Genomic DNA, 230,686 nt, shown 5'->3' on the forward strand with positions numbered 1-230,686 from the left:
TCCGAACAGAAGATTCTTTTGCTTCAAATGATGGCCCGCCAACGGATAATTTCCCTCACCCATTTTTTGATCCGGGCGCATTGTTGCCGCCCCTATCAAAAGATTTTCATTGGTTGTGCCTTTTACGATCGGAAGCTCCAGATCGACACTTTTAATTGTTATCCGCCCGATAACCGCTTTTTGATCGTGATTAAAGCCGGCCTTTACAGCATCCATTAACTCAGGCGGCTCGATTGAATCAAATTCATATTCCGCTTCTCTCTCATTATTTTTTTTCAGCTGCTCCACAGTTAAGGCCGATTCACTCTGGCTTTTGCTAAGATAAGCTATAATTCCACCTTTGATATAAGGAGAAGAGATCAGCAGCAGTCCGAAAAGGATGAACACCGTAATGATCATTTTCTTGTACATGCAAAAAACCCTTTCTTATGCATCCTTCTAAAAACGCTCCGTGTCACTTTCACTTTTCAAAAAAGCACCTGATCGATTCTTCAATGATCAGGTGCCTTCAACTTTATCCTTTTCTTTGTTTCTTTCTTGAGGCAACAGCTAAGCCTCCGCCTGCCATAAGGAGCAGGATACCGATCATTGCTGTCAGCATGCTGTCTGTATCTCCGGTTTTTGGGAGGGTTTTGTCTGTGTTCGACTGACCATCCGAGCTGCCATCTGTACCATTGGTATTCGGATGATCTCCATCGTCTTTTCCATTTCCGCCCGGTGCAGGTTTATCAGGATGATCATGCTTATCAGGCGCTGGTGTTTTCACTTTTTGATTAGAAACTACGATCTCAACAGCTTTTGACTGTCCTTTTTCAATTGTGAATTCAATCGGTGTTTCGTCAAGTTTATAACCTTCGGGAGCCTTCGTTTCAATCAATTGGTAGCTTCCCGGCGCAAGGCCTTTTACAGTGAACTGCCCATTTTGATCTGTTTTCCAGAGTTTAGAAAGCTCTTTTCCATACCCGTCAGTTTTTACAGGCTTGCCGCTTTCGTCCAATAACTTGAATTCAGCGCCCTCCAAAACGGTATTTTTATCGTCTTGATCCACTTTTTTCACATTTACGTCACCTGGTGCCAATATGTTTTCCGCGGTGATTTCGACTGTTTTCGTGTCTGTGTTTGTGATCTTGAACGATATAGGAGTTTGGTCCAACTCATAATCTTTAGGCGCTTTTGTTTCAACAAACTGATATTCGCCAGCTTTAAGGCCGTGCACCGTGATTTGTCCTTTGTCATCGGTAACCAAACCTGACTTCAGCACTTTGCCGTTGGCATCTGTCAAATTGAACTCCGCACCTTGCAGAACTTTATGCTGATCATGCTGATCCACTTTGGTGAGGACAACAAGGTTCTTCGTATTAACCGCTGTTGCTTTCACTTGCTCAGGTTTGCCGCCATATTCTGCTTTAATGGTGAATGACACTGGCTTTTCGGATAAAAGATATCCATCTGGCGCCTGTTTTTCGATAAATTGATAGCTTCCCGGCGCTAACCCGTCAACTTCAATTTTGCCGCCTTCTTTTGAGACTAGATCGTCTCTCACTGTTTTCCCATTGCTGTCCGTGATTTTGAATACCGCGCCTGCTAAGCCTTTTCCATCTTGATCTTCCTTCGTCAGCTGAACCGATCCTTGATAGTTCACGGCGATCCCGGCATCTGCGGCTTCAGGCTTTCCTGCTGCAGATTCTGAGATGGTAAACTCTATTTTCTCTGTGTTCAGCACATAACCGTCTGGCGCTTTCGTTTCAACAAAGGCGTAACGTCCTGGCGCAAGGCCCGAAGCCTTTACTTTTCCATCTTTATCGGAAGTCAGCTCTTCTTGAACCGTATTTCCTTCCTCGTCGACAATGTTGAATACTGCACCTTCAAGCTTCTTGCCTTCAGCATTTTCCTTCGTCAACTCAACGGAGCCTTTATGGTTAGTAGCGATCCCGGCATCTGTAGCTTCAGGCTTTCCTTCAGAGGAATCAGAGATCTCAAACTCAATTTTCTCTGTATTCAGCACATAGCCCGCTGGCGCTTTCGTTTCAACAAAAGCGTAGTGTCCCGGTGCAAGGCCTGAAGCTGCGACTTTCCCATTTTTATCTGAGGTCAGTCCTTCTTGAACCGTATTACCTTCCTTGTCGATAATCTTAAAGACGGCTCCTTCAAGCTTCTGGCCATCGGCATCTTCCTTCGTCAGCTCAACAGAGCCTTTATCGTTAACGGCGATTCCGGCATCTGCGGCTTCAGGCTTTCCTGCTGCAGATTCTGAGATGGTAAATTCTTTTTTCTTTGTATTCAGCACATAGCCGGCTGGTGCTTTTATTTCCACAAAGGCGTAGCGTCCCGGCGCAAGACCCGAAGCCTCGATTTTACCGTCTTTATCTGAAGTCAGCTTCTCTTGAACGACCTTTCCATCTTGATCGACAATGTTGAATACTGCGCCTTCAAGTTTCTGGCCTTCAGCATTTTCCTTCGTCAGTGAGACTTTCCCTTGATAGTTGGTCATTTTTCCCAAATTAACATCAGACACTTGATTCTTTTCATTCTTTGCGATTGAGAAGTGAATCGCTTTTGTATTTACGATAAAGCCTGCAGGAGCTTGTGTTTCTGTCAAGCGATAGTAGCCCGCCGGCAAACCGTTCATTTCTACTTTACCGTTTTTATCAGATTTGATATCTGTTCGTATGAGAGTATAGGTGCCGTCATTTGACTTTTTCTCCAGCTTGAAAACAGCACCTGCCAAAGGATTGTTTTGTTCGTCTTGTTTGATAAGCGTCACCTTGTTCTGTTGATTTACGACTTTGTACAGCGCTCCTGTCTTTGAGGAGTTGCTGTCTATCTTCACAGAGACTCCTTTTGCATAAGCATCACTGATGGTATATCCGTCAGGCGCTTTTACTTCTTTTAATACATAGGAACCGTAGCGAATATTTCCGAATGTAAGCTTCCCGCCGGCATCCGTCGTACCAGTGCGGAGGAGCTGTTTGGAGTCCTCAGACCATAACTGGAATTCTGCTCCTTCAAGAGCTTTATCGTCCTCTCCAGTCTTAAAAATCGTCAGGCTTCCTTTTTCTCCGGATCCGGAACCGTCGCCGCTTGAAATGGCAACAAAGATCGAGCTGCTGTTTTCTTGAGTCTGCTCCTTCACATTTGTTCCTGAAATGGACACCTTATTTTTAACATGGCCGCTCGTGCCGGCTATGTTAATCAAAGACCGGTATTTGATCACATAGGCGCGGTCAATTTGTTTATAGCTGCCTATGAATGTCAGGACAAACGATTGTTCCCCTGTTGTATTGTCAGTTTTGATGTCTAACGTGTAGTCTTTGTCTTTTTGAAGCTCGACATCTCCCGCGGTCAGATTTCCGCTGCTGTCTTTGACCACTCCGTTTTCATCATACTTTGCTTGATACACTTTAAAAGAATCCGCATCTAATATTTGATTTTCATCCGGCGTATCAGTAACTTTTACGTCATCCAGCGTTGATTGGCTGGAGTTGACATTGATGTTCCAATCGATGTAGCTTCCATTTTGTTTGCCGCCTTTGAAAACCAGACTTCCTCCGTTCGTAACTGAAACAGAGCCCGTCAGTGTGCGGTCTGCATAACCGTCATTATAGTAGGTTGCCTTGTTTGTGTACTGATTCTGATCAATGACCTGTCCTTTGAGTGATGTCTTAAACTCAATCAGATATGGTACAGAATCGCCTGTTTTAAGGTGTACCGTCAGCGTGCGTTCATTTTTTGCAGAAGGCTCTTCGACATCATACTTGGAAGGATCAAGCGCGTCTCCTTCTGTGATCGAGCCGTTTTTATTGATCGTATAACTCTTAACGACAACGGAACCCGGCACAAATTGCTGAGGATCTGTTATGGCATCTTTGATATAAGGGTTTTTCGTCGGCTCGCCATTATAATTGACACCGATTTTCCACGTGATTTCCTTTGAAACCGCGTTGTATGAACCGTTCTTGAAACCATTGTTTGTCGTCTGATGATTCGGCGTAAAACCGCTTGATACCTTATTCGTGCGCTCAGTGCCGTTTTGATCAGTCCATGTCGACTGAGCTGTATTCTTAACGCTTTCGTTAGAATAATCGGCATTGAATGTTGTCGTATAAGTGATCTTAAATTGACTGTCTGTTTTTGCATAATCTCCGATCAATGCCAAAGTAAAGCCTTTATGATCAGGTTTTTTTGTTAACGTGTAGTCTTTGTCTTTCTGTAATGTTTTGTTGTTCGTTGTGTCTTGAAGCTTGAACGATTCATCAAGCAGAACCATTCCGCCGCTTTCAAATTGGTCATCTAAAGTCCAATTGTTCATCAAGTATTTATTTTTATTAACTGTAATCGTCCAATCAACCGTCTTCTTCTCATAATCAACGTTTGAATATCCTTTGATGAGATTCTGCTGAATGGCTATTCCAGAAGCCTCTTTCGAATCCCCTGTTCCGGTCACAACGCTATTGGTGTATGTTGTCGATTTATCAATGATCACGCCGCTGTTGACCTTTGTTTGATATATGATTTTGTAAGCGCTCGTTACGTTTTTATTAAATTTGACTTCAAATCCGCTTCCATTATCGATCAGCGTATAGTCCTCGCCTTCCTTTAAAGGCGTTCCCGCTTGCTCGCTGCCGTTCTGTCCAAAGGTAATAGGAATAACCTTCAAAGAATCTTTCACAAGATGCAAATCGCCAGTTCCAAAAGCATCTTTAATGCTGGCCTTGGATTGGTCGATCTGTTTCTCACCGTAATTGTATGAAAGAGCCCAGCTGAATGTTTGAGATTCTCCATCATAGCCGGTAGATGATTTCGCGATCATTTTTCCATACTTGGCTGCAACAGTGGCTTCTGCAGAAATGGGTTCCAGGTTGTCTCCGCTGAATGCCGCCTTGTTCGTCAGCGTTACATTTCCGCCTTCACTCGGCTTCGCACTATTGTCAATGTCGGTTTCGTATACAAGGCGGTATGCTGAATCAATTGTCCCGTCAAATGTGACATTTCCTTTTGAATCAACACTGTAGCCTGAAGAAACTTCATTTCCTTTGTTGACAGAACCATCAATGTTCACATTAAGTTCGTACACTTTAACTGAACGGTAGATTACGCCATCTGGAAGGCTTTCCGTGAGTTTGGCATTCTTGACTTGATCCAACTTTTTATTGACATCGACCGTCCATGTTACTTTACCGGGATTGATGCCTTTATCCAATACACCTGATTTATCAATGGTTTTACTCACATTGGGTTTAAAATAAACTGTTGTTTCAGGAGTATCGGAATTCACAGGGAATGGAATCTTTTGTGTTGTCGAACCCGTTATTTTTTTCTCGTTGAACTGCGTATTGATAACCAATGTGCCTTTGACATTAGAACTGTCTTTTACCTCGCCGTTAAAGGTCATCACCACATGTCCGTTGGTATCAATAGAAAATGTCCCGTAGGTGGTGTCTCCGGCGCCTAACGGCAGGTTCACAATGTCATTATGCATAATAAATTCTTTAGGCAAATCAAATTCATATTTATCGCCGGCATTGATCGTTTTTCCTAAATCGTCAGGAATAGCCCAATCAATTGAAATTTTCACCGGAGAATTCGTATTGGCGCGATTGCCCTTGTCATATGGCTTTCCGTTTTCGTCCGTCAATGTCACGCCGGTTAAAATGTTTTGCGTAATTTGTTTTTCTTCAGTTTGCAAGCTTTTGAAAGCTGATTGACTTGAGGATGACACTTTTTTTGAATCATCACTCTTAGAGGATTCGCCGCTCTTAGAGTCTGACGGTTGCTGTTCTTCCTCTTTTTGATCCTTGCTGACTGAAGGTGCAGGTTTGTCATCTGTCCCTTCCTGATCACCCGCAGTATCAGAAGAGTCATTTTTTGGATCTTCCGCCTCGGCATCTGGTGTCTCCTCTTTCTTAACAGGGATGATCACCTGCTGGGTTTTGCCTCCCCCTAGCTGAAAAAGGGCTGCTGCTGTATGTTCATCTTCTTTTACATCTGCAGTAAACTTAGCTGGCAGTGTAATGGTCCCCTTGGCATCAGGAATATCCGCGGATGCAGTTGTTAATTTTACTGTCATGGTGCTGCTGCCCGCCGGCACTTGATAGCTGCCGATGACCTGATCAGCAGATTTGATCTCACCTTCTGCACCTTTATCAAATGTAAAGCTTTTAGGTATCTCCACATTGATATCCTGTTCACTATCTGCTTTTTTGTCTTTTTTCAATGACCATTCATATGTCAGTTTCACTTCGTCCCCCGGTGTTAGTGCCGGTTCGTTTCCTTTTGATCCGTCAACAATCTGGCCCTTGGCGTCCTTAACTGTTACCGAATCGAAGAATTGGCTGTCACTTGACGTTACGTCCACAGCCTGTGCTGTAAGAGTATAGCTTGCGATCTGGCTGAAGAAGAAAAAGATGGCAAGGCTTATGATCATAACGATCCGCCCGCTTTTTTTCAGCCCTAAGGGAAAACTCCTCGTTCTCAACTTTTCATTCCTCGCTTTCTTATCTATCTTTCACTTGCCGATTGATCCGCGAGACCATAACATCATGTCTCATCCCCCAAAAAGAACTGCTAATACCGAATGAGTTTCAAAACTAAGATTTGCCATCCGAACCAAACTACATTGTATGAAATGGAACTATACAATTTCTGTACAACTCAGAAATCATGTATGATTGAAGTGAATTGGAGAAAGTTGAAGTTTCACCCAGGAGACATATGGCGAGGGCCTTCCCTTTAAGTGCACAAAAAAACCAGTGTGCATCGAAAGGCAATCGACACATACTGGTTTGGAGTTCTTTAATTAATTTGATCCTTCATTTGTTTGTAACGCTGATATTCTTTTATCGCCTCTTCTACCTTCCCGTTTTTGTTGAATAGCTGCAGCTTGTATTGCATAATTTTATGATCGCATGGCTCAATTTTCTCGGCTTGCAGGCAAATGTCCATCGCTTGATGATCGTTCATTTCATGAATATGATAATCGATCAGTTCATAGGCCTTTCCAAGCCAAAGCTGGGAAAGACGCGCCTTTTCCGGTTCTGCCCAAAGATAACCATGCTCCAGTAGGTAATGATTTTGATAGGACATGAAAATATCCATGTGCAGATGTAATGTAGCCGTATTGAGCGGCGGCGCCCCTTTTAGTGATTTTTCCCATTCGACAACATCGATTTTTGCGCCTGAAAGCCGAAGAATATATCCAGTATCAGTCTTCTCGATAGTTTGGCTGAAAGGGATCTGGCTGAATAATTTTCGTATTTGGTAAATGGTGGAGTAAAGTTGGGTGCTTGCTTTTGAAACATCGTAATGAGGCCAAAAAAGATCGATTAGCATGTCTTTACTGACCACATGGCCTTGATTGTGAAGCAAAAATAAGTATATTTCACGTGCTTTCGACGTTCTCCACTTGACTGGAATGCTTGTTTTAACATCCTTTAAGGTTTGATGAAACTGCAAGCTCCCAAAACATTGGATGGAAAAATGCGCCTCGGTATTTTCTGCATTTTGTTTGAGCATATGATTCGTTTTGATTCGTTCAACAGTTGTCTCAAGCCGCTTGTATATGACAGGCTTCAGCAAATAATCAATGGCATTCAGCTCAAACGCTTTGATAGCAAACTCATTATAAGCCGTGATGAAAACGACTTGGATGTTTTCATTCATCGATTGAATCGCCTCAGCAAGCTCAATGCCGTTTACCCCCGGCATTTCAATATCAAGAAACACCGCATCTACAGCAGGAGTCTCAGGATGCTCTAAGGCTTCAACTGGATCTTGATACGCCATAATAGATTGAAAGGCGTTTGTTCGTTCAAGCATTTTCTTAAAATGAAGCAATGCCAAGTGCTCATCATCAACAATTAACGCTTTCACAAAACATCCCACCCTATATGTAAAATCGAGATATCAGTAAATAACTTCTATTATATCATGACAAATAACCCCTTTATCTGGATTCTTTTTCTTTCTATTGTAGTTTTTGAAATTTTACACTTACAATATTTATAAAAAATAGGAATTTAGAATGAGCCTGCTTGAATAAAGGAGCTATAATATGAAAGAAAAATTCATCTTTACTTCAATTATTTTCGGTTACGCTGCATTTTTTATGGTTTTCATAGCCATTGACCATTTTTCCGGATCAACGCTTCCTGCGGCAAGGCATGGGGTCATGAACTTGGAGAATTGGGATTTTCAGAAGGATGGGAATGTACAGCTGAACGGAGAATGGACATTGTATCCAAATCAGATTCTGTCACCAAAAGAAATCGCTTCAGCAAAAGGAAAAGATCCTCTCTTCGTTGATGTCCCCAGCAATGTAAAGCTGTCAAAACAAGGTATGAATGTAGATTACGGAACATATAAGCTAACCATAAGATCAAAGCAAGACCATCAGGTATTTGGGATCAGCACGTCGTTTATTTACAGCGCCAATCGCATCTATTTTAATGGACAACGCATTGGCCAAAGCGGAAGCCCTTCAGATAATCCTGATTTCGCGGCACAAAACCGCCCATATACGAGCTTTTTTACGCTTCACAAGGGTGACAATGAACTTGTCGTACAATTTTCGAACTTCGGAAAAACGCCGGGATGGGGAATCGCAAAGCCAATTACTTTTGGCACTCAGGACCAAATAGTGCGGGAAAACAAAATTTCCTTTCTTAATGATACGATCATGATTACAGCTTTTTTCATTACCGGATTATATTTTCTGGGCTTTTTCCTGCAAAGAAAAAAAGATAAACATTTGTTGTTTTTTTCTGTTATGTGTCTTCTGTTTTCGTTCATTATTCTGATGATCGGAAAAGAGCGGATTATATTCCTCCTTTATCCGTCAATTTCATTTTCATTGCTAAATTCATTGAGGGCCATCTCTACAGTGCTTGTCAGCATTGCGGTTTTTCTCTATCTCTATTTTGCTTACAGAGAGATTGTTTCAAAGCGTTTTATTCGCATAGCCACCGTTTCTTCCGGACTGGTCTTAGTCACAGATTTTTTAACCGTCGGTTTTATCGGCCATACCTCGTACATCTTACATTCTGTGCTAGCCGTCTCGACTCTGGTTTATATTACATATATTTTCACGATTGCTGCGATCCGCAAAATGGAAGGAAGCCTGTATCTGACCATCGCCTCTATCTCAATGAGTGCTTTTGTCATTTTAACCACCATATCAGCTTACAGCGGCAAAACAGCCTTTTCCTTTAATTCGATTTATTCAGTGCCAACAGTTATCGCTTTGCTGGCGATCGTTCTGCTAATGGCACAGCAATTTGCCGGAGCATTCCGTGAAAATGAAGTGCTGTCGTGGAAATTGCTCAGAATTGACCGGCTAAAGGATGAATTTATCGCCAAAACATCACATGAATTCAAAACACCGCTGAACAGCATCATTAATATATGCCAGACCCTGCTGGCCGGCAAAGGAAAAAGAACGATAGAAGAAGAGAAAGAAAATATGCAGCTCGTCATCCGCATGGGCTACAGGCTGTCCAATCTGGTAAATGACATCCTGGATTTAGAAAAAATAAAGCAGGGCATGCTTCAAATCCACCCGGTTCCTGTTGATATTTATACTTTAGTTTGTTCGGAAATGAATTTCTACAATCTTTTATCGAGACATAAAAACTTGAATATGATGAACCATATCCCTGACGATCTTCCTTTAGTGCTCGCAGATGAAAACCGCTTCCGCCAAATATTAACCAATTTAGTAGACAATGCAATCAAATATACAAAAGAGGGCCAAATCACACTTTCTGCTTCAAGACTGAACGACAACATGATCAAAGTGACAGTAGCGGATACAGGAAGCGGCATTTCAGAAGCCGATCGCCAAACCATCTTTGAGTCTTTTCAGCAAGCCGAAAAGAATAAAGACGATGGTGCCGGTCTTGGCCTCAGCATTGTCAAACAGCTGGTTCAGCTCCATAACGGAGACATTTGGGTCGAATCGGAAGAAGGAAAAGGTTCGGCATTCCATTTCACCTTGCCGATCGCCCAAAATGAACCTGTATCTGAAACAAAAAAACGCCTTCCTGAATTACAATCCGAGAGAGATCTATCAGATATCTCATTTAGCACGCCTTATTACTCTGAGCATATTGACGCTCCAACCATCCTGATTGTCGATGATAACATTGACAGTTTAAAAATTTTGAGCGATATGCTTGAAGGTGTGCCCTACAATGTGATTGCTGTGAAGAACGGAAAGGAAGCATTAGAAATCATCTCTTGCACGAAGCTTGATTTGGTTATTTTGGACTTGATGATGCCGGATATGACTGGTTTCGAAGTCTGTATGAAAATTCGCGAACGATTCAGCATGGTTGATCTTCCGGTTCTCATCATTACAGCTGCCATTATCGGCCATGACAAATACAAGGCTTTTCATGCCGGAGCGAATGACATTTTGCAAAAACCTTATCATTACTCTGAATTTATGGCGCGTATTCAAAACCTGATCATGATGAAACATACAGCAAATCAAGCCACTAGAATGGAAATGGCATTTCTCCAATCGCAAATCAAGCCTCATTTTCTTTATAATGTATTAAACACGATTATTTCTCTCACTCATTTGGATATTGAAAAGGCCCGGGAGGTAACAGAGGAATTTACTAACTATTTAAGAATGAGTTTTGACTTTCAAAATACATCAGCCATCAGTTCCTTCAGACATGAGCTTTCGATTATCAATTCCTATCTTTCTATAGAAAAGACGCGATTCGGTAATCGGCTTGAGGTTCTTTTCGATATAGATGAAGACATTGACTTTATCCTTCCGCCTTTAATGATTCAGCCCTTGGTGGAAAATGCCGTTCTTCACGGTGTCAGCAAGAAAAGAGGCGGAGGATGGATCAAACTGACAGCTAAAAAACAAAGCAAAAATGAGTATTACATCAAAGTAGAGGATAACGGTGCCGGGATAACTCCGGAAAAACAAATAGATCTCTTATCAACGGATTTTAATCGCAGCGTCGGATTGAAAAATATCAATCAGCGGCTGAAACATTTTTGCGGAAGCGAGTTGATGATCAGCAGCATTCCGGATGCAGGCACCTCTGTCTCAATGCTCATTCATCTCGCTGAAACAACAGGAAGCCCTAAAGAACTGAAGGACACAGAACGAACCTAAACGAAAATTGAGATAAAAAAAGACGCCGTTTCTAACGGCATCTTTTTTATTCCGGCGACTTTGCTTGCTGCTTCAGCAGGTCTCTGATTTCTTTCAGCAGCTCCTCCTGCGCATCCACCGCTTCCTCCGCAGCCTCTTCTTCTGCCGCTTCTTTTTTGCGCCTTAACCCATTCAAAGTCCGAATGACGATAAAAATGGAGAACGATATAATTAAGAAGTTCACAATCGTCTGTATAAAACTTCCATATTTCACTACAGCATCGCCAAACGTAAACGACAGGCCTGAAAAGTCAAGCCCTCCCAGCAGCAAACCGACCAAAGGCATAATGATATCATTTACTAGAGATGTGACGATCTTGCCGAAAGCGCCGCCTATCACAACACCAATCGCAAGGTCTACGATATTCCCCCGCATGGCAAAGGCTTTAAATTCATTCCACATACAATCACCCGCTTTTTATATTTGTAAAGAAAAAAAGACAAATGTGCCGCTGGCCATCTGCCTTTTTTCATTTATTCTCCGAGGGCAAAAGTCAGTTCAACTTCGCAAACGACTTCGCCATCAACTGTGGCAACGCCTTTTCCGCGCCCGATTGTGCCGCGGGCACGAATGATTTCAACCTCAAGGTGAAGCTGGTCACCAGGCTTGACTTGTTTTTTAAAGCGGCAGTTATCAATGCCTGCAAAAAAAGCCAGTCTGCCGCGGTTTTCTTCTTTAATCAACATCGCAACAGCTCCGACTTGAGCGAGTGCTTCTACGATTAATACGCCGGGCATAACTGGGTACTGAGGAAAATGTCCGTTAAAGAACTCTTCATTAGCGGTTACATTTTTATAGCCTTTTGCCCGTTTGCCCTCTTCAACTTCCGTAATCCGATCCACAAGCAAAAACGGATAACGGTGAGGAATAATTTCTTTAATTTGCTGAGTATCAAGCATTGTCTTGACATCTCCTTCATCTGCATTAGTATGTATAGCAATCATCAAAGATCCAATCTGTACATTTGAAAAGTATATTATGAATTAATCTCTTTTTCAACCGCGCTAAAATGTAACCAACTGTCAATGAGAGCCGTCAAAAGTTATGATATGATAATTATAGATTTTACCAATAGCAAAGAGGTAGGAAAATGATTTCGAAGTTTATTGAAAAAAGAATGCTAAACATGTTAGACGAGTGGTATTCAGCAATGAGCAAACGCAAAATGAATCACGTTTGCACACTGAAAGAGAAAATTGACCAGCACCTTCCGAAGATCAAAAAGAACACAAAACTTTGGATGCGTTATCAATTGTTTCAGGCCCGCCATCAGCTGCTTTTTGAAAACCAGAACGGGCTCGATTCATTGTTCGATGACCTATATGGCCTGGAAGACAAAATGGATGATGAATTGAAATATTATCTGTATTTTTTCTCTGGGTTATATGAGATGGTAAAAACAGCTCCGAAACATGCAGTACATCATTTTAAAAAAGCTGAACAGTACCTGGCCGCCATTCAAAATACGTTTGAAGCCGCTGATTTATATTATCAAACCGCCGGCGCCTATTACTTGATGAAATCACCGCCGCTTTCCATCCAATACGTCAAAAAGGCATTACACATCTATTTGCACCAATTCGGCTATATCAAAAAGGTAATCACCTGTAAGCTTTTGCTCGCCGTGAATTATATTGATCAAGAGCACTATGAAAAAGCTGAACAGCTTTTCAAAGAAATCATTAAGAAAACCCAGCAACTACATGACGAAAACCTGCTATGCCACGCTTATTATAACCTTGGCTTTTTAAAAGCGACCGAGAAAAAAGATCAGGAAGCACTTCTTTACTTTAGAAAAGTATTAAAGAATCAAGAATTTGAAATGAATTCACCAGTCTCATATCTTCATTGTGTGTACGAGTCTGTCAGAGCGCTGTTTAAAACAGGGAACATCACAGAAGCTAAAGCCGTCCTTCAAAAAGGAAAAGAATTATCTGAAAAGGTAGACATTCAAACCATTTATTTAAAATTAAAAACGCTTGAAGCCCTCTACACCTCAGTGGAAGATCCCTATGAGCAGCTGCTCGAATATGTGCTTGAATTAGAAAAAATCGAGGCGTGGGTGGATTTAGAAGTGCTGTTAGAAGATATTACGGAATACTACAAAAAAAAGGACGATTTCGAAAAAGCCGCTTTTTTTATCATGCGCGGCTGATTGAAAAACGCCCATTTTCTTATTATCTGACTGAATTGATTAAACCGAGCATTTGATCTCCCATTGTGATCGTTCTGCTGTTCAGCTGATACGAACGCTGGGACGTGATCAAATCTGTCATTTGTTCTGAAATATCGACATTGGACATCTCAAGTGATCCCTGCTGCATGCCGATGTTTTGTCTATTTGCGCCATTCAGCTCTTCAAAAGCTGCCGCATTATCAATAGAGAAAAGGTTATTCCCTTCCGATTTCAGCTCTTGAGGGTTATTCACTTGGACAACGCCAAGGTTAAACCGCTTAACCGCATTTCCATTAGATGCGGTTAAGGTGCCGTTCTTATTGATGGTGATATTCTTCATTGAGCTGTCGATGTTCACCGTACTGCCGTTTTCATCAAGAATCGGATACCCATTTCCAGTAACGAGCTGAAGCTGGTTGGCATTATTGGCTGAAGGCGTTAAATATAATGCTCCGTCTCTCGTATACTGGCGGTTTCCATTTACATTTACCTGAAGATACTGGTATGGAGACGTAAATGCGATGTCCAGATCGCGATCCGTCTTCTGAATGCTCCCTTGATCAGAGACAAGGCGTGAATTCATCATCGCTCCGACGCCAAGGCGCAAGCCGGGCGGCGTTTTTCGGGCTTTTGCCACTTCCTCGTTTTTTTCATCAACCTGATCGAACTGCTGTCTGACAAGCTCAGAAAAATTCGTATCTTTTGCCTTATAGCCGGTTGTGTTGCTGTTTGAAAGGTTGCTGCTGATTGTGTCAATCTGCTGCTGCAGCTGGTTTAAGGTTGTTGATGCCGTTAGCATTGACCTGAGCATAGTTGATGTCCCCCGTTTTTTCTTCCGTTATCTTAAATTTTTCCGATTTCATTCGCTGCTTTATCCATACTTTTATCGTAAGCCTGAATAACCTTCTGATTCGCCTCAAACGATCTGTACGCTTCAGTCATTTCTGTATAGGCGCTTGTCACATCCACGTTTGAAAGCTCTGAGACGCCTTGTTTTAATGAATAGGATACCTGATTATTTCCGGCTGCGCTTGGCAGATCATTACCGTCCGCCGTGCTGTACAAATCATTTCCGTCCCGTTTGAGATTGCGGACATCTTCCGCCATTCTGACATCAATCTGGCCGGCTGTGCGTCCGTTCGTTGTAACAGTACCGTTTTCAGACACAGTGAAATTCTCATTATCAACAGTGATTGGCTGGCGATCCGTCGATAAAATAGGGCGTCCGTTGATCGTCAGCTGGTTGTTCTCATTTAGTGAAAATGTGCTGCTTTTTGAATAACGGATTCCATCCGCTGTTTGAACCGGATAAAAAAGAGCCGCGTTTTCATTGGTTTCCGCATTCATCGGAACTTGATTTTCGATCAATGCAATGTCTGTAGGCTGGTCTGTGGACTTCAGGCTTCCCTGTGTAAAGAGAGGCTTGAGCTCCTGCATATATACTCCGGTATTCACGGAACCGATTTCCGTCCTCGATGTCCCGGCCGGAGATTTTGATTCTATTCTGCTGAGCAGCATCTCAGGGAACGCGCGCATAGAGCCTTGATCAGCTTTATATCCTGATGTATTTGCGTTAGCAATATTATTTGAAAGCATTTCCGTTCTTCGCTGCTGGGCAATCATTGCGGATGTTGCTGTATATAATCCTTTTAACAAATTTCCCACCTCTAAAAATGGCATTTTTTCCAGTTGTCATATAGGAACATTCGTTCTATAATAAAAACTCAGTATTTTATCCTATTATCGTCATTTAACATCTTTTCGTGAAGGCTTTTTCATAAAAAAACCTCATTCTTTTTCAGAATGAGGTTTGTGAAATCAGCTTAGTTTGCGTTTAGGAAGCTTGTCCATATTATCAAGCATGACACCTGTGCCGATGGCTACGCAATCCATAGGATTTTCAGCAACGAGGACCGGTACCTTAAGCTCTTCGGCAAGCAGCTGGTCAAGGCCGTTTAAGAGCGCGCCTCCGCCGGTAATAATAACGCCGCGGTCAATAATATCAGCAGAAAGTTCAGGCGGAGTTCTTTCGAGCACTTGTTTCGCAGCCTGAACAATAACAGCGACAGATTCACGAAGGGCTTCTTCAACTTCTTTACTGTTGACTGTAATTGTTCTTGGAAGACCGGAAACCATATCCCGTCCGCGAATGGAAATTTCCTCGTGACGTGCGTCTGGGAAAACAGTTGCGACTTTAATCTTAATATCCTCCGCAGTACGTTCGCCGATCAGCAGCTTGTACTCGCGTTTGATATAATTTAAGATTTCCATGTCAAACTTGTCCCCAGCCATTTTAATAGAAGAGGAGGTGACAATATCGCCCATTGAAATAACCGCGATATCCGTCGTCCCGCCTCCGATGTCTACAACCATGTTACCGCTTGGCTGGAATATTTCCATACCCGCGCCGATAGCGGCAACTTTAGGTTCTTCTTCAAGGTACACATGTTTCCCGCCGCTTTTTTCTGCAGCTTCTTTAATTGCTTTTTGCTCAACGGATGTAATATTCGTCGGGCAGCAAATGAGCATGCGCGGCTTTGAGAACAGGCCTTTTACATTCAGCTTGTTAATAAAATGTTTCAGCATTGCTTCTGTTACTTCAAAGTCAGCAATAACTCCGTCTTTCAGCGGGCGAATCGCAACAATATTCCCAGGTGTACGTCCAACCATTCGTCTTGCCTCTTCGCCAACCGCCAGCACTTTGCCGCTGTTTTTATCAAGTGCAACAACGGAAGGTTCATTCAGAACAATTCCTTTACCTTTAACATGGATCAGTACATTTGCAGTACCGAGGTCAATACCAATATCCCTTGCAAACATCTATTTATATCCTCCTTGAAAATCTGTTTCACAGTAAATATCCACATTGTGCCCTAATTATATATATTATCATAAAATATAGAAAAAAAGTTGGAAGCACAATAAGTTCTTTACAAATTTTTGCGGATGTTTTATGAACGATTTCAAGAAGGCAATGCCAGGTGATTACGATTGCTGAACAGGCTCTCCTTCGAGAATTTCATCTTTTTTATATTTGAGCTTTGTCGCTTCTCCTCCTCTTAAATGCCTGATGGATTTATGATAATCGAGTATTTCTTTCACTTCGTTTGCCAAGTCGGGGTTAATTTCAGGCAGACGCTCTGTTAAATCCTTGTGTACTGTACTTTTGGAAACACCAAATTCCTTCGCAATGACACGAACGGTTTTCTTTGTCTCCACGATGTACTTCCCTATCTTGATTGTTCGCTCTTTGATGTAATCGTGCACACCACTCGACCTCCCTAAAATGGATGTGAGAAGTGTGAAATGAGATCCGTATTCTGTAAAGAGTCGTTCATTATGCCGCTTCTTCGTTGTATGGTTTTAAAAGTAAGTTTGTGAAATATGCCCACGATCCCTCACCTCAAACACTCTCTTTGTTAGGTTTGTAACAGTGTATTAGCATTCTTTTGGGAATATGCTAAAAACTCAATAAGGACAAGGGGTGAAACGAACTTTTTCAGATTCAGCAAACTATTTCGCGTCACTAAATTTTCATCTTTACAACTATTGATCGCTCCTGTAAAATGAAATAAGCAATTAGTTACTTAGGTAAGTTTTTTAGAAGGAGACCGACATGTCCTACGTCAACAGACACCTCATTCATCAAATCAACCAAAGCGCCCGCCTGATTGCCAAGAAAGCCAATGAACAGCTAGAGCCATTCGGCCTTTATTCATCTCAATGGTCAGTTTTATATTGTTTGCGTACAATCGGACCAATGACTCAAAAAGAGATTTGGTCCTATTTAAATGTGGAAGCGCCGACTGTGACTCGGACGATCAAACGCCTGGAGGAGAACGGCTGGGTTCAGAGACGGCAAGGTGAAGACAAACGGGAAAAACTTGTTGTCCTCACAAAAGAAGCCGAGAAAAAATACGAAGAAATCAATGTGAAAATGCTGAAATTCGAGGAAGAGCTGCTTGCTGATTTCCGGGATGAAGATAAAGAAGCTTTTTCTCATTTATTCCGCATGTTTTTACAACAATGAAAATAAGGAAGTGACATACATTTGAAAAAAGCGGATGCGATATGGACCAAGGATTTTATTATGGTCCTGCTTGTCAATTTATTTGTGTTTGTGTTCTTTTATACATTTTTAACTGTATTGCCGATCTATACACTGCAAGAGCTTGGCGGCACAGAATCACAAGGCGGGCTTTTAATCAGCCTGTTCCTTCTGTCTGCGATCATTACACGGCCTTTCTCCGGAGCCATCGTTGAGCGTTTCGGGAAGAAAAGAATGGCGATTGTATCAATGGCGCTCTTCGCCCTATCATCTTTTCTGTATATGCCGATTCATAACTTTTCCCTGCTGCTCGGATTGCGGTTCTTCCAAGGGATTTGGTTCAGCATTTTAACGACTGTTACAGGTGCAATTGCCGCTGATATTATTCCAGCCAAACGGCGCGGTGAAGGGCTTGGATACTTTGCCATGTCTATGAACCTCGCTATGGCGATCGGGCCTTTCCTTGGCCTGAATTTGATGAGAGTGGTAAGCTTTCCTGTATTCTTTACAGCCTTTGCGCTGTTTATGGTTGCGGGCTTACTTGTTTCGTTCTTGATAAAAGTGCCGCAAAGTAAGGACAGCGGCACGACTGTATTCCGTTTTGCGTTCTCGGATATGTTTGAAAAGGGCGCACTCAAAATTGCGACGGTCGGTTTGTTTATTTCTTTCTGTTATTCAACAGTCACATCATATCTGTCTGTATTCGCCAAATCAGTTGACCTTTCGGATATCAGCGGATATTTCTTTGTTTGCTTTGCGGTGACAATGATGATTGCGCGCCCGTTCACAGGGAAATTGTTCGACAAAGTCGGACCGGGCATTGTCATTTACCCATCAATCCTGATTTTCTCTGTTGGACTCTGCATGCTGTCCTTCACACATAGCGGCTTAATGCTTCTGCTTTCAGGGGCGGTTATCGGTCTTGGCTACGGATCAATCGTTCCTTGCATGCAAACATTGGCGATTCAGAAATCTCCGGCTCACCGCTCCGGTTTTGCAACGGCAACGTTCTTTACCTTCTTTGACAGCGGAATTGCTGTAGGATCGTATGTATTCGGATTGTTTGTAGCATCTGCCGGCTTCTCTGCCATTTATTTAACAGCGGGGCTGTTCGTTTTAATTGCTCTGCTTCTCTATACGTGGAGCCAGAAAAAACCTGCTGAGACTGAAGGAAAAGTGTCTATTGCAGAATAACTTGTCAGACTGCCGGGAAATCCCGGCAGTCTTTTTTACATATAAAAAACGGCGTCCCTCTCGGTTGAACGAGAGAACGCCGCCTATGGCATATTATTCAATGACTTTCCGCGCAGGTGAATCAGGATCTAACGAAAAATCATAGGACGCTTCATCACGAAACATCGGATCGGCATATATGGATTGCTGATCGTTTTTTGTTGCTTTTCGATACGACGAAAATGAATCATATTCTTTCTTTTTCCACATCCATATGCCGTCTTGATCCGCTTCCTTGTGGTACACGTTATGATTGACCGTATTTCCTTCATTTTCTGTAAAATCGTTTCCGATAAATAATCTGGAATCACCGGCCGTCAATATATTCTTTTCAATTGTGTTGTTTTTCGTATCGTACTGCAGCAGCAGCTGTCCGCCGTACAGTCCCTTTGTGTCATTCCGGTACATAATATTGCGGGCAATCAGAGAATTGCTGGTGCCGCCCCGCTTTTTGTCATATCCTCCGATTGAAATACCGGTGTACGCATTGTTGTACACTTTGTTGTCTGTGATCTGAATGGCATTTGCATGCTTTCCTTTGTGTTCAGACGTTGCTTCAATCCCAATATCGTTATCGTAAACTGTGTTGTTCTTAATTTCGATATCGTGTCCTCCATCGACATAAATCCCGCCCGCTGAGTATTCATCTCCATAAGCAGGATTACCGTAAGTGGAGTTTTGATAAACTGTATTGTTTTCTACGACTCCGTTTCGCACGTAATCGTTTTTATCCGCGGTTCCCTCATAACCAATTAGATCAATCCCGATGTTGTTATTGTTGCGGACCACATTGCCTGCAACTGTGAAGCCGTCGATATTACCGTTCAGCACAACTGCTTCACTCGCTCCAAGCGTCAGTTTCTCAACTGTATTGTCCTCGATTCGGATGTCTTTCATGCTGCCAGTCCCATAAACTGCGATTCCGTGAGCATTTCCTTCATCCGCAGTTGTCTTAATACCCCGGATGTGATTATCCTTAATGGCGATATGACTGCTGGACCCTGATACATAAATCCCTATAGCAGTTGCTTCCTCAGATGAAACAGAAAGATCTTGAATTGTTAAACCGCTGATGGCAATGTCATGTTTATCGTGAATACGAATAAGCGGTGTTTCATATTCAGCGTCCGTAACGGATTCACCGCTAATCACGACGTTTTCATTTTCATAGTTTCGGAATGTGATAGGCTTTCCGTCCGTACCGCTGTGCTTTACATCAAGGATTTCATGATACGTGCCCTCCCGAATCATGACAGTTGTGCCGGCAGCAGCCTTCTCAGATGCGTGTGCCAATGTACGAAACGGCTTTTCTTTTGTTCCTTCATTTTGATCACTGCCATTTGGCGAAACATACAGATAATCCCCAGATCCTTCCTCATTCGCTTTTGTCTTATCATAAACGAAAGCGAGGATGACAGACGTTAAAACACCCGCCAAAAGAATAAAATACCATTTTCTCATTTTCGATTCCCATTTCGTTTTAGAATAGATTTCTAAAACCATTATAAATGCTCTATTTATGGAAAACCATTCAAAAATATGAAAATATACCGTCTAAATAGATCTTATTCAGCCTGGCTGACCTGCGCATGTTCAACCGTTTCAATTGCCAATGATGCAGGCGGGTGAACACGCATCAGAACAATGTAGAAAAGAAAGGAGATTAGCACACCTACAAACCAAGAAATATCGTATAAGCTTTTCAATACAGGAACATACATGCCAATCAGCGAAATCAGCGCTCCTAACATTGTGGCTGCAAACGCACGGTAATTGTAGCCCTTCCAATACACATACCGTCCTGTTTCGGAATACAGGTCATCTACCGAGAGCTCACGCTTGCGAATGATAAAATAGTCGGCCATCATCACGCCTGCCACCGGTCCAAGCATGCCGCCTATTAAGCCAAGAAACGCATACACGCTTGTCGCGCTCTCCATCAGCTTCCACGGAACCGTAAATAAAGCGAGCAACGCTGTGATAAAGCTGCCACGTTTGAAATTGATATATTTCGGCAGGGCATTCGCTATATCATAAGCGGGCGATACGATGTTAGCCGCGACATTTACAGAGATCGTGGCGATGCAGAGCGTGATCACGGACAAGACGATGACATAAGGGTTATCAAACCGCGCCAAAATATCGACAACATCCCAAATCGGCTCTCCGAACGCGACCTGCGAGCCGGAGGTCACCGTAATACTTGCGAATGCGAAAAGCGCAAATGTTCCCGGTAAACCGTAAAATTGTCCTTTGATTTGCTCTTTTTGTGTTTCAGCAAACCGTGTAAAATCAGGTATATTTAAGATCAATGTCGCCCAGATGCCGATGATGCCAGTAACTCCGGCAGCAAACGGCCAGAATGTTTCTGAAAACGTATGAAACTTTCCTGGTTGAGAGTATATCGGGCCCAATCCTCCGGCAATATCAACGGCCCACCATACCATGCCGCCAAATACCAGATACACTAAAGGCCCTGCCCACACCTCAAAACGTTTAATCGACTCCATGCCGTGATGCAATACGAGTAAATGAATGGCCCAAAAGAATACAAAGGAAAGCAAACCAGATAAGTGAATGCCGAGAATGTTCCACTCGCCGCCAATTTCTCCCCAGCCCGGCCACATATTCAAAAGCAAAATGTTCAGTGCCGTGCTACCCGCAAAGGTCTGGATGCCAAGCCACATGATAGCTGTAAACGCCCTTAGAAGCGCGGGGATATTCGCGCCGTATATCCCGTAAGAAGCCCGAATGATCACTGGAAACGGCAGCCCGTATTTTGTCCCCGCATGGCCGTTTAAGGCAAGAGCGCCAAATAGGATAAGTGATGCCGTAATAATGATCGCCAGCACCTGCCAAGGCGAAAGGCCGATCGCAATTAATCCTCCCACCGTCGCGTAGGTCGGTATGTTATGTATACATCCCATCCAAATGGAGGCAAAGTTCAGTGCTTTCCACGTCCGTTTTTCCTGTCCCAAAGGCACCAGATCTTCATTGCTCAGCCTGTTGGATTGCTGCTGACTCTCTTTTAATTTCATAGCCGGCTCCCCTTTCCATATTGTCTATATGTCATCACGTTATGTTTTTTGACATTAGATGTCACTTAATATAACTGAAGAGTCAGACAATAACACTGGCTATGATATACAATTTTCCCGTTTGTATTTGAACAGCTTAAACAAGAAAAAGAGACAGACCTCAGAGCCCGTCTCTTTCTCAAGATGCAGTTTTCATTAATGCAGCAAATCTCACAGCCATTAACAGGCTTGCTCCGCCCGCTATGATCATAATGATTCCCATCATATCAAAATGGGCTGCCGTAATTTCTTTACCAAAAAGAATGCCAAGGATCACCGAAGACAAAATCGATCCTAGGTAACGGCAGGTTTGAAACAGGCCTGAAGTCGTTCCTACCATGTTGGAAGGACTCGTTTTCAGCATCGCTGCCTGAAGCGCGACATTGCCCAGTCCGTAGCCTATACCCAAGAGAGACAGAATGAGCCCTTTCCCGATGGTCTGGACATTGATAAAAAAGATGGTTAAGAGCACGGCTCCAGCCGTCATCAAAAGTGCTCCTGCAAAGATCGGCTTGACGACACCAGATCGGTCGATCCATTTGCCGGTTAGAGGTGACACAACGATGCTCATTCCAGACATAAACAGCATAAACAGGCCGCTCGTTTGAACAGAAAGATGCATTTCATCCTGAAAATAACTTGGCAAACCAAAAAATAAACAATAGAAGAAAACATTCAATAAAATAAACTGAACATACACGGCTGACAGGTTTCGCTGTGTTTTAAACAGACGGACATCAATAAACGGCTTATCCGTTTTCAGCTCGCGCCAGACAAACGCACAGAGCAGAAGCAAGCCAAGCACACCTTCAACCGCATGCGGCGACGTGCTGAACGACAGCAAAAAGGATAGAAGGAAAATGATTCCCCCGGCAAATAAAACAATTCCAAGAATGTCGAGCTGCTGAATAATGGTTTTGATTCCTGCCCCTTTTTTCTGATCTTTCGGGAACATATACAGGCCCAATAAGAAGCTGAGGATAATAAACGGCAAATTAACGATAAAGATCGCCGGCCAGCCTCCCCATACAATCAAAAACCCGCCGACTGTCGGCCCCAGCGCCGTCATGGCGGACGCAAATATAGAGAGTACAGCCAAGGCTGAAGCTTGGCGCTCATGAATATGATTCCGAATCAAGCCGACACCTGACGGATAAATCGCACTGCTCCCCACCGATTGAAACAGCCGCATGACCAATAATGTCATAAACGTCGGCGCAAACGGCGCCCCGATGGCAGAAACCGCAACAAGAATAAGCCCGAATAAAAACAAGCGTTTCCGCCCAATCAAATCACCGAGCTTTCCCGTTACGGGCTGCGCTACGGCACTCGCCAAGTAAAACGAGGAAATCAGCCAGGAAACCGTTGTAAACGAGAGGTGAAACTCATGCTGGATGCTATGGAGCGCAAGAGAGATCATAGACGAGTTCAGCGGATTCAGCATTGTTCCCGAAGCCACCGCTGTTAAAAAAACAGCCCGGCTTTTTTTCGATAACATCATTTCACTTGTTCCAGAAACTCTTCCGTTGTCCGCGATTTACCGATTCTCGGGAAAATAAAGCGCAGTGTGGCTTCATGCTCTTCATCGCTAAATGTGGACATGGCATCTGTAATAAAAATCTGCTGATAGCCAAGCTGAAATGCCTCCCGTGCTGTGCTTTCCACCCCGATATTCGTTGCGATGCCGCACAATACAATCGTATCAATGCCGCGACGTCTCAGCTGCAAGTCTAAATCTGTGCCAAAAAAAGCACCCCATTGCCGTTTTGTCACAGTATAATCGCCATCCTGCACACCGATTTCCGGAACAAATTCGGCCCAGTCCGCCGGCATTTCCCCTGAACCTCCCTGCGCAGGCTCATCCGTTTGCGGCTTCAGGGCGTCCGCTCCATCATGAAAGGCTACATTTACAAAGCTGATGAACCCGTTATGTTTCCGAAATTCATCTACGAGCTTTTTCGCGTTCGGGACAACCTGGCCGCTTTGATCAATCGGCACAATCCCCTTTTGTAAATCAATGATAACCAGTGCTGTTTTTTGAAAATCAATGTTGAGTGTATTCATCATACGTCTCCTCCTGATACTGTTAGTGTTTCTCACATTGCATATTTTACTCTTCACACTGCCTACATTCTTTTATGATGCTTGCGAAATTCTCAGAAGGAGCGTTTTCTCATGATTTTTCTTTTATGTAGTAGTAACAGGTTGTGCATACGAACAAACCGGCAAGCACAGTAATCATAAGGGGCGTCATCGCTTCATCACCTGCCTGCTGTCTATCGGTCCCTGCCTGAAAATGCCCATGAATTTGCGGCGGTCCATCCAAAGCAGGATAAGACACATAACCATTAATATCGTGCTAAGATCCTGCACGCCAATATCAAAACAATAGTTAATCAAGACGATGTTCACAATAATGGGCATAAAAATAACCGCCCCTAATGCAGCCGTTCGCGGAATCAGTAATAAAACAGCTGCCAGGATTTCACCAAAACCTATAAACAGTTCATAGACATGAGAATAACCGAAAAATGTCCACGCGATCGTAAACCCCTTCCCGGCAGCCGCCTCAATTTCAGGCGTCACCTCGCCAAACTGACCAATTACCACTTTCGCCAGACCGTACACGAAAAAATTAAAGGCTAAAAACAATCGGAACGTCGCGGGAATCGACTTGCGTACCGCTTTCCTCAGCCTGCCGCCTTTCTTCATCATACATCCCCCTCAGTGTATTATTTGATATAGTACACTTAATACAGTATAGAGTATTCTAATTAATGTCAATTCCCTTTTCAGCCCATATGAATAGCTTCTTTTATAGATACAAAGTCTTATATCGTAAAAAATGCCATTCTCCTTCCTTTCCGTCCCTCGATAACATTCCTTAAAAACCATGTCAGGAAATCTTACATGAAAATGTTTTATCATTCTTTTTTCTCTATAATGAAGAAATATAATAATTGCTTTTAATTCTGAAAGATACGGAGGAATGAGACATGCAAATGGGCGATACAGTTTTTATGTTCTTTTGCGCTTTACTCGTGTGGCTGATGACCCCGGGATTAGCGTTATTTTATGGAGGAATGGTAAAGAGCAAAAATGTGCTGAGCACTGCCATGCACAGTTTCTCTTCCATTGCCATCGTTTCCATCGTTTGGGTGCTGTTCGGATATACACTTGCCTTCGCACCAGGCAATTCAATCATCGGCGGACTGGAGTGGGCCGGCCTCAAAGGGGTCGGATTTGATCCGGGAGATTACAGCGATACCATCCCCCACTCGTTATTTATGATGTTCCAAATGACGTTTGCCGTTCTGACTACAGCGATTATTTCCGGGGCCTTCGCAGAGCGGATGCGATTCGGCGCTTTTCTTTTATTCTCGGTTTTATGGGCCTCTTTGGTTTACACACCCGTAGCGCACTGGGTATGGGGCGGCGGCTGGATCGGCCAGCTTGGAGCGCTCGATTTTGCTGGCGGCAATGTTGTTCATATTTCCTCCGGTGTGGCAGGACTTGTTCTTGCCATTGTGCTCGGCAAACGGAAAGACGGCACAGCGTCTTCTCCGCATAACCTCATTTACACCTTCTTAGGAGGAGCTTTGATTTGGTTCGGCTGGTTCGGCTTTAACGTTGGCAGCGCTTTGACTTTAGATGGTGTAGCCATGTACGCGTTCATCAACACAAACACCGCGGCTGCAGCCGGGATCGCCGGCTGGATCTTAGTAGAATGGATCATTAACAAAAAACCGACAATGCTCGGAGCGGTATCTGGCGCAATCGCCGGGCTTGTCGCCATTACGCCGGCTGCCGGATTTGTCACACCGTTCGCTTCTATTATTATCGGCATCATCGGCGGGGCAGTTTGTTTCTGGGGAGTATTCTCGCTTAAAAAGAAATTCGGATACGACGACGCGCTTGACGCCTTTGGCCTGCACGGGATCGGCGGCACATGGGGCGGAATCGCAACAGGATTATTCGCAACAACCTCTGTTAACTCAGCGGGCGCAGATGGGTTATTTTACGGTGATGCAAGCTTAATCTGGAAACAAATCGTCGCCATCGCCGCCACTTATGTTTTTGTATTTATTGTCACTTTCGTTATTATTAAATTTGTAAGCCTCTTCCTTCCCCTTCGCGCAACTGAAGAAGAAGAGTCACTTGGGCTTGACTTAACGATGCACGGGGAAAAAGCATATCAAGATTCTATGTGAGGAGTGACGCTATGAGCGGTCAAATGTTCAAGGTAGAAATTGTAACGCGTCCGGCAAATTTTGAAAAGCTGAAGCAGGAACTCGGAAAAATCGGAGTGACCTCTCTGACTTTCTCCAATGTACACGGCTGCGGCCTTCAAAAAGCACATACGGAGCTCTATCGAGGGGTAAAAATAGAAAGCAATGTATACGAGCGTTTAAAAATAGAAATTGTGGTCAGCAAGGTTCCTGTTGATCAAGTGACTGAGACCGCTAAAAGGGTGCTGAAAACGGGATCACCGGGTGACGGTAAAATATTTGTCTATGAAATCAGCAATACGATCAACATCCGCACAGGCGAAGAAGGACCTGAAGCACTTTAATATCGGTACGAGATTCGGACACTCCGGATCTCTTTTTTTGTGCACAGAATCCCCCCAGAAAGCGCGATTCCTCTTCGAATTCTCTTCAAGCGCCGTTATTTCAGACAATCTCTATTTTTATTTGAAACTTTTCATGAGTAAGATTAGTCTACTAAATATAAAAATGTAAAAGGTGATTATTTGAACTACGAAATTTTTAAAGCAATCCATGGACTATCTCATCACAATTCAGTTCTCGATGCCATTATGGTCTTCATCACGGAATATGCCATTGTCGCCTATGCCCTTATCCTATTGGCAATCTGGCTGTTTGGGAACACACAAAGCAGAAAACATGTGCTATACGCAGGCATCACAGGAATTGCAGGCCTTGTGATCAACTATTTGATTACGCTTGTTTATTTCGAACCGCGCCCGTTCGTTGCGCATACAGTGCATACACTGATTCCGCATGCTGCGGATGCTTCATTTCCAAGTGACCATACGACAGGTGCATTAGCGATTTCTATTGCGATGCTTTTCAGAAACCGCAAAATCGGCTGGCCGCTTGTCATTTTTGGGCTTTTGACAGGCTTTTCGAGAATTTGGGTGGGACATCACTATCCGGTAGATGTATTGGGCAGCCTCGTTGTCGCCATCATTATCGGGTTCCTTTTCTTTAGATTTTCAGATCTGCTTCGCCCGTTCGTCGATTTGATCGTGAGGATCTATGAAACCATTATCAATAAACTGACGAAAAAACCAACCGATCAAAATTTCTAAGAAAGACAAAAGCCGGCGTCTTTAACCAAGACAGCCGGCTTTAATATTTCTCATACATCTCTTGTTTTCTTCGCTTCGCCAACACATATAAACCATAAAACAATCCAATTCCAACAGCATCGATGAGCACATCCCGGATACAACCATTCCTGCTGAAGAAGAGCTGAAGAACTTCTGTGAAAAAAGCAAACGCAAATGAGCCGGCTGCAGCTGATCTTATGCTGCCCCGCTGTTTCCACAGCAAATATGTCAGCACAAAGAAGGAAAACGCGTGTCCGATTTTTTGAATAAACGCTTCAGGTACAGTAAGCTCAGTAAAATCCATAACTAAAAATTGAGACAGATCAGGGTGCGGCTGAAAATGAAAAGCCACCGTTTGCGATACGACCATGCCGCTGAAGCTTTCCGTACAGACAGAAAGCAGGATAAAAAAGATCCAGCCTGCGAGCAATAGGCGGTTCATGACATAACCTCCTTTATAACGTACGTGTTTACATGTAACTACATAGACGGTAAAACAAAGCAAAAAGTAACAGAAAAAAACGCCCATCACAAGGATAGACGTTTTCTTCATTAAGACTGTTCAGTGTCTTCTGTTGTGCTGCTTTCTTTAGAACCAGATTTGTCAGTTGAATCATCCTTTTTCTCACCGGATTTTTCTTCTGTTCCTTTTTCAGTTGATCCGTCCTTTTTCTCGGAAGATTGCTGAATGGATTCTTCTGTTTCTTGGGTGGCAGCTTTTTCTTCAGCAGCTGCTGCTTTTTCAATAGAAGAAACTGGTTTGTCCATAAAGTTTAACGGATTCATTGCGACCCCATCTTTACGGATTTCAAAGTGCACGTGGTTTCCGCTGTCTTCACTGTAAAGGTTCTTGCCAGATTTTCCGATCACTTGATTTTGTTTTACTTTGTCACCTTGCTCAACGCTTACTTCGGAAAGAGATTGATACACAGTCGATAAACCGTCGGCATGTTCTACTTCCACAACATATCCCAGCACTGGATCTTTTTCAGCTTTAACAACCGTACCGCTCAGAGAAGCAGAGACATCGAAATCTTTTCCGTCTTTCTCAGCTAAGTCAATTCCTTTGCTTAGGCTGTACGTGTTATTATAGGTAACGAGTGCTGCTTCTTTCTCTTCTTTTGCGGCATCGGTTTCATAGAACTTTTTCACAACAGAAACGTTTTCAGAATCAACAACCGGCATTGCGACATTTTCCATTGACTTTCCTACTTCAACTGCATCGTCGTTGTTGTCATATGCGGAGTTTCCGCCGTTATCAGCCAACTGATCCTTTACCTCATCATTTGATACTGATTGATACCAAAGGACAGCTGTTAAAATGACGGCCGCACTGACTAAGTAAATTGCAGGGAACACCCAGCGTTTACGAAAAAACTGCTGAAGTTTTTTGACTTGAGAAGTTTTCTTTTCTTCCTCTCTCATTGTTTCATCACCTCAGCAACATTCTGAACACTTTTCTGAAAATATATACACCTATCCAAAAAACTTTTTTAGATGTAGTTTGCGCAGACTGTTACGAAAATATGTCATTTTTTTTGAGAGGAGTGCCAAAAACGTATGAACATGACATTGCGCCTTGCTGAAAATAAAGATCTGGAGGCTGTTGTTGCGATTTACAATTCAACGATTGCTTCTCGAATGGTAACAGCCGATACCGAACCGGTAACTCCTGAAGACCGGATGGAATGGTTTTTAGGACATACAGAGGCACGTCCGCTCTATGTGGCCGAGGACGAAAACGGAAACGTCGCTGCCTGGATCAGCTTTGAAACATTTTATGGAAGGCCAGCCTATAATAAAACAGCGGAGGTCAGCATATACATTGACGAAGCATGCCGCGGCAAAGGCGTTGGATCATATTTGCTTCAGGAAGCGCTCCGCATTGCGCCGGATCTTGGCATCCGCTCACTTATGGCCTTCATTTTCGGGCATAATAAACCAAGCCTGAAGCTGTTTGAAAAGCACGGGTTTGCAGAATGGGGACTATTCCCCGGCATCGCCGAAATGGACGGGAAAAGATACGATTTAAAAATTTTAGGGAGAGAGCTTTCATGATTAGTCTGGATAAAGATGAAAACGAAATTGAAAATCATAATGAAGAAAATAGCCTTGTTGAACAGGAGACTGCACCTGTTGAACAGGAGACCCGCCAGCTGAGCGCCTCCGCTGTCAAGTCGCTATCCGACATTGCCAAGTGGGGCAAAATTTCTGGCATCTTGTTAATCATTATGGGATCGCTTGTCACTCTTTCTGTTTTGATGACAGTGATTGGCGCCATTCCGGGCGTACTGCTCATTATTTCAGGCGTATTTTTGATGCGCTCAGCAAAAGCAGCCGCGGAAGCCGACGGAACTCTTACCGGCGCCGCGGGTGAAAGCATACTTGAGAACTATGGAACGTTTATTAAAATGCAGCTGTTTTACGCAGCATCCAGTATCGTTACTGTCCTGATCGGGATCATTGTAGCCATTTTCGTGTTGGTGGTAATCGGCATTGCTGCTTTTGAGAACACGCCTTCGTATGATGATCCGGATTCTTATTATTATGAGGATGATCCGGTGTTTGAATAATGATGAGACAGGACAGGGCATGAGTTCCATATAAACGGAACCATGCCTATTTTATTTGACTATTCAAAGCAGGCCGGCGTAAACACCAAATCCTGAAGCAAGCATACAATAGACATCTCTAGTAAGGAAATCAACAAAGCAACGCTGTTACCCAGAAATGAATATCAAAAAAACGGATGAAGTCGGAATCAATCCGAGACCGCACTTTTTATTTCGGGTGTCTGCATGCAAAAAAACACACCCGGATCGTCTGGAAAATCTCAACAATCCGGGTGCAGATCTTCTTTAAAACATTTTTTTGCGTCTGTCTTCCTCAGTCAAAAATTCAACAAAACTCCGCATCGCAAATGGCTCTTCCTTTATTTGTCGTGCGTAGGAGCTTTTCCGCTCTTCTGAAAGGATTTCGCTCTTTTTGATCCTGTTCAGCATATAGATGTGAACCGTTTTTTGGATTTGTTTATGCTGATAGCCTGCCTCTTTAAAAAATGCGAGCCCGAGCGCCGCCAAAAGGGCGAATATGCCTGCGCTGATCAGGGACTCCCTGTCAGCTGAAGCATGAAATAGAAAAGCAGCTAAATTAAAGAGAGAGAATGCAGCAAGCGGAATAGCAAGAAAACGGTAAATGACGGTTTTTTTCATGAAAGGCTGTACGGCCTTCTGAATTTTTTGCATTTCTGTTTTGATGAACCCCGGCATTTGTTCGACTCTGTAAAAGTTCATATAATCCTCCCCCTTTATTTGATGTTTCAAGCTTCACGAACGTTATCATATGTGTTTATTTTAACGCAGGTGCAAGCTGGTTTTAAAGAAATCTGCCCGTATTTTTCACGAAGAATCTGGATCGCCGCTCTTTATTCTTTTAAAATGTGAGTGTTATAATTTGTAATGGGAATCAGATCACTGTTATTCATGGAATACTAATGGCAATCTTCTTGATAAATATGAATGAGCGGGGTTACAAAGTGAGTATTTCTTCCATCCTTTTATCACTTTTTTTCATTTTAAATATTCTTTTGGCCATCATTGTCATCTTCAAAGAACGGCGCGATGCCAGTGCATCTTGGGCGTGGCTGCTTGTTCTTTTCTTTATTCCCGTTTTAGGCTTTATTTTATACTTATTATTCGGCCATAATCTCAGACGCAAGCATTTGTTTCAATGGGAAGACCGGAAAAAGATTGGAATTGAAAGGCTGCTGAAGCATCAGCTTGAAGATTTAGAAACCAAGCAATTCCAGTTTAACAACCGTGCGACCTTTGATAACAAAGATTTAATTTATATGCTGATTATGAATAACCATGCTGTGTTTACAGAGGATAATTCAGTTGACGTCATTACAGATGGACGGGATAAATTTCAGCGGCTGCTGAGTGACATTTCAAAGGCTAAGGATCATATCCATTTACAGTATTATATTTATAAAGGCGATGAATTAGGCAAAAAATTGCGGGACGCTCTCATCCAAAAGGCGAAAGAAGGTGTTCAGGTCAGAGTGCTTTATGATGAACTCGGGTCCAGAACGCTGAGAAAAAAGTTTTTTAAAGAGCTTCGCGAGGCTGGCGGGCATGTGGAGGTCTTTTTCCCGTCAAAGCTCAGGCCGATTAACCTGCGGCTGAATTACCGGAACCATCGAAAGCTTGTGATCATAGACGGTATGACCGGTTATGTCGGAGGTTTTAACGTCGGAGATGAGTATCTAGGGCTTAATCCGAAATTCGGTTATTGGCGGGATACGCATATCCGGCTGCAAGGAACGGCCGTGCACGCCATCCAAACACGGTTCATCCTTGACTGGAACCAAGCTTCTCATCACCATACGCTGACATATATTCCAAATCACTTTCCTGATTACGGCCCAAAAGGCAACGTCGGGATGCAGATTGTCACAAGCGGCCCTGATTCGGAATGGGAACAAATTAAAAATGGCTACATCAAAATGATTTCGAACGCCAAGCGTTCCATTTTGATTCAAACACCTTATTTTATCCCGGATGCAAGCCTGCTGGATGCTTTAAGGATCGCTTGCCTTTCGGGCATTGACGTTAACATTATGATTCCGAACAAGCCCGATCACGCCTTTGTATACTGGGCGACACTTTCGTATATCGGCGATCTGCTGAAAGCCGGAGCCACTGTCTATATTTACGATAACGGCTTTATTCACGCGAAAACCATCGTGGTGGATGACGAAATCGCGTCAGTCGGCACAGCCAACATTGATGTCCGAAGCTTCAGGCTGAATTTTGAGGTTAATGCATTTATATACGATATCACCATTGCTAAAAAACTGGTTTCAACTTTTAAAGAAGATTTGCTAGTATCCAGAAAATTCACCTATGAGGAGTATCTGCAGCGCCCGTTGTGGATTCGAATAAAAGAATCCGTCTCGCGGCTGTTGTCGCCGATCTTATAAGATGCGCCAAAAACCCCCGGCCTTTACGGCCGGGGGTTTTCCTGATGGTCACAGTAAATGATGATTGCCTCCCGCAAAAAAGCGGCAAGACCTTCTCCATATTGATTGATTGAATCGGTAAATCGCTCGTCAGTGATATACACTTCCCCGAGTCCTCTGAAAATGTCGAGTGTGCAATCGTAATGATATTGGCAAATATGATCGCGAAATGCCCCCACTGCGGCCTGAATCTCTGCATCATCGGGCCCATGCTTCATTCGCGCCGCAATTCGTCTGTAAATCGAATCAAATTCAGCCATGATCGTGCGCCAATCATCTGCCGAGTATGCAGATGTCCTTTTCTCTGTTTCTTCTGCAATTTCCTTTCCATACAGCTTTCTGACTTCATCAGCGTATGTCTGCTGGTGCTCTTCAATGTCTTTCATGCTTAATCCGGCAAATAAATCCCTCTTATTCATCGTTTCCCCTCCATCAACGGACAAAAGCGTCCTGTCAATTGTTTGAATCATCTCATCCATTCTTTGTTTTTTCTTCATCAATATCTCCTTTTGCGACTGAAGTGCCGCTTTCCGGTCAAAATTCGGATGATCCAGCATCTCTTTAATCTCATCCAGACGAAACCCGATTTCCTTGAAAAATAAAATCTGCTGCAGTCTTTCCAGGTCTGCGTCACTGTACAAACGATACCCAGCATCAGTAAGCGCTGAAGGATTCAGAAGCTCAATATTGTCATAGTGATGAAGCGTCCGAATGCTGACACCTGATATCTCCGCCACTTGTTTAACTTGATATTTCATACATAACACCTCCTCTTTTTTATCGTAAACAATCACGCAACGTTAGGGTCAATCCCCAAAATGTTATTTTCTATATACAAAACTTCTCACAAATAGTGTATAAAAGAAAAGTGAGTATTTTTTTGTAAAGGGGAGCCAGTATACATGAATCCTGAAACAATGAACAAAACCCTCATCAGCATTTCGAAATGGGGAAAAGCTACAGGCATTTTATTTATTATTATGGGCGCAATTACCGCGCTTTCAGGCGCGTTCTTTTTTCTAATCGGTGCCGTGCCAGGCGTACTGCAAATTATTTCCGGTATCTTTTTGATGAGATCAGCTAGGGAAGCAGGCCAAATGGCTGAACACAATAGCGGACAGTCTGAAGACTTAATGCTGGAGAATTACGCGAAATTCGTAAAGATGCAAGGGATTTATTTGATCGTAAGCATTGCTGTATCCATTCTTGCGATTATCGCCTTCTTCATCTTTTTAATGCTTGGGATTGCTGACGGCCTTTTCAGCGATACGTACAGCACTTATTAATGAGAAAAACCCGGAGCTGGCTCCGGGTTTTTTATTATTCCGCTTCGCTTACCACTGTGAAGCGTTCATTTTTGTGTTCGGGATGTTCAAGCTCGTCCAGTACAGCAATCGCATAATCTGCATAGCTGATATAGCTGTCGCCTTTTGCATTTACGATGACATTGTCTTTTCCTTTTTGGTAAGAGCCAGTCCGTTTTCCTGCTGGATCAAAAAATGCCGCAGGACTGAGGAACGTCCAGGAAATGGAGTCTGTCTGCTGCAAATCTTTCAGGTTCTCTCCTTGATTTGATGCAGTTGGCAAATATTCTTTCGGAAATTCTGGCGTATCCATTAAACGGGTTGTTTTGGCTTCATCAACAAACAGGCTTCCCGCTCCGCCAACAACAAGCAATCTTGTGTGCTTCGCATCCTTTAAGATGCTGATGAGTGCTCTTCCTGCTTCAACATGAAGATGTTCTTGGCCGGGTGCTGCTCCAAAAGCGTTTACGACCGCGTCGAAAGGCTTGATGTCTTCCGCAGTCAGTTCAAACACATCTTTTTCCAAAACCGCTACGTCCTGCTCCTGCACTTTTGAAGCGTTTCTGACGATGGCTGTCACTTCATGGCCTCTTGTTTTCGCTTCTTTCAAAATCTCGTTTCCCGCTTTCCCGCTTGCGCCGATAATACCAATTTTCATTTTTCATTTCCTCCTTATTTGTAACAATTTTAGTTACATGTTAGCGGTGAGAAGTCATCCCTTTTGATTAAAAGAGATGATTCATAACATCTTTTAATGACTTGCTTGCCAGTTCATTTTCCATCGCTCTTTGCACACTTTCAAACGTTTCATCCAGAGCGTTCTGAATTTTTTTCCCTACCGGACATTTCGGATTCGGGTTTTCATGAACCGCAAAGAGTTCTTCTTGCTTTTGGACAGCCCGGTACACTTCTAAAAGAGAAATATCAGCAGGATCTTTTTTGAGGCTTGCACCCGGCACCCCGGCGCGTGATGTGAGAATATCAGCTTTTTTCAGCAGGCTGATCATTCTTCGCACAACTACCGGATTCGTGTTGACACTGTCTGCAATGATTTCTGAAGATGTTTTTTCATCCATCGAGATGAGGGATAAAATATGAATGGCAACAGCAAGACGGCTGTTAATCATGTTTTTTCACCACCGTTGTAACTATAATAGTTACATTTGATTCGTTTGTCAACATCTAATATACACTAAATACACGGGTTTTGTGCACCGTTTTTAGTCAATAGAACGGCCGGATGCACTCCGGCCGCGTCTTATCAGAATAAGAAATATCTTTGTCCAAGGGGGACATAATCGACAGGCTGGCAAGACAATTCCTCCCCGTCAGCAAAGACCTGATAGGTTTTTGGATCAATCTCAATCTTCGGCAAAGCCGAATTCAGCTTCATATCCAGCTTGCTCAGCTTTCTGATATTTTTGACTGGAGAAATCCTTTTTTCCAGCCCTAAGCTTTCCGCTACACCACGCTCTATGCTTGCCTGAGACATAAATGTAATCGAGGTTGAGCGGTTGGCTTTTCCGTAAGACGCATACATTTGGCGCATGAAAACCGGTTCAGGAGTCGGGATGGACGCGTTCGGATCTCCCATTTGCGCACGTGCAATCATGCCGCCCTTTAAGACCAGTTCCGGTTTTACGCCGAAAAATACCGGGTCCCACAGAACGAGATCAGCAAGCTTCCCTTTTTCCACCGAGCCGACCTCATGGCTGAGCCCGTGCGTAATTGCCGGATTAATCGTGTATTTGGCAATGTACCGTTTTGCGCGCACATTGTCATTCCCGTTTTCGCCGGCAAGAGCGCCGCGCTGTTTTTTCATTTTATCGGCTACCTGCCATGTTCGGATGATCACTTCACCGACCCGCCCCATCGCTTGGGAATCCGATGATGTCATGCTGATCGCACCGATATCATGGAGAATATCCTCCGCGGCAATCGTCGCCGCCCTGATTCTGGAATGGCTGAACGCCACATCTTCAGGCACTTTTGCATCTAAATGGTGGCAGACCATCATCATGTCAAGATGCTCATCCATCGTATTAACGGTATAAGGAATGGTTGGCGTTGTAGATGACGGCAGAATGTTCGCGTAAGAGGCGAGCTTCATAATATCCGGGGCATGGCCGCCGCCTGCCCCTTCTATGTGATAAGTATGAATGACCCGGTCCCCGATCGCGTCGAGCGTGTTTTCCAAAAAGCCCGCTTCGTTAATCGTATCGGTATGGATGGCAACTTGAATATCAGCCTCGTCCACGACTTCCATACACGTTTTAATGGCGCTTGGCGTCGTGCCCCAGTCTTCATGAAGCTTAAGGCCGATGGCGCCTGCTTCCACCTGCTCGATCAGCGGCGCTTTATCGGATGCATTCCCTTTCCCTAAGAAGCCGACATTGATTGGAAACTCCTCGGCCGCTTCCAGCATCCTTGCCATATACCACGCGCCGGATGTACAAGTTGTCGCTTTGCTGCCTGTCGCGGGTCCAGTTCCGCCTCCCAAAAGGGTTGTCACACCTGAAGAAAGCGCAACTTCCATCTGCTGAGGACAAATAAAATGAATGTGCGTGTCCACTCCCCCGGCTGTTAAAATTTTGCCTTCACCGGAAATCACCTCTGTCCCCGCTCCGATGACCATGTGCGGATCGACTCCATCCATGATATCAGGATTTCCGCTTTTTCCGACACCGACAATCCGGCCGTCTTTCACACCGACATCCGCTTTGACAATGCCTGTGTAATCCAATAGCACGACGTTGGTGATAACCAAATCCAAAGCGCCGTCCTTCCCTGTGATTCTGCCGTTTTGGCCCATGCCGTCGCGGATCGTTTTTCCGCCGCCAAAGATCATTTCTTCACCATATACTGTGAAATCCTTTTCGACTTCGATCCATAAATCCGTGTCGCCCAATCTGATTTTATCGCCCGTTGTCGGGCCAAACAGCTCCGCATATTCCTCCCGTGACATTTTCATCGGATTACACCCTCCATCCAGCCGGCTTGTTTTAAGTTGGCCAACGTTTTTTCTTTGCCGCGTTCATCGATAAACGTGTCGGCCATTCCGTTCAGCCCTCTAATTGTCTTGCGTCCTCTGATTTCCACTAGTGAGACCGTTTTCTGCTCTCCCGGCTCAAAACGGACTGACGTGCCTGATGGAACATCAAGACGCATGCCGATCGCCAGCTCACGGTCAAATAATAAAGCCCCGTTGGCCTCCGCAAAATGAAAATGCGAACCGACTTGAATGGAGCGTGATCCGGTGTTTTTTACCGTTACCTCCCGTATCTCACGGCCTTCATTAATCGTAATGGTTCCCTCAGCAATTTGAAATGCTCCCGGCTTCATGACTTCACCTCCGCAGAAATTGGCTGATGTACCGTAACAAGCTTTACTCCATCCGGAAATGTGGCCTCCACCTGAATGCTGTCAAGCATCTCAGGCACCGCCTCCATCACATCTTTTTCCGTTAATACATGGCGGCCGGCTTCCATCAGCTCTGCTACTCCCTTCCCATCACGTGCGCCTTCCATAATAAAGCAGGTGATATAAGCAGCAGCCTCAGGATAGTTCAGCAGAACGCCCCGCGCCTTTCGCTGTTTGGCTAATTCCCCCGCTGCAAAAATGAGCAATTTCTCTTGTTCAACCGGTGTCAGTTTCATCTGTAGTCCTCCTTCTTTTGTCATATAAAGCAGATGCGGCTACTACGAATTTGCGGAACAGTCAGGCGGGACATCACCTCCCTTTCTTCGAGAATGGGGGTCATACGGTAAGATGCCTTTCAAAGCGGCATGCCGTTTCTTCATCAGCCTTGCCATGGTCAACAACCGTTCCCCTGTCGATCACGGAAAGATAGTCAGCACAGATTAACGCGTTTTCCAGACTGCGCTCGACTAAGATAACAGAAATGTCTTTTTTTCTGGAAATTTTCACAATAACTTGTCTGACTAGTTCGACAATTAAAATCTGAATTCCTTCCAATTGTTCATTAAGTAAAATATTTTTCAGATTTACCATCAGCGCTCTGGCGATTGCAAGCTGCTGCTGTTGGCCGCCTTTTCGTTTTGAACAAACGTTTGATTAAAACAAATAGCCCCCCTGTTTAGCCGGAGTCGGCCTAATACAGCAACAATCTGCCCCGGGTGAACTCCATGCTAAGAATGTGCTAAACCATCGATTGATCATAACCAGACGTTACATTCCTGATGGCAGCCCGTTGTTTTGCTCCGCAACCGGAAGCATGGCATGGAAGCCAGTCTGAGGCGCCGTCCTCCACGATACCGAGAACCCGACTATTGCCATTAACTCCGTATCATGGACGGTCACTTCGCTGATCGCCACCGTTCCTCTTAACGAGTGAAGAATTCCGGCCTTCACTGAATCCCCGCTTGTGTCGATATCAACTGTTTTTTCGCACTCCCGTTGCTTCCGACACTTTCTTCGGTGCAGTACATTCCGTCATCAAAACCCCTTTGTTTGATTTCTTCAAATGATGTTATAAAAGTTTACAACTTATGTCATTATTATATAGAAGAGGCCTATTAATTCAAAGAATATTTAAAAAATTTAGTTACCTTGACCAAATCAGCTTCTATTTTTGTTATATTTATTCACATCAGAAAAAGCGAACAAAAAAAGACAAGAAACAAATCGTTTCCTGCCTCTTCCGTATGATTAATCTTTATCTGAAAATTTATCCTTGGCCTTCCCGATATCCTTTTGGATTTCGCCTTTCGCCTTATCTTTTTTGCCTTCAGCCTGCATGTCCGTTCTGTCAGCCATATCTCCGACTTTATCCTTCACTTCTCCTTTGGCTTTATTGAAGCCGCCCTTCATTTTGTCTTTTACACTATCGTTACCCATGTTAATTCTCCCCTCTCAATTATGTGTGTACTTGTTACCTTCCCGATCTGAGAGACAATAAACATTCTAATGTTATTTATCGATTTCGTAGCGCTCTCCGTAACGGAGCACCTTGTATATTGCCAGCCCGTCTGATGACTTTTTCTCCGAATACCGGACCGGCAGCAGGGCAAAAAACACATAATACGTAGAAAAATAGACAAACTGATAGAAAAACACATTCGGCTTTAATACACTGTGTATAATCAGCAGATTGATTGCAAAAATCGTGATGAGGTTAAACAAGCAGCCCCCTGCATACACGAGTGCATTTGAGAATCGATTGTCAATTTTCAACTCCCCGTACCGGCAAAAAGAATCGATAAAATAAATCGTTCTGAACCGTATGGGTCCAATTTTAAGCAGCGTTTTTCCCATGCCTATATCCAACGATCCTTTTCCGCCAAAAATAAAAGCCATAAAGCTGTGCCCTGAAACATGTATAATCTGTACAAGCGGCAGAACAATGAGGAAAGACCACAGAAACTTCACCATATCATTAAAACCAAACATTGAATTCCCCCTCACATGCATATCTGCATCCCAAAACGGCTTTTTTTCAAAAAACAGTGCTGTAGCGATTTTTCCTGTTCTCCCCGGAAATAAACGTTCCGATGCTCCCCATTTTTTGCATAAAAAAACCATCTGCCAGCAGATGGTTTTGTCTCATACTTCATATAAACAATCGTTCCTTTGAATCATCTCTCTCATGCTGACCGCTTTTTCATAAAAATACACCGCTTCTTTATATTGTTCGCGATGACTGAAGTAGGAGGCAGCATCTAAAGCAAATTCTTCAATATATACGTACAGGCCCTTTTCTTCCATATAATCAAATACTTCTTGAATCATATCCAAATTGACAGATTCCACATATAATGCCTGCAGAAATTTATATTTTGCCAGACTGAAGAAGTCGTTTCGTTTTTGGGCAATGGCAATCCCTTTTTCATAGTACCGTATCGCGGCTTCGCTATCTTGTTTTTTGAAAAGAACTCGAGTCAGGCTGAAGAGCGCTTTTGGAAGCTGTTCCAGCTGATAATCCTCGAAGACAGGAAGCGCTTTTTCAAAGTATTCGGCGGCCTGATCCAGCTCCCCCTTGTCATCATAGCAATTCCCGATATTATAAAGGGCTGATCCGATCAAACGGGGCTGTCCTTCCAATAAAGCAAGGCGATACGCGTCATCTAAATGTTCAAGCGCTTTTTCATAATTTCTGTAGTCAATGTAGTTTCCTGATATGACGAAATGGCATTGAATTCTTCTGACTCTGTAAAAATCGTGAGCCTTATACGTCTCCAGCGCCTGTACGGCATGGTTCATGGAAAAGTGCGTCTGCTTCATAATATAAAAGACTTCCGCCACTTTAAAATGAAATTCCGCTCTTTCAATTTCATCTTCTACAAACGCAAGCATCTTCTCAGCTTTCCGATAAAAAGATATAGCCGAGATGTAATTGTTCTGTTCAAATTCGTACATTCCTCTAAACAAGTGAAAATAATACTCAGATAATCCGGAGATGCTGTCCTGATTACTTTCCAGCGTTTTGATCAATTCACGATATTGAAGCTGAGATTCCTCGTGCAGGTCAGGCTTTACATAATCCAGCATAATTTGGTGACGGTAGCTGATCAGCTGATAATACAGGAGAAGCAGCTGATCCTCTTCCATCTGTTCTATATCTAGATCAATTTCTTCCTTCAGCTTTACGGCATCAGCCACTTGAAATGCTAAAATGTGCTTATACCACTTATTGATTTTCACTCCTACTTGAGATGACGGGATCTCGTACGCGGCCATGCCCCTCCAACCCTTTCTATTTTCTAATTGGTTATATTTTATCATAATGTATGGCTTTGGAATTAAATTTTCTTACAATGATTCCTTCTTTATGCCTATCCTTATATATTTCGGTTTTTATACGTATTTTTTGCACTCGGATTCTAATAAAAAAGCTTACCGGACAGTGCCGATAAGCTTTTGACTTCAAATTAACCGCCAATATAAGACATTTCCACTTTCTTTTTGCCAGATGCTTTTGATAACGTACGATCGACTGAATACTGATCAATCCGATTTTTCCATACTGTCCCGATCATTTCTGATAGTTCGTCATCACTTAATTCCTGGCGAACCGGAGCTCTGAGGTCAAATCCGCTTGAAGCGAATAAGCAGGTAAACAGCTCTCCTCTCGCAGAAAGACGGGCTCTGTTGCAAGATCCGCAGAACGCATCAGATACAGATGATATGACGCCGATTTCTCCGGAGCCGTCCAAGTAGCGGAATCTGGAAGCCACTTCTCCTATATAATTAGGCGCTATCGGCTCAACCGGCATGTGTTTATTGATCAAATCTATGATTTCCGCCTTTGTCATGACGTCTTTCTTTTCCCATTGGTTGGTGTTGCCTACGTCCATAAATTCAATGAATCTCAGGATATGCCCTTTTTCTTTAAAATAACGGGCCATAGGCAGTATATCTTTTTCATTGACGCCCTTTTGAACGACCATATTGATTTTAACACCTAGCCCTGCTTGCTTCGCCGCTTCAATGCCTTCCAACACCTTGCTGACAGAAACACCGCGCCCGTTTATCTTCTTAAAACGCTCGTCTTCTAAAGAATCAAGGCTGATCGTAACCCTTTTCAGCCCAGCCTCCTTGAGCCTCTTTGCATAAACAGGCAGCAGTGATCCGTTTGTCGTCATCGCGATGTCACGAATACCCGGTATGCGGGCCAGTTTTTTGATTAACTCCGGCATATCCTTTCTCATGAGGGGCTCTCCGCCGGTCAGGCGGATTTTTTCAACGCCAAATCTTGTGACAAACAATGTCGCAAGCCGTTCCAGCTCCTCAAATGAAAGCAGCTCCTCTTTCTTTAAAAAAGGATAATCCGGACCGAATAATTCGGCGGGCATACAGTACGTGCATCGGAAGTTGCAGCGGTCTGTAACAGAAATGCGAAGGTCTCTCAGCGGCCTGTTTCTTTTATCCAACATCTGACGCGACTCTGTAATCATAGCTACAGCCCCTTCCTATCCCCTGATTCTCTCAGGGTGTGTATATACATTAAATGATCCGTTTCTGACAAATCCAATCGCTGTGATATTCAATTCTTCAGCCATTTGAACCGCAAGCTCCGTCGGGGCCGATTTGGAAATGACAATCGACACGCCGATTTTGGCCGCTTTTAACAGGACCTCTGATGAGATTCTGCCGCTGAACACAATCAGTTTGTCGCGTACGGACATCCCGTTTAGAAGGCAGTGTCCGTATAGTTTATCAAGTGCGTTGTGCCGACCGATATCGGTGCGCATCAACAGGAGCTTCTCTGTGTCGCAAAGCGCCGCATTATGGACGCCTCCCGTATCCTGAAACGTCCCGCTCCCTTGCTGCATGTCTTTCATAAGCGCCAGACATACCTCAGGCGATATCTTGATTTGGCTGACAGCCGTCTTGGCTGTTTTGACATCCTGCTGAAAATAAAAATGACGGCCCTTTCCGCAGCATGAGCCGATCACCCGTTTCGTATAATCCTTTTGATCCAATGTCTCAGGGTGAACGAGGTCGACATATACAAAACCGAGACTTTCATCTATTGTAAACCTTTTAATTTCTTTTTGAAATCGTATAACACCCTCTGATGCGAGAAATCCGATGACAAGCTCTTCGATATGCTCAGGCGTACAAACGAGCGTCACAAATTCACTGCCATTCAGTATCACTGTCAAAGGGAATTCCGTCACCATCCGGTCTTCTACTTTCCTTATTTCCCCTTGTTCATAGCGCCATACATCCCTGACCGCAGTTACTTTATCGTTCAATGTCTCTTCCCCTCCGCAATGTTCCTGCCTTTATATTTTTTCACACTCCTCGGATTTTGTCGAATTCTGAGACATAAAAAAGAGCCCTCTGTATAAAGGGGCTTTCACAGGATGTGATGACGGCGGTGTTTAGGCAGGGCGCCTAAGCATTTAGCCTCCATTCCTTTTATAACACGTGAGCACCAATGTGCATTGACAACGAACGCGGGGCTTGTCGACACGCTGAGAGCCCTCTATAGAAAGGACTCTATGGTTGATTATACTGATTCTTTTTCAGAACCGTAAACAGCACAATAGCTGCGATCAAGGTGAGAATGCTGACAAAAAAGAAGGCTGCCAGTTTTAGAAGAACACCAAGCAATATGAATGCAACGGTGGCTATAAGAAAAATCATTCCTAATAATTTCATATGTTCAACCCCTTTTTAGGGTATCATTCCCGGCCAAATTGTTTTTAAACCAATAAAAAAAGGCGCCTGGGGGAGCGCCTGATCTTTAGGTTCCTTACTCAGTAAATTTTTGTGCTTCTTTTTCCCAAGCCTGTTCGAACTCATCCGCACTGTTCGCTGAAATATATTCTCCGCCGCCAGCGACAGCTGCTTGTTTCATCTCTTCATTACCCTTGACATCAAAGTTGAAGCCAATGATGTTTACAATCGTATCCACATTTGATGCACGGAGCTTTTCGATTTCTGCCGCAGGGTCTCCGCCGCACGTTTCTTCACCGTCAGTGATTAAATACACCACGTTTTTCCCGTCTGCGTCAAATGCTTCAAATTCTTTTCTTGTGTCTGCAAGTGCTTTGGCAATCGGTGTCCATCCAGTCGGCTTGAGCTCACTCAATGAATTGTCAAACAGAGACCCTTCATATGGATGAAGGCCGTAAATGGTTTCCGTCGTACTGCACGAAAGGGCTTTACCGGACAGTTTATTGTTCCCTGCATGCCCGAAAACGCGAAGCATAAGATTTGTATCCTTCGGAAGGAGTTCGGCAAAAGATTTTACTGATTTTTTGGCAATGTCTATTTTGCGCTCTCCTCCTGTTTTTTGAACCATGCTTCCGCTTCCGTCAAACAAAACAGCTACATTTGTATCGGCCTGTTTCTCAGCGGCAAAAGACGGGGAGGCGATGGAAACAGTCAACAATCCAATGATACCGGCAGCCAGCAATTTTTTCATATGATTACTTCCTTTCTTTTTCATATTTTCCAACTATATGTTGGATTCTTCTTTATGCTAGAATACGAAAATGCAAAAAGATATAGGACATGCTGCCTTTTGTGCTGCTTTCACGATCTGTCCAAAATCGCTTGAAATGCCGTTCATTTTTAGCCATTTCCGCCCAGAAAGCATAAACAGATTGTGTGATCATTCATTCTTTTTTCGCCTTGATTATGACAGAAAAACGGAAATCTGCTACTATGCTACAGGCAGATAGCTAATTAGTTTTGAAGTTTTTGTTACATACAAAAAGAGGCTGGCCATCACCAGCCTCTTTTTTCTTATTTAGATAACATTAGTGATTGCTGAGTGAAAATTTTCTCAACATCTTTTTGGGTATAAGCCGGGAAGTATTCACCGCCGCCTACTTTCGCAATTGCGTTTAGCTGGCCTTTGTATCCCTCTTTATAATCAAAACCGATCACATTAACAGTGATATTGTCTTTTTGCAGTTCCTTTGCTGTTTTAATCGGGTTTCCTCCGCACGTTTCCTCACCGTCTGTTAACAGATACACCACTTTTTCCCCTTTTGCATCAAGCTGGTCAAAAGAAGATTTCGCCTCGTTCAGCGCTTTGGCAATTGGCGTCCAGCCAGTCGGCCCAATTGTATTGAGAGAATTGAGGAAGCTTTGCTCGTTAAAGCTTTGGAAGCCGTATACGTTGCGAATGGCTTCACATGACTGAACTTTTCCGGAATTTTTATTGTTTCCTTCAGAGCCAAACACACTCATTTTCACCTGAGTTCCTTCTGGCAATGAGCTCGCAAACTTTGAAATTTCTTTTTTGGCTGAATTAAATTTAGATACACCATCTATTCTTTTCGCCATACTTCCGCTGGCATCAAGCAAGACCGCCACGTTCGCCGGCGCTTTAGCCTCCGTTTCTGTCTTTTCAGCTGCAAAAGCAGGTGAAGTTAATCCAAAAAGCAATCCTGTCATCATGATCAGTGAAAATCTTTTCTTCATGTTCGTACCCCTTTACCAATTTGTTTCTGCGTGCAGATGTTCAACGCTGAACATAATCTATCGTAATCAACAAAAACCGAGAAATAAATAGGGCGGGCTTCCCCATTGCTGTTGTTTACTTTTGCATAGAAACCTATGTTTTTATTAGTGATTTCCACCTAACGCCCCTATGAAAAGAGAAGATTGTCCGCCTTTCGGCTTTCGTTATATGAGTCTGTCGAAGTCTGTCGACAAATGTGGATGACTTTACCACAATCTCAAAGCCTGAAATCAGGAAAAAAGGACTGATCCTTAAAGACGGTCAGAAGCTCCTCTAAACCGTTTCAGCTGCTCTTAGATAAAAGACATTCAAGAACAGAAAAAGACGCCCAAAGAGCGTCTTTTTCTACTTTTTCGCCATATATTTATTCAAAAACGCATCTGCCTCAGAAATTTGTGTGCCTTGGTAATAGTACTTTACAATGTCATCAACCGTTTTGCCTTCTTTGGCCATAAAATTCGCTCCGTATTGGCTCATCCCCACACCGTGGCCAAATCCTCTCGTCGTGACTGTAATTGTGTCTCCATTTCGCTTCCATTCAAAATCGGCGGAGTTGAGACCCAGCTTTTCACGTATGTCTCTTCCTTTCAGCGTCTTGCCGTTAATGACGGCAGTTGCGACCTGGTGGCCCGGTGTCTCGCCGGTAATCTTCCCTACTGCGCTAGATCCATCCAGCTTGACGCCAAGCTTTTGCTGAAATTCTGCCGCTGTAAAGGTTTTCGTTGCCTTATATTTCGGAGACTTTTTATCCCATGGGCTTTTGACGCTTTTTAAATATGGGATAGCACTTGTCCAATAAGCTTCTGCATTCTCTGTGTAGCCGTTGCTTGTGGAGAAAAAGGAGGCTTCAATCGGCTGGTTGTTGTACGTTAAGATTTTGCCTTGCGTACTGGCTACCGCAGCTGTGATTTTCTTCAGTTTTGTCTCATAGCTTGTGCCCCACTGTTTTTTCAGCTCCGCTTTGTTTTTATACACCTGGAACATCTGTGTATCATCCACCAGTGAGCCTTTAGGAGCCTCAACCGCTGAATTTGACACCATCAGTCTGACAATAAATGTTCTGGCGGCAAGCGCCTGGGCTTTCAGCGCTTCAGGTTTAAAGGTTGCCGGCATTTCGGAGGCGACGACTCCAATCACATACTCTTCAAGCGGAATGTCTTCTACGGATTGATTTGCGGTTCGATAGACGGGAATAGAAACAGGTGATGCTTTCAATGTTTCTGCTCCTTTCGATGCTGGTTTCGTGCTGACTGCTGTCTTTTCTGATTCTACGCTGGCCCCCGCTTCCTTATTATGCTGGAATGGTATAACCAAGAGTGTGGGAACCAAGAGAATCAATGCACATAGTACGGATAGTGTGATTGCGAATTGTTTCATATTCAGCTGCCTCCTGCTCGGGATTCGACTCTAGTCTAGTCTATGGGCAGGGACAAGCTAATATGACTCTCGTTTTGGACAGAAACTTTATTTGTCATTTACGTATTCTTTTTTGCTATTTTGCGCATAATGATGATAATACACAAAAAATAAAAAACCAGTATGCCAGAGTGACATACTGATTTTCAAGTAAGTTTATGCATTTAAGTCAGAAACGACTTCTTTATTCTCTTGCTCAGAAGCAGACTCATCATTTACACGTTCGATGTCTGCGCCCAGAGCGGCAAGCTTCTGATGGAAATCAACGTAACCGCGGTCTAAGTGCTTCAATTCAGTAACACGTGTGTGACCTTCAGCCACTAACCCCGCAAGAATCAGCGCTGCACCTGCACGCAAATCAGTCGCTGCAACTTCAGCTCCCTGAAGCTGTACAGGACCGTTAATGATGACAGAACGTCCTTCAATCTTGATATCACCATTCATACGGCGGAATTCTTCCGCATGCATAAAACGGTTTTCAAAAACTGTTTCTGTAATCATGCTTGTGCCGCTTGCACGAAGCAGAAGCGCCATCATTTGTGACTGCATATCAGTCGGGAAGCCCGGGTGAGGCATTGTCTTGATGTCAATCGGTTTAAGTTCTTTCGGGCCGATGACACGCAGACCTTCACCTTCATCCTTAATTGTTACACCCATCTCTTCCATTTTTGCAATTAAAGAGGTGAGGTGTTCAGGAACGGCTCCTTTTACTAATACGTTTCCTTCAGTGATCGCAGCAGCAACCATAAATGTGCCCGCTTCAATGCGGTCAGGAATAATATGGTGTTTTACGCCGTGAAGCTTTTCGACTCCTTCAATTTTGATGGTGCCGGTGCCAGCTCCGCGGATTTTTCCGCCCATGCCGTTGATATAGTTTGCTAAATCAACGATTTCGGGTTCTTTTGCCACGTTTTCCAGCGTTGTTGTTCCTTCAGCTAGAGCGGCTGCCATAATCAGGTTCTCTGTAGCTCCTACACTTGGGAAGTCCAGATAAATTTTTGCGCCTTGCAGTCGGCCTTTTACTTCAGCTTCAATGAAGCCATTACCGACTTTGATTTCTGCGCCCATTGCTTCAAAACCTTTTAAATGCTGATCAATCGGTCTGGAACCAATTGCGCATCCGCCCGGAAGTGCAACTCTTGCATGACCTGTACGCGCAAGAAGCGGCCCCATGACAAGCACAGACGCACGCATTTTACGAACATATTCAAAAGGTGCTTCAGTTTGCAAAGCGTATGAAGCATTTACAGTCACTTCATTATTTTCAAAATGCACATCTGCTCCTAAATGACGCAACACTTCGTTAATTGTATATACATCGGAGAGCGTAGGTACATCACAAATTACGCTTTTTTCTTCACTTGCTAATAAAGATGCAGCGATAACAGGTAAAACGGCATTTTTAGCGCCTTCAACTTTGACTGTGCCGTTTAACTTCTGACCGCCGCGGACGATGATTTTTTCCAAGGTATTCCCCTCCGCGTCCCTAAATTCTCTATATTAATATTCAGTCGTAACGATTGGTGTGCCAACCGTAACGGTATGTTTTCCGCCCATTCCTGCACTTCTAAGTGCAATTTGCAAATTCATTTTATGTTTCGAGGTCATAATGTACTCTTCCCACTCATCTGTAAACGCAGAAATAGAAACGAAATTTGGCTCAACTACATGTTCTACTGATCTTGCTTGAAATTCATTTAATAACTGATTTGCTTTTTTTTGCAAAACAATATTCATATTATCATCTAAGTGACCATTTAGACAAGTAAAAATAACTACTTTTTCTTGGAATATCCCAAGTGTCTCCCGTTCAAACTGTTCATATGTATCATTCCAGCTATCCGGTGTCTCTAGACTCATTTGCTCATATAATAAATACGAAGTTGGATTGTGTTTTTTGAGGGTTGTGACAAGCTGCAGTCTAAAAGAAGTACGATTTTTTTTGTCAGTATATGTGCCAATTGCCTTTATCATTTTATCTTCCCGTGCAATCACCCAATCATATTGACGATACTCTGATTTTAAACGTTGCACTTTTTGATAAAATTCTTTTTCGGTCAGTGACATGTTTTGTTTTGCATGCAATGTCCACTTATCTATTGACACATCTTGGCGTTCCATCCCCTCTGCCATTTGTGCTAACGGCGTTAATTCACTCGCATGAATGGTATGGAAAACAGCAATGACGAAGCTTAACATGACGGAAATGATAATAGCGTGGCTTACTTGTTTTTTCTTCATGTTCATCTCTCCCCCTTATCCCCAGTTTTACCGGAGGCAAGAGGCGCCATACGTAAAAATCTTCGTCAAAACTCGAGCTATTCGCTTCTACCCGCTTCTCCCAACCATTTAATGATAATAATGTTCAAAACCTATTAAAATAGATAGGGAAGCTGCTGTGAATAATTGAGATAATCTAAAAAGAAATTGGCAACGGCCGTTCCAATGGCAATTGTCAGCAAAATCATCAGGAGTCTTGCCTGCACGACTTTGCCTTTTTTGATTAACGGATCTATATTGACGGCTTGCAACGCCCACCAAGTCACTGCTATAAAAATCAGGTGAACGACAATGCCGATTGCAGCCTGCTGTCCCAATACACTCATCTATTACACTCCTTTCTCTGCGTTCATACCCTTTCTTATTATATAAGAAGCACAGATAAAGATGATACATTTTATACAGAACGGAATAATCACCCAAATCTAGGGCTAATCCCCGCTTAAAGTGCGATTCTTTTACATGGTATACTTTATTGGAAAGGAGCTGGCAAATGTGAATCATTCTTTTTTTCAGCCTGAAAAGCAATATGGTGAGGACCTGCCAATTTTTGATCAGGAATGGGAAGCAATTGCATTCTATTATGATTATAGACAGTCACAGATTGAAGAACTGAATGAATTGTGTCAGTTTTTTAACATTTCTCTTACCTATACGAGAGAGAGCCTTGAAGAGCTTGAAAACCTTTATTTTCAAAGTATACAAGAGCTTTTGCTTGCTGATTGGAATCTTCCTATTGAAGAATTCGAGAAAATGATCAGTGTTTATCTTATAGATTGCGTGATTGCCCGCCATGAAGATGCTGAATGGGTTGTAAAACCTTATCCCTATAAAGACGGCGCTTATACACTTGGCTTTAGAAGACATCGCAAATCGTGGCATACAATGAATGCCTGTGATGGTTTATACCTGCGTCCAAAAGAGGATCGCCCGCTGTTATCGCTGTTTGATTCTCTTGTGCGTTCATAAAAAAATCCTTCTCATAAAGAGAAGGATTTTTTCTTATTTCCCTGCTACATCCAATCTGTTCAAAGCCCGCTGTAACGCAAGCTCAGCCCGACGAATGTCAGTATCATCTGATTGAGAATTCAAACGCTCCTGCGCCCGCTGGCGTGCAGCTTCAGCGCGCTCTTTATCGATGCCTTCTGCTGTCTCGGCAGCCTGGGCAAGGATGGTGACCTGATCAGGACGGACTTCGACAAATCCGCCGCTGACGGCAACCATTTCAGTCTGCCCGTCTTTTTTCAGACGGACAGCGCCGATTTTAAGAGGAGCCACGGTTGGAATATGGCCTGGCAAAATACCGAGATCGCCGCTTTCGGCTCTCACACTCACCATTTCGATATCCGCATCGTATACTGGGCCGTCGGGAGTAACGATATTGACTTTAACGGTCTTCATGCTTTTACCCTCCTAGGACCAGATTAAACTTCTACACCCATTTCTTTTGCTTTCTCAACAACTTCTTCAATACGGCCTACAAGACGGAACGCATCTTCTGGAAGATGGTCGTATTTACCGGCTAAGATTTCTTTGAAGCCTTGTACCGTCTCTTTTACAGGCACGTAAGAACCTTTTTGTCCAGTGAACTGTTCAGCCACGTGGAAGTTCTGAGAAAGGAAGAACTGGATACGACGAGCGCGGTGAACGACAAGTTTGTCTTCCTCGCCTAATTCATCCATACCGAGAATCGCAATGATATCTTGAAGCTCTTTGTAACGCTGAAGCGTTGACTGTACTTCACGCGCAACCGCATAGTGCTCTTCTCCAACAATTTCAGGAGCAAGGGCGCGTGATGTAGATGCCAACGGATCAACCGCAGGGTAAATACCCATTTCAGTTAATTTACGCTCAAGGTTTGTTGTCGCATCCAAGTGAGCGAACGTTGTTGCCGGCGCCGGGTCAGTGTAGTCATCGGCAGGCACGTAGATCGCCTGGATAGATGTAACTGATCCAACATTCGTAGACGTGATACGCTCTTGGAGCTGACCCATCTCAGTTGCAAGCGTCGGCTGATAACCAACCGCTGAAGGCATACGGCCAAGAAGGGCTGAAACCTCTGAACCCGCTTGTGTGAAACGGAAAATGTTATCGATAAAGAACAGTACGTCCTGTCCTTGTACATCACGGAAGTGCTCAGCCATTGTAAGGCCTGTCAAAGCAACACGCATACGTGCGCCCGGCGGCTCGTTCATTTGTCCGAATACCATGGCTGTTTTGTTGATAACGCCAGAGTCACTCATTTCGTAGAAAAGGTCGTTCCCTTCACGAGTACGCTCTCCTACGCCGGCGAATACAGAGATACCGCCGTGCTCTTGCGCGATGTTGTTGATTAATTCCTGGATTAATACGGTTTTACCTACACCGGCACCACCGAACAATCCGATTTTACCGCCCTTAATGTAAGGAGCAAGCAAATCAACAACCTTAATACCTGTTTCAAGAATTTCAACTTCTGTTGAAAGCTGATCGAATGAAGGCGCCTGTCTGTGAATCGGATCCTTTTTCGCATCCGCAGGAACCGGCTCATTCAAATCAATATTTTCTCCGAGAACGTTAAATACACGTCCAAGTGTTACATCACCAACCGGTACTGAGATTGGCGCTCCTGTATCTACAGCTTCCATACCGCGCTGAACACCATCTGTAGATGCCATTGCGATTGTACGGACTGTATCATCACCTAAATGAAGAGCGACCTCAAGCGTTAAATCAATACCTACTTCGTTTTCACTTGCAGCTGGCTGTGAAATTTTAATCGCATTATAAATTTCAGGCAAGTGACCGTCTTCAAAACGCACGTCGACGACCGGTCCTAATACCTGGCTAACGCGTCCTTTCTTCATCGCTATCCCTCCTGACAAAATCTTTCTATTCTAAAGCGGCTGCTCCGCCGACAATTTCCGTAATTTCTTGTGTGATGGCTGCTTGGCGAGCGCGGTTGTAAGAAAGCGAAAGTGAATCGATAAGTTCCTTCGCGTTGTCTGTCGCATTTTTCATCGCCGTCATTCTTGCAGCGTGCTCACTTGCTTTACTGTCAAGAAGCGCACCGAAGATTAAGCTTTCTGCATATTGAGGAAGCAAAACCTCCAGAACCTCCTCTTCAGATGGTTCAAATTCATAAGACGCCGTTCTTTTTCCGCCGCCGCTGCCCAAATCAGATAACGGCAGAAGTTTTTTCTCCGTTACTTCTTGAGTAATGGCGCTGACAAAATGGTTATAAACAAGGTGCAATTCATCAAACGCACCGTCTATAAACATTTGGATCGTTTGACGGGCAAGATCTTTAATTTCTGTAAACGTTACTTCATCCCCAAGTCCTGTTAACTCGGAAATGATCGGAATCTCCCGTTTCTTAAAGAAATCACGGCCCACTCTTCCGATGGCAATCACCGCGTACTCATCCTTAGACTGATGGCGTTCTTGCATGGCCTGATAAGCACTCCGTAAAACCGAACTGTTAAAAGCGCCGGCAAGACCGCGGTCAGACGTAATGACAAGGTATGCCGTTTTTTTCACTTCTCTGCTGAGAAGCATCGGGTGCTTCACGTTGCCGGAAACTCTTCCGACGTTTGACACAACCTCTTGGATTTTATCCATATATGGCACAAATGATTTTGCATTGTTTTCAGCACGATTCAGCTTAGCCGCAGATACCATCTGCATGGCTTTTGTAATCTGACTTGTTTTTTTCGTTGACGTGATCCTTGACTTAATATCGCGTAATGAGGCCAAAGATTTCACCACCTTTTCTCTTCATCTGCGTAAAAAGAGAGAAAAAGAGAACCTTTTTCTCTCATCAGCATTCGAGTTAGTTGCTTGGTGCAAATGTGCGTTTGAAGCCTTCGATTGCAGCTTTGAAGTCTTCATCAGCAGGAAGGTTTCCTGTTTTCGCAATTCCGTCAAGCAGGTCTTTATGGTTTTGGTCAAGGTACATGTAGTACTCTTCTTCAAAACGTCTGATATCCGCCACAGGAATATCATCGAGATATCCTTTTGTCAGCGCATAAAGAATGGCTACTTGCTTTTCAACCGGAAGCGGCTTGTTCAGATCCTGCTTCAGCACTTCAACTGTACGCGCACCGCGGTTCAGTTTTGCCTGAGTCGCTTGGTCGAGGTCAGAACCGAATTGAGCGAATGCTTCCAGCTCACGGTATGACGCAAGGTCAAGACGCAAAGTACCTGATACTTTTTTCATCGCTTTGATTTGCGCTGAGCCGCCGACACGGGATACAGACAATCCGGCGTTGATCGCTGGACGTACGCCTGAGAAGAACAAATCAGATTGCAGGAAGATCTGTCCGTCGGTGATGGAAATGACGTTCGTCGGAATATAAGCAGAGATATCTCCGGCTTGTGTTTCTACGAACGGCAGAGCTGTAATTGATCCTGCGCCTTTCGCGTCGCTAAGCTTTGCTGCACGCTCAAGCAGACGGGAATGAAGATAGAATACATCCCCAGGGAACGCTTCACGGCCTGGCGGACGGCGAAGAAGCAAGGACAGCTCACGGTAAGCAGCCGCTTGTTTAGAAAGATCATCGTATACAACAAGAACGTGCTTGCCGCTGTACATAAATTCTTCTGCCATTGTAACCCCAGCATACGGTGCCAGGTACAGAAGCGGTGCCGGCTGTGACGCAGACGCCGTTACAACAATTGTATAATCAAGCGCGCCGTGTTTACGCAATGTTTCTACTACGCCGCGGACTGTTGATTCTTTTTGACCGATCGCAACATATACGCAGATCATGTCTTGGTCTTTTTGGTTCAGGATCGCATCGATCGCCACAGATGTTTTACCTGTTTGACGGTCACCGATGATCAGCTCACGCTGGCCGCGGCCGATTGGAATCAGTGCATCGATCGCTTTGATACCGGTTTGAAGCGGTTCATGAACGGATTTACGGTCCATAACGCCTGGTGCAGGGCTCTCAATCGGACGAGTTTTGCTTGTAAGGATCGGGCCAAGTCCGTCTACCGGCTGGCCTAACGGATTTACAATACGGCCGATTAACTCTTCACCAACAGGAACCTCCATGATGCGGCCTGTTCTTTTTACTTCGTCTCCCTCACGGATCTCACTGAAAGGTCCTAAGATGACGATACCTACGTTTGATTCCTCAAGGTTTTGAGCCATACCCAAAACACCGTTTGAAAATTCGACAAGTTCACCGGCCATACAGTTGTCAAGGCCGTGCACACGTGCAATACCGTCACCGACTTGGATGACTGTACCTACGTCTTGAACTTCAATATCAGATTGATAATTTTGTATTTGCTGTTTTATCAGCGTGCTAATCTCTTCAGCTTTGATGCTCACTTAGGTTTCACCCCTTCTATCGATTTTCCCCGGCTAATTGACGTTCAATGCGCTGAAGCTTCCCGCTTACGCTGCCGTCATAAATCCGGTTTCCAATGCGGACTTTAATGCCGCCTATTAAATCCGTCTGCACTTCATTTCTGATTCTCAGTGAAGCGACTCCGGCTTTTTTTGCAAACACTTGTGATAATGGTAACATTTCAGCATCCGTCAGCGGTTTCACTGAATATACGATTGCGTCTTCTGTTTGACGGGCCTCATTTGCGAGTTTGATAAACTCATCTGTGAGCTCAGGCACAATCGCGGCACGATGGCGGTCAATCAAAAGAAAAATCGTATTAAGCACGGACTGTGACAAAGAGCCAAATGCATTTTGGATCAGCTCTTTTTTCTTCGCAGCCGGCACCTTCGGATGGTTCAACACATCATTAAGCGCTTTTTCATTTTGAAATACTTGTTTTACAACAGTTAGCTCTTCTTCTACTTGATTCAGCTGAGCGGACTCATTGGCTATATCAAAAAGAGCTGATGCATATCGTTTAGAGACAGCTGATCCACTCATCGGCTTTCTCCTACCTCTTTAAGATAGTCCTGAATCAATTTCTCTTGCGCTTGTTCATCCAGTTCTTTTTCGATCACTTTCGACGCAATCATGACAGAAAGAGACGCTACTTGCTCACGGAGAGCAGAAACCGCCTGTTCTTTTTCCTTCACGATTTCAGTTCTTGCTGCTTCTTTCAGACGTTCAGATTCTGCACGTGCAGCCTGAATAATCTCTTCTTTTTGCTTCTCTCCCAGTTTCTTTGCGTTTTCGATAAGAGTTTGGGATTCCTGTCTTGCTTCTTTTAAAAGAACGCGCTGCTCTTCAATAAGCTGCTGCGCTTCTTTATTTTTTTCTTCAGCAGACGTAATTTCTCCAGCGATGTGGTCTTCACGCTGTTTCATTATGTTTAATAGCGGCCCTAAAGCGTATTTCTTCAGAAGCGCTAATAAGATTAACATAGCTAACAGTTGGAACAGGATATCTCCGCCGTTAAACGACAATCCTAGTTCAAGTGGTAATTGAGACATCTACTACGGCAACTCCCTTCTGCAGGTTTTTCTTTGCTGATCCAGCAGCCGCACTTGTCTCTTTTCAGCCGGCAAGGCGGGGTGCTTATCAGACATAAAGCAATGGCGAAGGTTCTCTTGGAATGATCTTCGCCATTTTTAGTTCATATAAGGCTTTTATGCTTAGCCAAAGAACGCTAAGAATGCGATAACGACAGCGATAATAGGAAGGGCTTCAACTAATGCGATACCCATGAACATAAGAGTTCTCAGTTCTTTACCTGCTTCCGGCTGACGGGCAATCCCCTCTACCGTACGTGAAACAATCAAACCGTTACCAATACCTGCACCAAGTGCGCCTAAACCAATTGCAATCGCAGCTGCTATTAAATTCATGAAAAAGTTCCTCCTTTAAAATGTTATCCGTTTGGATATAATGTTTTAATGATCATGACTGATTTTATGAGACATGTACACCATCGTCAGCATTGTAAAGATAAATGCCTGGATAGCACCAATAAATAAACTGAATGCTTGCCATGCCAGCATCGGCAGAATGGCACCGATTGTACCGACAAGACCGAGAGCCACGCTTTGTGAATAATGGCTTGTTGCTAATCCCGCAAGCAGGCCGAGAAGAATCTCACCGGCGAAGATGTTACCATACAGCCGCAAACCTAGAGTCAGCGTATTCGCAAACTCTTCGATGATTTTCATCGGGAGCATGAATGGAACAGGTCTTAAATAGTCTTTGGAATATTCCTTGAGCCCTTTCATCTTCACACCATAGTAGTGGGTTAAAGCAACAACCATCACGGCTAGCGTTAATGTAATGGCAGGATCGGCTGTCGGAGACTTCCACCAGAGCTCATGTCCGATTGTAATAGAGAACGGCAGCCCCAGCATATTCGACACAAATATGTACATCAGCAATGTGACACCAAGTGCCAAGAAGTTAGCCCCTGTTTTTAAATCCATTGTACTGCCAATAATATTGCGGACGAAATCAACAATCCATTCCATAAAGTTCTGGGCTTTTCCGGGACGGATCGAAAGCGTTCTTGTCGTCAATATAGCAATCAATAAAACAATCACACTCGCCACAGTAATCATCAGAATGTTTGTCAGATTAAAAGTAAGACCTAGAAATTCTATAGTTCTGTAACCATGATTCAAAGGGTTTTCACCTCTCTTCCATTGATGAACGTTTAAGCTGGATAAAGGAATCTATCATAATGACAGGGTATATTGTCATTAATCCAATAACTGTACTTGCCATATGAAAGTATTCGGGATTTTTATAGGCAACAGCCACAGCAAGAATCGCATTGCACCACCGCGCTGCGCTCCCGAGAGATCGTATGGACTTTCCCTTCTCAACAGCTCTGTCAAAAGCATTCATTCTTCTGACGAGCAGTAAAAAATTAAACAAACTGAAAACAGTTCCCAGAATAAGGCCTAAAAAAACGGTTTTATACGCTGTTAAACCATAACCCAGTACATACACTGCCAAAATGAACAATAAATATTTGCGTTGTCTGCTAAATGTAAGCTTGGGATCGTCCATCAATTATCTGTCTCCTGATGAAAAAATAATGTATAGCTTGGATACGGCAAAAATCAGCGGTTAACCCTTAGTAGAAGACCTTTTTTGACCGGCAAAACGGGCCTGTTCGAAAAAATCATTCATCCGCAAGCCTTGCAGGGATGCTGTTTCATTCGCTTAAATAAATCCTCATAATACGGGTTTGCTGAGAGGATTTACATTGAGGATGAGGACTATAATGAAAGCTATGAAAACCTTCTCATAATACCCTCGTTTAGCATACAATAGCCCCTAACATGTGTCAATCTGTTTAAAGTTAAAAAACTTTTTATACTTTACGTCTCCACAGAATGTTCACATTTTCACCTATAATTGTATACAGATTCACCGAATAGCAAAAAACTGGATAAAAAAATGAAACCCCCTTTTGGGGATTTCATTTTTTATTTTGTTCCAAACATGCGGTCACCCGCATCTCCGAGACCTGGAACAATATAACCTTTTTCATTTAATTTTTCATCTAGCGCTGCAATGTAAATATCAACGTCCGAATGATGCTTCTGCAATTCTTCCACACCCTCCGGCGCTGCTACAAGACACATGAAACGGATATTTTTCGCACCGCGTTTTTTAAGGCTGTGAATGGCTTCAACTGCGGAACCGCCTGTAGCGAGCATCGGGTCAACCACGATGAATTCACGCTCTTCCACATCAGAAGGAAGCTTGACATAGTATTCCACGGGTTTTAAGGTTTCTGGATCACGGTAAAGGCCGACATGTCCCACTTTTGCCGCAGGAATCAGCTTTAAAATGCCGTCAACCATTCCCAATCCTGCTCTGAGGATAGGAACCACTCCGAGTTTTTTCCCTGAGATGACTTTCGATTTCGCAGCCTGAACCGGTGTATTGATATCCACCTCTTCCAGAGGAAGATCGCGGGTAATTTCAAATGCCATGAGTGTAGCCACTTCATCTACTAACTCTCTAAAATCCTTCGTACCTGTATTTTCATTCCGTATATATGTCAGCTTGTGCTGAATTAAAGGATGATCAAATACATAAACCTTTCCCATACTGTGTTTCAGCTCCTTTTTTATTGTCCCATCAACAATTACACACTTCTATTGATTCTACAAAAAAAGACATTGAGTTTCAAGAACATCGTCAAAAAACCCGCCGGGCATAAGCCCCAGCGGGTTTTAGGATCTTAATAATCTAATTCTTTATATAAAGGAAATTTATCAGTCAGAGCAGCTACACGCTGTCTTGCTTCTTCAAGTTTTCCTTCATCTTCGTGGTTTTTCAATGCAAGCGCAATAATAGCACCGACTTCTTCTAATGCGTCTCCGTCAAAACCGCGGCTAGTTACAGCAGCTGTTCCAAGACGGATGCCGCTTGTTACGAAAGGTTTTTCAGGATCATATGGAATCGCGTTTTTGTTAGACGTAATACCGATTTCATCAAGTACATGCTCTGCAACCTTACCAGTCAGTCCGAGCGAACGAAGGTCAACAAGGATAAGGTGGTTGTCTGTTCCGCCTGAAACGAGCTTGATGCCTTCTTTCGTTAAGGCTTCAGCCAGACGTTTCGCGTTTGAAATGACGTTTTCTGCATATGTTTTGAAATCGTCCTGCAATACTTCACCGAATGAAACAGCTTTTGCGGCAATAACGTGCATCAGCGGGCCGCCTTGAATTCCAGGGAAGATCGATTTATCAATTTTCTTGCCAAACTCTTCACGGCAAAGGATCATACCGCCTCGAGGACCGCGAAGTGTTTTATGTGTTGTTGTTGTAACGAAATCAGCGTAAGGAACCGGGTTTGGATGAAGGCCTGCCGCAACAAGTCCTGCGATATGTGCCATATCCACCATGAAGTAAGCGCCGACTTCATCAGCAATTTCACGGAATTTCTTAAAGTCGATTGTACGAGGATACGCACTTGCTCCTGCTACGATAAGCTTCGGTTTATGAGCGAGGGCTTTTTCACGCACGTCATCGTAATCAATATATTGAGTTTCTTTATCTACGCCGTACTCAACAAAGTTATATTGAACACCGCTGAAGTTGACTGGGCTTCCGTGTGTTAAATGGCCGCCGTGGGAGAGGTTCATCCCAAGTACAGTATCGCCTTGCTCCAAAATCGTGAAGTACACTGCCATGTTTGCTTGTGCGCCTGAATGAGGCTGAACGTTTACATGCTCCGCTCCAAAGATTTCCTTCGCGCGGTCACGAGCGATATCTTCAACGACATCGACGTGCTCGCATCCGCCGTAGTAGCGTTTGCCCGGATATCCTTCTGCGTATTTATTTGTCAAAACAGATCCTTGTGCTTCCATAACCGCTTCACTTACAAAGTTCTCAGAAGCAATCAATTCGATCTTAGTCTGTTGGCGTTCACGCTCATTTTTAATGGCGTTAAACACTTGTTCGTCTTGCGCAGGTAAATGTTTCATCAGCGAGATCCTCTCCTATCCGTATCCTGTTCTTTGTTTTTACCATCACTATTGTACATGGTTTTTAAGGCCGATGTAAAAGATTATTTTTAAAAAATCTAAATTTTTATTGGTAAAAACGAATATTAATAACTTAAATTTAATTTAAAGTTCGGAATTTATTTCACTGTCTTAAAATAAAAGAAAAGACTGGCTATGCAGTCCTTTCATTCGCACTCATAAACCGCCCGCACTCCGCCGATTAGTTTCGGCCGTGTACGCGCCAATGTCACATGAGCTGAACCGAGGCTGTTTTGAGAGACACGCACAGGGACAGCCACCGGCTTCAGATGCATGCCGATAAACGTATCGCCTATATCAATCCCGGCGTCAGCCTGAATGGTTTCAACAAGAACAGGAGACTTCATCTGCTTAAACGCATAAGACGCCATCGCTCCGCCCGCTCTTGGAACGGGCACGGCAGAAACGGTTGGAAGCCTGAACAGCTTGGCTGTTTCTGCTTCGACGACAAGCGCTCTGTTTAAATGCTCGCAGCATTGAAACGCCAGATGGATTCCCGTTTTTTCCCGGAGCTCAGCAAGTCCGCTGTAGATGCTTTCAGCGATATCTACACTGCCCGATGTGCCGATCCGGCTGCCGGCCACTTCGCTCGTGCTGCATCCAAGGACGAAGAGCTGATCTTGTTTCAATTCCGCTTGGTCCTGAAACTCAGACAGCATCGTCTTCCACGTTTGTTTCAACTCATTCATTAAACAGCACCCCTACAGGTTTTTCTCTTCATAATCTGAGATTTTCCCAATACGCGTTTGGTGTCTTCCCCCGGTAAACTCAGTAGTCAGCCAGATTTTTGCGATTTCCCGAGCCAAACCAGGTCCGATCACCCGTTCACCCATCGCAAGGATGTTTGTGTCATTATGCTCCCTCGTCGCCTTCGCGCTGAAGGTATCGTGCGCCAGCGCGCAGCGAATCCCTTTTACTTTATTAGCGGAAATGCTCATGCCGATGCCTGTCCCGCAAATTAAAATGCCTCTGTCAACTTCGCCGCTAACCACTTTTTCGGCCACCGGAAAAGCATAATCCGGATAATCGACAGAGCCGCTGCCGCAGTCACAGCCCATATCAATATATTCAATTTGCAATTCGTCCATTAACTCTTTGATTTCATTTCGAATGTGAACGCCGCCATGATCCGATGCAATGGCTACTTTCATCTGCTTTTCCTCCCAGCGTGTGTGATGCGGCCCGCCCGCTTTATTGACCGCGCAGCCTGTCCGCTCTTTGATTCACACCATATGATGTGCTTTTCACTATATTCTACTCCTTCACGCAGGATTTGCAAATGACCTGTTTGCAGATTTTCTGACAACTTATCTGCGGTCTTTTTTCAGCTGTTTTGCCAGCTGCCGAAGAAGCTCTTCAAGCTCATCTCGCGTTTGTTTATAGATGTCAATTGAGCCGCCGAACGGATCGATGACATCACCATGGCTGCCTGTAACATATTCTTTTAACGTAAACACTTTATCACGATAACGTCCAAATTGGCTGGCAATGATCTGTTTGTGCTGATGGGTCATAGCCAGAACCAAATCAGCCGATTCCATAAGTTCTTCAGTTAATGGAGAAGACACATGATTAAGGGCAATGTGTTTTTCAAACAGCGCTTCGACTGCATGAGGCGTCGCTTTCCCATTAGGTGAAGCAAACACGCCTGCAGAGCGGACATTGACATTCAGCCCTTCCATTTCTGCAATTGATTTAAAAAGCGCCTCAGCCATTGGGCTGCGGCACGTATTTCCAGTACAGACAAAAATAATATCCATGTCAGTCACCCCTTATTTTTCTCTATTATATATGAAGAAAAAAGAAACGGCGACTTCGTTTCTTTTATTGGTATATTAAATTGGCAAAAGCAGCTTTAATCCAAACACGATTAATATGATGCCCCCGAGCGCTTCGCTGTATGTGCCAAGCCATGACTGCACTTGTTTTCCGACCAGCAGGCCCAGCCATGTCAACATCATGCTGAACAGCCCGAACAGGGTAATTGTGAGGAGCGGATGCGAGCCGTATATCCCCAAGCTCAAGCCGACGGAAAAGCTGTCAAGGCTGACGCCGATGGCAAACAGCAATAAGCCCGGCCCTGCCGGTGACATGAATCGTTCTTCTGACTGTTTAAAAGAGGCCATAAGCATTTGAACCCCAAGAACAAAAAGCAGCGCCCCACCGATATAAACCGCTAACACGCCGAGGAGCCCTGACAGCATGTTACCGGCCGCCATCCCTGCGAGAGGCATGATGACGTGAAAGAGGCCGATGATGAAACCAATATAGAATATCTGCTTCTTTCTAAGTTTGACCATTCCCATTCCAAGGCCGACAGAAAAAGCATCCATCCCTAAAGCAAACGCCATGATGCTTAATGTAATCAGTTCGCCTATAAACAAATCCGACATACATAAATAACCCCCTTGGACACGCCCCGCTTTTTTAGCCTATGCGTGTCCAAAAAGGGTTAGAACATCTGACTGCTTTCAGCGAATCACTCTTCCTCCGGCAGCTTTCATCAGCCTGTTCATAATAGCAAGACCGACACCTGTATCCGGAAAGGATTCCGCTATAATGAAATCCACCTGATTCTCATCAAAGCTGCGCAAAGCATCATACAGCCCTGCCGCAACAGTCTCAAGCTGAGCCCGTCTTCCGCAGCTCTTCACATAATCAGCGGAATAAACGCCCGCGTTTTCTTCTGTCGTCAGGACACCGACCCGTCTTCCGCCCTGTTGATATTCTTGAATGAGGTGCTGAATGCGCTCTGGGCTGCCTTCGCAAATGGCAAGAGGCGCTGTCGGCGCATAATGTGTATATTTCATCCCTGGAGAAATCGGCTTCTCGTTTTGGTCGCTGAGCCCTTTATCCACATGGATCGGCCCGATCACCGCTTCAATTTGTTCCTTCGTAATGCCGCCAGGACGCAAGAGAACAGGGATGTCGTCCGCACATGAAAGCACGGTTGATTCGACCCCGATTCCGGTAGGGCCTCCATCCATAATACCGGCTATGCGGCCATCCAAGTCGTGAGCCACATGCTCTGCTTTTGTGGGACTTGGCTTGCCTGATAGATTGGCGCTCGGTGCTGCAATCGGCAGTCCCGATTCGCGAATCAATGCAAGGGCAAGCGGATGATCCGGCATTCTAATGGCAACCGTTTCAAGACCTGCCGTTACACGAGGTGAAAGCGCATCAGGTTTGCAAGGCAGAATGAGCGTAAGTGCTCCCGGCCAAAACCGTTTCATCAATGTTTTCGCCTTTTCCGGCGCCGGGCCCGTTAAATCCTCAAGCTGGCTGATATCCGCAATGTGGACAATCAGGGGATTATCGCTCGGCCGCCCTTTCGCCTCATATATTTTTTTGACGGCATCCGTATTTTTTGCGTTTGCGCCTAGGCCATATACTGTTTCTGTCGGAAAGGCAACGACCTCATTTTCTCGGAGCAAAGCGGCTGCTTGTGCAATTTGTGGATCATTTGTGGATAACTCGTCAGTTACATCCACAAACCATCTTTTCGTTTTCATTTCTGACCAAACTCCTTATTCACAACAATAAAACGATTGTTTTACGCGTGTAATCCTTTTGAAAGTATAAAAGATGTCCTGTAATAAAACAAGCGTTATCCACAAATTGTGGACAACGCTAATAAAGAAGTGGATAAGTATGTGTATAAACTGCACTTACCCAGACGCTTTTTTCATCAAAACGGCTCCTTCTGTTTGCCGCGATTCACAGAAGTGATCAGAAGAAAACAGCTCTTCCGGTACACTCTCAGCTCTTTCAAAACCCATGGCCGTCAGAAAGTCCGCAGAGGAATGCTGATTTGCTACTAGGTACACGGTTTTGATCTGATGCTTTTCGCACAGCACCTCCATGCTTTGAAAAAGCGTGACAATGTGGCCTTGGTGAAGCTTGTCCGATATGACAAGTGATCGCAGCAGCCCCTGGTCACAGCTTATTTTTTCAATACCGAGGCATCCGGCAATGTTTTTCTCACTGTCCTCCAGCATAAGAAATTGAGTGAAGCCTTCTTTCACGCCTTCATAGCTGGTTTTTGCCTGTTTTAAAAATGCCTCGAGCACATCTCCGTCTTTTTCCCTTGCCACCCGCAGTTGATAAAACATCCGTTCACCCCGTTTTTGCGTTCTTTCTTCCAATCTATGAGGCAAATCTATTTTTAGACCAGATGATTAGGAAAAAAGGTCGGAAATCCATTCGACTAAAAAGAATTTCACTTCTGTGCCGTCTTCTTTTTCTTCGTTCTCTTCTTTTTTTGCTTTTTCCGCTTTAGCGGTTACGTCCTCAAGCACTTTTTCAGTCTGCTTTTTTGAGGCTTCTTTATCTTCTTGTTCTTTGACGGCTTCCCCGTTAGAAAAATCGAGAAAGCAAAGGGGCGGGAACAGCACACACCACCAGTTGGCGCCGTCTCCGTTTCCAAGCGTAATCAAAATCGCTTCATACTCACCGGCAGGATATACCATGTTGCCGTAAAGCTTTGTCGGAAACGAGATTTTGTCAAAATCAACGGATATCGACTGATTCGCTCCTTCTTTCTCCATTGTTTCCTTTGCAATTGCTTTGATTTCAGGCAGCTTTGAACGAATCACGCGACGCGCTTCTTCAATAGAAGTAATATCCTTTACCCAAGTTGTGATTTCTTTATTCACCGCGTCTCTTATATGACGTTTTAATTGCTGGTCTTGATCACTATCGCTGTTTGCCAATATTCTCAAACGAATCGCCTGATCCGGTATGACCACCGGCTGATTTTCCGATTTTTGTGCCGTCTCTTCTTTTGCCAGCCCTACGAGCGCTCCAGATAATAAAAGAAAGATATATATACAAATGATTACTGTTTTTTTCATCGGTCCCCACCGTTCCTCTCCGTGCTTTGTTTCTAGCCCTATTATGGACAAGGAGAGCCGGGGGTAAACGTGCAGGGTGAAAAAAATCTAGCAAGCTGTTAATCTTATTTATGGTACGATAGTGTTTTAGGAGGTTTAAGATGAAATACAATTATACAGTGCTGTTATCAGCATTCACGATGTCCGTTCTTTATTCAGTAATTTATATTCATTCATTTATCATTGCCGCTCTCATCACAATGGCATTTTATTTTCTGTTTCCTTATTTGATCTTCGCACTGCCGCTTCAAATCATGATGAATAAAAAGCCGAAACGGTTCAGCCCTTTGTATCTGCTGTATTACCTTGTCGCTGCTTTTATTGCCAACGCGATCATTTTCGGCGTGCTTCAGCCTTCGGGACAATCTTTGTTTCAAAATACAGCCTTCTATCTTTTCGCTGTATTAACAGCTCTTATCTATTGGATATGGGACTCTGTTTTACTGCAAAAAAAGGAAGCCTAAGAGGCTTCCTTTTTTATTAAAACAAAATCGTCAGCAAATAACATAGAATGGAAGGTATCGCCGCAACAAAGAAAGCGGCCGCCATTTTCATGCGAGATGTACGGCCTTCTTTGGTTTCTGAATGGTAGTTTGCCCGCTGATCGCTTCCGCTTACAGCCAAACCCGATGTAATGATCGCGAGCCCCACTAAAACGAGAGACGCAACGCCAAAAATCGCTTCATATGAAAGAACCTGCGGAAAAATGGTGCCAATCATGCTCTCAATCGCAATGAGCAGGATTCCTGCTGTCAGGGCCTTTTTCATGTTTACATCCCCTTTGCTGGTGTTAAACAGCTTGATCCATTCACTCGCCAGCAAGCTGCTTATTTATTTTTATGAATCAGAGCGCATATGGTTCTGTCTTTTCCATTAATATCTTTCAGCACTTCCACTTCCGCCCCCTTAAACGCCTTGAGGATCAGGTCTTTGACCGCCGCTCCCTGTTTCCACCCGATTTCAAAAACGACAAATACTTTATCCTTCATGACAAGCGGAATGTCTTCCATAAACCGCTTATAAAATTTCAGCCCATCTCCGCCATCGGTGAGCGCGTGCAGCGGCTCATGAAAACGGACAATTTCCGATAGATCAGCCATTTCTTCCTCTGAAATATATGGCGGGTTTGAGACAATGATATCCGCTTTTTTTCCCGCCTTAATAAAAGGCTCAAGCAGATCGCCCTGATAAAAGCGCACATTTGCTCCGAGTTTTTCTGCATTGGCAGAGGCGACTTGCAGCGCCTCTTTCGAAATATCGACCGCCGACACAGAAAAGTTTTGGTTTTCAAGCGCAAGCGTGACGGCTATTGCGCCGCTCCCTGTACCAACGTCAACAACTTCGAGCTTGCCGTCTTCAGAAAAGACACTCCGATATTTTTCAAGCAAATGAAAGACAACTTCTTCAGTTTCCGGCCGCGGGATCAGCACATCATCATTCACCATAAATTCCCGTCCATAAAAAAACTCTTTTCCTATAATGTATTGAACCGGCACGCCCTCTTTATGCATCTCAACGTGACGCTTAAAGCGATACAGCTCGTCTTCACCAATCGGTTCCTGTAAGCTTGCGAGCAGTTTGCTTCTCTCCATTCCGGTATCATAAAGCAATAGGAGCTCGGCAGCATTTTCTTCTCTTCCCGCTTCGGTTAAATAAGAAGAAGCCCATTTCAGGGCTTCGAATATCGTCTTCATCTTAACCTTCCGACTGCTGAAGCTTGCTTGCCTGATCTTCAACAATCAGCGCTTCAACCACTTCGTCAAGTTTTCCTTCAAGAATCTGATCAAGCTTTTGAATCGTCAAACCGATTCTGTGATCCGTCACACGGTTTTGCGGGAAGTTGTATGTGCGGATACGTTCAGAGCGGTCACCAGATCCGACTGCTGATTTCCGTGTTTGATCATATTCAGCCTGGGCTTCCTGCTGAAATTTATCATAGATTCTGGCACGGAGAACCTTCATTGCTTTTTCTTTGTTCTTAATTTGAGATTTTTCATCCTGGCATGATACAACTACACCTGTCGGCAAGTGAGTCAGACGAACCGCAGACATTGTTGTGTTAACGCTTTGTCCGCCCGGTCCGCTTGAAGCAAACGTATCGACACGGATATCCTTCTCATGGATGTCAACCTCTACCTCTTCTGCCTCAGGAAGACATGCTACTGTTGCAGTGGATGTATGGATACGGCCGCCTGATTCTGTTTCCGGAACACGCTGCACGCGGTGGGCGCCGTTTTCATATTTAAGTTTAGAATACGCGCCGCTTCCCGTAATCATAAAGATGATCTCTTTGTAGCCGCCCGTTCCGGTTACATTCGCTTCCATGACCTCTGTTTTCCAGCCTTGAAGCTCAGCATAACGGGAATACATTCTGTACAGGTTTCCCGCGAATAAAGCGGCTTCCTCGCCTCCCGCGGCTCCGCGGATCTCCATAATAACGTTTTTATCATCATTAGGATCTTTCGGGATCAGGAGCACTTTCAGCCGTTCTGACAGTGTTTCCGTTTCCTTCTGAAGTTCAGAAATCTCTTCCTTCACCATGTCGCGCATCTCAGCATCCAGCTTCTCTTCAAGCATCGCTTTTGCATCAGCCAGCTGTTCTGACGCATCTCTGTATTGTCTATATACGTCAACTGTTTCTTGTATATCAGATTGCTCTTTTGAATATTCTCTTAGCTTTTTCGGATCGTTGACTACTTCTGGATCGCTCAAAAGCTCATTTAATTTCTCGTATCGTTCTTCAATTGATTTTAAACGGTCTAACACGGTCTTCACCTCTGTTTTCCTGTGCGTAACATTCTCATTATAGTATAGTGATTAACCCCAGTCAAAAGCATTTCAATCCCAGCTGGAAAAGCTCCCTCTGCTATACTGGAATTCGAGGAGGGATGATGTTGCTGAAATCCATACATCATATTGCAATCATATGTTCAGATTACGAAAAGTCGAAAGCTTTCTACGTACATAAGCTTGGTTTTCAGGTGATTCAAGAAACGTACCGCGAAGAGCGCGGCTCCTATAAGCTTGATTTGTCGCTTAACGGCTCGTATGTCATTGAGCTGTTCTCGTTTCCCGATCCGCCCGAACGACAAACCCGGCCTGAAGCCGCAGGCCTGCGCCACCTCGCCTTTACAGTCAGCAGCTTGGATAAGGCGGTTCAGGAGCTTCATGAAAAAGGAATCGAAACAGAGCCAATCAGAACAGACCCGCTGACCGGCAAACGTTTCACCTTCTTTTTTGATCCTGACCAGCTTCCATTAGAACTGTATGAACAATAACAGTTTTTGAAGAAAAAAAGGAGATACCCACTTTCTTTGCCGAATCTTTTCTTGTTTTGTCTAACGGGAAGGGAACCGCATTCTATGGTCGAATACCTAGCTTAAAAGGAGGTATGGGATCATGAATACAAATATGGTAGCAAGTGAACTCGGCGTCTCCGCAAAAACGGTGCAGCGGTGGGTGAAGCAGCTGAATCTTCCGGCCGAACGCAATGAGCTCGGACACTATTCGTTCACGGCAGAAGACGTGAAGGTTCTAAAATCCGTTCAAAAACAAATCTCTGAAGGCACGGCGATTCAGGATATTCATCTGCCGAAAAGCGCTAAAAAGCGCACAGGCTTCCTTGTCCAAAAAACAAATAGCGACACAGAACGAAGAATCGAGCAGCTTGAACAAAAGCTGGACACCCTTTTACAGCAAAGGCAGGACGAAAGTGAATTGATGGCAAGAATGTCGGAACTGGAACGCCAGCTGAAACAAAAAGCCGATGAAGGTGTATCTTACCAGCTGCTTCAGCACCGCAGAGAAATCGATGATATTCTTGCAGATCTGCAATCACTGACCTCACAAATGAAAGAATTCACCGCTCAGCCGATCCCCGAGACTGCTGCTGCTTCTGAAAAAACCAAAACGAGAAAAAAACCGCTGCTGTCACTGTTCAAATTTCAAACCTAAAGCAAAAAGCTCCCGTAAAGGGAGCTTTTTTTGTTACGCAGTAAGCGCGATAATGATTGGAAGTGAAATCAATGACAGAATCGCACTGACCACAAACGCAGTTGCAGTTTCTTCTTCTTGTTTCTCGAAACGAGTCGCAATCATGGCTGCAACGGCAGAACCAGGGAATGCAACAAGAAGAATTGCTTTTGTTGTTTGGTCAGCTGGAAGTCCGATAGCAAGAGCAATCAAGAACATTAATGCAGGCTGAACCGCAACTTTTAGTAACGCAATACCGATAGCCGGCATACTGAGTTTAATTTTACGAATACCAACGGTAACACCGACAGCAAAGAGAGCAACACCAGATGTTGTGCTTCCAAGCTGATCAAGCATTTTAACACCCAGCTCAGGAAGAGTGAAATTGAAAACCAGCACTAAAATCATACTGATTAACGGAGCAGCTGCAAGCGGCTCACAAAGACCATGCAGGATTGATTTTCCTGTCATCTTCCAGAAGCTGTCGCCACTCTCTTCGTTTTTCTTAGAAGACTCACCAACAGTAGCGATAATGATCGCGAGCGGATCAAGAATCGCGTTAACCACGATACCTGTGACCGCGATCGGAATCGCAACTTCATTCGCTCCGAATAAGCTTCCCAATACCGGGATACCCATAAATGCGAATGTCGGCTGTGCAGAGTTCAAAGAAAATACAGATGAGTTCGTTAAATCATACTTGAAAATAAATCTGCAAACCAAAAGAATGATGATATAGAAACCAACAATCCCAATAATTAAAGAAATCATTAAAGGTACTTGTGATAAAAATTCACTTCTGGAAGTTGTCAAAATACCAGCGATAAAGTGAGCTGGAAGTGCGTATTTCGTTACTAACGTACTTACCCCTTTTGCCGACTTGGCATCATAACTTCCAAAATGTCCTGCAAACCAACCCAGCACGATAACAAAGAAGATCGGCGCCAGGAGGATTAAGATATCTAAGATGCTCAAAATATTCTCCTCCAAATCCTATGTCCGTATACTTTAGCTTTACAAAAAGCTTTCCCTCGGACAGAAAAATTTACTCGCTAATTATTTCGCGATGACTTTTTTGTATTCAGGTGTCCACATTGCATCAAGTACCGCTTGTTTCACATCTTCAGGTTGACGATTTGCCACGCCGTCTTTAATTGCTGCTTCAGCAACGGCAATCGCAACTTGGATAGAAACCTCTTGAAGCTTATCAATGCTTGGAAGCAATCCTGCTCCAGGTGTTTCAAGATCAACCATTTCAGCAATCGCATCAGCAGTTGCAGCAAACATAGCAGGTGTAATGATACGCGCTTCAGCTACAATTGAACCAAGTCCAAGACCAGGGAACGCGAATGCGTTATTAGATTGTCCGATTTCATAAGAAACACCGTTGTATTCTACATTGTCAAATGGGCTTCCTGTTGCAATAAGCACTTTTCCGTCAGTCCATTTGAACAGATCTTCAGGAACAGCTTCAGCAAGGTGAGTCGGGTTAGACATCGGCATGATAACCGGACGGTCTACGTGAGATGCCATTTCTTTTACAATTTCCTCTGTGAATGCACCTGAAACCCCTGAAGTACCAATCAAGATCGTTGGTTTCGCTTGACGAACCACTTCATCGAATGGAATTTGACCTTTTTCATCGCGCTTCCAGTCTTTCACTTCATCCGCATTGCGAAGGTAAGGTTTTTGGAAATCAAGGATGCCTTCGATGTCTTCAGTCAGCAAGCCTCTGTAATCAAGTGTGTAGAAACGTTTGTTAGCTTCTTCTTCAGATAATCCGGCTAGCACCATTGTGTCACGGATTTGGTCAGCAATACCGATACCAGCAGAACCAGCACCGAAGATAACAACACGCTGATCTTTAATAGAAGCGCCGGTTTTCTTCATAGCGGCAAGCACACCTGCAAGTGTAATCGCTCCAGTACCTTGAATATCATCATTAAATGTCAGGATTTCATGATTGTATTTTTTCATGATGTTGCGTGCATTTTTGTTGCCAAGGTCTTCCCAGTGAAGAAGCGCTTTAGGGAAGAATTTCAATGCAGCTTTTACATAAGCGTCAATGAAAGCTTCGTAGCGTTCACCTTGAACACGTTCATGCTTGTTACCAATATATAAAGGATCGTTTAGAAGTTTTTCGTTGTTCGTACCGACATCAAGCACAACCGGGATAACACGGCTAGGGTCAATACCAGCTGCAGCAGTGTAAACAGCCAATTTACCGATTGCGATATTAATACCGCCTACACCCCAGTCACCGATACCGAGAATGCTTTCGGAGTCAGTAGCAACGATAAGATCAATATCGCCTGCTGTCGCATGAAGGTTTTCAAACGCTTTTTCAATACCGTCAATGTTATCGATTGACAAGTAGATTCCTTGAGGTCTTCTATATTCATGGCTGTATTCCTGAATCGCTTCACCAACTGTTGGCGTGTACACAACAGGAAGCATTTCGCGAAGATGGTTTTTCAGCAATTTATAGAAAAGAACTTCGTTACGGTTTGCAAGATCACTTAAGTAAACATTTTGACGAAGGCGGTCAGGCTGCGCTTGGAACTGCTCGTACGCGCGTTGTGCTTGTTGATCAAGAGATAGTACAGTTGGCGGGAGAAGCCCTTCTAAGCCAAGTTCTTGTCTTTCTTCTAGTGAAAAAGCAACGCCTTTATTTAAAGTAGGAATAGATAAAACTTCTTTTCCTCTAAGAGTTGTTTCTAAGTGGCCTTCTTTGGTTTTTTTTATGTTATTCAAGCAAATCTCCTTCTTTCTTGAAATAGTTAACCAAGTTAAGTAATAACCCATCTAAAATATGACCGATCATGATCTTTATGCGACTTTGTGACAATTATTCGAACAATGTCTCAAAACTATTTACATTACGTAAGCTATTGTATGCCTGTCAAAATCAAAATTCAAGGGAAGAAAATTACTTAATTTTTTAATATACTTATTTAAATTTTTTAATTGAATATTATCAGAATATAAAAAAAACACCGGTGTTTTTAGCCGGTGCATTCTATCTTTATACCCATGTTTTGGACTATTTTTTAGATTTTCCTGGGACTTCGTGATGATGTCTGCATCTTGCTTCATATGATTCAGATGCACCAACCAAAATGACCGGATCATCGTAAGAAGCAGGTTTGCCGTCAATGAGGCGCTGTGTTCTGCTCGCCGGTGATCCGCAAACAGAACAGACGGCTTGCAGCTTTGTCACACTTTCCGCAATCGCCATGATATTCGGGACGACACCGAACGGCTCTCCCCTAAAATCCATATCAAGGCCTGCTGCTATCACACGGTAGCCTTTATCGGCAAGAGATGATAAAACCTCAACAATTTCCTGATCAAAAAACTGCACTTCATCAACCGCAATCACATCTGTACTTTCACTGATGTGATCCCAAATGTCCGCAGCAGACGAAATGGCATAGCTCGTCATCGATGTTCCATTATGGGAGACAACAGCAGCTTCGCTGTATCGGTTATCAATTACAGGCTTAAATACCCTGACTTCCTGCTTGGCATAAGTTGCTCTCTTCACTCTTCTGATCAGCTCTTCAGATTTCCCCGAGAACATGCTGCCGCAAATCAGCTCAAGCCACCCGCTTTGTTTCATTATGTACATAGGCTTCGCTCCCCTCTCTCTGCCAGCTGTGTTTTAGACAATATAAAAAACAGGCAAGACTGCTGCTTGCCTGTTGAGAAATCTATTATTACTTAAGACCGTATTTTTTGTTAAAGCGATCAACACGACCATCAGCAGAAGCGAATTTTTGACGGCCAGTGTAGAATGGGTGGCATTCAGAGCAAATCTCAACGCGTACCTCTTCTTTTACTGAGCCTGTTTCAAATTCATTTCCGCAAGCGCATTTAACTGTTGCTTTTTTGAAATTAGGATGAATTCCTGCTTTCATTGTATCCATCTCCTTCCGCCCTGAATCCCGTGTGGAAACAGAGTTATTATTTCGGAGCATTGTCCGAAACGCATATGAGAAAATTATATCAGTGATTTACTTCTTTTGCAAATACAATTTACCTTCTTGCAGATGATAGATTTGCCTGTTTCCATTCTTGATTGAGAATATCGAAAAATTCCTGGTTTGTTTTGGTTTTTTTCATTTTTCTCATGAACTTTTCTGCGAAATCAGGTGAATCAGACATCGTTTTGCGGATAGACCATAAACGATCAAGATGCTCTTTAGGCACAAGCAGCTCTTCTTTGCGCGTTCCTGAACGGCGGATATCGATGGCAGGGAAGATGCGGCGCTCGGCAAGAGAGCGGTCAAGATGGAGCTCCATGTTGCCTGTTCCCTTGAATTCTTCATAAATGACATCATCCATACGTGATCCAGTATCGACCAGAGCCGTAGCAAGAATGGTTAAGCTGCCGCCCTCTTCGATATTTCTCGCAGCTCCGAAGAAGCGTTTCGGACGGTGGAACGCCGCTGGGTCAATCCCCCCGGAAAGCGTTCTTCCGCTCGGCGGAATCACTAAGTTGTAGGCACGGGCAAGCCGTGTGATGCTGTCCATCAGGATAATGACGTCTTTTTTGTGTTCCACGAGACGCATCGCACGTTCAAGCACAAGCTCGGCCACTTTGATATGGTTTTCCGGCACTTCATCAAACGTTGAGCTGACGACATCCCCAGCTACAGAGCGCTCGATATCGGTTACTTCCTCAGGTCTCTCGTCAATTAAAAGCACGATCAGCTCTGCTTCAGGCTGGTTCGCTGTAATGCTGTTGGCAATTTCCTTCAGCAGCATCGTTTTTCCGGCTTTCGGCGGCGCAACAATCAATCCGCGCTGCCCAAATCCAACCGGCGCCATCATGTCCATAATTCTTGTAGACAAGAAGTTCGGCTTTGTTTCAAGCACCATTTGACGATCCGGATAAAGTGGCGTAAGAGCCGGGAAATGCACACGCTCTTTTGCAGATTCGGGATCATCCCCATTTACTGCTTCAACGTGCAAAAGTCCATAGTAACGCTCATTTTCTTTTGGCGGGCGAACCTTGCCAGATACTTTGTCTCCGTTCCGCAAATCGAAACGGCGGATTTGTGAAGCTGAGATGTAAATGTCTTCTGAGCTTGGAGAGTAGTTGATCGGTCTCAGGAATCCGAAACCTTCAGACTGGATGATCTCGAGAACGCCTTCCATAAACAGCAGATCTTCCTGTTCTGCATTCGCTTTCAGAATGGCGAAAATGAGTTCTTTTTTTGTCAGTTTGCTGTAATAGGAGATTTTATAATGTCTTGCAAGTTCATAAAGCTCTTTCAATTTCATATTTTCCAAAGAGGAAATAGATACGTCTTTCATAAAAACACCACGCTTTTCATAGTCAATATCTTACTCTGAACATGTCATCTGCTGCTTTTGCACAACATCCGCCAAAGCACATTCTTTTTTTAACATAAAGGAACTTCTATCGGTAACACTTCCACCCATGATCGGCGCTTTTGTTAAAAGGATTGTCTTAATGAGTTTTGAAGGAAGCGAGGACAAAAACATGAGAAGATCAATACTTATATCGTCTGTATGCGGTAGAAATTGAAACTTTCCTAGTGCTTAAAAGAAGGTATTACGCAGTAAAATTCGCAGCACTCTTTATTTTTACCTTATTTCAAAAAATTATTCAACTGAAATAAGGTTTTGACACGGAATTGATAGAGTTGACGCTTTTCTGCAAAAGTTAAAGCGGGCTCACACCCGCTTTTTCTGTTTGTTATGGACGGATTACAAGATTTGGTTTCTTTTTCAAGCTGTGTCTGCCGTCAACGAAACGAACAGTGCCTGATTTTGCACGGATAACTAAGCTTTCAGTTGTACCGACAGAGCCTTTGAATTGAACTCCTTTTAACAGCTCGCCGTCAGTAACCCCTGTAGCTGCAAAAATCGCGTCATCACCCTTCACAAGGTCTTCCATGCGAAGGACTTTGCTTAAATCAAGGCCCATTTTGTGACAGCGAGTGATTTCTTCTTCGCTTTGCGGAAGAAGTTTACCAATGATTTCTCCGCCGAGTGCTTTTAGCGCAACAGCGGAAAGCACACCCTCAGGAGCGCCGCCTGATCCGAACAGGATATCAACGCCCGTGTGGTCGAAAGCCGTGTTGATGGCGCCTGCGACATCGCCGTCATTGATCAATTTGATTCTGGCGCCGGCCTCACGAAGCTCGGAAATGATTTTTTCGTGTCTTTCACGGTTTAAAATTGTGGCAACGACGTCCTCAACGTCCTTGTTTTTCGCTTTTGCCACCGCTTTAAGGTTGTCAATGACAGGTGCTTCGATGTCAATGCAGCCCACCGCTTCCGGACCGACTGCGATTTTTTGCATATACATGTCAGGAGCATTCAGAAGCGTGCCATGGTCTGCGACCGCGATCACCGTCAGCGCGTTCCAGCCGCCGCTTGCTAAGATGTTTGTGCCTTCAAGAGGGTCAACTGCGACATCAACGCGAGGGCCGTACCCGTTTCCGAGTTTTTCCCCGATATACAGCATCGGCGCTTCGTCCATTTCCCCTTCACCGATTACAACGGTCCCTTTCATCGGCACTGTATCAAAAACGTCTCTCATTGCACTTGTTGCCGCTTCATCAGCCTCATCTTTTTTTCCCCGGCCCATCCATCTTGCTGATGCCAATGCCGCAGCCTCGGTTACACGTACCAATTCCATTGATAAACTTCTTTCCATTTCAACACGATCTCCTCTCACAAGAAACCATTATGAATTTTGAAGCTGTTCTATTTCTTCGTCAGTCATTCTTTCACGCCAAATTGTCGCTCCAAGCCCCTCAAGCTTCTTCTCAAGGCTGCTGTATCCGCGGTCAATATGCTCCAGTCCCGTAATTTCCGTGACGCCATCAGCCATCAGTCCGGCTACCACCAAGCAGGCTCCGGCACGCAGATCACTCGCCTTCACTTTTGCGCCTTGAAGCTCGACAGGACCTGTGATGATGGCAGATCTGCCTTCTACTTTCATATTGGCACCCATTCGTCTCAGCTCATCAATGTGCTTGAATCTTGCCGAGTAGATGGTGTCTGTGACGACACTCGTCCCTTTCGCCCTTGTCAGAAGCGCCGTCATCGGCTGCTGTAAATCAGTCGGAAACCCCGGGTATACGAGGGTTTTGACGTCAACCGGCTTTAAGTTCTTCTGCCCGCCGACAATGAGAAGCTGGTCGTCGCTTGTTTCGATATGATAGCCCATTTCTCTCAGCTTTGCCGTTAACGACTCTAGATGAGTGGGAATGACGTTATCGATAATGACTTCCTTGCCCATTGCAGCCCCTGCAATCATAAATGTCCCGGCTTCAATTCTGTCCGGAATGATCGTATGCTTGCAGCCGTGCAGCTCCTTCACGCCGTCGATTCGAATCACATTGGTGCCCGCACCTTTGATTTTGGCGCCCATGCTAGTAAGCAATGTCGCGACGTCAATGATCTCAGGCTCCTTGGCAGCGTTTTCGATGATCGTTTTCCCTTCTGCCAAAACAGCGGCAAGCATAATGTTAATCGTTGCCCCAACGCTTACGACATCTAAATAAATCCTTGCGCCTCTCAGCCTTTCAGCTCGCAAATAAATGGCGCCTTGTTCATTGGTTACTTCAGCTCCGAGTGCTTCAAAGCCTTTGATATGCTGATCAATCGGACGGGGCCCTAAGTGACAGCCGCCAGGCAATCCAATGACCGCCTGCTTGAAGCGGCCGAGCATCGCCCCCATTAAATAATATGACGCGCGAAGCTTTTTTACTTTCCCGTTAGGAAGCGGCATGCTGATCATCGACGTAGGGTCAACAACCATTTCCCCATTCTCAAAATGCACGTTGCCGCCAATTTCCTTTAACAGGTCACGCAGCGTTTCAATATCTGAAATCTCTGGAAGCCCTTCAATTGTCACCTCGGAATTTGCCAAAATGGTTGCAGGTATTAACGCAACAGCGCTGTTTTTAGCGCCGCTGATATGTACTGTACCGTTTAACGAGTCACCGCCGGCAATATTCAACTTTTCCATGATAGTCTCCTTCCATAAGAAGATAGCTGCGGAGCTAAATAAAATGTCATTTTATTCTGTCTCTGCAAATAAAGCTCATGTCCAAAATCTAGCCAATTCGAAGAGAAAGAATACAACACATTGTAAAATATCAGGAAGAAAATAGCGAAGCTTTGGGGGGTACAGGTTTCAAAAGATGCACAGAGACCCGCCGGCTCGAGAGACATCGTCGTCATCCGGCAAAAGCAGTACGCATACCCTTCATTCCGATATCAGCTTCTGCAGCCCAATGATTCCTTCTCTGTAAAGCGGCGTCAGCATCTGAAGATCCGCTGTATCAGGTCGGTGAAATACAAAGGCCGCGGCAAACAGGCATACAGCTGTTTGCCGCCCCTTTCATTATTTGTTCCAGTCTGCCAGGAATTGTTCGATTCCTTTGTCTGTTAATGGGTGCTTCGTGAGCGCATGAATGACTTTCAGCGGCATTGTGCCGATATGAGCCCCTCTAAGAGCAGCTTCTGTCACGTGCTGCGGATGGCGGATTGACGCTGCAATGATTTGCGTGTCAAGGCCGTGAATGTCAAAAATCTGTTTAACTTCTGAAATCAGGTCAAGCCCGTTGTGGCCGATGTCATCTAAACGTCCCAGGAATGGAGATACATATGTTGCCCCCGCTCTGGCAGCAAGAAGCGCCTGGTTGGCATTGAAGATCAATGTAACGTTTGTTTTGATGCCTAAGTCAGTAAGTGCTCTTACCGCTTTTAAACCGTCAGACGTCATTGGGATTTTCACCGTAATGTTCGGAGCGATCTTCGCCAGTTCTTTTCCTTCCTCGATCATTTCCTCAGCTTTCAAAGAAATAACCTCTGCGCTTACAGACCCTTTCACGACGTCTGTGATCTCGCGAAGACGGTCGTGGAATGATACGTTAGCTTCCTTTGCTACTAAACTAGGATTCGTCGTTACACCGGCGAGAATTCCTAATTCATTCGCTTCTCTAATTTCATCGATATTGGCTGTATCAACAAAGAATAACATTTTCAAAAAGCCTCCCTGATTAAGAAATTTTCTGAACTGCGAATATGATTGCGCTTTCTAAAGATAGACGGAAAACCGCCTGTCAAGCTGTCAGGCGGCTATAAAAAGTTCCAATTGAATTAAGCTTGGTTTGAAGAACCAAATTCACGCATTTTACCGATAACTGTTTCTTTGATCGCTTCACGAGCTGGTCCAAGGTATTTACGTGGATCGTACTCGTCAGGCTTAGCTGCCAATGTTTCGCGAACAGCTTTTGCAGAAGAAATTTGGTTTTCAGTATTCACGTTGATTTTAGCTGTACCAAGTGAAATTGATTTTTTGATGTCAGCAGTCGGAATTCCAGTACCGCCGTGAAGAACTAGCGGAAGACCAGTTGATTTTCCGATCTCTTCCATTTCTTTGAAGCCAAGGTTTGGCTCACCTTTGTAAGGGCCGTGAACAGAACCTAATGCAGGTGCAAGGCAGTCGATGCCAGTGCGCTCAACAAGCTCTTGGCACTCTTTAGGATCAGCGTAGATTACGCCTTCAGCGATAACGTCATCTTCTTGTCCGCCTACTGTTCCAAGCTCAGCTTCTACAGATACTCCGTGGAAATGAGCAAGCTCAACAACTTTAGCAGTTGTTGCTACGTTTTCTTCAAATGGATGGTGAGAAGCGTCGATCATTACAGATGTGAAACCTGCATGAATCGCTTTCGCACAAGATTCAAAGCTTGAACCATGGTCTAAGTGAATCGCAACAGGAACTGTCACTTTGTACTCTTCCATAAGTGCTTTTACCATAGCAACGACTGTTTTGAAGCCGCCCATGTAGCGTCCCGCACCTTCGGAAACACCAAGGATCACTGGAGATTTTTCTTCTTCAGCTGCTTGTAAAATCGCTTGAGTAAACTCAAGGTTGTTTAAGTTAAATTGTCCTACAGCGTACCCTTTTTCTTTAGCTGTATTCAACATTTCCGTCATAGAAACTAAAGGCATGTCGAATGTCCTCCTTATGTAGCCTGATTGTCTTCTAGCGAAAAAAGCTTTCCACCCTAGCATGACCCATATATTGCTGTCATATGTAAATACTCAGATCGCTTTTTCTCCATAACTAGGATACCAACTTTTCGACAAATCGGCAACATAATGACATGATTCATTTGTTTCTTCTTTTTGTCAGTTAGACTTCAGGGGCAGATATTTTTTGACGGCGTCTCTGATTTCGTCGATGTCAAACGGCTTGGCAAAGTGCGTCAGAGCGCCCAATTCCTTCGATTCCTGGATCATGTCGAGCTCTCCGTATGCCGTCATGATAATGACCCGGATGTTTTCGTCAATGACCTTCATCCGTTTTAAGATTTCGATTCCGTCCATGCCGGGAATTTTCATGTCCAAAAGCACAAGGTCGGGCCGTTCTTTTGTCACAATGTCAAGCGCCTGCAGGCCATTCGCAGCCTGAAACGTCTGGTAGCCTTCTTTATTGAACACTTCATTTAGCAAAATACGAATGCCGTATTGATCATCAACGATTAAAATTTTTTCATTCATCATTTTACACCCCAATATTATGATTTTCGTCAAAAGTAAGCAGTATTGTATGTATTCTGTTTGATTTTCCTATTTCCTTTAATTATAATAGTCTACTTTACGACATTTTCTGAGCATTTTCTCTTTTGTTGTATACTGATATTGTACGTTATAAAGGAGGATTCACTTATGTTGAAAATATTCACGACGCAGTTAACAGGTATTTTTTCCCGCATTCAGGATAAGGAATCTGACGCGATTGAAGATGGGGCGCGGCTGCTTGCTCAAGCGGTGATCAGCGGGCATTCCATTTATTTATACGGAGCAAATGAGCTTCAGGGCGTCTTTTATGAGGCCACCGAAAGCAAAGAACCCTTCCCATCTGTCAAAGCCTTTCCAGAAAGCGCTGAGGAAGTGACAGAAAGCGACAGGGTGCTGATGTTTTGCTCAGGGACGGGCACAGCCGAAGAACAGGCGCTCGCAAAAGAGCTTTATGAAAAAGGTGCGGGAGTCGTATGCGTATCGCCCGCAGCCAAAGACAGTGCGGGAATAGAACAGTATTGTGATGTGCATATTGATTCTAAATTAAAAATGCCGCTTGTTCCCGATGAAGACGGCACCCGTTACGGGTTTCCCTCTTTAATGACAGCACTGTATGTCTATCACGCTTTATCGTTTACACTAAAAGAAATTCTGCAAGAGTATGCATAATATCTTATTGTACATGCTGGAACTTGCCGGAAACAAATAAAAAAGACTTGCCCGCTTTTGACAAACGGCAAGTCTTTTTTATTACTTCTGATTTGCAGCTTCGACAGACGCTCCGATAAAGCCTTTGAATAGAGGCTGAGGTCTTGTCGGTCTTGACTTGAACTCTGGGTGGAACTGAGAAGCCACGAACCAAGGGTGGTCTTTCAGCTCGATGATTTCAACAAGGCGTCCGTCAGGGCTTGTGCCTGAGAATACGAAGCCTTGCTCTTCCATTTGCTGTCTGAATTCATTGTTAAACTCATAGCGGTGGCGGTGGCGCTCGTACACCACTTCATCCTGATACACTTCAAAGGCTTTCGTGCCTTCTTCAAGCTTACAAGGGTAAAGGCCGAGACGAAGCGTTCCTCCGAGATCCTCAACATCCTTCTGTTCAGGAAGAAGATCAATGATCGGGTATTGAGTTGACGGATCAATTTCCGCTGAGTGAGCGCCTTTTAAGCCCAATACGTTTCGTGCGTATTCAATAGACGCCACCTGCATGCCCAAGCAAATGCCCAAGAACGGAATGTTGTTTTCACGCGCGTATTTTGTCGCGACGATTTTGCCTTCAACACCGCGGTCTCCGAATCCGCCCGGCACAATGATGCCGTCTGTTCCGCTTGTGAGTTCTGCGATATTGTTTTCTGTCACTTCTTCCGCGTTGATCCACTTCACTTTTACATCTGTGTCAAACGCATAGCCCGCATGGCGGAGAGACTCGACAACAGAAATGTATGCGTCAGGAAGCTCAACGTATTTGCCGACAAGGCCGATTGTAATCGTTTGAGACAGGTTGCTGACTTTGTTAACAAGCTCTTTCCATTCGGACATTTCCGCTTCTTTGCATGCCAATTTCATGTGCTCGCAAACAAGCTTATCAAGACCTTGTTTTTGAAGCTCCAGCGGAATGGAGTAAAGGTTGTCCGCATCTTCACATTCAATAACCGCTTTTGTATCGATGTCGCAGAAAAGCGCGATTTTATCTTTCATATCTTGAGAAATCGGCATTTCTGTACGGACGACGATGATGTTTGGCTGAATGCCCAAGCTGCGCAATTCTTTTACGCTGTGCTGTGTCGGTTTTGTTTTTAATTCGCCAGCAGCTTTAATGTAAGGTACGAGCGTACAGTGGATGTACATTACGTTTTCACGGCCGATGTCGCTCTTCATTTGGCGGATCGCTTCAAGGAATGGCAGTGATTCGATGTCTCCGACAGTACCGCCGATTTCTGTAATGACAACATCTGCGTTTGTCTCTTTCCCTGCGCGGTAAACACGGTCTTTCAATTCGTTTGTGATGTGCGGAATGACCTGTACGGTTCCGCCAAGGTAATCTCCGCGGCGTTCTTTTTTAAGAACTGTTGAATAGATTTTACCTGTTGTCACGTTGCTGAATTTATTCAGGTTAATGTCGATAAAACGCTCATAGTGACCAAGGTCCAAGTCTGTTTCAGCGCCGTCATCCGTTACGAATACTTCACCGTGCTGGTACGGGCTCATTGTTCCCGGGTCAACGTTGATGTATGGATCGAATTTCTGAATCGTCACGTTCAGTCCGCGGTTTTTCAGCAAACGCCCTAATGAAGCTGCTACAATACCCTTTCCAAGTGAGGATACAACTCCCCCGGTTACAAAAATATATTTCGTCATTTCGTTTGCTCCTCTCTTCGCTCTTAGCTACATTTTTAAAATGTACTATTTTATAAAAAATCATTTAGCCTTTTAAATGATTTATAAGAAAAATGAGGGGTGAAAATAAGAAAGCTCCCTTTCAATTTCTTGAAAGGGAGCATAACGTACTATGTTCTCTCTTCGTTTTTGAAGAGCCCAAAATACATACTACATAGTTCGACTATGAAAGTCAAGATCGTTTTGAAGATGAAATCTGATACTATTTAATTTCCTCTTCTTCATCATCATAGTCTTCATCATCTTCATCAATAATATCTTCTTCGATCTCAAGATCATCGTCGTCTTCATCAAGATCTTCATCGTCAAAATCGTCGGCTTCAAGATCGAGTTCTTCCTCAACTTCATCCAAATCAAGGTCGTCTTCGTCGATCTCTTCAAACTCGTCAAGATCAAGATCTTCTTCGACTGCTTTCTTCGCTTTTTTCTTTTTCGCCTTGACTGTCGGCTGAGTTTCTTCATCAAGCTGATCATACGGATACCAGCTGCGAAGCCCCCACGTCTGGTCAGAAAGCGCCAGGAAGCGGCCGTCAATGTTTAAATCTGTATAAAATTGAGCGATGCGGTCTCCAAGCTCTTCTTTTTTCACGCCGAGCAAAGATGCGATTTCATTTAAAAGCTCCTGAAAAGGAACTGGTTTTTTATGTTCTTCAAATAATTCGTGAGCGATTTCAACTAAAGCCATTTCCTTTAGCTCTTCCTGTGAATATTGTTTGATACCCAAGGTCGGACACTCCCTTTCTATTACTTATATGTATCTGTTTTATCAATAATGAAAGCGATTTTGTATCGTTCTTATACAAACCATACCTCTCATTATAAACAAAATAAAACAGAATATGCTACCCTTAACAGCGTTAATTTAAATAATTTTACAAGAGTGATCCGACTGAGAGATGTTTTCCGTTAATCCGCGAGCATTCTGGAGATGACCAGTCTTTGAATTTCTTGAGTGCCTTCATAGATTTGCGTGATTTTTGCATCACGCATATAGCGTTCTACCGGATAATCTTTTGTATAGCCGTAGCCGCCGAAAATCTGCACAGCTTCGGTCGTCACCTTCATCGCCGTATCCCCAGCCATCAGTTTGGACATGGCGGAAGCTTTTCCATATGGGAGGCCCGATGATTCTAACCACGCAGCCTGGTAGGTCAATAGCCTTGAAGCTTCTATCATTGTCGCCATATCCGCGAGTTTAAAAGCGATGCCCTGCTGCTCGGCGATCGATTTTCCGAATTGCTTTCGCTCTTTTGCATATTGAAGCGCCGCATCAAGCGCTCCTTGGGCGATGCCTACAGCTTGTGCAGCTATGCCGTTTCTGCCTCCGTCAAGCGTCTTCATCGCGATTTTGAAGCCTTCTCCTTCTTCTCCGAGACGCTTTGATGCGGGCACTACACAATCTTCGAACATGATTTCCGTTGTCGGTGAAGAACGGATGCCCAGCTTCTTTTCTTTCTTGCCTGTAAAAAATCCTTCAAAATCCTTTTCTACTATAAAAGCGGTAATGCCTTTTTTCTTTTTCTCGGGATCGGTGACGGCAAAAACAATGTAAATATCAGCAACGCCGCCGTTTGTGATAAACACTTTGGAACCATTTAACACATAGTCATCGCCGATTCGTTCAGCAGTTGTTTTCATGCTGCCGGCGTCAGAGCCAGACCCTGCTTCGGTCAAAGCGAATGCGCCGATTTTCTCTCCGAGGGCCAGCTGTGTTAAGTACTCTGTCTTCTGCTCCTCCGTCCCAAAGGCAAACAGCGGCCAGCTGCAAAGAGAGATATGGGCGGAAAGCGTCACACCGGTGGAGGCGCACACTTTTGACAGCTCCTCCACCGCGATGATGTAGGCCAAATAGTCACTTCCGATTCCGCCGTAATCTTCAGGCCACGGAATTCCCGTCAGCCCCAGATTTGCCATTTCCCGAAACAGCTCGCGATCGAAGCGTTCTTGTTCGTCCCGTTCTGCTGCTGTCGGGGCCACCTCATGCTTCGCAAAATCGCGCACCAATTTTCTTATCATCTCATGTTCTTCTGATAATGAAAAATTCATTGCTTCTCCCCCATTTTCAGATCAGCGCCTAAAACGGATTGAGCCAGAAGCTCGACGACGTCGTACGTTTTGACTTGGTCTTCGGCTTCCTTCGCCTTTGTGCCGTCCCCAAGCATTGTGAGACAATACGGACAGCCAGAACTGATCACCGATGGGTTGACTGCGAGCGCTTGCTCTGTCCTGGCGACGTTAATCCTGTTGCCTGTTTCTTCCTCCATCCACATTAATCCCCCGCCAGCTCCGCAGCACATGCCGGTTTCCCGGTTTCTCTCCATTTCAACAAGCTGCACGCCCGGAATAGCTTTCAAAATCTCTCTCGGCGGATCATAGACTTCATTGTACCGGCCCAAATAGCACGAATCATGGAAGGTAATCGTCTCTTGAAGCGGGTGCTGCGGCTTTAATTTTCCGTTTTTCACAAGCTCGGCCAGCACTTCTGTATGATGATAAACCTCGCCTTCAAATCCGAAATCCGGATATTCGTTTTTAAATAAATTGTATGCATGGGGATCGATCGTAACGATTTTTTTGACATCATTTTTTTCAAATTCAGAAATATTCTTCTCAGCCAGCTCTTGGAACAAAAATTCATTTCCGAGGCGGCGCGGCGTGTCTCCTGAATTTTTTTCTTTATTGCCGAGGATCGCGAAGGACACGCCCGCGTGATTGAGCAGCTTGGCAAAGGAAATTGCGATTTTCTGGCTTCTGTTGTCGTAAGACCCCATGGAGCCTACCCAGAAAAGGTACTCAAATTCTTTTCCTTCTTTTTTCATTTCTTTTACAGTCGGAATCTCAGCATCCGGCGCCTCGTCACGCCAATTTTCACGTTCCTTGCGGTTGAGTCCCCACGGATTCCCCTGCCGCTCAATACTTGTCATTGCGCGCTGGGCGTCACTGTCCATTTTTCCTTCTGTCAGTACGAGGTAGCGGCGGAGGTCGATGATTTTATCCACGTGCTCATTCATGACCGGGCATTGATCCTCACAGTTTCGGCAAGTGGTGCATGCCCAAATTTCTTCCTCTGTGATGACGTCGCCGATCAAGCTTGGATTGTAATCAAGCGCCGCTGCGGCTTCCTGCGATCCGCTGCCCGCTGACGCCGCAGCCAGCTGATTGCCTCTCGTATGCCGAAACGCTGCTGCGGGCACCCATGGGGAGCGCGAGGTGACGGCAGCGCCTTTTTCCGTGAGATGGTCTCTGAGACGCAAAATCAAGTCCATCGGAGAAAGCATTTTTCCGGTGCCTGTTGCAGGACACATATTGGTACAGCGGCCGCACTCGACACACGCGTATAGATCAAGCAGCTGAGACTGTCTGAAATCCTCAATTTTTCCCGCTCCGTAGCTTTCTTTCGTTTCGTCGGTAAAATCAATTTTTTCAAGTTTTCCGGCAGATTCCATTCGATTGAAAAAGACATTTGCCGGGCCGGCGATTAAATGGGCATGCTTTGACTGAGGCACGTACACTAAAAAGCTAAGCAGGAACAGGAGATGGATCCACCATGCGATATAGAAAATCACCGCCGCGCCTGTTTTCCCGACACCGCTAAGCATAAACGCAATACCTGAGGCAATTGGCTCGCTCCAAGAAAGCCCATGCTCATGCCAAATCAGATTCATCCCGTTCCCAAGCAGAACGGTCAGCATTAATCCTCCGATAAAAATGAGAACGAGTCCGGCTTTGAAACCGCGTTTCAGCCTCACGAGCTTTTCGATATAACGTCTGTAGAATGCCCACCCAACAGCAATTAAAATGAGAAACGTAACAATTTCCTGCAAAAAGGTGAAGGCGGGATAGACAGGGCCAAGCGGCAGATTCCGATCGGGAGCCAGTCCTTTGATGATAAAGTCAATAGCTCCAAACTGAACCAATATAAATCCGTAGAAAAACATGACGTGAATGATTCCGCTTTTCTTGTCCTTGAGCAGTTTTTTCTGTCCGAATACATTCACCCATATGGCGTGAAGCCGTTCCTTGAACCGTTGATCAAATTGTTCTTTCTGGCCGAGCTTGATATAGGCCAGTCTCGTTTTGACCAAGTACACAAACAAATAGACAGCGTAAGCGGTTACAATCAGAAATAATAATGCATTTGCGATGAGAAAGCCGCTCATTCCAATTCCCCCTTTTTACTGATAAAGACCGCGATCCCCTACCCCCGAATCTGTATAAGATTATCTTTATGATAAATAATGAATGAGTGTTCAGTCAATAATTAAATTCCTGCTGTTCGGGCACACTACCTTTACTACGGAAAGGAGTGCCGGTATGAAGGTATTTATCGTGATTATGATCATTGTCGTTATTTTCTTTGCCTTGATTCTGCTTGATATCTTCATGGGCCGTGCCGGATACAGAAAAAAGGCGTACGAGCCTGTTTTTTCAAAAAAGAAGAGTGACATCGAATTGATCCACTGCGGCGCTGATCTCGTTGAGCGGATGATGAATGATATTCGCCAGGCCGCCTCTTCTGTTCACATGATGTTTTTTATTATGAAAAATGATGAGGTCAGCCACAATATGTATACCTTGCTGAAAACAAAAGCCCAAGCTGGCGTCTCCGTTTATTTGCTTCTGGATTGGGCTGGCTGCCGGGCAATTAAAAAAACGGCGCTGCAGACGATGAAAAATGCCGGCGTCCATGTCCATGTGATGAATCGTCCCCGTTTTCCTTTTTTCTTTTTTCATATGCAAAAACGGAATCACCGGAAGATTACAGTGATAGACGGAAAAATTGGTTATATCGGCGGGTTTAACATCGCCGAAGAATATCTTGGAAAGAAGGCGAAGTTCGGCAATTGGGAGGATTATCATCTGCGCATGATGGGAGAAGGCGTACATGATCTTCAAACGCTTTTTGCTTCTGATCTAAAACGAAATACCGGAATCCAACTGGGTTCGGATGTTTGGCCAAAGCTTCAGCAAGGGACTATTTCTCACAAGATATATGCGACCGACGGTTATTCCCTTGAAAACAAATACTTGGCCAATATTGCCCAAGCGAAGAATCGCCTTACGGTTTGCACGCCTTATTACATTCCATCAAAGCCGCTTCAAGAGGCCCTCATTAACGCAAGAAAAAACGGCGTATCCGTGAGAATCATTGTACCGATGAAATCAGACCATCCGCTGGTACGAGAAGCGGCTTTTACGTATTATTCGGAGCTCTTGGATGCCGGCTGTCTTATTTATCGTTATTATCAAGGGTTTTATCATGTAAAAGCCCTCATCATAGACGACCATCTCAGCATTATCGGAACAGCCAACTTCGATAAACGAAGCATGTTTTTAAATGAAGAGGTGAATGTCGAAATTGATGACGAAGCGTTTACAAGTGAAGTCTATGCCACGATTGAGGAGGATATGAAAAAGTCGGAGCGGCTGACGATGGAGGATTTCAGCAAGCGCACATTCAGGCAGCGCCCGGCGGAATGGCTCGGCAGGGCATTATCTTATTTCTTATAAAGGAGAGTTCCTATGATTTTCAGATTCGGGTTCGTTTCAAATGCGATGAGCCTTTGGGATGCGTCTCCCGCTAAAACATTGACATTCGCGCGTTATTCAAAGCTTTCAAAGACTGAAAGAAAAGAAGCGCTTCTGACTGTGACAAAAGCCAATTTGCGCAATACGATGAGAACCCTTCACTATATCATCGGCCACGGCATTCCTTTGTATCGTTTTTCCAGTTCGATTGTGCCGCTGGCTACGCATCCCGACGTGATGTGGGATTTTGTAACACCGTTTCAAAAAGAGTTTCGGGAGATTGGAGAGCTTGTTAAAACCCATCAACTGCGAACAAGCTTTCATCCTAATCAATTCACTCTGTTTACGAGCCCGAAGGAATCCCTCACCAAAAATGCGGTAACCGATATGGCGTATCACTACCGCATGCTTGAGGCCATGGGCATTGCTGATCGCTCCGTTATCAACATTCATATTGGCGGCGCTTACGGAAATAAAGACACCACCATTGCACAATTTCATCAAAATATAAAACAGCTGCCGCAGGAGATCAAAGAGCGGATGACACTTGAAAATGATGATAAAACATATACAACGGAAGAAACGCTTCAGGTCTGTGAGCAGGAGGATGTTCCGTTTGTCTTTGACTTTCATCATTTTTACGCCAATCCAGACGATCACGCCGACCTGAATGAAGCACTGCCCCGCATGATCAAAACGTGGGAGCGGATCGGCCTTCAGCCAAAGGTTCACTTGTCTTCCCCAAAATCGGAGCAAGCGATACGCAGCCATGCCGATTATGTTGACGCCAACTTTTTGCTGCCGCTGTTGGAACGCTTTAGGCAATGGGGAACGAATATTGATTTCATGATTGAAGCAAAGCAGAAAGACAAGGCGCTTCTCCGCTTGATGGATGAATTAAGCTCCATCCGCGGTGTCAAACGCATCGGAGGCGGTGCGCTGCAATGGAAATCATAAATGTGCAAAAATAGGTTTACGACTTGTCAACTTTGGGAACTTAGGCTATATAAGACAACAATCGATGGAGGAGAAAGATCATGAAAAATATCAAGTCTCTGAAAGTAGCCGCACAGGCCTTTACTTTAAGAAATTTGATTCATCTTTATAAAATGTGCCATTCCGGAAGCCACGAGGTTTATATTTATTCAAAGAAAACGATGTGCAAAATCAAAAGCTTAATTGAGCTTGAAACGTTCCGCATGGCTCATAATGAAAAGGAATATTTGATCGTAGTTGAAGGAACAAAAGCATCACAGCTCATTGAAAAATTCCAAAATTTCATCGAGCCTGCTGAGAGAGAAGCGCTCTAACTTACATACAAAAAAGGATAGACATCTGTCTATCCTTTTTCTTATGCTCTTACATAATGGAGCTGAACCGCTTGTCCAAATTGTTTTGTCCCTTTTAACCGCAGTTTTGTTTCATTTGTTAGTTCGTGAAACAGCGGGATGCCGCTTCCTAAAACGACGGGAATAACAGTGATGATGAATTCGTCGATGGCATCTTCTTTCATAAAGTCATTCACAAGCTCTGCCCCGCCAGCTATCCAGATGTTTGAGCCTTTTTCCTGTTTCAAACGGGCAGTGAAGGCCCTGGCTCCCTCATTGATAAACGTCACATGTTCATCTTGATAACTGTCGGGCGATCCTGTAAAAACATAGCAGGTTTTATCCTGATACGGGAAAACCGGTGTTAGCACTTTAACGTGCTCATATGTGCTCCGCCCTAGAATGACTGTATCAACAGTCTGATAAAAATCACTGTAGCCGTTGTCACCTTCACCTTCAAATTCATCCAGCCAATCGATGCTTCCATCTTCTTTTGCGATCATCCCGTCCAATGAAACAGCAATGTACAGCACAGTTTTTCTTTCCATGTTCTCCTCCTATCAATGCACCATTTGCCCGAATTGCGCTTGATGCAGCCTGCTGTATAGGCCTCCGGCTTCGATCAGGTCTTGATGACGGCCTTGTTCTTCAATACCGTTGTTTGTGACGACTACAATTCTGTCCGCGTCTTTGATCGTCGCCAGCCTGTGGGCGATGACAAGCGTCGTACGCCCCTCAGACAACTCTTGAAGCGCCTTTTGGATCGCCGCTTCCGTTTCTGTATCAAGGGCTGAGGTGGCTTCGTCGAGAATCAAGATCGACGGATTTTTCAAGAACATCCTTGCAATTGACAGACGCTGTTTTTGCCCGCCGGAAAGCTTCACGCCGCGTTCGCCAATCATAGTATCCAACCCATCGGGCATGTTATGGACGAGCTCTTCCAGATGCGCCTGCTTCACAGCTTGCCAAATGTCTTCTTCTGATGCGCCTAATCGGCCGTAGGCGATATTTTCTCTAAGCGTGCCCGAGAATAAGAAAACGTCCTGCTGCACGACGCCAATCTGCCCGCGCAACGAAGAAAGCGTCATGTCTTTTATACTGATGCCGTCAATCGTAATGTCGCCCTCCGATGCTTCATAAAAACGCGGAAGCAGACTGCAAAGCGTTGATTTCCCCGCACCTGACGGACCGACGAACGCCACCGTTTCCCCGGCTTGAATGGATAGGTTGATGTCATTGAGGACATTGTGATGGCCATCATAGCCAAACGAAACATGTTTATAGCGGATATTGCCCTTCAGGCCGGAAACATCTCTCGCATCAGGTGAATCCTGAATGTCCGGCTCTGTCTCCATGAGCTCCATATAGCTTTTGAAACCCGCGATCCCCCTCGGATACATTTCGATAATGGCATTAATTTTGTCAATAGGCCTGAACAGCACATTTGTCAGGAGCACAAACGCCACGAATTCCCCGTACGATAAGGAGCCGCGAATGACAAACCACGTCCCGCACAAAAGGACAAACAGCGTGACAAACCGGGTCAGCATATAGCTGATTGAACCGTTTTTCGCCATGATTTTGTAGGAAGAAAGCTTTGTGGCACGAAAACGCTGGTTATTGACGGCGAAACGTTCTTTTTCAAACGCTTCATTTCCGAACGCCTGCACAAGCCGGATGCCGCCGATGTTATTTTCTACACGCGCGCTGAAGTCTCCGATATCCTTGTTCAGCGTGGTGAATGCTTTGGTCATTTTTTTGTTGAAATAAAGCGCTAGCCAAATGACGATCGGCATAATGATAAACGTTAATAAAGCAAGCTGCCAGTTAATAAACAGCATCACTCCGAACGCCCCTAGAATGGTCATGACCGCAATGAATAAGTCTTCCGGACCGTGATGGGCGACTTCACCGATATACATTAAATCGTTCGTGAGCTTCGACATCAGCGTTCCCGTCTTGTTGTTGTCGTAAAATTTGAACGAGAGCTTTTGCAAATGGTCAAAAAGCGACTTTCTCATATCAGTCTCAATATTGATACCAAGCATGTGTCCCCAGTAGGTCACGATATACTGAAGAGCCGAGCTGAGCGCGTACACCGCAAATAACCCGATTGAGGTCGCGATGATCAGCCCCCAGTCCCTGCCCGGCAGCAAGGTATCAATAAAATAATTGACGATCAAAGGAAAACTCAGCTCCATTAAACCTCCCGCGATCGCTGAGAAAAAGTCGAGAAAGAACAACGTTTTATATGGTTTATAATATGAAAAAAATTGCCGCAGCACCCTATCTTCCCCCAATGTATAAATAACTGATAATATTTCTCAATTATACTATACACGGGCTGTTTTGAAAGATCAGATTTCTTTTTTCTTACAGAACACCTGAAAACAGGCGGGCAAATGACTCTTTTGTCCGGTCAGCCACGCCTCTTTTATAAAAGCCGACAGGGCTGAGCTTTTCACTTTCCTGCATATCCTCTTCAAAATGGGCCTCAAGGGTTCGGATCGCTTCGGCATCCGTGAAGAACACATTCACTTCAAAGTTGAGCTGAAAGCTGCGCATGTCCATATTCGCGGTGCCGACGGAGGCGAGATCACCATCAATGATCATGACTTTTTGATGCATGAAGCCTTTTTGGTAGGAGTACACTTCAATGCCCTCAAGAAGCAGCTCCGGGAAATAGGACCTCGACGCGTATTGGGTCAAAAAGCTGTCGTTCTTCTCCGGCACCATAACCCTTACCTCTACCCCCTTTGTCGCCGCTGCTTTTAGCGCCGTGCGAATGGATTCATTGGGGACAAAATAGGGCGTGGCGATCCATATTGATTTCTGCGCTGAAGAAATCATTTCATAATAAAGGTCGCTCATGCTTTCCTTCATGTCAGGGCCTGTCGCGACAATTTGATAAATGCCTCCTCCTTCCACGGGAACCGGGGTATTGTACTCCTCTTGATCAATTAGCACTTCATTGGAGACGTATTCCCAATCCAGCATAAAGATAGCGTGGAGCGTTTGCACAATTTCCCCCTCAAGCCGCAGGTGTGTATCTCTCCAAAATCCGATGTGCGGATCTCTGCTGATATATTCCTTCCCAACATTTAATCCGCCCACAAAACCGGTTTTCCCATCGATGATCACGATTTTCCGGTGATTTCTGAAATTCAGCTTCTGGTTGAAAAACCCGTATTTCAGCGGAGAAAACGGGACGATGTCCACCCCCGCTTGTTTCATTCTCATAATATCTCTTCTTGCCAGCTTCATGCTTCCTGCCGCATCGTATAAAAACCTCACCTCGACACCCTGGCGCGCTTTCTCCATCATAATGTCCATCATGCCGCGTCCGAGCATGTCTGATTTAAACATGTAGTATTCAATATGTATGTAAGATTCCGCTTTTCTCATTGCTTTGAAAATGTCCGGGAAGGTTTCTTCGCCGTTTTTCAGCACTTTGATGTTGCTTTTCGTATTGATATTCATATGGGCAGCCCTGATGGAATATGTAAAGAACCTCTCTTGATTGTCCTTCAGCCCTGTCACTTCGGGCGTTTCCTCCTTGTCAAACAGCTTCCTGAGCTTTTCCCTGTTGTACATTCGTTTTGTCTTAAACAGCTTTCCCTTTACATAAAGCTGTCCCGAAAACAGATAAAACACGTAGCCGGCGATTGGAAAAAAGACAAGAATATGGATCCATAGCAGCGTGTGCTGCGAGGTGCGGTTTTCAAGAATTAATGAATAGATACTGAACAAAATAATGCTTATATAGCAAAGCAATCCTCCGTAAAACTCAAGCCTGGAAACCGGAAAAAACCAAATGACATATGCCCCGATGAGCATCATATATAAAAAGAAAAATTCCAGTCTCCTTTTCAGCATCCTGATTCTCTCCAATCTGATTCAATTACCTCTGTATTACCTCTTTTTTCTAATCGATAAACCTTGTAAGTAAATAACCTCTCCGCCGAAGGAGGAGAGGTTTAGAAAAAACTAACTGTCAAGAAATTCATCCGCATCGTTTCTGCAGAAATAAAGCAAGACTATTGGCAACGCCGAGTGAAGCCTGATGCTACAACATGAGCGGCAGGCCGAACCCGCTGAGCACTCCGGCAAGCGCCGAAAAAGAGGCGGTGCTGTGACTGCAAATACGGTGGATAGAGTGAATTTGATACCCATTCTGATGGGCGAAAATATATAAAACGAGATATTGATCAGAAAGATATAAGGAGTTAGTCAGACTGAGTTATAATCTGCTGTTCCTCCGGTTTAAAATGAGTAAAATCCGTTTTATTCTTGATGTTATTTCCAAATATAAACACAACAGGATTCCCGGCCGCCCAGCCATTACCTTGGCAGTAAATATCTTATGTTTTCATCAAGATAAAAAAATCCCCCTCTTGCAAGGGGGATTTTCACGAGCGTTTCCGATATACAACATAGCTGCGGGTCAGATACTTGAGCGGCAGGCTGAACACGTGAACCAATCTCGTAAACGGCCACAGGATAAAAACGACGTATCCTATCACAATATGAAACTTAAACCATAGCGGGACACTCTCCATCAAAGAGGGGTCAGGCCGGAACAAAGCGATTTCCCTGAACCACGGTCCGACTGTTGTCCGGTAATCGAAGCCTTTCGAATCAATGTTGAGAAACGTGGCCGCAACGCCTGATAGCATCATGAACAGCAGCAGGAGGAGCGTAAGGATATCGGATGGCGAGCTCGTTTTGCGGATTCTTTTGTCAAACAGCCTTCTGTACGTCAGGATGACAAGTCCGGTACATGCCGCAATGCCCGCCGGCAAGCCAGCGCCAATCGCCATTTTGTGATACATATGCTCTGAAATGCCAAGGGAAGCATACACGCCTTCCGGGATCAGAATCCCCATGACATGCCCGCCGACAACGCACAGCAGTCCCCAGTGAAAAAGTGTGCTGCCCGCCGCAAGTTTTTTCTTTTCTAACAGCTCGCTTGATTTCGCCGTCCAGCCAAATTGGTCATGCTGGTAGCGGTAAATATGGCCGCCGATAAAGATTGTCAATACAATGTATGGCATAATACCCCAGAGGATCTGCCCGCTCATGCCTGAACAGCCCCTTCAACGCTTTCACGTACGCCGATGTTTTCAAGCGCGGCCAGCAGCACGTGCAGCAGTTCAGCGTATATACTGTCATTTTTTTCGAGACGGGATGCCAGCTCCTTCACATTGGACAGATATTTCTCAAACACGCTTCTCGCTGCTTCAATTTCTGCAGCCGCAGCAAATTCCAGCATCAGCGGCAGATAATCAGGCAGCTCTTTCTCTGTCGGCAGGAAACCGGATTGCTCGTATGTGTTTTTTAAATGCAGCAATTCAATGCCGCGTTCCCTTTGCTCGCCCGAGTTAAAGTAGGTGACATACATATTTGTTTTTTTCCCAAAGTCGAACGTATAGACATAGTGTTCAATCAGCGCTTCCGGTGAAAAGCTGACTGACGTCTCGAAAAAGTGCAGCAGCTTCTCCCGGATTTGCAGGTTGCTGATTTCATGGATAAGAGCCTTCCAATCAGGAATCTCAGCTCTCCACTCTTCATCCGGATAAGAGAGAAGAGAGGAAAGAGCGGAGAACGTAATTTGCCGGTCTGTGGTGTTCATCTTGTTACACCTCATTTATCAAAAGTTAGAAACAGGAGCCGGGGCCGCCTGAAAATGATAAGCCGCAGCTCCCTTGTTCAGCATATAAATCTGAAACTTCTTCTCGATGACTGCTCGGGATCACAAAGCGGTCATCATATTTGGCAATCGCCAGCAGCCGATACATATCTTCAATTTGCTGTTCTGTTAAGCCGACACTGGAGATCAGTTCCGGGTCGATTGATTTATTCGTCTGGATCGCTCTCATATACTGGCGCATGACAGACATTTTCTTTAACGTTGACCGAATATGATCCGTATCACCGGCCGTTAACAGCTGCGCCAAATAGTCTATCGGTATTCTCATTTGGTCGATAGCCGGAAAAATATCTTCCGCGGATTGCCGGCTGCCTTTTCCTTCAAAGAGATTCATAATCGGACTGAGCGGCGGAATGTACCACACCATTGGCAGCGTGCGGTACTCAGGATGAAGCGGCAGCGCAATCTTCCAGTCAATGATCATTTTATAGATCGGCGATTGCTGCGCAGCCTCTATCCATTCAGCCGGAATGCCTTGTTCTTTTGCCAGTTTGGCAACCTCAGGATCATTTGGATCAAGAAAAACGTCCAATTGGGAATGGTAGAGATCCTTTTCATTTTCAACAGATGCCGCTTCCTCCACTTTGTCCGCGTCATACAGCATGACGCCGAGGTAGCGGATTCTGCCAACACACGTCTCAGAGCAGATGGTTGGCAGTCCCGCCTCCAAACGCGGAAAGCAGAGTGTGCATTTTTCCGCTTTGTTCGTTTGCCAGTTAAAATAGACCTTTTTATAAGGACAGGATGAGACGCAATATCTCCATGAACGGCATGCGTTTTGATCCACAAGCACAATGCCATCCTCCTCGCGTTTATACATGGCGCCGGATGGACAGGAGGAAACGCACGCCGGGTTGATGCAGTGCTCGCAAATACGGGGCAAATACATCATAAAGACCTCATCGAATTCTGTTTTGATCGATTCTTCCATCTTTTGTACGTTGGGATCTTCAAGTCCCGTTATGTGGCCGCCCGCGAGATCATCCTCCCAGTTCGGTCCCCATTCGATATTCATGAAATCCCCCGTTAAGGACGATTTCGGGCGTGCTACCGGCTGGTGTTTTTTCTGCGGGCTGTTCGTTAATGTTTCATAATCATAGTTCCAGGGCTCATAGTAATCATCAATCGACGGCTGATTCGGATTATAGAAAAGGCCTGCAAGCCGATTGGTTTTCGAGCCCGATTTCAGCTCGAGCTTTCCTTTTTTCAATGTCCAGCCGCCTTTATATTTGTCCTGGTCCTCCCATTGCTTCGGGTAGCCGATGCCCGGCTTTGTTTCTACATTATTGAAGTACATATATTCCGCACCGGAACGGTTTGTCCACGTGTTTTTGCAGGTGACGCTGCACGTGTGGCAGCCGATGCATTTATCCAAGTTCATGACCATACCGATTTGCGCTTTAATCTTCAAGCCAATCGACCTCCTTCAGCTTGCGGATGACGACGTTCAGGTCGCGCTGATTCCCCGTTGGACCGTAATAATTAAAGCCGTAGCTGAGCTGGGCGTAGCCACCGATCATCTGTGTCGGCTTGACGTGAATCCTTGTCGGGCTGTTATGGGTGCCTCCTCGGTTATTCGTTAGCTTTGTGCCTGGCACGTTGATGTGGCGGTCCTGGGCATGGTGCATAAACGCCATTCCTTTAGGAATCCGATGAGACAAAACCGCTCTTGCGACGACAACGCCGTTTCGGTTGAAGCATTCAATCCAATCGTTGTCTTTGATATCCGTATCCTCTGCATCATCTTTATTCATCCATACGGTCGGTCCGCCGCGGAACAGCGTCAGCATCGGCAGGGAATCAAAATACATGCTGTGGACAGACCATTTATTATGCGGCGTCAAATAATTAAGGACGATTTCTTTTCCCTCTTGATCAGGCCGCTTGCTCAGAAACGGGCGATGCTGGAGGATCGGTTTGAATGTCGCCATCGTTTCACCGAATTCCATCATCAGTTCATGATCGACATAATAGGATTGTCTGCCTGTCAGCGTCCGCCACGGAATTAATTTTTCAACATTCGTCGTAAACGGCGAATACCTGCGCCCTCCTTTTTCAGAGCCGGAAAACGCTGGAGACGTGATCACCGTTTTCGGCTGGGCTGTAATTTGTTCGAACGTAAAGCATTCTTCCTCGCGTTCTTCCGCCAGGTCTTTCAGCTTCAGGTTCGTGATGTTTTCAAGTGATTCCCATGCTTTGACGGCGATTTTCCCATTCGAAGTGGATGATAGGGTTAAAATCGCTTCTGCAGCCTGCTTTGCTTCACTTATATTCGGACATCCCTTTGCGACACTGTCCGAGGTGATTTCTCCCAATCTCTGTTTGAGTGATTCATATTCATCGGCTATTGACCAGCTCATCCCTTTTGTTCCGCTCGGCTTTAAAGCAACGTTCGGACCAAGTGCAGTCATTTTATGAAAAATGTGTTTGTAATCCCGTTCAACGACTTGGATGTTCGGCATCGTTTTTCCCGGAATGGCTTCACATTCGCCCTTGCTCCAGTCATTGATTTTGCCGAATGGCTGGGCCAATTCCTGCATGGTGTCGTGGAGGAGCGGCGTCGCAACCACTTCTTTCACCGGCTCCATATCGACTTCTTCTGCCAGATCGGAAACGGCTTTTGACAGCGCCTTGAAAATATCCCAGTCTGACTTCGATTCCCACGGAGCCGAGATCGCAGGAGCAAATGGATGAATGAACGGATGCATATCTGTGCTGCTGAGATCGTGTTTTTCATACCATGTCGCCGCCGGCAGCACGATATCGGAATACAGCGCCGTACCGGCCATTCGGAAGTCAAGATTGATTAACAAGTCGAGCTTTCCTTCCGGCGCCTGCTCCCGCCATTTGATTTCTTCAGGGCGGATGCTGTCGCTATCGTCATTCATTAAACCGTTCGTCGTCCCCAGCAAATGCTTGAGAAAATATTCATGCCCTTTTCCTGAGCTTGAGATCAGATTTGCGCGCCATACGAAAAGATTTCTTGGGAAATTCACTTCATTATCAGGATCTTCAATCGCGAATTTCAGTTTTTTCTCTTGGAGCTGTGAGGCCACGTACGCACCTACGTCTTCGGGTGTTACGGCCCCTGCTTTTTCAGCTTCTTTATACAGATCGATGCCATTTTGATTGAAAGTCGGGTAAGACGGAAGCCATCCCAGCCGCGCGGCCAGCACATTGTAATCAGCGTGGTGCTTGTAGCGGGATGACGCAGCAATCGGCGATGCCAAATCACTGATCGGCTGGTCCTCATAACGCCACTGATCTGTCGCAAAGTAGAAAAATGAGGTGCCGTTTTGCAGCTTGGGCACGCCTTCCCAGTCCTTTGCAGTTGCAATCGTCTGCCACCCTTCAGCAGGTCGGAGCTTTTCCTGCCCCACGTAATGGGCCCAGCCTCCGCCGTTTACGCCTTGGGCGCCTACAAGTAAAACAAGATTTAACACCGCTCGGTAGATCGTGTCGGAGTTGAACCAGTGGTTAATGCCGGCCCCTACGATAATCATGGACCGGCCGTCTGTATCGATCGCATTTTGGGCAAACTCTCTGGCAATCTTAACGACAGCTTCTTTTTTGATTCCTGTCATTTGTTCCTGCCAGGCAGGCGTAAACGGCTCAGGATCATCATAGGAGACAGCCGATCGTTTACCGATACCCCGGTTCACGCCGTAGTTAGCCAGTATCAAGTCAAACACGGTCGTGATGTACGTTTCTTCACCGTTCAGGTTCATTTTTTTAATAGGAAGATCCCGCTCGAGCACTTTGTTTCCGTCATTTGAAAAATACGGGATGCGCACCGTGCCAATTTCGTCCTCTATTCCCAGCACAGAGAGACGGGGTTCAATCGGTTCCCCGGTTTCTTCATCAATCATGTGCAGGTTCCATTTCTGCTGCCCGTCCCAGCGCGAGCCCATTGTCCCTTGGGGTATGGCAAATGAACTTGTCTGTTCATCCCAAACCGCAGGCTTCCACTGATCATGCTTTGTCTGCCGCCCGATGTCCTTCGCATGCAGAAACCGTCCCGCTGTGTATACGCCGTTTTCTTTTGACAGGGTGACGAGAAATGGAAAATCAGTGTATTGCTTCGCGTACTCAATAAAACGTTCAGTTTCTTGGTTCACGTAAAATTCCTGCAAAATGACGTGACCCATCGCCATCGCAAGTGCCCCGTCAGTCCCTTGGCGAATACTCAGCCAGTCATCCGCGAACTTTGAGGATTCCGCAAAATCCGGACTGATCGAAATGACCTTAGCGCCTTTATAGCGGGCCTCCGCCAAAAAATGCGCGTCAGGCGTTCTCGTTAACGGAACGTTGGAGCCCCATGTGATAATATAGCCGGAATTGTACCAATCACTGCTTTCCGGAACGTCCGTCTGGTCACCCCAAATTTGCGGAGATGCCGGAGGAAGATCCGCATACCAGTCATAAAAACTGAGCATAGGGCCTCCGATTAACGACATAAACCGGGAGCCTGATGCATGGCTGATCATGGACATGGCCGGAATCGGAGAAAAACCGACGTTTCGGTCAGGCCCGTATTTCATCACTGTATACAGCAGAGAGGCTGAAATCAGCTTCAGCACCTCCGGCCATTCAGCGCGCACAAACCCGCCTTTCCCTCTCGCCTGTTTATAGGACTTCGCTTTTTCAGGGTTTTCGACGATCGATTTCCAGGCTTCCAATGGATTTTGATGTTCTTGCAGTGCCTCCCGCCATAAATTGATCAGTACACCGCGCACGTATGGATATTTCACACGGAGCGGGCTGTAGATATACCATGAAAAACTGGCCCCCCGCGGGCAGCCTCTCGGTTCAAAATCAGGCATATCCGGGCCTGTTGATGGATAATTCAAATTTTGCCCTTCCCACGTGACAATTCCGTTTTTGACATAAATATTCCAGCTGCAAGACCCTGTACAGTTAACGCCGTGGGTGGAGCGAACGACTTTGTCGTACTGCCATCTGTTTCTGTATACATTCTCCCAATCGCGATCTTCGCGGGTGGTTTGGCTATGTTTATTTGAATGGTGTTCGATAGGAGAGAAATAATTCAATCTCCTAAACAACGGACTCATTTTCTTTTTCTTCATGAGAGTTCACTCCTTCCGAGTCAGGTGATGCTAAGTTCACTATAAACAGAGACAGCGTGTTTCCTTGTGAACTATGTCACACACTCTGCTTTTTTCACAAAATGTTCACACAAAGGAGAAGGAAGGCTGCGTTCAGGCAGGACGCTTGGGTCATTAGCTGCCTTCCATTCAAAGATCAAAAAAACCGGCTCTATTTAAGAACCGGGCTCAGCGTTTTCATCCTGTGATGTATGCAGATACCGCAAAAATAATTGATAGGAACAAAAAACATTTTGCTGAAGCATAGCCAAAAAGTTCATTTGCAGCTGCGGATGATAAGACATCATTTTCTTAAATATGTAATATGGGATGTTGAGAATCAGAATGTCTGAAGTGGCATTGACTGAGATAAAGGGCGATAAATAAAGCCCGCCTTTTTCATCAATCGGAAACACATCGCCTTTTTCCCACAGCGCAACGGTTTTCGACCCTTCAGGGAGCCTGCTGTCCATGAAACGGACACTGCCTTTTAATACAATATAAACAGATTGAGAATGAAGAAAAGATGGAGACTGATCACATGAGCCGCGGATAAACGTGCCGTTTTTCAGCAAAGTTTCGACAATGGATAGAGGCACTTCATTAAACATAGGAAGTTGTTTCAGAAATAATAAATAGTCACACTGATTCATAGGAAAACCTCCTGTGCTAAGGATAGCTTTAGTGTAGCTCGACTGAGCCTGTACAGCAGTGATGTATTTCACAGCCTGTATGATGAATGTCACTTATCAGGAGGGTGACTGCATTTATAATGAAAGAAAAAAGGAGGATTTCGATGAAGGCGCTGATTCCGAAGCAGCACGGCGCGTGGGCGATGCTGCTGATCCCATATTTACTCGGCATGGTCAAGGGAGGCCCCGTTATTTGGCATATTCCGCTCTTCCTAGGCTGGCTTTTCCTATACTTAGCGGTTTATCCCGTTACGCTTGCCTTAAAAAAGAAACAAAGCAAACCATATCAAAAGTGGATGTGTTATTACGGTTTTCCCGCCTGCTGCTTTTTGATGATCTCGGTCTTTCATAAACCGCCTCTCATCTGGGTGGGCGTTTCTTTACTGCCGCTGTTTCTCATACATATGTATTTTGCCCGCAGAAAAAACGAACGAGCCCTATTGAATGATGTTGCAGGTGTCTTGTTCTTTTGTTCGGGCGGGTTTGCGAGCTGCTGGCTGGGGATGGGAACCCTCGACGGCTGGGCTTGGTTTATTCTCTTGCAGTCTGCTTTATTTTTTATCGGGAGTTCCTTTTATGTAAAATCGGTGATTCGTGAAAGAAAAAACAGGACATTTGCATACTGGTCATGGGGATATCACCTGCTGCTCCCCTTTTTATCCGCTCTTTTCGGAGCAGGATGGGCGTTTCTCGCTTTTATCCCGAGCAGCTTGCGGGCATGGTTTTTTCATGGAAGGGATTGGCCCGTAAAAACGATTGGCATTCTTGAAATCTTGAATGCCTGCTTCTTTCTTGCCGTCATGTGCCTGTTTATGACAAGGTAAAAAAAACAAGGACACCGCTGTCCTTGTTTTTTTCAGTCAATATTGCAAATCTCCAGCGGGCAATTTTCACACTCAATCTCACATCGTAAATAGTCCCGCTTGTGCAAAATAATTTTTCCGGATTCGTCTATCGAAATAACCCCTTTTTTGCGGAGATCTCCCAGCATACGGTTGATGCTTTCCCGTGCAGCCGCGCAAAACTTTGCCAAATCCTGATTTGTCAGGACAATGTTAATCAGAATGCCGTCGCTTCGCTCCACACCGTAGCTGTTTGATAAGCGGATAAGGGTGGAATAGAGCGCCCCCTTTTTGCCATGAAGAAGCAGATCCCTGATTTTGGACTGAATCTTCCGGAGGTGCGTGCTCATCCATTTCATGAACTCAAATGTCAAAGCGCCGTTTTGGATTAATTCTTTTTCCAGCTTATTTTTATTAATGACGAGCACCTCGCCATCCTCTAGCACTTTTGCACTGAGCATATACCTTGGTTCTTCAGTGAAAAGTGTTAATTCTCCGACGATATCATGCTTTTGGCAGATTCTAAGCGTCAGGTCTTTTCCGTCAGATGTCAGCTTGCCGATTTCAATGAGTCCTGATTGAATCAGATAAAGCTCTTCTGCATCCATTCCTTCCCGAAACAAATACGTGTGTTTTTCCATTTTTCTTTTCGTGCTGATCGATTCCAGCAATTCATGCAGATCGCTGGAAATAAGATCACTATCAGATGGTCGAACAGAGAGAAAATTCATGAGCTCACCTCGAAGAAAGTCACGTTGTGTGTTTATTGTAACGTGAATTGATTTGTACCCATCGAGAAAAAACTAACAATCTTGTGAATGCCCCAGTGTTAGTTGATGCTCTGGCTGTTTCTCTCCGTGTGTGTTTTCATTCTTTCCTGCCAATACATCCATATGACAAGGACAAAACTGGCTAACGCCACCTCTGAAAGCGCCATAAACCCGATCGCGTACTGGCCTGTTGCCTGAAATACACTCGCCAATATGAGCGGAGGAAAAAAGCCGCCTAATCCGCCCATGGCAGACACAATCCCATTGGCAATCCCCGCTTGCTTGGAAAAATAGAAAGGCACCAGTTTAAAAACAGTCCCGTTCCCTATGCCTGAGCAGACGGCCACGGTTAATGATCCAAACGTATAAAGCCCGATTGTCGGCGAGAACGATAGGATAATGCCTGATAATGTAAGCCCGGCAAAAACAAACATCAAGATGCGGAGCGGGCTCATTTTATCAGCCAGGAATCCGCCCGCAGGCCTGAGCAGCGTAGAAACCGCAATAAAGCCAGCCGTCCGCAAGCCGGCATCTGCAGGATTCAGCCCAAAATGCTCCACCAGAAAGTTCGGCAGATAGATAGTGAAGGCGACAAAGGCACCGAACGTAATAAAATAAAACAGGCTCAGAAACCATAGCACATGATTTCGGTAAACGGCTTTGATTTGAGTCTTAACAGAAACATTGACCTTCTTCTCATGCCTGTCGCCGAACAAAACGTGCAGTAAGGCAAAGACAGCCAGCAAAACCAGATACATCTGCACGGTTGATTTCCACCCGACGGCTTGAGCGATAACCGGCGCTGCAAATGTCGTAACGGCTGTCCCGATATTTCCTGCACCGTAAATCCCATTGACGACACCGTGCTTTTCTTTCGGATAATATTTCGGGAGGGAGGTCACCCCAATGGAAAACACCGCTCCCCCGATCCCTAAGAAAAAGCCGCCTGCGATTAAATCAAACAGAGAGTCCGCGATACTGATCCAAAATACAGGAAATAAAAGCAGGATGAAGCTGACCATAAACATGAGCCGCGCGCCAAACCTGTTCGTTAAATACCCTAAAGGAATGCGGAGAAGCGACCCGAGGATAACGGGAATCGCCGTCACCAAAGAAATCTCGCCCTTGCTTAAATGAATATCTAATGTGATTTGGGAAATGAGTGATGAAATCAGCACCCAAACCATAAACCCTGCCACCAAGCTTAATGACTGTAACGATAATTGAATGTGTTGACGGTTGATCATTTGGCTTGCCCCTTTCAATGATTCAATAATCAGTCTTATCATACAAAAACTCGGCAAACAGGATTGTGAATTACATCACACGTTTTTCTCATAAAAAAAGGACAAAGCCCGAAGACTTTGTCCTTTTGATCGTGATTACATTTTTTCCGGAGCCGATACGCCGATCAGCTGAAGCGCATTGTTCAGCGTAATTTGCGTTGCCTTCATTAAAGCCAGGCGCGCGCGGCTCTTCTCTTCATTTTCAGGGTCGATGACTTTCTCTGCGTTGTAGAAGCTGTGCAGAGCAGAAGCCAGATCATAAATATAGTTTGTGACACGGTGCGGAATTCGTTTTTCCGCTGCTTCCGCCACTGCCTCTGGGAAGCCGCCGATCGTTTTCAGCAGATCGTATTCTTTTTCTGATTGAATATGGCTGAAATCAAGATCTGCCGCCGGTTTAAGTCCCTGCTCTTCCCCTTGGCGAAGCATGCTGCAAATACGGGCATGCGCGTATTGTGCATAATACACAGGGTTTTCGTTAGATGTTGATACAGCAAGATCTAAGTCAAAATCCATATGGGTGTCCGCACTTCGCATTGCAAAGAAGTAACGAACGGCATCCAAGCCGACTTCTTCAATCAGGTCACGCATCGTTACGGCTTTACCGGTCCGTTTGCTCATTTTCATTTTCTCGCCGTTTTTGTAAAGGTGAACGAGCTGAATGATTTCTACTTCAAGCGTTCCTTTTTCATAGCCCAGTGCTTCGATTGCCGCTTTCATACGCGGGATGTAGCCGTGGTGATCGGCGCCCCAAACATTGATCAGCTTATCAAAGCCGCGGTCAAGCTTGTCCTTATGGTACGCGATATCAGGAAGCAGGTACGTGTACGTGCCGTCCTTCTTGATCAATACGCGGTCTTTATCATCGCCGAACGTCGTGGAACGGAACCAAGTCGCGCCGTCTTCTTCATAGACATGGCCTTTTTCGCGGAGCGCTTCAAGCGCCGTGTCGATTTTTCCATTTTGGTACAGTGAAGTTTCGGAATACCACACATCAAACGGCACACGGAAGTTTTCCAAGTCCTTGCGAAGCTTGTCCAGCTCGTATTTCAGGCCGTATTCACGGAAAAACGCGAGGCGTTCACTTTCCTCTTCGTTAACGAAACGGTCACCGTATTCCTCAGCGAGACGCTTTCCGATCGCAATGATATCCTCGCCGCGGTAGCCATCCTCCGGCATCGGTTTTTCCAATCCGAGCGCTTCAAAGTAACGGACTTCAACAGAAAGCGCCAGATTGTTGATTTGGTTTCCCGCATCGTTAATGTAGTATTCGCGGCTTACATCGTAACCCGCTTTTGAAAGCACGTTGCACAAGGAATCGCCGACAGCCGCCCCGCGCGCATGCCCGAGGTGAAGGTCTCCCGTCGGATTCGCTGATACGAATTCTACCTGAACTCGTTCACCGTTTCCGATGTTCGTTTCCCCATATGCTTCCCCTGCTTCCAGTACAGACGGAATCAGCTTTGTTAAATATTGATTGTTCATATAGAAATTGATAAAACCCGGGCCGGCGATATCCAGTTTTTCAATCGAAGCCTTTCCTTTATCAAAATGAGCGACAATCTCTTCAGCGATTTGACGCGGCGCTTTTTTTGCCACTCTTGCCAGCTGCATCGCCATATTCGTTGAGTAGTCGCCGTGTGTTTTATCTTTCGGTGTTTCTAAAACAACATTGGGAATCTGGCTTTCTTCAGCCAGTCCCGCTTTCAGAACGGCCGCTTTGATTTCTTCTTTCAGCACGTCCTTCATTTGTTCCGCAATGTTCATGCGTGAGTTCCTCCCTCATACGTGATCGTCATATTATGTAAATGCTCCTGCTCGTCTCCGACATGCATGTCATATGCGATGCTGATACGGCCTTTTTCTTCATCGAGATCAGATTGAATCGATTTTGTGCTTGTTTTCAGCTCAAGCTCACCAAATGACATTTTATATTTAGCAATTGTGGAAGCTCCCGTTACGAAACGCTGATTCATTTTGACAGCGCCTGACCTCATGACCAGGACTTCGCCTTCGCTTACTTTCACAATCGTTTTGACTTTGCCTAAGTCGTGTTCTTCATAATAAGATAGATACACTTTATTTTGTTTTACATAGTAAAATCCGGTGGTGCGGAATTCGATGACTTCTTGGTTTCCGTCATCCTCGATCACAGACTTCACATGGAGTGTTATCGGTGTCTCTTGCTTCATTCTGACACGTCCTTTTCATCATTCCACTTTGACTTGAATAGTATAATCATTCGGTTTGTAAACTTCAACTGCTTCTATCTTACCATCATTGCTCATCAGATTTGAAGATAAACCTCATAAAAAGCATTTCCTTATATAGAAGAGAAAATCATATCACTAATTACCTTTAGGAAATGTTACATTTTTCCGAAATCTATCATTTCCTTTTCACATTTTTTTCAAATTATATGTATTGAATTAATAATTTGATAGTTTTAAGATAAAAGTACAACATAGATCTGCTAGAAAAACAAAAAAAGGGAGGATTCAATTATGAAAAAAGCTGTTATTGTAGAAAACAAAGGTTGTGCAACATGCTCGATCGGAGCCGCTTGTCTAGTGGACGGTCCTATCCCTGATTTTGAAATTGCCGGTGCAACAGGTCTATTCGGTCTATGGGGGTAAGGATCTCCCAAAAGGGCATAGTCATTCTACTATGCCCTTTTTAAGTAAATTACAATTTTTAACTAAAATCTACCTCTTGGATATACATACACAACCGTTTTTCATTTGAATCATATGTATAGGGGATGGTATTTTGTTTATAGAGCAGATGTTTCCATTTATTAATGAAAGTGTAAGAGTTCACCAGCTTCCTGAGGGCGGCGTGTTAGAAATCGACTACTTGCGCGATAATGTCACCATTTCTGACTTTGAGTATTTGGATCTCAACAAAACGGCTTACGAGCTCTGCATGCGCATGGATGGCCAAAAAACAGCTGAGCAGATTTTAGCTGAGCAATGTGCAGTGTATGATGAATCACCGGAAGACCATAAAGATTGGTATTACGACATGCTCAACATGCTCCAGAACAAGCAGGTTATTCAGCTTGGAAACCGGGCCAGCCGCCATACAATCACCACGAGCGGAAGCAATGAATTTCCGATGCCCCTGCACGCCACCTTTGAACTGACGCACCGCTGTAATTTGAAATGCGCCCACTGTTATTTGGAAAGCTCACCTGAAGCGCTCGGCACCGTGTCGATTGAGCAATTCAAAAAAACGGCTGATATGCTGTTTGATAACGGTGTATTGACATGCGAAATCACAGGCGGAGAAATTTTTGTCCATCCAAACGCCAATGAGATTCTTGACTATGTGTGTAAAAAGTTCAAAAAAGTCGCTGTCTTAACAAACGGAACACTCATGCGAAAAGAGAGTTTGGAGCTTTTGAAGGCTTACAAGCAAAAAATCATCGTCGGCATTTCTCTTGATAGTGTCAATTCCGAGGTCCATGACTCCTTTAGAGGGAGAAAAGGCTCTTTTGCCCAAACTTGTAAAACGATAAAATTGTTGAGTGACCACGGTATATTTGTCAGAGTCGCCATGTCTGTCTTCGAAAAAAACATGTGGGAAATCCACGATATGGCCCAAAAGGTTCGGGATCTCGGGGCGAAGGCGTTCTCTTACAATTGGGTTGATGATTTCGGAAGAGGCAGAGATATTGTCCATCCAACGAAAGACGCCGAGCAGCACCGCAAGTTTATGGAATACGAGCAAAATGTGATTGATGAGTTTAAAGATCTGATTCCGATTATTCCCTATGAGAGAAAACGCGCGGCAAATTGCGGCGCTGGCTGGAAGTCCATTGTGATCAGCCCGTTCGGCGAAGTACGTCCTTGCGCCCTCTTTCCAAAGGAATTTTCATTGGGAAATATTTTTCATGATTCCTATGAAAGCATCTTTAACTCCCCTCTCGTCCATAAACTGTGGCAAGCGCAAGCACCACGGTTCAGCGAACATTGCATGAAAGACAAATGCCCGTTCAGCGGCTATTGCGGAGGCTGTTACTTAAAAGGGCTGAACTCTAACAAATATCACCGAAAAAACATTTGCTCTTGGGCGAAAAATGAACAATTAGAAGACGTGGTCCAGCTTATTTAGGAGGGAAACGATTTGTCACCAGCACAAAGAAGAATTTTACTGTATATCCTTTCATTTATCTTTGTCATCGGCGCAGTCGTCTATTTTGTCAAAAGCGATTATCTGTTTACGCTGATTTTCATTGCCATTGCCATTCTGTTCGGGATGCGCGCGCGGAAGGCTGACTCGCGATGAGCATTTTGGATATACACGATGTATCCGTTTGGTATGAACGGGACAACGTCATCTTAGAACAAGTGGATTTACATTTAGAAAAAGGCGCCGTTTACGGGTTGCTTGGGGTAAACGGCGCCGGAAAAACGACACTGATTAATACGCTGACAGGCGTGAACCGCAATTTCAGCGGGCGCTTTACACTGTGCGGAATTGAAGCGGAGGCCGGCATGCCGCAGAAAACATCAGATCAGCTGAAGACTCACCGTTACTTCGCCGCCGATTACCCGCTGCTATTTACAGAAATTACGGCGAAGGACTATGTGTCTTTCGTCCATTCGCTTTATCAAAAGGATTTTTCAGAGCAGCAGTTTGCCAGTTTGGCCGAGGCCTTTCATTTTTCGAAATACATCAACAGGAGAATTTCGGAGCTGTCCTTGGGGAACAGGCAAAAGGTTGTATTGATGACAGGCTTATTGCTGCGCGCTCCCCTGTTTATTTTGGATGAGCCGCTCGTCGGTTTGGATGTGGAATCGATAGAGGTCTTTTATCAGAAAATGCGTGAGTACTGTGAAGCAGGCGGGACCATTTTGTTTTCTTCTCATCTGCTCGATGTCGTGCAAAGATTTTGTGATTATGCGGCTATTCTTCACAACAAACAGATCCAAAAGGTCATTCCGATTGGAGAGGAGACCGATCTGCGGCGGGAATTTTTTGAGGTGATCGGCCATGAATAACATAATCCCTATCATGTCTTTGCTGTTCAAACAGCTTTACAGCCGGCAAGGGAAAAAGGACGCCATCCGCATTGCCGCAGGCCTTGTCATTCTGGCCGTGTTTGAAATTGGGCTGATCCGCCAGGCCGGCATTGATGAATCGGTGTTGCGCAAAACGTATATCATACTCGCGCTTCTCTTAATGAACGCATATATGGTGTTTCTTTCTGTGACATCTCAATGGAAGGAATCTTATATGAAACTGAGCTGCCTGCTGCCGATTTCTTCACGGAGCTTTTGGCTCGCCCAGAGTGTCGTTTTGTTTGTCGATACCTGTTTGAGAAGAACTTTATTCTTTTTTATTTTACCGCTGTTCTTATTTGGAAACGGAACGCTGTCAGGGGCGCAAACATTGTTTTGGCTCGGCAGGTTTTCGTTTTTTACCGTTTACTCCATTATTTTCGGAGTTGTGCTAAGCAACCACTTCGTCAAAAAGAAGAACTTGATGTTTCTGCTGCATGCGGCGATATTCGCCTGTGTATGTCTCAGCGCCGCTTTGATGCCGGCCGCCACGCTTTCGCTTTGCGCGGTGCATATGCTGTGGGCGGTGATCTTTGACTTTCCTGTTTTTCTGCAGACGCCTCCGCAGCAGAGCAAGATGCATTCATTTATGCGGCGATCTGAATTTTCGTTTTACAAAAGAGAATGGAACCGATTTATCTCTTCTAAAGCGATGCTGTTAAATTACGCGGTGATGGCGGCGTTCAGCGGATTCTTTTCGTTCCAGATGATGAACACCGGCATCTTCAATCAGCAAGCGATTTATATCGTGATTTCCGCGCTTTTGCTCATCTGCTCGCCGATCGCCCTTTTGTACTCGATTGAAAAAAATGACCGGATGCTGCTCATCACGCTTCCGATCAAGCGGAAAACGATGTTTTGGGCGAAATATCGCTTTTATTCAGGCCTATTGGCAGGCGGATTTCTCCTTGTCGTGATGATTGTGGGTTTCATCAGCGGCCGTCCGATTTCAGTTCTCACTTTTTTGCAGTGCATTGAGTTGCTGCTGGCGGGAGCTTTTATCAGGTTAACTGCGGATGAAAAAAGGCCCTCCTTCAGCTGGCAGACGGAGCAGCAGCTATGGAGCGGTTTCTCAAAATATCGGTCTTATCTGTTTTGTCTTCCCCTATTCTTAGCCACATTAGCCGGCACCGCTGTATCCTTGGCGGTCATTCCGATAGCCGGTCTGGTCATAGTCTATTACCTGCAAAAACAGGATGGTGGTTTCTTTGATACAAGCAAAAGAGAACGGCTTGGAAGTTAACCTGCTGAAGACTCATCAATTTTCAACTATATCAATCGCCGCGAGCTTTCTGAAACCGATCGAAAGCGCGGCGGAACCTGAGGAAGAAACAATTTATTTTTACGGCGCCGCCGCGTACCTGAAGGAGCAAATCATTGACGCTTTCGGTTGTGCTGCCGGCAGCCGTTTCATGTACTCAGCGAATCTCTTTTTTGATCAGCAGCTGAAAACCTGCGGGACCCGTTTGATTCACCCATTATATAACGGGAATCTTCATGTTGACGCCCTGATGAAAACTTTTGCAGACTTGTCTTTCCCTTCTTCTCTATCATTCGAAGCAGTTGAAAAGGCCAGGAATGAGCTGCTGCTGAGAATCGAAAAGAAATTCGCTGATCCCTTCTCCTACTCGGCGGCTCGCTTGGCTGAGGAGGTCTTCGGAAACCCGATGTACGGCACAGGCATGTTTGGCCGGAAAGACAGGATAAAGGCGATTCATCCTAAACGGTTTCTCGACGCAACGGACTTTATCGTTGATTTAGTATCCCAGCAAAAACAGCTGAACATATTGGGACAAGTACAAGCATGTGATGTTCGGGGACATGCCCCGCAAACGTCCGCTGTAACGTCCGGAAGAATACCCGTAAACCGGCATGTTTTTGAAACAGAGACTCGCAGCGCTGCAGGTCCTTCCGTCTTGACACTCGGATTTGACTGCGGAGAGATGAAAGATGCCAGCGATTATATCAAAATACAGCTAATAGACGGATTACTGGGAAAGTACGGCCATTCCGCTTTATTCAAGCACTTCAGAGAGAAGGATCTGGCAGTCTATCACGTTATCACCCGTTACGATGTCATGAACAATTTGCTGCTTGTTTCAATATGTACAGATCAGCTTCATGAGAAAGACATTCCCCCGCGCGTTTTGGAAGCTGTCTCAGCTTTTCATACAGATGAGCGGGAACTAGAACAGGCAAAGCAGTTTTTACGCAATGAATTGCTGCTGCAATTCGATTCTCCCGAAGGTCTATTGGCCTATATGGGGATCCTGCGCCGCTTCTCCTGCACGAAAGAAGCCTTGCTGGATGGCATCTCAGCGGTTACATGCCGTGATGTATTGCAATTCATAGCGACCATCAATTATATCGGAGCTCATGTAGTAAGGGGATGAAGAGATGGAAAAGAAAGCCTTTTTTCAACAGCTGGATGAACGAACCGATATCAGATACACAGACAGCGGACTAAAAATATTCAGATTGAAATTCCCCCGCGCCCACCTGCGGCTGTGCAATGTAAAAATCGATTTTGGAAGCCGGGATGTATGTATACGGGCAGAATCCGGTGATACACTGCTTCCGTATGGCACAGCGCATTTTTTAGAGCATCTTCTCTTCTGGCATAACGGCCGCAATCTGTACAGTGATTTTTTTGCGCATGGCGCGCTTTTAAACGCATTCACTACCTACACCGATACCAATTTCATGTTTACCTCATTACCGGATCGGCTCACACAAACGATCCCCATCCTGCTTGATGCTTTATGGAACCACTCATTTGACAAGAAGATTGTCGCTCAGGAAAAAGCTGTGATTACAAGCGAAATTCAAACAGCACACCTTAACCATCAGCTCTCATATCATTATCAGCTGATCAGCATGCTTTCTCCCTCCTCACCAGCTGCCGTTTTCCCCGCAGGCAGAATCGAAGATATTGAGGCGCTGGACATCAATGATTTACAAAAAGCCTATAAGGCTGCCTACCAAGCCCATCGGATGACGCTGTTTTTGATTGGGGGCTCAGAAAATACAGAAACGCTTTTGCCTCCTCACCTCCAGCTGGAAAAGCGTCCGGATTATCATGCTGAAAGAAAAATCATTCCGGCAAGCCCTCCAGCCCTCTCACAAAAAATGGTGCTGGGTGATGAGGAGCGGATGGAAGATACCTGGACCGGATTACAGATCGGCGCACTTCCCGGGCAAAACGATCTGTTGTCGATAAAGCTTTATTGGGATATCGCGTCTCGTATTCTATTTCAATTCGATTCACCGTTTTTTCAAGAGATTCAGCAAACGTACCATCTGGAAATCGATCGCTTGTCAGCCGAGACTTATATATATGAGGATGGCGGTTTCTTGATCCTTCACAGTCAAGGGGCCCATTCTTCAGCTTATATCGATGTGGCTTCATACTATGTCACACAGAAGAAAGAACAGGTTGCCGCCTGGCTTCAATACGGCAAGGACTCTTTGACAGACGCGATCATTTATGACAGCGATTATGTGCGTAAATGCTTCGAGTGGGCAGCCGAGTGTGACAGGTGCGATTGCTCGTTTCTTGACATGTACCACATCATTCAAGATATGGATGCGCAGGTTTTCTTGTCTCTCATTGATGCAATTACATCTTCTAACAAAGCGATCATTCACGTTTCTCAGAAAGAGGCGATCAGACAATGAAAAAAAACACTGTCTTTACCCTTTTATTGCTGCTTATAGGTATGGCGGCTTATTCCTTCGGCTGGGTTCAGGCCTTTGCCGAAGCCGCCGCCCAATATGTACAGATGATCAACAATGATGCTGTGCGGCTCGGACTGCTGGCTTGTACCGCTGCCCTCCTGATGCTGCCTGCTTTTCTCTATCTTCATTATGTCACCCAATCTGTGAAAAACATGACAGCAGCTTTTCAGAAACTCACACAGTCTCATCAAAGCTGCTGTGACTTTCAGCAACACAACTTGTGCAGCCGATATGCAGAAGACGTCAAATCGCTGCGTGACAGCTATAAAAACGTCCGCCAAACATACGTGATGGCTGCCGTGTTGTGCCAAGTCATCATATTCGGCTGCATGTTCGAAATCGTTAAAGCCGTCCCTTTCCGCCTTCACACGCCCCCTGCCCTTTCAATGGGACTTGCGATGCTACTGATCCTGTATTTATTGTTTTGCATGCGAACGTATTTGCGGCAGCTTTTCCGGCACGGCAGCCTGTTCAGAAAAGTGTTTGCGGGAGTGCTGGCAGCAGCCGGGATTTGGTGGATGCTCAGTTTCTCTATAAGTGAACTGCTGTTTCTGATTATCCTGGCTGCCATCCAGCAAATCGGATCATTTATTTATAAACGATTCTCTTATCGCAGCACCGCTTCTCTTGATCTATAAAATAGCTACATCGCAATCGCAGACGGACCCGCGCCAACCGGAATCACCGTCACGGCTGTATAATCACTTGTGCGGTACACGGTCACAGCATTGTCGTTGGGCTGTGCCGCATAAATATACTGTTTGTCCGGCGTTACGGCGAGGTCAAAAGCGCCGGGGAGAGACACGTTTGCAATGATCCTCTGTCTGGCCGTATTAACTACATATAAGTTATTAATGAGAAACGGTTCACTATATGGCTCTAGAAAATAAGCTCTAGTACTATCGAGAGAAAATACAATCGTTCTCAGCGTTTCAAATAAACGGCTGAAGTCCCCTCCCCTGCTTAATGGTGACAAACTAATCTCCGTTACACCTTTCGGCCACAGCTCACCATTCAACACGTACGCAAAATTTCCAGCGTAAGGAGTTGCAATTAAACTGGGAAATTCAAATGAATCTATGATACTTTCTGCCAACTGCCCAGTATTTACATCATATTTATCAACCGACCAACTGCTTCCATTAGCGGTATAGACATACTGTCCATTCGGATCAAGAGCAAAGTCTAAAGCGCCGGGTATCGGAATGACATCAATGACCGATTGAGAGGCCGTGTTAATCACATATATAGATCCGGCGGCCATCACGTACGCGAACTCATCTGTTGGATCAAATTCAATCTTTCTTGGCCCTCCTCCAACAGTGATAGTATTTATGATGGTTAATGTTTTATTATCAATCACTGAGACAAGGTTGGTATTTCCATGGAGGACATACGTGAATGCTTTATCGAAAGTAACGCCTAGATTAGTTGGCACAGCAGAAAACGGGATTGTTTTTACAACAGTGTTTAAATCTGCATCAATGACCGAAACCGTGCTGTCTCCAGTATTGGCAGTAAACACATACGATTGAGGGTCTGGCGATGGCGGTAAAACAAGTGTCCCGGCCACCGTAAGCGGACTGCCGTAGAAAGGCGGTACAATGAGCAGATCTTCCACTGTTATTTGACTGAAATCAGGACAGCGGCCAGACTGTGCTGCATAATAAACAACTTGATCAATCTCTTCAGTATGAATCACAGAAACCGCCCCATTGCCTTGTCCATATTGATTTCGCACAGGCGACACACTGACAAGAAGCGTAATGGTCCCTTGTACTCTCACAGCATATCGAACACCGATATCTTCTGGTTCCGGCCCAGTCTGGATTAAGCAAGGCTCACTGATACAGGACAAATTGTCTGTACTCCATGTAACAGCCGCTGACGCTTCGGCCGAATCAACCTTGAAGCCCTCAGGGATATCTATCGGCACTTGAAACGGCGCTTCCCGGCTAATTTCCTCATCACAAAAACAGAAACAATTTTCCTGTAAAGCAGAAAGATCATTCTTTTTCATGATTTCACGTCCTTTTAGAAATGCACAACATGCAGCGGTTAAATCGCAATGGCACCCGGTGAAACCCCAAGAGATATCACAGTTTCCTCAGAATAATCATCTGTGTTGTAAACAATGATGCTCTGCTCTATAAAACGAGTTGCATACAGAAAATCGCCATTCGGGGTAAACGCATAGTCTGTTGCTGATTGCGGAAGATTTCCAATTACACCTGCTCCATTCGGACTGACAGAATATAAATTGCCAGTGAAGCTGTCATGTAAATACACCTCTGATCCACTCGTAAACATTACATATAGCCCGTCAGGCTCCAGCTCTTGGGTATCCCTGATCGTAAACGTATTTAAATCAATAACCGTCAAATAATTGAATAAGAATTCTTGTTCTAATACATACGCATACCGCTCCGTAGAATCTGTTTCTATGGATGATACGATAAGCTCTCGTTCAATCGTTCCTAAGACTTCACCGGTAGATAAGTCCACTTTTTGCACTAACCCAAAATTAAGAACATAGGCGAACAACCCATTGGGGTCAATTGCAATATCAAAACCTTCTACAGGAATAGACCTCTCAACAGTCAACGTATCAATTCCAATCACATAAATGGCAGTACCGGTGAAAACATAAGCAAACTCATGATTAGGGATAAATCTAATCAATCGAGGCGGCTGATCCAGCAATATAGTTGCTGTCACTGTTAATGTGTCATAATCGATGACAGAAATCACATTATTGTTGGGATGTAAGACAAACACAGCGCTTTTATCTGGCGTAATTTCAATACCTGCCGGATTGTACGGAAGAGCAATCGTTGTCACAACAGTATGGGTGTTTGTATCAATCACAGAAACTGATTGATCATTTGGATTCGCTGTAAACGCGTAGACGGGTTCCGGCTCCGGTACAAGCACAATCGTCCCCGTCACCGATAAAGGACTGCCGTAAAACGGCGGAACAACAACAAGGTTCTCAATCGTGATGTCACTGATATCCGGGCAATCATCCGGTTCATCGGAATAATAGACGACTTGATCGATTTCTGCATTGTGAATGACGGAAACAGCCCCGTCCCCTTGTCCATATTGATTTCGCACAGGTGAGACACTGACGAGTAGCGTAACGGTTCCCTGCAGGCGCACTGCAAATTGAACACCGACCTCATCAGGCTCTGGCCCCGTTTGAATTAAGCAACGGTCACTGACACAAGAAAGGCTGTCTGCATTCCACGTCACGTTTGCAACAGCTTCAGCCGGATCAACGACAAACCCTTCAGGTAATTCAATCGGTGCTTGAAACATGGCTTCTCGTCTTGCTTCTCCCTCACAAAAACATAAGCACTCTTCTTGTTCTGCTCCTGCTTTTTCTTTAAAGGAAAGCTTATTTTTTCTCATTCCTTCACTTCCTTTTCAGACATACACTGCTCACGCAGATATAACAGAATATGGAAGTTGAATCTGTTTGCTTGTACAAATTGCCGAGGGTAAACGCTTCTTTTTGAAAATATATCTCCAAACATGCGGTGTAACGAAAGAAAAAATTGCGGTTTTTTTGCGCTTCTCACAAGAATGTTGATGATAAAATATGACATATATAGAATTATGAAGGGAGGGATTTGCAAACGTGACAGGTGTCATATCTTCTTCTTCCATCGGAGAAAAGATTAACGAATGGTATATGTACATACGCCGATTCAGCATACCCGATGCAGAATATTTGCGACGAGAAATTAAGCAAGAGCTGGATCACATGGAAGAAGATCAAGACCTTCATTTGTACTATTCACTGATGGAGTTTCGGCACAACCTGATGCTTGAGTACCTTGAACCGTTAGAAAAAATGAGGATTGAGGAACAGCCGAGACTGTCTGATCTGCTGCTTGAGATTGATAAAAAACAGGCTCGTTTAACTGGTCTGCTTGAGTACTATTTTAATTTCTTCAGGGGCATGTATGAGCTGGATCAGCGGGAATATCTGTCGGCTATTAAATTTTTCAAAAAGGCCGAAAGCAAGCTGATATTCGTTAAGGATCGGATAGAGAAAGCTGAGTTTTTCTTTAAGATGTCTGAATCTTATTACTATATGAAACAAACGTATTTTTCAATGGACTATGCACGGCTAGCATATGAAATATACAAAGAAAATGAAGCTTATAATATAAGATTGCTGCAGTGTCATTCTTTATTTGCCACCAATTTTTTAGATTTAAAACAGTATGAGGATGCCGTCTCACATTTTCAAAAAGCTTATTCTATGGCAGAAGCTGAAAAGCAGCCCCAATTAATGGGAAGAACTTTGTACAATATCGGGCTTTGTAAAAACAGCCAAAGCCAATATGAGGATGCCATACCTTATTTCAAAAGAGCAATAGCTGTTTTTGAAGAATCAAATATTCTTCCTTCCTTACCTCAAGCGTATTTTTTAATTACACAGATCCATTATAAATTAGGAAAAATGGATAAAGCTCATGAATATCATAGTAAGGGAATGGCTTATTCACAAAAGGCCGGAGATGTAATATATTTATCAGAGTTTGAATTTTTGAAATCTTTATACTTATCAGGCCCGGATGAAGAAGCAATTCAAGGATTTTTTGATTTTCTCGAAAGTAAAATGTTGTATGCTGATCTTGAAGATTTCGCTATTGATGTGGCAAAATATTATCATGAACGTAAAAATTTTCAAAAAGCTTCTGCTTATTTTTTGAAGGTGGAACAAGTAAGGCAACTTATTCAAGGAGGAGTGAGTTTGTATGAAATTGAAGTCTAAACTATTACTCTCTTGTCTGGCTCTAAGCACTGTGTTCGTGGCAACAACTATTGCAAATGCACCTACACACCAAATTGAAGTTGCACAACGAGGAATGATCTAATGAATACAACCGGTTTTCACCGGTTGTTTTTTTGTTAAATACACAATCGGGACAAAAGTTTTATTTTTTGAATCTCTAAATATTATTACTAACTAATTTAAATTGGTTACCTAACCCACAAACATAGGAAACAAGATAATTTTTATTATATAAAAATAAAAATATGTTTACTTTTCCTTTTTTTTGAACTAATATATATATGACTTAAGTTCAGTATCACTTCAATTGAAGTTTAAAAATGGAGGATTTATTTTGAAAGTTCAATTCAAAAAAAGGATTAGTTTACTCATCATCATGTTTGGGATCGCAGTTTCCTCACTGGGTGTTACACAGGCGGTTCATGCAAAAGCAAATACGAGCGATTCAAGGGTGCATTTTACTTTCAGATGGTACAGCCCTTACGACTATACAACTGCTCGAAGAAAACAAAATAGAAGCTACATGTATATGCATCTCCTAAAGAAAGATGATGGAGGTAAATTTAATGTATGGGCAGAGGCAGATAAAAACGTTCACTCTGGCGGGCGCGACTGGCACAATGTATCCGGTGGTGGAACTCACGAAGGAACAGTACACCCGGGTCATACATACTTATTTTCCAACACTGCTGTTGAAGATTACGGGAGAAATGTACCCGTAAGGTTTGGCGGTTACAGCCGCAGCAGTGATTCTTTCCCAACTGATTGGAGTCCTGACAGCGTAAAACCTAAGGGAAATTATACAATCTATTAATAGCTTTTCTAAAACAAAGCGATCTTACATTAAACATGTAAGATCGCTTTTTAAGGTAAAAATAATATCCACTCTTCAAGATTGTTTATTAAAATAAAACTATCCAAAACTCACACAGAGTTTTAATAAAAAAAACAGGAGCCTCGCACATGATTTCGTTCTTTTTAAAGCGTTTATTGAAAAATAAAGAGATTTATTTTTCTTTATTCATTAGTATCGTTCTTATGATCGTCAGTTATCTAGGTATACTCTTCTTTCATCAGAAGATCAATCTTCCTTATGAAATCCATAACTCACCGTTTTTGTCGAATATTGCAGAAGGAAATACAACCTCAGCTCAGACTGTCTGGATTCTCATTCTTCCGTTATTAGCATCACTTCCAATGTCCGGTATGTACCGTGAAGATAAAAATACTGGATTTTTTATGAATGTTATAACGAAAACAACTAAAAAGAAATACTTTACAGTATTATTTGGATTGAATGTTGTGATTTCTTTTTTGGTTATTTTTTTACCATTATTATTAAACCTTTACTTGCTGATGATGACATATCCTTCAGTAAATCCGGACGGAATCGTCAATTATATGGACCCAATCGTTTTGGGCGGAACTGATTTAGCAAACCTTTATTATGAAAACTCGCTGATTTATACTCTCATTTTATTTATACTAAATGGTTTGTACGGTGCCATTCTCTCTTCCATTGGATTAGCTTTATCATTTTTTATTAAAAAGAAATATTTTGTTTATATCATACCTTTCTTAATTAATTTGATAGGCTTTACTTTACTCAACAACCATTACAATCCAATGAAATATATTGTTAACGATGGAGGGTTTTTGAGTGTAGATAAGTTTATTTATTTGAACCTTAGCGTGTTCATTGTAACTACTTTACTTTATATGTGGGGAAAAAAACGCCGTGTTTTATTATAATACTCTAAAATCAACATTAAGAATGAAGTGGCCGGGTATCACCGTCGCATTACTGCTACAGTTAATTGCTGTTTATTTCTTTTTTCATCAAGAAAATGGTAGTGATGATAGTTTTGTACTGGAAAATATTTTTTCCTATTGGCATCTCGTTTCTATTTTATGCCCTGCTGCCGTTGTATTTTCTGTTTTGATCTCATCCGATTACTTTTCAATTTATACTGTAATCCGAGTAAACAATGCACCTTATCTAACAATGATATACCTTTTAAAAACACTTTTATTTTCAGCAGTATACGGGATTATCATTATGGGTGAATTATATACTTTATGTATATTCAATGATACGGGACTATTGTATGTGACCCCGATATCTTTCATCACTCATGTCTTTGCATTTATTTTCATTTGTTATGTTGTTTCATTTATTTTACTGTATTTGAATCAAATCATTGTAGTTTTTCTATTCATTCTTTTATTTTTGATTGATTACCTTGCATGTAATGGTATGCTCTTTTTAAATGGTTTTGTGCTGGAATTAAGTGATTCGGCTGAATTATTATTGATTAGATTAGGGATTATGTTGTCATTATTCGGGATTTCTATAGAATCTATAAAGCGACGCAATTATTTACAGCAGGTTGAGGAGAAAGGAGCAAACTGATTGTCTTTTATGAATATGCTGAAACGTGATATTGTCATGCGTTTCAATGAAAGTAAGATTACATACTTTGTCATTAGCTTAGCTGTTGCCCTCCTTCTTTTATGCTTCCTCTGGAATAGCAATAAGACGGGACAGCTAGAACATCAAAGTTTTTCCGACAGCCTGACCACACTATTTCATTCGATGAATTTCTTTGATCTACATATCTTATATACACAGCATAGATTATCTATCCCTCTACAATGGATTAGTTTTCAAGTGCTGCCTTTGTTGATTGTGGGTAATTTTATGTTTAGTGACATTCAAATTTCTGGAGCTTATATCCTTCCAAAACTCCCCAAAAAAGGAGTATATATATTCAGCAAACTTCTGTCACTGTTTGTTCTGATTGTATCTATTTGGTGCGTATGGCTTTTTATATACATTATGTTATTTACCTCATTTAATGGCTTTACAGCAGAACTGAACAGCAAGGTAATATTATTTATGTTAATTCAAATCTTAGTTTCGTTTATGTATGCAGTTTTGCTAGAAACTTTAACTTTCATGATATCTTTTATATCTGCATTTATTATTATTGTTGCTTATATTGTAATATCTATTTTTTTTCACAGCTCTTTATTCATCGCTTCATTTGCTATGGCTGGAAAGTGGGCTTTTATTGATTATTCGCGCATGAACATTAACTACTCAGATGGTCGTTTTTTTCATGCCTCTGACTTTTTATTAATTGCACTTATTTTCTGTGCAGCTTGTACTTTTATCAGCCTAGTTTTTATTAAAAAAACAGATATTTTAGGAGAGTAATTATGACGTCTTATATCGAGTGTAAAAATATAGTAAAAAAATTAAAGGGAAATCATGTATTAGATGATATCAGTTTTTCAATTAAAGAAAACGAATTTGTCGTGTTAAGAGGCCATAATGGATCTGGAAAGACAATGATTTTAAGAGCGATCGCCGGACTGCTAACATTAACAAAAGGCGAAGTTTATGTTAACGGCCTCGTGATCGGAAAAGATATTGACTTCTCTGAACATACAGGTCTGTTAATTGAATACCCGAGCTTCATCCCTGTCTATTCGGGATTTCAAAATCTGAAATTCCTTGCTTCTATCAAGAAAAAAGTATCTGATGAAGAAATCAAAGAAGTAATAAGAAAAGTTGGGTTAGACCCCGAAGATAAGCGTAAAGTCAAACGCTATTCTTTAGGGATGAAGCAACGCTTAGGAATTGCTCAAGCAATAATGGAAAAACCCAAATTACTTCTTTTAGATGAACCGACAAATGCCTTAGACAAAAAAGGGATTAATCTTATACTGGATATCCTAAAAACCGAAAAAGAAAATGGCACAACGATTGTAGTGGCTAGTCATGATGATACACTATGTGAAAATAGTGTTGTCGACAGAATTATTGATATTAGTGAAGGTAAACTGGAGGATACAGATGAATAAACGTTGGATTTTCTTTATTGTTTTATTAATAATAGTAACTTTCAGCTGTGTTCGTTTCTATACAGTAAATGCCCAAAATGATAAATATACTCCAAAAAATATTAATATTGCCGCAAACCAAACGATCGATACAGGAAAAGGAATAAAATTTCATATTTTAAAACCATTAAAGCCGGTCAAGTCATTTGATAAAGATACAAATTCCATAAAATATATATACATTTTGCCTTTTAATGCTGAAAATACTTCTAATCATAAAATTACTCTAGAGGATCTTTCACCGGACGGAAAAAACTTTTTATTTTTTGGTCAGTATCAATATAATAAACAATTGATGCCTTATAATTATGATTTGCCGGATAAGTATCAATTCAATACAGAGATTCCACCAGGGAAAACAGTACTAGGATATGTAGGATTAAGTTTGTATCCCGACGAAAAAGTAAATTATAAAAATTTCAATCCTGAATCATCAAAAGTATCTGCTTATTATACTGTAATAGACGACGAATCTAATAAAAGAATTTCTTATAAAATGACTTTAAATAATTAAAAGATAAAAAAGGGCCTGGATGTAATTCAGACCCTTTTTTATTAAAAACTATTTCACAAACCCAAGCAGCATTTCACGGATGATTTTGCTGGCTGTGTTTGCCGTTTGCTCTGAGTGGTCATACACCGGTGCGACTTCCACTAAATCAGCGCCCTTTACGTTTACCTTTGAACGCGCAATTTCATGGACGGATGCAAGCAGTTCTTTAGACGTGATGCCGCCGGCGTCAACCGTTCCTGTACCCGGTGCGTGTGCAGGGTCTAATACGTCAATGTCAATTGTGACATAAACCGGACGGCCCGCCAGCTTCGGAAGCACCTCTTTCAGCGGTTCAAGCACTTCAAATTTTGAGATGTGCATGCCGTTTTCCTTCGCCCATTCAAACTCTTCTTTCATGCCGGAACGGATTCCGAATGAATACACATTGTGCGGTCCGATCAATTCTGCCGCCTTACGGATCGGCGTGGAGTGAGAAAGCGGTTCTCCCTCATAATCAACACGAAGATCTGTATGTGCGTCAAAATGGATAATCGCAAGGTCTGGGTATTTCTTGTACATCGCTTTAATGACAGGCCATGACACGAGGTGCTCCCCGCCCATACCCATTGGGAACTTCCCTTTTTCTAAAATGCTGTCCACGTACTCTTCAATCATATCCAGGCTTCGCTGCGGATTTCCGAACGGCAGCGGAATGTCGCCGGCGTCAAAGAAGTTCAAGTCAGCCAGATCGCGGTCTAAATATGGGCTGTATTCCTCAAGGCCGATTGACACCTCACGGATTCTGCTTGGACCAAAGCGTGAGCCCGGGCGATAGCTGACTGTCCAGTCCATCGGCATGCCGTAAAGAATGGCGTCCGCCTCTTCCCACTCGGGACGGCTCGCGATAAATACTTTTCCTGAATAAGCTTCATCAAATCTCATCTATAATACCCTCGCTTTCCTGTAAAAAAGCGCAAGATTCGCTCCTGCGCCATACCTTCATTATTTAATCAGGTCACTCACAAATTTCGGCAGAACAAACGCCGCTTTATGAATATCTTTTGTGTAATATTTCGTCTCAATATCGAAGAAACGGCTGTCTTCCACTGCAAGCGGATCATATTTCTTTGAACCAATTGTAAATGTCCACAAACCGCTTGGATATGTCGGAATGTTCGCCGTATAAAGCTTCGTAATCGGGAAGATTTCCTTCACGTCGCGCTGTACATTTGTGATTAATTCCGGTGTAAACCATGGGTTGTCCGTCTGCGCGACAAAAATGCCGTCTTCTTTCAGCGCTTTTGCGATTCCTGCGTAGAATCCTTTTGTAAACAGGTTTACAGCCGGTCCGACTGGTTCAGTTGAATCTACCATGATGACGTCGTATTGATTTTCAGATTTTGCAATGTGCATAAATCCGTCATCTACCTGCACGTCAACGCGCGGATCATCCAGTTTGCCTGCGATAGAAGGAAGGAACTTTTTAGAGTATTCGATCACCTTGCCGTCAATATCTACAAGTGTCGCTTTTTTCACGCTTGGGTGCTTCAGGATTTCTCTGATAACGCCGCCGTCACCGCCGCCGACTACAAGAACGTGCTCCGGATTTGGGTGCGTAAATAATGGCACATGCGCCACCATTTCGTGATAAACGAATTCGTCTTTTTCAGATGTCATCACCATGCCGTCCAAAAACAGCATGTTGCCGAACTCTTCTGTTTCCACCATTTCTAAATGCTGAAACTCCGTTTGTTCTGTATGTAACGTCTTGTTAACCTTCATCGTAATGCCAAAGTTTTTCGTCTGCTTCTCTGTGTACCAAAGTTCGCTCAATTGTCATCTCCCTTTCGAGGCTGTATTCATTTATTGTAAGCGTCTTATCAGCTTTTATTCTCGGTTGAAATCTCATTTTCACCTAAGGAAAAAGTATAGAGGATGGCGGGGAAAAAGTAAAGATGCGTCCTGTTCTGCGATGTTTAAAAACGATCTTTTTTTCTCATAATAGTAGAAACATAAAAAAAGGGGGAACCCGTTGTGGATGCAATGACAAATAAACGGCTGAGACTGACGCTGAAAACCGTTCGCGCCTTTATCTTTTTAGGGGCTTTTGCGGCCTTGGCGGCAGCTGCCGTGTTTATGACTGTCATTTTGATAGCCAAATACCAGGGCGCTCCCTCGGTGCAAGTGCCGCAATCCACGATTTTGTATGCGAGTGACGGCTCAAAGCTCGGGGAAACGAACTACGGCGAAAAGCGCTATTGGGTCCCCTTAAAGGACATGAATCCGACGATCGTAAAAGCGACAGTGGCGATTGAAGACCAGAATTTCTACGATCATCACGGCTTTGATTATAAACGCATGGCCGGCGCGGCACTTGCTGACCTCAAAGCATTTGCCAAGGTTCAGGGTGCAAGCACCATCACCCAGCAATATGCGAGAAACTTATACCTTGAACACGACAAAACGTGGAAACGGAAATGGAATGAGGCGTTCTACACGATCCGTCTGGAACAAAACTATTCTAAGGACGAGATATTAGAAGGCTATTTAAATACGATTTACTACGGACACGGCGCCTACGGCATTGAAGCAGCTTCCCGCCTGTATTTCGGCAAGCATGCCAAAAACCTGACGGATGCGGAGGCGGCGCTTTTGGCAGGAATCCCGAAAGGCCCTTCCGGCTATTCACCGTATGTCAATGAGACGAAGGCCAAGGAACGCCAGAAAACGATTGTGCGGATGATGGAAAAGCAGCAGATGATCAGCCAAAAGAAAGCGGATGAATTGATCATGGAACCTCTTTCCTATCAGCCTTTGAATAAACAAGTTTCCAAGAGAAAGGCTCCTTACTTCTATGACAATGCGATGAGAGAGCTGGAAAAAAAGCTCGGCATGACACGGGAGCAAATTGAAACGAGCGGGTTAAACGTCTATACAACGGTAGATAAACGGATGCAGCGCATCGCCGAGGAGACCATTACCGAAACGGTTAACGCGGGATCTGACATTCAAGTCGGGTTTTCAGCCATTGATCCCCGCACCGGAAACGTTCTCGCCCTTGTCGGCGGCAGGGATTATCAAAAAAGCCCGTTTGACCGGACGACACAGGCGAAGCGCCAGCCTGCTTCGACGATCAAGCCGTTGCTGTACTATAAAGCGATTCAGAGCGGATTTACGCCAGTCACTTTGATGAAAAGCGAAGAAACCGAGTTTCAAATTGATGCAAAGGGAGAAACCTATTCTCCAAGCAACTATAACGGATACTATGCCAACAAGCCGATTACGCTTCTGCAGGCGCTGGCGCTTTCCGACAATATTTACGCTGTGAAAACGCATCTTTTTCTCGGCACGAACAAACTTGTAAAGACGGCAAAGGAATTCGGCATTACCGCCCATCTTCAAGCACTGCCGTCCCTGGCACTCGGCACCGAACCCGTGCATCCGATTGAGATGGTCAACGCCTATGCCATGCTCGCAAATGGCGGAAAGAAAATCGAACCGACTTTTATTTCGCGAGTAACGGACGCAGCCGGCCACGTGCTGTACGAAAACCCGAATCAGCATAAACAGGTGCTTGATGAAAAAGCCGCTTTTGTCACAGCGAGTATGATGACAGGCATGTTTGATACCGATTTAAATGGATATACGTCGGTTACGGGGCGAACGATAGCCAACCGCCTGACAAGAACGTATGCCGGAAAATCAGGAACCACCAGCGCAGACAGCTGGATGATCGGCTTCAATCCGAAGCTGGCCGCCGGTGTTTGGACCGGCTATGACAAAAACAGCACCATCGACTCGGTCGAAGAAAAAAGCTATGCTAAAACCATTTGGGCGGACTTCATGGAGGACGCGCTCAAAGGCGAACCAGAAACCGCGTTCAAGCCGCCAAAAGGCGTAACCGGTGTGTACATTGATCCGGAAACAGGCTACTCATCAGGTCCCGGCTGCGCCGCTAAGCATTACACATATTTTGTGAAAGGGACAGAACCCGCAAACGTGTGCTACGGGGCAGAACCCGCAAAACAAACAAAAGACCGGCTTCCATCCAAAGAAAAGCCCGCTTCCGAGAAAAAGTGGTGGGACAAATGGCTGGGGCGACATCATTGAAAATAACCCGGCTCCTCGGAGGCCGGGTTATTCGTATGGTTCCTTCATAATCGATGGAAGAATGTTAGACAATCGAGCTGAACAATCAGTTTTGGGATAAAGTGGTGAATTTCTCATTTCTTCGGCGCTGGCTTTCATCTCCCAGTCGCCGACTCATATCCCCCTAAAAATGAAAAACCCCGAGTCTTGTTTCGGCTCGGGATTTTCCATGTCCTATTTCTGTATCACCAGTTTACTCAATGTTTACGAAAAATATCTCAAATACTTTAAAAGTTCACAGAAAATTCATAAATTAATTATTTTCCGGAAGCAGGCTCGTTTTTAACTCATCTGAGGAACGATCCCATAGGCCCTGATCATGCTTTTTCAGAAATTCGCCTAGTACACGCTTCGAGCTGTCGTCCATTTTATCAACGATGATTTTCCGTTTCATGGATTTATCCATCAAATTCACATGCTCAGGCAGCGACTTGTAGCCTCTTCTGATGCTTCTGTCGACCGTCATTTCACAGGCTGTCACACCAGCGTAATAAGGCCCCTCTTCTTTTCTGTCAATCGTTACCCACACAAGCCAGTATGGTTTTCCGTTCGGCACTTCTTCTTTATTCGGGAGAAATTTAATTCCTTTTTCAACGGTGCTGCGGGCATGCATGGCGCCGATGTCTACGAACGCTTCTTTTTCTTCTACATCAACGAATACGGGAGAAATGTTATCAAGGCTGAGTGCCCCTACGCCAAAACCGCCGTGTCCGTCTGTCGGATCACTTTTGATAATATTAAACCCGATTGATTTTTTCTTTTTTTCTTCCATGAAGTTCTACCTCCTACAAAAGCGGTTGAAATATCGCTGAAAACAGCTTTAAAATCGAATCTCTTCCTGCATTGAGCATCGGCCACAGCACGTAAGATCCTAGCGGTGTCACAAACAGCACCAAAAATACGATAAAGCCGTAGCTCTCCGCCTGCGTCATTTTGGCACGCACGCCCGGCGGAACGAGATCTTCTATAATTCGATAGCCATCGAGCGGAGGAAGCGGCAGCAGATTAAATAAAAACAAGACAAGATTCAGCTGTATCCAAATAGAAAAAAACTGATCCAGCCCCGTGCTGAACGCCGCAAGCATTTCCATTCCGTACGCATGCATCAACACTAACAAAAAGAAACCAATAAACGCAAGAATCAGGTTACTGACGGGCCCGGCTATAGATACGAGCACACCGGCAAGCCGAGGCTTCTTAAAGAAGCGGCGATTCACGGGAATGGGGCGCGCCCACCCGAAGCCGGCCACCAAAATCAAAATGGTTCCGAACGGATCAAGGTGTTTAATGGGATTCAGCGTCAGTCTTCCTTGTTTTTTCGCCGTATCGTCACCGAATTTGTATGCGACATAAGCGTGGGCAAGCTCGTGCATCGTAAACGACACAATTAGCGTGATGACGAGGTATGGCATTAAAGATAACGGATAATATAAAAAACGGTCCAAGTGAGATATCCCTCTTTCTCAAAATGCAAGAATTTACTTTATTCAGTATACTATAAGAAGCCTCTTTTTCTAAAGAGAGGAAACGAGATAAAGGAGGATTCAGCACCTATGCCATACGTAACTGTCAAAATGCTCGAAGGCCGTACAGACGAGCAAAAACGCAATCTTGTCGAGAAAGTAACAGAAGCCGTAAAGGAAACAACCGGTGCTTCTGAAGAAAAAATTGTTGTCTTTATAGAAGAAATGAGAAAAGACCATTATGCCGTCGCAGGCAAACGCCTGAGCGATATGGAATAATCTCTATAAAGCCGGCGCTTCGCGCACCGGCTTTTATTATCCCTATTGAGCCAGCTTCGCAATAATCGCCAAGAACGTCTCTTTCTCTTCGGCTGTTAAACGTTCAAACATGCCGTCAATCAGCTGCTGGCGGTTTTCGATCATTTGTTCAGCCGCTTCCCGGCCCGATTCAGAAAGCGTAATCCATACAGTGCGGCGGTCATTGTTATTTCTGGATCTCTCAATAAACCCTTCCTGCTCTAAATGATTCAGGGCTGTGGTCGTGGCAGAGGGAGACAGTGTAACCTCCTTCAAAATATCCTTTATGGTGCAGCTCCCATGTCTGTATATGATCCGCAGAATAAATCCTCTTACATTATTCACGTGTTTCGGAACGGTGGCTTCATCTAATTGCTTCGTGCTTTTCAAATATTTTGTAAGTGCGTGATCCAGCAAATTTGCTTCCAGTTTGTCATGGTCCATGTCAATTTCCCCATTTCGAGATGCATTCATAACATACGAACGATATGATTTACTTATTATTTTACTGATTCCGAATAGGGAAAGTCAAAAAAGCAAAATGTGAATTCACAGCTTTTATCCTACATGCCTCGATTTTCCACCTGTTTCACAAGCTTATCTTTGAATGTCTGAAAAGGAACATGTTCATTCTGCTGATGTCCGAATCGGCGGACGTTTACCGCATTCTCCTGCTCCTCATGATCTCCAAGCACCAGCACGTACGGGATTTTCTGCACCTGCGATTCTCTGATTTTATAGCCCAGCTTCTCATTGCGCTCATCAATGCCGGCTCTTATCCCCACCTGCTTCAGCTCCGCCTGCACTTTTCTGCAATAGTCTAAGTGAACGTGCGAAACCGGTATGATTTGAACCTGGAGCGGTGCGAGCCAGACTGGAAAAGCCCCGCCGTAATGCTCGATCAAAATGCCGAAGAAACGGTCGATTGAGCCGAAAACCGCTCTGTGGATGACAACGGGACGAACCTTCTCATTGAGTTCGTTGATATATGTTAAATCAAATTTTTCCGGCATTTGAAAATCAAGCTGAATTGTTGCGCATTGGTGGCTCCGTTTCAAGGCATCTTTTATGTGGAAATCAATTTTCGGCCCGTAAAATGCCCCATCGCCTTCATTGATCTCATAAGAGAGGCCAAGCTCCTCAAGGACGCGTGCTAAGGCACGTTCCGACGCTTCCCAAAGGCTGTCATCGCCTAATGAATCCTCCGGGCGAGTCGAAAGCTCAACAGAATACTCGAAACCAAATGTCCGATATACCTCATCAATCAGCCGAATCGCTTCTTTGATCTCACTCTCAATCTGATCCTCCCGAACGAAAATATGGGCGTCATCCTGACAGAACGTCCGAACGCGAAGCATTCCGTTTAAAGCGCCGCTGTATTCATGGCGGTGCACCTGTCCGAATTCCGCCATGCGAATCGGCAGATCCCGATAAGAATACAGGCTGTTTTTAAAGATGAGCATGTGGCCGGGGCAATTCATCGGCTTCATTGCGAATCTTGTATCATCCACTTCTGAAAAGTACATATTGTCGCGATAATGGTCCCAATGGCCTGACTGCTCCCATAACCGCTGATTCATCATAAACGGCGTACGCACCTCATCGTAGCCGGCATTTGTTTGCAGCTCACGCGAGAAGCGCTCCAGCTCATTGCGGACAATCTGCCCTTTCGGCAAATAAAACGGCATCCCCGGCGCTTCTTCAGAAAACATAAACAGCCCTAACTGTTTGCCGAGCTTGCGATGGTCTCGTTTTGCCGCTTCTTCCAGCATATGCAGGTGCGCATCCAAATCTTTTTTCTTTTGAAACGCAACCCCGTACACCCGCTGCAGGACTTCATTTTTACTGTCTCCGCGCCAATAAGCGCCTGATACTCTTGTCAGTTTGAACGCCTTGATCATCCCTGTAGAAGGAAGATGCGGCCCGCGGCACAGGTCAACGAATTCCCCTTGCTGGTACAGTGTGATATCCTCCCCGCGCGGAATATCCTTTAAAATCTCAAGCTTGAGCCGCTCGTCTTTTTGTGCAAACAGCTCTTCAGCTTCTTCGTAAGAAACCTCTATACGTTTGATTTCAAGGTTCTCATTTATTATGTTTTTCATTTCTTTTTCGATGGCCTCTAAGTCTCCTGATGCCAAGCTTTTCCCCAGCTTCATGTCATAGTAGAAGCCGTCTAAAATCACAGGCCCTACCCCCAATGACACTTCGCCGTACAGCCGTTTTACTGCTTGGGCCAGCACGTGCGCTGTTGTGTGGCGAAGCACCTGCAAGCCTTCTTGTGAATCGAGTGTGACAATCGAAAGCTCAGCATCCTCCTCCAGCTTGAAACTGAGATCAACAAGCTTGCCGTTGACCTGACCTGCGGCCGCCTTCTTTTGCAGACTGGAACTGATAGAACCAGCCGCTTCTTTGATTGTGATGCCTTTCGGATATTCCTGGATCTGTCCGTCCGGAAGCTGAATGTGTACATGTTTACTCATTTTAGAACACTCCTTATTCATTGTTGTATATAAAAAAACACACCCGTCCCGCAGATAGGGACGAGTGTGTGATTAACCCGTGGTTCCACCCAAGTTCCCGACAAATACTATGTTGTCGGCTCGGTGCTGTAACGCAGCATAGACGGCATTGGATACTTCAGTTCCCCAATGCTGCTCCAAGGCGGTAAATGATATTCCTAAGCTGGGAAGCTCTCACCTTTTCTTCCCTCTCTGAAAACCGTAACTATCATTCATGTCCTTTTCATCGCATATATTCTATTCATAAAAAAACACACCCGTCCCGCAGATAGGGACGAGTGTGTGATTAACCCGTGGTTCCACCCAAGTTCCCGACAAACGCGATGTTGTCGGCTCGGTGCTGTAACGCAGCATAGACGGCATTGGATACTTCAGTTCCCCAATGCTGCTCCAAGGCGGTAAATGATACTCCTAAGCTGGGAAGCTCTCACCTTTCCTTCCCTCTCTGAAAACCGTAACTATCATTCATGTCCTTTTCATCGCATTTATGTAGTTCATATAAAAAAACACACCCATCCCTCTAAAAGGGACGAATGTGTTGATCATCCGTGGTTCCACCCAAATTCCCGATCAATTACACATGGTGATCGGCTTAAAGATGCTGTAACGCAGCATGACGGTATCAGATACTTGTTTTCCCCGATACGGCTCAAAGGCGGTAAGCTGCTTTCCCTGCGTTAGGAAGATCTCAGCTGTCCTTCCCTCTCTGGAAACCGTAAAAAGCATCTCGTGTCCTTATCAGTGCCTGTTGTTTCAATAATTTTTTATATCTTACTATATATTCCCACAAAGCGCAATCAGTGATTTACATTTTTTTCTGACGCGGCAGTCCCGTTATGGGCAGCCAGAAACAGCCATACAAGCAATGCTGCGAGGCTGTATGCCGCTCCCATCATCAAAAACGTAAACCCGGCACCGGCATACCAAGTGGCGGACAGATGAATGATCACCCCGGTTATCGCTACGCCGACCAAGGCTCCGATTTGCCGGTTTGCATTTAACGCCGCACCGGCGATATTCGCATGTCTTTGCCCGGCAGCCTGCATGATCACAGTTGTCATGGCAGGAACTGTAATACCGGTACAGAGGTTCATAACAGACATCAACACCGCCAGCTGCCAATAAGGAAAATCCGGAGAAATCAGCACAAACAACAGCAATGCAATGATACAGCTGACCGCCATTGATACAAACATAAGCTGCCCAGCTTCAAATCGATTCGCCAGACGGGCAAACAGCAGATTGCCGATCACGAAGACCGCCATCATCGGCAGCAGCTCCACTCCAGCCATAAAGGAACTTGCCCCTCCTGCTTCCTGCAAAAAAAGGCTGAGCATAAACATGCCGCCAAAAAGGGCGAAATTCAGCAAAAACCCGATAAATTGGGCAGCTGAGAAGCGGCCGTTTTTGTATAAGGACGCCGGCAGGATGGGTGCTTTTGCAGAAATTTCCCGCAGCAAAAACAGCACAAATGCCAAAATCGCTGCAGTAAATGCTACAAGAATCACTGGCGAGCGCCAGCCCGCTGAAGGCCCCTGTATCAATGCATAGGAAAGAAACCCGAGAGCCATCATGCCAAGCAGATGCCCGATGATGTTCACGCGGCTGCTTTTTCCCGGAACGCGGCTGAGGATTCGGTAAGCTGAGATGAGCGCAGCAGCCCCTATTGGCACATTGATCAGAAAAATACTCTGCCAGCCCGCCAACTGTACCAGCACGCCCCCGATAAAGGGCCCAAGGCCTGAAGCGGCGGAAACAAGCGCGGCCCACAGCCCAAACATTCTCGCCCGCACCCGCTCATCAGGGTAAGAGGCAGCCAAAAGGCTGAGTGAGCTTGGCATAAACAAAGCTGCCCCAATTCCCTGTATGAGACGTCCGGCAATCAGCATCTGCCCATTTATAGATGCAGCGCATAGACAGGAGGCCAGAACAAAAACGGCTAGACCCAAGATATAGATCGTCTTCGAGCCGAAACGGTCAGCCAAGGCTCCGCCCGCCAGCAGAAGCGACGCAAAAGTAAGAATGTACCCGTCCACAACCCACGTTACACCTGAAAGTGACATTGAAAGAGTGTTTTTCATATCAGCCATCGCCACATTCACAACGGTCACATCAAGAGTTGCCATAAGGAAACCAAGTGCGAGCACGATCAGCACGGATATGCCTGTTGATGATTCAGAAGATTTTTGCAGATGCCCGCTGTGCTTCATTGCAATTGCCCCTTCAATTGCTCGTTTACCCACTCATCTATTTTTTCAAGATCATACAATTCCCCGACTCTGTCCATGACATGCTGCAAGGACTCTTCTCTCATAAGATTAGCCCATTTATCCTCAATTTCCCCCATGACTGTCTCCAGCACACAGTGACTTTCACCCTCGAATACAGATTGCAGCAGGCCTTTCCCCTGATACATCGAACCTCTGCCTTCGACCGCTTGATAAACATCATAAAGCGTAATGTCAGCCAAAGGCTTCGTCAGGGTAAAACCGCCCTTCGTCCCTGGTAAGGATTCTGCCAAACCGGCTTGAACCAATGTTCTCATCAGCTTCTTCAAGTAAGACGGAGACACGCGCAATCGCTGGCTTATAGCCTCTGACGTCAAAGAAGCCTGTACAGGCAGCCGTGACAGTAACAGCAGCACAGAAACCGCCTGCTCCATTCCTGATTTCATTTTCATCCTATTCACTCCTGATTCATTATGGATAACTATTATCCATAATGAATCTCTTAGCAGCTTTTGTCAATAAAAAAAGCAAAAGAAACGGATCATTTCTTTTGCTTGGTATGGTTAACAAATCTGCTTCAGTTCCTCTATGTATTGAAGCGCTTCGTCATATTCTTCATTTGTATATTTTTGCTTGCTTTTGATGGTAAAGACTTTTTCTTTCTTTTCCTCATCCTCAAGCCCGTCAAAGTAAAGGATCGTGGAAACCAGCTCTAAAAACCGTGATGAACGGCTGTTTACACTGTCGATATAGCCTTTCATATCCGGCATGTCCAGATCAGCATGGTCTAAAAATGCGGAGCCTGTCTCAGTCAGCGAATACCGGTATTGAAAGTAGCCGCCCTTTTTTTCCTTCACCTCATGCAGAAATCCAAGGTTGCACAGCTCTTCAATCTGGAGCGTCAGTTCCTCTGAATATGGTCCGTAAAAGTGAAAATCATATTTCTCATAGAAAGGAAACTGCATTTTCTTGGCGATATAAATCATTTTCTGCAGCTTCTTTCGCCCGATGATTTCTCCAGAATCCGAGAACACCTTCATCAGTTTTGCATGTTCTTTCAACAAATTCCCGACATCTCCTTTTTCCTTCTTTCCAATTTCTATGTCAGTCCCAGCAGCTGCCGGATTTTCATTTTCGCTTCCGGATGTTTAGAGCCGTCACAAATCAAGTCCTTTGGATAGTACAGCTTGTGGTCCGTCCGCCGTTTACCTGAGATGGATTCCACAATAGCCGACTGTCTGGACAGCTCTTTAATTTGGCCGTTTTGCGTCAAGAGATGGATCGGCAGACGCTCCTCTTCCTCTCCCGGCCGGTAAAAATCGTATGGCAGATCTGATGAAGAATCAACGACCAAATAATAGCTCGGATCGATCCCCGCCTCTTTGAACAATGAAGTCAGCTCAAAATAAGCCGACATTTCTTCATTAGGATTGAATTCAACGTATTGGAACAGCTGGCGGTTAATGAATCTGCGGCACAAGTCGGATAAAATCGCGTCTTCTTCATCCTCCCAGGCCTGGAAGTAATACAAAATAATAGATTCATCCAGCTTTACATAATCCTCCAGTGTCAATTTCCCTTCAAAAATAGAATAGAAATGAACCGGAGCGTGAGTGAAGACATAGCCTTCATCGTGCAGCTGCTTCGCCCTGTGAAGAATCTTCGTTAAAATGACCTCTGCACTTCTGGTCACAGGATGGAAGTAGACCTGCCAGTACATTTGGTAACGGCTCATGATATAGTCTTCGACAGCGTGCATTCCGCTTTCTTTAATGACGATCTGATCCTCGCGCGGCCGCATCACCCGAAGAATCCGCTCCATATCAAAATGGCCGTAGCTGACGCCCGTATAATATGCGTCGCGCTGGAGGTAATCCATGCGGTCTGCGTCAATCTGACTCGAAATCAGGCTAACCACTTGCTTGTTTTTATATGTTTTGGCAATGACTTCAGCAACATCCTGAGGGAAACCCGGGCTCACCTTTTTGAGCACCTGATTAACCTCCGTGTCTCCCAAAATGATACCTCTTGTAAAATCCTCGTGGTCAAGGTGAAAGACCTTTTCAAATGAATGCGAGAACGGCCCGTGCCCGAGGTCATGAAGCAGCGCCGCGGCCAAACAGAGTTCGCGCTCACTGTCATCCCATTCAGGGCGGCCTTTAAAGACGTCATCAACCATTCTTCTGACAATTTCATAGACACCGAGAGAATGGTTGAACCGGCTGTGCTCAGCCCCATGGAACGTCAAATAGGTCGTTCCGAGCTGCTTAATTCTGCGGAGACGCTGAAATTCACGGGTTCCGATTAAATCCCATATCAGCTTGTCCCGAACATGAACATAGCGGTGCACCGGATCTTTAAACACTTTTTCTTCTGATAATTTTCCATTTGGATACGCCATCGTCATTCCCTCTTTTTTTTAGCCGTGTTTCTATTATATCGACTCTATTCTTTGAAAACATCCTTGAATTTGCCCGGCGATTTGTTCCATCTTCATGAAAAACACATCTTGTGAAGCAAAAAAGCCTGACCTGAGGGCCGAGGCTAAGAAAAAATATGTTTTTACTTTTTTATTTTCTTTTTTACTTTGTCAATCAGCTCATCCTCTGTCGGAGCTGACAGCGGGCGATTGTTCACAAAAGCAAATGATTTTTTCCGTCCGGGCCCGCAATAAGATTGGCATCCTACCTCAACCTTTGCGTCCGGGTCCACTTCTTTCAAACGCGGCAGCAATGTTTTGATATTAGTGGCTTGGCAATCATCACACACTCGAAATTCATTAGCCATGACGTACGCTTCCCTTCATTTCTATGTTCATCTATGTGAATAACCTAAAATCACGTTTCAAAAAAAAATCACATCACTCTTCATTTTACAAGGATTCGACTGTTCCTGCAAGCCGCTCCATCCTTCGTATCTCCTATTCTTTCAGCCAATTTGTATAAATATTTTCCAACCTGGACATTCTAATACCATGAAAAGAAAAATGGGAGTTGAGATAAATGACAAAACAGCGACAAGACGCTTGGTCAGAGGAAAACGATCTGCTTTTAGCCGAAACAGTGCTTCGGCATGTGAGGGAGGGCAGCACTCAGCTGAACGCCTTTGAAGAAGTCGGCGATAAATTAAACCGGACATCCGCAGCCTGCGGATTCAGATGGAACGCAGTGGTCCGCCATCAATATGAAAAAGCGCTTCAGCTTGCGAAGAAACAACGAAAACAGCGGATGAGAGCGCTCGGAAACGGGCAGCCCGCGAAAAAAAGATTATTATATCAGCCTCCTGCCGTTGATCCTGAAATCATTCAAGAAACCGCTGCAGAAGAGCCGGTTAAAACGGAAACACCATCTGTCGAAAATGAGCAACCTTTAATGTCTGGCGAACATATGCCTTTTGTTGATGAAAGCTTTAAGGAAGAGTTAGCTAGTCTATCACACTTATTGTCTCCTCAAACGCCTGCAGCTGCGCCTGAGATGACGATGAATGAAGTGATCCGCTTCCTGCAGAATTACGAAGGCAATAACGAGCAATCATCAGCATTAAAAATGGAAAACGAGCGTTTAAAGAAAGAAAATCAGGAATTGCAAAACAAAACAGAGCAGCTAGAGGCAGAAGTTCAAAAGCTTGAAAAAGACCAAAAAACGATCCAAGAAGATTATGAAACCTTGGTGAAAATTATGAACAGAGCCAGAAAGCTAGTTTTATTTGAAGAAGATGAACATGCCTCTCCGTCCTTCAAAATGGACCGGAACGGCAATTTAGAAAAATTAGCGGAATGACATAGAAAAATCCCAAAACGGGCAGCTGTTTTGGGATTTTCGCCATGTACAAAATCCCCTTTTCTATTGAGAAAAGAGAATTTCCTCATTTTGCAGCCGGATCAGCTATTCTTGTAAAATGAGGCCAAGCTTATGTGAATCTATTAAGACATGTGAGCTGTCTCGGCCGTTTTTTGTTTCCGAGGCGCAGCAGAAATGACCAAAAGCCCCAGCATCATAAGCGCAATGCCCAGCCACGAGGAAGGCGAAAGCATTTCCCCTATGAAAAACACGCCAAGCAATGAAGCCGTCAGCGGTTCAGCTAAAGACAGCGTGACCGCCGCCGAGGCCGGAACCCCGGTAAGCCCTTTCGCAAACAAAAAGTATGCGGCACATGTTGCAATTAACCCGATGTAAAGGCTTGTTCCCAGTCCTCTAGGGGTCCATATCCACGAGATATCTGACTGCCATAATAGCGGCGTCAGCAAGATGGCGCTGAGCATGAATACAACGGCAGAAGTCGCTCGCGGAGGCTGGGTTTTCATCATCGCTTTACTGATGAGCGTATAGCCCGCAAAAGAAGCACCCGCTCCAAGCGCCATGAGAACACCAGCCACATCAATCCGAACATTGGAACTGTCGGAAAACAGAAGCCAGCAACCCGCTAAAGCCAGCACAGTCGCAATCCACCAGGAGTTTCGCGGGCGTTTCTTCAATACGGCCCACTCGAGGGTCCCGGCAATGATAGGCGCACTGCCGATGGCAATCACAGTTCCCACTGCAATTCCCGTTTCTTTAACCGCTGTGAAAAACAGCGGCTGGTAACACGCCATACAAATAGCGGCTAAAAATACGAGCGGCCATGACCAATTTTTCACGTGAAGCCCCCGGGTGATCCAAACCGCAAGCAGCATGGCGCTCCCTCCTATTAATAACCTGAACGCTCCAAATGCCAGCGGTGTGGCGCTTTCTGGAGCCAACGCCTGAACGGTTCCCGTAGTTCCCCAGAAAAAAGCCGCGATCAGCACAAACAAGCTGTGAAAATTCCCCTTCATCTGCCTCTCCCCTTTATATATGGATGCTGTTGTCATTTTATCGTTTTTCTTTTTGTCGTGGTTATCTTTATGTAAGAAGGATTTATCTGAAAATAAGATTATTGGGGTAAAATGCCGCTTGTGATAAAAAATGCATGCCGGCATATACAGCCGGCATGCGAAGAACGTTCACCCAAATACCTTTGCATTCCGCTCAGCCATCCGGGCGAGGTTTTTCTCAAATTCCATTTCCTCATCAATGGACAGTCCGGCAGAGTAAAGATGAGTGCTTAACGCTTTTAATTCCGTCAATAAAGCGAACATTAAGTCTTTTACGGAGATGTCTATTTGCAGAAGCTCACTTAAGGACGCCATCGTTTCCGGACGTATTTCCGGATAGACGCCTTTTTTATCGTTTTGTTTGTCTTTCAGCGCCGCTTGATAGAATCGTCTGATCAAGTCGGCCCTTTCACTGCCGCTCTTATCCGCACAGAGATAAATTTGAACAGCGACTCCGCCGCGAACGCGTCTCTGAGAGATGCCGGCGAACTTTTTGCCATTTATACTGAGGTCATAGCTGCCGGGACAATAAGACCCTTCAATTTCATAGGCTTCGATCTTTGCGTTGTACGGTCTCAGCATTCGTCTCATCAGCTCGACCATCGCTTCATATCCTTTGTCTATATCGATGCCTTTCTTTTCGTCCTCGAATATAAGAGAGATATTTAAAACACCGTCATCCAATACGACGGCAAGACCTCCGGAGTTGCGTACGATCACACGGTATCCTTCACTCTCCAGCAAGGAGATGCCATCCTGCAAAAACGGGAGGCGTGTATCCTGTATTCCAAGGACAATTGTATCGTGGTGCACCCATGAGCGCGCTGTCGCCGGCGACACGCCTTTTCCGACGGACATGCACAGCGTATCATCCATTGCGAAGGATTGCTTCGCATCAAATAAAGGGCCGAGACTGGATTGGTCAATGACTCTCCATTTCGGCTGCATCAGTAAATCAATCGGTTGGTTTGCCATCTATGTAAAACCCTTTCATGTTAGGCTTATTGAACGAAAACTATTATATCATTTCAGCAGCTGTGATTGATAATTGCTTTTCAGCATCGTAATAAAAATTTCTTTATTTTTTGTATTCTCCATGAGAGGAGAATGAATGTAAGACAGCTTGCGCTTTAACGAGAAATCTTTAATATGCAGAATTGAGATTTCGCGGTGGATCAAATCCTTATGCAGTACGCTTCTGGATAGAACCGAAAGTCCCATGCCGTTAATCACCGCTTCCTTTACACCTTGATTGCTGCTGATGGTGAACATTGATTTCGGCCGAAGTCCATTTGAACTGAGTACATGATCAAGATATTCTCTCGTCCCGGAGCCTTTCTCTCTTGTCACCCACGCTTCGTTCTGCAAATCGCTGATCGAAATCTCTTTCCGCCCGGCCAGCGGATGCTGATTTGGAGCGGCAATGCACATTTCATCCTCCATGAACGGTTCAATTTCCAGCTCATTCTCGTTTGTATGTCCTTCAATCAGCCCGATATCAGCCTGAAGCATCCGCACACGCTCGCTTACCTCCTCTGTATTGCCAATCATGACATCTAGATTCAGCTCTGGATACAGCTTTTGCAGCTGGGCCAATAGCGGCGGAAGAATATACTCACCGATTGTAAAGCTTGCAGCTATTTTCAATTCGCCCTTCACATAGTGATGATGCGCATAGATTTCAGCCTTGGCTTGTTCGTAGAGAAACACCATTTGCTTTGCTCTTTGATATAAAATGTCTCCTGTCGGCGTTGTCGTAAAGTGTTTTGGCGACCTGTTCAGAAGAGCCGTTTGAAATTCTTTCTCAAGATTTTTGATATGCAGACTGACGCTGGGCTGGGAGATCATCAGCTTTTCTGCCGCTTTTGTGAAGTTTTTTTCTTCTACCACCGCTATAAACGTTTTCAGCACGTCGTAATACAAAAACCCCACCCCTGTCATTAATGAAATATATGGTTATGATTAGTTTTCTTTATTGTACTCATATCATCCATCTTGGTAAAGAAGGCTATACGGAAGCGCAAAAAAGGCAGCCCTCGGTCGAGAGCTGCCATCGTCTTCATTTTTATTACAGTGCTTGCGCCGCTGTAATTAATGCGAGATTGTAAACATCTTCAGCGTTACATCCTCTTGAAAGGTCGTTTACAGGCATATTTAAACCTTGCAGGATTGGTCCTACCGCTTCAAAGTTGCCCAAACGCTGAGCGATTTTATAGCCGATGTTTCCTGCTTCAAGGCTTGGGAATACGAATACGTTAGCGTCCCCTTTGATTTCGGAATCCGGCGCTTTTTTCTCAGCTACAGATGGAACAAATGCAGCATCAAATTGGAATTCGCCGTCAAGTGTCAGTTCAGGCGCTTTTTCTTTCGCGATTTTCACTGCATCCGCTACTTTTTCTGTTTCATCAGATTTTGCTGAGCCTTTTGTAGAGAAGCTGAGCATTGCCACGCGAGGCTCAATGTCGAACATTTTTGCCGTATTGGCACTTTCGATCGCAATCTCGGCAAGATCTTGGCTGTCAGGCGCAATGTTGATCGCGCAATCTGCGAATACGTATTGCTCTTCTCCGCGAGCCATGATGAAGACGCCGGAAGTCTTTTTCACGCCTTCTTTTGTTTTGATGATTTGAAGAGCCGGGCGGACAGTGTCGGCTGTTGAATGAGCCGCTCCGCTTACAAGTCCTTGTGCAAGGCCTTTGTACACCAGCATTGTACCGAAGTAGTTCTCATCTAATAATGCTTTACGGGCCTGTTCTTCTGTCGCTTTGCCTTTGCGGCGTTCTACGAATGCTTGTACAAGGTCTTCCATGCCTTCATATGTATGAGGATCATAAATCTTAACGCCGTCCAGCGTAAGGTTCAATTCTTTTGCTTTTGCTTGGATCTCATTTTCATTGCCGATCACAATCGGATTCAGCACTTTGTTTCCTGCAAGCTTGCTGACCGCTTCTAAAATACGCTCGTCTAAGCCTTCAGGAAATACAATTTTAACGTCTTTTCCAGCTACTTTTTCTTGCACTGTTGAAAATAAATCTGCCACAATAAAACCTCCTCAAAAAGTTACAAAAACGCTTTCTTTTACTAGCATACTCTTCTTCCAATCAAATTCAAACAGCCAACTTTCATTATAGCGCTTTCATAAAAAAATCTTATTTTTCTAACTAATTTAAGTGACTCAATCTTCCTTTATAGGTTCTTCTATTTTGATGGAGTTATACAGAAGGGATGTTCAAGGTTTCTCCACAGTAGAATCGGATAAACTATGGTATAGTGAAGGCAATCATGAAAAGATAATGGGAGTGAAGATAAATGAGTGAACAGCAAATGACGAATGAAGCGGCAAAAACGCTTGACGGCTGGTATGCGCTTCATGATTTCCGCACAATGGATTGGGCTTCCTGGAAGCTTCTGTCCAGTGATGAGCGCCAATCTATCATACATGAATTCACCGGGTTGCTTGAAAAATGGGGCGCAGCCCAAAAAGAAGGAAAAGGATCGCAAACTCTTTACAGCATCGTCGGCCAAAAAGCTGATTTTATGCTGATGATCCTTCGTCCTACAATGGAAGAATTAAATCAAATTGAGCTTGAATTCAACAAATCAAGACTTGCTGAGTTCACCATTCCGGCATACTCCTACGTATCAGTGGTAGAGCTGAGCAACTACTTGGCAAGCGGTGACGGCGATCCTTATGAAAATCCGCATGTGCGCGCTCGCCTTTACCCTGAACTGCCGGAATCAAAATATGTATGCTTCTATCCAATGGATAAAAGAAGATCCGGCAATGACAACTGGTATATGCTTTCAATGGAGGAACGCAGAAACTTGATGAGAAGCCACGGTTTAATCGGCCGCAGCTATGCGGGCAAAGTCAAACAGATCATCACCGGCTCTGTCGGCTTTGACGATTACGAGTGGGGCGTTACATTATTCAGCGATGATGTCCTTCAATTCAAGAAGCTTGTGTATGAAATGCGTTTTGACGAAGTCAGCGCTCGCTATGGCGAATTTGGTTCATTCTTTGTCGGCAATCACCTTTCGCTTGATACACTTCCTCAATTCCTATATGTATAATATCCTCTCCCGCCCTACCCGGCGGGAGTTTTTCAATCTGCCTTTATCAGAATTTAAATAAAATTTGCTATTTTCTTCGTTTTTTCTTACGATGTAGATAATAATCCAATTTTTTCAAAGGGGTGCAGTTATTTGTCAAAACGAACCGCATTTGTTATGGGAGCCAGTCAAGGGATCGGGAAAGCAATCGCTCTGAAATTAGCAGACCAGCATTTTTCCCTCGTCATTAATTCGCGAAATTTGGATAATATTGAATCTGTCAAAGAAGACATTTTGGCCAAGCATCCTGAGGCGAGCGTCATTGTCCTTGCGGGGGATATGTCTGACCGGCATACGAGAGCGGCCATTTTTCAGGAAATCGAATCTCAATGCGGACGGCTTGATGTTCTGATTAATAATATCCCGGGCGGCGCGCCTGACACATTTGATAACTGCAATATAGAGGATATGACGGCCACGTTCACTCAAAAGACCGTTGCCTATATTGACGCAATCAAGCGTGCTTCCTCACTGATGAAACAAAACGAGTTTGGCAGAATCATCAACATTGTCGGAAATCTGTGGAAAGAACCCGGCGCCAACATGTTCACAAACAGTATGATGAATGCTGCTTTAATTAACGCCAGTAAAAATATTTCCACCCAGCTTGCTCCTCACAACATTACTGTCAACTGTCTGAATCCCGGTTTTATCGCTACAGACCGTTATCATCAATTTGTGGAAAATGTGATGAAAAAGAACAGCATATCCAAACAGAAAGCAGAGGAACAGATTGCTTCCGGGATTCCGATGAAACGGGTCGGATCAGCCGAAGAAACCGCAGCGCTCGCCGCGTTTCTTGCCTCTGAGGAAGCCTCCTACATCACGGGGCAGCAAATTTCCGCTGACGGCGGCAGCATGAAAAGCATATAAAAACATCCCGCTTTTTAGCGGGATGTTTCTTGTAATGACCCGAACGGCAGGTTCAGCTTTTGAATCCGCGTGACAAATTCCCGCAGATCCTCCTGCTTCGACACCATTGAGATTCTGACATGCCTTTTTCCGTTGCTTCCAAAAATTTCGCCCGGTGTGACTACGACATGGGCATTCTCCAGCAAGTAATCGGAAAATTGGTGAGATGTCTCAAACGTATTCGGAATTTCAGCCCATACGTAAAAGGTTCCTTTTGGCTTTTCCATCTTCCAGCCCAGTTCCTTTTCGCAAAGCGCCGTAAAAAAGTCAATTCGTTCCTTATAAATTCGTTTCAACGATTCCGTATGCTCCGGATCTCCAGAAAGCGCCGCACTCGCTGCCTGCTGCAGCCCGCCGAACATGCCGACAAATACATGGTCCTGAAATTCATTGACGGCCTGAATGATCTTTTCGTTCCCAACCGCAAACGCCATTCTCCAGCCGGCCATGTTAAATGTTTTCGAAAATGAATAAAGCTCTGCTCCGACAATTTTGGCATCCTCTGCCTCAAGAAAGCTGGCCGGTTTTTGATCGAATTCAAACGCTCCGTATGCAAAATCATGAATCAAATGGATATGATGCTCTTTTGCAAAAGCAGCAGCTCTTGCATAAAAAGCCGCATCAGCCACAGCTCCAGTGGGGTTGTTCGGATAGTTTAAAAACATAAGCTTCGCTTTATCCAGCACGGCTGGATCAATCTTTTCAAAATCCGGCAGATAGCCATTTTCTTCATACAGCGGCATTTCGTAAAGCTCAGCTCGCGCCATCGTAATCCCTGATAAATATTCAGGGTAGCCTGGATTCGGGACTAAAGCGATGTCTCCCGGATTGAGCAGGCATTGTGTCAGCACATACAAACCGGCTTTCCCGCCTCCGAAAAGCGCGACCTCCGTTTCAGGATTGATTGTCACGCCGTATTCTCTTTTATAGAAAGCAGCGATTGCTTCCTTCAAAAAAGGATAGCCCCTGAAAGGGCCGTATCCATGAAACGAAGGATTCAAAGACGCCTCCCGCAAAGCCTCCACAATATGCGGCGGAGTGGGAAGGTCAGGGTTCCCCTGTCCGAGATTAATGATATGGGCCCCCGTTTTTTCCAATTCCTTTACCTTTTGAAAAACGAGAGAAAACTCCTGCCTTGGAAGTGTCTTGATGACATCGGACGGTGTTATTTCCATCTAAAAGACTCCTTTTTGCTCCGTTTTGTTATCCCGTTCCAAAAATGATTTGTTGACGAGCTTCGTATGCAGAAACAAACCGCATACGATCACGACAATCAGCCCCATAATGACCGAAGCGCTTAGGACGTTAATGAACATTGAACCAATAGAAATGCATAATCCGATAGACGCTTCGGCCACTGAAAAAATGCGCCCTTGAATCTGGTTTGCCGCATTTTCCTGAACCTTCACTTTTGCAAGCACTTCCCCGTATTCCATCGCGATGAAAAAGAGGATCGCCGCGATGACAGAAACAGCGAAAATCGGCGTGAATAAAAACAGCGCCAGTGAGACAATGGATAAAACGGTAAAGTACGTAAGGCCTCTATTGTTGTTAAAGCCCCATTTGCTGACAAGCGCCGCTCCGATAAAGCCGCCGAAGCCGATGCAGAACGTGAGAATAAAGTTGCCGATTTCCCCGTCACCCAGAAAGCGGCTGACAATCGGAAAATAGCTGTACACAACTCCCCACAGCAAAGCCATTGTAATCATCGTAAACATGGCGTTTAATACGAACGCATTGGTTTTGATTTCCTTGAGTCCTTCCTTAAAAGACTGAAAGGCCTCTTTAATGTTTTCAGATTGAATCGGCACAAATTTCAGCTTGATACGGCTGATAAAAAATGCCGAAACCAGGTATGTCACACCGTTAAAGGCAACAGCCAGCTCTACAGATCCGCCTAACAGAAAGAGCCCTCCGGCAGCCGCCCCGACGATAATGGAGATGGTTGTCGCTTTTGCAAATAACGTGTTGATGCTTTTAATATCTGATTCCAAGGACGACATGACAGCGAGACGGGCGGGATTAAAAAACACGCCGCTTCCATAAGAAATAAACAGCAGGGCCAGAAAAATCAGCGGATACTCGCCTTTTGGAAGAAATGTGAGCCCCAAAAAGATGATGCCTCTGATGATATCCGTCCACAGCATGATCTTAATTCTGTCTAACCGGTCGACCAGTACCCCCAAAAACGGCTGAAACACCATCGGAATGCTTCTGACCACGATGACCCCGGACGTCACCCAATAATCGTGATAATATGTAGACAAAATGAGCAGGGCAGGGAGAACACAATAGTCTCCCATGAACGATAGCGCCTGCCCGTAAAGCAAGTATTTAGAGTTGGGTTTCAGCTGTTTCATACTGGCAGCACATACTTTGCCGTCAGCTTCGCATGCTGCTGAATTTGTCTGATTGATTCAGCCACATCCTGTGAATTACTGCCTTTCAGTTCAAATGCAGCAATGGAATTGAAAGCTTCAAACAATGTCAAATCAACTGAAGTGCCTGGTGCTGCGGCCGAAAAAGAAACGATTTCAGTATCCCCTTTTAAAAGTCCGTCCGGAATATCGATTGCCTCAATGACCAAATCCTCAGCAGTTTCTGGAATCTGGCCATTTTGTTTGAAATGCTGCGGGTACAAATGGCAGTCGGCGACATAGTAAGGCTCTTGATCCAATAATCCGTCAGGCAGATCGGCGTCTTTTCCGAAACAGAGGACATCTAATAATAATTGCGCCATATCAAGGCCGAAAACCTTTTTAATGTTAGGGATCATATTCCAGCCGGCAAATCTGGCTGCTGATTCTATTAAACCCGGTTCTCTGTTTTTCATTAGCTTGATCTCTGTATGTGTTGCGCAATTTTGCAGGCCAAGCCCTTCATTTGCCTTTTTGGCAGCTTCGACAATTTTCTTTTTTGCCTCTTCATCCAGAATGGACGGCGTAATGTGGGATGTCTCTGTAAACCCGATTTGCGGCGTTTTATCATGAATGGCGATCGGGAAATACTCACCGTCAGCCATGATGCCTTCTATACTGATATAGTCGGAGTACCCTTCTGTTTGATACCAGTCTCCGTACTCACCCTGTAAAAATTCTTCAGCGATAAACGGCGCTTCAAACGTAACCGCCTTTGGCACGTTAATTGATTTCAGATAGTCATTGACTCTGTTAAATTCATCTTCTGCCGTCTCAGTGTCCGTAATCAGCGTTACACCGATTGAACTCGCTAAGTATGTAGGCTTTAAGATAAGAGGTGTGCCGATCTCTTCAAGAGCAGCACGGAAATCTTCGAGAGTTGTGACTCGTTTGTTTTTGATCGATTTGACTCCGGCCTTATTAAAAGCGTCCCTCATTTTATTTTTATCTCTGGCATTTTCGGCTGCCTGCACGCCGGCACCTCTCAAGCCCAGACGTTCACAGGCTTTCGCCATCGGAGCAATGAATAATTCATTGTTTGTTGTGATGGCATCCGCCCCGAACATTTCGGCAACCTTGACGATTTGCTCGACGACCTCTTCCTCAGGCTTGTTATGATCCTCATGCGCCCAATAAATGGAGTCAGGATGCTCAAAATCAGCTAAACTCTTAAAATAGTCTTTATCTTTTATGACCGCGACCGAGTATTTTTCAATCAATGCTGCATGGGAGGCTGTAATTGCAAAAGGTCTTGGAATAAAGCTGACCAGGTTATATTTTTCAGCAGCGCTTTTATAAAACATGTGCGGCGGGCAGCCTCCAAGATCAGCGATGACCAATACTGTTTTTCTCTCCATATGTAAAACACTCCTTCTCTATTGTGCGGTGTATCCTCCGTCTGCGGTGATGGCGCTTCCGGTCATATAGCTTGATAAATCCGAGGCTAAAAACAGCATCACGTTTGCGATTTCTTCAGGTTTCCCAAGCCTCAGCAGCGGATTTACCTTCGCCTTTTCTTTTTTGATCTCTTCAAGTGTGCCTTCGTTATTTTCAAGGAATGATTTTTCATTCAGCGGTGTGTCGATGATCCCCGGGCATACGCAGTTCACGCGAATGTGATGCTTCGCATAATCAACGGCCATTGATTTAGTCAGCTGCAAAACCCCGCCTTTGCTGGCGTTATAGGCAGGAATATCAGGCCATGCCACGAGTCCGCCGACAGAGCACGTATTAATGATGTTGCCCTTGCCGGCGGCCAGCATATGCTTGAGTGCATGTTTGCTCATTAAAAACATGCCGGTCAAATTGACTTGCAGCACCTTGTTCCAATCGCTGAGCTCCATCTCGTGAATGGGCGCCACGATTTCGATGCCTGCATTATTAATCAAGACATCGAGTCCGCCAAATGTATGAACCGCCGATTCAACTGCGTGCTGGCAGGCAGCTTCGTCTGTGATGTCCGTTTGCACAAAGTGCAACCTGTCATTATTTTCTTTTCGTACCATTGCTTCTCCCTGCGCTTCATCAATATCCGCCACAACCACATTGGCCTGCTGGCCCAAAAAAGCCTGAACCGCAGCATAACCAATGCCTGATGCGCCTCCTGTTATGAGGACGGTTTTATCGGTGAGGTTCATGATCATTCATCCGCCTTCATTTTTTTTGCTTTTGCTCTGTTGTAGCGCGGCGGGAAGAAGATATTAATCGATTTTGATTCTTTTTCCGAACGGTTGATGGCACCGTGATCTTCACGAGGCTCACAGAAATAGGCTGTGCCGAATTTCATCTCGACTGTGCAGCCTTCGACCGTCATGTCATAGCCGCCGCCGATGCAGATGCCGATTTGTTCATTCCGATGTTTATGGAAAGGCATTTCTCCGCCATTTCCAGGGATTTTGGCAAGCATAATTTCTACCCAATCCTCAACAAAGAACGTGACTTCCATGCCCGGCAGCAGGTCTCTTGTTTTGAAAATATCCAAAAAGTAGTCCTCAGGACTTGTATATGTTTCATCAGCTTTCAGCCGCTTGATATCAATAGCAATCACTTCTTGGTCTGTGTCGTTTCTTGCCCCGTGAGGCACATGCGGCGGCGCGATATAGGCAGATTCCAAGGCTGTCATTTTTCTTGTCACATCTCCGACAGTCATCATCAGCTCGCCAGAAACGACCATGCCGATTTGGACCTCCTTATGCTGATGGGGTTCAACATTGGTATGCGGCGGGACGTAAGACATTAATACTTCAGTATCCCCTCGTACGGTTGAATACTGCCTCACTCCGTTTTCCCATTCAATTAATTTCGGTGTCGGGAAATAAAGCTCCTGCATATCTTCTTTAGTTTTCATCATCAACGTCTCCTTTTCCAAATAATGACCAGCTCATTGGAATACTTTTGAATGTTTTTACAAAGGTTAGCCCGTACTTTTGCCGTGCGAGCTCATTAGTTAAGGCAATGTCATACAAGCCTTCTTTTACTTTTCTTGCGGCTTGACTGGTTGAATTGACTAGTTTGAAACGAACATCTTTGCGGGTAAAATATTTGATTAAATTAATAGGTGAAGGATGTGAAACAATAACAGATGTATCAAGCATATCGTCTCTGAATTCAAAATCAGGACGAACAGCCAGGCCGTACATCGGTGTGTCGCACCTGAAGATCTGCAATAGCTGCAAATCCGGCCTCATGTAGAAATGCTTAATGCCATCGTAAGCATGTGGGACGATGGTATATTCCAGTGGGCTTTGGAGCGTCCTTTCGATGCATGATTCAAAAGTATCATGCAAGGACAATTTACTGTTCAGCCCTTGTAGAAGAGTAAAATTGGAAATGAAATGCTTTGCTGCGTACTCACTGCTTGTCCCCTCAGGGCCGAGCGTGTTGACTGTAATGAGTTTGGATAGTGAATCAGTTCTTTTTTTTGTCTGAATGCTATTATCCAATATAATCATGAGCACCAACCAATCTTTTAAAATTTTAAGTAAATTTTATCCAGCGGAAATTGAACTGTCAATGTTTTTTGAAAATATTGATAATTATTCCCATACAAACAAAAAAACCCTTTAAAAAGGGTTTTTAATTATAGGAATTTAGAAACTTTGTTTATTGAGATAAGGACTGATCGGCCTTCTGCTCAAGTTTGCCGTACTTTTTATATGCGAATACACTGAGCACAAATCCGAGGACTGTGATGGCGGCGCAAATCAATCCGACAGCTGCATAGCCGTATGCTACATATACGGGTCCCATTAAAGCAGAACCTAATGTCACGGCCAGATTCGAGGCGAGGCTGTAAAACACCATGACTTTTCCGCGATGACGCTCTGAGCAGTCACTCAAAATGGTGCTGAGCAGCGTCACCGTCAAACTTTGCATTAATCCCCAAATAAATAGGCTGGCGATTAACAGAAACATAGACGCCGGCGCATATGGTAAACACGCCAGCAGAACGCTGATGACCCCCAACGCAATCAAAAGGGAGCGCATTTTTCCGATGCGGTCGGCTATCTTTCCTGTAATCACACTCATGGAAAACCCGATTCCATAAATCATGATAAATAAGCCCGCAGCTGTGTTTCCTCCGGTAAAAACGTCCTGAAGATAGGTGCCTAAAAAGGAATACATACCGTAAAATCCAATCATATTACAAAAGGTTATCGTGATATAAACAGGTACACGCGGAACTTTCAGCGCATCCCGGAATGTTCCTGCCGGCTCTTCTTTTTCTTCCTCGCCGCTTGTTTGATGCTGGGCATGACGGCGCATTTCAAGGAGAATCAGCAGGACGACGAAAACGCCCATCAAGGCGAAAATCCAAAACGTCCATCTCCAATGCAGGACTCCGCCGATAAATGATCCGAGCGGCACTCCGAAAATCAGCGCCAGCGACCAGCTTGAAACGATCAGTCCCATCACCTTGCCCCGGTATGTATAAGGAACACGATCACCGACAACTGCGTAAGCGGTCGGAACAAACGCACCCGCAGCCAATCCCGAAAGCGCCCGGCCTAAAAAGAAGAAAAAAATATTTTGAGCCAAAGCGCATATCACCGTTCCTATGATAAAGATTATAAGCCCGGCCAATAAACTCAGTTCTCTGGAGTATTTATCGCCTAATGGAACCAAAAGCGGCGCACCGATAAAAATCATAATGCCGTAAATACTGATAGATAATGCAAGGACACTGACATCTGAGCTGAAGGCTTTTGCTAAATCCGGCAGCAGCGGTGAGATCACAAGCTCTTCAGATCCGGCTGCAAATACCCCCATCGTTAAAGCCAATGCCAACAATAACGGAAAATGATGTTTTGTTTTGATGTCATTGTTTTGATTGCTGTTCATTCTTTCTCAAACACCTCTTCCATAATCTTCTTATCATAAAGTTGTATTATAGTTTAGCATTGTTTTTTCTCTATTTACAATTCGAACGAAATATTTATAAGTTTTATTATTTTCATTTAAATCCCATTATATATTTCTATATTTCATTCTAAAAATACATGAGGATGTAACGCGTAAAAAAAGCTCCCCGGCCTCCCGGAGAGCTTTTTCTATTGCGCCTCTGTCTGCTTTTTTTCAATCGGTTCATGATTTATACGCTTTTTGATGCTTAGATGATAGTATGCATAGCAGAAAATAATGATCGGCACACCGCAGTACAAGCCAATTCTTTGATCCGGAATGAAAATAAGGCTGACCAACACGCAGCCATATAAACAAAATCCGAGAATCGGGACTAGCGGATAAAGCGGCGTTCTGAACTCCAGATCATTCACATTTCCGCCTTCAGCAAGGAAACGTCTGCGAAAGAAAAATTGCGACGCACAAATGGACATCCACGCGACAACTGTCACCATGCCCGAGATTGAGATACACCATAAATACACTGTTTCTGCGGCCATGACACTGGTCAGCAGCGAACAGCCTGAAATGCCTAACGTAATCAGCAGGGCATTCATCGGCACGCCTTTTTTTGTCAGTCTGGTGAGAAAGGAGGGACCCATTTGATTTGATGAAAGTGACCACATCATGCGCGACGCCGCATACAATCCCGAATTAGCAACAGATAAAATGGCCGTTAAGATGACAAAGTTCATGATATCTGCCGAAAATGGGATGCCGATTTGATCGAGTACCGCTACAAACGGGCTTTCAATCACCCCCGCCGTTTTGTACGGAAGGATGGCAACCAAGACGAACATAGCGAGCACAAAGAAAAACAGCGTGCGCCAAATGACATTTCGAATGGACTTTGGCAGTGTTTTTTCCGGGCTTTCACTTTCCCCTGCCGCAATGCCGACAAGCTCCGTTCCCTGGAACGAGAAGTTCACCATGACCAGCGTAAACATAACGGCCAGCACCCCATTAGGGAAAAGTCCCCTGTCAGTCATAAAGTTAGACAAAAAGGGTGTCTCCTGTCCGCCTTTAAAGTCAATCAAGCCAAACACAGCGGCTCCGCCAATCACGATAAATAAGATGATCGCCGCCACTTTGATGCTTGAAAACCAAAATTCCATTTCTGCAAAGCTTCTGACAGAGAGCGCATTAATCAAAAAGATGACGATGCCGAACACGAGGCACCATATCCAGATCGGAACGGAGGGCAGCCACCTTTGCATCAAAATGCCTGCTGACGTCAGCTCTAACCCCACTGTATTCGCCCAGCTGAACCAATACAGCCAGCCAATCATAAAGCCTGTCGACGGTCCCAGAAATTTAGTGGCGTAGGCCTGAAACGATCCAGCCACCGGCATGGCAACAGCCAATTCTCCTAAACAAAGCATGACGAGATACATTAAAAATCCGCCGATGATATACGCGGCAATGGCGCCGAGCGGTCCCGCCTGGCTAATGGTAAAGCCAGAGCCTAGAAACAGCCCAGTGCCAATCACCCCTCCCAAAGCAATCATAAACAAATGCCTGCTTTTCATGCTGCGCTGCAATTCATTTTTATGATTCTGCATCATCCTTCCCCCTTTGGTTCTTTTGCCGTGATGGTCATCCGGTAGCTCTGCAAAAGGTGAACGGTGGTTTGCTGTATGAGGAGAGGCAATACATGAAATGTGTACGGTTTATAGACTCGTTCTGTCCATTTATGGCCGTCTTTTCCGTACACACCCATATTAATGGATGGAATATTCAGCTTGCGTATGTCTTTGAACGGAATGGTCCCAATCATATTCCACCCAGGAAAGTTCCTGATAAAAGAATCAATTTCGCCATCGGTTTCGTGCAGTGATAAAAAACTGCCGTCTGCCAAGTAGGGGAAAAACTTTTTGAAGACAAATGTTTCGCCTGTCGATTCAGCGGTTTTGTCAGCCGCTTCTTTAATCACATGCTGCAAAAGCTGATCTCTTGCGCTATCTTCTTTCAAATAGTTATGCGGCAGGTAAGGAGGTGCGTAAAATAGAATGACTTTTGCGCCTTGATCGGGGTCAAGCTTTTGAAGCTCTTCGATTGCCTGAAAGCATCTCATGCGAAGTTCAAGGTGCTCGTTGGCTTTGAATGTCTGCTCGATACACTGCTCGGGATCTATCCCCCGGTTTCTCAGCTTTTCTAAGTATTGCTCCAGGCTATACACTTGAATGTCCCATGATAAATGTTTCTTTGGCAGGTTGGCTCTTTTTACATATTCTTCATAATAATCTGATAATTTTTGTTCTGTCTCTCGGCATGCTTCCTCAGTGACTTCAATAAGCAAATCCATCATTTCTTTTGCTGTTCTTTCATAAATAAAACAATTGAAATACAAGCTGGTGCTGACAGCCGTTTGCACATTATAGGATTCCTTGTTATCACGCTGATACAAACAGGATGGTGGCAGAACCAACTCCCCTTCAACCTTTTCTGCCAGATGGATGTTATTGTGGAGACGGCTTGTGATTTCAGATGAAATGAAATTTGGGTCAATTCCTGCCAGTGTATCGCCAACATGGACTTCACGCCCGTAAATGTAAAAGCAAGGCAGCAGTTTTCCCGCGGCTCCGGTATAGATATATCTTGTCTGATCACCATCGTAAAGCGGGGTAATAAAATCCGTATTAATAGCAGCCAAATAGTGAAGCTGTTTTTCTTTTTTTAGCCGGTTCAGCTCTGAAATGCTGGCGAGAATGCCCGAATGCTGGCTCTCCTCATCGGGATTGGCCATAAACAATACATTTCCCGGCAACGTCTCAAGGTTCTCCGAAAAATGCAGGAGATTGGCTAAATGCACGGCGATGCCGCTTTGCATATCGACAGATCCTCTTCCGAACATCCAATCGCCTGATTCGGCATCCCGCTGAACATCCTGATCGAACTCATAGCGGCTGAAATACTCGGCCAATTTCTCACAATCAAAAGCGATATCCTTTAAAGGGCCGAAATCTTCAATTCCAACTGTATCCAGATGGGCATGGTAAATGACTGTATTACGGCTTTCTCCATGTCCTTTAATAAACGCAAAAATATTTTTGCGATTGTATGGGTCATTAGGAATGGCCTGTTCCCACACATGACTGGGGTTTTCCTGAAAATATGGATAGCTCGTGATCACTTCTTTGATGAAATCTGCTTTTGTCCCTTCTCCAACGGTGCCGTTCACGCTGCTGAGGCTGACCAGAGATGCTGTCAGCGCCTCCACTCTTTCAGCCGGATTCATGTGACTGATTTTTGTATACTGCATAAATTGTCCTCCTGATCAAAAAGTTGAAATCGTGCGATCCGCTAAAGAATCGCACGATTTTATTTCTCTCAAATCAAAAAGCTTCGGACGTTGTTTTGGCTTGCATATGAAGAATTAAGTAATCGGGACCGCCTGCTTTTGAGTCTGTTCCTGACATATTAAAACCGCCGAACGGCTGATAGCCGACAATTGCTCCGGTACATCCTCTGTTAAAATATAGGTTTCCGACAAGGAAATCCTCGCGCGCCCGTTCAATGTGCGCACGGTTTTTCGTCAGAAGCGCACCTGTTAATCCGTATTCCGTGTTATTGGCAATCTCCAGCATATGATCGAAATCACGCGCTTTGCAAATCGCAACAACCGGGCCGAAAATTTCTTCCTGCATCAAGCGGGCGTTTTCATCAACATCTGCAAAGATCGTCGGCTGAATAAAATAGCCTTTTGAATCATCGCCTTCTCCACCGGCCAATAGCTTGCCTTCAGATTTGCCTATTTCAATGTATTTCATCACTTTGTTGTAGGATGCTTCATGAATCACGGGACCCATATACGTATCAGGATCTTCTGGATTGCCGACAGTCAGCGTTTTGGTCAGCGCCACAGCTTTTTCCACCACTTCATCATACACATCCTGATGAATGACCGCGCGGGAGCCCGCAGAACACTTCTGTCCTGAATATCCAAATGCTGAGTACACGATAGAGGATGCAGCAAGGTCAAGATCAGCGTCCTTGTCGACAAGCACTGTGTCTTTTCCGCCCATTTCTGCAATTACCCGTTTGAGCCATTTTTGGCCCGGCTGCACTTTGGCAGCTCGCTCATAAATCCGGCAGCCGACTGCACGGGAACCTGTAAATGAGACAAACCGTGTCTTCGGATGCTCAACTAAGAAATCACCGATCTCCGCTCCATCTCCCGGAATGTAATTCAGAACGCCGTTTGGCAGACCCGCTTCCTCCATGACCTCGACAAATTTTGCTGCCACTACCGGGGCTGCGTCAGCCGGTTTTAAGAGAATCGTATTTCCTGTCACAATGGCTGCCGCCGCTGTTCCCGCCATAATCGCGAGCGGGAAGTTAAATGGAGAAATGACGATGCCGACGCCAAGCGCTTCATAATGATATTGATTGAACTCGCCTGCACGGCTCTTCACCGGAGCCCCTTCCTTGAGCTTTAACATTTGTCGCGCATAGAACTCTAAAAAGTCTATCGCTTCAGCCGTGTCCGCATCTGCTTCCTTCCACGGTTTTCCCGCTTCCTTCACAAGATAGCTTGAAAATTCATGCTTTCTTCTGCGCAAAATAGCCGCTGCCTTAAAGAGGATATTCGCGCGGTGCTCCGGTCTTTGTTTTTTCCAGGAATCAAATGCCTGCAATGCGGCTTGCATCGCTTTTTCAGCAAGCTCTTGATCCGCTGTAGACGCGTACCCAATGATCTCTTCTTTATTTGCCGGGTTAATGGAAATGATTTTGCGGTCCGTTTCAATTTTTTCTCCATTTATGACAAGCGGATAATGCTTGCCGAGCTGAGTGTTTACAAAGGCCAATGACTCCCCAAATGCAGTTTTATTCTTTGCTTCCGTAAAATCGGTAAATGGTTCGTGCGCGTATGTGACTGTCATATGTAGTCCCCCTCGTGTTATGAAATATATATTCGCATATGAATAAAAATGCAAGAATCATGCCATTTTCTTGTCTTTTGCTGAAAAAACTTGTTGAAGCGAACAGAAATTTGTCTAACAGGTGATCATCTTTCACTATTTCCGATCTTGAACGCAAATTTATTTTGCGATTTTTGCTCTTTAGGCAAAAACAAATGCAAAATTATTTTGCGGAGGCTTCTCAAATTAGACCCATCCGCGGAATCGCGATGCTTCTGCCGATTTTCTGATGCCTGTCATGTAAGCCGCCAAACGCATATCCACTTTATGCGTTGCCGCTGTCTGATAAATTGTTTCGAACGAGCTGACCATGACGCTTCTCAGTTTTTCTGCAACCTCTTCTTCCGACCAATAATATCCTTGGTTGTTTTGCACCCATTCAAAATAAGAAACCGTGACGCCGCCGGCACTCGCCAGGATATCCGGCACAAGCAGCACGCCTCTTTCATTCAGGATCTTAGTGGCATCAATGGTTGTCGGGCCGTTCGCCGCTTCGACAACAATTGACGCCTGAATGTTATGTGCGTTTTTGGCTGTGATTTGATTGGAGATCGCGGCAGGCACTAAAATATCGCAATCCTTTTCAAGCAGCTCCTCATTTGTGATGACGTCAGTAAATAAGTTGGTGACCATACCGAAGCTATCCCGTTTATCGAGCAAATAAGGGATATCAAGGCCGTCTGGGTTGTAGAGCCCGCCATTGGCATCAGAAATCCCGATCACCTTCGCGCCCGCATCGTGCATGAATTTGGCCAGGAAGCTACCCGCGTTTCCAAAGCCCTGTATGATGATGCGCGCGTTTTGCAGCTTAATCCCTTTTTTCTTCACCGCCTCTTCAATACAAATCGTGACGCCCTGTGCCGTCGCCGTTTCCCGTCCTTGCGATCCTCCCAAAACAAGCGGTTTACCTGTAATAAAGCCCGGAGAATCGAATTCTCGCAGTCGGCTGTACTCATCCATCATCCACGCCATAATCTGCGAATTGGTGTATACATCTGGAGCTGGAATATCCTTTGTCGGACCGACGATCTGGCTGATAGCACGGACATACCCCCTGCTCAGCCTTTCCAGTTCTCCAAATGACATTGTCCGCGGATCACAAATAATACCGCCCTTCCCGCCGCCGTAAGGAAGATTGGCAATCCCGCATTTGAGTGTCATCCAAATGGATAATGCCTTTACTTCCTCTTCATTAACTTCTGGATGGAAGCGAACGCCCCCCTTTGTCGGACCGACAGCATCATTGTGCTGTGACCGGTAGCCTGTGAACACTTTGACGCTCCCATTGTCCATTTTGACCGGAATGCGGACAGTGAGCATTCTCTGCGGCTCTTTCATGAGTTCATACATATCTCCCGGATAACCCAGCTTCCGAAGGGCTTCCTTAATGATTGTTTGGGTAGACAGAAATAAGTTAAGAGCTTCTTTTTCTTCATCTTTCGAGACTTGCTTTGCTGACATCTTTTTCACCTCATTGTTTTTTTGACCGGCTGTAATGTAAGCGCTTTAAAAAGTCAGCCCGCCAATTCCTTTCTGCATTGGATTCACCCTTATCATCATGCAAGATCCGTACCAGCTTTTTTAATCAACAAAAAAGAGACTGAAAACATCTCAGTCTCTGATTAAAAATCTATTTATTAACGAGGGTCAATCACAAGCTGCGTTTCAGCATTTAAACTACCGATTCCCAAACCGTTTACTACATCGCCTTTAATCGTGTAAGTGCCTGCGCGCGGAAGGGTTTTGCGCACCATGACGAGGTCAAATTCGGATGCGCCTAACAAATCAAGTGTAAGCGGGAGTCTGACTGTTTTTCCATCGTTTAAAATCTGTGTTTCTTTCAGTGTTCTTCCATTCACTGAATCTCTTGTCGTAGCATGAAACCCGTCAGGAAATTGAAATTCTACCGCTCCGAGAGAAAGCACCGCATTTGGTTTATATGTCACTTCAATATCAGAAGTGGTCCACTCTTTCGTGCTGTTAATTGTTTTTGCCTCGATTGATGCAGACTGTGCATGAGCTTGGCCCGAAGGAAGTAAGATTGATAGTAAGACAGCTGAACTGATGAATAATGAAGATACGAATGAAGTTCTTTTTAACATGACATTTCCCCCTATTTGATTGTTGAAATTTGGCCAGAGCGTCCTCTGCAGAAAAAGCGCTTTTTCGTAATTCGCGAATTACCAGTTTCTTTTTCTTAAAAATTAATCTATCATCATTTTCCATGGAAGTAAATGCTTTTTAAGGAATATTAACACTTGGAATTCAATGAGAATTCCTTCCTGTTTATACAAGGTTCAAATGGACGATTTCTCTCTCTTTTTCTAGTAACATCCGCCTGACATTTCCTATCTTTTATCCTATTTTAAAAAAGGACAAAAAAAAGTCGAAGATGCCTCTGCTCTTCGATTGATCACGTTCCTATTTTTATCTGAATTCAGTGTTCCAGTTAAAACCGATCGTCTCATCATTCCACGGAATTCTTTTTTCATCAGGCTGATCCAGGTTATACGACATGGTGGTAAAATAGATAATTGTCAGCGGCGTCTCTCCCAGCACTCTGTATCCGTGAGCCACCCCTTTTGGGATTAATAACAGCATCGGGTTGTCTTCGCCCATATAATAGACGTCCGTTTCTCCTTTTGTCTTTGAATCCTCTCGAAGATCGTATAGGACAACCTGAGCGTGGCCGGTTGGGAAGAACCAGAGATCATCCTGCTTCTCATGATAATGAAATGCCTTAATCACACCCGGATAGCTTTTCGACCAAGAGGCCTGCCCAAAATGCTCAAGGAGATTCTCATCGTCCCGGACCAGCTCAGCAAAAAAGCCTCTGTCATCGCTATGCTTCGTCAATTTTTTTACCTTGACTCCATCAATCACACGCACTGCTCCTTTCCTGCAAATACTCCCGTAACGCTTCCCGCCAGTGGCGGGGACGGATGCCGGCTTCTTCAATGGCCCGATGGCTCAGCACAGAGTAAGCCGGACGGGGCGTTTTGTTCCCGTATTCCTCTGTCGTTACAGGCAAAATGGCTGTTTCCAGCCCGCTTTCTTCCATAATTGCCGTCGCAAACTCATACCAGCTGCATATGCCTGAATTGCTGACATGATAGATGCCCGGCGGATGGCTGAACAGCTTGATGACCGCTTCTGCTAAATCCTTCGTATAAGTCGGCGAACCAATTTGATCGCTGACAACCCGAAGCTCTTGTTTCGTTTCAGCAAGCTTCAGCATGGTTTCAACGAAATTACTGCCGCCATGTCCGTACACCCACGATGTTCTGATGATCGTGCTGTCTTTTGTCGTTAATCGTATCAGTTCTTCTCCGAGCCTTTTGCTTTTTCCATAAATGGTTTTCGGATCGAGGGGATCGTCTTCCCTATATGGCTGGGTTCCTTTCCCATTGAATACATAGTCCGTGCTGATATGAACATAGTGAGCTCCGATGCGGGTTGACTCAAGCGCTGTATAATAAGCGCCGATTCCGTTAATCAAGTACGCTTTATCAAGCTCTTTCTCGCATTGATCAACCGACGTAAACGCGGCGCTATTGACCACGATATCCGGCTGATAATGGCCAAACGAATGCCGTACTGAGCGCTGGTCAGCAATGTTCATCATCTTCTTTGTTAACGCAATGACCTCATATCCGGCTTGCTTCAGCTGGCGGCATAGTTCCAAGCCAAGCTGTCCTCCCGCCCCAGTCACCAATACCTTTGTCAATCAGATCACCTTCTCATCGGTCATTGTCTGTATACCACTGAATCGTACGCGCAATGCCTTCTTCAAACGTCACTTCCTGCCGCCAGCCCAGTTCGTTTTTCAGCTTTGATGCATTGATCGCATAGCGCCGGTCATGCCCTTTTCGGTCTTCCACGTGGGCGAACAATTCCTCACAGCCCAGATGCTTCAAAATGACACTCGCCAGCTCTTTATTCGTGCGTTCATTTCCGCCGCCGATGTTATACACCTCTCCGTCGGTCCCCTTTTCTAAAATCAGCTTGATCGCGCGGCAATGATCCTCCGCAAACAGCCAGTCTCGGATCTGGAGTCCATCGCCATACAGCGGAACAGGCAGGCCCTGCTTCGCATGACGGATAATCGTCGGAATCATTTTTTCGCTGTGCTGATAAGGGCCGTAATTGTTGCTGCATCGTGTAATGATGGCCGGAAGCTTGTGGGTTTTCACATAAGACAACACGAGCAAATCAGAGCTTGCTTTGCTGGCTGAGTATGGGTTATTAGGAGAAAGCGGCGTCGTTTCTGTAAACGCGGGATCATCCGCTTTTAAATCCCCGTATACCTCATCTGTTGAGATATGAATCAGCTTCTTGGCTTTTCCTTTCAAGACCGCTTCCGCCAATCGGTATGTCCCAATGACATTTGTGGTGATAAACGGCTCTGCTTGGGAAATGCTTCTGTCCACATGCGATTCTGCTGCGAAGTGAATGACGCCATCGTAGGTCTCATCAAACGCCCGGTCGATATCCTCCTGAACGCTGATGTCCCCTTTTACAAAGCGAAAACGGCTGTTTTGCTGTAATTTTTCCATTTCCTCCGGGTGGCTGGCGTATGTCAGTTTATCTAAAACGGTAATGCGCGCATCCGTTTCCCTCAGCATGAGCTTTGTAAACGTGAGCCCGATGAAGCCGGCCCCGCCTGTAATTAAATATGATTTTGCCATCACTTTTCGTCCTGTCCTTTCCGTAAATCCTGGTGTACAAGCTGGGAAGCGAGATAAAGCGATTCGTGAGTTCCGGCATCTACCCACCAGCCTGATAACACATCATACGTAAGCTGGCTGTTTTCGATGTATAGATTATTCACATCGGTGATTTCCAGCTCGCCGCGCTTTGATGGTGATATTTGTTCAATATATGAAAACACCTCTGCATCATACATATAAATGCCGGTAACACAAAGGTTGGTCGGTGGCTGTTCGGGCTTTTCGATGATGGAACGAATCCGCTTGTTTTTCTCATCAATCTCAGCAATCCCGAAACGTTCCGGGTCATCAACTTCTTTCAGAAGCACTTTTGCTCCTTTCCCCTGCTGTTCAAAGTGTTCTGTATAAGGCTTTAATGAATCTTCAAAAATATTATCACCTAATAATAAAATGAAAGACTCTTTTTTCGTAAAGCGCTTTGCATAAGACAGCCCATCCGAAATGCCCGATGCTGCCGGCTGTACTTGATAAGTGATAGTAACGCCAAGCTCTTCCCCGTTTCCAAGCAGTTTATAAAATTGCGGCATATGCTCTTTTTGACTGATGAGTAAAATGTCTTTTATTCCGGCTTCCTCCAGCTTCATAATCGACCAGTATATCATCGGATACGGGCCTACAGGAAGCAAATGCTTGTTGACGGCTTTCGTTAAGGGCATAAGGCGTGAGCCGTTTCCTCCGGCTAAAATAACACCTTTCACATTAACACTTCCTTACATGCATTTTTATATCTCTTGTTCATATAAATCTTGAAGAATAGCTGTTACCCGCTTGATGCCTTTGCCATCCACGAGCGGCCTTCCTCCCTTGTGCAAAGAAAGGCGAAGAGGATAGCTGCTCATAATGCGCGACATCTGATAGATGAGTGTTTCATCCGGTACAAGCTCACCCAAACCAAGATCAAGAGCGGCGCCTTGGTCAGCAAATGTTTTGGCTGTTGCCGTTTGATGCTCAACCTGAGAAAGAACAAGGCACGGCACGCCGATGCAAATGGCTTCATATAGAGAGATGCCGCCGGCGACAATGGCTGCGTCCGCTTGTTTCATCAAACCTGCCATATCATTTGTCTGTTCGGTCATCTTGTACTGCGGCTTCTTTTCGATCCGCCTTCGGACTGCCTCTTGATGCGGTGAAGCGCTCCCCATCACAAACATTATGTTTTTGTCTTTTATGTCGGGGACTTGATCAGCGGCAGCCAGCACTTTAAAAATAAGCTGCTTCGGATCACTTCCTCCTAATGCAACAAGGATATTGCGGCAGTCTTTCTTAAGTGTGTAATCCTCTCTTGCGGCCTGAAAGGTGGGGTGAAGAATAAGATAGTCCGGACCTTCATAGATGCGTGTGTTTCCCTGAACGTACACCCTGCTTCTGATGTCACCGTAAATTCCGTTAATGACTGCGTCACTATATTGAATCGATTTACCATTTTTCTCTTCAAAAAGAACAATTTTCGCATCTGTCTCCGTCTTTATTTTCTTTAACAGCTCTGCAGGCGCGCCTAGAATATCAAACAAAAGCAAATCAAGCTTCTTGCTTTTTATTTCCCGGAGAATAAATTCGTGCTGCTGCAGCTCCGGCTTTACGATGACCTGCCAATGCTCTTCATGAAGAAACGCTTCAGAATCCTGATTCGTATAAAACGTAATCAAGCATCGCTGTTTGAGCCCCTCCGCAAGTCTCTTCATCCGGACAACATGGCCCATTCCCTTTTCATAGCCGCCGTCTGCGAAGATCCCAACATGCATGGCTATTCAGCCTCTCGTTCGATTGCCGCATCGGGGTTCCGGTTCAGAAGGGTGATAAGCTCTGAGGCGGATACATCGGGGCACTCGCCTGCTTTTTGATAGAGAGCCTTTATCGATTCATAGTCTTCCTTTGTATCAATGGTCAGCCGATATTGAGGGGCGCGAAATCGTTCCGGCGCCTCTAAAAACTGCACACGATAAAGAGCTGGATGATTCCTTATATATAACGTGACATGCTCCTGATATTGATCCTCCAAAGCCTGAATACGGCTGATGTCAATTAACAGGTTGGCGTTTACCACTTCGCCGCAAATCCCTAATGGGGCATTCAGGATATACGTATAATCCGAGCCTTGATCAAAATGCGCCTGAATCATTACATCGAGCAGCTCTGGATCGACAAACGGATTATCACCCGTTAACCGGATGATGACTGACGGTTTAACAGCTTCTATGACCTTCACAAACCTATCGAGGACACATTCTTCGCTCCCGCGGAAAACACGAAAGCCTTGTTTGATACAGTGCGCCTCTAATATGTCGTCAGTTTCTTTGTCAGACGTGGCGATGACAAGATTATCCCGATCCTTTTGGTAAAACGCGCTTTGCCGGACACGGTGAACGAGAATATCAAGTAAACGATTCGATCCGAGCGGCCGAAGCACTTTTCCCGGAAGCCTTGTTGAACCCATTCTTGCCTGAATGATAAAGAGAATATCATTCATGAAACGGGCTGTCCTTCAGTAAAATGTCATCCCAGACAATGCCTGTGTCGGCCGGAATGTCTCTTACAGCCCGAACACCGCTGGTCAGCAGTTCAAAAAATCTCGGGTGCAGCCCCTGCGGCTTTTGTCCGGGCCGAAGCACTGCGATATTGTCTTCACTAAAGGCTTCACCTTTTTGGATCGGAGCTGTTGTAAAAATGCCTCTGTATGCAAAATTTCTGATTTCTCCTTCGATGGCGGTTGTTGTTTTGTATGAACTGCCAAGCAGTTTTTCAGAGACTGGCTTTGTGATCCCCTGTTTCAGCTCAGCTTCCGTTTTCCTGATGCCATCGACCATTTCTTTCAATTCATCCGGATTTAATGCAAACGAGTGGTCGGCACCCGGCAGATTTTTATCGATCGTAAAATGCTTTTCTATCAGTTTTGCTCCGAGCCGAACCGCGGCACACGGCGCTTCTGTCGGATGCTCGCTATGATCGGAGAAGCCGATTACCGCCTCAGGAAAAGCGGCGGCAAGCATCGGTATGACGCTGAGGTTGCTGTACTCCGGCGGTGCAGGGTATTTCGCCACACAATGCATTATGGCAATTTGATTGTTTCCCTCTGCCCTAATGGTGCGCCAAGCTTCGTGAACATCAGAGATTTCAGCTCCGGCTGTCGAGAAAATCATCGGCCTGTTCAGCCGGGCGACATATTTGAGCAGCGGGAGATGGTTAATTTCATAGGATGCGATTTTAAAAGCGCTCGGCGAGGTAGACTGAAGCAGATCAGCTGACCCCTCGTCACATACCGTACTTAAAAAGATCACCTGCTTTTCGCGGCAGTAATCCAATAGCGGTAAAATCCACTCAGCAGGCATTTCCATAGATTGAACCAAAGAAAAAATAGAGACGTCCTTGCCCGCTGCCGTCTTGTACAAACCAGGATCTTTCTGGTACATCCTATCAGCTTGGAACATTTGAAATTTCACGGCATCCGCTCCCGCTTCCGCCGCGGCGTCTATCAGCGCAAAAGCCTGATCAAGCTTCCCGTCATGATTAATCCCCGCCTCAGCAATAATAAAAACAGGAGCGTCTTTGCCTACATTTTTATTCGCGATCTGAAACGCTGCCATTATTTCGCCTCCTTGCCCGGCCAAATATGATAATAGTAATACGATTGTTCAGCGGTGAAGCCCATTCGTTCATAAAGGCGGATCGCCCTTACATTGTGAAGCTGCGTCCCCGCTGTTACCGTTCTATGCTTCTGGGTCTCCGGTTGTTCTATGAGATTCGCCAATAAATGAAACGCAATACGTTTCCCTTCAAATCCCGGCTTTACAGCCATCAAATCGAGAATGCATTCATCATCTCTTGATAAGCCCTGAAGATAGCCGATGACCTCGCCATTGTGTTTAGCGACAATATTGACCGCCGCCCTTCCATTCAGATTGTTTCGTGTCCACTCCTGAAATATTTTGTTTGCTGCATCGCGGCTGAGATGAGGATCCTGAAAATATCTGCTTTTTGTAAACGAGTCTCGGGCCAGCTCACATATCGCTTCTGTGTCTCCGGGCTCAGGCGGGCCCAGTTCAAAAAATGGCGGTGTTTTGTCATAAAAAGACGGAGGCATCGCCAGCTTCAGCAAACTCCCGACAAAGTAAGAGGATGGCTGCTGTTGTATCACATGCGCGGCTCCGATATCTTCAGCCGGAACACGGACAAAGATAAAATCCGTTTCATCCATTTGGCGTACAGTATAAAAAGCTTCAAACAGCCTCTTTAGCTGCCCGGTACTATTTGCTGCAAGAAGTTTGACGTTCATGACTTTCTTCTGAAGCACCTTGCTTTCCCACAAAGAATCTTCGTAAAGCAATACGCCTTGGAGCCTGCTGTTTTCAAAAAGGCCGAGGGAAAATTGATACGGAACACCCAGTGTAAGCTTTCTGCTTTGGAGAAATTCCTCAATCAACTCTTTGGAGACATTTTCTTTTACCGTATACACTTAATCAGCCCCTTTTACGATATCCCGCACAGCTTCAATGACATCATCTACATCGTCGTCAGACATTGATGGATAGAGCGGGAGAGAAAGGGTTCGTTTATAGTAATTCATGGCATTCGGAAAGTCCGCTTCCTTATATCCAAATTGCTTTTGATAATACGGATGAATGTGTACTGGAATAAAATGAACGCTAGTGCCGATATTGTATTCATCCTTTAAAGCCGTAATCATTTCGCTGCGCGTAACCCCGGCCTTTTTTTCATCAACTTGCAGAACATATAGATGCCAGGCGTGCCTGCCGTCATCATGGACAAACGGCGTGATCAGCCCAGGAATCTGCTGAAAAGCGGTTTGATAGCGGCCGGCAATCTCTTCTCTCCGTTTCTGCATATCATCCAGCCGTTTCAGCTGATGAAGTCCGAGGGCCGCCTGCAAATCAAACATATTCATCTTATAGCCGGGCGATTCAACTTCATAGTACCAGCTGCCATTTGAAGAATAACGGTTCCATGCGGCTTTACTCATGCCGTGAAGGCTTAGCACCCGGATCTTATCGGCAAGCTCCTCATCATCAGTCGTCAGCATGCCGCCTTCCCCTGTCGCGAGGTTTTTGGTGGCGTAAAAGCTGAATGCCGTTGCATCCCCGATAGAACCGATCATTCTTTGCTTATAAGTCGTATATACCGCATGTGCCGCATCCTCCAGCACGAATAAACCATGATTTTGGGCAATAGCCAATATTGCATCCATATCGCAGGACTGCCCGCCAAAGTGGACGGGCACAACTGCTTTCGTTCGCGGTGTGACGGCCGCCTCAAGCTTTACCGGGTCAATATTGAGCGTGTTTTCGTCAATATCCGCAAACACAGGCGTCGCTCCCGTATGAATAATTGTATTGGCAGTCGAGCTGAACGTAAGCGGAGAGGTAATGACCTCGTCCCCGGGCCCGATCCCTTTTGCTTTCAAAGCCAAAAATAAAGCTGCGGTACATGAATTCACCGCCACGGCGTGCTTCGCCCCGACAAACGCGGCAAACTCTTTTTCAAACTGCTGAACCTTCGGGCCTTTAGAGAGCCATCCCGATTCAAGCGTTTCTGTAACCTCCTGAATTTCTTCCTTACCGATTAACGGCAATGAGTAAGGGAGAAAATGATTTCTCTTTTGCACCATTTCTTTGCGCTCCTATCATTTTATTCAGTATCTTCCCGCCTGTAATCAACCCCTGTTTTGGCTTTCAGTTCCACAAATAAAGCATTTGTTGATTCTGCCACCGGATAATTAGCCGCTATGAATGCCAGGCGCGCCTCTTCTGCTTTTTGATGCACGTCGGGACTTCGAAGAACCTCAACCAAGGTCTGCGCCAGTTCATCCGGCTGGTCAAACATAAAATCGCCAAGAGACTCATAATACGGATACGAGCGATTTCCGGACGATTTTCCGATCAGCACAGGCTTTTGAAACAGCATGGCTTCAAGACCGACTGTCGAGGTTTGCGTCACTGCGGCATCAACATACGGCAGCAAATCATAAAGCTCCAGCTCCTTTTTGATGACTCTGCATGCTTTATGTTTTTTCGCCGCCTCGTGATACAGATCAAGCTTGTTTTTTCCGATTTCCCACGGGTGGGGTTTGATAATGATCTGCAGCTGCTTCTGATCAGAAAGCCCCTGCAGCACACCGGAATAAAAGTCTTCTGAAAAGGGCTGAGTGGCAATGAGCACAATTTTTTTAGTCGGCTGAAAAGCAAGTTTTCGATAGAATATGGACATATCCATAGGCGTTCTGTTAAAAATCTGATCGAAGCGGGGATGTCCCGTTACGAGAATCTGCTCGGGTTTACAGCCTTTTCGTATGAACCACTCTGCTTCATACGCACCAAAAACAGCTTGATAGGTTGTAAAAACAGGAATGAAGGCTTCATCTCCCATCAATGCGCCATGCTGAAGACAAATGCTGACGGCCCCTTTTCTTTGACACATGAGAGCGAGCACCCTGCTGTAAATGTCTTCTGCCGTTCCGACAATAACAGCTGAAATCTTTTCCTGTTCAAACAGCGCATCAACTGTATCAATGGCCTCTATAAATAAAGGAATATCTTTGAAAAGCCGGTCGCGAAACGCTTGATCACCAAATGCCGGGTGATCATCATATGGGGCGAGAAGCGAACAGGCTGTTTCGAGATACTGCTTCGAATCGCCTTTTTGGCATGAATCCGCAATCTCCCGCTTGCTAATGACAGGCAGATCACAATAATGCGGCAAACTCCATCTGGCCAAAACAGCCGTTTTTTCAGGATCAAATTGATAGTAATTTTCGTTTGAAAAACGCAGGTAATCAAAGTGCAAAATGACTTTCCCTTTAACAGGTTTGACATTTGTTTTAACGATGTTTTGGATTCTTTCTTCAAAAAACGGCTGAATCTGTCCCTCATCGATATGCTGATCCACCGATCCGAATAATTCCGGTTCTTCTTCCATCATCACCCTCAGCTCAGGGCTGATGTATTGATAAAAATTACTGATAAGCCCAAGCGGAATCCCTTTGTAGCGAAGTTTGTCAAAAAGCTCCACGTACTTCCGGTACAGCACCCAATAATTGCTTAAATAGGCCGACAAGCTCTCACCCCATTCCAAGCTTTTTTAATGATTCACGCAGTTCTCGGCAATTTCGCTGCGGAGGAAGGTTCCTGACAAATTCATTTTTTTCTGATTCAAACAGCTGAAAGTGAATCGATTGGTCGGTAATATAATTCAGGTCCAGCTCCTCATCCAGTGGGTAAAACGGATAAAAATGATTGACTCTCCAAAAGAACCGCGCATCTCCTATACGGTAAAACGCCGGGCTTTCATCCCAATAGGAGCCAAACTTCTCCTTTACCTTCTCAAGCACCGAATACCTGTGCATCACCGAGCAATGATCAATTGCGCACGGCGCGTTCCATGTCACTTGAGCGGCAGGCCTGACCGTTTCTTTTACAATGTCGCGATTCTCGTTTAAATGATAGGTTTTGGAGGCTGAGTAAATCACAGCCTTCTCAGGATGGGTATCGAGCTCCCGCACCATTTTCAGGAGGCGGTCCGGCATATAGATGTTGTCATCCGTCGCATAGGTGATATATTCACCCTCCGCCATCTCAATCGCCTGATTGATCAGTGCAGCGTATCTCGTTTTTTCTGTTCTTTCCTTCACTCCAGATACATCGCTTTGATAAAAACGCACTCGGTTATCATTCAAAAAAGGACGGATTACATTCAGCGTCTCTTCATTGGAGTTGTCATCCATAATAAACAATTCAAAATCTGAAAACGTTTGTGAGAGTATGCTAGAAATGGACTTTGCCACATAATCGCTTTTGTTATAGCTCGTCATAATGACTGATACTTTCGGCAAATCCTACACCTCCTTCTTGGAACTTCACACCTGAAACTATCGTTATCTTATGTTGCTTACGCTCAAGTTGCGCTAGGGATACAAACCAATATGCGAAAAGTTTGTGTATGTCTATGAAAAACAGCGGCTGCCCAGAGTGAAATCTGATCGGTCCGCTGTTCTTTTTCAGCATAATCCAAGCATCAGCCTCATAAGGTGAAAGAGATAAAAATCGCACCAGCGACTAAGATCGTTTTCCATCGGAGGTGAGTCATCGCGGAGCGTTCACCTATACATCCAGAACATGTTTTGAATGGTTTTCATAAAAAGGAGGAACGATATGAAACCGAAAAAAAATCAATATCAGCAAATGCAGGGATTTGATAATATGCAGGGGTATCAGCCTCAGTTTGGCGCCAACCCGTACCCGCAGCAAGGCCAAGGCTCACAAATGCAGCCAATGGGGATGCAGCCAATGATGCCAATGCAGCAGGGACAGCAAGGACAACAAGGACAGCAGGGATTTGGATTCCCGGGCCAGCAGCAGGGCGGCGGTTTTCAAATTCCATCGGGGCCTACACCGTCAGGACCGGGCCAAAGCGTTCCCGGCATGCTGCCTGTTGAGGAATCTTACATCGAGAATATTTTGCGCCTGAATCGGGGAAAAACGGCCACCATTTATATGACATTTGAAAACAGCAAGGAATGGGGCTCGAAGATTTTTCGCGGCGTCATCGAAGCTGCGGGCCGGGATCACATTATTATCAGCGACCCGAAATCAGGAACACGCTATCTGCTCCTGACAATCTACCTCGATTACATTACATTTGATGAAGAAATTGCTTATACGTATCCATATTCCATGGCGTCCTATTCGCCAAGATAAGAAAAAAGCCAATCACTCATATGATGAGGATTGGCTTTTTTGTTTATAGATATTTGACGGCTGCGACAACGATCATAATCCAAGAAATAATAAACGCCACACCGCCGAGCGGGGTGATCGCTCCAAGAATGGAGATTTGCGTCACACTTAGAATATATAAGCTTCCGGAAAACAGAACAATTCCCGCAAACATCAGCCAGCCGGCTGTCGTGACACTGCCTATGCCGGATAATTTATCAGCCAGAAACGCGACAACGAAAAGCCCAAGGGCGTGATAAATATGATACTGCACGCCTGTGTGCCAAACCTGAAGATATTTATCAGGTATTTTCCCTTCTAATCCGTGAGCGCCGAATGCTCCGAGTCCCACGGCAAGCAGGGCGTTAATGGCCCCTAATATGATAAAAACTTTCATCTATCTCTCCCGCCTTTTCGTTAAACTCATATCATTTATCTTATCGCACCTGCTCCAAAATTCAATGTTTGTTCTCCGTTGACACGAGATTGTCGGATTTTCTCCTGCGCCAAAGCTGGAACTGGTCAGCTGCTATTGCAGCAAGCGTCCCTAATACGAGCCCGTTGCTTAATAGAGAAATAAATACCGGATGCAATCCCTTTAACGCAGTTTCAGGAACAAACATGATACCGACCCCTGTCAGCAGCGAGATGCCGATGATAGACCTCACCCTTTTTGATTCTTCTTTCTCATATGAATCAAATTCGGCAAAGGCCAGACCGCCCATTGCGGAGAACACAACAAAATTCACCGCAAATCCAACGGGTGACGGCAGGCTCGCAAACGTATTCATAAAAAACGGGATCACGCTGATCACGATAACCAGAATACTGCCGAGCATAAACGGTTTTTTAGAAGGCATTTTGGTCGTTTCAATAAAACCTGCAGCTCCCGAAATCGGAACAGGCGCAATAGCTCCCGTCAAACCGCTAAGCAGATGGCTGAATGAAGCGGCAAAACCGGCATGGCGTTCATGATGCTTTCCATCAGGCTGTTTGCTGAATTTTTTCACGGCGATGTCCACGACCTTCATGCTCGCCAGCATATTCACGATCAGCAAGATGGTAATAAAAATAGAAGTGATGATCAGGCCACTGTTAAATAACGGTGTCCCAAAAGGAAACAGGGAAGGCAGCTGAAACAGCCGGTCCGGCATTTCAATCGGCTTTGCCGCTCCGGCAGCCGCAAACAGCACCCATCCGCCGAACAAGGCTAATAAAATAGAATATTGCTTAAAAAACATGATGTTCGAATTTGTCATTATAAAGGCGGCAGCGATCACAACAAGCGCCAGGCCAAATACAAGACCGTCCACCCCGTCCTGTCGATAACCGATTCCGAGAATTCCTTTTATAATGGGCTGACTCAGCTGCATGACAAGAAGCAATAAATAGACGCCCGTTACAACCGGAGTAAACAATTTTGCAAGTCTGTCAATGACCTTGAAAACACTTAACAAAAAGAAACATACAGCGCTTACAAGAAGAGCTCCCTGCAAACCCCGCAGTGTGTCTCCATATGTCGCAAACACAGTTCCCGTCAGCCCTGCGTAGATCGTATACACTCCCCACCACAAGCCGGCTGGGCTTTCATTGATCGGCAGTCTGTGGCCTTTCAAACACTGAATGACGGCGGCAATCCCCAGTACAAAAAAAGTGCTTTGAATCAATCTCGCAGAATCTGAGTGATTCAAATGGAACGACTGGGCAACCGCCACCGGAACAACTATCGCCGCAGCAATAATAAACGCTGTCCATTGCAGCGCGCCAAGAATCAATTTCACGTAAGCTCAACCTCTCTCTTTAAAAATCAAATAAAGACTCTCCGTTTCCATCCTCTTCCTGCTTCTCTTTTTCTTGCTTTCGATATTTGTTTAATCCCGCGCTCCCCATCATTTTTTCCATCATCAGCTGGTCTGTCGATGGCGGCGCGGCAGGACTTGGCGTAACGCTCGGCTGTATGCGGGGCGCGCTCACGTTCTCCGGCTGATCAAGCACGACATCACACAGAGAACGGACAACCGCTACATAACGCTTCAGCTCCTCATCCCGTTCAGCTGTTTTTGCTTTTTTCAGCTCCTCTTCCATCTTTTGAATTAATGCAGATATATGAATGTTCATGAAGCACCCTCCAAAAAAATAAATGTTGTCTTCCTGCATTTTATCAAATTCCTGCTGTAAACGCAGATATGAGTTTGTTATTTTTTCTGACAAACCTTGCGCGATTGACAAGCAGAAGAGATTTTTCACATAATAAATCACCATACCTTACAAAAAGGAGAAACGGAATGAACAGCATCCCCTCTATCATCAGCAAGCATAAAGCCTATTTTGCGGCGGGACATACGAGACCGCTTGAATCGAGACTGAACATTTTGCGAAAGCTGAAACAAGCCGTCAGAACTCATGAAGCCGATCTCATAGCCGCTCTCTACCAGGATCTCCACAAATCCGAGCAAGAAGCATACTCAACAGAAATCGGAATCGTCTTGGAGGAAATCAGCTTTGTCATGAAACGGCTGAGAAAATGGTCCAAGCCGAAACGAGTCAAAACGCCGCTGACTCATCTAGGCTCCAAAAGCATCATCATTTCTGAGCCGTATGGAACCGTTTTGGTGATTGCGCCTTGGAATTATCCCTTACAGCTGGCGCTTTCTCCGTTGATTGGAGCCATTGCGGCGGGGAACACGGTCGTTCTCAAGCCATCAGAATATACGCCGGCTGTTTCTGCTATTCTTTCCAAACTCATCAGCAGCGTTTTTCCGACCGATTATGTTGCTATGGCAGAAGGCGGGCCCGACGTCAGCACAGCATTATTACAGCAGCCCTTTGACTACATTTTCTTTACAGGCAGTGTAGCTGTAGGAAAAATCGTCATGGAGGCCGCCGCCAAACAATTAATTCCCGTAACCTTGGAGCTCGGCGGCAAAAGCCCCTGCATCGTCCATAAAGATGCTGACATTCAGCTTGCCGCCAAACGCATCGTCTTCGGGAAATTTACAAATGCGGGACAAACCTGCATCGCACCGGATTATTTATTTGTCCACGAGGACATCAAAACGAAGCTGGCAGAAGAAATGAAGCGTGCGATCAGAGAATTTTACGGCCCTCAGCCGGAACGGAATCCACAGTACGGCAAAATCGTCAGTGAGCGCCACTATCAGCGGCTGCTCAGCTTTCTGAATGACGGCATCCCACTCACAGGCGGACAATCTGATCCCAATCATCACAAAATTGCGCCGACCATTCTCGAACAAGTGAGAGATGACTCTCCAGTGATGCAGGAGGAGATTTTCGGGCCGATTCTTCCGCTCTTTACATACCGCGATATCGGGAAAGTCATTGAGAAAGTCCAATCGCGCCCAAAGCCGCTCGCCCTGTATCTCTTCACCACAAACAAAGAAACTGAGCGCGCTGTTTTAGGAAATCTGTCGTTTGGCGGGGGCTGTGTCAATGATACGTTAATGCATGTGGCGACGCCGTATTTGCCATTCGGCGGCGTTGGGGAAAGCGGCATCGGCAGCTATCACGGGTTTGACAGTTTTAACACATTTACGCACAAAAAAAGCGTCGTCAAGCAAACGAACCGCTTCGACTTCGCATTTCGTTATCCTTCCTCCAAAAACGGGCTGCGAATGATTCGAAAAATACTCAAATAAAAAAGCGCAGATCACCTGCGCTTTTTACAAATCCTTAATACACCAATCAATCGGCGCCTCTCCCATTTTCTCCAAATAGGCATTCGCCCGGGAAAACGGTCTGCTCCCGAAAAATCCGTTTCTCGCCGAAAACGGGCTGGGATGCGTCGATTCAATGATAAAATGCTTGGACGTGTCGATCCGTTCTTTTTTCATTTGAGCATGCCGTCCCCACAAAATAAAGATAACCGGCCGCTCTCTTTCACTCAGCACGTCAATAATTCGGTCCGTCAGTCGCTCCCAGCCTTTTCCCTTATGGGAATTCGCCTGTCCGCGCCTTACTGTCAGCACAGTATTCAGCAAAAGAACGCCTTGCTTTGCCCAGCTCACAAGCGACCCGTGATTCGGGATGCTGCACCCGATGTCCTGCTGCAGCTCAAGAAAAATATTTTTTAACGAAGGCGGCTGCTTTACACCGGGCTTGACAGAGAAGCTTAAACCTTGAGCCTGTCCCGGCCCGTGATACGGATCTTGGCCGAGAATGACGACCTTGACATCATCGTATGAGGTATAATGCAGCGCATTGAAAATATCCCGGCTGTCCGGATAAATCGTTTGCTCCGCGTATTCCCGCTTCAGCATTTCTCTGAGCTCTTGATAATACGGTTTCTCAAACTCTTCCTTTAGCTGATTCCACCAGCTGTCTTGTAAAAGCTGTTTCAAGATTCAGGCCCCCTTACGAACGATGAAGTCTGGAATAGACAGGCTCGCCATCCCAAACCATTTCACTTTTTGCTTCCCGCCTCTTCATCTCAGGCTCTTCAAGCAGGACGGCAAAGTTTTTCGTCGGCAGCTCCCCGAGTCCGTGCTTTTCACTTAAACGATCCAAATATTGCTTCCGCTTGGCGCCAAGGTCCGCAGACTGATTGTCTCCCGCGTCACTGAAGGCATAAATCACACTGGCGCAAGGGACACGCTTCACCCGGTAATCCTTGGCCACACGTAAATAAAAATCCCAATCCCAGTAATTGTGCACATCAGCATCGAAATACCCGATTTCATCATGCAGAAAACGTCTGTACATGCTGCCCGACGGCACGTATGTAGAAAACACTCTCATATCCTCATAGTCAGCGGTATAAGCAAACAATTTCCGTGACACTGGATACCTTGTTCCGTTTTTCTCTTCAAACGAAACTATTTCCGCATCAGAATGAACGAAGTCTGCCGTTTCTATTTCCTTTGCCATTTTCTCGATATGCCCTGGCGTAAAGAAATCATCGTCATCACACAGCATAATGCAATCCCCAGACGCCTCTTTTACACCGGCATTTCTCGCAGCCACATGCCCCGAGTTCTTTTCTAAATTGATGACAGCAATCGGCAGCTCCGGATACAGTGCTTTGACCGGCACGACCGATTCCCCGGCATCATTCACAATAATAATTTCATACGGCTTCAAGGTCTGGCGGGAAATCGACTCCAAAAGCTCACACAAAGCCGGAATCCGATTATGGGTCACAATTACGATAGAAATCTTCATGATGCTCTCCTTCTCATTTTCATAGTCATGTACTATTAAAACATATATTGAACAGGAGATCAGTGGGAATATCCTACTGAAACGGCATACTACAATGATAGAAACAGCAAAGTGGCTCCGATCAGAAGCACCATGATCAGCATCAGATCTCCAAAGACATGTAAGAGATCTTTCAGGCGGACGCCATTCGGAAGGATAAGACGCCACAGCTTAGATTGATAGACCGGCAGCAGCACCAGTGCATAAGAAAGACACAAAAATGTAAAAGCCGGCGGAACAAAAGCACAGCCTGTATCGTCCCAATTCATCATGATGTCTTTCATACTAGATCCATCCAATAAAAACAAAGATATCATGAGGGCCAGCACCACAAAGGACCCCAATTGAACCTCAAACAGGCGCATTTTCTGGTTATATGCAAATCGGACCGCCCAAAACCAGACATAAGCATATGAACATAACAGCGTAAGAATGGCACCTGCTGTAAAGACGACATCAGGCAGCCAATCAAGCAGAAAAACAAAAGGCAAGCTGGCTGCCATAGCCAAGAGCATGCAGCCGCCAGTAAACAAAAATACTGCTCCATGAGCTACAAAACCATATAAACAAGAGCTAATCCTCACGACATACACCCCCTTTACATAGAATTTCTATGTATATACCTAAAAAATCAGGCAAGCTGACGCCTGCCAATATAACAGCCCATTCGGCCAAATAACGGAAATAACAGCGTTGCAAAAGCACAAGTTCCAACAAACCAAGGTGTCAACAAGGATTGAAACAGCGCAGCAGGAATTACATTGAATAGAAAAACAAGCATAAAAATGACGTTTGGCACCATTGAGATCAGAATCGTATGTAGAACAAGCTTTTCTCCGCGTTTTCCAAACTCCTTCACCCCTTGATACCCAATCAGCACCCAGTAGATCATATATGCAGCTAAGATCAGCCAAACAGAAACAGAAATGCCTTTCCATACTGCTTGAACAAACGGTGATTCAAGCCATACATGCATTATTGTAATCGCAATGCCGACAGCGAATAGGGCACTGTTACAGAAAAGATGAAACATCAAAAACGCACGGAACGTTACTGGCTGTATTTTCTTAAACGAAGAAACAATGTCAGTTGGTGTTCCAAACGCCTGCAATAAAGTCTGCATAGCTTCCTCCTCACTCTTTCCTTCCTGAAAAGAGCAAAACAGATGATGTTCAATATGGCTCTCAATCTCTTCTATCATTGCCTCGTCTTCAGGAAGCCCTTTAAGCCCGCTTTTGATTTTGGATACATATGTTTCTTTATCCATTTTGTCCGCTCCACTTCAGTATTCGGTCCATCATGGCTGAAAATACGCTCCATTCCTTCGTGCGTTCCGCCAGCACTTCTTTGCCTTCGTCTGTAATCCGGTAATATTTGCGGTCCGGTCCTTTCTCCTGCTTCTCCCAGTAGGAAGAAATATACCCTTGGCGTTCAAGCTTGTGAAGAGAAGGATACAAGGTCCCTTCTTTCATCTGCAGTTCATTTCCGCTGCGGCTTCCCATTTCTTTTACAAGCTCATAGCCGTACATCGGCCGCTCGTTCAGAAGCGTCAATATCAATATAACCGTGCTTCCCTTAACCAGCTCACGATTTAACATCTCAAAACCCCTACCTAGTTTTCTTATGTAGCATTTTACGAAAGCCCGTTGAGATTGTCAAATGATTCCTATAGATCTTCTATATTGTGATACAGAGAAAATCTAACTATAATGAAAGACAAAACATGATGGAGGTTCAAGACATGTCTATGCATAAAGCACTCACCATTGCCGGCTCAGATTCCAGCGGCGGTGCTGGGATTCAAGCTGATTTAAAAACATTTCAAGAAAAAAACGTATACGGGATGACCGCCTTAACGGTGATCGTTGCGATGGACCCAAACAACAGCTGGGACCATCAGGTATTCCCGATTGATACTGATACAATCCGCGCCCAGCTTGCAACAATTACGGACGGCATCGGTGTTGACGCCATGAAAACAGGAATGCTGCCAACCGTTGATATTATCGAGCTTGCGGCAAAAACGATCAAAGAAAAACAATTAAAAAATGTGGTAATTGACCCGGTTATGGTTTGCAAAGGTGCTAATGAAGTCCTTTATCCGGAGCACGCCCAAGCCCTGCGTGAGCAATTGGCTCCGCTAGCCACTGTCATTACGCCAAACTTGTTTGAAGCCAGCCAGCTCAGCGGCATGGATGAACTAAAAACAGTTGACGATATGATCGAAGCCGCGAAAAAAATTCACGCACTCGGCGCTCAATATGTCGTCATTACAGGCGGAGGCAAACTCAAACACGAGAAAGCCGTTGATGTTCTCTATGACGGAGAAACAGCGGAAGTCCTTGAAAGCGATATGATCGATACGCCTTATACACATGGCGCAGGCTGTACATTCTCAGCAGCCGTGACAGCGGAGCTTGCCAAAGGTGCGGAAGTCAAAGAAGCCATTTACGCAGCGAAAGAATTCATCACAGCGGCCATTAAAGAATCCTTCCCGCTAAACCAGTATGTTGGTCCTACGAAGCATTCTGCACTGCGCCTGAATCAACAATCATAAAAAAAGGGGCTGCCTTACAGAGAGGCAGCCCTTTTTAAATCACCGAAGACTTTTCACAGAAAAAACTGCCGATCCCATCGGCAGCCTGTTTATTTGATTTTTAAATTGTTTGCAGATTTCCTCAAAAATGTTTCTATCGACTGAACAAAAAGTGCATATTCCTTCATTTGTTCATATGCCCGCGTGAGAATTTCCGCCGTTTCACTGTGCGGCGTTGTTCCGCCAAGCATTTTTTTCAGCTGAAGCAGCACATCCTTATATTCTTCCCGCTTATCTTCAACTTGGTTAGCAGCCTTTTCCAAACATTCCGGTGTTATCTTCTGTTCATGTATATTCAAGAAAACAACTCCTTTTACAGAAAAAAATAGTAGGTTATCGTTGAAGAATAGCACAGATGGCTCAGATTTCACATAAGAAAATAGAAGGATTTTCTACATAAGTGTCCAAATTCCGACATTCATTTCAGATTTCCCGGTCGCACTGGCTGTTACTTCATGATTTCCCGGGAAAGGAAAATATCTTGCACTAAAGACCTCTTCTCCGTTATTTATAAAGATTTCCATAGATGACGCGTCGAGAAACATGTGTACGGTATGCAAATCCTTGATGCGGCAATGTCTCGCTTCTGTTCTTTTTCCGTCAAAGCTCTTTCGTTCCAGCGTAACAATCCCCTCGTCTTTATGGAAGGAAAACGTAGCCGTTCCGCGGATACTGATTGAAAAGCCAGACTCCGTATGAATGTCTTCCAGCAGAATCTCAGTTCTTTCAGGTTTTTCCACCGGAAGCGCACCAGATGATCCATGCATGTTGATGTGTATTTTTTTCTCATTTCTGCGCATGGCTTTTAGCTCAGGCAGCGGCTGCTGAATCAGCTTCTGGCCTGAAAGCGTCAGCTGTCTCGGCAGCGTCATGCAGTGAATCCAGTGGCAGTCAATGGTCGGATGGGACCCTTCATCCTGATCAGGCACCGCCATCCATGCAAACAAAATCCGCCTTCCCTGATCGTCTTCAAGTGTTTGCGGCGCGTAAAAATCAAAACCTTGATCAAGCTCCGTAAATTCACCATGCTTCAGTTCAGGCTTGCTATAATCGAGACGGCCGACAAAATAACCTGATTGATATACGTTCTGATAACGGAAACCGTCAGCCTCAAGCCCTTGAGGCGAAACAATCAGCACGTCCGATCCTTGAAGGGAAAACAAATCAGGGCATTCCCACATGTATCCAAAATCGTCCAGCCCGTTGAAGCCCGCGCCGGTTATCGGGCCAAGAAATCTCCACTCACTCAGGTTATCAGAAGCAAACAATACAGCCTGCCCTTTCAAATTCTCTGTTTGCGCACCAATCACCATATACCATGTGCCTTCATGCTCCCATACCTTCGGATCGCGAAAATGCGCCGTATATCCTTCCGGAAGGCGGGCGACAACACCCTTTTTCTCAAAGGACAGCCCGTCGTCAGAAACAGCAAGGCATTGATACGTTTCCCGATTTCCATCCTGATCCCTGACATTTCCTGTGTAAAACAGATAGAGCCGATCGTCTTTCGTGACAGCGCTGCCCGAGTAGCAGCCGTTTTTATCAAACCAATCACTCGGAGCCAGCGCAATCTCTTCCCGCTTCCAATTCACAACATCCTGTGTCGTATAATGCCCCCAAAATTTCGCGCCGTGCCCCGTCTGAAAAGGCTGCCACTGAAAGAATACATGATAGGTGCCCTTCCAATAAATCACGCCATTCGGGTCATTCAGCAGCCCAACCGGCGGCATGATGTGAAAATGCTGGCGATGCGGATCGCTGTCAGCGATAGGCTCTTTTTTCTCCACCTCTTCATAAGCCCGGCGACGAAGCTCCTGATCATGTGCTGTCATTTTTTCCTCTCCTCATCCTCATTAATCTTCATGACAAATGCTGCAATGAACGCTGACACTGCCGCAATCGCCATGCCAATCAGATAGTGAATCAAGTTGCTAAAGCCAAACGGAGCCGCAATGGCGATCATCGGAATTCCCGTTAACCCGTAAGCGTTTGCAGCTACATGTGTAAAGACGACATATGCCCCACCCAATGCGCCTCCGATCATCGCAGCGATAAACGGTTTTCGGTAGCGAAGATTGACTCCGAATATGACGGGCTCAGTAATGCCGAGAAAAGCGGAAAATGCTGCCGGAAGCGCGATTTCTTTTGTCTTTGCTTTTTTGGCCATAAAGAAGACGGCAAGGCCGGCCCCACCCTGTGCGACATTCGCCATTGACCAGATCGGCAGCAAGTAGTTTTTGCCTATATCTGCAATAAGCCCAGCCTCAATCGCATGGAAGCTGTGATGAACGCCTGTCAGCACGATGAGTGAATACGTGCCCCCGAAAATCAAACCTGCCACAAAACCGGCATGGTCATACACATAAGTTAAAGCAACCGTAATGCCGGAGCCAAGCGCTCTGCCCAGAGGGCCAATCGCGATAAAAGCAACAAACCCGGTGACAATTACAGTAACAAAAGGTGTAACAAGCAAGTCTACCGCATGCGGAACCACTTTTCTTGTCCATTTCTCTACCTTGCTCATTACATAAACCGCCAGCAGAACAGGGATGACAGTTCCCTGATAGCCTAGAAGCGCGATATCAAATCCGAAAAGATGCATATAATCAGGTGTCGCTTCAGCCAAACCCCATGGATTCAAAAGGTTTGGATGAATCATGATTCCCCCGATGACCGCTCCCAAGTATGGATTGCTGCCAAACTCCTTTGAAGCGCTTACTCCGATTAGAATCGGCAAGAAAATGAATGCTGCACTTGAAAACATATCAAGCAGCTGAAAAACTGCAGAATCCTTGCTCATCCAATGAAACGCATTGATCATACCCAGCAATCCCATTAACAGGCCGCTGGCCACAATAGCCGGGATAATTGGGACAAAAATATTAGAAAGCGTTTTCGCAAATCTCGCAGCGGGATTCAGCTTTTCTTTTGCCGCATCCTGATGATTGACGTGTTCTTCACGCTCGATATCAGCTTCTTTAGAAAAGGCATCGAATACTTTATTCACAAGGCCTGTTCCGAAAATGATCTGGTACTGGCCAGAGCTGCTGAAAGCCCCTTTAACGCCATCAAGCTCTTCTACTTGTGCTTGATCTATCTTTGATTCATCTTTCATCACTAAACGCAGTCTTGTTGCACAATGAGCCGCGCTGATAATATTTTCTTTCCCTCCGAGAAGCTCAATGAGGCGTTTTGCAGTCTCTTTGTAATCCATCTATTTCTCCCCCTTTTATTTAAACAAAAAAGACCTAAAATTCGCCAACGAATAAAGGACACAGCGATCCTTTTTCATTTACGCAAATTTTAGGTCTTGCCTGCTTTACCAGTCACAATCCCGCTTATTCAGATTAAGAATACGCTTTCATCATAAATCATGACAGCGTTTTCGTCAACTATTTTTTTAGTTAAATAGTTTGATAAAACATGTAGACAAAAATTCGTAAAAATTATTTGTGAAACACTTCACAATATCGTGCTATACTATGCTCAATCATGAAAGAAAGCAGGAAAAGACAATGGAAACTCAAGCATTGCAAAAGGTTGAACAGTATGCTTTGAAAAAACAAAACATATTCGCTTCAAGCAAAATCCGTTATGTGCTTCGGTCCATTTTGGCCAGTATGTTTATTGGTTTTGGCATTACAGCCGCAAGTAAAACAGGCAGCTATTTCTTTATGGCTGATTCTCCGTTTGCCTTTCCGGCAGCTGCTGTCACTTTCGGGGCCGCTATTCTGATGATTGCTTACGGAGGCGGAGATTTATTTACCGGCAACACCTTTTATTTCACCTATACCGCGCTCCGGAAAAAACTCAGCTGGCGCGACACCCTGTACTTGTGGATGTCAAGCTATGCCGGCAATTTAATCGGCGCCATTCTGTTTGCCATCCTGATCAGCGCGACGGGACTTTTTGAGGAGCCTTCTGTTCATTCCTTTTTGATTCATTTGGCAGAGCACAAAATGGAGCCGCCGGCTTCCGAATTGTTTTTCAGAGGAATGCTGTGCAATTGGCTTGTGTGCCTCGCCTTTTTCATTCCAATGTCTCTCAAAGGGGAAGGAGCAAAGCTTTTTACCATGATGCTTTTCGTTTTCTGCTTCTTTATTTCCGGCTTTGAACACAGCATTGCCAATATGTGCACATTCGCCATCTCGCTTTTGATTGAGCACCCTGATACAGTGACACTGATGGGAGCAGTCAGAAACTTAATCCCCGTTACGCTAGGCAATCTGACCGCGGGAATAGTTATGATGGGCTGGATGTACTACACACTGAATCCTGATCAATAAAAAAACTTCCAGAGATCACTCCCTGCAAGTCAAAGCGGTTATTCCGAGAGATCTTGAAGACGCTGGACATGCAGCGTGATATAGCCGGCCTCGGATTCCGGCAAATGTAATTGATATTCATTTTTCAAAAACTCCGCCAGCTCCAGCGCACATTGATAGGCGAATGAATACTTTTTTTGGATGAAATAAAGCATCTCCTCGTCCATACGATGGAGCGCTTCATTTGATTCCAACCGGCTGACCGCGTATCGCAAATGCGTGACAAGGCGTTGATAGGAAATGCTGTTTTCATCCACCTTTCGATTAAAGTATTGTTCTATTTTCTCTATCATTTCTTTGGTCATGGTCGTATGCTTCAGCGCTGAATACATGCTCTCCGCATCCATCTTCGCCGTATGGATGTGAAGGGCAATATAACCCGCTTCATCTTCAGGCAGAGACACGCCCAATGTCTCTTTTACATGTCCGATCGCCCACAGGCCGATCTCATATTCTTTTTTATAGAGCGCCTTTATCTCATGCAGCAATTTATTCTGCACAAGCAGCCCATTTTGAATCCTTTCGATCGCAAAGGACAAATGGTCGGAAAGCGCGATATGAATGTGATCGCTCAGCGGCGCCGCGAGCTCTCCTTCCGCATAGCTGATGATATCCTCAGCTATTTCTATATGCTCCTCCGGCAGTGTTTGCAGGATTTGTTTGAACTTTTCATTCTCCTCGCGCACGACAAAGATCTTTTCCACTTTATTCATAGGGATGAGATCATTTTTCTTTTTTTGAAAAGCGATTCCCGGTCCCATCACGATTTTTTCCTGATCATCCTCTTTTATTAAAGCCGCATTGTTGTTTAATACTTTATAGATTTTCAAGAGGTTATCTCTCCCGCCAATTTGCTTTTGACTGGGATTTTACCTCCTTTTGACCGCCATGTAAAGATGCGGGCCCGCTCTCTCCTGCTTTGGCGATTCCTTGAAGGCTTGCAAACATCTTCTTTTATAAAGCGCGGCGGCTTTCGCTTTCTGCTTTTCTTCCTCATTCACAGCCATCCGCCACTCATAAAACGAAACGAGTCCTGCGGCCTGCACAGCCGCCTTTCTTTGGTATGTACGCTGAGCCGAATAGACCGCGGCAGCCGCAGTTTTTCTGTCCGGCGTCACCCAATTCATCAAAAAGACCATCCACACCCGTAAAGATACAAGCAAACGTTTCATAGAAAAACATCCCTCCGCTTCTTTTTGGCAGGCAGCCTTTTTAGCAGCCCGTTTTCTCAGCCGCAGCCCGCAAGAAAAGACGGCCGATTTCTTTTCTCGCAAACTAGCGGCTCTAGCAAAACTCATGACTCTATGATAGACCGTGGAAAGAGAATTCTTTGTCACAATATGAGTGAAAAAACCAACTAGTTTTTAGAAGTTTTGTTGAAAGCTGAAAGAATTGAAATGAAAATTGGAGAACCGCTTTGAAAACTTTATACACAAGTTATCCCAAAGATAAGAACAACTTAATCACAAGAGATATCCACATGTCCACAAACTCTATCTATATTTTGTATACGAACGTATATTCCTAACTATATATATACACAGGTTTATTCACTTATACACAGGGTTCTGTGTATAACTCCTTCGTTATACACAAACAAAATCCAATAAATGGTCCAAATGACACAAGGATTTTTTTGAATTTTCAAGAAATATATACTAGACCTTTCACATTTTTTCTAAATACAAAGGGGGAAACACATTGAAAAAGGGGATCATTCGCTTTCTGCTTGTAAGTTTCGTCTTATTTTTTGCGTTATCCACAGGTATTACGGGCGTCCAGGCAGCTCCGGCTTCTTCAAAAACGTCGGCTGATCTGGAAAAAGCCGAGGTATTCGGTGATATCGACATGACGACAAGCAAAAAAACAACCGTTATAGTGGAATTAAAAGAAAAATCCTTGGCAGAAGCGAAGGAAGCGGGAGAAAGCCAATCGAAAAGCAAGCTGAAAACCGCTCGCACCAAAGCAAAAAATAAAGCAATCAAAGCGGTGAAAAACGGAAAAGTAAACCGGGAATATGAGCAGGTATTCTCAGGCTTCTCTATGAAGCTTCCAGCTAATGAGATTCCAAAACTTCTCGCGGTAAAAGACGTTAAGGCAGTGTACCCGAACGTCACATATAAAACAGACAACATAAAGGATAAAGACGTCACAATCTCCGAAGACGCCGTATCTCCGCAAATGGATGACAGTGCGCCTTATATCGGAGCAAACGATGCATGGGATTTAGGCTACACAGGAAAAGGCATTAAGGTGGCGATTATTGACACTGGGGTTGAATACAATCACCCAGATCTGAAGAAAAACTTTGGACAATATAAAGGATACGATTTTGTGGACAATGATTACGATCCAAAAGAAACACCAACAGGCGATCCGAGGGGCGGAGCGACTGACCACGGCACACACGTAGCCGGAACTGTGGCTGCAAACGGAACAATTAAAGGCGTAGCGCCTGATGCCACACTTCTTGCTTATCGTGTGTTAGGGCCTGGCGGAAGCGGCACAACGGAAAACGTCATCGCGGGCGTGGAACGTGCAGTGCAGGACGGGGCAGATGTGATGAACCTGTCTCTCGGAAACTCTTTAAACAACCCGGACTGGGCGACAAGCACAGCGCTTGACTGGGCCATGTCAGAAGGCGTTGTCGCTGTTACCTCAAACGGCAACAGCGGACCGAACGGCTGGACAGTCGGATCGCCGGGCACATCAAGAGAAGCGATTTCTGTCGGTGCGACTCAGCTGCCGCTCAATGAATACGCCGTCACATTCGGCTCCTACTCTTCAGCAAAAGTGATGGGCTATAACAAAGAGGACGACGTCAAAGCGCTCAATAACAAAGAAGTTGAGCTTGTCGAAGCGGGAATCGGCGAAGAAAAGGATTTTGAAGGGAAAGACCTGACAGGCAAAGTCGCCGTTGTCAAACGAGGCAGCATTGCATTTGTGGATAAAGCGGATAACGCTAAAAAAGCCGGTGCAATCGGCATGGTTGTGTATAACAACCTCTCTGGAGAAATTGAAGCCAATGTGCCAGGCATGTCTGTCCCAACGATTAAGCTTTCATTAGAAGACGGCGAAAAACTCGTCAGCGCCCTGAAAGCTGGTGAGACAAAAACAACATTCAAGTTGACGGTCTCAAAAGCGCTCGGTGAACAAGTCGCTGATTTCTCATCACGCGGCCCTGTTATGGATACGTGGATGATTAAGCCTGATATTTCCGCGCCAGGGGTCAATATCGTGAGCACGATCCCAACACACGATCCTGACCATCCATACGGCTACGGATCAAAACAAGGAACAAGCATGGCATCGCCTCATATTGCCGGAGCGGTTGCCGTTATTAAACAAGCCAAACCAAAGTGGAGCGTTGAACAGATTAAAGCCGCCATCATGAATACCGCTGTCACTTTAAAGGATAGCGATGGGGAAGTATATCCGCATAACGCTCAAGGCGCAGGCAGCGCAAGAATCATGAACGCAATCAAAGCCGATTCGCTCGTCTCACCTGGAAGCTATTCATACGGCACGTTCTTGAAGGAAAACGGAAACGAAACAAAAAATGAAACGTTTACGATTGAAAATCAATCTTCCATTAGAAAGTCATACACACTTGAATACTCATTTAATGGCAGCGGCATTTCCACATCCGGCACAAGCCGTGTTGTGATTCCGGCACATCAAACCGGGAAAGCCACTGCAAAAGTAAAGGTCAATACGAAGAAAACAAAAGCTGGCACCTATGAAGGAACAGTTATCGTCAGAGAAGGCGGAAAAACGGTCGCTAAGGTACCTACATTGCTGATTGTGAAAGAGCCCGATTATCCGAGAGTCACATCTGTCTCTGTCAGCGAAGGGTCTGTACAAGGTACCTATCAAATTGAAACCTACCTTCCTGCGGGAGCGGAAGAGCTGGCGTTCCTCGTCTATGACAGCAACCTTGATTTCGCAGGCCAAGCCGGCATTTATAAAAACCAAGATAAAGGTTACCAGTACTTTGACTGGGACGGCACGATTAATGGCGGAACCAAACTTCCGGCCGGAGAGTATTACTTGCTCGCATATGCCGCGAACAAAGGCAAGTCAAGCCAGGTTTTGACCGAAGAACCTTTCACTGTTGAATAAGAAAAAGCCCTGCCGAATCGGCAGGGCTTTTTAAAGATCAGTCAGCAAACGCCTCGTGCAATAAGCGATACGATCGGAGCTTGTCTTCAAAATGATGTGTAATGGTCACCACCATGATTTCCTCTGTTTCATACGCTTTACTCAAAGCTAGCAGCTGCTCCTTAACCTGTTCTTTCGTACCAACAATCATTCGATTTCGATTATCAGCAATTCGTCTCTGTTCATAAGGAGAATACGTATTTTTCCGAACAGCTTCATACGAAGGAACTCCCTCTAAAGGAATACCCTGCTCTCCCGCCAAAAGTGTAAAATCAAGCACAGCCCCAAGCTCCTCTGCCTTCTCCTCCGTGTCAGCACAAAGAACAAAAACAGCAACTGCCGCTCGAGGCGTCTCTCCTAACACAGACGGTTTGAATCGTCTCTTATACTGTCTGACAGTACCCTCTCCGCCCTCTCCATTGATAAAATGGGCAAACATATAGCCAGCGCCAGATTCCGCGGCGAGCAGCGCGCTTTCTCCAGATGAGCCGAGCAGCCACACATCGGGAGCCGTTGAAATATGCGGCGCAGCCGTCAGATTCGGAAAACGGTGTTTATCATCCGCCAAATCATGCAAATACATGGTCAGCTCCTTGATTTGCTGCGGATACTGATCAGCATTGCGCTTACCGCCGTCATTCAGCGCCCATGATGCAATCGGCATTCCCCCCGGTGCTCTGCCAAGCCCCAGGTCAATTCTTCCTGGTGTCAGCCCCTCCAGAACACGAAAGTTTTCAGCTACTTTATAAGCACTGTAATGCGGCAGCATGACTCCTCCTGATCCAACACGGATTCGCTTTGTTTTCGCCGCTATATGACTGATTAGCACCTCAGGACTGGACCCTGCCAGCCGTTTTGAAAAGTGATGCTCAGAAACCCAAAATCTCTTATATCCAAGGTCCTCAGCAGCTTGGGCAAGCGCAACGGTTTGCTGTAAGGCCGTTTCTGCATTGCTGCCCTCTGATACTGGAGATTGATCTAATATACTTAATGAAACCATCCCTACCACCTCATCCTCATCGTATCACTGATCCCCTATTTTTTCTCCAAAGCCGCTCACACTGCTTATCAGTGTCCCCTATCATTCGCCATTTATTTGTGAAAGCATGTCCCTATTTGTCGGAATATGTTACACGTGAAACATAAAAACCCCTCCAGACGGAGAGGTTTGCTTTAGTTTTTATTAAAGCCCTTTTCTTTCACGTAGTCATTTAAATACGTACGCGGCTTTTGCTTCATAAAGTTCAGTATTTGATCGGACCACGTTTCTTCCCGCTGCCCGTTTGTTCTTTCTCTATAGTAATCAGAAATGGTTTTGTCATACGTATTCATAGTATGACGGAAATCGTCTGTGTTCACATTATACGTATTCTCATGATAAACGGCCTGCTTTGGCAATCTCGGTTTTTTGCCGGAAAGGTTCGCAGGATGGCCTACTGCCAGTCCGAAAAGGGGGAGCACATGGTCAGGCGTTTGCAGCACCTCTGTCACCTTGTCCAGTTCATTCCGAATGCCGCCGATATAGCAAATGCCAAGCCCCATGGATTCAGCGGCAATGCTCATATTTTGCGCTGCCAGCGCCGCATCAATCAAGCTAACCATAAACATTTCTGTATTCTCGAGCAGCTCAGAAATATGTTCACCTTTTTCCTCAGCCAGTTGTTGATGGCGGTACAAATCCGCACAAAATACAAAAAAGTGTCCGTTCTTCTCAACGTAAGGCTGATTCCCAGCAAGCACGGACAGCTCGCGTTTTTTCTCAGGATCAGAAACCCCGATAATCGAATATGCCTGCACATAGCTGGATGTAGACGCAGCCTGCGCACTTTTCACTAATGTATCAATTTCTTCAGCTGTCAAAAGCTGATCAGTAAAAGACCGGATTGACCGATGATTCAAAATGGTTTCGATTGTGTTATTCATCACAAGAACCTCCTTATCACTTTTTATCATATCCGAAAAAAAGTGATCTCAAAAGTGAAATGCTCTGCACAAAAAAAGACAGCCTCTGAAAAGGCTGTCTGCATATTAAGAATTAAAAAGATAACTTCTGTATTTCGTCAGCTGCACACTTGCATTATATACAATCCCAAATCCGATTAACGTGGAAAGTGTCGAGCTTCCCCCATAGCTGACAAACAGCAGCGGAATCCCGGTAACAGGCATAATGCCGATGTTCATTCCGATATTCTGGAATGTGTGGATGACAATTAACGCCGTATAGCCAACGCAAAAGAAAGAAGCGAAACGGTTAAACGGATGTATTTTGTCTATCAGAACGACAAGCCTGTAGATTAAAAAGAAGAACATGATGACAACAATTGCACAGCCTATAAAGCCAAATGACTCACCTATTATAGAAAAGATAAAGTCGGTCGTACTCTCTGGAACATAAACCTTCAAATTAGAAATACCATTACCTAAAATACCACCAGATCCTATTGCCATGATGGCCTGGTCAACTTGCCAGCTGTCATTTGAATCTTCCTGTGTCTCATTTGAAGCAGACACCCAAGAAGTGACCCGCTTAATTTGATAGTCCTGTATTCCAACTGATTTAGCAACGTCAGGAAAGTTTATCATTACTAATAAAATTAATGAAATGAGTAAGATACCTGAACCAGCTATGATCGCAATCAATTTCCAATTTATCCCTGACATAAAAACCATTACAAGAACGATAAACATACAAATTCCCGCAGTCCCAGCATCCTGCATCAGGATAAGACCTACAGGAATAACTGCGACACCCGCAATCTTTAATAACAAGTGGATATCATCCCTAAGCGTCCGAACTCCTTTAGGATTTGCTTTTCCAATAACTGAAGCAAGCATCATAATCAAACCAACCTTCATAAACTCTGACGGCTGTATTGTTATTCTACCGATCCTAAACCAACTTTTTGCCCCTTTAATAACAGGTGCAATAGACTCGGGACTGATTTTAAGAATAATCAAAGATAAAATACCAATGATAAAAATATATAAACTTAACTTTTCAAGCTGTTCTAAATCAAAGTACAAAAGAACTGTAATGGCAACAGCCCCCAAAAGATAAAACACAATTTGCTGAATCCAATCCGTGTTCCCATACTGCCCAAACTGACCGGCAGCATAAATTGATACTACGCTTATAATAAAAAACACACCAAATATAAAAATCAAATCCCCCTGATAAAAGGGGCTTTGCTGTTTCTTATATCGACTCATTCTATCCCGCCTTACATTTTCATCGGAAAATCACTAATGTTTATTATACATGAACCACGTTCAAGATGACACGTGAAGCTCGCTTCCTTTTATGTTTTTTCAGCACTTGCGGCGCTTTTTCAGCTACACGAAATATGACGTATCATAAACCGAAATGTTTCGATTGACACAAAACTTTTCAAATGAAAAAAACGCCATACCAAAAGAATTTGTTAAAAAACGAATGCGATAATGTGTTTATGTTCCCAAATAATGTGATACCTCATATAGAAACAGCTAAAAATTCAGAGCCCCATGCCCATACATTCTCCTAGCACATTAAACAAAAAAAATAAGACGATAGATCCAGTCCATTTCTGCAAAAACACGTATCAATTTCTGGAAAACATGGTATAATAATTGTAACAGAATGTTCAAAAAACAATCACAAAACAGACACAACTCAGTTCCTCTATTTCATTTTTGAAAACGTTATCACAAAATGAAAGGAGACGGGTATGATGGACATGTTTTTTGCTTACTTATTGGTTGCCAGCGCAACGCCTCTCTTTATTTGGCTTGATAACAAAAAAGTCGCACTCTCAGCTATTCCGCCAATCATTTTAATGTGGGTATTCTTCTTCTTTTACGCAACAGAAAGCCTTTCTCCACTTGGACACACTCTCATGATTATTTTGTTCGCCGTTAACGTCATTGTCGCTCATATCGCCGCATTTATCATTTACGGCCTTCCGTATCTTCGCAGAAAGCGAAGCAGCTGAAGACAGCAAAAAACCCTCTTCCAATGAAGAGGGTTTTTGTATTATTCGTTGTGGCCTGAGTGCTCTGAGTGTTTAGCGCCTCCAGGAGGATTTCCGTCCATATGGTCACCATGGTGATAGTGAGCCGCGAAAATCCAGATGGATCCAAGTACGATAACGATCGCGCCAAAGAATCCGAACAGCGTGTTTCCGACTTGGATCGTGCCGTTTTCGCTCTCTGTCATATGCATGAACATGAGAAGCTGCAGCGCCGCCTGAATGAAGGCGAAGCCGAAGATAATCCAAAGTTTTGCTGATGAGCTCAGGTCAGTATACACTGCAACCCATAGAGCCAGCAGGGTCAAAACGATAGACAGGATAAAACCTACAATGTGTTTCCATGGAAAGTGACTGTGTTCAGCAGATTTGTTTGCCATTTTACAGACCCCCCAATCCCATGAGATAGACACCTGTAAAGATGAAAATCCATACAACATCTAAGAAGTGCCAGTACAAGCTTGAGATAAAGATTTTAGATGAAGTTTGCGGAGTTAAGCCGCGTTTCTTCAACTGAATCAGAATTCCTGTGATCCAGAAAATCCCGATTGTTACGTGAGTTCCGTGAGTTCCAAGTAAAACAAAGAATCCAGACCAGAACGCACTTGTACTGAGAGCCGCTCCTTCATGTACATAGTGAACAAACTCGTTGATCTCGCATCCGACGAAGCCGGCACCGAGAAGAAGAGTGATAATTGTCCAAATGACTACGCCTTTTAAACTTCCGCGGCGCATTTCATGAACAGCGATCCCGCAGGTAAAGCTGCTGATCAGCAGCAAGAACGTCATAATCATTACCAGATTGACTTCAAATAGTTCGTCTGGCAAGACACCTCCAGCTGTTCTGTTTTTAAGAACGAAGAAGGTTGCAAATAGTGTTGAGAACAACACAATTTCTGCCCCTAAAAAGATCCAAAACCCGAGAATATTAAGTCTGCCGGTTTCAGATTGATATTCCATAGGCGCGTTAGAATTGCCGTGTTCTGCATGTTCCATAACTCACGCCTCCTTATTCGGAAATCTTTCTTTCCGTCTCTTTTATTTCATCAACACTAATGTAGTAGCCGTTGTCGTATTCGAATGAACGCAGAACCATGCAGAGCAGGACTCCGATCAATCCGACTACGCCCATCCAGTACCATTCAAAGACAAGTCCAAAGCCAGCGAGACCGAAGGCAACAGACATAAAGAACGGTCTGCCTGAGTTGCTTGGCATATGGATTTTCTTGAATTTGCTTTCAGGGTATAATTCAGTTTTTTCTTCTTTCATATGCAGGAATGCATCTTGAGATTTGACTTCAGGAAGCACCGCAAAGTTGTAATGCGGCGGAATCGCAGAAGAAGTCGCCCAATCAAGCGTACGCCCCACACCCCATGAATCTCCGCTGATTTCACGAGTAGAGTAACGGAAGCTGTAGTAGATGTTATAGCAAAGGATTAAGAATCCTACACCCATCATGAAAGCTCCGACTGTTGAGATAAAGTTCAATGTTGTCCAGCCGTCGTTCGGTCCGTATGTGTAAATACGGCGAGGCATGCCTTGAAGCCCCAAGAAATATTGCGGGAAGAAACAAATATTGAACCCGATCATAAAGATCCAGAAGAACCATTTTCCGATTCTTTCGTTCAGCTTGTGGCCGAACATTTTTGGATACCAGAAAATAAATCCGGCGAAACAAGCAAATACAGTACCCGCGATCAGCACATAGTGGAAGTGAGATACAAGGAAGTACGTATTATGGTATTGATAATCCGCTGCTGCCATCGCAAGCATAACCCCTGTAACCCCGCCGATAACGAAGTTAGGAATGAACGCAAGCGCCCACAGCATAGGTGTTGTAAAGCTGATTCGGCCTTTATACATTGTAAAGAGCCAGTTAAAGATTTTAACCCCGGTTGGGATTGAGATTGCCATTGTCGTAATTGAGAAGAATGAGTTAACGGACGCACTGTTCCCCATTGTGAAGAAGTGGTGAGTCCAAACTAAGAAACTCAATACAGAGATGGCGATAATAGAACCAACCATCGCTTTGTAACCAAACAATTGTTTTCTTGCAAAGCTTGAGATGATTTCTGAGAAAATACCAAACGCCGGAAGAATAACGATATATACTTCAGGATGTCCCCAAATCCAGAACAAGTTAGCCCAAAGCATCGGCATACCGCCTGCTTCCAATGTGAAAAAGTGAGCGCCGAACAAACGATCAAATGATAAAAGTGCTAATGCTACTGTAAGTACAGGGAACGCAAACACGATAATAACCATTGTGATCAGTGTTGTCCATGTGAACATCGGCATACGCATTAATGTCATGCCTTTTGTTCTCATTTTTAAGATTGTTACCATAAAGTTGATCCCTGTCATCAGGGTACCGATACCGGCAATCTGAAGTCCGAGGAGGTAGTAGTTCTCACCCGGCCCAGGGCTCATGTCGTTACTTGCAAGCGGCATATAACTCGTCCAGCCTGCGTTCGGAGAACCTCCGATAACGAAAGAAATATTGAAAAGCATCGCCCCTACAAAGAACGTCCAGAAGCTCAGGTTGTTCAAGTAAGGGAATGCAACGTCGCGGGCACCGATTTGAAGAGGCACAACAACGTTGATAAGACCGATTAAGAACGGCATCGCCATGAAGATGATCATGATTGTACCGTGAGTTGTAAAAATTTCATTATAGTGGTTTGAGTCTAAAAAACTGTTATTCGGAAGCGCTAGCTGGGCACGCATCATCAGACCGTCGACACCGCCGCGGAATAACATAATTACAGCAGATATAATATACATGATTCCGAGTTTTTTATGGTCAACAGTAGTTATCCATTCAGACCACAGCCATTTCCACTTTTTAAAGTAAGTCAGTACAAAAATAATGGCAATGGTTGAAAGCGCAATGGAAACTTGTGCGCCCAGAATTAATGGGTCACCAGTTACGAAAAATTCGTCCCATTTGAATTTCATGCAGGCTTCCTCCTTTCCTGATCAATATCATTCTTCTGTATCATCAGACTTCTTAAATTCGTTTTTCTTTACGTTTTCAAACGGATCTGTTTTAGAGTGCGGTGAAACGGCTTGATAGCCAAGGCGTTTGCGCGCCTCCATCGCGTACTCAGCGTCTTGTCCGTGATCAACGTATTTCAAGTGAGTAGAAGAGAACGTTAATTCGTCCACATTTTCAGGAAGCATCAATTCATCATACTTCTCTTTTGTCAGCTTAGGAGCCTCGTTCTGAGTCTTTTTCACCCAGCTGTTAAAGTCTTTTTCTGTGACTGCATTCACATCAAACTCTTGGTCTGCAAAATGTTCACCTGTGAAGTTCGCGTTGCGGCCTTCGTAAGTACCCACTTTGTCAGCCTGTAAGTATTGATCCATCAGCATTCCTGCCATCGCATATTTTTGCCCTCCAAGCTGAGGAATCCATAGCGAAGCCATTGAATCTGCAGATGAGATTTTGAACAAGATCGGGCGGTCGACAGGAATGTTTAAGTAGTTGACCGTTTCAATATCCTGTTCAGGGTAGCTGAATACCCATTTCCAGTCTACCGAAGTAGCATAAACAACAAGAGGCTCTTTGTCTTTTGTTGCTTCAGGAGCTTTTTCTAACGAATATATCGTCTGTACTGTTGGCACAGAAAGTGCAATGACGATTAAAATTGGGATCACTGTCCAGACTACTTCTAAAAACGTGTTACCGTGAATTTCTGGGTTATAAGATCCATTATCTTTGCCTTTACGGTCGCGGTATTTTACTAAAATAATGGTAAATAGAACAAAGACGACCCCGACGATAAACAGCATAAATCCGATAGATAACAGGATTAAATCACTTTGCTGTTCAGCTACAGGTCCTTTCGGATCTAGTACTGAAGCATTGCTGCATCCCCCAAGGACGAAAACCACAGTTAACAGCGCTAATACAAGCAACGGTTTTAATGCTCTGAACAAGAAGATCACCATCCTTCCTATTGATGTAATAAATCTGAAGTGCATACTTCCTCAAAATCTTTTCTCTACTTTGTTATGCTATCAAAAACTTCACTTATTAGCTTTATTTTTTTATAAACTTCATCCCATTTTCGCTTAAATGTCATAAAATCGACAAAAATTGCTCCAACTTTATTCACATCTATCGCTTAAGATGAAAAGTTTCTAGTTATTTCCGCATATAAAGTAAAGAAAGATGATGAAGAACTAATTCTGACAAATTAAGGTTTACCACAATAAAAAACTTAGGTCAATCAAAAATTTCATTTTGTTAAACTTTCTAGATAGGAATTATTTTTTCCTTGTCTAGCATCTTTTCACACGGTTACCATTTTAACGCATAAAATATTGAAAGAAAAGGCGCAATGAAGAGCCAATATGCTCTGAATTGTCCGTATTTTTTTATGAGAGCATCCAGTTGTTTATCTTATACAAAAAAGAGGAATGATATAAGCAAATAAATAAAAAATAGGATGTGTTGCATGATGAGTTTTCTTATTTCACTTATCGTCGCTATTATTATCGGATGGCTTGGAAGCCTGTTTGTAAAAGGAGATATGCCCGGAGGAATTATCGGGTCTATGATCGCAGGTCTTATAGGCGCCTGGATCGGACACGGGCTGCTTGGAACATGGGGGCCGCACCTAGCCGGATTTGCCATTATTCCAGCGGTAATCGGCGCAGCCATTGTTGTCTTTCTAGTAAGCCTGTTAACCAGAAAAAGAGGATAAAAGCAGCAGCACCCGAAGCGTCAGCGCTTTGGGTGTTTGTTTTGCCATAAAAATCGAAAAAGCCTCAACCCTAGCGGTTGAGGCTTTTGACAGGTTTGACGCCCAACTGGTCGATGAACCTTCTGAAGGCCTGTTTTCCTTCCGTTGTCTGTTTAAACACACCGGCGTGTTCAAGGATGCGCGCGAATACATGTCCCAGCTCTTCTTTTATGACTAGATCTACGTTCTCTTTTGTTATGGTTCTTTTTTCCATCATTCGAAGAGCCCATTCACTATGCTTTGCCGTGAGCGGATTTTGTTCTAAAGCTGTTTTCGGATTAGCAGAACATAGCGCCGCTGCCGTTTCTTTCATTTCCTCCTGTAAGCGGCCAGGCAATATCGCCAATCCCATGACCTCAATCAGGCCGATATTTTCTTTTTTAATATGGTGGACTTCTTGATGAGGATGAAATATTCCTAATGGATGCTCCTCATCCGTCCGGTTGTTCCTCAGTACGATATCGAGTTCGTACAAGTCTCCCCTGCGCCGCGCAATCGGTGTGACCGTATTATGGGGCGTATCGCCTGTATAGGCGGCAATGCCGGCTTTTTCATCGGAATACGTCTGCCACGTGCGGAAGATAAGGTCAGCAGCTTCGGCGACATGACCCGGTTCGTCTCCTTGGAGCCTGAGCACAGACATCGGCCACTTCACTAAGCCCAGCGACACGCCGGGATAATCGTTTAATTCATAAACGTCTTCCGCTTCTGCACGTGCCATTGGAAAATCATGCGCGCCGCCTTGGAAATGATCATGGCTTAGGATGCTGCCGCCGACAATCGGCAGATCCGCGTTTGAACCGATAAAATAATGCGGATATTGGCCAAGAAATGACAGCAGCCTTTCAAATGTTTTTTTGCTGATCTCCATCGGTTCATGTTCACCTTTTAAGACAATGCAGTGCTCCGGATAATAGACATATGGCGAGAATTGCAGGAACCATTGTTCGTCCTCAAGGATGACCGGAATGATTCTGTGATTTTGCCGGGCTGGATGATTCACGTTTCCCTCGAAGCCGACATTTTCTTTACACAGCAAACACATCGGATAATTTGTCTGTTCCTGCTCTTTTGCAGCCGCAATCGCTTTCGGGTCCTTTTCAGGCTTTGATAGGTTAATGGTCATTTCCAGCTCGCCATATTCGGTCGGCACCGTCCAATGAACATTTTTGGCTATTCTGTCAGTCCGTATATAATAGACATCCTCTGAATATTGATAGAATTCCTTTGTCGCCTGTTTTGGGCCGTATAATGCTTTTGTCTCTTCAAATTTGCGAATGACCTCGGACGGGGCAGGCACAAAACAGCCCATCAGCTTTGCGCTGAGCAGGTCACGGTACGTATCTGTATCCGTTTCCATTCGGCCGGTTTCCGCAGCCCATTTATAGATGGGAGCGAGCAAGTCCGGCAGGCTTTGTGACTGCTTGATGCTGGTGCTGGAGATCGGCTCGGGATGTGTGATGCCCAGCGCTTCATAAAGACGGTTTCTCGTATATTCCCGATCCCAGATCGAAATCAATTTTCGTTCCAGGCCATACTCAAGCAGCTGTTCCAGATGTTCAATAATACTCATATGTCACTCCCCCTTTAGTTCTCTCGCTCCCTCTCCGATATCCGCGACATAAAAGTCCGCTCGGAGCCCTGTTTTTTCTTGATATCTGTCTCCAACCTTCTGAATAAAATCATCAACGAACTCATCTTTTACAATGCTGATGGTGCAGCCGCCAAAGCCTGCTCCCGTCATTCTTGATCCAATTACACCTTCGTGATCCCATGCCGCAAACACAAGCTCATCAAGTTCAGGGCATGTTACTTCATAGTCATCCTTCAATGAAAGGTGGGATTCCTTCATTAACTGCCCGATTTCATCTATATTGTTCTCTTTGAACATATGGGCCGTCTTAATAGCACGATGATTTTCGTATACAGCGTGCTTTGCCCGGCGTCTGTTCGTTTCATTTTGGATCAGGCTGGAATGCGCATCGAAATCAGAAGGCTTGATGTCGCCCAGTGCGGCAATATCGAGGCCTTTTTTCAGATCAAGCAATGCATCATTGCATTCTTGGCGTCTCGTATTATAGCTTGAGTCAGCCAATGTCCTTTTTTTGTTCGTGTTCGCGATGACCAGCGCGAGGCCTGAGACATTGAGTTTGCTATATTCATAGTCAAGCGTGTCACAGTTCAGCAGCATCGCATGATGTTTTTTACCCATTCCAATTGCAAATTGGTCCATAATTCCGCAATTGACGCCGATAAACTGGTTTTCCGCATGCTGAGCCATTTTCACAAGCTCAAGCGCATCTACTTCAGGATGAAAATAGCTTTGGAGCACAACCCCCATCAGCAGTTCAATAGAAGCGGAAGACGACAGCCCCGCCCCGTTTGGAATATTCCCTGAAAATACAATGTCAAAGCCATGGGGAACTGCATATCCCCTCTTTTGAAATTCATAAATAACGCCTTTTGGGTAGTTCGCCCAGTCGTCTTCTTTTTGATAGCGAATGTCGTCAAGGCTGCATTCCTTGATCCCCGCGTCTTTAAAGTTGTCTGAATACATCCGGACAACCCCGTCTTTTCTTTCTGCAACAGCAGCATATGTACCCATTGTCAGCGCACACGGAAAGACATGCCCGCCGTTATAGTCTGTATGTTCTCCAATCAGATTCACTCTTCCAGGTGCGAAAAAAAACCGTAACCCCTCTTTTTCTCCGAATACACTTGCAAATATCCCCTTTAGCTCTTCCCGCATGTGCAATCACCTTTCTGGTTTTTATTTTTTATTCCCCTTATTTCTCCATAGAAAACGGCAGATCATATGCTGCTGTCCTCTGTCATACCCCTTCTTCTTTTGTTTTTTTAAAGACGAGCCATTTGCTCGCAACATAGTTGACGACAACAATGACCGCGTTGTCGAGTATTTTGGCCAAGGTTTCATTTGTATTGAACTGGCCGACAAGAATGATCATCATGCCTAAATCTATGCCGAGAGACAGGACCCGAACGCTGAAAAAAGCAGTGAGCTCTTTCAGCAGGCTCTGCAGATCATGTGTTTTTTGCTGAAACACATATAATTTATTTGTTATGTAAGCAAACAGCACGGACAAAATCCAAGCGGCGACAGTGGCGGCTTTGTAATCCACATTCATGATCTCTACCAATATATAAAAGCTGGCGATATTCACAATGGTTGTGAAAACCCCCATAATGATATACATAATTATTTCTCTATACTTCACTGATGTTCCTCGCTTTCTGAAAAACTTTTCAAAATTCTTGGCGTCTCGTGCTCTCTGTCTAAAGTGAAAAATATCGAGAGTGCGTCTAAAAAGCTGCGGAAGGTGGCTGGCTGGCCCAATACATATGATTGTTTGATGATTCCGTCGAGGACTGCACATATTATTTTAGCCGTATATTCCGGATCAATACAGGCGTCAATCAGCTTTCTCTCCTTCAGCCACTTAATATATAACACATTTTCTTCCACCCACAGTTCGTACAGCCGGACATAGGCCTTGCATTTCTTTAAGACTTTATACGTCGGCATGTTCATGGCAAACGAGGTGATGTCCCACGACGGCTTATTTATGTAATAGGAATAAAGCAGTTCTGCAGCGTGTTTTGCAGCCTCGTCCAATGTCAGCGATTTCACTGACTCCCGCTCCATTTGATCAAGATACCCTATAATGATCTTTTTTTTCATCTGACGTTTTTCGAGAAGATACAGCAGAAAATCGTCCTTGCTGACAAAATGAACATAAAATGCCCCTTTGCTGTACCCGGCGGCTCTGCTGATATCTTCTACAGAAACCGGATCATACGCTCGGTCAATCAACAAATTCACGCCAGCGTCTATAAAACTTTCAAATGTTGCTTCTCTTTTAATTTGAAATTTGTTTTTTTTCATATTTTTCTCCTGGCGGTAATGATTACCCTTATCTTACACCGGATCAATCTTTAGCGGTATTTATTTCTTTGAACGGTTATGCTATTCGGTTTCCCAGGGGTCATTTTTAATAGGCTAAATGATTTATTTTCATTTACATACTATCCAGTCAGTATTTAATTGTTTATTATTATAAATAAGGTCCATTGGTTATATTAGTCATTTTTTTAGGGAATAGGTAGGTGGTTTTTCCTTCAGTTTGTGAACACCGAGCAACTATGTGTGAAATTTGTTGTACTCGCCTCATCATCGCGCTGGCTTGTCTTTTATTGCCCGCATGTTGCAGGAAAACATTTTATACAATTGGAGGTTACTATGAAAACTCATGTTAAAAAAGATTTGGACAAAGGTTGGCATATGTTAATTCAAGAAGCTAGATCCATTGGATTAGGCATTCATGATGTGAGGCAGTTTTTAGAATCTGAGACAGCATCGAGAAAGAAAAACCACAAAAAAACCGTCCGGCAAGACTAGTCCGAACAGGCGGATCTATTTACCTCTGGCTTTTCTATCACCTGATCTGAGTTTTCACCATATCCTCTATTCAAAAGCAAATCGCTGCGCTGAGCTTGAGGACAAACGGTGTGTCAGCTAACTACGACAGACAGCCGGTGATGCGATCACCTCTTGGCACATGCATTGTCATAAAGAGGTGATGCGAACATGATAACCGTGCTCTGGTAAACAGCAGCTTTGCTGAGAACAAGCTGCATTCGGTGAGGTTTTGAAAGCAAACTCGTTTATACACGGCCGAGCTTGAAAACCTTCGCCTGTCTTTAGACCACTGTGTTCACCTCTTCACGACTTCCTTCTTTTTTCATCCTCCAGATATTGTTCAACGCATAAATCGGACTTTCAGTACATACCTATTGGTGTACCTTTTTGCTTACGTTTAGCGAATAAAAGGAGGAAAGCCATGTACAAAGCTGATTATAAACAGATTGCTGCAACGCCGTCTTTTCAAGCTTTTTTAAAGCAGAAACGCGCTTTTATTGTTCCTTCTGCGATTTTCTTTTTTGTCTTTTATTTTTCACTCCCTGTTTTGACATCTTATTTCACCTTTTTGAATGCACCGGCCATTGGAGCTGTTTCATGGGCTTGGCTGTTCGCCATCGCCCAATTCGCTATGACCTGGATACTGAGTACTGTGTATTCCCGGAGAGCTGCTCATTTCGATCGGTATGTAAGCGCTTTAAAAGAGGATCTGAAGGGTGAACAGACATGAATATGACTGCTTTTTTATTATTTTTGGCGATTGTTGGCTTGACGCTTATTATCACGTATTTTGCCGCGAAGCGGACGAAAACGACGAGTGAGTTTTATACGGCGGGCGGCGGGCTCACCGGCGTTCAGAATGGACTGGCAATTGCCGGTGACTACATGTCTGCCGCCTCGTTTCTCGGGATTGCCGGAATGATTGCGTTATATGGATTTGATGGCTTCTTTTACAGCATCGGTTTTCTGGTGACTTATCTTGTTGTCTTGTACATCGTGGCGGAGCCGCTTCGGAATCTTGGAAAGTACACGATGGCAGACATGATTGCCGCTCGCTTTAAAGAAAAGAAAATCCGCGGTGTCGCGGCTCTCAATACCATTGCCATCTCTACTTTTTATATGATCGCCCAGCTCGTGGGGGCGGGCGCGCTGATCAAACTGCTTCTAGGGCTGGATTATACCGCGGCTGTCCTCATCGTCGGAGTGCTGATGACCATTTATGTCGTGTTTGGCGGCATGATCGCGACAAGCTGGGTTCAAATTATTAAAGCCGTTTTGCTGATGGCCGGCACACTCGTGATTTCGATTATCGTGTTTTCGAAATTCGGCTTTAGCCTTAATACCATGTTTGAACAGATGAAAACGGCTACTCCGCTTGGCGCTGATTTTATGAATCCCGGAAATAAATACAAGGTGCCGCTTGAGACCTTGTCGTTAAACTTGGCACTCGTGCTGGGAACCGCCGGGCTTCCGCATATATTGATCCGGTTTTATACCGTTAAGGATGCCAAGACGGCCCGTACATCCGTTGTGTCAGCGACATGGATTATCGGTGTGTTTTATATTATGACGGTGTTTCTCGGCTTTGGTGCCGCAGCATTTGTCGGTATTGACGCGATTACAGCGGCTGATCAAGCGGGAAATATGGCGGCTCCGCTTTTAGCAAAAGCGCTCGGAGGAGACTTTCTGTTCGCGTTTGTATCAGCCATCGCCTTTGCCACCATTTTGGCTGTCGTGACAGGGTTGGTGCTGTCTGCCGCCTCAGCATTTGCCCATGATATTTACAGCCAGATCATCAGAAAGGGAGAAGCAACTGAAAAAGAACAGATGAAAGCGGCCAGATGGGCTTCTGTCGCTGTGTCAGTACTCTCGATTCTCCTTGCGATTTTTGCACAATCCTTAAATGTGGCGTTCCTTGTTGCACTCGCGTTTGCAGTAGCCGCCAGCGCAAACCTTCCGCTGATTGTGTTTACAGTCTTTTGGAAACGATTCAATGCCTCAGGCGCTTTATGGGGCAGCCTGACAGGCCTGATCAGCGCGCTTGTGCTGGTATCGATGAGCCCTAGTGTGTGGGACCCGGCCGGAGGTGCTATTTTTACCGGTGATCCGCTCATTCCGCTGTCTAATCCAGGAATTATTTCCATCCCGCTCGGCTTTCTCGGCGCGTGGCTCGGAACGGTGCTGTCGTCTGATAAAACAATTGATGAAGATACGTTTGCAGAAATTCAGGTGAAGGCGCATACTGGCGTCCATATGGAACAGGAATAAAAAAAGCTCTCTTTATAGAGAGCTTTTTCCTTACTTTTTCTTCTGCTCGTCAGAAATCGCTTTTTCAAATACATCCTTGCCGGCAGCACCCGGAATTACAGTGTCGCCGATAATAAAGGTTGGAACGGCTGTGATGTCAGCCTCTTCATAGGCGTGCTTCAAGGCTTGGCGCTGCACGTCCTGATATGTTCTTGTTTCCAGTGCTGATTTGAATGATGCACCGTCTAATCCCACTTCCTCAGCGAGCTTCGTCAAGATGTCAATATCGCCAATATTTTGGCCCTCCTGGAAAAACGCCTGAAAGACACGGGTATTATATTCATGTCCTTTATTGTATTCCTTCGCAAAATGGAAGCCTTCAAACGCGAGGTCTGTATACGGATGGGGCGAGACGTTTGGAAAATTGATCTCGACTCCTAATTTCTCCGCCATTGGCTGAATTGATGTCTGCCACATGTACTGTTTGGAAGGATCATTGACCGGATCAAGCTGAGGAGATGGGCTTGGGCGCAGTTCAAACGGCATCCACTCGACTTCAACATCCTTTCCTTTTATCGCTTCTTCAAAAGCGGCTTTTCCAACGAAACAAAATGGGCAGACGTAATCTGAATAAACTTTAATGTGTACTGTCATGATAATCTCCTTTCGTATAAATTGATTTTAAACTGTAACAATCAAAGTTACAACTGTTTTTTAAATAAAGAAGCCGATTTAGGCTTCTTTTATGATCCCAGCAAACGCTGGGCAATATATTCTCCTTTTTTGCAGCCGCCTGGGCATGCATATAAAGCAGAGCCGATTGTTTGTGTATATTCGTTTAACGCATCCTTTGCTGAAAGAGCCTTCAGCATCGGGATAAACTGATTGTCGGGATTTTTTTGAAAACTGATAAACAGAAGACCTGCATCCATATAGCCGGTTTTCGGATCAAGTCCTTCTGTGTAAGAGAAAGCTCTTCGCAAAATTTGTTTTCCAGTAGATTTCGCTAGACTGACGTGTGAATTAGACGGAATTTGATTCAGCTTCACGGGATCTGTTTCCTTTTTCTGCCCAAAAGGCGCCCCTGAGCTTTTTCTGCGGCCGAAGGTATCCTCTTGGTCCTTAAGGGAAGAGCGGTCCCATATCTCAAGGAACATTTTGATTTTCCGAAAAGCCATATAGGTGCCGCCCGTCATCCAGTCAGGCTCACCGGACTGAATCCACACGATCGAGTTCATCAAGCTGTCATCCTCCGTGCTCTGGTTGCCTGTTCCATCTTTGAACCCGAAGAGGTTGCGCGGTGTTTCACCATTTTTTCCTCCGCTTAAAAAGCCTTTGTTCACAAAACGGACCTCACAAGTGCCGACCGCTTGATTTAGCAGGTTACGCAGCGCGTGAAACGCCACTTGCTCATCGTCTGCACATACTTGAATGCAGATGTCCCCGCCTCCCTGCTTTTCATCCAGGTTGTCATTGGGCATCGCTGGAAGAGCGGCTAGGTGCTTCGGTTTTTTGCTTTTCAGTCCGAAGCGGTCCTTTCCGTCTTTTTCAAAGAAGCCAGACCCGAATCCGAATGTGACCGTTAAGTTGGAAGGGGATAAATCAGCAGACTCACCTGTATCCTGCGGCGGCAGATACTGATTTCTCTGCTCCGCTGACATTTTCTTGCCAGACGTCAGCATCTGTGTGAGACTTGTCCAGTTTCTAAATAATGTAATGATGTCGCTTTTCTCTTTTGCTGTTACATCCAATGCAGCAAAATAGACATACGTTTGATGGGCAGTTGTGATTCCGGCCTGATGCTTTCCGTAAAACGGAACAACCTGATCATCCTCTTTTTCATCCTTTTTCGATGGCTTAGCCGCGGTCTGAACAAGCGGAGCGAGTCCGCCGAGTCCGCTGGCACCGATCGCAACGGCTGCCCCCGCCATTGCTCCCCATTTTAAAATGTCCCGTCTGTGAATTTGTTCTGGCTTTTTTTGTTCATCGCTCATGATGTTACAAAACTCCTTTTATAGCACATTCGCAATCTTCGACATGGTTTCAGAAAGAGTCGTCAGCTTAGTGCTCAGCTCTCTGATTTGCTTTTCACTTAATTTATCATAAGACGTATAGGACTGATCATTTGTTTTGTATTTTGCCATTAAAACTTCAAATTCGCTGAACTCCGTATCCAGTTTTTCCGTCAAGTCGGAGTGATCTTTTACAAGCGCGCTTTTCACTGTTTGATAAACGGCTTCGGAGCCTTCCACATTTGCCATAAGGTCGACTAAATCGATTCGTGAGTAGCGCTCTTCTTCTCCCGTGATTTTCGAAATCCCGGCTTCGTTCAGAAGCTCCATCGCGCCTGCTACAATTTGTTCAGGTGTTAATTTCAGTGATTGAATTGAACCGTCGAGCTCTTTTACATCCTTGAGAAGCTGGTCAGCTGTTGCCTTTTCCCCGGAAATATCTTGATCCTTCCAAATGGCCTTCTCAAGCTTATGGAAGCCTGTCCATTTGTCTCCTTCTTCAACATCGTTTTCTCGAGCATCAATTTTCGGGTCAAGATCTCCAAGGCTTTCAGCGATCGGTTCGATACGCTCGTAATAAACACGCGCTTTCGCATATAACGTTTTAGATTTTTCGATATCGCCGGATTTCACAGCACCCGTAAATGCTTCAGTCGCTTTGACAAGCTGGTCACTCTGCTCTTTGACATAGCCTTTATACTCATCCGCTGCTTTTGCCAGCTGATCGCTAGCCTTTTTGCCGCTCTTCTTCGCTTCTGTCAGGTCTTCTAAGGACGCTTTCAATGACTCGGATTCTGTCTTGATTTTTGCTGTATCCGGTTTGTCTTTTTGCGCTTCTGTGTAGATTGGCTGAAGATGTTTTTCGATTTCTGTATATTCGAATGGATAGTCGCTGCGAATGTCGTTTTCAAAGGAAAGCCAGTAGCTGTTTAACTCTTTCCCCTTCTTTTCAATCTCTTTTTGGTCTCCTTTTTCCGCTGAGTCATTCAGCTTGGAAATGATGGTTTCCATTTTATTTACGGATGCGGTGATTTCTTTAGTGACCCCGCTTTTTTCAGATGAAGCTTTTTCTTTGGTTGAAGATGTGTCGTTGGCTCCGCAGCCTGCGCACAGCGCAAGGATGCATCCGGCTGATACAGCGATTTTTGTGAAATTCATTTTGTCAGTTCCTTTCTGTTTGTAAAATGTTTTGCCGCTTCTGAAACAAGCGCAATCAGTAAAAAGAGTAAAATCAACATTTGCGGAATCGTGCTGTACACAGACGGATAAATTCCTAGCACCGATACAGACGGCAGCCAGCTTTCTGCATCAGACGGAAGAATGCCCGCCAGCTGAAGGCTGTGAACGCCGGTTCCGAGAAATTTCACGCACATATACAGGACAACCGCCATTGATAGAAGAAAAAACGGCTTCAATGGAATACGCATTCCGAGCTTGATCATCAGAACACCGACGATGACGAGAACGATAAGCCCTGCGGCAGTTCCGCCGATCAGTTCAGTGAGCGGGAGCTTCCCGACAAGCCCGATGAAAAAGATGACCGTTTCGAGACCTTCTCTTACAACTGCCAGAAATGCAATGAGCGCAAAGGAAAGCAGGCTTCGTTTTTTTAGTGCCTGTGACTTCTGGATATTGATTTTTTCTCTCCATTTATCCATTGAGGCGTTTCTGTGCAGCCACACCCCGACATACAAAAGCATGACAGCAGACAGTACGCCGGTAACGCCGCCAAGCAAGAAATTGTTTTCTCCGAATACACTGGAGGAGAACAGAACCGTGACACCGATGCCGGCTGCTAAGGAAACAGCCATGCCGGCGGACGCCCCGCCCCAGATCCATGCCGAGGAGCGCGTGACCCGTGCTTTTTTTGTCATGGTTAATAGCGCTCCGATGACAAGGAGGGCCTCCATTCCTTCACGAATCGGGATCAGCGCCGCATCCCACCAGCTGTAGCTGCTTGAAGCGATCGGCTCGAGCAATTGAATCATTTCGTCAATTTGCTTTGATACCTTTTCAGGATGGCTGCCGATCTCCGCCTTCATCAGCGCCAGATTTTCCTCCGATGTCGTATAGGCTTCTTTCGATTGGGACACGACGTCTCCCTCAACAGCGAGCCAGGATGTAACTAAATTGTCGATTGCGGATGACGCTTCATCCAATTGTTTTTTTTCTATTAACTGTTTTGTGTCTTTCAAGCTTTGTATATAGGCTGTTAAGGACGCCCTTGATTGACCTGAGGATGTCTTTTTCAGCACGACAGCCTGCTGATAGGTTTCTAAATGAGACGCAAGCTCTTCAAGCTGTGTTTTGAGCTTGCCTGCGTCTTTATTGATAAAAGAAAGAGAAATCATCGCGATATTCGCGTCCATTTCACTGTGAGAAGAAAGGTTTTCTTTCTTAATAGAAGGTTCTTCTTTTTTCCACTTTGTCTTAAAGGTTTCAAACGTTTGCTGTGCCAAGTCTATATCTCCGTCTTGTACGGATTTGATCATTTGCTTGTTTAATTGAATTAATGCAGCGATCGGATCATCTTCCGCTTGTGCCGCAGAACCGAAAACCATCAACAAGCTGAATAAAATAAGTGCCAGCCCCCGAGCCATCATGTTCCTCCTATAACTGAAAATGATTATCATTGTATAACATAATCATAGCCAGTTCCTGTCCTTTGTCAATTAAAATTTGAAGGTCTGAAAACCTTGATGTAAAGCAAAAAAAGCTGTCCTTTTACAGAACAGCTTTTTGAAGAAAGATGAACGATTATCTTCCTGTTTTATACGTTTGAATTTCCTCCCGAAACTTGCGTGCAGCACTCTCAGGATCCTCCGCCTGACTGATGGCGCTGATCATACTGACGCCATCGGCCCCCGCTTGGATAACAGGTGCGGCATTATCTATTGTGATGCCGCCGATGCCGACAATTGGAATGCTGATGCCTTGGCGGCGGACTGCTTCAATAAGAGATACCCCTTGTACCGCTCTCGTATCTTTTTTCGTTTCAGTCGGATAGATCGGCCCAAGCCCGACATAATCCGCTCCGTCTTCTTCGGCTTGCTTCACCTCAGACATCGTATGGGCGGAAACGCCGAGAATCATTTCACCTATGGCAGCTCTTACCTCTTTCGCGTTTGCGTCTTCCTGGCCGATGTGGATACCGTCAGCTCTCAGCTTCAGAGCCAATTCCACATCATCATTGACAATGAACGGAACACCAGCTTCACGGCAGGCTGCCTGCGCTTTTTCAGCAAATTCAATCCGAGCCTCTCCTGTCAGCGCATCCCCGCCTTTTTCACGGAACTGGTACAGGGTGGCACCGCCTTTTAACGCTTTTTGTACAACTGTAACAGGGTCGGCTTTCGTATTGTTTGACCCCATAATGAAGTAAACAGATAATAACTCTTTCATCATTTCCCGAGAAATACGAGTCATGAGACAGTCACCCTTTCTATAGTCGCCCTTTCTTGGACGTCTTGTTCAGTAACAGTTGAAAGCTTGTTCAGCAATTCAACCTGAAAGCTTCCAGGGCCTTGGCCAGCCGTCTGCTGTGCGGCAAGCTGAGCGGCGACCCCATACGAAGAAATAGCCGCAATAGCAGCAAACAATGGATTTTCTTCCACAGCGCAAAACGCACCGACGATGGAAGTCAGCAGGCAACCGGCGCCTGTCACTTTTGTCAGCAGCTTGTGGCCGTTATGAAGGGTGTATACATGTGACGTGTCGGCTATGACATCAACTTCACCAGTTATCGCAATGACCGTGTTTAGCTTTTGTGCCGCCTGCTGAGCCAGCCGGATGATGTCGCCTCCGCCTTCACCCGCATCAACACCTTTGATCAGCCAATCGGTCACGCCGACGGTATGGGCAATTTCCGCCGCATTTCCTCTGATTGCAGCAAGGCGTACCTCACGAATGATGTCACGTGCCGATTCAGTGCGGAACGGTGTTGCTCCGGCACCGACAGGATCAAGAATGACGGGAACGCCATGTTCATTAGCTGATTTCCCCGCGATGATCATCGCTTCGACTGACTCCTTGCTCAGCGTTCCGATATTTAAAACGAGTGCACCCGCAATCTTCGCCATATCGGCGACCTCTTCTTTTGCGTATGCCATAACGGGCGATGCGCCGAGCGCGAGCAGGCCGTTTGCTGTGAAATTCGTTACGACATTGTTGGTTATGCTATGCACCAGTGGGCTATACTGGCGGACAGCCGTAAGACATTTTGCTGCTGATTGTGCATCCATGTTTGCATCATCCTTTACTATCTTTTTTCGGGTCCCATAAATACGATTTCGTATGTTCGAGCCAAGCTCTGGCGGCAAACGACAAGTACCGGTCCTTTCTCCAAATAATGGCGAGGTGCCAAGGGATGACCGGATCGACAAGCGGAATGACTTTCACTTTTTCCGGGTCAAGGCCGCGGCAGATCCGTTCCGGCAAAAGCCCGATCCCAAGGTTTGCTGATACCATCTCACTGATAAAATCCCATTGTGATGTTTCATAAATGATATGGGGCCGGAACCCAGCCTTGATACATTCCGTCATAATTCGGTTGTGCAGGACAAAATCCTCTCTGAAGAAAATAAAAGGCTCGTCCTTCAACTCACGCAGCTGACATTCTTTCTCATCAGCCAGCCGGTGGGAAGGGTGAACGACAAGCATTAAGGTTTCTTTTACGATTGTAAACGAATGAAAGATATCTTCGTTTGCGGGAAGGACCACAACGCCGATATCAAGAGAGCCGTCCCCGACACCTTCTTGGACTTTTATAGAACCGTCTTCGACTAGCTGAAAGGTGACATTCGGATAGTTTTCACGGAAATCGCCGAGCACTCTCGGGAAAAACCCCGATCCGATCATCGGCGGCAGTCCAATCCGTACGTGCCCTTTCTTGACTTCCATAATATCATTTAATTCTGACGTCAGGTTTTGAAATGATTTAATGATTTCCTGCGCCTGCACATACATGCTATGGCCGGCATCAGTCAGTTCTACCTGCCTTCCGTTTCGGTAAAACAGTTCAATTCCGAGCTCTTCTTCTAAATTTTTGATCATTTTTGATATCGTCGGCTGAGAAACATAAAGGGATTGGGAAGCCTTCGTAAAACTTTTTAAACGGGCGACTTCCAAGAAATATGTTAAATGGCGGATATCCATGTGCTTCACCCTTTCTATAGACAAAAGGAATACTTCTTATTCTTAATATATATTTTACCTATAGCGAGACCTTATGTACAATAAGTATATAAGGGAGGCATCAATATGAAAAAACTGTTGCTAACCGTTATTCAAATCGCTCTGTTATTTATATTTGCTCGGCTGATTAATTGGGTGACAGCCCTTCTTCATATAAATATTCCCGGCAGTATAATAGGGATTGTGATTCTTTTCACATTATTGCACTTTAACATTATCAAGCTTGAATGGATCGAGCTTGGTGCAGCGTGGCTTCTCGGGGAGCTGCTTTTATTTTTTATCCCGTCTGCCGTCGGAGTGATTGAATACGGAGACATTATGTCGAAATTTGGTGTCAGCATTCTGCTTGTTGTCATCATCAGCACGTTTGTCGTGATGGTGTCTACAGGAACGCTTACACAACTCATTGCAAAGAGAAAGGAGAAAAAGCATACGTGTTCATCGGAATTGTAAGTTTGTTTTTAACGGTTTTGGTGTATTTAGGAGCAAAAAAGGTATATCAACGCTTTCCGCGTGTTTATACGTCGCCGCTATTGGTGACGCCCGCTGTGTTAGTCGGTCTGCTGCTGCTGGTGAATGTCCCGTACGAGTCCTATAATCTCGGCGGCGGATTGCTGACCGATATGCTACAGCCGGCCACCGTGGCATTCGCGATCCCGCTATATAAATATTTCCCTGTTTTAAAGAAATACGCAGTGGAAATTATTTTGAATGTGGCCGTCGGTTCATGCATCGCGATTATTTCTACCGCTCTTATTGCGAAATGGCTTCACCTCGGCACCGGCTTAATTGACAGCCTCGTCCCAAGATCAGTGACAACGCCGATCGCGATGAACGTATCTGAAATGATCGGCGGTATGCCTGCCGTCACAGCCGTGTTTGTGATTTTAACCGCTTTGCTCGGCACAGTGATCGGCCCGATGGTCATCCGTTATTTCCGCATTGATAACGAAATTGCGCGGGGCGTGCTGCTCGGCACAAGCGCACACGGAGCGGGAACGTCTAAAGCATTTGAGCTCAGCTCTGTGTCCGGTACGATTTCCAGTGTGTCGATGATCTTAGCTGCGATTATGACGCTTTGCGCGGCGCCGTTTTTACTTTCATTTATGTAAAAAACTGTCCTCTCGAGGACAGTTTTTTTTATGTGCTTCCCCTTATTGAAAAGCTGGCGAATTCCAATATAATGTATTTGTGGATACCAAAGGAGGCACCCTGATGCACAACTTGCAGGTGAGGCGGCATTACGCCGCGTTAAAAGGATTTTATTTGTTTGCTTTTCTCGGTACGGGCAGCATAATTCCCTTACTCAGTATGTATTTAACGAAGGAACAGCATTTAAGCGGATCACAGGTCGGCTTGATCATGTCGCTGGGCCCGATTGTGATGATTTTCTTTCAGCCGTTTTGGGGCATGCTGAGCGACTATACGCAAAAAACGAAAGGCCTGCTGGCGGTTTGCACATCAATCACAGGCATCATTGGATTAGCCTATATTGCATTTGACAGTTTCCCTCTGTTTATTTTGATTGCGGCCTGTTTTGCAGCCTTTCAAAGCACGATTATTCCACTTTCGGACAGCATTTCACTAAGGTACACACAAGAAACAAACGGCAACTACGGCGGAATCCGCCTGTTTGGTTCTCTCGGCTTCGGTGTCGCGGTGTTTGCCATGGGACAGGTGACGAACCAGCTGTACCCCATTCACGTAATCTTTATCTTTGGCTGTGCCTTTCTATGCATTGCTGCCATATTGGCTTCACAAATGCCCGGCCAGCAGAAAACAACAACAAAGGTCAATATCCGCAAAGGATTCCGGGAGCTTATCAGCAACAAAACTTTCCTCATCTTTATGATCATCACCTTTACGACATTTGCTCCAAACTTAGCGAACAATACGTATTTCAGTCTTTTTCTGGACAAAAGCGGCGCGTCACTTTCCGCTATCGGCATTTTATTTTTCATTGGTGTCATTTCAGAAATTCCATTTATGCGATTTGCCCAAACATTTATAGATAAAATGGGGCTGCTCAACGTCATTATGCTGTCAGGCGGAGTCTCATTATTCAGGTGGGCACTCTATTTCACGGCGCCTTCATTATGGATCATTTATGCGACAGTCTTTCTTCAGGGAGTGGCCATCGGTTTATTTATCCCGGCGGCGCTTCAATATGTGAAAAAGATTACCCCAAGACACGTTGAAGCGACGGCACTGACCATGTACGCCGCCATTGGCAACGGGTTCGGCAACTGGTTCTGCACATTTGCAGGCGGGTACATTTTTGACTACGTGTCGATCTTCGCAGTCTACTTGCTTTTTGGCATTCTGAGCATAGCAGGCTTTGGCCTGACATTATATTTAATGAAGGCTGAAAAAAACAAACATACACTTCATCAGCCGGCTGTTACTTTTAAACAATAATGACTATAATGAACAAAAGAAAGGATGTGCGTTATGAACGGGCAAGAGCGAAACAGCATTTCGAAAGGGTTGCAGGTTGATATTGTATTGAAAGAAGATCAAAAAACAGGAAAACTGACGAGAGGGACAGTGAAGGATATTTTGACGAAATCAAACTTTCATCCGCATGGCATTAAGGTCCGTCTTGAAGATGGCCGCATCGGCCGCGTCCAGCAGATCATTTCTACATAAAAAAAAGCTGCCCCTGAACAGGGCAGCTTTTTCATTATTTTTTCTGCAGAAGGACCACTTTCAGGTAGTTGCCTTCCGGAAATGCCGAAATCGTTTTGAAATCCTCCGGCAGCGTAAATTCCTCAATGATGGTGTAGCGTTCGTTTGTTTCTTTAAATGCGGCATCGATAAAGCCTTTGAATTTCTTCATGCCAAAGGCGCTGCTGTTTGTAGAGGCAACAATGACACCCTTATCAGCAGTGATGGCGATCGTTTCCTTCAGCAGGTTTTTATAATCCTTGGCCGCGCTGAAGGTGCGTTTTTTTGTGCGCGCAAAGGAAGGCGGATCGAGAATAATCAGATCAAAGCGCAAATCCTTTTTTGCAGCATATGAAAAATAGTTAAAAACGTCCATCACTTTAATGTCGTGCGCTTCGTAATCCAGCTTGTTCACGCTGAATTGCTCGATCGTTTTGGCCAGGCTTCGATTTGCCACGTCGACGCTTGTTGTTTTCTCTGCTCCGCCAAGCGCCGCTGCCACGGAGAATGCACCCGTATAAGAAAACGTATTTAAAACTGTTTTCCCTTTTGCATAGCGGTCTCTGATCGCCTTGCGCACATGTCTCTGATCCAAAAAGATGCCCGTCATGGCGCCTTCATTCAGATCCACCGCGTATTGAATGCCATTCTCTTGGATGATGATCGGGAACTCGCCCCTTCTCCCTTTCACGAAGTCATCATCTTCAACGTATTGTCCAGCCGTGTCGAAGCGTTTCTTCTCGTAAATCGCTTTATAATCAAGATCCATCTCATCCAATGCGGAAATCAGCATGTCTTTAAAGGTGTAAATTCCCTTGCTGTACCATTGAATCAGCAGGTAGCCGTCATAATAGTCGATGGTGACGCCGCCGACACCGTCACCCTCACCGTTGAACAGGCGGAAAGCTGTTGTATCTTGAGCCTCAAATAGTTTGGCGCGCGCTTGGGCCGCTTTTGTTAATTTGGTGAGAAAAAATGCCTGGTCAACCTGTTCATGTTTATTGCGGGTAAGCGTCCAGCCGACCCCTTTGTTTTGCAGGCCATAATAGCCCCGCGCGAGAAACTCTCCGCTCTCAGACACGATATCAACGAGGTCTCCTTCTTTCATGTGCCCCGCACTCCCTGCGAGAGCTTCTTTTTCAATAAGGGGATAGCCTTTTTTGATTTTGGCAGCGTGTGCTTTTTTTAGGGTGAGTAGCTTCATATATGTCGTCCTCTTTCCGTTTGCTTTCTCTTATCGTACCACAAAACGCCAAGATGTCTGCATTGACAGAAAGGAAAGGTTTTTCTACGATAGACAAAAAGAGTTACGAGGAGGAGCAGCATGGCAAAACGAATTGACCATACAGGCATCATGGTAAGAGATATCAACGCGTCCATCACATTTTATGCAGAGGTACTCGGCATGAAATTGAAGGATCGCATCACTCACACGAACGGTGTAATCGAGCTTGCATTTCTTGGCTTTGAAGACGGCCCGGAAACAGAAATTGAACTGATTCAAGGCTACAGCAGCGAGCTTCCCGCTGAAGGAAAAGTGCACCACATTGCCCTGCTGACTGATGACATCGCGGCTGAATATACAAAAGCGGAAAAAATGAACGCGAAATTTATCGACGAGGAGATCACAACACTTCCAAACGGATACCGTTATTTCTATATCGAAGGTCCTGACGGTGAGTGGATTGAGTTCTTTCAGCGATAAAAATAAAGAACGTACATTTGTGATGTACGTTTAGATTGTTGATAAAATCATAAAATGGTTTTCATTTTATGATTTTGTCATCTATTCAGCGTGATTGAAAACCCTTGAAGTCTAGGAAGGACGAGCATCGGAGCACAGCGAATGTTCTAATTCGTGAGCACCGACGCGCAGGCCTGACAACGAATGCGAGGGTTTGTCGACACGCTGAACGTACATTTTGTGATGTACGTTCTTTTTTATCTATACCAACTGATATACGTCGACTCATCGCAAACCATCGCTTCCCAGCCCATACGCTGAACCAGGTCATTGATGTTTTTATCTTTTGCTAAAAAGACATTAATGAATGAGTCATATACACTCATAAACACAAAGTCCATTTTCTCATCAGTCAAAACGAGCTCTGCTGCGGCTTCATCAAGAACCGTCCGCAAGTTGGCCTCAGTTATGTCCAAAACGCCGCGATTTTCCACAATCGGTTCTGCGTAATAAAACCGATTGGATCCGTTCGCACCTAACACCTTTACCAAACTCGGAATATGAAAATTTGAAATATGATCCTCGCTGGGATAATAGAGGTCTCCATTTATGTTTTCATGTAACACCTCAGCCAAATCCTCTCTCGCGAACTCGTCCCTTAAAGCGCCTATCGACGTCATTAAAGCCAGCGCCAGCTCAGCATGTGTTTGAAAGCCGCAAGAAGACATAACCTTCTTCCAGGAAACAGCCTTGCCTTTTCCTCTTATTTCATCATCGTTTGGATAAATATGCTCATAATCATGTTTTCTTTTTGCTTTCTCCCATCCTTCAGGCATTTGGATAAAAGGAGAAAGGATAAGAGCGGCAGATGAGTATTCAACTGGTACTTGTTGTAAGATCGGTGATTCGTCATCTAACCATATATAATCTAGCATGCGCACCTCCTTTACATATTCTAACATTCCCTTTCAATTGAAAGAAGATGATCAGCCCTATGACAGGCTGATCATCTATCACATCACATTTTTATCCCCCAGATTCAACCGCACTCTCTTCCCGCCATTTTTGATGATCCCATATTCTGAAAAACGGATAGTAGATGGCACAGGTGATCAGCAGATTCACCAGCTGCATAACGGCTCCCGACACCTTTCCGCCTGTCGCCAGGTAACCTGATATGAGTGGCGGCATCGTCCATGGCACCGCGATTCCGGCCGGTCTTGCCACCAGCCCGGTGCTCATGCCGATATAAGTCGCGGTAATCGTGAGGAGCGGTGCGATGATAAATGGGACAATAAGGAGCGGATTCATGACAATCGGCATGCCGAAAATGATCGGCTCGTTGATATTAAATAGCGCAGGGCCGATTCCTAATCGTCCAAGCTGCTTCATTTGTTTGCTCCGGGAGCGCACAAGCATCGTCAACACAAGCGCCAGCGTCGCCCCGCTCCCGCCGACATTGATCCAAATTTGAAAGAACTGAGTCGTAAAAATACTCGGCAGCGCCTCGCCCGCTTGGAAGGCAAGACGGTTGGCATCCATCGCGCCATACCAAATCGGCGCCATGATTCCGCCAATGATGGAAGCCCCGTGAATCCCGCACGACCAAAGCAGCATCTGCACAAATTCAGCGATCAGGCTTCCGCCGAGACTGCCGCCAAGGATGGAAAGCGGTGTGCCAAGCAGGTCTCCTACGACATTGTGCAGACTCTGAAAAGGTGTCATTTCAATCAGAAGGCGCGCCAGCCACACAAGAAACACAATGATAAAGCCGGGAATCAGCGCGACAAACGATTTGCTTACCGCAGGCGGCACACCGTCTGGCATTTTGAAGACGATATTTTTTTGAATAATGTACCGATAGATTTCGGTTGAAAACAAGGCGATCAGCATGGCGACAAATAAGCCCTTGCTGCCGAGCAGCGTGATCGGGATTCCGCCCCCTACCATGATGGACTCCGTTGAGCCATGCGGTGTAAACGGCACCTCAAACGGCGTTGCCAGCAGAAATGCGGCAATTGAAATCGCTCCGGCAGAAAGGGCATCGACACCATAGCTTTCTGCCAGCCGATAGGCGATCCCAAAAGCGGCAATCATCGCCATAATATCAAACGATGCGTTAACAGGATATCCGAGCTTATCAGCCCACTCGTTCCCAAACACACTCGCCATGAAATCAGCATACCCCGGAATCGGCAGGCTCGTTAAAATCAAGAAGACAGACCCGATAATAATCAGCGGCATGGTCAGGATAATTCCGTCACGCAAAGCGCTGAGATGCCGCTGCCCGGCAATTTTCCCGGCGACAGGCATTATTTTTTCCTCCATCACCCGAGTGAATGTGCTCATCTTAAAAGCCCCCTTTTCTCATTGCTTTGTGAACAACCTCCGCAATGTTTTCTTTATCTTATTTTGAAAACGCTTACAAATTCATTTGGAAAATTTCCTCTTCATGCGGAAAAAATCTGTATTTTGCTAAACAACCCTGCCCATGAAAAATTTTTTCCTTCTTACTATTAATCTCCTTTTTTTCTCCGATATATATATCAAACATCATAGAGTAAGGAGATGAATCATGAAAAACATGTCTTGCAAACTTGTTGTATCAGTCACTCTGTTTTTCAGTTTTCTCGCCATAGGCCCTCTCGCTCATGCGCAAAACAGCAGCGAGAAAGAGGTCATTGTGGTTTATAAAAACAAGGCCGGAAAGGAAACCATCCTGGACAGCGATGCTGATGTTGAAAAGCAGTATAAGCATCTTCCCGCAGTAGCGGTCACAGCAGATCAGGAGACAGTAAAAGAATTAAAGCAGGATCCTGATATTTTGTATGTAGAAAACAACGTATCATTTACCGCAGCAGACAGCACGGATTTCAAAGTGCTGGCAGACGGCACTGACACCTCTGACAACTTTGAGCAATGGAACCTTGAGCCCATTCAGGTGAAGCAGGCTTGGAAGGCAGGACTGACAGGAAAGAATATCAAAATTGCCGTCATTGACAGCGGGATCTCCCCCCACGATGACCTGTCGATTGCCGGCGGGTATTCAGCTGTCAGTTATACCTCTTCTTACAAAGATGATAACGGCCACGGAACACATGTCGCAGGGATTATCGGAGCCAAGCATAACGGCTACGGAATTGACGGCATCGCACCGGAAGCACAAATATACGCGGTTAAAGCGCTTGATCAGAACGGCTCGGGGGATCTTCAAAGTCTTCTCCAAGGAATTGACTGGTCGATCGCAAACGGGATGGACATCGTCAATATGAGCCTTGGCACGACGTCAGACAGCAAAATCCTTCATGACGCCGTGAACAAAGCATATGAACAAGGCGTTCTGCTTGTTGCCGCAAGCGGTAACGACGGAAACGGCAAGCCAGTGAATTATCCGGCGGCATACAGCAGTGTCGTTGCGGTTTCAGCAACAAACGAAAAGAATCAGCTTGCCTCCTTTTCAACAACTGGAGATGAAGTTGAATTTTCAGCACCGGGGACAAACATCACAAGCACTTACTTAAACCAGTATTATGCAACAGGAAGCGGAACATCCCAAGCGACACCGCACGCCGCAGCCATGTTTGCCTTGTTAAAACAGCGTGATCCTGCCGAGACAAACGTCCAGCTTCGCGAGGAAATGCGGAAAAACATCGTTGATCTTGGTACCGCAGGCCGCGATCAGCAATTTGGCTACGGCTTAATCCAATATAAAGCACAGGCAACAGATTCAGCGTACGCGGCAGCAGAGCAAGCTGTGAAAAAAGCGGAACAAACAAAAGCACAAACCGATATCAACAAAGCGCGAGAACTCGTTAGCCAGCTGCCGGGCTCCGACGCCAAAACTGCCCTGCAAAAAAGACTGGATAAAGTACAGTCATACAGAAATGTAAAAGATGCGAAAGACAAAGTCGCAAAGGCAGAAAAATATAAAACACAGCAAACCGTTGCTACAGCACAAACTGCCATCAACAAGCTGCCGAACGGAACAGACAAAAAGAACCTTCAAAAACGCTTAGACCAAGTAAAACGCTACATCGCGTCAAAGCAAGCGAAAGACAAAGTTGCGAAAGCGGAAAAAAGCAAAAAGAAAACAGATGTGGACAGCGCACAATCAGCAATTGGCAAGCTGCCTGCAAGTTCAGAAAAAACGTCCCTGCAGAAACGCCTTAACAAAGTGAAGAGCACCAATTTGAAGACGGCACAGCAATCCGTATCTGCGGCTGAAAAGAAATCAACTGATGCAAATGCGGCAAAAGCACAATCAGCCGTCAATCAGCTTCAAGCAGGCAAGGACAAAACGGCATTGCAAAAACGGTTAGACAAAGTGAAGAAAAAGGTGGCGGCGGCTGAAGCAAAAAAAGTCGAAACTGCCAAGGCAAAAGTGAAGAAAGCGGAAAAAGACAAAACAAAGAAATCGAAGACATCCGCTCAGTCTGCAGTGAATCAATTAAAAGCATCCAATGAAAAAACAAAGCTGCAAAAACGGCTGAACGCCGTCAAACCGAAAAAATAACCAAAAACCTTTAAGACTTGCATTCCAGGTCTTAAAGGTTTTTTACATTCTAAGAACATCGCACACAACCTTTTTCCCATCCATTACACAGGCTTTTCATACTATTGCTATAGAGCCATGAACAGCATAAAATGAACGTTATTACAGTTATCACCACATATGGCGGGATTGTGACTGGGCAGGCAGGCAAGACCCAATGATGCAAAGGGAGTATTAGTGCCTAAAAAGCAGGGCATTTTAACTCTTCTTTTCGTGTTGGACTCATAACGGCGCCTTGGACAACCCCTATTCTCATGCTCCGTCGTCGACGCGGGCATTTTTGTCATTTTCAGCCGGTATTTCTCACTTTTTTCATTTTGATTGTCAACTTTTCATTTGATACGATGAACAAGCCGACTTTTCTTCAGCAAAGGAGGTTTTGATTGCTTGCATAAAGAGATTGCAAAAGAATTACTGTTGCTCGCAGGAGGAAAAAACAATATTATCAGCATCAGCCATTGTACGACCCGTCTTCGTTTTGATGTAAAGGACGAGACGAAAATTGATATACATGCCATTGAGAACCTGCAAGGTGTGCAGGGCACCTTTTTCCGCTATGGGCTTTTCCAGATTATCTTCGGAGCAGGCGTCGTCAACAAAATATATAAAGAAGTCGTTCATGTATGGGAGACCGCGCCTTCTGAAGAGCCTGTCCACCAGAAAAAAGCCAGCCGGAAGCTGAACCCTGCCGCAGCTTTTGCGAAAACACTGTCCGATATTTTTGTGCCGATTATTCCGGCAATAACAGCAAGCGGCCTGCTCATGGGGCTGATCGGCATGATTAAGGTGTTTCATTGGTTCGCTGCCGGCAGCCCATGGATTAAAATGCTCGACCTCGTGTCCAGCACAGCCTTTATTTTACTGCCGATTTTAGTCGGCTTCAGTGCTGCACGGCAATTTGGCAGCAACCCATACCTAGGGGCAGTGATTGCAGGGCTTTTGACGCATCCTGATTTGCTGGACCCGTCTATGCTCGGCAGCAAAACCCCGTCTTCTTTAGATATATGGGGGCTTCATATCCCGATGATGGGCTATCAGGGTTCCATGATACCGATTCTTCTCTCTGTTTTTGTCATGAGCAAAATTGAGAAGCTATTAAAATCGATTGTGCCGAAGTCGCTTGATGTCGTGATCATTCCCTTTATCACGGTCATGGTGACAGGGTGCCTCGCGCTGATTGTGATGAATCCCGCCGCGTCCATCATCGGCCAGATCATGACACAATCGATCGTCTATATCTATGATCACGCCGGCATTGCCGCCGGAGCGCTTTTCGGCGGCATCTACTCCACCATCGTCCTATCTGGATTGCATCATAGCTTTTATGCAATTGAGGCAACGCTGCTTGCTAATCCGCATGTCGGTGTCAACTTTTTAGTGCCGATATGGTCGATGGCGAATGTGGCCCAAGGCGGAGCGGGGCTTGCGGTATTCCTCAAAACGAAACAATCAAGCCTGAAGAAAATTGCGCTCCCCGCTTCTCTGACCGCGTTTTTAGGCATTGTTGAGCCGATTGTATTCGGGGTAAATCTCAAATTGATCCGTCCCTTTATCGGAGCAGCCATCGGCGGTGCTATTGGCGGAGCATACGTGGTTGCGGTACAAGTTGTGGCAAATTCCTACGGACTGACAGGCATTCCGATGATTTCAATTGTGCTGCCGTTTGGCGCCGCGAATTTTGTTCATTATATGATCGGTTTCTTGATCGCAGCCGTCTCTGCTTTTATAGCTACATTGTTTCTCGGGTTTAAAGAAGAGACAGAATAACTGGATTTATTCGTTTTCATTCATAAAACGGGGGATGAAAGGACAAAAAAGCTATGAAAATTAAAAGAATCTTAAATCATAATGCTATCGTCGTAAAGGATCAAAATGAAGAGAAGATTCTCTTGGGTGCAGGAATTGCGTTTAACAAAAAGAAGAATGATATTGTCGATCCGTCAAAAATAGAAAAAACCTTTATCAGAAAAGATACACCTGACTATAAGCAGTTCGAAGAGATTTTAGAAACATTGCCTGAAGACCACATTCAGATTTCTGAGCAAATTATCTCTCATGCCGAAAAAGAGCTGAACATCAAAATCAACGAGCGCATTCATGTCGCTTTTTCAGACCATCTTTCTTTTGCGATTGAACGCCTGAGCAATGGGATGGTTATCAAAAATCCGCTGCTGAATGAAATCAAAGTCCTTTATCCAAAGGAGTTCCAGATCGGCTTATGGGCCAGAACACTGATTAAAGATAAACTGGGGATTCTGATTCCTGATGATGAAATCGGCAATATCGCCATGCATATCCACACAGCAAGAAACAATGCCGGCGATATGACACAAACGCTTGATATTACAACAATGATCCGTGATATTATCGAGATTATCGAAATTCAACTGTCTATTAATATCGTTGAAGATACCATCTCTTATGAACGGCTCGTGACCCATCTCCGCTTTGCCATTCAGCATATCAAAGCAGGCGAATCCATTTACGAGCTGGACGCAGAAATGATCGACATCATTAAAGAGAAGTTTAAGGATGCCTTCCTGTGTGCCCTAAGCATCGGCACCTTTGTGAAGAAGGAATACGGCTTTGAGTTTCCTGAAAAAGAATTGTGCTACATCGCCATGCATATTCAGCGGTTCTACCAACGGTCAGTCGCACGCTGAGGCAAATAAAAAACGCTTTTGATCATCTCAAAAGCGTTTTTTTTATCTGATTTATTGGTTGATCGCCGGATTCCGAATCGTATTCCACTTCGTATAGGACATGTAATGGAAATACTCATCGCGATACGGATGTTTCGTATTGGAGTTCCAAGGCTTTTCTCCGCCGCAGAAGTGCACGATTGCCGGGTTTTCTCTCGTTTCATTATATTGCTTCCGCCCTAACAGAGTCGGTGGGGTTTTCAGCTTTAACATGATATAGGTTTGAGCGTTCCAGCGCGGATGAAGTTCATACCACTGATCATACAAGATCGCATTCAGTGCATCTTGGTCATGCAGCACAAGAAAGTCTTCGTCTGGGTGTTCATTGATAAAGTTGATGACTTTTTCTGTGATGTTTTGCTTTCTCCAGGAGTCAAAATCAATAATCATGATGCCTGAGTTAAAATACTTCCCTGTATCAGTGACGTTCATTTCTTTCAGGCGTTCATGTTGCCCCGCATCCTCAACAGCGGCTACGGTGTATGGCGCAATGTCTAAGTCCCATAGCTTAGAAATATCCTCTAGGACAAGCGCATCACAATCGATGTAAATCATTCGTTTGATGCTTTCATCCTTAATTAAGTCGGGAATCGAAATGCGGTAATACGCGGCTTTTGTAATATGGCTGCTCTCTACCGCATGTTCATACATGTTGGTATCCACTTCTAAAAACTCAATCGGCACTCCGAATTTCAAAGTGGTTTCTTCCAGTCTTTTTTTGTTATCAGGCTTAATTCCGCCATCAATGACGTATAATTTTGCCTCTCTCTCCTGATCCATGTTAGTCAATAAAGAAACGAACATCCCACCTAAATGACGAGCATAATTATCATCTGCGCATGATACGATATGCATGATTTCATCTTTCCTCAATGGTATTCATCTCCCTTTTTGTTGTACAAGTTACATACCCTTTTTCAAAAAAATAAACACGTTCTCCGACATTTTTTTAAACAGAATGTGTGATACAACAAAAAAGGTGTCATTTTTTGAAGATGCGATAAAGCCAATAAAGAATGAAAAAGCTTGCGATTGTGATGGCTTCAGCCGAGACGATATACCACGGCCATGGCCCGAGAACATCTAAGAGAGAGGATCCGCCCGGTTTTTTCGTCAAATACATATAATTCGCGCCAAGCCAGCGATCAATCAGAAAAATACAGACGCCGTACACATTAACAAGCAGGACTGTCACCCATAATGAGCGCTGGCCCATTCTGTAGGTGCCAATCACAGCGATCAGCAGACAGGATAAAAACACAGATCCGTGAGAAATAAAAAAGAGGATATATCGGATATGAGGAAATGAAAACATACCGAGGTCAGGAGTGGCAAGAGCCTGAATCGAACTGCCGATGCCGACAAAAAACAAAAATACAAACAGCTTTCTGCTTTTTGTCACTAACATAATAGCTGACAAATACACCGACAGGTCACTAAGCTGGAGAGGCAATGAAGTGCGCACCGACCACCTGCCCGTGGCGACCATCCATATTTGATAGCCGATTTGCGAACCAAGTAAAAGAAACACAAACAGAGAACGCAAAAACCGGCGGGCCCTCGGCTGCTTGACCTCATCTTTGAACAAAAACAACAGAATGGCCAAAAGGGCGATAATCGCTAACGTCACTACATGCTCTGTCGAAAACAGATGAAACGGATCATGCTTATAGACGGATTGAACATATTTTTGCAAAACTGCACCCCCGTTTGCGGTTTTTTGTTTATTTTGGCGTTGTTTGGGCTTTTTTTATTCAACCGATATATGGGCTTGAAGTTCACATCAGACTCTGTTACAATTCGTTTCATAGCTAATGATTCTGATAATTTAAGGCAGGCCTAAAAAATGGAACGTTCACATCAACATCAGCAGCTTCGGAAGGAAGAACACGATACACTTTCTAAGCTCAAACAAATGCCCGTCGAGTCACTCAACCTAGAAGCCATTTCGATCGCTACGAATCTGTATCGGTCTGCACAAAGGCTCCGTGTCAAAATGGAGACTGAGGTTCTTTCTTCCTATAACCTTTCTTGGACCGCTTTCTCCATTCTTTATGATCTATGGGTATGGGGAGCGCTCGAAACGAGAAAAATCGCTGAGCTGTCAGGGATATCTACAGCTACAGCAAGCAACGTGATCAAAACGCTCGAAAAAAAGAGTTTTTGCCGTAAAAGCATCGACACAAGAGATCGGCGACTCGTGTTTGTCTCAATCACCGATTCCGGCAAACAAGCGATCGAAGAACTCTACCCGGAGTTTCACAAAGGGGAAACAGAGCTCATTGCGGGAATGACGAAGGACGAACAGAAAATATTGACAGGGCTGCTTAGAAAGGTAGCTGACAATCTTCATACAACATAAGCTTTAACGGGAATCCAGTAGCGGTTTGTCTCCCTGTTTCAGAGAGCCGGCGGAAGGTGCGAGCCGGCACACAGCAAACGTGAATTACCTCCCCGAGCTTTCTTTGTGAACCTTAAAAGTAGCAAAGAACGGGAAACCGTTATTCGAATGAGCGGAAGACGATGTCTTCAACCAGGGTGGTACCGCGTGCATTGAGCCACGTCCCTTATCGGGATGGGCTCTTTTTGTGTTTGTAAAAAGGAGGAAGAATGATGAAAACATTTGAGCAGCTCACAGCAGCACAGCAAAAAGAGGTAGAAAGACAGCTACAGCTATACATGACAGGCGCCCACGAAGTCATACCGCCGGAGGAATTAAAGGCAAAGCTCGTGAAATCAATTTCCACGGGCACGCCGCTTAAAATTAAGCTCGGATTAGATCCGTCTGCACCGGATGTACATTTGGGCCATACGGTTGTGTTAAATAAGCTTTGCCAATTTCAAGAAAACGGCCACATTGTCCAGCTGTTAATTGGGGATTTCACAGGAAAAATCGGGGATCCGACCGGAAAATCGGCAGCCAGAAAGCAACTGACTGATGAAGAAGTTCAGCACAATGCCAAAACCTACTTTGAGCAATTCGGAAAAGTGCTTGATCCAGAAAAAGTCGAGCTTCACTATAACTCAAAATGGCTGAAAACATTGAATCTGGAAGATGTCATTGAATTAGCAGGGAAAATAACGGTATCCCGCCTGATGGAGCGCGACGACTTTGAAGAACGCATCGCCATGCAAAAACCAATCTCACTGCATGAATTCTTTTACCCATTGATGCAGGGATATGATTCTGTCGTTCTCGAAAGTGATATTGAATTAGGCGGAACGGATCAGCATTTCAATGTCCTCATGGGACGGCATTTCCAAGAACGATACAACAAAGAAAAACAAGTCGTCATCCTGATGCCGCTCTTGGAAGGCTTGGATGGCGTCGAGAAAATGTCGAAGTCGAAACACAACTACATTGGCATTAACGAACATCCAAACGACATGTACGGAAAAACGATGTCACTGCCCGACAGCCTGATGAAAAAATACATCCATTTGGCTACAGACTTAGAGCTTGAAGAGAAAAAACAGCTCGTGAAAGACTTAGAAACCGGCGCCGTTCATCCGCGTGATGCCAAAATGCTTTTAGCCAAAACAATCGTCCGAATGTATCACGGAGAGAAAGCAGCAGAAGCTGCCGAACACTCGTTTAAAACAGTCTTTCAGGAAAACAGCCTGCCGGAAGATATACCGGCCGTAAACTGGAAAGGCGAAAAAACGATAGCGATGATTGATCTGCTCGTCAAGCTGGAACTCCTCTCTTCGAAGAGCGAGGCGCGCCGCATGATTCAAAACGGCGGTGTCCGCATCGACGGAGAGAAAATAACAGATGTTCACGCCAAAGCAGAGATAAGAGAGAATATGATCATCCAAGTCGGCAAACGCAAGTTTTTAAAGCTCCAATAGTTTGATATTCCGAAACGCTTATGCCCCTTCATTCATAAGCGTTTTTTTGCAGGTATAAAGCACTGTCTTTTCAAAAACGCTCTCCATCTTGCAGGAAACTCCTTTAGCATCCCGAAATATTCCCCAACCATACATTTAGGGGAGGTTTATTTTTGATGAAAAAGCTTTTGACTGTCATGACGATGGCTGTTTTAACTGCCGGCACACTGCTCTTGCCGGCACAGAGTGTCACCCCTGCCGCGCACGCTGTACAAATATCAAATAGCGAGCGCGAGCTTCCATTCAAAGCAAAGCATGCGTACTCTACCATTTCTCAGCTAAGTGAAGCAATCGGCCCCAGAATAGCCGGAACTGCATCTGAAAAAAAGAGTGCCCTATTGATCGCCTCATCCTTGAGAAAATTAAAGCTTGATGTGAAGGTTCAACGATTCAACATTCCTGACCGACTTGAGGGAACACTGTCTTCAGCAGGACGCGATATTCTTCTCCAAGCGGCGTCCGGTTCAGCTCCGACTGAAGAACAAGGGCTGACGGCCCCGCTTTACAATGCGGGATTGGGCTATCAAAAGGACTTTACCGCTGACGCCAAGGGCAAAATCGCCTTAATTTCCAGAGGAGACCTGACTTATTACGAGAAAGCCAAAAATGCCGAAGCCGCCGGAGCGAAAGCTGTCATCATTTATAACAACAAAGAAAGCCTCGTGCCTATGACGCCAAACCTGTCGGGAAATAAAGTCGGCATTCCGGTCGTCGGCATTAAGAAAGAAGACGGCGAAGCACTTACCCAGCAAAAAGAAGCCACCTTAAAACTAAAAGCATTCACAAACCAAACCTCTCAGAACATCATCGGAATTAAAAAACCAAAGAACATCAAACATCCAGACATTGTGTACGTGACGGCCCATTACGACAGTGTTCCTTTTTCACCCGGAGCAAATGACAACGGCTCAGGAACCTCTGTTATGCTGGAGATGGCGCGTGTCTTAAAAAGCGTTCCATCTGATAAAGAAATCCGCTTTATCGCTTTCGGCGCCGAAGAGCTCGGCCTGCTCGGCTCCTCTCACTATGTAGATCATCTATCGGAAAAAGAGCTGAAACGAAGCGAAGTGAACTTCAACTTAGATATGGTAGGCACAAGCTGGGAAAAAGCGTCTGAGCTGTATGTCAACACATTGGATGGCCAATCTAACTATGTTTGGGAATCCAGCCGTACGGCTGCTGAAAAAATTGGGTTTGACAGCCTGTCTCTGACACAGGGAGGATCATCTGATCATGTGCCATTCCACGAAGCCGGCATTGATTCCGCCAACTTTATTTGGGGAGACCCGGAAACAGAAGAAGTTGAGCCGTGGTATCATACCCCTGAAGACTCGATCGAACATATCAGCAAAGAACGCCTCCAGCAAGCAGGCGATCTTGTGACAGCCGCAGTCTATGAGGCTGTGAAAAAAGAGAAGAAACCGAAAACCATTAAGAAACAAATGAAGACGAAAGCATCTGACATTTTTGAAGATATCAAATAAAAAAAGACGGCACTTGGGTGCCGTCTTTTCTAATCCACTTCTTTCTTAATCCCCAGCATTTTCTCATCTAGGTAATGGGCAATCTCCGCGGCTTCTTTCAGCTCATCTGTTAATTGCTTAGGAACGTCATTGTTCAATTTATAATAAATTTTATGTTCAAGGCTCGCCCAGAAATCCATCGCGATTGTCCGGATTTGAATTTCTGCTTTGACGTATTCCACACGGTTCGTTAAATTCACAGGCATCTCAATGATTAAATGCAGGCTTCGATAGCCATTCGGTTTGGGTGTCTGGATATAATCCTTTACCTTTACGATTCTCAAATCTTCATGCTGCTTCAACACATTCACGACATTATAAATGTCAGAAATAAAGGAACAGATGATGCGCACGCCGGCAATGTCGTGAATATGCTCCTTCATTTCCTTCGTCGTAATCTCACAGCCCTTTCTCATTAACTTATTCACGATGCTTTCAAAGCTTTTGACACGGGATTTTGTATGTTCAATCGGGTTGTGTCCGTGAATGAGGTTATATTCCTGGCTGATAATTGAAAACTTTGTATCAAGCGCATCTAGCGCAAATTTATAAACTAATAATTCATTTTTCCAATCTTCCATTACTGTTTTTAAATCGTCCATATGTGTTACAGATAAATCCATGTTCGTCATCTCCTTTAACGGAACTTTATCCGCTGTCCATGTACTAGACGTCCCTGTCTGCTGCAAGGTTCTATGAATTTTTTTACAAAATGCGGTCGATTGTAACAAAAAAAGACCGCACGAAACTGATATTATCCCCTCTAAGTAGACAGTGTAAAAAGCCCGCTTTTCAAAAGTGGCTGTTACACTATACGTGGAGGGGATTTTTTATGGCGAGAAAAGGGCAACACTTTCAAAACTATACGAAAGAATTTAAGATGAAAGCTGTCAAAATGTACGAGGAAGGAAACAAAAGCTATAACACGTTAGCTGAAGAATTAGGGCTTCGAAGTTCAACCCAGCTCAAAAATTGGGTGAAAACATATCGGGAAGGCAAGTCTTTTGATGATCAAAGGGGAAAAGATACAAAGTCAGACAATCCTTTTATTGGACGCCCTAAAACAACGTTTAAAAGTGTTGAGGAAGAACGAGATTATTTAAAGGCACAGGTCGAATACCTAAAAAAGCGCTATCCAAATCTGCATGGGGAGGACGGATTTTGAAGGCAGCACGATTTGAAGCTGTTCACGAATTGAAGGACCGTTATCCGATTACGTGGCTGGTATGTATCGCCAAAGTGTCACGGTCAGGGTACTATAAATGGCGCAAGGCTCAAAGGTTTCGAATGGCAAGGCAACAGAGAGATCAGATCATAAAAGAGCACATCATGGCGATTCATCATTCACGCCCTTTCTATGGCTATCCTCGGATTACTGTCGCTTTAAAGAAAGAAGGTTTCTGCGTCAACCATAAGCGTGTTTACAGATTGATGAGAGAGATGAACATCCACTCGATTATTCGAAAAAAGCGTCGTTATTTTGGAAGAAAGGCATCGGTTGTCCTGCCAAACCGGCTTAACCGAGAATTTCAAACCAATCAGCCTAATCAGTTATATGTAACCGATATTACCTATATTGCTTGCGGACAACGATTCTATTATCTTTCTGCAGTACAAGATCTTTACAACAATGAGGTTGTCGCATGGAAACTGTCAAAGCGAAATGATCTTGAACTGGTGATGAAAACAGTGGAAAGTTTAACAACTCAACGGGATGTCCAAGGGGCCATTCTCCACTCTGATCAAGGATTCCAATACACAACAAAAGCATATCAAAAGCGACTTGAAACCGTTGGTTTGAAGGGCAGCCATTCCCGTAAGGGAAACTGCCTGGATAACGCCTGTATCGAATCATTTTTCTCGCACCTCAAAACAGAGAATACATACTTTTCTTCATGCCAAACTGAAAAAGAGCTCCACAAAAGCATTAAAGATTACATCCAGTTCTATAATCACGAACGATTCCAGAAAAAATTAAACCAGTGTGCTCCGGTAGAATACCGTAACACACTGGTTGCTTAGGCTTTTTATGGCTGTCTACTTGACAGGGGTAAGACCAAACGAGCGGTCTTTTTTATTATCGGAAGTAGCTGATCAATAATCCGATCGAGAGCAGGAATCCGAAAAATGTATTTGTTTGGGCTGTTGATTTCATTGCGACAATCATATTCATCGGCATTTCTTTTTGGACGAAGCCCTTCACTGCCTGAACCGGCTTAGGCACGCTTAAAAAGACGACAAACAGCCATGGGCTTGCGGCACCGGTAATAACCAAGCCGACAACCCAGATATAAGCGACGGCAAACGACGCAGCTAACAGAGTAACAGCTCCCTTATGCCCCATCAAAATCGCCAATGTTTTGCGTCCGCCTTTTTTGTCCTCTTCAATATCACGAATGTTGTTCGACAGGTTAATCGCGCCGACAAGAATCGCAATCGGGATGGAAATCAAAATGCTTTGCGTGTTGATCATATCTGTCTGAATGAAAAACGAAATCAGCACAAACACCGAACCCATGCAAATGCCTGAGAATAATTCACCGAACGGCGTGTACGCAATCGGCAGCGGCCCGCCTGTATACAGGTAGCCGATCGCCATGCCGACAAGGCCGATCAGCGCAAGCCACCAGCTGCTGCTTGCACAAATATAGACACCGAGCAAAATGGCAATCCCGTATGAGGCCAGAGCTAATTGCAAAATCGTTTTAGGCTTCATTCCGTGGCGTACAATGGCCCCTCCGATTCCGACTGATTCTGCTGTATCTAACCCGCGTTTAAAATCATAGTATTCATTAAATAAGTTCGTCGCGATCTGGATCCATAGGCAAGAAAACAGCATAGCCAAAAACAGCAGCAGATCAACCTTCACATAAAACATCGCCAAAACGGTTCCGAGCAGCACAGGCACAAACGATGCGGTTAACGTATGAGGACGGGTTAACTGCCAAAGGATCTGCCCCATGCTTTCTTTTTGCGGCGCTGTCTGACCCTCACCCTTATTTGTTTGGTTCATCTTCCTCTTCCTTTCTATTAAAAGGCTTACTTTTTTTCAGCCGGCAGCTTAATAAAAAACTCCTTTTGCTTCCTTATCTATCATAATGACTTCTCCCTTATTTCACAAGATACCGCAAGAAGGCGTTTTCTTTCTTATTATACGCTTCTCGCCCTGATTTCATTAGGTTTCTGCTTTCACTTGAACGAACAGGTACAGAAAAATTTTTTTAAGTACATTACACTTTTTAAAAGTTAAAAAGATCTTTTGACTCCAGCTATCTTTTCCTTTATTATGAATCAGCTCGAAACATTCCATTCTTGCCCTTGCAGGTATAAAGATTCATTTTCAAAAACATACGCCGATATATTAATTTGAGGGAGATTAGGGAAAAAATGAAACTTTTTGAGCATCTGATCGTCAAATAATCATGTGATTGTCGAAAAAACGGGAAGGGAATTTTTGATATGCTGCAATTAATGAAACAGCTGTATGAAAAACCCGCTGTCAAGTGGACATGTCATACAGGCTTTTATTTGATGATACTGCTTGTTTTGTTTTTTATGTATGGTTTTCACACCGCGAATACCGGTTCATATATTTATAACGATTTCTAATTGGAGAGAGAATAACTATGAAACTTTTACATGCTATTCAAACACATGCGGAAACTTATCCGCAAACCGATGCCTTCCGCTCTCAAGGCCAGTCGCTCACGTATCAGGAATTATGGGAGCAGTCTGACCGCGCGGCTGCCGCGATCCAAAAACGCATTTCTGGGGAAAAGAAATCTCCTATCCTTGTGTACGGCCACATGGAGCCGCACATGATCGTTTCCTTCTTGGGAAGTGTCAAAGCGGGACATCCTTATATTCCGGTTGACCTTTCTATTCCGTCCGAACGGATTGCGAAAATTATCGAAAGCTCTGGAGCAGAATTGCTAATCCATGCAGCAGGACTCTCAATTGATGCAGTCGGCCAGCAGATTCAGACAGTTTCTGCGGAAGAACTGCTGGAAAACGAAGGCGGCACTGTCAGCCAAGATCAATGGGTCAAAGAACACGAAACGTTTTATATCATTTACACTTCCGGAAGCACAGGAAATCCGAAAGGCGTGCAGATTTCCGCTGCGAATCTTCAAAGCTTCACAGACTGGATTTGTGCAGACTTTCCAGTCAGCGGAGGAAAAATATTTTTAAACCAAGCACCGTTCTCATTTGATTTGTCTGTCATGGACCTATATCCGTGCCTTCAATCAGGCGGGACTTTACATTGCGTGACAAAGGATGCTGTGAACAAGCCGAAAGTCTTATTTGAAGAGCTGAAGAAGTCCGGACTGAATGTGTGGACATCAACACCTTCCTTTGTGCAAATGTGCCTGATGGATCCGGGTTTTTCACAGGATCTGCTGCCTCATGCGGACACATTTATGTTTTGCGGAGAGGTTCTTCCGGTTTCTGTGGCAAAAGCGCTGCTTGAGCGTTTTCCGAAAGCAAAGATTTTTAATACGTACGGCCCGACTGAAGCGACAGTGGCTGTCACATCGGTTGAAATTACGGATGACGTCATCAGCCGCAGCGAATCGCTTCCAGTGGGCTTCGCCAAACCAGATATGAACATTTTCATTATGGATGAAGAGGGACAGCCGCTTCCTGAGGGAGAAAAAGGAGAAATCGTCATTGCAGGGCCGAGTGTAAGCCGAGGCTACCTTGGTGAGCCAGAGCTGACAGAAAAAGCGTTTTTCTCTCATGAAGGCCAGTGGGCATACCGAACTGGCGATGCCGGCTTTATTCAAGACGGTCAGATTTTCTGCCAAGGACGTTTGGATTTTCAGATTAAACTTCACGGCTATCGAATGGAGCTGGAAGAAATCGAGTTCCATGTCAGACAGTCACAGTACGTTCGCTCTGCTGTCGTGATTCCTTATCAGCCAAACGGAACAGTTGAGTACCTGATCGCTGCTATTGTGCCTGAGGAGCATGGGTTCGAGAAGGAATTCCAGCTGACAAGCGCTATTAAAAAAGAGCTTGCCGCTTCCCTTCCGGCATATATGATCCCGAGAAAATTTATCTATCAGGATCACATTCAAATGACGGCTAATGGCAAAATTGACCGAAAACGCATTGGCGAAGAGGTTCTTGTATGACGCCTTACAGCTCGTTTTTATTCTTTATACTGCTTGGCATTCTTCTTCTGCCGACGATCATTCTCGGCTTAAACGGAAAAAGATTTCAAGCATACAACATGTTCATATCTATCATTATATTGGCTTTAATTTTTTCGCACGACTTACACGGGGTCATCGCGCTGTGCCTGTTTACAATATGGCAGGTGCTCCTGATCAGCGGCTATCTGGCATACCGGCAGAAAGCGAACAGCGGCTTTGTCTTTTGCGGGGCTGTTATCGCGTCGATTCTGCCTTTATTTCTGTCAAAAATATGGCCGTTTCTGTCGCACCCGCAGCCGCATCATGCGCCGCATAACCTGATCAGCTTTTTAGGGATTTCATATTTAACCTTTAAAGGCGTTCAGCTGATTATGGAAGCAAGAGACGGACTGCTGAAAGAACAGCTGCCATTGCACCGCCTGCTGTATTTCATCCTGTTTTTCCCGACGATTTCCTCCGGCCCGATCGACAGATACCGCCGGTTCGTCAAGGATGAACAGAAGGCTTGGACGAAAGAAGAATACGCCGACCTGCTGTATACGGGAATCCATAAAATCTTCATCGGTTTCCTGTATAAATTTATTATCGGCTACGCGATCAATACGTACTTCATCATGAATCTTCCCGCAATCACGCACAATAAGATTCTTGGGAACCTGCTGTACATGTACGGCTACAGCATGTATTTATTCTTTGATTTCGCCGGCTACACGATGTTTGCCGTCGGGGTCAGCTACATTATGGGCATTAAATCACCAGAAAACTTTAATAAACCGTTTATCAGTAAAAATATTAAAGATTTCTGGAATCGCTGGCATATGTCTCTGTCATTTTGGTTCAGAGATTATGTGTTTATGAGATTCGTATTTTGGATGACTAAGAAAAAGTGGATCAAAAACCGTATGGCCGTCTCAAACATCGGATATTTCCTGCTGTTTATGCTGATGGGGGTTTGGCACGGGCTCGCGCCGCAATATATCATTTACGGCCTCTATCACGCCGTTCTGATGACGTGTTACAACTTTTTCGAGAAGTGGAATAAGAAATATAAATGGCTGCCATCCAACCGCTGGACAACCATTCTGGCGATTGTGATCACATTCCATTTCGTTTGCTTCGGGTTTTACATTTTCTCAGGAAAACCATTTCATCACCACCATTAAAGGAGATTAGAAAGCTATGGATTTTAAACAAGAGGTATTAGACGTTTTAGCAGAGGTTTGCCAGGATGACATCGTAAAGGAAAATCCTGATATTGAAATTTTTGAAGAAGGTTTGCTTGATTCTTTTGGAACAGTAGAATTGCTGCTTGCGATTGAAAACCGTTTTGATATTTTAGTGCCGATCACTGAATTTGACCGGGACGTTTGGAATACACCTAACAACATTGTAAATCAGCTGTCTGAGTTGAAATAATGAAAAAGCGTTTTTTCGGTCCAATTATTTTGGCGTTTATTCTATTCGCAGGCGCCATCGCAATTCCATCTTCATGGCTGACAGGCTTCATCACCGATAAGCGTGTGAAAGAGTCAGCAACAGCCTTGAATCCGAGTATGTTTCAAGGGCTATATTTACAAGATCAGATGCTCAAAGATCCGACATATCTTCCGATTTACGGGTCTTCTGAGCTTTCTCGGCTGGACGAGTTCCACCCATCTAATTATTTTCAGGTAAACAATGAGGGATTCACGCCATACCTTGTCGGCAAAGGCGGATCCCAGTCATTGATTCATTCTTTAAACTTCGCTGCCCATATGGATCAGCTGAAGGGCAAAAAAATCGTATTCATCGTGTCTCCGCAATGGTTTATTAAGCGCGGGTCTGATGAACAGCATTTCGCGCCGAACTATTCTGCGCTGCAAGGGCTTGATTTGGCATTTAACGATCAGATCGACCCTGAAATTAAAAAGAAAATGATGAAACGCATGCTGCGCTTCAAGGCTGTGCAAAACGATGCCATTCTTTCTGAGCTGTACAAAGCAATAGTAAACGGCCAGACGTGGAAAGTGAACGCGCTGAAGCCGGCGGCGAAAGTGTATTACAGCATGCTGGAAAAGAAAGATCTGTATTATTCAACGACAGAATCATCCGGGCCAAAGCGTTATATCTCGCAGTCAGTAAAGGATAAGTCATGGTCTGAATTGAATAAACTGGCGGATCAATCAGGCAAACGCCACTCCGGGTCTAACGATTTTCACATCGACAACCCTGTCTATAAAAAGCTGAAGCCGAAAGTGCCTAAGCTGAAAGGGAAAAACAAAGGAAGATCGTATGCGGTGTCACCGGAATATGGCGACTTTGAAATGATGCTCGATATCCTGAAGGATGCGGGCGCAGAGCCTATGTTTGTCACCATTCCGGTTAACGGGAAATGGTACGATTACACGGGCTTCCCGAAAAAAGGACGCACTGACTATTACAAAAAGGTAAATAAACAAATCAGAGCGAAGGGCTTCCAGGTTGCTGATTTCTCAGGGCATGAATATGACCCGTATTTCATGAAAGACACCATCCACATCGGCTGGAAAGGCTGGGTGTATGTCGATAAAGCAATTGACGAATTTTATAAAACCGGAAAAGTCACTTCATCCTGAGCATCTCATAGGACGCGGCTGCATATTTCCTGCTAAGATTTGAAATAGTAAAGGAATCACAGCCAACTTAATTAAGAGGTGTTACATCCAATGAAGATGACAGGCAATACGGTTTTAATCACAGGGGGTTCTGCTGGCATCGGGCTTGAACTTGCCAAGCGCCTGCTGGAGCTCGGCAATGAAGTTATCATTTGCGGACGCAGCGAAGCGCGTCTTGCAGAAGCGAAGCAGCAGCTCCCAAACATCCATACAAAGCAATGTGATGTTGCAGACCGTTCGCAGCGGGAAGCATTGTATGAATGGGCTTTAAAGGAATATCCGAACTTGAATGTTCTCGTCAACAACGCCGGCATTCAAAAGGAAATTGACTTTAAAAAAGGGACAGAGGAGCTTTTTGTGGACGGTGATGAAATTGAACTTAATTTCCAAGCGCCTGTCCATTTATCCGCCCTTTTCACACCTCATTTGATGAAGCAGCCCGAGGCGGCAATCGTTCAGGTCACATCCGGGCTTGCGTTTAACCCGTTAGCTGTTTATCCGGTGTACTGCGCAACAAAAGCGGCACTTCACTCGTTCTCGCTTACGCTCAGACACCAGCTCCGCGACACGAGCGTGGAAGTGATTGAAATGGCACCGCCTATGGTGGACACGGGCTTAAACCAAAAATCACGCGATAAACAAGGCCTGACGTACCGGGGCATTTCATCTGAAGAATATGTTCAATATTTCTTGGACGGCTTGAAGGAAGGCAAACAGGAGATTACAAATGAACGTGTTGAAGGTCTTCGGGATGCCACTCGCGCCGATTATGACAGGTTATTCGAGCATATGAACACGCAGGAGAATTAATTTCTCCTGCTTTTTTCATATGAATTTCTTACAAATTTGAGCAAACCTATTGCGATTATTTGTTGAAGGTATACAATAGAATATAATTATTTTCAAATAAGTTTGATAATATAAACAATTTAACAGCAGGGAGATTGACCATGACTAAACAAACGATTCGCGTTGAATTGACATCAACAAAAAAACCGAAACCAGACCCAAATCAGCTTTCGTTCGGAAGAGTGTTTACAGACCACATGTTTGTAATGGACTATGCGGCAGATAAAGGTTGGTACGATCCAAGAATCATTCCTTATCAACCCTTATC

General features: G+C 44.8%; 236 protein-coding genes, 5 pseudogenes and 4 other annotated features (2 of these 245 cut by a window edge). Of the genes and pseudogenes, 73 read left to right on the forward strand and 168 right to left on the reverse strand.

The window, feature by feature from the left end:
• The 3 genes from NYE53_RS18315 to NYE53_RS18325 form a co-directional block, all read right to left on the reverse strand.
• Positions 1 to 411 carry the 5' portion of a class A sortase gene (locus NYE53_RS18315; RefSeq protein WP_326208686.1) on the reverse strand. The gene continues 228 nt to the left of window position 1, outside the view, so the window shows 411 of its 639 coding nt (coding positions 1-411); it begins with the start codon at positions 409 to 411; its stop codon lies off the left edge, out of view.
• A 103-nt stretch (positions 412 to 514) separates the two neighbouring features.
• Positions 515 to 6,475, reverse strand: coding sequence for a SpaA isopeptide-forming pilin-related protein (locus NYE53_RS18320; protein ID WP_339246114.1), 5,961 nt, complete (start codon positions 6,473 to 6,475; stop codon positions 515 to 517).
• A gap of 317 nt (positions 6,476 to 6,792) precedes the next feature.
• A complete protein-coding gene (locus tag NYE53_RS18325) occupies positions 6,793 to 7,869 on the reverse strand; it encodes a response regulator (protein WP_339246116.1) in 1,077 nt (358 codons plus the stop codon).
• An 805-nt stretch (positions 7,870 to 8,674) separates the two neighbouring features.
• On the opposite strand from NYE53_RS18325, the pseudogene NYE53_RS18330 reads away from it, so the two are divergent.
• Positions 8,675 to 9,988: pseudogene (locus NYE53_RS18330) on the forward strand (sensor histidine kinase); the annotation flags it as partial.
• Between the two features lie 177 nt (positions 9,989 to 10,165).
• Complete coding sequence (locus NYE53_RS18335) at positions 10,166 to 11,137, forward strand: histidine kinase (protein ID WP_339248574.1); 972 nt, start codon at positions 10,166 to 10,168, stop codon at positions 11,135 to 11,137.
• Between the two features lie 46 nt (positions 11,138 to 11,183).
• Here NYE53_RS18335 and mscL read toward each other — a convergent pair whose 3' ends face one another.
• A complete protein-coding gene (gene mscL / locus NYE53_RS18340; protein WP_021445844.1) occupies positions 11,184 to 11,579 on the reverse strand; it encodes a large conductance mechanosensitive channel protein MscL in 396 nt (131 codons plus the stop codon).
• Positions 11,580 to 11,650: 71 nt separating this feature from the next.
• A complete protein-coding gene (gene fabZ / locus NYE53_RS18345) occupies positions 11,651 to 12,076 on the reverse strand; it encodes a 3-hydroxyacyl-ACP dehydratase FabZ (protein WP_003221796.1) in 426 nt (141 codons plus the stop codon).
• Positions 12,077 to 12,267: 191 nt separating this feature from the next.
• On the opposite strand from fabZ, the gene rapD reads away from it, so the two are divergent.
• Positions 12,268 to 13,332, forward strand: coding sequence for an aspartate phosphatase RapD (gene rapD, locus NYE53_RS18350; protein WP_339246119.1), 1,065 nt, complete (start codon positions 12,268 to 12,270; stop codon positions 13,330 to 13,332).
• Positions 13,333 to 13,354: 22 nt separating this feature from the next.
• Here rapD and flhP read toward each other — a convergent pair whose 3' ends face one another.
• The 5 genes from flhP to NYE53_RS18375 all read right to left on the reverse strand — a co-directional run bounded on the left by flhP (position 13,355) and on the right by NYE53_RS18375 (position 16,745).
• Complete coding sequence (gene flhP / locus NYE53_RS18355) at positions 13,355 to 14,164, reverse strand: flagellar hook-basal body complex protein FlhP (protein WP_339246122.1); 810 nt, start codon at positions 14,162 to 14,164, stop codon at positions 13,355 to 13,357.
• 32 nt (positions 14,165 to 14,196) lie between these two features.
• Entirely contained in the window at positions 14,197 to 15,009 is an 813-nt protein-coding gene (flhO, locus tag NYE53_RS18360; RefSeq protein ID WP_339246123.1) for a flagellar hook-basal body complex protein FlhO, read from the reverse strand.
• Positions 15,010 to 15,171: 162 nt separating this feature from the next.
• Positions 15,172 to 16,173, reverse strand: coding sequence for a cell shape-determining protein Mbl (gene mbl, locus NYE53_RS18365; RefSeq protein WP_003227776.1), 1,002 nt, complete (start codon positions 16,171 to 16,173; stop codon positions 15,172 to 15,174).
• Between the two features lie 165 nt (positions 16,174 to 16,338).
• Positions 16,339 to 16,620 carry a sporulation transcriptional regulator SpoIIID gene (gene spoIIID, locus NYE53_RS18370; RefSeq protein WP_003221804.1) on the reverse strand — a complete coding sequence of 94 codons (282 nt, stop codon included), beginning with the start codon at positions 16,618 to 16,620 and terminating at the stop codon, positions 16,339 to 16,341.
• 14 nt (positions 16,621 to 16,634) lie between these two features.
• Positions 16,635 to 16,745 (reverse strand): protein usd, encoded by a 111-nt coding sequence (locus NYE53_RS18375; RefSeq protein WP_010886628.1) that lies wholly within the window; start codon positions 16,743 to 16,745, stop codon positions 16,635 to 16,637.
• 224 nt (positions 16,746 to 16,969) lie between these two features.
• Between NYE53_RS18375 and NYE53_RS18380 the strand changes: the two genes are divergently transcribed.
• Positions 16,970 to 17,383, forward strand: a complete 414-nt coding sequence (locus NYE53_RS18380; protein ID WP_003227771.1) for a MarR family transcriptional regulator — start codon at positions 16,970 to 16,972, stop codon at positions 17,381 to 17,383.
• A 21-nt stretch (positions 17,384 to 17,404) separates the two neighbouring features.
• Positions 17,405 to 18,595, forward strand: coding sequence for an MFS transporter (locus NYE53_RS18385; protein WP_032722676.1), 1,191 nt, complete (start codon positions 17,405 to 17,407; stop codon positions 18,593 to 18,595).
• A gap of 93 nt (positions 18,596 to 18,688) precedes the next feature.
• Here the strand turns inward: NYE53_RS18385 and NYE53_RS18390 are convergent, their stop codons facing one another.
• The 5 genes from NYE53_RS18390 to NYE53_RS18410 all read right to left on the reverse strand — a co-directional run bounded on the left by NYE53_RS18390 (position 18,689) and on the right by NYE53_RS18410 (position 24,426).
• Positions 18,689 to 20,095, reverse strand: coding sequence for a right-handed parallel beta-helix repeat-containing protein (locus NYE53_RS18390; RefSeq protein WP_339248577.1), 1,407 nt, complete (start codon positions 20,093 to 20,095; stop codon positions 18,689 to 18,691).
• A gap of 104 nt (positions 20,096 to 20,199) precedes the next feature.
• Positions 20,200 to 21,672 carry an allantoin permease gene (gene pucI / locus NYE53_RS18395; RefSeq protein WP_336155914.1) on the reverse strand — a complete coding sequence of 491 codons (1,473 nt, stop codon included), beginning with the start codon at positions 21,670 to 21,672 and terminating at the stop codon, positions 20,200 to 20,202.
• A gap of 178 nt (positions 21,673 to 21,850) precedes the next feature.
• Entirely contained in the window at positions 21,851 to 23,209 is a 1,359-nt protein-coding gene (locus NYE53_RS18400; protein WP_029726045.1) for an MFS transporter, read from the reverse strand.
• The gene (locus NYE53_RS18405) at positions 23,209 to 23,778 is read right to left on the reverse strand and encodes a hydrolase (RefSeq protein ID WP_003227761.1); all 570 of its coding nucleotides are present in this window, start codon (positions 23,776 to 23,778) and stop codon (positions 23,209 to 23,211) included. Before NYE53_RS18405 ends, NYE53_RS18400 begins: the two co-directional genes overlap by 1 nt.
• 183 nt (positions 23,779 to 23,961) lie before the next feature.
• On the reverse strand, positions 23,962 to 24,426 hold the full coding sequence (locus NYE53_RS18410) for a hypothetical protein (RefSeq protein WP_339246127.1): 465 nt from the start codon (positions 24,424 to 24,426) through the stop codon (positions 23,962 to 23,964).
• 281 nt (positions 24,427 to 24,707) lie between these two features.
• On the opposite strand from NYE53_RS18410, the gene amtB reads away from it, so the two are divergent.
• The 3 genes from amtB (at position 24,708) to bcrC (ending at position 27,046) form a co-directional block, all read left to right on the forward strand.
• Positions 24,708 to 25,922, forward strand: coding sequence for an ammonium transporter AmtB (gene amtB, locus NYE53_RS18415; protein WP_015251031.1), 1,215 nt, complete (start codon positions 24,708 to 24,710; stop codon positions 25,920 to 25,922).
• Between the two features lie 11 nt (positions 25,923 to 25,933).
• Positions 25,934 to 26,284, forward strand: a complete 351-nt coding sequence (locus NYE53_RS18420) for a P-II family nitrogen regulator (RefSeq protein ID WP_003221829.1) — start codon at positions 25,934 to 25,936, stop codon at positions 26,282 to 26,284.
• A gap of 180 nt (positions 26,285 to 26,464) precedes the next feature.
• Positions 26,465 to 27,046, forward strand: a complete 582-nt coding sequence (gene bcrC, locus NYE53_RS18425; protein WP_339246130.1) for an undecaprenyl-diphosphate phosphatase BcrC — start codon at positions 26,465 to 26,467, stop codon at positions 27,044 to 27,046.
• A 40-nt stretch (positions 27,047 to 27,086) separates the two neighbouring features.
• Here bcrC and NYE53_RS18430 read toward each other — a convergent pair whose 3' ends face one another.
• Complete coding sequence (locus NYE53_RS18430) at positions 27,087 to 27,509, reverse strand: VanZ family protein (RefSeq protein WP_003227753.1); 423 nt, start codon at positions 27,507 to 27,509, stop codon at positions 27,087 to 27,089.
• A gap of 110 nt (positions 27,510 to 27,619) precedes the next feature.
• Positions 27,620 to 28,492 (reverse strand): stage II sporulation protein spoIIQ, encoded by an 873-nt coding sequence (spoIIQ, locus tag NYE53_RS18435; protein WP_014481160.1) that lies wholly within the window; start codon positions 28,490 to 28,492, stop codon positions 27,620 to 27,622.
• 141 nt (positions 28,493 to 28,633) lie between these two features.
• Between spoIIQ and NYE53_RS18440 the strand changes: the two genes are divergently transcribed.
• The 3 genes from NYE53_RS18440 to NYE53_RS18450 all read left to right on the forward strand — a co-directional run bounded on the left by NYE53_RS18440 (position 28,634) and on the right by NYE53_RS18450 (position 29,929).
• Positions 28,634 to 29,125 carry a GNAT family N-acetyltransferase gene (locus tag NYE53_RS18440; RefSeq protein WP_080262692.1) on the forward strand — a complete coding sequence of 164 codons (492 nt, stop codon included), beginning with the start codon at positions 28,634 to 28,636 and terminating at the stop codon, positions 29,123 to 29,125.
• Positions 29,122 to 29,640 (forward strand): DUF5362 family protein, encoded by a 519-nt coding sequence (locus NYE53_RS18445; RefSeq protein ID WP_339246133.1) that lies wholly within the window; start codon positions 29,122 to 29,124, stop codon positions 29,638 to 29,640. The genes NYE53_RS18440 and NYE53_RS18445 overlap by 4 nt, the downstream gene beginning before the upstream one ends.
• A gap of 157 nt (positions 29,641 to 29,797) precedes the next feature.
• Positions 29,798 to 29,929 carry a hypothetical protein gene (locus NYE53_RS18450; protein ID WP_339246135.1) on the forward strand — a complete coding sequence of 44 codons (132 nt, stop codon included), beginning with the start codon at positions 29,798 to 29,800 and terminating at the stop codon, positions 29,927 to 29,929.
• On the opposite strand, the gene NYE53_RS18455 is transcribed toward NYE53_RS18450, so the two are convergent.
• On the reverse strand, positions 29,926 to 30,360 hold the full coding sequence (locus tag NYE53_RS18455; protein ID WP_268548866.1) for a DUF5392 family protein: 435 nt from the start codon (positions 30,358 to 30,360) through the stop codon (positions 29,926 to 29,928). The two genes, NYE53_RS18450 and NYE53_RS18455, sit on opposite strands and share 4 nt — an antisense overlap.
• Positions 30,361 to 30,602: 242 nt before the next feature.
• Here NYE53_RS18455 and cls (NYE53_RS18460) point away from each other — a divergent pair, with 242 nt between their 5' ends.
• On the forward strand, positions 30,603 to 32,051 hold the full coding sequence (cls, locus tag NYE53_RS18460) for a cardiolipin synthase (protein ID WP_003243311.1): 1,449 nt from the start codon (positions 30,603 to 30,605) through the stop codon (positions 32,049 to 32,051).
• 23 nt (positions 32,052 to 32,074) lie between these two features.
• Here cls (NYE53_RS18460) and mta read toward each other — a convergent pair whose 3' ends face one another.
• Positions 32,075 to 32,848, reverse strand: a complete 774-nt coding sequence (mta, locus tag NYE53_RS18465; protein ID WP_003242936.1) for a transcriptional activator Mta — start codon at positions 32,846 to 32,848, stop codon at positions 32,075 to 32,077.
• 144 nt (positions 32,849 to 32,992) lie between these two features.
• Here mta and NYE53_RS18470 point away from each other — a divergent pair, with 144 nt between their 5' ends.
• Positions 32,993 to 33,376, forward strand: a complete 384-nt coding sequence (locus NYE53_RS18470; RefSeq protein ID WP_003227738.1) for a DUF5362 family protein — start codon at positions 32,993 to 32,995, stop codon at positions 33,374 to 33,376.
• A gap of 34 nt (positions 33,377 to 33,410) precedes the next feature.
• Here NYE53_RS18470 and NYE53_RS18475 read toward each other — a convergent pair whose 3' ends face one another.
• The 20 genes and pseudogenes from NYE53_RS18475 to NYE53_RS18570 all read right to left on the reverse strand — a co-directional run bounded on the left by NYE53_RS18475 (position 33,411) and on the right by NYE53_RS18570 (position 48,358).
• A complete protein-coding gene (locus NYE53_RS18475) occupies positions 33,411 to 34,052 on the reverse strand; it encodes an NAD(P)-dependent oxidoreductase (RefSeq protein ID WP_015714860.1) in 642 nt (213 codons plus the stop codon).
• A 67-nt stretch (positions 34,053 to 34,119) separates the two neighbouring features.
• Positions 34,120 to 34,521: an Rrf2 family transcriptional regulator gene (locus tag NYE53_RS18480; protein WP_003227734.1), complete on the reverse strand. Its 402-nt coding sequence runs from the start codon at positions 34,519 to 34,521 to the stop codon at positions 34,120 to 34,122.
• A 134-nt stretch (positions 34,522 to 34,655) separates the two neighbouring features.
• Positions 34,656 to 36,365: an urease subunit alpha gene (gene ureC, locus NYE53_RS18485; protein ID WP_003243090.1), complete on the reverse strand. Its 1,710-nt coding sequence runs from the start codon at positions 36,363 to 36,365 to the stop codon at positions 34,656 to 34,658.
• On the reverse strand, positions 36,362 to 36,736 hold the full coding sequence (gene ureB, locus NYE53_RS18490; RefSeq protein ID WP_003227726.1) for an urease subunit beta: 375 nt from the start codon (positions 36,734 to 36,736) through the stop codon (positions 36,362 to 36,364). The genes ureC and ureB overlap by 4 nt, the downstream gene beginning before the upstream one ends.
• A complete protein-coding gene (gene ureA / locus NYE53_RS18495) occupies positions 36,733 to 37,050 on the reverse strand; it encodes an urease subunit gamma (RefSeq protein WP_339246138.1) in 318 nt (105 codons plus the stop codon). Before ureA ends, ureB begins: the two co-directional genes overlap by 4 nt.
• Positions 37,051 to 37,244: 194 nt before the next feature.
• Positions 37,245 to 37,405, reverse strand: a pseudogene (locus tag NYE53_RS18500) (hypothetical protein).
• Positions 37,406 to 37,625: 220 nt separating this feature from the next.
• Positions 37,626 to 37,850: pseudogene (locus NYE53_RS18505) on the reverse strand (urea ABC transporter substrate-binding protein); the annotation flags it as partial.
• A 212-nt stretch (positions 37,851 to 38,062) separates the two neighbouring features.
• Positions 38,063 to 38,251, reverse strand: coding sequence for a stress response protein CsbD (gene csbD, locus NYE53_RS18510; RefSeq protein WP_003227718.1), 189 nt, complete (start codon positions 38,249 to 38,251; stop codon positions 38,063 to 38,065).
• Between the two features lie 72 nt (positions 38,252 to 38,323).
• Entirely contained in the window at positions 38,324 to 38,803 is a 480-nt protein-coding gene (locus NYE53_RS18515) for a hypothetical protein (protein WP_003244390.1), read from the reverse strand.
• A 153-nt stretch (positions 38,804 to 38,956) separates the two neighbouring features.
• Positions 38,957 to 40,090 carry a response regulator aspartate phosphatase RapB gene (rapB, locus tag NYE53_RS18520; protein ID WP_015251020.1) on the reverse strand — a complete coding sequence of 378 codons (1,134 nt, stop codon included), beginning with the start codon at positions 40,088 to 40,090 and terminating at the stop codon, positions 38,957 to 38,959.
• A 191-nt stretch (positions 40,091 to 40,281) separates the two neighbouring features.
• Entirely contained in the window at positions 40,282 to 41,307 is a 1,026-nt protein-coding gene (gene moaA, locus NYE53_RS18525) for a GTP 3',8-cyclase MoaA (RefSeq protein ID WP_003243488.1), read from the reverse strand.
• A 15-nt stretch (positions 41,308 to 41,322) separates the two neighbouring features.
• Positions 41,323 to 42,111: a formate dehydrogenase accessory sulfurtransferase FdhD gene (gene fdhD / locus NYE53_RS18530; RefSeq protein ID WP_339246141.1), complete on the reverse strand. Its 789-nt coding sequence runs from the start codon at positions 42,109 to 42,111 to the stop codon at positions 41,323 to 41,325.
• Positions 42,112 to 42,358: 247 nt separating this feature from the next.
• Positions 42,359 to 42,520: a hypothetical protein gene (locus tag NYE53_RS18535; RefSeq protein ID WP_021480806.1), complete on the reverse strand. Its 162-nt coding sequence runs from the start codon at positions 42,518 to 42,520 to the stop codon at positions 42,359 to 42,361.
• A 94-nt stretch (positions 42,521 to 42,614) separates the two neighbouring features.
• The gene (locus NYE53_RS18540; RefSeq protein ID WP_003243553.1) at positions 42,615 to 43,289 is read right to left on the reverse strand and encodes a VWA domain-containing protein; all 675 of its coding nucleotides are present in this window, start codon (positions 43,287 to 43,289) and stop codon (positions 42,615 to 42,617) included.
• Between the two features lie 52 nt (positions 43,290 to 43,341).
• A complete protein-coding gene (locus tag NYE53_RS18545) occupies positions 43,342 to 43,482 on the reverse strand; it encodes a hypothetical protein (protein WP_014478246.1) in 141 nt (46 codons plus the stop codon).
• 130 nt (positions 43,483 to 43,612) lie between these two features.
• On the reverse strand, positions 43,613 to 44,296 hold the full coding sequence (locus NYE53_RS18550; RefSeq protein WP_003227700.1) for a VWA domain-containing protein: 684 nt from the start codon (positions 44,294 to 44,296) through the stop codon (positions 43,613 to 43,615).
• Between the two features lie 385 nt (positions 44,297 to 44,681).
• On the reverse strand, positions 44,682 to 45,713 hold the full coding sequence (gene spoIID, locus NYE53_RS18555; protein ID WP_339246144.1) for a stage II sporulation protein D: 1,032 nt from the start codon (positions 45,711 to 45,713) through the stop codon (positions 44,682 to 44,684).
• 195 nt (positions 45,714 to 45,908) lie between these two features.
• A complete protein-coding gene (gene murA, locus NYE53_RS18560; RefSeq protein ID WP_003227695.1) occupies positions 45,909 to 47,219 on the reverse strand; it encodes a UDP-N-acetylglucosamine 1-carboxyvinyltransferase in 1,311 nt (436 codons plus the stop codon).
• Between the two features lie 33 nt (positions 47,220 to 47,252).
• A complete protein-coding gene (locus NYE53_RS18565; RefSeq protein WP_015483817.1) occupies positions 47,253 to 47,993 on the reverse strand; it encodes a YwmB family TATA-box binding protein in 741 nt (246 codons plus the stop codon).
• Positions 47,994 to 48,127: 134 nt separating this feature from the next.
• Positions 48,128 to 48,358, reverse strand: a complete 231-nt coding sequence (locus tag NYE53_RS18570; RefSeq protein WP_003227691.1) for a DUF1146 family protein — start codon at positions 48,356 to 48,358, stop codon at positions 48,128 to 48,130.
• A gap of 169 nt (positions 48,359 to 48,527) precedes the next feature.
• Between NYE53_RS18570 and NYE53_RS18575 the strand changes: the two genes are divergently transcribed.
• The gene (locus NYE53_RS18575; protein ID WP_003243900.1) at positions 48,528 to 49,001 is read left to right on the forward strand and encodes a hypothetical protein; all 474 of its coding nucleotides are present in this window, start codon (positions 48,528 to 48,530) and stop codon (positions 48,999 to 49,001) included.
• A 33-nt stretch (positions 49,002 to 49,034) separates the two neighbouring features.
• Here the strand turns inward: NYE53_RS18575 and NYE53_RS18580 are convergent, their stop codons facing one another.
• The 18 genes from NYE53_RS18580 to spoIIR all read right to left on the reverse strand — a co-directional run bounded on the left by NYE53_RS18580 (position 49,035) and on the right by spoIIR (position 63,316).
• Positions 49,035 to 49,433 (reverse strand): F0F1 ATP synthase subunit epsilon, encoded by a 399-nt coding sequence (locus NYE53_RS18580; RefSeq protein WP_014478254.1) that lies wholly within the window; start codon positions 49,431 to 49,433, stop codon positions 49,035 to 49,037.
• A 23-nt stretch (positions 49,434 to 49,456) separates the two neighbouring features.
• The gene (gene atpD, locus NYE53_RS18585; RefSeq protein ID WP_003227686.1) at positions 49,457 to 50,878 is read right to left on the reverse strand and encodes a F0F1 ATP synthase subunit beta; all 1,422 of its coding nucleotides are present in this window, start codon (positions 50,876 to 50,878) and stop codon (positions 49,457 to 49,459) included.
• Positions 50,879 to 50,903: 25 nt separating this feature from the next.
• Complete coding sequence (atpG, locus tag NYE53_RS18590) at positions 50,904 to 51,767, reverse strand: ATP synthase F1 subunit gamma (RefSeq protein WP_003244388.1); 864 nt, start codon at positions 51,765 to 51,767, stop codon at positions 50,904 to 50,906.
• Positions 51,768 to 51,843: 76 nt separating this feature from the next.
• The gene (gene atpA / locus NYE53_RS18595; protein WP_014478256.1) at positions 51,844 to 53,352 is read right to left on the reverse strand and encodes a F0F1 ATP synthase subunit alpha; all 1,509 of its coding nucleotides are present in this window, start codon (positions 53,350 to 53,352) and stop codon (positions 51,844 to 51,846) included.
• Between the two features lie 16 nt (positions 53,353 to 53,368).
• Entirely contained in the window at positions 53,369 to 53,914 is a 546-nt protein-coding gene (locus NYE53_RS18600; RefSeq protein ID WP_017696011.1) for a F0F1 ATP synthase subunit delta, read from the reverse strand.
• Positions 53,911 to 54,423: a F0F1 ATP synthase subunit B gene (atpF, locus tag NYE53_RS18605; RefSeq protein ID WP_003244051.1), complete on the reverse strand. Its 513-nt coding sequence runs from the start codon at positions 54,421 to 54,423 to the stop codon at positions 53,911 to 53,913. The genes NYE53_RS18600 and atpF overlap by 4 nt, the downstream gene beginning before the upstream one ends.
• 162 nt (positions 54,424 to 54,585) lie before the next feature.
• Complete coding sequence (gene atpE / locus NYE53_RS18610) at positions 54,586 to 54,798, reverse strand: F0F1 ATP synthase subunit C (protein WP_003151167.1); 213 nt, start codon at positions 54,796 to 54,798, stop codon at positions 54,586 to 54,588.
• A gap of 45 nt (positions 54,799 to 54,843) precedes the next feature.
• A complete protein-coding gene (gene atpB, locus NYE53_RS18615; protein ID WP_003242621.1) occupies positions 54,844 to 55,578 on the reverse strand; it encodes a F0F1 ATP synthase subunit A in 735 nt (244 codons plus the stop codon).
• Positions 55,579 to 55,585: 7 nt separating this feature from the next.
• Positions 55,586 to 55,969, reverse strand: a complete 384-nt coding sequence (atpI, locus tag NYE53_RS18620) for an ATP synthase subunit I (protein ID WP_003243159.1) — start codon at positions 55,967 to 55,969, stop codon at positions 55,586 to 55,588.
• 422 nt (positions 55,970 to 56,391) lie between these two features.
• Positions 56,392 to 57,021 carry a uracil phosphoribosyltransferase gene (gene upp, locus NYE53_RS18625; RefSeq protein WP_003227670.1) on the reverse strand — a complete coding sequence of 210 codons (630 nt, stop codon included), beginning with the start codon at positions 57,019 to 57,021 and terminating at the stop codon, positions 56,392 to 56,394.
• Positions 57,022 to 57,155: 134 nt separating this feature from the next.
• Positions 57,156 to 58,403 (reverse strand): serine hydroxymethyltransferase, encoded by a 1,248-nt coding sequence (gene glyA, locus NYE53_RS18630; protein ID WP_339246149.1) that lies wholly within the window; start codon positions 58,401 to 58,403, stop codon positions 57,156 to 57,158.
• A gap of 206 nt (positions 58,404 to 58,609) precedes the next feature.
• The gene (locus NYE53_RS18635) at positions 58,610 to 59,152 is read right to left on the reverse strand and encodes a TIGR01440 family protein (RefSeq protein WP_336155934.1); all 543 of its coding nucleotides are present in this window, start codon (positions 59,150 to 59,152) and stop codon (positions 58,610 to 58,612) included.
• Between the two features lie 12 nt (positions 59,153 to 59,164).
• A complete protein-coding gene (rpiB, locus tag NYE53_RS18640) occupies positions 59,165 to 59,614 on the reverse strand; it encodes a ribose 5-phosphate isomerase B (protein ID WP_003221910.1) in 450 nt (149 codons plus the stop codon).
• Between the two features lie 156 nt (positions 59,615 to 59,770).
• Positions 59,771 to 60,223: a protein arginine phosphatase PrpB gene (gene prpB / locus NYE53_RS18645; RefSeq protein WP_014481190.1), complete on the reverse strand. Its 453-nt coding sequence runs from the start codon at positions 60,221 to 60,223 to the stop codon at positions 59,771 to 59,773.
• Positions 60,224 to 60,298: 75 nt separating this feature from the next.
• Entirely contained in the window at positions 60,299 to 60,856 is a 558-nt protein-coding gene (locus NYE53_RS18650) for a manganese efflux pump MntP family protein (protein ID WP_003227661.1), read from the reverse strand.
• A gap of 78 nt (positions 60,857 to 60,934) precedes the next feature.
• Positions 60,935 to 61,975 carry an L-threonylcarbamoyladenylate synthase gene (locus NYE53_RS18655; RefSeq protein ID WP_339246151.1) on the reverse strand — a complete coding sequence of 347 codons (1,041 nt, stop codon included), beginning with the start codon at positions 61,973 to 61,975 and terminating at the stop codon, positions 60,935 to 60,937.
• 156 nt (positions 61,976 to 62,131) lie between these two features.
• On the reverse strand, positions 62,132 to 62,575 hold the full coding sequence (locus NYE53_RS18660) for a hypothetical protein (RefSeq protein WP_003244265.1): 444 nt from the start codon (positions 62,573 to 62,575) through the stop codon (positions 62,132 to 62,134).
• 66 nt (positions 62,576 to 62,641) lie between these two features.
• Entirely contained in the window at positions 62,642 to 63,316 is a 675-nt protein-coding gene (spoIIR, locus tag NYE53_RS18665; protein WP_003227654.1) for a stage II sporulation protein R, read from the reverse strand.
• Positions 63,317 to 63,456: 140 nt separating this feature from the next.
• On the opposite strand from spoIIR, the gene NYE53_RS18670 reads away from it, so the two are divergent.
• Positions 63,457 to 63,819 (forward strand): UPF0715 family protein, encoded by a 363-nt coding sequence (locus tag NYE53_RS18670; protein ID WP_014665730.1) that lies wholly within the window; start codon positions 63,457 to 63,459, stop codon positions 63,817 to 63,819.
• 16 nt (positions 63,820 to 63,835) lie between these two features.
• On the opposite strand, the gene NYE53_RS18675 is transcribed toward NYE53_RS18670, so the two are convergent.
• The 3 genes from NYE53_RS18675 to prfA are packed head-to-tail and all read right to left on the reverse strand — an operon-like array spanning position 63,836 to position 66,121.
• Positions 63,836 to 64,123, reverse strand: a complete 288-nt coding sequence (locus NYE53_RS18675) for a DUF5316 family protein (protein WP_326208744.1) — start codon at positions 64,121 to 64,123, stop codon at positions 63,836 to 63,838.
• 59 nt (positions 64,124 to 64,182) lie between these two features.
• Positions 64,183 to 65,049 (reverse strand): peptide chain release factor N(5)-glutamine methyltransferase, encoded by an 867-nt coding sequence (prmC, locus tag NYE53_RS18680; protein ID WP_041850424.1) that lies wholly within the window; start codon positions 65,047 to 65,049, stop codon positions 64,183 to 64,185.
• 1 nt (position 65,050) lies between these two features.
• Positions 65,051 to 66,121 (reverse strand): peptide chain release factor 1, encoded by a 1,071-nt coding sequence (gene prfA / locus NYE53_RS18685; RefSeq protein WP_003227645.1) that lies wholly within the window; start codon positions 66,119 to 66,121, stop codon positions 65,051 to 65,053.
• A 125-nt stretch (positions 66,122 to 66,246) separates the two neighbouring features.
• Between prfA and NYE53_RS18690 the strand changes: the two genes are divergently transcribed.
• Positions 66,247 to 66,633, forward strand: a complete 387-nt coding sequence (locus NYE53_RS18690) for a VOC family protein (RefSeq protein ID WP_021480816.1) — start codon at positions 66,247 to 66,249, stop codon at positions 66,631 to 66,633.
• Positions 66,634 to 66,754: 121 nt separating this feature from the next.
• Entirely contained in the window at positions 66,755 to 67,309 is a 555-nt protein-coding gene (gene racA, locus NYE53_RS18695; RefSeq protein ID WP_021480817.1) for a chromosome-anchoring protein RacA, read from the forward strand.
• A gap of 33 nt (positions 67,310 to 67,342) precedes the next feature.
• On the opposite strand, the gene NYE53_RS18700 is transcribed toward racA, so the two are convergent.
• The 11 genes from NYE53_RS18700 to spo0F form a co-directional block, all read right to left on the reverse strand.
• Positions 67,343 to 68,302, reverse strand: coding sequence for an AEC family transporter (locus NYE53_RS18700; RefSeq protein ID WP_003242497.1), 960 nt, complete (start codon positions 68,300 to 68,302; stop codon positions 67,343 to 67,345).
• Between the two features lie 81 nt (positions 68,303 to 68,383).
• Entirely contained in the window at positions 68,384 to 70,081 is a 1,698-nt protein-coding gene (gene malS / locus NYE53_RS18705; RefSeq protein WP_003244309.1) for an oxaloacetate-decarboxylating malate dehydrogenase, read from the reverse strand.
• Positions 70,082 to 70,370: 289 nt separating this feature from the next.
• The gene (locus tag NYE53_RS18710) at positions 70,371 to 70,958 is read right to left on the reverse strand and encodes a thymidine kinase (RefSeq protein WP_014478269.1); all 588 of its coding nucleotides are present in this window, start codon (positions 70,956 to 70,958) and stop codon (positions 70,371 to 70,373) included.
• An 88-nt stretch (positions 70,959 to 71,046) separates the two neighbouring features.
• On the reverse strand, positions 71,047 to 71,247 hold the full coding sequence (rpmE, locus tag NYE53_RS18715; protein WP_003151132.1) for a 50S ribosomal protein L31: 201 nt from the start codon (positions 71,245 to 71,247) through the stop codon (positions 71,047 to 71,049).
• Positions 71,248 to 71,365: 118 nt separating this feature from the next.
• Positions 71,366 to 72,649: a transcription termination factor Rho gene (gene rho / locus NYE53_RS18720; RefSeq protein WP_003221939.1), complete on the reverse strand. Its 1,284-nt coding sequence runs from the start codon at positions 72,647 to 72,649 to the stop codon at positions 71,366 to 71,368.
• 30 nt (positions 72,650 to 72,679) lie between these two features.
• Positions 72,680 to 72,841, reverse strand: coding sequence for a hypothetical protein (locus NYE53_RS18725; protein ID WP_003227632.1), 162 nt, complete (start codon positions 72,839 to 72,841; stop codon positions 72,680 to 72,682).
• A 214-nt stretch (positions 72,842 to 73,055) separates the two neighbouring features.
• On the reverse strand, positions 73,056 to 74,021 hold the full coding sequence (gene glpX / locus NYE53_RS18730) for a class II fructose-bisphosphatase (protein WP_014481197.1): 966 nt from the start codon (positions 74,019 to 74,021) through the stop codon (positions 73,056 to 73,058).
• Between the two features lie 30 nt (positions 74,022 to 74,051).
• Entirely contained in the window at positions 74,052 to 75,341 is a 1,290-nt protein-coding gene (locus NYE53_RS18735) for a UDP-N-acetylglucosamine 1-carboxyvinyltransferase (protein ID WP_003227628.1), read from the reverse strand.
• Positions 75,342 to 75,719: 378 nt separating this feature from the next.
• Entirely contained in the window at positions 75,720 to 76,358 is a 639-nt protein-coding gene (fsa, locus tag NYE53_RS18740; RefSeq protein WP_003227626.1) for a fructose-6-phosphate aldolase, read from the reverse strand.
• A gap of 119 nt (positions 76,359 to 76,477) precedes the next feature.
• Positions 76,478 to 77,335, reverse strand: coding sequence for a class II fructose-bisphosphate aldolase (locus NYE53_RS18745; protein ID WP_003243339.1), 858 nt, complete (start codon positions 77,333 to 77,335; stop codon positions 76,478 to 76,480).
• Between the two features lie 180 nt (positions 77,336 to 77,515).
• Entirely contained in the window at positions 77,516 to 77,890 is a 375-nt protein-coding gene (gene spo0F, locus NYE53_RS18750; protein WP_003227621.1) for a sporulation initiation phosphotransferase Spo0F, read from the reverse strand.
• Positions 77,891 to 78,055: 165 nt separating this feature from the next.
• Between spo0F and NYE53_RS18755 the strand changes: the two genes are divergently transcribed.
• Positions 78,056 to 78,577: a DUF2529 domain-containing protein gene (locus NYE53_RS18755; protein ID WP_024572667.1), complete on the forward strand. Its 522-nt coding sequence runs from the start codon at positions 78,056 to 78,058 to the stop codon at positions 78,575 to 78,577.
• A gap of 81 nt (positions 78,578 to 78,658) precedes the next feature.
• Here the strand turns inward: NYE53_RS18755 and pyrG are convergent, their stop codons facing one another.
• The 4 genes from pyrG to NYE53_RS18775 form a co-directional block, all read right to left on the reverse strand.
• The gene (pyrG, locus tag NYE53_RS18760) at positions 78,659 to 80,266 is read right to left on the reverse strand and encodes a CTP synthase (glutamine hydrolyzing) (protein WP_003227612.1); all 1,608 of its coding nucleotides are present in this window, start codon (positions 80,264 to 80,266) and stop codon (positions 78,659 to 78,661) included.
• A gap of 241 nt (positions 80,267 to 80,507) precedes the next feature.
• On the reverse strand, positions 80,508 to 81,029 hold the full coding sequence (rpoE, locus tag NYE53_RS18765; RefSeq protein ID WP_003227609.1) for a DNA-directed RNA polymerase subunit delta: 522 nt from the start codon (positions 81,027 to 81,029) through the stop codon (positions 80,508 to 80,510).
• A gap of 182 nt (positions 81,030 to 81,211) precedes the next feature.
• A complete protein-coding gene (gene acdA / locus NYE53_RS18770) occupies positions 81,212 to 82,351 on the reverse strand; it encodes an acyl-CoA dehydrogenase AcdA (RefSeq protein ID WP_103804133.1) in 1,140 nt (379 codons plus the stop codon).
• Positions 82,348 to 84,465 (reverse strand): heterodisulfide reductase-related iron-sulfur binding cluster, encoded by a 2,118-nt coding sequence (locus NYE53_RS18775; protein WP_339246160.1) that lies wholly within the window; start codon positions 84,463 to 84,465, stop codon positions 82,348 to 82,350. Before NYE53_RS18775 ends, acdA begins: the two co-directional genes overlap by 4 nt.
• Positions 84,466 to 84,619: 154 nt before the next feature.
• On the opposite strand from NYE53_RS18775, the gene cls (NYE53_RS18780) reads away from it, so the two are divergent.
• From cls (NYE53_RS18780) to NYE53_RS18790, 3 genes are all read left to right on the forward strand, one after another.
• The gene (gene cls / locus NYE53_RS18780; RefSeq protein ID WP_072175622.1) at positions 84,620 to 85,816 is read left to right on the forward strand and encodes a cardiolipin synthase; all 1,197 of its coding nucleotides are present in this window, start codon (positions 84,620 to 84,622) and stop codon (positions 85,814 to 85,816) included.
• Positions 85,817 to 85,828: 12 nt separating this feature from the next.
• The gene (gene uvsE / locus NYE53_RS18785) at positions 85,829 to 86,791 is read left to right on the forward strand and encodes a UV DNA damage repair endonuclease UvsE (RefSeq protein WP_339246162.1); all 963 of its coding nucleotides are present in this window, start codon (positions 85,829 to 85,831) and stop codon (positions 86,789 to 86,791) included.
• A gap of 80 nt (positions 86,792 to 86,871) precedes the next feature.
• Positions 86,872 to 87,144 carry a hypothetical protein gene (locus NYE53_RS18790; RefSeq protein WP_086344433.1) on the forward strand — a complete coding sequence of 91 codons (273 nt, stop codon included), beginning with the start codon at positions 86,872 to 86,874 and terminating at the stop codon, positions 87,142 to 87,144.
• Between the two features lie 41 nt (positions 87,145 to 87,185).
• Here the strand turns inward: NYE53_RS18790 and NYE53_RS18795 are convergent, their stop codons facing one another.
• The 9 genes and pseudogenes from NYE53_RS18795 to arfM all read right to left on the reverse strand — a co-directional run bounded on the left by NYE53_RS18795 (position 87,186) and on the right by arfM (position 98,630).
• Entirely contained in the window at positions 87,186 to 87,710 is a 525-nt protein-coding gene (locus NYE53_RS18795; protein WP_003227595.1) for a dihydrofolate reductase family protein, read from the reverse strand.
• Positions 87,711 to 87,722: 12 nt separating this feature from the next.
• Positions 87,723 to 89,447 (reverse strand): ABC transporter ATP-binding protein, encoded by a 1,725-nt coding sequence (locus tag NYE53_RS18800; RefSeq protein WP_339246164.1) that lies wholly within the window; start codon positions 89,445 to 89,447, stop codon positions 87,723 to 87,725.
• A gap of 88 nt (positions 89,448 to 89,535) precedes the next feature.
• The gene (gene cls, locus NYE53_RS18805; RefSeq protein WP_072175623.1) at positions 89,536 to 91,038 is read right to left on the reverse strand and encodes a cardiolipin synthase; all 1,503 of its coding nucleotides are present in this window, start codon (positions 91,036 to 91,038) and stop codon (positions 89,536 to 89,538) included.
• A gap of 130 nt (positions 91,039 to 91,168) precedes the next feature.
• A pseudogene (locus NYE53_RS18810) lies at positions 91,169 to 91,425 on the reverse strand (YitT family protein); the annotation flags it as partial.
• 146 nt (positions 91,426 to 91,571) lie between these two features.
• Positions 91,572 to 92,243, reverse strand: coding sequence for a respiratory nitrate reductase subunit gamma (gene narI, locus NYE53_RS18815; RefSeq protein WP_024571808.1), 672 nt, complete (start codon positions 92,241 to 92,243; stop codon positions 91,572 to 91,574).
• Positions 92,240 to 92,794, reverse strand: coding sequence for a nitrate reductase molybdenum cofactor assembly chaperone (narJ, locus tag NYE53_RS18820; protein ID WP_339246168.1), 555 nt, complete (start codon positions 92,792 to 92,794; stop codon positions 92,240 to 92,242). The genes narI and narJ overlap by 4 nt, the downstream gene beginning before the upstream one ends.
• Before the next feature lie 25 nt (positions 92,795 to 92,819).
• The gene (gene narH, locus NYE53_RS18825) at positions 92,820 to 94,283 is read right to left on the reverse strand and encodes a nitrate reductase subunit beta (protein ID WP_014481212.1); all 1,464 of its coding nucleotides are present in this window, start codon (positions 94,281 to 94,283) and stop codon (positions 92,820 to 92,822) included.
• Positions 94,273 to 97,959 (reverse strand): nitrate reductase subunit alpha, encoded by a 3,687-nt coding sequence (locus tag NYE53_RS18830; RefSeq protein WP_339246170.1) that lies wholly within the window; start codon positions 97,957 to 97,959, stop codon positions 94,273 to 94,275. The genes narH and NYE53_RS18830 overlap by 11 nt, the downstream gene beginning before the upstream one ends.
• Before the next feature lie 194 nt (positions 97,960 to 98,153).
• On the reverse strand, positions 98,154 to 98,630 hold the full coding sequence (arfM, locus tag NYE53_RS18835; protein WP_014478284.1) for a Crp/Fnr family transcriptional regulator ArfM: 477 nt from the start codon (positions 98,628 to 98,630) through the stop codon (positions 98,154 to 98,156).
• 143 nt (positions 98,631 to 98,773) lie between these two features.
• Between arfM and NYE53_RS18840 the strand changes: the two genes are divergently transcribed.
• Positions 98,774 to 99,493 (forward strand): YwiC-like family protein, encoded by a 720-nt coding sequence (locus tag NYE53_RS18840; protein ID WP_339246174.1) that lies wholly within the window; start codon positions 98,774 to 98,776, stop codon positions 99,491 to 99,493.
• 32 nt (positions 99,494 to 99,525) lie between these two features.
• On the opposite strand, the gene fnr is transcribed toward NYE53_RS18840, so the two are convergent.
• The 4 genes from fnr to NYE53_RS18860 all read right to left on the reverse strand — a co-directional run bounded on the left by fnr (position 99,526) and on the right by NYE53_RS18860 (position 103,759).
• A complete protein-coding gene (gene fnr, locus NYE53_RS18845) occupies positions 99,526 to 100,242 on the reverse strand; it encodes a fumarate/nitrate reduction transcriptional regulator Fnr (RefSeq protein ID WP_014481215.1) in 717 nt (238 codons plus the stop codon).
• 98 nt (positions 100,243 to 100,340) lie between these two features.
• A complete protein-coding gene (gene narK / locus NYE53_RS18850; RefSeq protein WP_339246177.1) occupies positions 100,341 to 101,528 on the reverse strand; it encodes a nitrate transporter NarK in 1,188 nt (395 codons plus the stop codon).
• Positions 101,529 to 101,663: 135 nt separating this feature from the next.
• On the reverse strand, positions 101,664 to 103,334 hold the full coding sequence (gene argS / locus NYE53_RS18855; protein ID WP_015250994.1) for an arginine--tRNA ligase: 1,671 nt from the start codon (positions 103,332 to 103,334) through the stop codon (positions 101,664 to 101,666).
• Positions 103,331 to 103,759, reverse strand: a complete 429-nt coding sequence (locus NYE53_RS18860) for a DUF1934 domain-containing protein (RefSeq protein ID WP_003243604.1) — start codon at positions 103,757 to 103,759, stop codon at positions 103,331 to 103,333. The genes argS and NYE53_RS18860 overlap by 4 nt, the downstream gene beginning before the upstream one ends.
• A gap of 312 nt (positions 103,760 to 104,071) precedes the next feature.
• Here NYE53_RS18860 and sboA point away from each other — a divergent pair, with 312 nt between their 5' ends.
• The 9 genes from sboA to albG are packed head-to-tail and all read left to right on the forward strand — an operon-like array spanning position 104,072 to position 111,009.
• Positions 104,072 to 104,203: a subtilosin A gene (sboA, locus tag NYE53_RS18865; protein WP_003222002.1), complete on the forward strand. Its 132-nt coding sequence runs from the start codon at positions 104,072 to 104,074 to the stop codon at positions 104,201 to 104,203.
• A complete protein-coding gene (sboX, locus tag NYE53_RS18870) occupies positions 104,160 to 104,312 on the forward strand; it encodes a bacteriocin-like protein SboX (protein WP_010886632.1) in 153 nt (50 codons plus the stop codon). The genes sboA and sboX overlap by 44 nt, the downstream gene beginning before the upstream one ends.
• 24 nt (positions 104,313 to 104,336) lie before the next feature.
• Positions 104,337 to 105,683, forward strand: a complete 1,347-nt coding sequence (albA, locus tag NYE53_RS18875) for a subtilosin maturase AlbA (protein ID WP_339246180.1) — start codon at positions 104,337 to 104,339, stop codon at positions 105,681 to 105,683.
• Between the two features lie 12 nt (positions 105,684 to 105,695).
• On the forward strand, positions 105,696 to 105,857 hold the full coding sequence (gene albB / locus NYE53_RS18880; RefSeq protein WP_003222006.1) for an antilisterial bacteriocin subtilosin biosynthesis protein AlbB: 162 nt from the start codon (positions 105,696 to 105,698) through the stop codon (positions 105,855 to 105,857).
• Positions 105,854 to 106,573 carry an ABC transporter ATP-binding protein gene (locus NYE53_RS18885; RefSeq protein WP_003227564.1) on the forward strand — a complete coding sequence of 240 codons (720 nt, stop codon included), beginning with the start codon at positions 105,854 to 105,856 and terminating at the stop codon, positions 106,571 to 106,573. Before albB ends, NYE53_RS18885 begins: the two co-directional genes overlap by 4 nt.
• Positions 106,566 to 107,876, forward strand: a complete 1,311-nt coding sequence (gene albD / locus NYE53_RS18890) for an antilisterial bacteriocin subtilosin biosynthesis protein AlbD (RefSeq protein ID WP_339246182.1) — start codon at positions 106,566 to 106,568, stop codon at positions 107,874 to 107,876. The genes NYE53_RS18885 and albD overlap by 8 nt, the downstream gene beginning before the upstream one ends.
• On the forward strand, positions 107,866 to 109,026 hold the full coding sequence (albE, locus tag NYE53_RS18895) for an antilisterial bacteriocin subtilosin biosynthesis protein AlbE (protein ID WP_339248578.1): 1,161 nt from the start codon (positions 107,866 to 107,868) through the stop codon (positions 109,024 to 109,026). The genes albD and albE overlap by 11 nt, the downstream gene beginning before the upstream one ends.
• A 4-nt stretch (positions 109,027 to 109,030) precedes the next feature.
• Positions 109,031 to 110,311: a pitrilysin family protein gene (locus NYE53_RS18900; protein ID WP_339246183.1), complete on the forward strand. Its 1,281-nt coding sequence runs from the start codon at positions 109,031 to 109,033 to the stop codon at positions 110,309 to 110,311.
• Positions 110,308 to 111,009, forward strand: coding sequence for an antilisterial bacteriocin subtilosin biosynthesis protein AlbG (albG, locus tag NYE53_RS18905; protein WP_077670954.1), 702 nt, complete (start codon positions 110,308 to 110,310; stop codon positions 111,007 to 111,009). The genes NYE53_RS18900 and albG overlap by 4 nt, the downstream gene beginning before the upstream one ends.
• A 5-nt stretch (positions 111,010 to 111,014) precedes the next feature.
• On the opposite strand, the gene NYE53_RS18910 is transcribed toward albG, so the two are convergent.
• The 3 genes from NYE53_RS18910 to NYE53_RS18920 are packed head-to-tail and all read right to left on the reverse strand — an operon-like array spanning position 111,015 to position 114,012.
• Positions 111,015 to 112,391: a YncE family protein gene (locus NYE53_RS18910; protein WP_339246185.1), complete on the reverse strand. Its 1,377-nt coding sequence runs from the start codon at positions 112,389 to 112,391 to the stop codon at positions 111,015 to 111,017.
• 38 nt (positions 112,392 to 112,429) lie between these two features.
• Positions 112,430 to 113,785 carry a YncE family protein gene (locus NYE53_RS18915; RefSeq protein ID WP_339246187.1) on the reverse strand — a complete coding sequence of 452 codons (1,356 nt, stop codon included), beginning with the start codon at positions 113,783 to 113,785 and terminating at the stop codon, positions 112,430 to 112,432.
• Entirely contained in the window at positions 113,782 to 114,012 is a 231-nt protein-coding gene (locus NYE53_RS18920) for a hypothetical protein (RefSeq protein ID WP_339246190.1), read from the reverse strand. The genes NYE53_RS18915 and NYE53_RS18920 overlap by 4 nt, the downstream gene beginning before the upstream one ends.
• A gap of 2 nt (positions 114,013 to 114,014) precedes the next feature.
• Here NYE53_RS18920 and rapF point away from each other — a divergent pair, with 2 nt between their 5' ends.
• The 8 genes from rapF (at position 114,015) to NYE53_RS18960 (ending at position 119,604) form a co-directional block, all read left to right on the forward strand.
• Complete coding sequence (rapF, locus tag NYE53_RS18925; protein ID WP_339246192.1) at positions 114,015 to 115,160, forward strand: response regulator aspartate phosphatase RapF; 1,146 nt, start codon at positions 114,015 to 114,017, stop codon at positions 115,158 to 115,160.
• Positions 115,144 to 115,263 (forward strand): phosphatase RapF inhibitor PhrF, encoded by a 120-nt coding sequence (phrF, locus tag NYE53_RS18930; RefSeq protein WP_009968329.1) that lies wholly within the window; start codon positions 115,144 to 115,146, stop codon positions 115,261 to 115,263. Before rapF ends, phrF begins: the two co-directional genes overlap by 17 nt.
• 252 nt (positions 115,264 to 115,515) lie before the next feature.
• Positions 115,516 to 115,995: a hypothetical protein gene (locus tag NYE53_RS18935; RefSeq protein ID WP_339246195.1), complete on the forward strand. Its 480-nt coding sequence runs from the start codon at positions 115,516 to 115,518 to the stop codon at positions 115,993 to 115,995.
• A gap of 149 nt (positions 115,996 to 116,144) precedes the next feature.
• Complete coding sequence (locus tag NYE53_RS18940) at positions 116,145 to 116,933, forward strand: membrane protein (RefSeq protein ID WP_015714893.1); 789 nt, start codon at positions 116,145 to 116,147, stop codon at positions 116,931 to 116,933.
• Complete coding sequence (locus NYE53_RS18945; protein ID WP_339246198.1) at positions 116,920 to 117,594, forward strand: hypothetical protein; 675 nt, start codon at positions 116,920 to 116,922, stop codon at positions 117,592 to 117,594. Before NYE53_RS18940 ends, NYE53_RS18945 begins: the two co-directional genes overlap by 14 nt.
• A gap of 9 nt (positions 117,595 to 117,603) precedes the next feature.
• Entirely contained in the window at positions 117,604 to 118,401 is a 798-nt protein-coding gene (locus tag NYE53_RS18950) for a hypothetical protein (RefSeq protein WP_231573542.1), read from the forward strand.
• Positions 118,402 to 118,403: 2 nt separating this feature from the next.
• Positions 118,404 to 119,051, forward strand: coding sequence for an ABC transporter ATP-binding protein (locus NYE53_RS18955; RefSeq protein ID WP_339246200.1), 648 nt, complete (start codon positions 118,404 to 118,406; stop codon positions 119,049 to 119,051).
• Positions 119,044 to 119,604: a hypothetical protein gene (locus NYE53_RS18960; RefSeq protein ID WP_015714897.1), complete on the forward strand. Its 561-nt coding sequence runs from the start codon at positions 119,044 to 119,046 to the stop codon at positions 119,602 to 119,604. Before NYE53_RS18955 ends, NYE53_RS18960 begins: the two co-directional genes overlap by 8 nt.
• Positions 119,605 to 119,652: 48 nt before the next feature.
• On the opposite strand, the gene speB is transcribed toward NYE53_RS18960, so the two are convergent.
• Complete coding sequence (gene speB, locus NYE53_RS18965) at positions 119,653 to 120,525, reverse strand: agmatinase (RefSeq protein WP_339246202.1); 873 nt, start codon at positions 120,523 to 120,525, stop codon at positions 119,653 to 119,655.
• A gap of 60 nt (positions 120,526 to 120,585) precedes the next feature.
• Positions 120,586 to 121,416, reverse strand: coding sequence for a spermidine synthase (gene speE, locus NYE53_RS18970; protein ID WP_003227543.1), 831 nt, complete (start codon positions 121,414 to 121,416; stop codon positions 120,586 to 120,588).
• A gap of 201 nt (positions 121,417 to 121,617) precedes the next feature.
• On the opposite strand from speE, the gene NYE53_RS18975 reads away from it, so the two are divergent.
• Positions 121,618 to 123,693 carry a transglycosylase domain-containing protein gene (locus NYE53_RS18975; RefSeq protein ID WP_339246205.1) on the forward strand — a complete coding sequence of 692 codons (2,076 nt, stop codon included), beginning with the start codon at positions 121,618 to 121,620 and terminating at the stop codon, positions 123,691 to 123,693.
• 292 nt (positions 123,694 to 123,985) lie between these two features.
• On the opposite strand, the gene NYE53_RS18980 is transcribed toward NYE53_RS18975, so the two are convergent.
• Together NYE53_RS18980 and NYE53_RS18985 are read right to left on the reverse strand one after the other, a co-directional pair.
• Positions 123,986 to 124,504, reverse strand: a complete 519-nt coding sequence (locus tag NYE53_RS18980; protein WP_003244446.1) for a YwhD family protein — start codon at positions 124,502 to 124,504, stop codon at positions 123,986 to 123,988.
• Between the two features lie 13 nt (positions 124,505 to 124,517).
• Entirely contained in the window at positions 124,518 to 125,177 is a 660-nt protein-coding gene (locus tag NYE53_RS18985) for a site-2 protease family protein (protein ID WP_003243167.1), read from the reverse strand.
• Positions 125,178 to 125,285: 108 nt separating this feature from the next.
• Between NYE53_RS18985 and NYE53_RS18990 the strand changes: the two genes are divergently transcribed.
• The gene (locus tag NYE53_RS18990) at positions 125,286 to 125,474 is read left to right on the forward strand and encodes a 2-hydroxymuconate tautomerase (protein WP_003222038.1); all 189 of its coding nucleotides are present in this window, start codon (positions 125,286 to 125,288) and stop codon (positions 125,472 to 125,474) included.
• 42 nt (positions 125,475 to 125,516) lie between these two features.
• Here the strand turns inward: NYE53_RS18990 and NYE53_RS18995 are convergent, their stop codons facing one another.
• From NYE53_RS18995 to NYE53_RS19025, 7 genes are all read right to left on the reverse strand, one after another.
• A complete protein-coding gene (locus NYE53_RS18995; RefSeq protein WP_339246207.1) occupies positions 125,517 to 125,936 on the reverse strand; it encodes a MarR family transcriptional regulator in 420 nt (139 codons plus the stop codon).
• 119 nt (positions 125,937 to 126,055) lie between these two features.
• Positions 126,056 to 127,972 carry a threonine--tRNA ligase gene (gene thrS / locus NYE53_RS19000; RefSeq protein ID WP_339246210.1) on the reverse strand — a complete coding sequence of 639 codons (1,917 nt, stop codon included), beginning with the start codon at positions 127,970 to 127,972 and terminating at the stop codon, positions 126,056 to 126,058.
• A gap of 53 nt (positions 127,973 to 128,025) precedes the next feature.
• Positions 128,026 to 128,247 (reverse strand) — a binding site (T-box leader).
• Positions 128,248 to 128,278: 31 nt separating this feature from the next.
• Positions 128,279 to 128,500 (reverse strand) — a binding site (T-box leader).
• Between the two features lie 33 nt (positions 128,501 to 128,533).
• Positions 128,534 to 128,762, reverse strand: a binding site (T-box leader).
• A gap of 46 nt (positions 128,763 to 128,808) precedes the next feature.
• Positions 128,809 to 130,221 carry an MFS transporter gene (locus tag NYE53_RS19005; protein ID WP_339246211.1) on the reverse strand — a complete coding sequence of 471 codons (1,413 nt, stop codon included), beginning with the start codon at positions 130,219 to 130,221 and terminating at the stop codon, positions 128,809 to 128,811.
• The gene (locus tag NYE53_RS19010; RefSeq protein WP_339246214.1) at positions 130,218 to 130,691 is read right to left on the reverse strand and encodes an Rrf2 family transcriptional regulator; all 474 of its coding nucleotides are present in this window, start codon (positions 130,689 to 130,691) and stop codon (positions 130,218 to 130,220) included. The genes NYE53_RS19005 and NYE53_RS19010 overlap by 4 nt, the downstream gene beginning before the upstream one ends.
• A 111-nt stretch (positions 130,692 to 130,802) precedes the next feature.
• The gene (locus tag NYE53_RS19015; protein ID WP_003227524.1) at positions 130,803 to 131,303 is read right to left on the reverse strand and encodes a YwgA family protein; all 501 of its coding nucleotides are present in this window, start codon (positions 131,301 to 131,303) and stop codon (positions 130,803 to 130,805) included.
• A gap of 35 nt (positions 131,304 to 131,338) precedes the next feature.
• Positions 131,339 to 132,640, reverse strand: coding sequence for an HD domain-containing protein (locus tag NYE53_RS19020; RefSeq protein WP_339246216.1), 1,302 nt, complete (start codon positions 132,638 to 132,640; stop codon positions 131,339 to 131,341).
• A 161-nt stretch (positions 132,641 to 132,801) separates the two neighbouring features.
• A complete protein-coding gene (locus tag NYE53_RS19025) occupies positions 132,802 to 133,026 on the reverse strand; it encodes a DUF1450 domain-containing protein (protein ID WP_003222050.1) in 225 nt (74 codons plus the stop codon).
• Between the two features lie 215 nt (positions 133,027 to 133,241).
• Here NYE53_RS19025 and rsfA point away from each other — a divergent pair, with 215 nt between their 5' ends.
• Positions 133,242 to 134,018 (forward strand): prespore-specific transcription regulator RsfA, encoded by a 777-nt coding sequence (rsfA, locus tag NYE53_RS19030; RefSeq protein ID WP_339246219.1) that lies wholly within the window; start codon positions 133,242 to 133,244, stop codon positions 134,016 to 134,018.
• A 143-nt stretch (positions 134,019 to 134,161) separates the two neighbouring features.
• Here rsfA and NYE53_RS19035 read toward each other — a convergent pair whose 3' ends face one another.
• From NYE53_RS19035 to pta, 4 genes are all read right to left on the reverse strand, one after another.
• On the reverse strand, positions 134,162 to 135,052 hold the full coding sequence (locus NYE53_RS19035) for a carboxylate/amino acid/amine transporter (RefSeq protein WP_339246222.1): 891 nt from the start codon (positions 135,050 to 135,052) through the stop codon (positions 134,162 to 134,164).
• Between the two features lie 168 nt (positions 135,053 to 135,220).
• Positions 135,221 to 136,066 carry an octanoyl-[GcvH]:protein N-octanoyltransferase gene (gene ywfL, locus NYE53_RS19040; protein ID WP_339246224.1) on the reverse strand — a complete coding sequence of 282 codons (846 nt, stop codon included), beginning with the start codon at positions 136,064 to 136,066 and terminating at the stop codon, positions 135,221 to 135,223.
• Positions 136,067 to 136,114: 48 nt separating this feature from the next.
• Complete coding sequence (gene cysL, locus NYE53_RS19045) at positions 136,115 to 137,014, reverse strand: cysJI operon transcriptional regulator CysL (protein WP_014481233.1); 900 nt, start codon at positions 137,012 to 137,014, stop codon at positions 136,115 to 136,117.
• Between the two features lie 145 nt (positions 137,015 to 137,159).
• Entirely contained in the window at positions 137,160 to 138,131 is a 972-nt protein-coding gene (gene pta, locus NYE53_RS19050; RefSeq protein WP_339246227.1) for a phosphate acetyltransferase, read from the reverse strand.
• Between the two features lie 269 nt (positions 138,132 to 138,400).
• Between pta and hemQ the strand changes: the two genes are divergently transcribed.
• Both hemQ and bacG read left to right on the forward strand, forming a co-directional pair.
• Positions 138,401 to 139,165, forward strand: coding sequence for a hydrogen peroxide-dependent heme synthase (gene hemQ / locus NYE53_RS19055; protein WP_038429806.1), 765 nt, complete (start codon positions 138,401 to 138,403; stop codon positions 139,163 to 139,165).
• Positions 139,166 to 139,297: 132 nt separating this feature from the next.
• A complete protein-coding gene (gene bacG, locus NYE53_RS19060; RefSeq protein WP_339246230.1) occupies positions 139,298 to 140,077 on the forward strand; it encodes an NADPH-dependent reductase BacG in 780 nt (259 codons plus the stop codon).
• Positions 140,078 to 140,091: 14 nt separating this feature from the next.
• On the opposite strand, the gene bacF is transcribed toward bacG, so the two are convergent.
• The 23 genes from bacF to spsA all read right to left on the reverse strand — a co-directional run bounded on the left by bacF (position 140,092) and on the right by spsA (position 164,927).
• Positions 140,092 to 141,291 carry a transaminase BacF gene (bacF, locus tag NYE53_RS19065; protein WP_327828353.1) on the reverse strand — a complete coding sequence of 400 codons (1,200 nt, stop codon included), beginning with the start codon at positions 141,289 to 141,291 and terminating at the stop codon, positions 140,092 to 140,094.
• Complete coding sequence (gene bacE, locus NYE53_RS19070) at positions 141,292 to 142,476, reverse strand: bacilysin exporter BacE (protein WP_339246233.1); 1,185 nt, start codon at positions 142,474 to 142,476, stop codon at positions 141,292 to 141,294.
• The gene (gene bacD / locus NYE53_RS19075) at positions 142,473 to 143,891 is read right to left on the reverse strand and encodes an alanine--anticapsin ligase (RefSeq protein ID WP_003242921.1); all 1,419 of its coding nucleotides are present in this window, start codon (positions 143,889 to 143,891) and stop codon (positions 142,473 to 142,475) included. Before bacD ends, bacE begins: the two co-directional genes overlap by 4 nt.
• A gap of 18 nt (positions 143,892 to 143,909) precedes the next feature.
• Complete coding sequence (gene bacC / locus NYE53_RS19080) at positions 143,910 to 144,671, reverse strand: dihydroanticapsin 7-dehydrogenase (protein ID WP_064671827.1); 762 nt, start codon at positions 144,669 to 144,671, stop codon at positions 143,910 to 143,912.
• Between the two features lie 2 nt (positions 144,672 to 144,673).
• Positions 144,674 to 145,381: a 3-((4R)-4-hydroxycyclohexa-1,5-dien-1-yl)-2-oxopropanoate isomerase gene (gene bacB, locus NYE53_RS19085; RefSeq protein ID WP_003244300.1), complete on the reverse strand. Its 708-nt coding sequence runs from the start codon at positions 145,379 to 145,381 to the stop codon at positions 144,674 to 144,676.
• Positions 145,371 to 145,985 (reverse strand): prephenate decarboxylase, encoded by a 615-nt coding sequence (gene bacA, locus NYE53_RS19090; RefSeq protein ID WP_009968341.1) that lies wholly within the window; start codon positions 145,983 to 145,985, stop codon positions 145,371 to 145,373. The genes bacB and bacA overlap by 11 nt, the downstream gene beginning before the upstream one ends.
• Positions 145,986 to 146,136: 151 nt before the next feature.
• The gene (locus NYE53_RS19095; protein WP_339246236.1) at positions 146,137 to 147,375 is read right to left on the reverse strand and encodes an MFS transporter; all 1,239 of its coding nucleotides are present in this window, start codon (positions 147,373 to 147,375) and stop codon (positions 146,137 to 146,139) included.
• Between the two features lie 209 nt (positions 147,376 to 147,584).
• Complete coding sequence (locus NYE53_RS19100; RefSeq protein ID WP_251187548.1) at positions 147,585 to 148,997, reverse strand: amino acid permease; 1,413 nt, start codon at positions 148,995 to 148,997, stop codon at positions 147,585 to 147,587.
• Positions 148,997 to 150,697 (reverse strand): M20/M25/M40 family metallo-hydrolase, encoded by a 1,701-nt coding sequence (locus NYE53_RS19105; RefSeq protein WP_339246239.1) that lies wholly within the window; start codon positions 150,695 to 150,697, stop codon positions 148,997 to 148,999. The genes NYE53_RS19100 and NYE53_RS19105 overlap by 1 nt, the downstream gene beginning before the upstream one ends.
• A 73-nt stretch (positions 150,698 to 150,770) precedes the next feature.
• Positions 150,771 to 152,318 (reverse strand): L-glutamate gamma-semialdehyde dehydrogenase, encoded by a 1,548-nt coding sequence (gene pruA, locus NYE53_RS19110; protein ID WP_339246241.1) that lies wholly within the window; start codon positions 152,316 to 152,318, stop codon positions 150,771 to 150,773.
• A gap of 225 nt (positions 152,319 to 152,543) precedes the next feature.
• Positions 152,544 to 153,818, reverse strand: coding sequence for a glutamate dehydrogenase (rocG, locus tag NYE53_RS19115; RefSeq protein ID WP_003227482.1), 1,275 nt, complete (start codon positions 153,816 to 153,818; stop codon positions 152,544 to 152,546).
• Between the two features lie 176 nt (positions 153,819 to 153,994).
• Positions 153,995 to 154,459, reverse strand: coding sequence for a biofilm surface layer hydrophobin BslB (gene bslB / locus NYE53_RS19120; protein ID WP_014478326.1), 465 nt, complete (start codon positions 154,457 to 154,459; stop codon positions 153,995 to 153,997).
• Positions 154,460 to 154,784: 325 nt separating this feature from the next.
• Positions 154,785 to 155,240: a dTDP-4-dehydrorhamnose 3,5-epimerase family protein gene (locus tag NYE53_RS19125; RefSeq protein ID WP_339246243.1), complete on the reverse strand. Its 456-nt coding sequence runs from the start codon at positions 155,238 to 155,240 to the stop codon at positions 154,785 to 154,787.
• The gene (gene rfbD, locus NYE53_RS19130) at positions 155,233 to 156,084 is read right to left on the reverse strand and encodes a dTDP-4-dehydrorhamnose reductase (protein WP_339246244.1); all 852 of its coding nucleotides are present in this window, start codon (positions 156,082 to 156,084) and stop codon (positions 155,233 to 155,235) included. The genes NYE53_RS19125 and rfbD overlap by 8 nt, the downstream gene beginning before the upstream one ends.
• A 13-nt stretch (positions 156,085 to 156,097) precedes the next feature.
• Complete coding sequence (gene rfbB / locus NYE53_RS19135) at positions 156,098 to 157,045, reverse strand: dTDP-glucose 4,6-dehydratase (protein WP_339246247.1); 948 nt, start codon at positions 157,043 to 157,045, stop codon at positions 156,098 to 156,100.
• Entirely contained in the window at positions 157,045 to 157,785 is a 741-nt protein-coding gene (locus NYE53_RS19140) for a sugar phosphate nucleotidyltransferase (RefSeq protein ID WP_339246249.1), read from the reverse strand. The genes rfbB and NYE53_RS19140 overlap by 1 nt, the downstream gene beginning before the upstream one ends.
• Before the next feature lie 24 nt (positions 157,786 to 157,809).
• Positions 157,810 to 158,829, reverse strand: a complete 1,020-nt coding sequence (locus NYE53_RS19145) for a PseG/SpsG family protein (protein WP_339246250.1) — start codon at positions 158,827 to 158,829, stop codon at positions 157,810 to 157,812.
• Between the two features lie 2 nt (positions 158,830 to 158,831).
• Complete coding sequence (locus tag NYE53_RS19150) at positions 158,832 to 159,554, reverse strand: spore coat protein (protein WP_339246252.1); 723 nt, start codon at positions 159,552 to 159,554, stop codon at positions 158,832 to 158,834.
• Positions 159,547 to 160,668 (reverse strand): N-acetylneuraminate synthase family protein, encoded by a 1,122-nt coding sequence (locus NYE53_RS19155; RefSeq protein ID WP_339246254.1) that lies wholly within the window; start codon positions 160,666 to 160,668, stop codon positions 159,547 to 159,549. The genes NYE53_RS19150 and NYE53_RS19155 overlap by 8 nt, the downstream gene beginning before the upstream one ends.
• Positions 160,668 to 161,537, reverse strand: a complete 870-nt coding sequence (locus NYE53_RS19160; RefSeq protein ID WP_339246256.1) for a GNAT family N-acetyltransferase — start codon at positions 161,535 to 161,537, stop codon at positions 160,668 to 160,670. The genes NYE53_RS19155 and NYE53_RS19160 overlap by 1 nt, the downstream gene beginning before the upstream one ends.
• Entirely contained in the window at positions 161,538 to 162,707 is a 1,170-nt protein-coding gene (locus NYE53_RS19165; RefSeq protein WP_048654797.1) for a DegT/DnrJ/EryC1/StrS family aminotransferase, read from the reverse strand. It lies immediately after the preceding gene.
• A gap of 20 nt (positions 162,708 to 162,727) precedes the next feature.
• Positions 162,728 to 164,152, reverse strand: a complete 1,425-nt coding sequence (locus tag NYE53_RS19170) for a CDP-glycerol glycerophosphotransferase family protein (RefSeq protein ID WP_339246258.1) — start codon at positions 164,150 to 164,152, stop codon at positions 162,728 to 162,730.
• 4 nt (positions 164,153 to 164,156) lie between these two features.
• A complete protein-coding gene (gene spsA / locus NYE53_RS19175) occupies positions 164,157 to 164,927 on the reverse strand; it encodes a spore coat dTDP-glycosyltransferase SpsA (protein ID WP_029946239.1) in 771 nt (256 codons plus the stop codon).
• Positions 164,928 to 165,246: 319 nt separating this feature from the next.
• Here spsA and gerQ point away from each other — a divergent pair, with 319 nt between their 5' ends.
• On the forward strand, positions 165,247 to 165,792 hold the full coding sequence (gerQ, locus tag NYE53_RS19180; protein ID WP_251187412.1) for a spore coat protein GerQ: 546 nt from the start codon (positions 165,247 to 165,249) through the stop codon (positions 165,790 to 165,792).
• 43 nt (positions 165,793 to 165,835) lie between these two features.
• Here gerQ and NYE53_RS19185 read toward each other — a convergent pair whose 3' ends face one another.
• The 3 genes from NYE53_RS19185 to NYE53_RS19195 all read right to left on the reverse strand — a co-directional run bounded on the left by NYE53_RS19185 (position 165,836) and on the right by NYE53_RS19195 (position 167,928).
• Positions 165,836 to 166,207, reverse strand: coding sequence for a DUF423 domain-containing protein (locus NYE53_RS19185; protein WP_339246260.1), 372 nt, complete (start codon positions 166,205 to 166,207; stop codon positions 165,836 to 165,838).
• 61 nt (positions 166,208 to 166,268) lie between these two features.
• Positions 166,269 to 167,591 (reverse strand): purine/pyrimidine permease, encoded by a 1,323-nt coding sequence (locus NYE53_RS19190; RefSeq protein ID WP_339246262.1) that lies wholly within the window; start codon positions 167,589 to 167,591, stop codon positions 166,269 to 166,271.
• 19 nt (positions 167,592 to 167,610) lie between these two features.
• Complete coding sequence (locus NYE53_RS19195) at positions 167,611 to 167,928, reverse strand: YwdI family protein (RefSeq protein ID WP_041351304.1); 318 nt, start codon at positions 167,926 to 167,928, stop codon at positions 167,611 to 167,613.
• A gap of 167 nt (positions 167,929 to 168,095) precedes the next feature.
• Here NYE53_RS19195 and NYE53_RS19200 point away from each other — a divergent pair, with 167 nt between their 5' ends.
• A complete protein-coding gene (locus NYE53_RS19200; RefSeq protein WP_339246264.1) occupies positions 168,096 to 169,466 on the forward strand; it encodes an aldehyde dehydrogenase in 1,371 nt (456 codons plus the stop codon).
• A gap of 24 nt (positions 169,467 to 169,490) precedes the next feature.
• Here the strand turns inward: NYE53_RS19200 and NYE53_RS19205 are convergent, their stop codons facing one another.
• From NYE53_RS19205 to NYE53_RS19225, 5 genes are all read right to left on the reverse strand, one after another.
• Positions 169,491 to 170,168, reverse strand: a complete 678-nt coding sequence (locus NYE53_RS19205) for a uracil-DNA glycosylase (protein WP_003242965.1) — start codon at positions 170,166 to 170,168, stop codon at positions 169,491 to 169,493.
• A gap of 13 nt (positions 170,169 to 170,181) precedes the next feature.
• Entirely contained in the window at positions 170,182 to 170,988 is an 807-nt protein-coding gene (locus tag NYE53_RS19210) for a glycosyltransferase family 2 protein (RefSeq protein ID WP_339246267.1), read from the reverse strand.
• 89 nt (positions 170,989 to 171,077) lie between these two features.
• Positions 171,078 to 171,611 (reverse strand): hypothetical protein, encoded by a 534-nt coding sequence (locus NYE53_RS19215; protein ID WP_327828328.1) that lies wholly within the window; start codon positions 171,609 to 171,611, stop codon positions 171,078 to 171,080.
• Between the two features lie 47 nt (positions 171,612 to 171,658).
• The gene (locus NYE53_RS19220) at positions 171,659 to 172,294 is read right to left on the reverse strand and encodes a permease prefix domain 1-containing protein (protein WP_339246270.1); all 636 of its coding nucleotides are present in this window, start codon (positions 172,292 to 172,294) and stop codon (positions 171,659 to 171,661) included.
• A complete protein-coding gene (locus NYE53_RS19225) occupies positions 172,287 to 172,625 on the reverse strand; it encodes a PadR family transcriptional regulator (RefSeq protein ID WP_327828324.1) in 339 nt (112 codons plus the stop codon). Before NYE53_RS19225 ends, NYE53_RS19220 begins: the two co-directional genes overlap by 8 nt.
• Before the next feature lie 143 nt (positions 172,626 to 172,768).
• On the opposite strand from NYE53_RS19225, the gene NYE53_RS19230 reads away from it, so the two are divergent.
• A complete protein-coding gene (locus tag NYE53_RS19230) occupies positions 172,769 to 173,584 on the forward strand; it encodes a bifunctional hydroxymethylpyrimidine kinase/phosphomethylpyrimidine kinase (RefSeq protein WP_339246272.1) in 816 nt (271 codons plus the stop codon).
• 89 nt (positions 173,585 to 173,673) lie between these two features.
• Here the strand turns inward: NYE53_RS19230 and NYE53_RS19235 are convergent, their stop codons facing one another.
• The 3 genes from NYE53_RS19235 to scrA form a co-directional block, all read right to left on the reverse strand.
• Complete coding sequence (locus NYE53_RS19235; RefSeq protein ID WP_003243437.1) at positions 173,674 to 173,922, reverse strand: hypothetical protein; 249 nt, start codon at positions 173,920 to 173,922, stop codon at positions 173,674 to 173,676.
• Between the two features lie 93 nt (positions 173,923 to 174,015).
• Positions 174,016 to 175,455 (reverse strand): sucrose-6-phosphate hydrolase, encoded by a 1,440-nt coding sequence (gene sacA / locus NYE53_RS19240; protein ID WP_339246274.1) that lies wholly within the window; start codon positions 175,453 to 175,455, stop codon positions 174,016 to 174,018.
• On the reverse strand, positions 175,452 to 176,837 hold the full coding sequence (scrA, locus tag NYE53_RS19245) for a PTS system sucrose transporter subunit IIBC (protein ID WP_151869984.1): 1,386 nt from the start codon (positions 176,835 to 176,837) through the stop codon (positions 175,452 to 175,454). The genes sacA and scrA overlap by 4 nt, the downstream gene beginning before the upstream one ends.
• Positions 176,838 to 177,138: 301 nt before the next feature.
• Between scrA and NYE53_RS19250 the strand changes: the two genes are divergently transcribed.
• The gene (locus NYE53_RS19250) at positions 177,139 to 177,909 is read left to right on the forward strand and encodes a formate/nitrite transporter family protein (protein WP_047183377.1); all 771 of its coding nucleotides are present in this window, start codon (positions 177,139 to 177,141) and stop codon (positions 177,907 to 177,909) included.
• Between the two features lie 38 nt (positions 177,910 to 177,947).
• Here the strand turns inward: NYE53_RS19250 and sacT are convergent, their stop codons facing one another.
• Both sacT and NYE53_RS19260 read right to left on the reverse strand, forming a co-directional pair.
• Entirely contained in the window at positions 177,948 to 178,778 is an 831-nt protein-coding gene (gene sacT, locus NYE53_RS19255) for a sac operon transcriptional antiterminator SacT (protein ID WP_339246277.1), read from the reverse strand.
• Between the two features lie 39 nt (positions 178,779 to 178,817).
• Positions 178,818 to 179,120: a hypothetical protein gene (locus NYE53_RS19260; RefSeq protein WP_003222155.1), complete on the reverse strand. Its 303-nt coding sequence runs from the start codon at positions 179,118 to 179,120 to the stop codon at positions 178,818 to 178,820.
• Between the two features lie 529 nt (positions 179,121 to 179,649).
• Between NYE53_RS19260 and vpr the strand changes: the two genes are divergently transcribed.
• Positions 179,650 to 182,070 carry a serine protease Vpr gene (gene vpr / locus NYE53_RS19265; protein WP_336155318.1) on the forward strand — a complete coding sequence of 807 codons (2,421 nt, stop codon included), beginning with the start codon at positions 179,650 to 179,652 and terminating at the stop codon, positions 182,068 to 182,070.
• Between the two features lie 37 nt (positions 182,071 to 182,107).
• On the opposite strand, the gene NYE53_RS19270 is transcribed toward vpr, so the two are convergent.
• The 3 genes from NYE53_RS19270 to rodA all read right to left on the reverse strand — a co-directional run bounded on the left by NYE53_RS19270 (position 182,108) and on the right by rodA (position 185,319).
• On the reverse strand, positions 182,108 to 183,109 hold the full coding sequence (locus NYE53_RS19270; protein ID WP_336155319.1) for an LLM class flavin-dependent oxidoreductase: 1,002 nt from the start codon (positions 183,107 to 183,109) through the stop codon (positions 182,108 to 182,110).
• A gap of 173 nt (positions 183,110 to 183,282) precedes the next feature.
• Entirely contained in the window at positions 183,283 to 184,032 is a 750-nt protein-coding gene (gene nfsA / locus NYE53_RS19275; protein ID WP_014478349.1) for an oxygen-insensitive NADPH nitroreductase, read from the reverse strand.
• A 105-nt stretch (positions 184,033 to 184,137) separates the two neighbouring features.
• A complete protein-coding gene (gene rodA / locus NYE53_RS19280) occupies positions 184,138 to 185,319 on the reverse strand; it encodes a cell shape-determining peptidoglycan glycosyltransferase RodA (protein WP_003227413.1) in 1,182 nt (393 codons plus the stop codon).
• Positions 185,320 to 185,816: 497 nt separating this feature from the next.
• Here rodA and ywcE point away from each other — a divergent pair, with 497 nt between their 5' ends.
• The gene (ywcE, locus tag NYE53_RS19285; protein WP_003227411.1) at positions 185,817 to 186,080 is read left to right on the forward strand and encodes a spore morphogenesis/germination protein YwcE; all 264 of its coding nucleotides are present in this window, start codon (positions 185,817 to 185,819) and stop codon (positions 186,078 to 186,080) included.
• Between the two features lie 41 nt (positions 186,081 to 186,121).
• Here the strand turns inward: ywcE and qoxD are convergent, their stop codons facing one another.
• The 4 genes from qoxD to qoxA are packed head-to-tail and all read right to left on the reverse strand — an operon-like array spanning position 186,122 to position 190,068.
• Positions 186,122 to 186,496, reverse strand: coding sequence for a cytochrome aa3 quinol oxidase subunit IV (qoxD, locus tag NYE53_RS19290; RefSeq protein ID WP_130572989.1), 375 nt, complete (start codon positions 186,494 to 186,496; stop codon positions 186,122 to 186,124).
• Between the two features lies 1 nt (position 186,497).
• Positions 186,498 to 187,112, reverse strand: a complete 615-nt coding sequence (gene qoxC, locus NYE53_RS19295) for a cytochrome aa3 quinol oxidase subunit III (protein WP_003227409.1) — start codon at positions 187,110 to 187,112, stop codon at positions 186,498 to 186,500.
• 13 nt (positions 187,113 to 187,125) lie between these two features.
• A complete protein-coding gene (gene qoxB / locus NYE53_RS19300) occupies positions 187,126 to 189,075 on the reverse strand; it encodes a cytochrome aa3 quinol oxidase subunit I (RefSeq protein ID WP_003227407.1) in 1,950 nt (649 codons plus the stop codon).
• Positions 189,076 to 189,102: 27 nt separating this feature from the next.
• Positions 189,103 to 190,068, reverse strand: a complete 966-nt coding sequence (qoxA, locus tag NYE53_RS19305) for a cytochrome aa3 quinol oxidase subunit II (protein WP_010886637.1) — start codon at positions 190,066 to 190,068, stop codon at positions 189,103 to 189,105.
• Positions 190,069 to 190,583: 515 nt separating this feature from the next.
• Here qoxA and NYE53_RS19310 point away from each other — a divergent pair.
• Positions 190,584 to 190,829, forward strand: a complete 246-nt coding sequence (locus NYE53_RS19310) for a GlsB/YeaQ/YmgE family stress response membrane protein (protein WP_009968363.1) — start codon at positions 190,584 to 190,586, stop codon at positions 190,827 to 190,829.
• A gap of 70 nt (positions 190,830 to 190,899) precedes the next feature.
• Here the strand turns inward: NYE53_RS19310 and galT are convergent, their stop codons facing one another.
• The 4 genes from galT to slrC all read right to left on the reverse strand — a co-directional run bounded on the left by galT (position 190,900) and on the right by slrC (position 194,772).
• Positions 190,900 to 192,441, reverse strand: coding sequence for a UDP-glucose--hexose-1-phosphate uridylyltransferase (gene galT / locus NYE53_RS19315; RefSeq protein WP_339246283.1), 1,542 nt, complete (start codon positions 192,439 to 192,441; stop codon positions 190,900 to 190,902).
• 3 nt (positions 192,442 to 192,444) lie between these two features.
• Complete coding sequence (locus tag NYE53_RS19320) at positions 192,445 to 193,617, reverse strand: galactokinase (RefSeq protein WP_339246285.1); 1,173 nt, start codon at positions 193,615 to 193,617, stop codon at positions 192,445 to 192,447.
• A gap of 82 nt (positions 193,618 to 193,699) precedes the next feature.
• Entirely contained in the window at positions 193,700 to 194,083 is a 384-nt protein-coding gene (locus NYE53_RS19325; protein ID WP_003227398.1) for a GtrA family protein, read from the reverse strand.
• Between the two features lie 17 nt (positions 194,084 to 194,100).
• Positions 194,101 to 194,772 (reverse strand): transcriptional regulator SlrC, encoded by a 672-nt coding sequence (slrC, locus tag NYE53_RS19330; protein WP_339246287.1) that lies wholly within the window; start codon positions 194,770 to 194,772, stop codon positions 194,101 to 194,103.
• Positions 194,773 to 195,126: 354 nt separating this feature from the next.
• On the opposite strand from slrC, the gene slrA reads away from it, so the two are divergent.
• The 3 genes from slrA to NYE53_RS19345 all read left to right on the forward strand — a co-directional run bounded on the left by slrA (position 195,127) and on the right by NYE53_RS19345 (position 197,574).
• The gene (slrA, locus tag NYE53_RS19335; RefSeq protein WP_003243648.1) at positions 195,127 to 195,285 is read left to right on the forward strand and encodes a transcriptional regulator SlrA; all 159 of its coding nucleotides are present in this window, start codon (positions 195,127 to 195,129) and stop codon (positions 195,283 to 195,285) included.
• 442 nt (positions 195,286 to 195,727) lie between these two features.
• Positions 195,728 to 196,036 carry a DUF485 domain-containing protein gene (locus tag NYE53_RS19340; protein WP_003222190.1) on the forward strand — a complete coding sequence of 103 codons (309 nt, stop codon included), beginning with the start codon at positions 195,728 to 195,730 and terminating at the stop codon, positions 196,034 to 196,036.
• Complete coding sequence (locus tag NYE53_RS19345) at positions 196,033 to 197,574, forward strand: cation acetate symporter (RefSeq protein ID WP_339246291.1); 1,542 nt, start codon at positions 196,033 to 196,035, stop codon at positions 197,572 to 197,574. Before NYE53_RS19340 ends, NYE53_RS19345 begins: the two co-directional genes overlap by 4 nt.
• A 30-nt stretch (positions 197,575 to 197,604) precedes the next feature.
• Here NYE53_RS19345 and NYE53_RS19350 read toward each other — a convergent pair whose 3' ends face one another.
• From NYE53_RS19350 to NYE53_RS19380, 7 genes are all read right to left on the reverse strand, one after another.
• Positions 197,605 to 198,207: a DsbA family protein gene (locus NYE53_RS19350; protein WP_014481274.1), complete on the reverse strand. Its 603-nt coding sequence runs from the start codon at positions 198,205 to 198,207 to the stop codon at positions 197,605 to 197,607.
• A gap of 89 nt (positions 198,208 to 198,296) precedes the next feature.
• On the reverse strand, positions 198,297 to 199,547 hold the full coding sequence (gene efeB / locus NYE53_RS19355) for an iron uptake transporter deferrochelatase/peroxidase subunit (protein WP_339246293.1): 1,251 nt from the start codon (positions 199,545 to 199,547) through the stop codon (positions 198,297 to 198,299).
• An 18-nt stretch (positions 199,548 to 199,565) separates the two neighbouring features.
• Positions 199,566 to 200,723, reverse strand: a complete 1,158-nt coding sequence (efeM, locus tag NYE53_RS19360; protein WP_042975377.1) for an iron uptake system lipoprotein EfeM — start codon at positions 200,721 to 200,723, stop codon at positions 199,566 to 199,568.
• Positions 200,720 to 202,165: a ferrous ion permease EfeU gene (gene efeU / locus NYE53_RS19365; RefSeq protein ID WP_339246295.1), complete on the reverse strand. Its 1,446-nt coding sequence runs from the start codon at positions 202,163 to 202,165 to the stop codon at positions 200,720 to 200,722. Before efeU ends, efeM begins: the two co-directional genes overlap by 4 nt.
• A gap of 157 nt (positions 202,166 to 202,322) precedes the next feature.
• A complete protein-coding gene (gene thiE / locus NYE53_RS19370; protein WP_123374240.1) occupies positions 202,323 to 202,991 on the reverse strand; it encodes a thiamine phosphate synthase in 669 nt (222 codons plus the stop codon).
• Positions 202,988 to 203,806 (reverse strand): hydroxyethylthiazole kinase, encoded by an 819-nt coding sequence (thiM, locus tag NYE53_RS19375; RefSeq protein ID WP_123374241.1) that lies wholly within the window; start codon positions 203,804 to 203,806, stop codon positions 202,988 to 202,990. The genes thiE and thiM overlap by 4 nt, the downstream gene beginning before the upstream one ends.
• Before the next feature lie 7 nt (positions 203,807 to 203,813).
• Positions 203,814 to 204,719, reverse strand: coding sequence for a LysR family transcriptional regulator (locus NYE53_RS19380; RefSeq protein WP_003227377.1), 906 nt, complete (start codon positions 204,717 to 204,719; stop codon positions 203,814 to 203,816).
• A gap of 105 nt (positions 204,720 to 204,824) precedes the next feature.
• On the opposite strand from NYE53_RS19380, the gene NYE53_RS19385 reads away from it, so the two are divergent.
• The 4 genes from NYE53_RS19385 to NYE53_RS19400 all read left to right on the forward strand — a co-directional run bounded on the left by NYE53_RS19385 (position 204,825) and on the right by NYE53_RS19400 (position 207,407).
• Complete coding sequence (locus NYE53_RS19385; RefSeq protein ID WP_003227375.1) at positions 204,825 to 205,211, forward strand: CidA/LrgA family holin-like protein; 387 nt, start codon at positions 204,825 to 204,827, stop codon at positions 205,209 to 205,211.
• Positions 205,193 to 205,870 (forward strand): CidB/LrgB family autolysis modulator, encoded by a 678-nt coding sequence (locus NYE53_RS19390; protein ID WP_003227371.1) that lies wholly within the window; start codon positions 205,193 to 205,195, stop codon positions 205,868 to 205,870. The genes NYE53_RS19385 and NYE53_RS19390 overlap by 19 nt, the downstream gene beginning before the upstream one ends.
• 103 nt (positions 205,871 to 205,973) lie before the next feature.
• Entirely contained in the window at positions 205,974 to 207,176 is a 1,203-nt protein-coding gene (locus NYE53_RS19395) for a major facilitator superfamily domain-containing protein 6 (RefSeq protein ID WP_339246297.1), read from the forward strand.
• Between the two features lie 33 nt (positions 207,177 to 207,209).
• Positions 207,210 to 207,407 (forward strand): YwbE family protein, encoded by a 198-nt coding sequence (locus NYE53_RS19400; protein ID WP_160832011.1) that lies wholly within the window; start codon positions 207,210 to 207,212, stop codon positions 207,405 to 207,407.
• 34 nt (positions 207,408 to 207,441) lie between these two features.
• Here NYE53_RS19400 and NYE53_RS19405 read toward each other — a convergent pair whose 3' ends face one another.
• Positions 207,442 to 208,629, reverse strand: a complete 1,188-nt coding sequence (locus NYE53_RS19405; RefSeq protein WP_015385005.1) for a class I SAM-dependent rRNA methyltransferase — start codon at positions 208,627 to 208,629, stop codon at positions 207,442 to 207,444.
• Positions 208,630 to 208,749: 120 nt separating this feature from the next.
• Between NYE53_RS19405 and glxA the strand changes: the two genes are divergently transcribed.
• A complete protein-coding gene (gene glxA, locus NYE53_RS19410; protein WP_339246303.1) occupies positions 208,750 to 209,130 on the forward strand; it encodes a glyoxalase GlxA in 381 nt (126 codons plus the stop codon).
• Between the two features lie 236 nt (positions 209,131 to 209,366).
• On the opposite strand, the gene NYE53_RS19415 is transcribed toward glxA, so the two are convergent.
• A complete protein-coding gene (locus NYE53_RS19415) occupies positions 209,367 to 210,044 on the reverse strand; it encodes a DUF2711 domain-containing protein (RefSeq protein WP_339246306.1) in 678 nt (225 codons plus the stop codon).
• Between the two features lie 78 nt (positions 210,045 to 210,122).
• Positions 210,123 to 211,458 (reverse strand): annotated as a pseudogene (gene celB / locus NYE53_RS19420) (PTS cellobiose transporter subunit IIC).
• A 226-nt stretch (positions 211,459 to 211,684) separates the two neighbouring features.
• Here celB and epr point away from each other — a divergent pair.
• From epr to sacY, 3 genes are all read left to right on the forward strand, one after another.
• On the forward strand, positions 211,685 to 213,622 hold the full coding sequence (gene epr / locus NYE53_RS19425; RefSeq protein ID WP_339246309.1) for a minor protease Epr: 1,938 nt from the start codon (positions 211,685 to 211,687) through the stop codon (positions 213,620 to 213,622).
• A gap of 426 nt (positions 213,623 to 214,048) precedes the next feature.
• Entirely contained in the window at positions 214,049 to 215,428 is a 1,380-nt protein-coding gene (gene sacX, locus NYE53_RS19430; RefSeq protein ID WP_003243800.1) for a SacY negative regulator SacX, read from the forward strand.
• 53 nt (positions 215,429 to 215,481) lie between these two features.
• On the forward strand, positions 215,482 to 216,324 hold the full coding sequence (sacY, locus tag NYE53_RS19435) for a transcription antiterminator SacY (RefSeq protein ID WP_100505966.1): 843 nt from the start codon (positions 215,482 to 215,484) through the stop codon (positions 216,322 to 216,324).
• Between the two features lie 51 nt (positions 216,325 to 216,375).
• On the opposite strand, the gene NYE53_RS19440 is transcribed toward sacY, so the two are convergent.
• Both NYE53_RS19440 and NYE53_RS19445 read right to left on the reverse strand, forming a co-directional pair.
• Entirely contained in the window at positions 216,376 to 217,236 is an 861-nt protein-coding gene (locus tag NYE53_RS19440; RefSeq protein WP_339246315.1) for a glycosyltransferase family 8 protein, read from the reverse strand.
• 109 nt (positions 217,237 to 217,345) lie between these two features.
• Positions 217,346 to 218,059: a TIGR02206 family membrane protein gene (locus tag NYE53_RS19445; RefSeq protein ID WP_339246318.1), complete on the reverse strand. Its 714-nt coding sequence runs from the start codon at positions 218,057 to 218,059 to the stop codon at positions 217,346 to 217,348.
• A 150-nt stretch (positions 218,060 to 218,209) separates the two neighbouring features.
• Between NYE53_RS19445 and ywaE the strand changes: the two genes are divergently transcribed.
• The 3 genes from ywaE to ywaD all read left to right on the forward strand — a co-directional run bounded on the left by ywaE (position 218,210) and on the right by ywaD (position 221,738).
• On the forward strand, positions 218,210 to 218,725 hold the full coding sequence (gene ywaE / locus NYE53_RS19450; protein ID WP_003227345.1) for a tyrZ transcriptional regulator YwaE: 516 nt from the start codon (positions 218,210 to 218,212) through the stop codon (positions 218,723 to 218,725).
• Positions 218,720 to 218,934 (forward strand) — a binding site (T-box leader). Its footprint overlaps the gene before it by 6 nt.
• Before the next feature lie 39 nt (positions 218,935 to 218,973).
• Positions 218,974 to 220,215: a tyrosine--tRNA ligase gene (tyrS, locus tag NYE53_RS19455; protein WP_339246322.1), complete on the forward strand. Its 1,242-nt coding sequence runs from the start codon at positions 218,974 to 218,976 to the stop codon at positions 220,213 to 220,215.
• A gap of 155 nt (positions 220,216 to 220,370) precedes the next feature.
• Positions 220,371 to 221,738, forward strand: a complete 1,368-nt coding sequence (gene ywaD, locus NYE53_RS19460) for an aminopeptidase YwaD (RefSeq protein WP_339246324.1) — start codon at positions 220,371 to 220,373, stop codon at positions 221,736 to 221,738.
• A 29-nt stretch (positions 221,739 to 221,767) separates the two neighbouring features.
• On the opposite strand, the gene ywaC is transcribed toward ywaD, so the two are convergent.
• Complete coding sequence (gene ywaC / locus NYE53_RS19465) at positions 221,768 to 222,400, reverse strand: GTP pyrophosphokinase YwaC (protein ID WP_003244564.1); 633 nt, start codon at positions 222,398 to 222,400, stop codon at positions 221,768 to 221,770.
• A gap of 209 nt (positions 222,401 to 222,609) precedes the next feature.
• Between ywaC and NYE53_RS19470 the strand changes: the two genes are divergently transcribed.
• A protein-coding gene (locus tag NYE53_RS19470) for an IS3 family transposase (RefSeq protein WP_339245518.1) occupies positions 222,610 to 223,799 on the forward strand; the annotation gives its coding sequence in 2 pieces (ribosomal slippage) (positions 222,610 to 222,910 and positions 222,910 to 223,799; 1,191 coding nt in all).
• A 55-nt stretch (positions 223,800 to 223,854) separates the two neighbouring features.
• Here the strand turns inward: NYE53_RS19470 and NYE53_RS19475 are convergent.
• Positions 223,855 to 224,790, reverse strand: coding sequence for a 1,4-dihydroxy-2-naphthoate polyprenyltransferase (locus NYE53_RS19475; protein WP_015250916.1), 936 nt, complete (start codon positions 224,788 to 224,790; stop codon positions 223,855 to 223,857).
• Between the two features lie 162 nt (positions 224,791 to 224,952).
• Positions 224,953 to 225,087: a hypothetical protein gene (locus NYE53_RS19480; RefSeq protein WP_021480955.1), complete on the reverse strand. Its 135-nt coding sequence runs from the start codon at positions 225,085 to 225,087 to the stop codon at positions 224,953 to 224,955.
• Positions 225,088 to 225,236: 149 nt separating this feature from the next.
• Between NYE53_RS19480 and NYE53_RS19485 the strand changes: the two genes are divergently transcribed.
• The 7 genes from NYE53_RS19485 to NYE53_RS19515 all read left to right on the forward strand — a co-directional run.
• Complete coding sequence (locus tag NYE53_RS19485; RefSeq protein ID WP_003227330.1) at positions 225,237 to 225,386, forward strand: teichoic acid D-Ala incorporation-associated protein DltX; 150 nt, start codon at positions 225,237 to 225,239, stop codon at positions 225,384 to 225,386.
• Between the two features lie 17 nt (positions 225,387 to 225,403).
• Entirely contained in the window at positions 225,404 to 226,915 is a 1,512-nt protein-coding gene (gene dltA, locus NYE53_RS19490) for a D-alanine--poly(phosphoribitol) ligase subunit DltA (RefSeq protein ID WP_339246327.1), read from the forward strand.
• The gene (gene dltB / locus NYE53_RS19495; RefSeq protein WP_049140909.1) at positions 226,912 to 228,099 is read left to right on the forward strand and encodes a D-alanyl-lipoteichoic acid biosynthesis protein DltB; all 1,188 of its coding nucleotides are present in this window, start codon (positions 226,912 to 226,914) and stop codon (positions 228,097 to 228,099) included. The genes dltA and dltB overlap by 4 nt, the downstream gene beginning before the upstream one ends.
• 16 nt (positions 228,100 to 228,115) lie before the next feature.
• On the forward strand, positions 228,116 to 228,352 hold the full coding sequence (dltC, locus tag NYE53_RS19500) for a D-alanine--poly(phosphoribitol) ligase subunit DltC (RefSeq protein WP_003227325.1): 237 nt from the start codon (positions 228,116 to 228,118) through the stop codon (positions 228,350 to 228,352).
• Entirely contained in the window at positions 228,352 to 229,530 is a 1,179-nt protein-coding gene (gene dltD, locus NYE53_RS19505) for a D-alanyl-lipoteichoic acid biosynthesis protein DltD (RefSeq protein WP_339246329.1), read from the forward strand. The genes dltC and dltD overlap by 1 nt, the downstream gene beginning before the upstream one ends.
• Before the next feature lie 90 nt (positions 229,531 to 229,620).
• On the forward strand, positions 229,621 to 230,379 hold the full coding sequence (locus tag NYE53_RS19510; protein WP_029726191.1) for an SDR family oxidoreductase: 759 nt from the start codon (positions 229,621 to 229,623) through the stop codon (positions 230,377 to 230,379).
• Positions 230,380 to 230,519: 140 nt separating this feature from the next.
• On the forward strand, positions 230,520 to 230,686 hold the 5' end (the start) of the coding sequence (locus tag NYE53_RS19515; RefSeq protein WP_003244231.1) for a branched-chain amino acid aminotransferase. The gene runs 925 nt beyond the window's last position; only the first 167 of its 1,092 coding nucleotides appear in the window; its start codon is at positions 230,520 to 230,522; the stop codon falls past the right edge of the window.

Source organism: Bacillus sp. FSL R5-0523 (genome assembly GCF_037975295.1).
Classification (GTDB): Bacteria; Bacillota; Bacilli; order Bacillales; family Bacillaceae; genus Bacillus; species Bacillus subtilis.

Coding starts and splice junctions, on each gene's coding strand:
- slrA (WP_003243648.1), top strand. CDS start 195,127: ATGAAAACTCATGTTAAAAAAGATTTGGACAAAGGTTGGCATATGTTA.
- NYE53_RS19510 (WP_029726191.1), top strand. CDS start 229,621: ATGAAGATGACAGGCAATACGGTTTTAATCACAGGGGGTTCTGCTGGC.
- efeB (WP_339246293.1), bottom strand. CDS start 199,547: ATGAGCGATGAACAAAAAAAGCCAGAACAAATTCACAGACGGGACATT.
- spoIIR (WP_003227654.1), bottom strand. CDS start 63,316: ATGAAAAAAACAGTAATCATTTGTATATATATCTTTCTTTTATTATCT.
- mscL (WP_021445844.1), bottom strand. CDS start 11,579: ATGTGGAATGAATTTAAAGCCTTTGCCATGCGGGGGAATATCGTAGAC.
- efeM (WP_042975377.1), bottom strand. CDS start 200,723: ATGAATTTCACAAAAATCGCTGTATCAGCCGGATGCATCCTTGCGCTG.
- rho (WP_003221939.1), bottom strand. CDS start 72,649: ATGAAAGACGTATCTATTTCCTCTTTGGAAAATATGAAATTGAAAGAG.
- glyA (WP_339246149.1), bottom strand. CDS start 58,403: ATGAAACATTTACCTGCGCAAGACGAACAAGTGTTTAACGCCATTAAA.
- NYE53_RS18860 (WP_003243604.1), bottom strand. CDS start 103,759: ATGAAGCAAGAGACACCGATAACACTCCATGTGAAGTCTGTGATCGAG.
- NYE53_RS19405 (WP_015385005.1), bottom strand. CDS start 208,629: ATGAAGCTACTCACCCTAAAAAAAGCACACGCTGCCAAAATCAAAAAA.
- NYE53_RS18670 (WP_014665730.1), top strand. CDS start 63,457: ATGAAATACAATTATACAGTGCTGTTATCAGCATTCACGATGTCCGTT.
- efeU (WP_339246295.1), bottom strand. CDS start 202,165: ATGGCTCGGGGGCTGGCACTTATTTTATTCAGCTTGTTGATGGTTTTC.
- bacC (WP_064671827.1), bottom strand. CDS start 144,671: ATGAACCTCACCGATAAAACCGTCCTCATAACAGGAGGCGCATCAGGC.
- NYE53_RS19270 (WP_336155319.1), bottom strand. CDS start 183,109: ATGGTTTCATTAAGTATATTAGATCAATCTCCAGTATCAGAGGGCAGC.
- NYE53_RS18405 (WP_003227761.1), bottom strand. CDS start 23,778: ATGATGAATACACTCAACATTGATTTTCAAAAAACAGCACTGGTTATC.
- rpmE (WP_003151132.1), bottom strand. CDS start 71,247: ATGAAAGCAGGAATTCATCCTAATTTCAAAAAAGCAACAGTTAAATGC.
- NYE53_RS19380 (WP_003227377.1), bottom strand. CDS start 204,719: ATGGATATCCGCCATTTAACATATTTCTTGGAAGTCGCCCGTTTAAAA.
- NYE53_RS19350 (WP_014481274.1), bottom strand. CDS start 198,207: ATGACAGTACACATTAAAGTTTATTCAGATTACGTCTGCCCATTTTGT.
- ureA (WP_339246138.1), bottom strand. CDS start 37,050: ATGAAACTGACACCGGTTGAACAAGAGAAATTGCTCATTTTTGCAGCG.
- NYE53_RS18545 (WP_014478246.1), bottom strand. CDS start 43,482: ATGATCACACAATCTGTTTATGCTTTCTGGGCGGAAATGGCTAAAAAT.
- NYE53_RS18600 (WP_017696011.1), bottom strand. CDS start 53,914: ATGAGTGGATCAGCTGTCTCTAAACGATATGCATCAGCTCTTTTTGAT.
- atpD (WP_003227686.1), bottom strand. CDS start 50,878: ATGAAGAAAGGACGCGTTAGCCAGGTATTAGGACCGGTCGTCGACGTG.
- NYE53_RS19035 (WP_339246222.1), bottom strand. CDS start 135,052: ATGAAGGGGAATTTTCACAGCTTGTTTGTGCTGATCGCGGCTTTTTTC.
- rfbB (WP_339246247.1), bottom strand. CDS start 157,045: ATGGCAAAATCATATTTAATTACAGGCGGGGCCGGCTTCATCGGGCTC.
- bacB (WP_003244300.1), bottom strand. CDS start 145,381: ATGAAAACTAAAGAAGATATGCAGGAGCTTTATTTCCCGACACCGAAA.
- rpiB (WP_003221910.1), bottom strand. CDS start 59,614: ATGAAAGTAGCCATTGCATCGGATCATGGCGGCGTTCACATTCGAAAT.
- NYE53_RS19485 (WP_003227330.1), top strand. CDS start 225,237: ATGCTGCAATTAATGAAACAGCTGTATGAAAAACCCGCTGTCAAGTGG.
- NYE53_RS18950 (WP_231573542.1), top strand. CDS start 117,604: ATGAATATGCTGAAACGTGATATTGTCATGCGTTTCAATGAAAGTAAG.
- flhP (WP_339246122.1), bottom strand. CDS start 14,164: ATGCTCAGGTCAATGCTAACGGCATCAACAACCTTAAACCAGCTGCAG.
- NYE53_RS19195 (WP_041351304.1), bottom strand. CDS start 167,928: ATGAACATTCATATATCTGCATTAATTCAAAAGATGGAAGAGGAGCTG.
- NYE53_RS18735 (WP_003227628.1), bottom strand. CDS start 75,341: ATGGAAAAGTTGAATATTGCCGGCGGTGACTCGTTAAACGGTACAGTA.
- NYE53_RS18980 (WP_003244446.1), bottom strand. CDS start 124,504: ATGGAAGAAAAAAAGAAAAAATCAATCGGGTTTAATATTATCAAAAGT.
- ywaE (WP_003227345.1), top strand. CDS start 218,210: ATGGAACGTTCACATCAACATCAGCAGCTTCGGAAGGAAGAACACGAT.
- thrS (WP_339246210.1), bottom strand. CDS start 127,972: ATGAGTAAACATGTACACATTCAGCTTCCGGACGGACAGATCCAGGAA.
- NYE53_RS18690 (WP_021480816.1), top strand. CDS start 66,247: ATGTTGCTGAAATCCATACATCATATTGCAATCATATGTTCAGATTAC.
- amtB (WP_015251031.1), top strand. CDS start 24,708: ATGCAAATGGGCGATACAGTTTTTATGTTCTTTTGCGCTTTACTCGTG.
- thiE (WP_123374240.1), bottom strand. CDS start 202,991: ATGACTCGTATTTCTCGGGAAATGATGAAAGAGTTATTATCTGTTTAC.
- NYE53_RS18990 (WP_003222038.1), top strand. CDS start 125,286: ATGCCATACGTAACTGTCAAAATGCTCGAAGGCCGTACAGACGAGCAA.
- NYE53_RS19150 (WP_339246252.1), bottom strand. CDS start 159,554: ATGAATGATATTCTCTTTATCATTCAGGCAAGAATGGGTTCAACAAGG.
- bacD (WP_003242921.1), bottom strand. CDS start 143,891: ATGGAGAGAAAAACAGTATTGGTCATCGCTGATCTTGGAGGCTGCCCG.
- NYE53_RS18650 (WP_003227661.1), bottom strand. CDS start 60,856: ATGTCGGATTTGTTTATAGGCGAACTGATTACATTAAGCATCATGGCG.
- rsfA (WP_339246219.1), top strand. CDS start 133,242: ATGACAAAACAGCGACAAGACGCTTGGTCAGAGGAAAACGATCTGCTT.
- NYE53_RS18745 (WP_003243339.1), bottom strand. CDS start 77,335: ATGCCTTTAGTTTCTATGACGGAAATGTTGAATACAGCTAAAGAAAAA.
- NYE53_RS19325 (WP_003227398.1), bottom strand. CDS start 194,083: ATGTATATCATTATGGGGGTTTTCACAACCATTGTGAATATCGCCAGC.
- atpE (WP_003151167.1), bottom strand. CDS start 54,798: ATGAATTTAATAGCAGCTGCGATTGCAATTGGTTTAGGCGCACTTGGT.
- NYE53_RS19145 (WP_339246250.1), bottom strand. CDS start 158,829: ATGCATGTTGGGATCTTCGCAGACGGCGGCTATGAAAAGGGAATGGGC.
- ywaD (WP_339246324.1), top strand. CDS start 220,371: ATGAAAAAGCTTTTGACTGTCATGACGATGGCTGTTTTAACTGCCGGC.
- NYE53_RS18675 (WP_326208744.1), bottom strand. CDS start 64,123: ATGAAAAAGGCCCTGACAGCAGGAATCCTGCTCATTGCGATTGAGAGC.
- bacE (WP_339246233.1), bottom strand. CDS start 142,476: ATGAAACAGCTGAAACCCAACTCTAAATACTTGCTTTACGGGCAGGCG.
- NYE53_RS19165 (WP_048654797.1), bottom strand. CDS start 162,707: ATGGTGCAAAAGAGAAATCATTTTCTCCCTTACTCATTGCCGTTAATC.
- bslB (WP_014478326.1), bottom strand. CDS start 154,459: ATGTTAAAAAGAACTTCATTCGTATCTTCATTATTCATCAGTTCAGCT.
- NYE53_RS18915 (WP_339246187.1), bottom strand. CDS start 113,785: ATGAGAAAAAATAAGCTTTCCTTTAAAGAAAAAGCAGGAGCAGAACAA.
- NYE53_RS18400 (WP_029726045.1), bottom strand. CDS start 23,209: ATGTTATCGAAAAAAAGCCGGGCTGTTTTTTTAACAGCGGTGGCTTCG.
- dltC (WP_003227325.1), top strand. CDS start 228,116: ATGGATTTTAAACAAGAGGTATTAGACGTTTTAGCAGAGGTTTGCCAG.
- NYE53_RS18550 (WP_003227700.1), bottom strand. CDS start 44,296: ATGAAGAAAAGATTTTCACTGATCATGATGACAGGATTGCTTTTTGGA.
- pucI (WP_336155914.1), bottom strand. CDS start 21,672: ATGAAATTAAAAGAGAGTCAGCAGCAATCCAACAGGCTGAGCAATGAA.
- speB (WP_339246202.1), bottom strand. CDS start 120,525: ATGAGATTTGATGAAGCTTATTCAGGAAAAGTATTTATCGCGAGCCGT.
- NYE53_RS19025 (WP_003222050.1), bottom strand. CDS start 133,026: ATGGCTAATGAATTTCGAGTGTGTGATGATTGCCAAGCCACTAATATC.
- NYE53_RS18960 (WP_015714897.1), top strand. CDS start 119,044: ATGAATAAACGTTGGATTTTCTTTATTGTTTTATTAATAATAGTAACT.
- NYE53_RS18885 (WP_003227564.1), top strand. CDS start 105,854: ATGAGCATTTTGGATATACACGATGTATCCGTTTGGTATGAACGGGAC.
- atpI (WP_003243159.1), bottom strand. CDS start 55,969: ATGGACGATCCCAAGCTTACATTTAGCAGACAACGCAAATATTTATTG.
- NYE53_RS18755 (WP_024572667.1), top strand. CDS start 78,056: ATGTTGAAAATATTCACGACGCAGTTAACAGGTATTTTTTCCCGCATT.
- NYE53_RS19395 (WP_339246297.1), top strand. CDS start 205,974: ATGCACAACTTGCAGGTGAGGCGGCATTACGCCGCGTTAAAAGGATTT.
- rodA (WP_003227413.1), bottom strand. CDS start 185,319: ATGAGTCGATATAAGAAACAGCAAAGCCCCTTTTATCAGGGGGATTTG.
- mta (WP_003242936.1), bottom strand. CDS start 32,848: ATGAAATATCAAGTTAAACAAGTGGCGGAGATATCAGGTGTCAGCATT.
- cls (WP_072175622.1), top strand. CDS start 84,620: ATGAAGGTATTTATCGTGATTATGATCATTGTCGTTATTTTCTTTGCC.
- mbl (WP_003227776.1), bottom strand. CDS start 16,173: ATGTTTGCAAGGGATATTGGTATTGACCTCGGTACTGCAAATGTACTG.
- albD (WP_339246182.1), top strand. CDS start 106,566: ATGAATAACATAATCCCTATCATGTCTTTGCTGTTCAAACAGCTTTAC.
- rocG (WP_003227482.1), bottom strand. CDS start 153,818: ATGTCAGCAAAGCAAGTCTCGAAAGATGAAGAAAAAGAAGCTCTTAAC.
- NYE53_RS18475 (WP_015714860.1), bottom strand. CDS start 34,052: ATGAAAATTGGTATTATCGGCGCAAGCGGGAAAGCGGGAAACGAGATT.
- NYE53_RS19155 (WP_339246254.1), bottom strand. CDS start 160,668: ATGGCAGCGTTTCAGATCGCGAATAAAAATGTAGGCAAAGACGCTCCT.
- NYE53_RS18410 (WP_339246127.1), bottom strand. CDS start 24,426: ATGATGAAGAAAGGCGGCAGGCTGAGGAAAGCGGTACGCAAGTCGATT.
- NYE53_RS18390 (WP_339248577.1), bottom strand. CDS start 20,095: ATGAGAAAATGGTATTTTATTCTTTTGGCGGGTGTTTTAACGTCTGTC.
- NYE53_RS19310 (WP_009968363.1), top strand. CDS start 190,584: ATGAGTTTTCTTATTTCACTTATCGTCGCTATTATTATCGGATGGCTT.
- NYE53_RS19415 (WP_339246306.1), bottom strand. CDS start 210,044: ATGCTAGATTATATATGGTTAGATGACGAATCACCGATCTTACAACAA.
- NYE53_RS18655 (WP_339246151.1), bottom strand. CDS start 61,975: ATGAAAACGAAAAGATGGTTTGTGGATGTAACTGACGAGTTATCCACA.
- scrA (WP_151869984.1), bottom strand. CDS start 176,837: ATGGATTACAAAGAGACTGCAAAACGCCTCATTGAGCTTCTCGGAGGG.
- galT (WP_339246283.1), bottom strand. CDS start 192,441: ATGAGTATTATTGAACATCTGGAACAGCTGCTTGAGTATGGCCTGGAA.
- prpB (WP_014481190.1), bottom strand. CDS start 60,223: ATGGATATTATTTTTGTCTGTACTGGAAATACGTGCCGCAGCCCAATG.
- fsa (WP_003227626.1), bottom strand. CDS start 76,358: ATGTTATTCTTTGTTGATACAGCCAATATCGATGAAATTAGAGAAGCG.
- ywcE (WP_003227411.1), top strand. CDS start 185,817: ATGATGGACATGTTTTTTGCTTACTTATTGGTTGCCAGCGCAACGCCT.
- qoxB (WP_003227407.1), bottom strand. CDS start 189,075: ATGAAATTCAAATGGGACGAATTTTTCGTAACTGGTGACCCATTAATT.
- qoxC (WP_003227409.1), bottom strand. CDS start 187,112: ATGGAACATGCAGAACACGGCAATTCTAACGCGCCTATGGAATATCAA.
- dltA (WP_339246327.1), top strand. CDS start 225,404: ATGAAACTTTTACATGCTATTCAAACACATGCGGAAACTTATCCGCAA.
- bacF (WP_327828353.1), bottom strand. CDS start 141,291: ATGGAAATAACACCGTCCGATGTCATCAAGACACTTCCAAGGCAGGAG.
- acdA (WP_103804133.1), bottom strand. CDS start 82,351: ATGAATTTTTCATTATCAGAAGAACATGAGATGATAAGAAAATTGGTG.
- NYE53_RS19225 (WP_327828324.1), bottom strand. CDS start 172,625: ATGTTAAATCGTGAGCTGGTTAAGGGAAGCACGGTTATATTGATATTG.
- spoIIQ (WP_014481160.1), bottom strand. CDS start 28,492: ATGAGAGAGGAAGAAAAGAAAACTTCTCAAGTCAAAAAACTTCAGCAG.
- NYE53_RS18565 (WP_015483817.1), bottom strand. CDS start 47,993: ATGAAGAAAAAACAAGTAAGCCACGCTATTATCATTTCCGTCATGTTA.
- cls (WP_072175623.1), bottom strand. CDS start 91,038: ATGCTGAAAAGGAGACTGGAATTTTTCTTTTTATATATGATGCTCATC.
- NYE53_RS18580 (WP_014478254.1), bottom strand. CDS start 49,433: ATGAAGACCGTTAAAGTCAATATCGTTACTCCCGACGGCCCAGTATAC.
- NYE53_RS18790 (WP_086344433.1), top strand. CDS start 86,872: ATGAAAAATATCAAGTCTCTGAAAGTAGCCGCACAGGCCTTTACTTTA.
- hemQ (WP_038429806.1), top strand. CDS start 138,401: ATGAGTGAACAGCAAATGACGAATGAAGCGGCAAAAACGCTTGACGGC.
- gerQ (WP_251187412.1), top strand. CDS start 165,247: ATGAAACCGAAAAAAAATCAATATCAGCAAATGCAGGGATTTGATAAT.
- NYE53_RS18535 (WP_021480806.1), bottom strand. CDS start 42,520: ATGAAATTATTAGGAATGATTTTTCTTATAGCCACCGTTGCATTCATA.
- NYE53_RS18470 (WP_003227738.1), top strand. CDS start 32,993: ATGAATCCTGAAACAATGAACAAAACCCTCATCAGCATTTCGAAATGG.
- argS (WP_015250994.1), bottom strand. CDS start 103,334: ATGAACATTGCGGAACAAATGAAGGACGTGCTGAAAGAAGAAATCAAA.
- NYE53_RS19210 (WP_339246267.1), bottom strand. CDS start 170,988: ATGAAGATTTCTATCGTAATTGTGACCCATAATCGGATTCCGGCTTTG.
- NYE53_RS18995 (WP_339246207.1), bottom strand. CDS start 125,936: ATGGACCATGACAAACTGGAAGCAAATTTGCTGGATCACGCACTTACA.
- fabZ (WP_003221796.1), bottom strand. CDS start 12,076: ATGCTTGATACTCAGCAAATTAAAGAAATTATTCCTCACCGTTATCCG.
- NYE53_RS18335 (WP_339248574.1), top strand. CDS start 10,166: ATGCTTGAAGGTGTGCCCTACAATGTGATTGCTGTGAAGAACGGAAAG.
- NYE53_RS18660 (WP_003244265.1), bottom strand. CDS start 62,575: ATGTTTTATCAACTGCGGGTGGCAAGGGAAAAAGACGGAGATGTGCTC.
- pruA (WP_339246241.1), bottom strand. CDS start 152,318: ATGACAGTCACATACGCGCACGAACCATTTACCGATTTTACGGAAGCA.
- NYE53_RS18380 (WP_003227771.1), top strand. CDS start 16,970: ATGTCCTACGTCAACAGACACCTCATTCATCAAATCAACCAAAGCGCC.
- narK (WP_339246177.1), bottom strand. CDS start 101,528: ATGATCAACCGTCAACACATTCAATTATCGTTACAGTCATTAAGCTTG.
- upp (WP_003227670.1), bottom strand. CDS start 57,021: ATGGGAAAGGTTTATGTATTTGATCATCCTTTAATTCAGCACAAGCTG.
- moaA (WP_003243488.1), bottom strand. CDS start 41,307: ATGATTACAGAGTCGCGTCAGATGTTGGATAAAAGAAACAGGCCGCTG.
- arfM (WP_014478284.1), bottom strand. CDS start 98,630: ATGAATCAGTGTGACTATTTATTATTTCTGAAACAACTTCCTATGTTT.
- pyrG (WP_003227612.1), bottom strand. CDS start 80,266: ATGACGAAATATATTTTTGTAACCGGGGGAGTTGTATCCTCACTTGGA.
- NYE53_RS18420 (WP_003221829.1), top strand. CDS start 25,934: ATGAGCGGTCAAATGTTCAAGGTAGAAATTGTAACGCGTCCGGCAAAT.
- sacY (WP_100505966.1), top strand. CDS start 215,482: ATGAAAATTAAAAGAATCTTAAATCATAATGCTATCGTCGTAAAGGAT.
- NYE53_RS18900 (WP_339246183.1), top strand. CDS start 109,031: ATGGAAAAGAAAGCCTTTTTTCAACAGCTGGATGAACGAACCGATATC.
- glpX (WP_014481197.1), bottom strand. CDS start 74,021: ATGGAAAGAAGTTTATCAATGGAATTGGTACGTGTAACCGAGGCTGCG.
- slrC (WP_339246287.1), bottom strand. CDS start 194,772: ATGAAAAAAAACAAATTTCAAATTAAAAGAGAAGCAACATTTGAAAGT.
- NYE53_RS18455 (WP_268548866.1), bottom strand. CDS start 30,360: ATGAACTTTTACAGAGTCGAACAAATGCCGGGGTTCATCAAAACAGAA.
- NYE53_RS18450 (WP_339246135.1), top strand. CDS start 29,798: ATGAATATCAAAAAAACGGATGAAGTCGGAATCAATCCGAGACCGCAC.
- NYE53_RS19020 (WP_339246216.1), bottom strand. CDS start 132,640: ATGGCGTATCCAAATGGAAAATTATCAGAAGAAAAAGTGTTTAAAGAT.
- NYE53_RS19010 (WP_339246214.1), bottom strand. CDS start 130,691: ATGAAAATGAAATCAGGAATGGAGCAGGCGGTTTCTGTGCTGCTGTTA.
- sboA (WP_003222002.1), top strand. CDS start 104,072: ATGAAAAAAGCTGTTATTGTAGAAAACAAAGGTTGTGCAACATGCTCG.
- bacA (WP_009968341.1), bottom strand. CDS start 145,985: ATGATTATATTGGATAATAGCATTCAGACAAAAAAAAGAACTGATTCA.
- dltB (WP_049140909.1), top strand. CDS start 226,912: ATGACGCCTTACAGCTCGTTTTTATTCTTTATACTGCTTGGCATTCTT.
- spo0F (WP_003227621.1), bottom strand. CDS start 77,890: ATGATGAATGAAAAAATTTTAATCGTTGATGATCAATACGGCATTCGT.
- NYE53_RS19095 (WP_339246236.1), bottom strand. CDS start 147,375: ATGAACAGCAATCAAAACAATGACATCAAAACAAAACATCATTTTCCG.
- nfsA (WP_014478349.1), bottom strand. CDS start 184,032: ATGAATAACACAATCGAAACCATTTTGAATCATCGGTCAATCCGGTCT.
- NYE53_RS19260 (WP_003222155.1), bottom strand. CDS start 179,120: ATGAAACGTTTGCTTGTATCTTTACGGGTGTGGATGGTCTTTTTGATG.
- NYE53_RS19400 (WP_160832011.1), top strand. CDS start 207,210: ATGAACGGGCAAGAGCGAAACAGCATTTCGAAAGGGTTGCAGGTTGAT.
- glxA (WP_339246303.1), top strand. CDS start 208,750: ATGGCAAAACGAATTGACCATACAGGCATCATGGTAAGAGATATCAAC.
- prmC (WP_041850424.1), bottom strand. CDS start 65,049: ATGAAGACGATATTCGAAGCCCTGAAATGGGCTTCTTCTTATTTAACC.
- albG (WP_077670954.1), top strand. CDS start 110,308: ATGAAAAAAAACACTGTCTTTACCCTTTTATTGCTGCTTATAGGTATG.
- NYE53_RS18725 (WP_003227632.1), bottom strand. CDS start 72,841: ATGTTTTTGTCCTCGCTTCCTTCAAAACTCATTAAGACAATCCTTTTA.
- NYE53_RS18430 (WP_003227753.1), bottom strand. CDS start 27,509: ATGAACCGCCTATTGCTCGCAGGCTGGATCTTTTTTATCCTGCTTTCT.
- NYE53_RS19320 (WP_339246285.1), bottom strand. CDS start 193,617: ATGCGGGAAGAGCTAAAGGGGATATTTGCAAGTGTATTCGGAGAAAAA.
- sacA (WP_339246274.1), bottom strand. CDS start 175,455: ATGACAGCACATGATCAGGAGCTTCGTCGCCGGGCTTATGAAGAGGTG.
- ywaC (WP_003244564.1), bottom strand. CDS start 222,400: ATGGATTTATCTGTAACACATATGGACGATTTAAAAACAGTAATGGAA.
- NYE53_RS18635 (WP_336155934.1), bottom strand. CDS start 59,152: ATGAATGAGTTGAAACAAACGTGGAAGACGATGCTGTCTGAGTTTCAG.
- ywfL (WP_339246224.1), bottom strand. CDS start 136,066: ATGGCAAACCAACCGATTGATTTACTGATGCAGCCGAAATGGAGAGTC.
- phrF (WP_009968329.1), top strand. CDS start 115,144: ATGAAATTGAAGTCTAAACTATTACTCTCTTGTCTGGCTCTAAGCACT.
- NYE53_RS18440 (WP_080262692.1), top strand. CDS start 28,634: ATGACATTGCGCCTTGCTGAAAATAAAGATCTGGAGGCTGTTGTTGCG.
- thiM (WP_123374241.1), bottom strand. CDS start 203,806: ATGGATGCACAATCAGCAGCAAAATGTCTTACGGCTGTCCGCCAGTAT.
- NYE53_RS19385 (WP_003227375.1), top strand. CDS start 204,825: ATGAAAAAACTGTTGCTAACCGTTATTCAAATCGCTCTGTTATTTATA.
- racA (WP_021480817.1), top strand. CDS start 66,755: ATGAATACAAATATGGTAGCAAGTGAACTCGGCGTCTCCGCAAAAACG.
- NYE53_RS19250 (WP_047183377.1), top strand. CDS start 177,139: ATGGAAACTCAAGCATTGCAAAAGGTTGAACAGTATGCTTTGAAAAAA.
- narI (WP_024571808.1), bottom strand. CDS start 92,243: ATGAGCGGGCAGATCCTCTGGGGTATTATGCCATACATTGTATTGACA.
- NYE53_RS18515 (WP_003244390.1), bottom strand. CDS start 38,803: ATGTTTGGTTTTAATGATATGGTGAAGTTTCTGTGGTCTTTCCTCATT.
- NYE53_RS19345 (WP_339246291.1), top strand. CDS start 196,033: ATGAATATGACTGCTTTTTTATTATTTTTGGCGATTGTTGGCTTGACG.
- rapB (WP_015251020.1), bottom strand. CDS start 40,090: ATGGCCGCGTACGAGATCCCGTCATCTCAAGTAGGAGTGAAAATCAAT.
- NYE53_RS19220 (WP_339246270.1), bottom strand. CDS start 172,294: ATGGATAAAGAAACATATGTATCCAAAATCAAAAGCGGGCTTAAAGGG.
- atpF (WP_003244051.1), bottom strand. CDS start 54,423: ATGTCTCAATTACCACTTGAACTAGGATTGTCGTTTAACGGCGGAGAT.
- NYE53_RS18480 (WP_003227734.1), bottom strand. CDS start 34,521: ATGATTAACAGCCGTCTTGCTGTTGCCATTCATATTTTATCCCTCATC.
- NYE53_RS18940 (WP_015714893.1), top strand. CDS start 116,145: ATGATTTCGTTCTTTTTAAAGCGTTTATTGAAAAATAAAGAGATTTAT.
- NYE53_RS19100 (WP_251187548.1), bottom strand. CDS start 148,997: ATGCAGAATCATAAAAATGAATTGCAGCGCAGCATGAAAAGCAGGCAT.
- NYE53_RS19005 (WP_339246211.1), bottom strand. CDS start 130,221: ATGAAGCACAGCGGGCATCTGCAAAAATCTTCTGAATCATCAACAGGC.
- NYE53_RS19200 (WP_339246264.1), top strand. CDS start 168,096: ATGAACAGCATCCCCTCTATCATCAGCAAGCATAAAGCCTATTTTGCG.
- NYE53_RS19480 (WP_021480955.1), bottom strand. CDS start 225,087: ATGGAATGTTTCGAGCTGATTCATAATAAAGGAAAAGATAGCTGGAGT.
- NYE53_RS18955 (WP_339246200.1), top strand. CDS start 118,404: ATGACGTCTTATATCGAGTGTAAAAATATAGTAAAAAAATTAAAGGGA.
- NYE53_RS19185 (WP_339246260.1), bottom strand. CDS start 166,207: ATGAAAGTTTTTATCATATTAGGGGCCATTAACGCCCTGCTTGCCGTG.
- tyrS (WP_339246322.1), top strand. CDS start 218,974: ATGATGAAAACATTTGAGCAGCTCACAGCAGCACAGCAAAAAGAGGTA.
- epr (WP_339246309.1), top strand. CDS start 211,685: ATGAAAAACATGTCTTGCAAACTTGTTGTATCAGTCACTCTGTTTTTC.
- NYE53_RS18795 (WP_003227595.1), bottom strand. CDS start 87,710: ATGGAAAGAAAAACTGTGCTGTACATTGCTGTTTCATTGGACGGGATG.
- NYE53_RS19475 (WP_015250916.1), bottom strand. CDS start 224,790: ATGAACCAAACAAATAAGGGTGAGGGTCAGACAGCGCCGCAAAAAGAA.
- NYE53_RS18445 (WP_339246133.1), top strand. CDS start 29,122: ATGATTAGTCTGGATAAAGATGAAAACGAAATTGAAAATCATAATGAA.
- csbD (WP_003227718.1), bottom strand. CDS start 38,251: ATGGGTAACGATAGTGTAAAAGACAAAATGAAGGGCGGCTTCAATAAA.
- uvsE (WP_339246162.1), top strand. CDS start 85,829: ATGATTTTCAGATTCGGGTTCGTTTCAAATGCGATGAGCCTTTGGGAT.
- spoIID (WP_339246144.1), bottom strand. CDS start 45,713: ATGAAACAATTCGCAATCACACTATCCGTACTATGTGCATTGATTCTC.
- NYE53_RS18910 (WP_339246185.1), bottom strand. CDS start 112,391: ATGAAAAAGAATGATCTTTCTGCTTTACAGGAAAATTGTTTCTGTTTT.
- NYE53_RS18540 (WP_003243553.1), bottom strand. CDS start 43,289: ATGAAAAAATTGCTGGCTGCCGGTATCATTGGATTGTTGACTGTTTCC.
- narJ (WP_339246168.1), bottom strand. CDS start 92,794: ATGAACACCACAGACCGGCAAATTACGTTCTCCGCTCTTTCCTCTCTT.
- qoxD (WP_130572989.1), bottom strand. CDS start 186,496: ATGGCAAACAAATCTGCTGAACACAGTCACTTTCCATGGAAACACATT.
- ureC (WP_003243090.1), bottom strand. CDS start 36,365: ATGAAAATGTCACGGGAGGAATATGCGGAGCTGTTTGGCCCGACAACG.
- rapD (WP_339246119.1), top strand. CDS start 12,268: ATGATTTCGAAGTTTATTGAAAAAAGAATGCTAAACATGTTAGACGAG.
- NYE53_RS18710 (WP_014478269.1), bottom strand. CDS start 70,958: ATGTACATAATGAAACAAAGCGGGTGGCTTGAGCTGATTTGCGGCAGC.
- NYE53_RS19105 (WP_339246239.1), bottom strand. CDS start 150,697: ATGCAGTATACAAAAATCAGTCACATGAATCCGGCTGAAAGAGTGGAG.
- NYE53_RS18840 (WP_339246174.1), top strand. CDS start 98,774: ATGAAGGCGCTGATTCCGAAGCAGCACGGCGCGTGGGCGATGCTGCTG.
- fnr (WP_014481215.1), bottom strand. CDS start 100,242: ATGAATTTTCTCTCTGTTCGACCATCTGATAGTGATCTTATTTCCAGC.
- NYE53_RS18775 (WP_339246160.1), bottom strand. CDS start 84,465: ATGAGCGGCTTTCTCATCGCAAATGCATTATTATTTCTGATTGTAACC.
- NYE53_RS18830 (WP_339246170.1), bottom strand. CDS start 97,959: ATGAAGAAAAAGAAAATGAGTCCGTTGTTTAGGAGATTGAATTATTTC.
- NYE53_RS18570 (WP_003227691.1), bottom strand. CDS start 48,358: ATGAGTGTATTGGGACAGCAGGCTGCAATCGGCATTGTCGTTCACCTG.
- NYE53_RS19230 (WP_339246272.1), top strand. CDS start 172,769: ATGTCTATGCATAAAGCACTCACCATTGCCGGCTCAGATTCCAGCGGC.
- dltD (WP_339246329.1), top strand. CDS start 228,352: ATGAAAAAGCGTTTTTTCGGTCCAATTATTTTGGCGTTTATTCTATTC.
- ureB (WP_003227726.1), bottom strand. CDS start 36,736: ATGAAGCCGGGAGCATTTCAAATTGCTGAGGGAACCATTACGATTAAT.
- NYE53_RS19340 (WP_003222190.1), top strand. CDS start 195,728: ATGTACAAAGCTGATTATAAACAGATTGCTGCAACGCCGTCTTTTCAA.